Here is a 230,686-nt window from a genome sequence, read left to right as displayed (position 1 = left end):
GGCGAGGCGCCCACGCGGACTTCCAGCCCGCGCAGATTTGCCCGTGCATAGACGTAACTGAGCACGCCCAGTGCCAGGGTGGAAAAGGCCAGTAGGTAGGCCGCCCCGTTTGCCTGTACAGCCCCGGCATACCCCATGACGGCACACAGACCTAACCAAGCAAGTGTGTGCAAACTGAAACTGATGCGCGTGCCGGGGCGGGTGACCACGGTGGAGCGCGGGCCAAAGGGCAACCACGCTAAAACACGGCCCAGCCACCCGAGGTCGGGGAGCTCATCCTGCCTGGTGCCAGCCTGACTCATGGGGGGGAATGAAAGGGGGCGGTTTACGGAATGGGGGTTTCCTCCAGCAGGCGCAGCGCCATCTCACCATCGCCCTCCAGGCGGTGAGACATCACGGCAGCGCCCACGTCCTGCACATCCTCCGGCAGCACCAGGGTGCGCCCCTGGAGCAGGGCCCAGGCACGGGCCGCATTCAGCAGGGCCAAACCCCCGCGTGGGGAAAGCCCGCGCCCGTTTACCCGGCTAGCGGCAAGGACGTCCTGCACGTAGTCCAGCAACGGCGCTGAGACGTGCACCTGCCGCGCCTGGAGCTGCATCTGCTGCATCTCTGCCCAGGGCAAGATCTCAGGCATGGCCTTCAGCATTTCCCTGCGGTCCTGCCCCTGCAAAATGGCGCGCTCCGCAGTGCGGTCTGGCACCCCCAGAGCGAGGCGCATGAGGAAACGGTCCAACTGCGATTCCGGCAGCATGAAAGTGCCGATCTGGGAGGAGGGATTCTGCGTGGCAATGACAAAAAACGGCTGCGGCAGGGAATGCGTGATGCCGTCTGAGGTGACACGGCCTTCCTCCATGGCCTCCAGCAGGGCGGATTGTGTCTTCGGCGTGGCGCGGTTGATCTCATCTGCCAGCAGCACCTGCGTGAAGACCGGGCCGGGATGGAAGACAAAGCTGCCCGCTTCCCGATCATAAATGGAGGCCCCTAAAATATCCGCCGGCAGCAGGTCACTGGTGAACTGCACACGGCGGAACTGCAGGCCCAAAGACTGAGCGAGCGCCTGAGAGAGCAGGGTTTTGCCCACGCCGGGTTGATCTTCAAACAAAAGATGGCCACGGGCCAGCAGGCAGGTCACCGCCAGACGGATGACTTCCTGTTTGCCCAAGATGATCTGGGAGATGCCTTCGATGAGGCTTTTCAGCTTCGCCTGGGTCTGTTGGGCCACGGCTTCAGGCAGGACGGCATCGGGAGTAGAGGGGGGACGAGCAGACACAAAAGTGGGGGGATTGGTGATTTTTGGAGTGTCGCTTTTTCTGAACCGCTCTGGCAAGCTCTCATCCGCATCTCACATAGAATTTACGTCTGAAAATATCTGACCGGACATCTCCGTAATCTCCCGCTCATGTCGTACACGTTTCCTCGCTCCTCGGACCTCTTTGCCCGCGCTCAAAAAAGCATCGCGGGTGGCATCAACAGCGGCATTCGGAAAATGGAGGTGCCGGTGCCGCTCTACTTTGACCACGGCCAGGGCAGTCGCCTATGGGATGTGGATGGCAATGAGTACGTGGACTTTCAAACCGGCCAGGGTGCCCTGCTGTATGGTCACGCCCCCGCAGGCATGGCGGCGGCCATCGCCACCCAGGCGAAAAAAGGCACCCACTGGGCGGCCCAATGCGAGCTGGAGATCGAGGTCGCTGAGCGGCTGCAAAAGATGATCCCGGGGGCAGAGCGTGTGCGCTTTAACAACTCCGCCACCGAGGTGGTGCTGGCTGCCTTTCGCCTCGCCCGCGCTCACACAGGGCGGAAGTTGATCCTGAAATTTGAAGGTCATTACCATGGCTGGGCGGATGAGGGGCTGGTGGGCTTTGCCCCGCCGCCGGACCAGTGGGGGACGGAGGAGGAGCCGACCCGCCTGCACCCCAGCCGGGGCGTGATCCCAGAGGTGCTGGAGCAATTTGTGGTCGTGCGCTGGAATGACATCGAGCACCTGCGCCGCCGGGTGGACCAGTATCGCGGGCAGATCGCCGCCATCGTTTTTGAACCCGTGCTGTGCAATACGAGCTGCATGGAGCCCGTGCAGGGCCTGCTGCAAACCATCCGCGAGCTGTGTGATCGCGACGGTATGATGATGATCGCGGATGAAACCATCACGGGCTTTCGCTTCGGTGCCGGGTGTGCACAGACGCATTACGGGGTGGTACCAGACCTGACCATCCTAGGCAAGGCCATCGGTGGCGGTGTGCCCTTTGCCGCTCTGGTGGGCAAGGAGGCCTCGTTTGCCAAGATCCTCAACGGTCAAGTGGTGCATGCAGGCACGCTCAATGCGAACCCGCTCTGCCTCGCCGCAGCCAAATGGTGCCTGGATCAAATCCTGGACCTGGGGGATGCGCATCCGCATCAGCTCATCGGCCTGGGACAAAAGATGATGTCTGGCCTGCGCACTCTGGCCGATGAACACGGCATCCCCCTGCGCCCGCAGGGCCCTGGGCTGGTCTTTCACACCACAATGCTGAAACCCGGCGCCGCTGAAGGTCCTGTTACCAGCTACCGTGATTACGTGCAGCGGCAGGATGCCCCGCGCTGGGCACATTTGCGACGTTGTTTGTTAGAGGAAGGCGTGCGCGCCATCGAACGCGGTCTGTGGTTCCTGAGCCTGGCCCACACCGAGGCAGACGTGGATGAGGCGCTGAAGCGGGCCTCGAAGGCCTTTGCCCGCCATGCAGCGGAGTGGAATGCGTGAATGTTAGCAGCCACCGAGAGCACGGGCCACGAAAGTTGGAGGTAATGCTCCCACCTCGTGTCTGTACCCTGGTAGTCTTCCCCTTATGAGCCGCCCCCCTCGCATCTTGCTCGCCGGACTTTTCCACGAGACGCACACTTTTCTCGAAGGCACCACCGCGCTGGAGGACTTCACCCTACGCCGGGGTGATGAAGTGCTGGCGCTGAAAGGCGATGCCTCACCCTTTGGTGGGGTGCTGGATCTGGCCGTAGAATTTGGCTGGGAAATCCTACCCATGGTGGACTACCGCGCCCAGCCGAGCGCCCTGGTCGAGGATCTGGTGATCGAGGCTTTTTGGGCCGATTTTCAAGAGCATGCCGGGCCGCATCTCACCGCCGGGGTGGATGGTATTTTCCTGGTACTGCACGGGGCCATGGTCTCGCAGTCCTATGACGATGTGGAGGGGGAGCTGCTGCAGCGGCTGCGGGCACTGCCAGGGGCAGGGCATTTGCCCATCTTCGGTGTCTTTGACCTGCATGCAAATTTCACCGCGCGCATGGCGGCCCTGTCTGACTGCCTAGTGGCCTATCGCCAAAATCCGCACACCGATGCCCGTGAAGCCGCCTGTGATGCCGCCAGGCTGATGCAGCGCTGCCTCACGGGAGGCGAGCAGCCTAACCAACAGTTCGCCCACCCGCCCCTCATGTGGCCGCCGACGGGCACTGGCACCGCCAGTGAGCCCATGCTGAGCCTAGAGGCCATGGCTCGTGAGATGGAGCAGGAGCCGGGCATCTGGGCCGTGAACGTGGTGGCCGGTTTTTCCTTTGCCGATACGCCAGATACGGGCGTGAGCTTTGTCATCGCCGCGACTGTGGATGCCAGCGCGCATTTGAAAAAGCTGTGCGATACCGCCTGGTCCCTGCGCAGCCTGGGCAATGCCACCGAGCCAGCACTGAGCGAGGTCATCGGTGGTCTCACCACGCCTGCAGAAGGGCTGACCGTGGTGGTGGAACCCTCCGACAACATCGGCGGCGGGGCCCCTGGAGATGGCACCGGCCTGATGCGGGCCTTCATTCACTGGCGCGTGCCAAACTGCGCCGTCTGCATCGCCGATGCCGAGGCGGTGGCCACGGTGAGCAAGTACCGCACCGGCGACCGCGTGATGGTTTCCATCGGTGGCAAAGGCAGTCGTCTGGATGCCGGGCCGGTGGAGATCGAAGTGGAAGTGGTCTCCCACAGCACGGGAGAATTTACCCTGGAGGATGAGCAAAGTCACCTCGCCTCCATGAGCGGTGGCCACTTCAGCATGGGCCCGTGTGCGGTGGTGCGGCATAAGGAGCTAACGATCCTGCTGACCAGCATCAAGACCCCGCCCTTTGACCTCGGCCAGTGGCGCAGTCAGGGGCTGGAGCCCCAAGACTTTTCCGTCATCGGGGTGAAGGCCGCCGTGGCGCATCGGCGCGCCTATGATCCCATCGCCACGCGCATGATCTGGGTGCATACAGCAGGCCCGTGCACCAGCCACCTCAGCACCTTGCCCTTTCAGAAAGTCACCCGCCCGATTTATCCGCTGGATGACATGGCCTAACGGAAAGTGTGATTTAAAGCGATAGCTCGGCGGGATTGAATGAAGGCGATGGGGGATCGCTGGTAGATCCAGAAGAGGGGGCGCAGCACCCAAAGCCTTGTTCGCAAGGGGGGGCGCTTTTTCCTGAACGACGCTTCTATCTTCCGCCCCCGAGATCACTCCACCGCCCCTCACCCCGGCCCTGCTCCCCGCAAGCGGGGAGAGGGGGAACGTCTTTTTGCCTCCGCTGGCTGAAGACTAAACACCTGTCGTTCGCTCTTCAATCCCGAGATCGCAAAGCGCGTTCCCTCTCCCCCAAGAATTGGGGGGTGCGAAGCCGCGAAGCGAAAGGTCAAGGTGAGGGGGTGGTTGCAGCACGCAGAAAGTCCGGTCGCAAAAGGGTGCCCTTTTTGATAAAAAGATGCTTTTCCCTCAACTCCGAGAGGGTGCTGTTTCAGGACATCGGTCACACAATGGGGCAGGACGCCGAAGCCCCACTGGGCACTCTGCCAGAGGGGGTGGAGTCTTGCACGGTGAGGCACGGGGAGTGAAGGCCCTTTCCCCCGGGGAAAAGGGTCTTCGGCGCGTGTGGCACGGGGCTTGCAATGCAACACTTACCCTTTCCTCCTCATGAATGCCCTGCCTCACCTCCCCCAGCTTCATAACTTCCTCTTCATGCTGCCAGCCTCCACCACTGCGGCAGAGCAGGAAATCATTGTCAGCTTGGCGCGTCGCATGACGGCCCTGGGGTATGTTTACATCGCCAGCGCCCATGAGGGGACCATGGTGGACCGTGAAGACATCCGCTTCATGCCATTGCATGAAGACATGCTGCCTTCGTTTGGCGTCATGGCGGCCGTGTTCATCGTGAGAGATCAGCGCATCGCCTGCGCTGCGCGTGAGGTTTACCCAGATGCGCATGTGCTGGTGATTGATCCTGACCGCATCCGCGAAGATCTGCCTGACTTTGAGCCAGAGGTCATCCGCTCCTGGCCCGTGCCCAGTGCGGAACGGCCCGTGGTGCAGAAAGAGTGGGCCGCTGCTGCGTGACGCAGCCTTCTCTACGCCTGTCATTGGCTAAAACCCAGGCTTGCGCAGCCCCGCCTCTCTGGGGCAGCGTGGGGCATGACACCCCTCCACCATCTCCGCGCAGGCATCATCGGCACCGGCTTCATCGGCCCAGTGCACATTGAGGCGCTGAAACGTCTGGGCATCCAGGTTACCGCCATCTGTGCCTCCTCTAAAAGTGCGCGAAAAACGGCTGAGATGTGGGGCATCGAAGAAGCCTATGGCGATTACGACCACGAGGCTATGTTTGCCAGCCCGAATGTGGACGTCGTGCACATCACCTCGCCCAACAAAGCGCATGTGGAGCAGTGCCTGGGTGCCCTGGCCATGGGCAAACACGTCATCTGCGAAAAGCCGCTCGGCATGACCACGGCTGAGACCGCCCTGGTGGTGGACGCGGTGAAAAAAGGCGGCAAGGCCGGGCCGGTCTTTGCGGTGAACTACATGTGCCGTTTTTTCCCTGCCGTGCTGCAAATGCGCGCCCTGGTGGAGCGCGGAGACCTGGGGGAAATCATCCACGTGCAGGGCCACTTTTTCCAAGACTGGCTGCTGCACCTGACCGACTACAACTGGCGCGTCATGGCCAGTGAAGGCGGCAAACTGCGGGCTGTGGGAGACATCGGCACGCACTGGATTGACGCCGTCAGTTTCATCCTCGGTGCCAAGGCGGAAAGCGTCTTTGCCCACATCGAAACCTTCCACAAAACCCGCCTGCGTCCGAAAGGCGAGGTGAAGACCTTTGCCAAAGTGGACCCGAAAACCATGGTCCCTTACAAAGTGGATACCGAGGACTTCGGCAGTGTGCTGCTGAAATTCGGCAAGTCCAAGCATGGCCATGCCAACGGCGTGCACGCCAATGCCAGCATCTCCCAAGTCGCCGCCGGGTGGAAGTGCAGCCTGGCCCTGGGCATCTATGGGACGAAAGGCAGCGTGCAGTGGGACCTCCAGCAGCCGAACGAAATCATCGTCGGGCATCGGGATCAGCCTAACCAAATTTTGCAACGCGGTACCCCAGGCTTCCTCGAAGACGTGGCGAACTTCACCGATTACCCTGGCGGCCATGCCGAAGGTTTCAGCGATGCCCACAAGATGCACTACCGTGCGGTCTATGAACACATCGCCAGTGGTAAAAAGACTCCTGCCCTCTTCGCCACCGCTGCCGATGGCCACCACGAAGTGAAGCTGTGCGAAGCGATCCTGGAAAGCAGCAAGGCCAAAGGCTGGGTCAAGGTGTAGGTTTTCGAGGAGGCGAAGCCAAAGTATTTCCACGTGCTCTCTTGCCAGCCCACCCCCTAGTGCATGATGCGATCAATCCTGCGCTAGTCGCATGGGGGTGGTGACGAAGATCCGCAGGCCATGGGGGCGCACGGCTTGCAGTTCCAGGCTGCCCCCACACTCTCTCGCACGCGCCCGCATGCCGGTGAGCCCAAGACTTTGACGGGAGTGCTCTCGGTTGATGGACAGCCCCCCGCCATTGTCTTCGACGATAAGCTGCACCTGATCCAACTCGGTCGTCAGAGTGACTTTGACTTGGGTGGCTTTGGAGTGGCGAGCGATGTTGGTCAGGGCTTCTTGGGCAATGCGGAAAAGATGGGTCTCGAGGTCGCTGTGCAGGCGGGTTTCAAGTTGGGAGTCATAGGTCATTTCCACCTGGGCACGCTGAGCAAACTTTTCCGTCAGCCAGCGCAGCCCGGCATCCAGGCCGAAGTCGTCCAAGATCACGGGACGCAGCAGTTGGGAAAGTTCGCGCACGTTGGCAATGGACTGGTCCACCAGCACCACACAGTCTGCGCGGCGGTCTTCAAAGTTTTCATCCACGCGCCGGACGAGGTTAGAGCGTACCGCAGCTAGGGACTGGCCCAGTTCATCATGCAGTTCATGAGAAAAACGCCGGGCGGTTTCCTCCTGCGTTTGCAGCATGTGCCAGGAGACACGGCTGAGTTCATCCTGCTGCCACTCGATGCGGCGGATGCTGTGCCTAACAAAAAGAATGGTTCCTGCGGCACACAAACCCGAGAGCAAAAGGCTGGAGCCGAGCAAGACGGCCGATTCATCTGCCAAGTCCTGGAGTTGCAGGCCGATCTGCTGATCCACCTCCGCCAGATGCTTGGTGCTGTGCAGGATGAGATCATGGATGAGTTTCACCACCACTTCATGGCTGGAGATGAGCTCCTCCATGTGAGTGCGGGAGGTGGCGCCACCGTGCTCTAGTGAAGTGCGCGCTTTTTCAGAGAAGAGCTGGGTGGCTTGAGCGAGCGATTGCCAATCCTGAGCATGAGCGGTCAAACGAGCTTCATGGGCCAGCTTGGCCACAGCTTTGTCCGCCTTTTTGAGATCCTCAATCCGCGCCACACGGTCTTCCATGCCCACTTCCCTGACGATGCGGTGAACGATGAGGGCCAGGGCATCTTCTTCCGCCTGCACTTCATGCAACAGACGGGCAACGAGAAGCTGCTCCTGCACAAGCCGTGCAGCATTTTTACGAATGGCGTGACTATCGCGCACTGCGACGAGTCCAGCGATTCCCAAAAGGATGACGACGAGGCCGAACCCGATGATGAGCCCCCACAGGACGGAACGTTCACCGATCCGCCGATTGAAGGGTAAGATGAAGCGGGTCATGGAGGCGCTCAGTCAATGAGCCCATTGCGCAGGGCAAAGCGCACCAGTTCCCCGACGGAGTGGAGGTTCAGCTTTTCCATGATGCGGCCTCGATGAGCCTCCACCGTGTAAACGCTGAGGTTGAGGGCATTGGCGATGTCCTTGTTCGTCTTACTCTCCGCGATCATCTGGAGGACTTCACGCTCGCGAGTGGAGAGGAGATCGATGGGATTGGTGACATGCTTGCGGTAGTCATCCAGCACGGCATCTGACACCTCTGGGCTGAGGTAACCTTTCCCCACAGCGACGGCCCGCACAGCGGTGAGGAAGTCTGCCTCACTGCAATCTTTCAGCAAGTAACCGCGTGCCCCAGCGCGCAGGATTTCCCGCACATAGACGGCATCCTTGTGCATGGAAAGCGCCAGCACACGGGTCTTTGGGGATGCCTTTTCCATGCGCCGGGTGGCCTCGATGCCATTGAGTTCAGGCATGGTCACATCCATCACGGCCACATCGGGCTGGAGGGCTTCGGCCAGTTCCACCGCCTCGCGACCATTGGAGGCCTGGCCCACTACCTCCATGTCCCACTGGGCCTCCAAAATCAGGCGGAAGCCGTTGCGAACAACGGAGTGATCATCGGCTAGCAGGATGCGGGTCGCTTTGGTGGACATGAGCGTTAGTGGGGGAGAGTATCCGGAACGCCGATGAGAACAAGGCCCCTTCTCACCCTCTTACACGCCAGCCTTCAGATTAGGGGGTTAACGGGGCTTTTTATCCCCTAGATCCGCTACGGGCAGCGTGGTGAAATTTTTCCACTGGGCTTCAATGGCTTCTGGAGTTGGCAGTCCGTCATGCACCCACAGGCCATAACGCACGCGCAGCTTTTTTGCCTCGGTCACGTCCAGGGGGGTATCCAGGCTGAGGCAGGCGCCCATCCAGCCATCATCGCGCACATGATAGGCGGTAGGGTTGTGCGGGTTCATGGGGTGGTTCATCAGCGTCATTCCCGCGAAACCGGTTTCCTCATTGGTGATCCGGCCACTGTAGTCCACCCAGCGGGCAGGCAGGCGAAACATGCCCTTTTCATTGACCTGACCTTCCGAATTCAAAAGCCGACCGCCGCCATCGTGCACGCCCAGGCTCTTTGCCACCCGCACGGCCACGAGGCCAAAGCCGGAAGCACCAAAGGTGGCGGTCTTGCCTTTGGGCGGGGCATACTCCAGATCCATGATGAGAAACCAGCTCTTGGCCCCATCCACCGGGCGCACCTCGGTGCGGCGGACCTCGATCAACTGCACGGATTGGTCCGCCTCGTTGATCCAGTGATTCACCATGCGCATGCTGGCGTAATCATCACTGTCCTCATAACCTTCTCGCGAGACTTCCACATTGATGATGCGGCCCTGTTTCTTGGCGTAGTCACCCCAGAAATCCAGGCCATTGAGGCTGTTATGCGTGACCCACACGCTGTTGTGGTGGCTGTGAGTCAAAGGATCATGCGGATGCCCCATGCGGGTCAGGCTGATGTCTCGCGAAGCGCGGATGGGATACCAAAAAGGCCGCATGTCCTGCGGATCATAATGACAGGCGGTGAGCTCTCGCCCATCGAGCTGAAAGGAGGTGATGTGGTGCGGCAAGGGCACCGCCTGCACACGCGGCACCGGTTTGGCCGAAGGGAGCTGGCCCCAAACGGGAGCGGCAAGCAGGATCAGCAGGCAGGGAATACGCATGAGGGAAAAAACGCATTCGCCCTCGCGCATCTTGTCGGCACAATGCGGAAAGGCTTTTGCCTGGAGCTACTCTCCAGCGCAAGAAGCCTTGACCAACCCCGTTCCATTCTGCCCATGAAGAAATTCCTTCTGCCACTCCTCCTTCTCGCCGTCGCGGGCTTCGCTGCGACGATCCCCGAAACCGCCAAGGTCGGCCAGTTTTACGCTGGCTGCCAGGCTTACAGCTTCCGCCTGTTTTCCGTGATGGAAGCCATCGAAAAAACCGCTGCCGCTGGGGGGAAAACGATCGAGTTTTACCCGAAGCAGAAACTCTCCCCAGAGAAGCCCGACCAGGTCTTCAACCACGAGTCCCCTCCTGAAGTCATCGAAGCTGTGAAGGCCAAGCTGGCGGAGCAGGGCGTGACGGCGGTGGGTTACGGCGTGATCAAACTGGGTGCCGACGCTGCGGCAGACCGCAAAGTCTTCGAATTTTGCAAAACCATGGGCATCGGCATTGTCATCACTGAGCCAGACGTCAAAGGCCTGGATGGCATCGAAGCTCTGGTGAAGGAGTTCGACATCAAGATGGCGATTCATAATCATCCAAAGCGTCCACTGGACCGTGCTTATCTGTTCTGGGACCCGAACTATGTGCTGGAACTGGTGAAAGATCGGGATCCCCGCATGGGTGCCTGCGCCGATGTGGGCCACTGGGTGCGCAGTGGGCTGAATCCGGTGGATTGCATCCGCATCCTCAAGGGCCGCATCTTTGACAGCCACATGAAGGACCTGACTGAATTTGGCAATCCCAAGGCTCACGATCTGCCCTTCGGCACGGGCAAGTCAGACATTCCTGCCATCTTGGCCGAATACCATGCCCAGGGTTACCCCGGCCCGCTGCATGTGGAGTATGAGCACAACTGGGAAACCAGCCTGCCTGAGATCAAGCAGAGCCTGGAGTTCGTGAAGAACTGGAAGCCAGCGGCCAAGTAAGATCGCTGCCCCATAACTTAAAAATTGAAGCGGAAAGTGGGCGACGCCTGCTTTCCGCTTTTTCGTTGCCTCACCTCACGGCAAGCGCCAGGGTCCCCGCAGCGCGGCGTAGTCGGCCTTGGGCAGGAGCACGTAATGGGGGGAGGCCTGGGGATCCAGCCAGCGGATGAGTTTTTCTAAATTCTCCACCGCCATGGTGGAGCAGCCAGCGCTGGGTTTCGTGGGGCCACGGCGGACGTGGAAAAAGATGGCGCTGCCGTAGCCAGGAGCTGCCGGCCCCTGATTGTGGCGGATCTCCAGCATCCATTTGTATGCGGCATCGCCCAGGCGCATGCGCTGTTTTTCGAACCATGGGGGCACACGCCGGGGGTCCACCCGCACGTGCTGGTTGTAGTAGGGGCTGTTGGAGTCATCCACATACGCATCCCACGGCCCCACCTGGATGTAGGGCCACTTGGCCCCTGAAGGCGGGCGCGCCGCGTAGCCGAAAAGCGAACCTAGCTGGAAGACGCCAGCGGGTGCGCGCCAGTCCTTTTCCACCTTCATGGGGATGCCGTTGCGCGGCGGGGTGAAGACTCCCCTGCCCCAGGCCAATCCGGCACGCCCGAGCAAAATGGGGACGGGCTGGGCAAAAACAGGCTGCCAGGGGCTATTGGCCGAAGCCCGCTGATAGGCCTGGAGCGTGGCCGTATTGGAATTCCACCCGGGAGCCTGCGCCACGATGACCTGGCGGACGCTGCTGCCGATCTGCGCACGAGCCGCAGCAGGCAAAAGCACCGCGAGAGTCAGGAGCACAAGAACGGAAGAAAAAAACTTCTGCGTCATAGCCCGCCCACCTCTCTGGGGGTTGTCATGACATTGTATCCACCGGAAAGCTGATTTTGAAGGTTCGATCATTTTTGAGATTGCCTCGATAAGTTCGAAACGAATATAAACATAAATCGGCCCTGCCGGATAATTAATTGGCTTCAGGTTTTGGGGGTTTTTTTCCTGAGCGCCAAGTCCGGCAGGGCTGTTTGTTTCTAATCAAGGTGATGAAGATGTGGATGCCCGATTGAAAGTCCTGCGGCTGAGGCTATTCGTAGCACACATCATGAAGCGTCTGTTTCCCCTAGCCACCTTGCTGGCCTTGTTTGCGCTGGTTTCTTGCAGCACCACGTCCCAGGTGAGTCTGGATTATGTACCTGGCCCAGGCCATGTCAGACCTGGGCAGCCCGAGTTTGCCACCCGGCCTTTCATTGACCAGCGCGGCACGGGAGAGATGGATCTGGGTACCGTGCGCACGCAGATCGGCACGCCGCTGGAGTATGTGCAGACGCGGGTGCCTGTGAGCCAGGTGGTCACAAATGCGTTTGGCCATGGGCTGCAGACTCGCGGCATGCTGACTCCACCCCGCAGCGCACGCTACGTGGTGACTGGTGATGTGCTGGATCTCTACTGCCAGATGCTGGTGCGGCCCTATGGCTATGCCCGCGTCCGCGTGACGGTGCTGGATGCCGTCACTGGACAGATCATCCACAGCCATGTGTATTCCGGTGAGCGCAGTGCGCGTGCCTACGTGCCAGGCAGTGGCTCCCCTGTGCCAGTGCTGCGGGATCTCGTCTCCGGGGCCCTGCAAGATGCGGTGGACCAGGCGCTGGATGATCCCCGCCTGCGCAATCGCCTGCGGCCCGAAGTGCAGCCTGAATACCTGGACGACAGCCAGCCGACCATCAGCATCTGAAGAGGCGGCTCCGGGGTCGCTTCCTAGAGGTTGACCACGGGACCTGCACCATGGACTCTGCGCCTTCATGCCTGCCAATCGGTTTTACAACGCCTTTGATTCTGAAACGCTGACACCGCGCCCCACGCACGCGAGCGAGTATCGCAATGCCTTTCAGATTGATCGCGACCGCATCATCCACAGCAGTGCCTTTCGGCGGCTGCAAAACAAGACGCAGGTCTTCCTGTCGGGCGAGTATGACTTTTACCGCACGCGGCTGACGCACAGTATCGAGGTGGCCCAGATCGGCCGCTCCATTTCCGCCTACCTGCTCCAGCAGAGCCCGGACCTGGAAGACGATTGTTTCATTGATCCCGACCTCGTCGAATGTGCCTGCCTATCCCATGACCTGGGGCACCCGCCTTTCGGCCACACGGGGGAGCGTACCTTGCACCGGCTGATGCAGCCCTACGGCGGCTTTGAGGGGAATGCCCAGACACTGCGCATCCTCACGCAGACATTGTTCAACGAAGGACGTGAAGGCATGAACCCCTCGCGTGCGGTGCTGGATAGCGTGTTAAAATATAAGACGCTCCAGGCGGAAGTGGTGGGCGCAAAAAACCACTACCTCTACAACGACCAGGAAAGCTGGCTGGACTTCACCCTGGGCCAGCAGGCCTTCCCGCCTGAGCTAACCCCGGGGAAAGTGCGTAACCAATTCCGCAGCATCGAATGCCAGATCATGGACTGGGCCGATGACACCGCCTACTCCCTCAATGACATCGCCGATGGCATCCATGCCGGGTTCATCAATGTGGCCACGCTGGAGCGCTGGGCGCAGCGGCAAGAGCTGGATGAGACGGGCCAGATCCACCTGCAAAAGCTCTGTGCAGCCATCCGCGAGGGTCATGTGGAAAAGAAACTCAACAGCGCCATCGGCCGCTACATCCGCGCCGTGACGCTGGTGCCTAACAGCACGTTTCTCAGCGCCATGACCCGGCGGCATCAGTTCCGGTTGGAGATTGATCCTGCCACGCAGGCGGAGTCCAGGCTGAATAAAAAGATCGCTTTTGATCTCGTTTTCAAAAGTCCTCAGCTCCAGCAGCTCGACTACAAGGCTGACTTCATTTTGACGCGCCTGTTTGAGGTGCTGCGTGATCGTTATGTAGAGAAGACCACAGACAGTGGCCTGCACCTGATGCCTGTCACGCTGGAGGCCGAGATTGAAAAAGCTCCAGATACCAGCACGCGGGCGCGGCTGGTCTGCGACTGGGTGGCCAGCATGACAGATAGCTTTGCCTTCCGCACTTACCGCCGGCTTTTCGATGCGGATTTTGGCTCCATCACGGATTTTGTGTAAGCTCTTGGTTAGGAGGATATTCATCAAAGGCACACGTTCTTGATTGACCGGGAATCCGGAATTCGTTTAGCCTGAGTATTCCAACCTAACCAACCCACATGTCCTCTGCCACCCTGGAGGCTACGGCTTCCGCTGCCCCTGCTGCTGACAAGTTAACCAAAAAAATCCTCACGGCTGATCACCCGACCTGGTGCCCTGGCTGTGGTGACTTTGCGGTGCTTGCCGCCTTTTACAAGGTGCTGGAAAAACTCCAGTATCCCCATGAGAAGATCGTCTGCGTGGCCGGTATCGGCTGTTCCTCACGCTTCCCCTATTTCGTCAATAGTCACGGCATTCACTTCATCCATGGTCGTGCTTTGCCCCTGGCCACGGGGATTTCTCTGAGCCGACCTGACGTGCATGTGTTTGTCTTCGGTGGGGATGGAGATGGTTTTTCCATTGGTGGCAATCACCTCAACCATGCGGCACGGAAAAACGTGAAGCTGACTTACGTCATCATGGATAACTTCGTGTATGGCCTAACCAAAAAGCAGACCAGCCCCACGAGCCCCCAGGGCTTCAAGTCCAAGACCGACCCGAGCGGCAGCATTGACCGCCCTATCAACCCGATGAAGCAACTGCTGGCCAGCGGTGCCACCTTCATCGCCCGCACCCACGCTGCGCAAGTGAAACACATGATGGATACCTTTGAACGGGCCATCTTGCACGATGGCTTCAGCGTGGTGGAATGCCTGAGCGAGTGTGTGATGTTTTACTCCGGCTCCTTTGATGATAGCACCCCTCGCAAAGGCGGTGTGTATGACATCATTGACGAGACGCAGCATGACGTCACGGATGATGTCGCCGCTTTCAAAATGGCGGATGAACCTTCGCCCGGTAAATTCGGTGTTTATTACCAAGTGGAGCGCCCAACCAAAAATGCGCTGGAGCAAAAGTGGATTGATTCCACCCAGGCGAAGCTGGCAGGGCTGAGCCAGAAAGAGATCCTGAAAAAGCGCCTGGAAACCATGCGCTGAAGAGACCGATTTTTTCCTGAAGACTGTTGCAGATGTCGCACAGCAGCACACCTGCAACAGTCTTTTCGTTTTCTGAGGTCGAAGCGCCACCGAGAAACCCCAGTGACCCGCCACTTCACGGGGCTGGCATGGGCACTGCTGGAGGACTGCTTAACGGCGTGATGGTGACTGCCTGCACGCGCCCTGCGACCTCCATGACAGCTCCTACTCTAGCCACCCTTCATACGGCCTACCGCGCAGGCCATCTCACGCCCAGCCAACTGGTGGATAACCTGCTGGCCCAAGCGGCCGCCGCAGATCCTGCCATCTGGATCCACCTCATGGATCGGCATGAGATCCAGCCTTACCTGGACCTGCTGGAAGGGCATTCGCCAGATAGCCTGCCTCTCTATGGCATCCCCTTTGCCATCAAGGATAACATTGACCTCGCAGGGACACCCACCACAGCAGCGTGCCCGGCCTTTGCCTACACGCCTGAAAAGTCAGCTTCCGTAGTGCAGGCCTTGATAGATGCGGGCGCCATCCCTATGGGGAAGACAAATCTTGATCAATTCGCCACCGGCCTCGTCGGCACGCGCAGTCCGTATGGCAGCCCTGAAAACGCCATCAGCCCCGGTGTGATTTCAGGAGGGTCCAGCTCAGGCTCCGCCGTGGCAGTGGCTCTCGGGCTTGTCAGTTTTGCGCTCGGTACGGATACGGCGGGGTCTGGCCGGGTGCCTGCGGCTTTTAACAACATCGTGGGCCTGAAACCGACGCGCGGGGTGCTGAGTACCACGGGTGTGGTGCCCGCCTGCCGCAGCCTAGACTGCGTGTCCATCTTTGCACTGACCTCCGAGGATGCCGCGAAGGTCTTTGAGGTCGCCCGTGCCTTTGATGCGAGCGATACGCTCGCCCGTCCTTTTGCCGCAGCAGTGCCGACTTGGGCACCTGGATCTGGCTTTCGTTTTGGCGTGCTGCCTGAAAACCAAAGACACTACTTTGGAGAAGAATCGGCTAACGAACTTTATGAAAATAGCATCACACGTCTGCGCGCCCTAGGGGGCATCGCGGTGGAGGTGGACTTTGAGCCCTTCATGGAGGCTGCGCGTCTCCTGTATGGTGGGCCGTGGGTGGCTGAGCGCTACGTGGCCACGGCAGCGTTATTAGAGAGCCAGCCCGAGGCGTTTTTACCCGTCACACGCACGATCATTTCTGGAGGTGTCAAACCCAGCGCTGCAGATACCTTCCGCGCGATGTACCAGCTCGCCACGCTGCGCAGGCAGAGTGAGGCGGTGTGGCAGTATGTGGATGTCATCCTCACGCCCACGGCTCCCCGCAGCTACACGCGGGAGGAGATCGAGGCGGAGCCGATCGCCTACAATACGAACCTGGGCACGTACACGAATTTCATGAACCTGCTGGACCTCTGCGGTTACGCGGTGCCCGCCGGTTTTCTGCCCAATGGCCGTGCCTGGGGGGTGACACTCATCGCCCCCGCCTTTCATGACCTGCGGCTCCTCAGCATCGGCAGTTTTCTGCATCAGGCCACGGGAGTGAAACTGGGCGCGACAGAGACGCCCGTGCCACCGGCGGTGGAAACGGCGGCTACACCGGGCTGGATGCCCGTGGCGGTGTGTGGAGCCCACATGGAGGGGCTGCCACTCAATCCCGGTCTGCTGGCCTGTGGCGCCCATCTGCGCAGCCGCACGGAGACGGCGCCGTGCTACCAACTGTATCATCTGCCCGGTGAGGGCAGTGTGCCGCCGCGCCCGGGCCTCATCCGCTCTGCGGAAGGTGGCCGCGCCATCGCGCTGGAGGTCTGGGACATGCCGGAGGCCGCTCTGGGAGCCTTTTTTAACAGCATCAAACCGCCGCTGGGCCTCGGCTGGGTGGAGCTGGCCGGTGGGCAGCGCGTGTGCGGCTTCCTCTGTGAACCCAGCGCGGTCTCAGCGCCACAGGACATCACCCACCACGGTGGCTGGCGGGCCTGGATTCAGGCGCAGGGCTGAGGGGTCATTTACTCACCGGCATGCGGCGGTAGATGCGGCTGCGATTCACATTCAGCAGCCGCGCGGCCTCCGTCACATTGCCGCCCGTTTGCTCAAGAGCGCGTTGAATCAAAGTATGTTCGGCAGCCCCGAGATCCAAAGGCACGGTGTCAGCAGCGGTGCGCGCAGGCGCTTTAGCCACGGGGGCGGGTGCGGCTTCAAACAACTGCAAGTGCTCGCGTTTCACCGTTTGGCCGCCGCTGAGTATCAAAGCACGCTCCATGGCATTCTTGAGTTCCCGCACATTTCCCGGGAAGGAATGGTGGCTCAATAGGGCGAGGGCAGAGGCATCCAAAGCAGGGGCTGTCATGCCCATCTCCGCCGCGAACACCTTTAAAAAATGGCCTGCCAGCAAGGGCAAATCCTCACGCCTTTCCCGCAGGGGGGCCGTCTCCACGGTGTAGCGTGCGAGCCGGTAATACAGGTCCTGGCGGAAGTCTCCCGTGAGGATCTTCGCGGCGAGGTCCGCATTCGTGGCACTGAGCACGCGCACATCCACGCGATGGGATTTGGTAGAGCCCACGGGCGTCACCTCGCCATCCTCCAGCACACGCAGCAGCTTCGCCTGAAGAGCGGCAGGCATGTCACCGATTTCATCTAGGAACAGTGTGCCGCCATCGGCCAATTCGAAGTAACCTTTGCGATCTGCCGTGGCCCCGGTGAAGGCCCCTTTGACGTGACCAAAGAAAAGCGATTCCAAAAGATCCGCCGGCACGGCCACGCAGTTCACCGGGATGAAGGCTTCCCCCGCGCGCGAGCTGTGATGGTGCAGGGCACGTGCCACGAGTTCCTTGCCCGTGCCACTCTCCCCGGTGATGAGCACGCTGGTTTTGCTAAACTGACGCAGCCGCTCGATGTCCGCCAGGATGCGTTTCATGTGTGGGCTTTCACCGACAAAGCCATCCAGGCCCCAGCGTTGCGCCTCACGGGAAGCCAGGGTGGAAAGCTTTTGCGTGGCCTTATCCCGCGAGGTCTCAGCGGCGACCCGGCGGGAGACCTCCGCCTCCAGCTCGGCATTGCGCTGTTGCAGTTCGCGGGTGAGTCGGCTGATCTTCAGGTGGGTGGCCACGCGGGTCACCACTTCCTCAGCCTGGAATGGTTTAACGATGTAGTCCACCGCCCCCATGCGAAACCCATTCAGCACGCTAGCGGTCTCATTCCGACTGGTGATGAAGATGACAGGCACATCCCGCGTGGCTTCATCCGCCTTGAGCGTGCGGCAGACATGGAAGCCATCATGCCCCGGCATCATCACGTCCAGCAGGATGAGATCTGGCTGGGCACGCTCCGCCAGTTTCAGCGCATCTTTGCCACTGGAAACGGCGAGGATTTCATAGCCTTGCGGCTCCAGCACGTGACTGAGCAGGGACAGACTGGCCGGAGTGTCATCGGCAATGAGGATGCGGGGACGATTCATGAGATGGAGATCTGGGCGATGATGCGCTGGATGGTTTTCATGTCATAACTGGCCAGAAAGCCGCGCAAGTGCTGTGCCAGCCGCTGGCCCGCCGTGCCGAGTTGCTCCAGTTCGGCCAGGCAGCTTTTCAAGACGGTGGCGCTGTGCAGTTCTGCGGCCATCGTAAGCCGGGCAGCCAACTCCTCTGGCAAGGTTATCTGGCTGAGATCAATGGACTCGCCTGCCTCGGCGTCGGGTTGCTCCCCCTTATACTCAAAGTCCACGCCTAACAAATGACGCAGACACCCGTAAATGCGCTCTGCCCGGAAAGGTTTCGCCACGAAGTCGTCGCACCCCGCTTTCAGACAAAGCTCCCTCTCATGAGCCAGGGCGGAGGCGGAAGTGGCGACGATTTTAATCTCGGTGGTGTTGAACTCTTCCAAAATGCGGCGGGTGGCCTGCAACCCATCGAACTGAGGCATGCGGATATCCATGAAAACAATCTGCGGGCGGGAGACCTGCACCACTTCCACCGCCTGGCGTCCGTGCTCTGCCAGGACGACCTCACAGCCGATCAAGGTGAGCATGGAGGCTAAGACCTCCCGATTTTCACGAATGTCATCCACCACCAAAGCCCGCACGGCACAGCCTTTGGCCAGGCTCACCAGTTCCCGCACAGAAGCCCGTGAAACCCCATGCGCAGCCACGCTGGGAAGAGTGAGCTCCACATGGAAGCAGGAGCCACGGCCTAACTGCGAATGCAATCCCATGCGCCCGCCCAAAATCTCCACCTGACGGCGGGCGATGGCCAGCCCCAGCCCCGCGCCACCACGGGCGCCAGCCTCCTGCTGGAAGGGCTCGAAGATGCGTTGTTGGGCCTCTTCGGGAATGCCGATGCCGGTGTCTTCCACCTCAAAACGCCAGGCTTCCTTTTCCAACGGCAGCACCCGTAGAATGATGCGCCCGCTGGCGGTAAACTTCACGGCATTGGCCAAAAGATTGATGAGCACTTGGCGCAGCTTGCCTTCATCGCCATGAACGGGCGTGGCTTTCTCAAGCTCAGCCGCCTCGATGCGAAAGCCGATCTGTTTTTCCTCACAGGGATGCTGAAACATGGCGGTCAATTCGCGAACTAGCGCCGCCAGGTCGAAGTTCGTTTTTTCCACCTCCATGCGCCCAGCATCTATTTTGGACAGGTCCAGGATCTCTTGAATGAGGTGCAGCAGATGGTCTCCGCTGTTCAGGATGGTAGCCACGGCATCGCGATGAAAACGTGGCAGGGCGGCATCCCGCGCCAGGATCTGCGCATAGCCCAAGATGGCATTCATGGGGGTACGGATTTCATGACTCATGTTCGCCAGAAACTCCGACTTCGCCCGGCTGGCCGCCTCCGCTGTCGCCTCGGCCTGTTTGCGCACAGACACCTCGGCCAGCAGCTCTTTTCGTGCCCGATTCACCACCGCTGTTTGGCTGGCGGTTTTCCACAAGTAGGAGGTCAGGAGCAAGGTGATCACCAGGCCACCCGTGAGGGTGATCCAGGGCATGAGATCTGACCGCCGACTGAGGAATCCCTGAGTGGGTTCAAACAAAAGCCGCCACTGCCGCCCCGCCACATCCACCTCCGTGGTCCAGGTGGGGTAGCCCTGAAGACGTGCGCCTTCCTGATGGTACAGCAGGGTGCTATCTCCCGCATCCCGCAGAGACAAGGCCACACCACTGTCACGTGCCTCCGCAAGTGAGAGATCAATCAGATCTCCGATGCGGAAGACTGCTGTGGCAAAGCCGGTGAGCTGCTTTCGACGTTCATCCACCGTGGTAGGCACGCCCTGATAAAGCGGCTCAAACACCACAAACCCACGCTGAGATCCCTGCTCCTGAGCCAACCGGATGGGCGCGGTGGCCTGGGCATTGCCGCTGTCACGGGCCTGCTCCAGGGCGGCGCGGCGTCGGGGCTCGGCCTTGACATTGAAGCCCAGCGCGGGCGCATTCTTTTGCAAGCTCTCCAGGTAAAACACGGGGAAGTATTCCTCTGTAGAGCGAGCGGTGACGATTTTCCCTTCGCTCTCTTCCTCCGTAAAACGAAACTCTCGAAAGCCCTCCGCACGGGCGCGCTGTTCCCAGCTTTGGCGCTGTGCCCCCTCCACACGCGGGTCCCAGGCTAGGGCCTGCAACTCTGGCTGCCGGGTCAAAAAACTACCCACAAAGGTGCCAAATTCAGCCCGGGAGATTTCCTTCCGCGACTCAAAAAAAGCGACGATCCCATGCAGCACCTCCATGGAACGTAGGATCTGCCCACGAATGACCTCGGTGCGGTCTTTGGCCAATCTGCGGACTTCATCTTGCCGGTCGTCTTCACGCGTCTGCAACAGCATGACCGTGAGCAGCCATGACACCGTGACGCCGAGCACCAGCGCCAAATAGGCGGGTGCCCTCACGGGTGTGTCAGGGCAGGCAGAGGGGGGCATGGTGAGGTTGGCACCTCCCCAATCAAGCACCCATCATGCCAGCCCAGCCGCCTTCAGTGAGCGAGGCAAGCTTAACGGGCCAGGCTAGGCGGCGCATCCGCAGCGGTGGCGGCGCGGTAGTTTGCCAGGGCACGGAAGTACTCCGCCTGTGCCTCCACCTCCAGCACCTTGGCATCGAAGGTGGCCTGCTCACGGATCTGTAGAGCGAGCAGATCGGTGGCACCTTGTTTGAGACGTTCGTTTTCAGCGTCTTCAAGCTGCTGAGAGAGATCCACATTTTTACGGGTCTGGAGCAAGGCGTCATAGGCCGCGATGATGGCGCTATGGCTGTCCCGCACGTCTGCGGCGATGCGGTCACGGGCGAACTGCTTCTCATTGTTCAGGCGCTGGATGAGGGACTCGGCCACCTCCAGTCGTCCCTTGGCCTCGCGCCTTTGCAGCGGCATCTTGAACTCGATTTTGGCCTCGATCTCAGTCCGCTCGATGTCTTTGGGCAAAGTGCCACCCGTGGCCTGCGCGGCCTCCACGCCAACGTCCAGGTAGGGCATGAGGTTGTTTTTGGCGAGCTTGCGATCAATCTCATTCTTTTCGATCGTCAACTCAATGCGGCGGATTTCCGGGCGGAAAATGGCTGCCTTGGCAATGGCTGCAGTGACTTGCGTTTCATCGGGCCGGGGATGCGGAGGGAAGGCGGCAGGCACACGCTCGCGCGGGCTGATGATGGGCTCTGCCAGCTCACGAGAACGATGGAAAAGCGAGAGCTCAATGGCGGAAGATTGAAAACGCCGTAGGGCCTGCACCACGGCGATCTCACGACTGACGACGAGGCGCTGGTTATCAATCTGGACGATGGGTGCGGAGGCTCCGCGTTTGACCTGCTCCGCGATGCCTGAGTCACGATTTTTAGCGATGCGCAGCAGCTCCTCTGTGATGTTGAGCCGCTGCCCGGCTGCGACCCAGCTATAATAAGAAACCGTGGCTGCGCGGATGAAGTCCAGATACTGCCGCAGGATCAGGGGATCTGCCAACTCCTGGTCTATCTGGGACTGCCAAAAAGTGGCCCGGCGACGGTCAATGGTACCGTCACGCAGCAGGGGCATGCGAAAGCCCAGGACGGCCTCACCATCTGTGCTGGTGCGCTCCTTGTTATAGTTCGGCAAAAAGCCACTGCTGAGGCGATAGCCCCCGTACACATTGCCCCCCCAAAAGGGCAAGGGCTGGTCCAGCACGGCATACCCCGTCTGCCCATCGTAATATCCCGCTGGCTTAAAGGCACCACCGACGTTGATGTTGAGATCAAAAGCACCCAGGGCCTGACGGGCGCGACCGTTGGCGATGTCTTGCTCGATCAATGCTGCCAAGTATGGCGGATACTGGGTCTGCACGCTGGCCAGCACTTCTGAAAGCAGCAGAGGCTTCGGGGCGGCAGAGGCCGCAGGCAGGACTAGCCAAGCGAGGGCGGCGGTGGCGACGGCTAAGCACCGCCCCACCGATAAAGAGAGCGGGAGGAGCATCTTCATTTTTTGGTGGAGTCGAGTTTTCCTTCGGCATTGGAGATCAGAGGCGGGAAGCCATTGATCTGACGCCACAGTTCAAACCACAGGGGCACTTCATTCAGCATGACCCAAGCATTCGCACGCACCCCCTGGCGTAGCCAGCGCTGCTTATCCGGCCAGCCCACTTTCACGGGGCCCTGGCCATCCCCTCGGTTCACCACATCATCTGAAGGGCCGATGACCACACGGAAACGGCCTAACCCATCATCCGTCGCATCCACAAAAACGACCTCCCCACCAAAGGTACCGATGGCGAGCTGAGGCCAGCCGATCATCTGCACGGCAGGCCAGCCTTCAAAAGCGAGACGGACGGAGCTACCGGGTGTCACCACCCCACCTTCCTCTTTGCGAGCATGGATGAGCGGCATGTCATTGCCACTGACCCAGATTTCAACAAAACGACTGTCCGTTTCTGGAATGATGACGCAGATCAATGAACCGGGACGGAGGTAAGTGCCATCCGTGGCAGCCACCTGGAGGACGATGCCATCTCGCGGAGACTCGACGATTTGCCGCTGCGATTGGTTGATCTGCACGTCTATCACGGAGAGATCACGATCCGCTGTGGCGACATCGCTATGGGCAGATCCCTTCTGCGCGTGGATGGAAGAAATGGTGGCGTCAAAGTCATTGCTGGTGCGCTTTAGGGCAGCCTCAGCAGACTTTAAGTCGGCAGTCGTGGAGTCGCGCTGGAGGGTGGCCAGTTCATGTTCACGCTGGGATGAAAGTCCTTTTTCAAACAAGGCATGAGTTCGGGAGTAATTCAGCGCTGCGGTTTCAGCGGCGATTTTGGCGGCCGCCACGCGCTGCTCAGCCCCATCAATGGCTTGCGCCTTGGCCAGCTCTTGCTGGGTGATTTGGGCGATGAGCGACTCCACCCGGCCTAACGCAAAGTTTCGCCGACTGTCTATCGCCTCGCGCTGAGCCCGGAGATTGGCGATGAGGTCGGGGTCGTTGTCCTGGATTTCCACCACGAGGTCGCCTTTTTTCACGCGCTGCCCTTCGACCACATGCAGGTGCTTGACCCGGCCAGAGACCTGGGCCTCAATGTTGATGCGGCGGTCGAGCGGATTGAAGGCGATGACTCGGCCACTGCCGGAAACGAACTGGCGCCAAGGCAAAAAGAAGCAGCCTAGGACAAAAGCGATGAAGCCCAAGACCAGCAAACGACTGAACAAACGCGTGTAACGTGTGGCTCCTGCGAGTGAGAGCGCGGGCAGTTGCGGAGAGGTGGCAAAGTCAGTCATAGCAGGTCGGGCTTAGCCTTTGAGCTGGGTCGAAGCGGTGCCATCGGTCAGGTTACAGGGGGCGAGCTGGATGACTTGGTCACAGAGCTGGGTGACATCGTGATCCCGCGTGGTGAGGACGACCGTCCAGGGCAGGGATTTATCCAAGATGGCTGCGGAGAGTGTCTTGAAGGACTCGGGATCCAAACTGTCAAACAGCTCGTCAACGAGAAGGAGACGCGGGCGCTGGACGAGTGAGCGAGCCAGCAGTAGGCGCGTGCGTTCATTGCCAGAGAGAGGGGCACCGCCGATCTTAAGGCGGAGATTCAAGCCTTCAGGACGGGCGAGGAGCCTGTCCAGCAAGCCCACACGCACGAGCGCCTCGCGGATTTCATCCATGCCGATATCCGCCCGCCCAAGGCGTAGGTTTTCCACGACTGTGGCGTCCACGATTTCATCCCGGCGCAGGAGCTGCACGTGGTCCCGCAGGGCCTCCAGATACCAGCTTCGCAGGTCCAGCCCATCAATGCAGACATGACCCGAGGTGGGGGTGCGCAGGGAGAAGAGGATATCCAGCAAAGAACTGGCCCCAGCACCGTGCGGGCCGACGATGGCTGCCCGTGCGCCGGGCTGGATGGTGAAGGTGCGGAGATGAAACAGAGGCGAATGTTCGTTATAACCAAAAGTGAGACTGTCCGCCACGACGGAGGCGCCGCCTTCTTTCTTCACCGGCTGCTCTCCCGTTTCGCGTTCGATCTCCAAATCAAAAATGTGCCCCAGCTTGTCCATGGCAGCCATGGCATCGTACCAGGCTTCCAGCTTTTTTCCCATCTTGGCCAGAGAAGCCACGATGGCACTCATGATGAGCTCACTGGCCACCAACTGGCCGAGGGTGATCTGCTGGCTGACGACCAACCACCCCCCCAGCACGAGCAAGGTAGCCCCCGCCAGGACGGAAAGAATGAGCAGGCCGATGATCTGCCGCATGACCACCCGAAAGTGCGCGGAGCGACGCATGACATACTCGGAAGCGAGATGGTTCGAGCGCTCATAGGCGAGCTGATAACCCCCGGGACCTTTGAAAAGAAAGGGGTAAGCGGCGATCTCCTCAAACCAATTCACGAGGTCATACTTCGTGCGGGATTCTGCGATGCTGGTCTCCACCGCACCACGCCCACACAGCCAGAGCACCAGCACGATGAGCAGGAGCAAGATGGCCACAAACATCAACAGCACCGGGTGATACAAAGCCAGAAGCACCATGCCGATGAGGCTGCCGAGGGTCAAATTCACCCCATCCAGCAGGAGCAAGGCAGTGCTTTTCTGCGCGGTGACCACATCTAAGAAACGATTCACCAACTCAGGAGCGTGGACGCCTTCCAGAGACTCTGCCCGCACGCGGGGTAAGCGGTAAGCGAGGTCTGCCGCCGCCCGCACAAAAATGCGCCGCTGGATGATGTCTGAAATGTAATATTGCAGACCTGTGATCAAGGCCTGGAGAGACAGGGCAGCCATCAAGGCTACGCCCACGATGACCAAAGCCTGAAAGTAAGGCTGCGACTGCCCGCCGAAAGCGAGATTACTCACCACTGCATCCACCGCCAAAGGGGCGGCGAGGTAAAGGATCCCGGAGAAGATGGAAAAGATGAGCAGGGTGACAATCTCCTGCCGCTCAGCTTTTAAAAGCCGGAAGAAACGCGTGACCGGGCTGAGGTGCAGGTGCGCATGTGCATGCCCATTGCCATGGCCATTCCGGTGCTGGCCCGCCCCATTGCTGCCATACATCTGCTCATGACGGGCCTGGGCTGCGTGCACGCTCATGTCATGAGCGGTGCGCTCTGGATGGACGATGCCAGCTTCCACGATTTCTTTGATCCCGCTGAGGCCTAGCTTAGCCGCTAGCTCTTTCCGCGTGATGCTGCGGCGGGCCGTGGGGTGGTCTCCCTCCGCAACGCGGAGGCTGAACCAGCCCGCATAGGTGATGACGATCCAGCCCCCATCCTTCTCACACCAAATGATCACCGGGGTGTCATTGTGGGCCTGCCAGACCAGCTCCGTCAGGGGTAAGCGCACGGGAGACACGTGGATGTACACCTCAGCCGCTGCGCTGACCAACTGGCCTAGAGGCTCCAGGTCTTCCCTCGCCGCGTTTTGCACCGCGATTTTTGCCCGTTCATGATCATAATCCGTTCCAGTGATGGCGCTGAGCTGCGCCAACGTGTTCACTGAAAGAGGGCGTGTAGTAATGTCAGCAGGTGAGTTGCCAGAAGGAGAAAGCGCAGGCATTCAGTGGATTTTTGCGGTAACTGTTACGATGTACGCAGGAGCAGGGTTGTCGTTTTTCAATGCTTTTTCGTCACATTCATACAGTGAGCTCTCTCAGAAATGATGTCATAACTGCTAGCACTGGCATCCAAAGAATGTCCATGGAACATGCAAAAAAAAATCGGTCATCCACAGCATTTCTAGGATGACCGATGTTTCAAAGGTGGCGCCAAAAGCGACGAATCCTTGACTAACGATTTTTAAGGCGATCGTTATTTTCTTCGCGACTCGAAGTTTGAATCCAATACTTCGCGGCCACGATGAGGCCAACGATTAAAACAGCCGCAATGATGTCGTATTCAGCGTTCCTGGAAAGTTCAAGCATGGTTCTCATAATGGCAGGATGTGATGGGTGAATGTGACCTGTTAAGTTATGTGGGCCGCAGATATGCGGCTCACATTCTTATTACGGCCATGCTGCGCTAAGAGGACCCAGCGACCAATGAGCAGCCTCTCGCGCTAATTCTCAGCATTTTGCTGAGAACCCCTCAGCGGCGGGACGACTCCGCCTCACCCCTGTTCCGCAGCCCAGCGGGTGGCGTGGTGGACCAGCTCGGTGTTGTTTTTCAGCCCCAGTTTCTTTTTGATCTGGCTGCGGTGAGTGTCCACGGTTTTGACACTGAGATGAAGTGAACGCGCGACCTCTTGCGGCTCCTTCCCCTGCCCGATCAGGCGATAGACCTCAAATTCGCGATCGGTCAATTTAGTAACCGATGCGCCTTCCTGCTTGGGGTGCAGGGAGCTGGCCAAAGCATCCAGGATGAGCGTGGAAATACGTTCACTCACCGATATCCCCCCTGCCAAAACTTTACGGATGGCCTGGATGACTTTCTCCGGTCCTTCCTGCTTCATGATGTAACCACGCCCTCCGGCCCGGATGACGCGCTCCGCATACAGCGTCTCGTCATGCATGGAGATCATCAAAACGGGGATGTGCGGGTAGGCAGCACGGACGTCTTTCAGCGTCTCCAGGCCGCTCTTATCCGGCAGGCTCATGTCCATCATCACGAGGTCTGGATTCAGCTTCGCGATGGCGGCCATGGCCTGCCCAGCATCGTGCGCCTCACCACAGACGGCAAGGTCGGGCTCCATGCCCACGAGACCCGTGAGACCCGCCCGGAAGACGGGATGATCATCCACGATCAACACACGTTGGGGAGCGGCTGGCGTGTTAGAGCTTTTTGAGGCCATTTGAAGAAGAGGTGGGTTTGGAAGCGGGCGGCAGTGGGAAAACGCAGGTCACACAAGTGCCGCGTTTTGGAGCTTTCACAATTTCGAGCGTTCCGAAGATCATTTCCGAGCGGTAGCGCATGATGCGCAGGCCCATGCCTTCATGCATGGCCGCTGGTTCCTTGATGCCGAGGCCGTCATCAATCACAGACAAGGCTGCCTTGCCCCCGCGCCGGGAGAGGCGAATGCGCACGTTTTGAGCCCGCCCATGGCGCACGGCATTGTTGATGGCCTCCTGGGCGATGCGGTAAAGGTGGATGGCGCTGCGCTGATCCTCCAGCATGATGACGGCGCGCGATTCAAACTGGCAGGTGATGCCAAACAAATCCGCCGAACGTTCCGCCAAGTTTTTTAACGCCGCGCCTAACCCGCCCTGCTCTGGAGCGACGGGATGCAGGCCACGCGCGAGAGCGCGGGTGTGGTTCAGTGATTTGCCCAGGAGGGTGCTCAGCTTCAGCGCGGCCTCTTGCTCACGGGCTCCATTGGCCGCCAAGGTACGCGCGAGAACGTCGGCCATCATCCAGGCCCCGGCCAGTTGCTGGCCGAGGTCATCATGCAAATCTTGGCCGATGCGGCGCTGCTCACGCTCACTGATGCGCAGGATTTCCTCCTCAAGCTGCCGCCGTGCGGCGATCTGGCCACGCAGTTCCGCCGTACGTTCTTCCACCCGGCGCTCCAGCTCGGCATTCAAGCGTAGAATGGTCTGCTCCGCCTGTTTACGTTCGGTGATGTCGCGAGAGATCTTGGAGAACCCAGCCAGTCGGCCATGGGCATCGCGGATGGGGGAAATGGTCAACGAGACATCCAGGATGGCTCCATTTTTATGACGGCGCTGCGTTTCGTAATGATCAATGCGCAACCCGCGAGCGATCATGCGCTTAAAGACCGCCTCGTCATCTTCAGCCTGGGGTGGCCGCAGAAAGGACATCGTCCGGCCCACGGCCTCCTCCTGGGTATAACCAAAGATGCGTTCAGCACCGGCATTCCAGGTATCAATCTCACCGTCCAGATTCATGGTGATGATGGAGTCATCCGTGGTCTCTACCACGGCGGCCATGCGGCGGTTCATGGCCTCCGCAGCTTCACGTTCCGTGATGTCGCGCGCGATACCGCCGATCTGGTGCGGACGTCCATTTTTGCGAGAGAGAATGATGCCCCGGTCTGCCAGCCAGCGGACTTTACCGTCCCTGCCCTGCACGCGGTAATGCACTTCGTAATTCTCCGTTTTGCCCGTGAACCAACGCCGCAGTGCGGCACGCACCGCCTTTTGATCATCGGGATAGATGGACTCTTCCCAAAGCTGAGGTTGCTCCCTGAGCTCCGCCAATCTCACCCCCCAAATGCGCTCAAAAGCTGGGCTGACGTATGAAAAACGCGGCGGGTCCACCTCACGAAACCAGAGCACGTCTCCGATGTTTTCCACCAGCAGCCGGAAATGCTCTTCATAAGAATCGGTGACGATTTCAGGCAGGCTTTCGCGCTTGGGAGGGCGCGGAGACTTGGTGGCAGCTCGCTTCTTCATAGAAAGCGAAAACTAGCCACCGGAGGCCACGCATGCCAGCGCGGTTTCCAGCCATGAACTTTTTTCTTATGTGGGACTCATTCGTCTGGCTTGAGAGGCCGCTCCATGAAGCGCACGGGTTTCTCATAAATCGCCAGCACGATGCACCCGGCCTCACTCACCACGCTGTGATACGTGCCGGGGGGGTGGATGCGTAAGGAGCCTGCATGGATGATGCCATTTTGATCCCGCTGGCTACCAGCCAGGACCAGGATGTGCTCCCACCCTTCATGCAGATGCATGGGGACACGCGCTTCTTTGCGGAAACGAATGAGCGCCGCCGTAGGCCCCGTGATGCCATCTCCATAGAAGCGATAGATATCCACCCCATCACGAAAGTAACTCCAGGGGATGTCTTCCTCCTGAGCTAAAATATTGAAGATGTCCTTCAGCTCAAAGTGAGGGAAGGTGAAGCTCGGCGGGGAAGAAGGATCGTCTGGATTCACAATGGAAGACTCGGTGGGAAAGCCGGGATGCCTGCGGTTATCAATGGAGAGTAACGGTAATGGAAGAGGGATTAAGAAGTGATCGCGCGGATGAAGGCGGCGGAGTCACTCACGGCTCCGAAGACCCCGCCCTGCATTTTGATCATTTTCAGTGCAGCAAGATGGTTGCCATGATCGGTGGCACCAGTGCAGTCCGAAAGCATGAGGCATTCAAAGCCACGGTCATTGGCTTCACGCATGGTGGTGTGCACACAGACATCTGTGGTGATCCCTGCGAGGACGATGTTTTGGATGCCTTTTTGCCGCAGAAGCATGTCGAGATCCGTGCCGTAAAAGGAGCCTTTGCCGGGCTTATCAATGATGGCCTCTCCCGGTAGGGGGTAAAGCTCCGGGATGATGTCCCAGCCTGGTTCGCCACGTGTGAGGATGCGCCCACAGGGCCCAGCATCGCCGATGCCTGCGCCGATGCGTTGGCTGCGCCATCGTTTGTTAGCCGGGAGGTCTGAGAGATCTGGCCGGTGGCCCTCACGGGTGTGCATGACGTGGTAACCCTGAGCACGGGCCGCTTCAAAGACGCGCTTGATGGGCTCGATGGGCGCACGAGTGAGGCTGAGGTCGTACCCCATTTTATCCACGTAGCCACCGGGGCCACAAAAGTCAGTCTGCATGTCAATGACCAGAAACGCGGTATTCGCGGGCCGCAGGTCACCATTGTAGGGCCAGGGATAAGGATCAGCTTCGACGTAAGGCATGAGAAGGATTGTTTTAAAATTCTGTAGCAAAGAGTGAACCAAGTTCGGGTGGCCCAGCGGTTAACCAGACCGCAGAACCACCCGACTCTCTCACCAACACCTGAAGAAATCAGTCTGTGGCCATGGGAAGATGCCCGTGCAGTTCTTCCTCCTCGGCAGGTTTTGGAGCCACCACGGCAAACTTAGCGCAGCCGGCTAGCACCAGCGCCACCAGGACGTAGCTGCAAGCGATCACGGGAGATTCGCCGATGCCGATCTTCTCCCCATGCATGAGGCCGAAGAAGGTGAGCAAGGCCCCAGTCAAAGCGAAGTAGGACCCGATGGCGAACTTTCGATCAATGACGAACACCGCGATGGCAGGCAGGATCACCCCACTCAAAATCGCCCCACCGCCCAGCACCTCCAGACCGTGATAGAGCACCCCCACCTGGCCTAACTTATCCAGACCTACGGCCGCTGCATTCGTGCCTGCGGCTCCCAGGGAATTATCAATCAGCAGCTTGCCCCAGGCCGCCAAGTGAGGCGTGAGGGCCAGGATGACCGCAGGCGCATGGCTCTTTGGCGTTTCCTGGAAGGCCTGCGCCCCGATCAACATGCCAATGTAGAGCAGGATGGGTGAGATGGCCACGATGGGGATCAAAGATGACATCAGCGAGATGATGCCAAAGGTGCAGAAGATAATCACCACCACCCCCGTGGCTGCCGAGTAACCAATGCGCCCGCCCATGGACTTCCAACCCGGATGACCGATGTAAACGGCATTGATGAAGGGATTGCCCAAGCTGCACCCGATGAGGCTGATGACACCGTCTGCGGTGAGCACCCGCGTGGTGGGGAAATCATCTCCCGCCACCGCTGCGCTTTCCACATTGTCCAGGGCCTCCACCAAATCATAGATCCCAAAAGGAATGGCCGTGACGAGGATCACGCCGAGGAACTCAAACCCAGAAAAGATGTGGCCAAAAGCAGGCAGCGGGATGGAGAAACCGAAGTTGCTAAAAGAGCCCGTCAGCTTCGCCAACGTCATGTCCCCATAATTCAGACCAAAAAGATTTGATCCCCAAGCGATGACACTGCCCACGGCGATGGCGATGAGGCCCGCAGGGATGCCTTTGTAATAACGCACGCCGCCGAACCAGCTCAGCAAAATGATGGCGAAGCAGACCACCCCAATGACAGGCGTGGTGAACATCTCCAAAGCAGGGCGCATGGAGATGAAGCTGATGGAAACCCCCGCCAGCGTGCCGAGTAGCGCGGCCCGTGGCGTGATCTTGCGAATGACGGGCGCAATGAAACCGCCGATCATCAAGACGAAGCTTTGGATGAAAACCCAGGTCAGCCCGGCCTCCCACCCTTTGATGGGATCTCCCGTCTGCAAAGAGATGGGCAGCATGATGACGAAGACCACGACAAACATGTGCGGCACACTGGTGCCGGAAGGCAGCGCACAGACATCATTGCGCCCCGTCTTCAGCGCCAGTTTGTAGGCTAACCAGGCGTAATACAGCGTGCTGAGGCAGAGCATGAGACCGGTGGCGGGCAAGATGCGGCCAAAGACAATTTCATCCGGCATCTTCAGCACAAAACGCAGCAGCGCTGTGAGGGTGAGCAGGTTGACAAGAATATTGGTCCCGAAGCCGAAAAAGGCATTCCAGTCTCCGGGGGTCCAGATTTTAGGTTTGGTATCAGAAGCAGTCATGGCAGAAGCAGAGGTGTTTGAGAATCATTGATATCATCAGCCGTTAGGCCAGAGCGGGAATGATCTTGGAAGAGTCTGTGACCCAGCCAAAGATGCCCCCCTGGGCTTTGATCATTTTCAGCCCCATCTCCTGGAAGATGGGGAAGTAGGAGGCCACGCAGTCCTCCGGCACGAGACATTCGTAACCGCGGTCATTGGCCTCGCGGACGGTGGTATTGACACACACCTCCGTGGTGACCCCTGTTACGACCAACTGGGTGATGCCCAGATTTTGCAGAATGGCATGAAGGTCCGTGGCGAAGAAGGCCCCTTTCCCCGGTTTATCTATGACCGGCTCCCCCCGGAGCGGATAGAGCTCAGGGATGATGTCATGTCCTTCTTCACCACGGATGAGGATGCGCCCCATGGGCCCGGTATCGCCGATGGTCTTGGCCCCGTGACCGCGCACTTTTTTAGCCGGTGGCAGATCCGCCAGATCGGGGCGATGCCCCTCACGGGTGTGCAGGACCTGCAACCCTGCTGCCCGCCAGGCTGAAAGCAGCTTTTGGTTAGGCACGATGGCCTGACGGAGCTGGGAGACATCATTTCCCAGCATCTCGCCAAAGCCGCCGGGTTCCAAAAAGTCACGCTGCATGTCAATGATGAGCAGGGCACATTTGGCAGGCACTAACTCAAAGGTGTAAGGTTCTGCCTCGATGTGGATGGGGTCATTCATAGCCATGATCATGGGGTTACGGTCAGGAGGCTTCAGCGCGGATAGCGTGCCGGGTTTTAAAAGAAGATGGAGATACCGCCGTGAAACTGCACGAGGTCGCGTTTCCGGCTGCCATCGGCACCCAGCACCTGGTTACCATCCAGCAGGCCGGGATTGTTCAGGTGATAGTATTTCACGCCGGCATAGACGGACCAGAAGCCCAGGCTTTTCGGCACGAAGGTCAGCGGCACCGTGGCCACCACCCCGGTGCGGATCAATGCCACACCGGAGCCGCCGCCAGTGCCGTCGAACTGCTGGTAAAAGTCATTGTCCGAGTAATTGAGGAAGGTGGGGAACTCGAACTTCACCTTCTTCAGGTCAATCGTCGGTGTCATCCCGATGGTGAAGTAATGGCTTTCGCTGGAAGTGGCGGGATTGAAGGCCACTGTGGCCTTGTTCTTCAATTCCTTCCAAAAGGCGATGTAGGGATTGATGGAGAAGACCTTGTTACCCGTGTAGGCGGCATCGTTGAAAGACAACTTCAGCTCCAGATGCTGGGAGGTGGGGTAGGCAGACACCATGCTCTCAAAGGCGGTGTAGTTGACATCGAACTGCCAGTATTTGGCGAACTTGAAGGCGAGTCCTGCGATGGGATCGAACTCATTCCAGTTGCCTTCATCTGGGCCGGACTCGCGACTGTGGATGGAACTCCACACACCAGTGGTGAGGGTGACGTCATTGAGAAAGCCATCTGGATTTGAATACAGATTCCAAAACACCAAAAACAATGGCTGCACGATGAGGCCCTGATTCTCCACATTCAGACCGCGCGGTGTGATGTAGTGATCTGAAAAATCCACCTTCAGCAAGGCATGCACCCACGGGGAGGGTGGAGGCTCGACAATGGGAGAAATGACGGCTTTATCACCCGCATGAAGCGGGCTGGGAGTGAGGGCCAAACAGGCCCCTAAAGCGAGGAGCGCGAGGGTGCTCTTGAGAGCAGGTGGGAGGGATGTTTTCATGGGAGTCGGGATGCTTCCGGTGAAGCAGTGACTCCTCATGGCATTTGCGATGCCAACCGTGCCCATCGATCCTCAATCCACTGGCAATCAATAGATTACAAAAACAAACCACCTCTCCTCAGCGATCAAAACGACGAATCTGTGTTGCGTGGCGCAACACGTGCAACGCAACACCCACCCTCCTCAAACGCGGGTGAGTTGACGGCGCAGGGAGATCTCGATGACGGTGATCAAGACGGCGAGGGTCATGAAGATGACCATGGCATTGATCCACAGGGTATCGAAGTCTGTGCCGAAGTAGCGTTTCACCGTGCCGAAGAACACATTGGGCTGGATTTTACGGCGGTAATCGGTGCGCTCCATTTCTGCTTTGGTGACGAGGTCCAGCACCTTGCGGTTCACATAGATCTCTTCCGCACTGACACCATCTTCCTGCTCCAGGGCGCTTTGTAGCAGCTTGGGCGTGACCCTGCCGCGCATGGTGGCATCGCGAATTTCGCGCAGTTTGGCAGCGGCTTCGCGTTCCGTTTTGGCATAGAGACCGGAGACCACGGCCAGGCCTTGTTTGGCCGCATCCAGATCCCGCTGCTGGTCGGAGGTCATCTTGATGTCCTTGGGCAGATTCACCAGTTCTTGAATGCGCGCCTCGAGCTGGTCTTGCGCAGCCGTGAGGGGATTCAATTTCGCCTGAGAGATCAGCATGGCTTCATAGCTCCAGCGCAGAGGCATGAACTGGCAGATGAAGGGGACCTTGAGCTTGCTCGGCTCGCTCTCCTCCGTCACGCCGGCTTTGTCCAGCCAGCGCTGCATGGAGTAAACGAAATCGAGGTTTTTATTCATCTCCTCATACTTGATGAGTGCCCCGCCGAGGATGATCTGCGGGATGAGGATGAGCGGGATGGCATTGATGGCGGTACGGTTATCCGTGACCACGCTGGAGATGACCAGGCCTAGACAGATGCCAGTTAGAGCGGTGACAAACATCCACCAGAGGTGGACAAAGAACATGTCTCGTATCTCCAGCACGTTGTTACCGATGAGCAGGTAGATGAAGCACTGGATGAGCGCGAAGGTGCTCAAGGAGATGATCTTGCCACTGAGGTAATAAAACGTACGTAGGTTATGGTTACGCTCTCGACTGAGGGTGTGACGGTCGCGGATGATCTCATCCGCACTGTTCGTTAGGCCCAGGAACATGGCCACCACCAGACTCATGAAGAGGTAGGTGGGGATGTGGAAGGCGGTGGCGTAGGTGTAACTTTCCTCCTCGCTGTATTTCAGCACGCTGGAGATGAGGAAGCCGAGCAGAGGCGCCTCCAGCAAGGTGGTGAGGAGATTGGTACGATTGCGCAGCTTGCTGAGAAAGGCACGCTTCAGCAGGGTGTAAAAGAGGATGCTCTCTTCCCGCAGCGTGTGTTTGGGCGGCTTGGGCATGGTCCGTGAGCGGCCCGTGGTGTGGGTATCCTCTCGTGGACGGGCGATGAGATTCGTGCTGCCGGGAAAGGCCTGGGCCTTCGCCATGCTCTCCAGCATGAGGTGGCTCTGGTAGCGGTCTCGCCAGAAATTCGGCGGGAAACGCCGCGCGGCGACGAGGTGGCCATCGGCACTGCGTTCCTGGATGATGTCGCCACTGATGTCGCGCAGGGGTGTCTCTAAAACGTCGAAGACAAAGTCGGGCGTGAGATTACCCGGCATCTCGGCTTCGCGCTGGCCAGTCTCATCGTTGTAGGCTTTCCAAAAATACTCAATCATGCCCTGCGGCGTGCCGAAGTAGGCCAACTTCCCGCCTTTATCCAGCAGCAGGGCTTTATCAAACATCTGCAGCAGCCTCATGCTGGGCTGGTGGATGGAGGTGAGGACGATCTTGTTGCGCGCGAGGCTGCGGATGATCTCCAGCACGTGCTCACTGTCCTTGGAGGACAGGCCGGAGGTGGGCTCATCGAAGAGATAGACATCGGAGATGCCGATCATGTCCAGGCCGGCATTCAGACGCTTGCGCTCACCGCCAGAGAGATACTTTTGCTGCGGGGTTCCAGCCAGGCGTTTGCGCATATCCGCCAGGCCCAGTTCAGCCAGTTTGGCCTCCACCCGTTTGCGCCGCTCTTCCGTCTTCAAATGTGGGCAGCGAACGGCCACGGAGAAGTCCAGGTTTTCCTGCACCTTCAGCAGCGGGTCAAAGGCATCTTCCTGCGGGATGTAGGCGATGTAGGGAGTGAGATTGTGGAGATTGTTGTACAGCGAAAGGCTGTTCATCAACACTTCCCCACCGCGAGTTTTCAACTGCCCGCCGAGCACGCGTAGCAGGGTGCTTTTGCCACAGCCGCTGGGGCCCATGACGCAGATCATTTCCCCACGGCGGGCGATGAAGCTGATGCCATCCAGCGCGGTATCGCGCCCGTCAAAGCGGTGGGCCAGCTCGCGCACCTCCATCTGGCGGATGGTGTTGCGCTCTTCCTCGATGATGCGGTCACTGAAATGACAGCGCAGGAACTGCCCTTCCCCCAGCGTGATGGTATCGCCATCACTGAGCATGATGCGGTCACGCACGGGGATCTGGCCGACGTAGATGGGGCGGGAACTGCGCAGCACCTCCAGCTCGCCGGTTTTCTGCGAGTAGTTGCACTCGATGCGGAGGAGGATCTCCCCCTCGGTGTCTTCAGAGAGGAGAATGTCCCCTTCATCCAGCAACTCGGGTTTGTTAGAAACGAGGTAGGTATTGCGGCTGCCTTCCAGGCGGAACTGGCCGCCAAACTCCTGGGCGCGCACGCGCAGATCCCGGAGCGAGATTTCGATCTCTCCCTGGGCGATGATGCTGTCCTCAATGGAGGCCTCGACAATGGTGCCCTCTTTCAAAGCCACGCCATTGATGGTGGCATCTGTGCTGCGCAGGGCCTCCACCGTCACACCGAGGCCGAAACTGACGCGCAGATTCGTCCCACGACCGCGCTGCTGGGCGATTTCGGCATCGCCTGTCTCGGTGAGGGTGAGGTAAAGCTGGGAGCCGGTGACCGTCTTCTTTGAGTTGAAGTAGGAAATGAGGTCGTTGTAGTCCAGCGTCACGTCCTCCAGCACCACGCGCTCGCCCGGATACAGGCGGGAGAAATCCCCCGGTGGCTGGCGGCGGCTGCGCACCAGGATGGGGATGCCACCGGTGTTCTTTAGCAGCACCAGATTCTGAAAGCGGAAGGCGACGACGGAGCAGTCGGCGGAGAGTGAGCGCAGCAGCACATCGCAAGCATCCCCGGAGCCCACGCGCAGGGTTTCCAAAGGCTGGCCGCTTTTGCTGGTGAAGTCTTCTTCGGTAGGCTTGTCCCCCGCATTGAGCTGATAAACGATGTCAATGGCCTGGGCGGCGATGCCCAGATTGGTCATGAAGAGGTAGAACTCCACCATCTGCCGCTGATTCGTCAGTGAGCTGGAGATGAGGAGGTAGAGCTGCACGCAGAGCAGGATCTTCTGCTCCATGGTGAGCTCATTGCTCAGTTCCTTCGCGCGCTGGGCCAGGTCCTGCGGCTGCTGGAGGGCCTCAAAATAAAGGCGGCGCATGTCCGCATAGATGGCCCCGCTGTAGTCGTACCGCAGGTAGCCCAGTGAGGACTCGATTTCCCCTTCCTCCACCTCGCCATCCAGCTTGGAAAAGCCTGCAAAGACCTCGATCAACACGGGCAGCATGGAATTGCGCGTGGAGGTGGTGAGGATGGAGCTATCCTCCCCTTTCCACAGTTGCCACCAGTGCTTGGGCTTCAGCCAACTCAACGGCGCCTGCGGCACATTCTCTGGCCGCCGGTGCAGGGGTGGTCGGGACATTTGGGCAGTGCTCATGCAGAGGAATGCCCTGGGTGACTTTCCCAGGGCGCGCGACTATCGGCGGTCTGAGTCACGTCGCAACTCAGACTGCGGAAGAAAGCATGGAATGAAGCGGGAGGCAGAAATCAGGCCAGGCGGCTGTCAATGTCCTTCTCCAGCCAGGTCCACATGCTTTCCAGCGAGGCGGAGACGCGGGTCTTCGCCGCTGCCAGTTCATCTGCGGTGAGCTTTTGCCCAGCCGCAGGTACCTGACGGCCAAACATGTAGTATTTGATCTTCGGCTCTGTGCCGGAGGGACGCACGGCAAAGCTGCGGCCATCGGCCAGGTCCACAAAGAGCATTTTCTCTTTGGAAACCACTTCGCCTTCTTCGTCGCTGATCTCGTCCTTGCGGAAATCGCGCACGTTGACCACGGCGCTGCCGTCCACTTCCGTGGGAGGATTCGAGCCGTAAGTATCGGCCAGTTTGGCGATCTGCGCGGCACCACTGGCCCCTTCAAAGACCTTGCTCTGGTTCACTTCCAGGAAGTAACCGACCTCGCTGTACACCTCGTCCAGCAGTTCCACCACCGTCAGGCCGCGAGAGGCGGCGTAGGCTGCCAGTTCGGCGAACATGACCACGGCGCCGTTGCCATCCTTGTCACGGCTGAAGTCATCGCCCATGTAGCCGTAGCTTTCCTCACCACCGAAGACGAGGAACTTGCTGTACTGGAGACGAGCGGCGCGGGATTCTGCGGCGGGCAGATCGCGGTACTTCGCCAGGATTTCCGCTGGCAGCGCGGCTTCGTATTTCGCCAGCTTGGCGCTGATCCATTTGAAACCGGTGAGGGTATTGATGCACTGCACACCATACTTAGCGGCGATGGTGTCTTGCATCGGGCTGGTGACGTAGGTCTTCAGGAACACGGCGTTTTTCCGCGTCTCGTCATTGAGGATGCCGAGATCCGTCATCGTCTTCAGGCGATACCAGCCCATGAGGGAACCGGTCTGGTTGCCGGTGAGCAGCACCATTTCGCCCTGCGCATTGCGGACGCCCACACCCATGCGGTCGCAGTCTGGGTCTGTGCCGATGACGATGTCTGCGCCTTCCTTGTTGGCGAGATCCACGGCCATTTTCAAAGCCGGGGCATTCTCCGGATTCGGCGATTTCACAGTCGGGAAGCGGCCATCGCGCACGTCCTGTTCAGGCACGGTGAAGAAATTGAAGCCGAGACGCTTCAGCAGCACGGGCACCAGCACGCCACCTGCGCCGTGAAGGGCGGTGTAAACGATCTTGAGGTTTTTGGCCTTCTCGTTCTTCAGCAGCTCTGGCTGCAGCATCATGGTCTCTACGCGCTTGAGGTAGATCTCATCCAGCTCTTCGCCTAGCATGGTTAGCTTGCCCTGCTGATCTTCCGGCAGCGGATTGTAGGCCTCATCCACGATGGCATTCACCTCTTTGATGATGCCCGTGGCATGGGGTTCCACAATGCCTGCGCCATCGCTGTAATTGACCTTGAAACCGTTGTCGTGGGCGGGGTTGTGCGAGGCCGTGATCATCACGCCTGCATCGGCACGCAGATGGCGCACGGCAAAGGACATTTCGGGCGTGGCGCGGCAGCCATCGAAAAGGTAAACATCCGCCCCGTTATCTATGGCGATCTGGGCACACTTCTGGGCGAATTCGGCGGAGAAATGGCGGGTGTCATGGCTGAAGACGATGCTCGGCTTGCCCGTCAGGCCTGCGGTGGCGCGGTAGGTCTTTGCATAGGCCACGAGGCCGCGTGTGGCACGGCCCACGTTGTAGTAGTTCATCGCGTTCGTGCCCACACAGGGATGGTCTGGGCGCTGATCTGCAGCGGCGTCACCGCGTTCCGCAGCCGTCACCACTTTACCCACCGTGCGTCCGCGCAGGCCACCGGTGCCAAATTTGAGGGCCTGGAAAAAGCGGTCGTTCAGCTCATCCCACTGGGCCGAGTTCGCCAGCTCTTCAATGCTGGAGCGATAGACCGGATTTTCACTGGCAGAGAGAAGCGCCTGGATGTTTTCAAGGCTGGAGGGCAGGAGCTTACCGGAATCGGCGGCGGACTGGAGAGTGGCTTCAAGGGACATGGTGTGGCGAGGATAGCGGGATGCCCTCGTTTGGCAATGCGTTGCAGAGTGAATTTACCTGCGATGGAAAGTGGGGTGAAGGATACGGCCAATTCAGGCTTGGCAGGCGAATCGCCCGCGCTCACACTCTGGGCGAACCTTTATCCTCATGCCAGCCACACTCACCACCCGCGCCGCTACTGAAGCCGATGTGCCCACCATCCTGGCGCTGATCCACGAACTGGCCGAGTATGAAAAACTGACGCATGAGGTGGTGGCCACGGTGGAAAGCCTGCTGGAGACGCTGTTTTGCCCGAACCCCAGCGCCGAGGCGCTGATGGGTTGCGTGGATGGAAAGGCCGTGGGCTTTGCGCTGTATTTCCAAAACTACTCCACCTTCCTGGCTCGGCCGGGCCTGCACCTGGAAGATCTTTACGTGCAGCCCGCGCATCGCGGCTGTGGTCTGGGCAAGGCGCTGATCACCGCCGTGGCCCGCATTGCCTATGAGCGGGGCTGTGGGCGCTATGAGTGGACGGTGCTGGACTGGAACACGCCGGCCATCCGCTTTTACGAAAGCCTGGGCGCTGAGATGAAAAGCGACTGGCGCATCATGCGCGTGACAGGCCCTGCTCTAACGGCCATGGCGAAACTTTCCACCTAACCGAAAGCATGACCTGGATCGACTGCGGCCCTCAGCACCTGGAAGCCATCCGCGCCATTTTCAACGAGGCCATCGCCAACTCGACGGCTCTTTATGAAGATGAGCCGCGATCTGTGGCCTTCATGGAGGCCTGGTTCGCCGCCAAACAAAAAGCTGGTTTTCCGGTGCTGGGCCTGATCAATGACGAAGGGGTGCTGATGGGCTTCGCCAGCTATGGCCCGTTTCGTTCGCATCCGGGGTATCGGTTCACGGTGGAGCACTCCATCTACCTGGATGTGCGCTTTCGCGGCCAGGGTTTGGGCACACTTTTTTTAGAACGACTCGTGACCACGGCGCAGGCCCAGGGGCATCACCTCATGATCGGCGTCATTGATGCCGACAACGCCGCCAGCATCCGCCTGCATCAGCGGCAGGGCTTCACCCCCTGCGCGCACCTCCGCGAGGCCGGATACAAATTTGGCCGCTGGCTGGATGTGGTGATGTACAGTATCCATCTCCCTCCGAGAGATGAGGTACAGTATTCATCACTCTCCGAGTGATGGGCTTGGGAGATCACGAATGAAGATGCACTGGGGGACGGAGATAAGGTTGGAATGAGGTACGGTTCCCTGGATCGCATCACTCGGAGAGTGATGAATACTGTACTGCCGGATTTCATCCTTTGCTCTTGCGGGGTTGTCGCCTTGGTTAAAACTAGGGTCTCTTATGCGCTTCTTTGATCCCGAAGATCAATTGGTCATCACCCAACGGAAGCTGCCTCATTGGTCCCAAGATGGGGTGGTGTGTTTCATCACCTGGCGGACGCATGATTCCATGCCAAAAAAGGTGGTCGAAAAATGGCTGACGGAGAGAGGAATTTGGCTGGAGCAGCGTGGGATTGATGTGCTTGAACGAGATTGGAAAAGGCAGCTTTACCAGTTAGACGCGTCGGTCATTGCGGAGTTTCACGATCACTTCACTTCACGCTGGCATGAGGAGCTGGACAGATGCCACGGCACCTGTGTACTGCGTGAAGCTGAGATGAGCGGTCTGGTGGCTGAAAGCCTGATGCATTTCGACGGCGACCGTTATGAGATGCTGGACTTTGTCATCATGCCTAACCATGTGCATTTTCTGGCGATGTTCCCGGATAAAGACGTCTTATTAAAACAGTGTGAATCCTGGAAACGATACACGGGCCGGTGGATTCAAGAAAGGCTCGGCACTGAAGGTCGGTTCTGGCGGCAGGATGCTTTCGACCATCTCGTTCGCCACGAAAGCCAGTTCAAAAGATTGCAGCGCTACATCGCCGAAAACCCCGTCCGAGCTCGCCTCAGGCCTGCGGAGTTTCATCTGCGGCAGTACAGTATTCATCACTCTCCGAGTGATGGGTTTGGTGGATCACGAAAAGGGTGAGTGTTGAGGGGAGGAAGATGAAGATTGGAATGAGGGACGTCGCTCTGGATCGCATCACTCGGAGAGTGATGACTACTGTACGGGACCGAGACTCTGGAGGTAGGCCATGAGGTGGATGACTTGCTCTTCGCCCAGGGCGGTGAGCAGGCCTTCGGGCATGAGACTCATGGAAAGCTGCTGCTGCTCGGTGATCTCGGCGCGCTCCAACGTCAGTCTTTCGGCGGGGGTCTGCACAGTGACGGTCTTCGGATTTTGCTCGGGGATCACGCCGGTGATGGTGCGGCCATCTTTCAGCTTGAAGACGGTCATGCGATAGTCCGCAGGCACGATGGCACTGGGGTCCAGGATGTTTTCCAAGAGGTAGGTCAGCTTGTGACGGTCCCCACCGGTGAGGTCGGGGCCGATCATGCCGCCTTCGCCGTAGAGCTTGTGACAGGCGGCACAGGCGGCCATGAAGACCATCTTGCCTTTGGGGGCCTCGCCTTTGGCCAGGGCGGCCGGGGTCAAGGCAGCGGTCCATTTGGCCATCTCGGCTTTCTTGGCCTCGGGAGTATCGCGCAGCTCGCCCCAGACTTCGGTCAGCTTTTTGGTTAGGGCTTCATTCTTCAAGCTGACGATGGCACGGGCTTGATAAGGTGAAATGACGGAGGCGGGAACCTTCCCGGCTTTGAGGGTGTCCAGCAAGGCATGGGCATAAGCGGGACGGCTGATGAGCGTATTCACCGTGGCCGTCTGCTGCTCCAAACTGCGACCGGGCCAAGGCTGAAGCAGGGCCTTCGGGATGCTCGGGTCATCATAGGCAGCCAGGGCGCTGCGGGCTTCGGTGCCGATGACTTTGTCATTCACCAGACCGCGAATGAGAGGCAGCAACTCGGGCTTCGCACTGCGGGTGAGGCTGGCGAAGGCATTACGACGCGCGGAGGCATCCCCCTCCATGTCTTTGACGATGGGGATGAGTTCTTCCATCGGACGACCACCGCCGAAGATGGTGGAGAGTTGGCGCACATTCTCAAGGAGTGAGGGCATCTTGCCCTCACCCGATGAGGCCAGGATGGCCTCACTCCTTGTTTCCAAGAGCTTCGCCACTTCATCCCAACCCTTCGGTTTCGGGGCTTTGTTCCAGCCATTCAGCGCGGCGGACATGCCATCGAGAATGTCTTTTTGCAGCTCGGGCTGTTTGCCCAGCAGGGCCACCAAGGCCTCCACCGCCGCAGGCTGTTTTTCGATTTCTTCCGTGATGCGACGGGCCACCAAACGGCGCACCGTCGGGATCTTGGCGCTGGCGATGAGTTCCACGCCGCGCATCGGATCAGCCGCCACGGCCGACTCGATGCCATACCAGATCATGAGCGGCTGCTGGCGATCATTGGCGTCTTCAGTACGCTGGGCCAGCGCGGTGGCGATGGGCCAGCGGGCGTCGAGAGGGAGGCGTTGCAACGCGGAAGCAAGATGGAGACGGATGAGGCCGGAGGAGTCATTTTTAGCCATTTCAGCGAACACTTTGAGCAATGGGAGGAGCTTGGATTTCCCCTCAAACCTCCACATCGCGATCTCATCCTCCAACACTTGTGGATCTGGTGAATGCAAGGCGTTCTGTTGCAAGGTTCGAGGAGCGAGCGCCAATGCCTCAGACCATTCTCCCTGAGTGTCATTATCAGCGACTAAAAAGTTAATTACCGTAGCTCTGACCGACTCCTCCTTGGCATTCAGATATTCAGCCCATTCCATGTAATTCCTCATGTGAGCACGCCCTTCGAAGTCGGAAAACAAAGCTCCGAGGATGAAAGTCGTTTCCCCTGATTTCGCCGAATTATTTCTAACTTCCTTCCGCAACGCATGCGGAGATTTACTCGGCTCTGCGCCATCAACCTGCATGTTATACATCTTCTGTTGCAATTCAAAGGTTGCCTTCCGACTCCACCAGTTGTTCTCACTTCCGAGCAGCTTGACCAGCTCCTCATCCTTCATCGCCGCCACATCGAACGGCTCCGCCTTTTTCGGCTCCCCATAAACAATCTTATAGATGCGCCCGCTGGTGCGATGCACGCCGTCGTTGTCGTGGCATTCGCCGGAGTCGCTCCAGTCGGAGACGAAGACGTTGCCATCGGGGCCGGTGATGAGGTCGAGGCCGCGAAACCAGGGGTCTTTGGCCTGCATGAAATCAGGGGCGTGTTTGCCCACGTAACCGCAGCCTTCGCGCTCCAGGGTATCCACATTGATACGACGTCCGTGAAGGTTGCAGGTGAGCATCTTGCCGTGGTACTCTTTCGGCCAGGTGCCGCCCTGATAGATGAGCATGCCGACGTGGGCATGACCACCGCCGAGTTCCAGGGTCTTGTTGCTGATGCCGGTGCGGATGTCACTCCATTTTTCAGCGCCGGTGTCCCAATGGAAATGGTCGGCGGTTTGTTCGATCACTTCATAAACATGCGGGTTCAGGTGGGTGCCGAACATGCGGCGATAGTAGGCCCCTGGGATCACATGCCAGAGATGGCCGATGACGGTATTGATCATGAACAGCTCACCTTCCGCGTTCCAATCATGGCCCCAGGAATTGGTGCCGCCATGGGCCACCGTTTCCAGAATTTTGCGGGTGGGGTGATAACGCCAGATGGCGCAGTTCATCTTTACACGCTTTTCGTTAGGCGTGCCGGGAGCCCCCACAGCGGAAGTATCGGTGATGCCATGGCGGCCATACAGCCAGCCGTCTGGTCCCCAGCGCAGGCCGTTGACGATGTTGTGGCCGATGGTCTTGGTATTAAAGCCGTCCAGCAGGATTTGGGGCGCGGCATCGGGCACGTCGTCGCCATTTTTGTCGGCGATGAAGCTCAGGGTGCCGTCGTTTAAAATCCAGGCTCCGCCATGGCCCCACTCCACGCTGGTCAGATAAGCGCCCTGGTCCCAGAAGACCTTGCGGCCATCGTGTTTGCCATCGCCGTCCTTGTCTTCCAGGATGATGATTCGGTCGCGCAGCTTGGTGTCCCAGCGGGCGGGGTTTTCTGCATAGGTGTAGTTTTCCGCCACCCAGAGTCGGCCCTTGGCATCCCAGGTCATGGCGATGGGCTGCTGCACATCCGGCTCCGAAGCGAAGACCACGCACTTGAAGCCCGGCGGCAGTTGCATCGTGGCGGCCGCTTCCTCGGCAGACATGGGATCGCCTTTTTCGGAATTGAAAGGTTTCGGGAAATCAGCAGCGAACGCCGAGGTGGCGAGCAGGGGCAAAAGCAGGCGGTTCATAGGCAGGGCAAAGCAAAACGGGCGGGAAGGAGAAAAACTCACGTCGCAGTATGAATCTTCTCCCCACTTGAACAAAAGCCTTCTTTCTTCGGAATGAGGGGCAGGTGACAAAAAGGTGCCTCACCTGGGAATTGACATTTCGCCGCCGCGATGCAGCCTAAACGCATGATTCGGATTGCCCGCCCCAAATTTGCCGCCCTGCCAGGCTCTCGCTTGGCCGGACAGGGGCCTGTGGCAGGCTGAGTGCATCGAATCTGACGACACTCCCACCACGGCTCCCCTCACCCCGGGCCGTGGTTTTTTTGCGCCGCTGCCCGTCCCTGCACTCTCTCCCCCCAACCTTTCGCGGCAGCGTTTATGCATTCCTCTCTTTCTTCATCGCCTGTTACACCGCCACACCAGCCGTGGCCCACCTTCGCCCAGGAAAACCGGGCGACTTTAAAACTCGCGCTCCCTCTCATCTCCGGCCAGCTCAGCCACATGCTCATGGGCGTGTCTGACACGGTGATGATTGGCAGCGTGGGAGTCGTCTCCCTCGGCGCAGCTACCTTTGCCAATACCCTGCTCGCCGTGCCCTTTGTGGTCGGCATGGGGCTGCTGAGTTCCGTCTCCGTGCGTGTCTCGCAGGCCCATGGGGCCAAACAACCCGAAGATGCCAAAAGCGCTGTCATTCACGGTACGTGGCTGGCCCTGGGATTGGGTCTGGCGGTGGTCCTCGCCACGCTGTTGCTCATCCCCTTCCTGGGCCATTTCAGCCAGCCGGGGGATGTCACACTGCAGACTCCCATCTACCTCCTGCCCTGTGCGGTTTCCCTGATCCCCTCGCTCATCTCGCTGGTGTGGAAAAACCATGCCGATGCCCTCAACCGCCCCTGGCCACCCTTCTGGATCACGCTGGGCTCCGTGTTTCTGGACATCTTGCTGAACTGGCTGTGGATCCACGGCAAGTGGGGCTTTCCCGCCATGGGGCTGGCTGGCGCAGCTTACTCCACCCTGGTCTCGCGCACGCTGTGCATGATCGCCCTTTTTGTTTGGCTGAAAAACAGCCGGACGCTGCACCTCTGGACCCCGCAGAAGTGGTGGGTGCGGTGGCAGCGGTCGGAGTTCGCCAGCCTGCTGAAGATCGGCATTCCCACCAGTTTTCACCAGCTCGCGGAGGTCACGGCTTTTGTGTTGGCCTCACTCATGATCGGTTGGCTCGGCGTGGTGCCGCTGGCCTCGCACCAGGTGGCCATCACCTGCATCGCCACGGCCTACATGGTGCCTTTGGGCATCTCCATGGCCACGACCGTGCGGGTGGGCGAGATTGTGGGGGCGAATCAGCGGCCGCGTTTGCATCGGGTGCTCCTGGGCAGTTGGATTTTTGCCACGTCCTTCATGTCCTGCTCCATGCTGGTCTGTTTCCTCTGGGGCGAGCCCCTGGCGCGGGCCTTTGTGAATGAGCCGGAGGTGATCAAACTCACCGCCTCGCTGCTCCTGGTGGCGGGACTTTTTCAACTCTTCGACGGGCTCCAAGTCGTCTCCGCCGCCGCCCTGCGTGGCGTGGATGATGTGAAGGTTTCCGCCTGGATCGCCGTGCTGGCTTACTGGGTCATCTCCCTGCCGCTGGGCTGGGTGCTGGGCATTCAAAGAGGCTGGGGCGCCACCGGCATCTGGGCCGCCCTAGCCGTGGGCCTCGGCATCGCCGCCGTGCTGCTGATGTGGCGGGCGTGGAAGTTGCTGGGGGATAAGAAGGTTCCCAACAAGGTTGTCTAAGTAACCCCGCTCAAGGGGGGCTGACGCAGCTCCAGGATGCCTTCGGATGAAGGTAACTTAAAGGCCAGGGCGACGACCACGGCCTCATCCCGTCTCATACCGCGCTGAAGACTTAACGAGTCAAATCAAAGGCGGAGTCATGGCGAGCTAAAGCTCTTGCTACTTTGGCTCCGCCTCGATCACTGCCCTTCTAGTTAGGCCAGCTTATTTCTCATGGAGTCCAGAGAAGCGTTTTCCAGAGACGACGCGCGCTTTCAACAAACTGAAGCCCTAAAGGGGCAGCGGGAGCTGGTCGTTGATTCCGCCAGTTTCGCGATTCTCCCTCGGCCTTTGAAGACCCGTCTAGGCCCAGTGAGCGGAGGCCCGTTCCAGATCCAATTTGATGACGGCGGGACCATCCATAGCCCCTCCGCCCACTTTCGTGTGTTCAACAAGGCCGATCCAATGACGCGGAGTTTTCCCAACCTTTGTTTGCAAGATTGGATCTTCCTTGATCTCCTTGAGAGTGGATATCCACCCTAATTGACTCGTTTCTCGAATCAATTGCAAAGCCAATGCCTCTGCTTTTTGATGCGCTGCCACTAGGCTAAGTCTCCGGATATCATTCATAACAAAGCCTGTTTGAATGATAATCACACCCCCGCATCCGACTTCGGATCCAGCGCATCGCGCAGGGCATCGCCGATGAGGTTCAGCGCGAGCAGGGTGGCGCTGAAAAACACACCGGGGCCGATGAGGAGCCAGGGGTAGGTTTCCATGCTGTCGGCCCCTTCGCGAATGAGCACGCCCCAACTGGCATCCGGCGGCTGAATGCCCAGGCCGAGGAAGCTCAGCGTGGCCTCCAGCAGCATGACGCCGGGGACGGTGAGGCTGGCGTAGATGATGACCGGCCCCATGACATTGGGCAGCATGTGCTGGAACAAGATGTGCCAAAAACCTGCGCCACTGGCGCGGGCGGCGAGGACGAATTCCAGGTTCTTCAAAGCTAGCACCTGCCCACGCACCACCCGCGCCATGGTCAGCCACTCCACAGCCCCGATGGCGACAAAGATGAGCCACAGTTCCCGCCCAAATACGAGCACCAGGATGATGACGAAAGTGATGAACGGAAAGGCGTAGAGGACATCCACCAGCCGCATCATCAGCGCATCCAGACGGCGCGTGGTGAGCCCTGCGATGAGGCCATAACCGACGCCGATGACCGAGGCGACGCCCGTGGCGAGAATTCCCACGAGCAACGAGATCTGCCCGCCTTTCAGGATGCGGGTGGCGAGGTCGCGACCGAGTGGATCCGTGCCTAACCAATGCGCGGCGGAAGGGCCTGCGGCCTTCAAATTCAGATCCTGGTCACTCTGCGAATAAGGCGACACCAGCGGCCCTAAAAGACAGATGCCGACAAGCGCCACCATGAACAGCATGGCCGCCACGGTGATGCGGCTGCGCGTGAGCCGCCGCCAGGCACGCTGGCCGGGGGATTCCGAAGTCGGCGACCGCAGGGGCACCAAGGCTGCTTTTTCGGCTGAGGGCTGGAATCCCTCGTTGCTGGGAATCACATCGCTCATGACTTGAATCCGATGCGGGGGTTCAGCAGTGCTTGGAGGAAATCCACCAGCAGATTGAAGCCGATGATGAGGACGGCGTAAAAGGCGGCGGTGGCCATGGCGAGGACAAAATCCCGATTCACCGCTGCGCCGACGAAATGCTGGCCTAAGCCAGGAAGCTGGAAGACGGTTTCGATGACGATGGAACCCGTCATCAACCCAGCGGCGGTGGGGCCGAGATAGTTCAGCACGGGTAGGCAGGCGAGCTTGAATGAGTGACGGAAAACGATGGCCAGTTCAGAAGCGCCTTTGGCGCGAGCGGTGCGGATGAAATCCTGCGCCAAGGTTTCCCGCAACCCACCGCGCGTGAGGCGGGCGATGTAGGCGCTGTAAATGATGCCTAACGTCAAGGATGGCAAGACCCAGTCGTCCCAATCATACCAACCCGCCGCATTGAACCAACGGAGTTTTAACCCCAGCACCAGAGCCACCAGGGGCCCCAAGACCATGCTGGGCGTGCAGATGCCCAGGGTGGCCATGAGCATGCAGGCACGATCATCGAAGGTGTTTGCCCGCACCGCCGCCAGGGCACCCATGGGGATGCCGATGCCGATGGCGATGGTGAGCGCAGCCAGGGCAACGGTGGCCGAGACCGGAAAGGCCTGCACGATGATCTCATCCACCCCACGCCCTGGATTCTTCGTGGAAGCGGGGAAATCAAACGTGGCGAAGCTGACGAGGTGCCGCCACAACTGCACGTAAACGGGCTGGTCCAGCCCGAGAGCGATGACCTGCTTTGCACGAATGTGGTCTGGGATGTTTCGCTCACTCTGCAAAGGCGAGCCGGGGGCCATCTTCAGCAGAGCAAAGGTGATCACCAGCACCCCAAGGATGACGGCAAGGCCCTGCAAAAGGCGGCTGAGGAGGAAACGGAGCATCGGCGGGTGATTCAACAGGGAAGGCGGTGCAGCATCAATGCCAAATCACGCTTCAGGCCAAAAGCTTTTCCAGCGCCTCCTTCGTCGTCACGGGGGCTTGGCAGGCGTAGTTTTGGCACACGTAGGCGGCGGCTTTTCCCTCCACGGGTTGCATGGCAGCCAGGGCCTCGTTTTGTTTACCCAACCAAGCTTGCGCTTCGCCGCCATCGGCATGGAGCAGCACAGCCTTGGGCAGCAGGCGCCGATGCACCACGGCGGCGAGGGCTTGGAATTCGGGTGAGGTGGCATCGCCCGCAAGGACGATTTGCTGCTTGCCACTCTCCAGAAAATCTGCCGCCATGACGAGCACGGGCACGGCGGAGGGGCTGGACTGCAAGGTATTGCCAAAGAGTGTGGTGATCTTGGCCGCCTGCGCGGCATAGGCCTGATGATCCAGTATGACCGCGAGGCGGGTGAGGTTCAGGGCCGCGAGCGAGTTCGGCGAAGGCTCCGCGCCATCGTAGTCTTCTTTGATGCGCAAAACGGAGTGTGCCATCTCGGTGTGGACGCTGTAGTAACCGCCATTTTCCTTGTCCAAAAACAGACCATCCATCTCCTCTTGGAGGGCGACGGCCCACTGCAACCACTTCACTTCAAAACTGGCCTGGTAGAGATCCAGCAAACCGTGGATGAGGCAGGCGTAGTCGGTGGCAAAACCTTTGGGGCCACGCTCGCCTGCGCGCCAGCTCCGGTGCAACCCTTTACCTGGAGTTGCGCAGAGTTCATCATGCAGGAACTGGGCCGCCTCTGCCGCCAGTTTGAGAAAGCTAGGCTCTCCCAGAGCGGCACCCGCGCGGGCTAGACCGGCGATCATGAGACCGTTCCAGGCGGTGATGATTTTGTCATCTAGATGCGGGCGCGGACGTTTGGCGCGGGCTTCAAACAGCAGCTTCAGCCCCCGGCCCTGGATGGCCAGGACTTCCTCCGGCGTCTTTTTGAAAAACTCCGCCGTCTTTTTCACCGAGTAGGCGCGGAAGAGGGTGTTCAGCCCCGTGAGTTCCCCGTGAGGGTCGCTTTCCGGACGCGCATTGCCATCGCGCCGAGCGCCAAAGGAATAACGAAAGATGCTGCCTTCTTCCTTGCCCAGCAGCTCGTCAATCTCGCTGGCCTTCCACACATAAAAGGCGCCTTCTTTTTTATGGTCGTCGCCTGCCTGGGCGTAGCTATCGGCATCCTCGGCGGAGAAAAAGCCACCCTGAGGGTGACGAAGGTCCCGCTGCACATAACCGACGATCTCCCGTGCGGTATCCGCCAGGAAGGGCGAGTCCGTGATGAGGTAACCCTCCGCATAGGCCCACAGGAGCTGCCCCTGATCATAGAGCATCTTTTCATAATGCGGGATGTGCCAGTAGCTATCCACCGCGTAGCGATGCATGCCGCCGCCCACGTGATCCCAGATGCCGCCATTGGCCATGGCGCGCAGGGTTTTCACCGACATCTCCGCCGCCCAGTCGGACTCGCTTTTGCGCGCCTCATCCTTCACCCAGGCTTGGTGAATGCGCAGGAGCAGATTGATGGAGCTGGAGCGGGGGAACTTCGGCGCACCGCTGAAACCGGCCTCGTGGTAGTCATAGCTGCTGGCCAGGTCATCGTAGGCTTTTTGCACCACGGCGTCCGTTTTCACTTCCGTCTCGGCATTTTCGCCATCCAGATGTTCCTGGAGTTTGGCGATGGAGCGCTCCGAGCTGGCCTGGAGTTTGGCCCGATCTTCCATCCAGGCTTTGTGCAACTCCTGGAGCAGGTTTTTAAAGCCGATGCGGCCCTGGGCATTTTCAGGGGGGAAGTAGGTGCCACCAAAAAAGGGCTTCAACTCCGGTGTGAGAAAGACGGACATGGGCCAGCCGCCACCGCCCGTGGCGGCCTGCACGTAGGTCATGTAGGTGAGGTCCACGTCCGGGCGCTCCTCACGGTCCACCTTCACGGGGACAAAGTGCTCATTGATGTAGGCGGCGATTTCCTCGTTTTCAAAAGATTCGCGCTCCATGACGTGGCACCAGTGGCAGGTGGAGTAGCCGCTGGAGAGGAAGATGGGCTTGTCTTCCGCTTTCGCCTTGGCGATGGCCTCATCTCCCCAGGGCAGCCAGTTCACGGGGTTGTGGGCATGCTGGAGCAAATACGGCGACTTTTCGCGGATGAGGGCGTTGGTGTGTTTGGGGCTGGAGTCGCTCATAATAGTGAGACAAACGTGGCGATGGGGGCCGGGGTTGCAAGCAGCGGACGGCTTGGGGGTTGCGTTTGGGGTTGCATGTGCTTGTTTCCGGCTCCTAAAAACCTAGCCATGTCTGCGCATTCCCACTCTCCCTCCGAAGAATCCGGCTCCATCTGGAAAATCCTCAATGTGATCATCGCCTTCGTTGTCGGTGGATTCACACTCTTTTGGGGTGCCACCCTGCTGATCGGCGCGAGGAATGCCGCTGCCCCGAAAGAACCGGTGGCTGAAGTGGCCACAGCCCCCGCCGCGCCTGCCGCAGAAGCGCCCCCGGCCCCTGCGACCACTCCTGCTGCTGCCGCCCCAGTCGCTGCCGCCCCAGTCGCTGCCGCTGCTCCCGCCGCCCCGGCCCCAGTCGCCGGCCCTGCCGCTGAGATCACCATCAAGCCCGACACGGCCAATCCCCTGGCTTACGACTTGAAGGAATTCAATGTGAAGGCGGGCCAGAAGGTGAAGATCACCTTTAACAACACCCACCCGGCGGTTCCCCAGATGCACAACATCGTCATCGGCACCCCTGGCAGCAAAGACAAGCTGATGGCCCTGGCCATGCAGATGGTGGCCGCCCCCGATGGCATGGCCAAAGGCTACATCCCTGAAGGCCCTGAGGTCCTTTTCCACACGAAGCTGCTCCAACCCAACCAGACCGAAGTCCTGGAATTCACCGCCCCTGCCGCTGGTGACTACCCTTACCTCTGCACCTTCCCCGGTCATGGCGCGATCATGAACGGTGTGATGCACGTGGAGTAAAACGACTTTCGTTCAAGTTAAAACGGGCTCAGGCGGAACTCCGTCTGAGCCCGTTTTGCGTCAAGGAGGGACGTGAGAGGGGGGCAGGTGCCAAACACTCACTTTCCAGCGCGTGTGGAGGCCTCTTGCATTCACGCACTCCCCCAGGACCGGCTAAAGCCGGGACTACAATACACGGAACTCTGGCCCGTGCTGCCCATCTGGTTAATGTGCTACCCTGTCAAAAACGGTGCCTCTGGCATTCGGGGATTTGTTGGCTCCCGCAGGCAGTCGAGGGGGCGGACGGACGTTTCTCGCCTCCCTCCAGGAGGCTTTGGAAATGAAGCCCCTTGTTTCGCGCCGTTCCGGGGGTTCTCGGTGCTGCGCACCTTCACCCCCGGCTGCCTGCTTTCGTCCCTCCAGGACGAGAAAAAACGGTCCCCACTACAGACTGCTTGGCCCACCGCTATTGCGAAAGGCTCACGCGTCCAAGAAGGACGCGAGGTGAGAGGGAACCTCTGGTTACCGGATAACAAGACGTGTCACAAGAATTGCGCCCTAGAGGGGCGAAAGGAGGGTAGCCGGGGGTGGAGCGAGGCACGAGCGAGAACCCCGGCGCAGGCATAACCAAAGGTATCGCAAAAGGTGCGCCGTGGAGGGGCGCAAGAAAGGTCGAGAGTTCACCCCATCCTCGCCAAGACTTCACCTTTGCAAGGGGCTGGTTTTTCGCTGGAGCACCTCACTCGGAAAGTGATGCGTACAGTATTCCTCACTCTCCGAGTGAGGGGTTGGGAAATGTCCGCGAGGTCTTTGTGCTTTCAAAGAACCGACCCAGAGGCCGCCTGCGGATCTCATGGTGGAGGGCAGGTTTTTCTCTGGATCGCATCACTCGGAGAGTGATGAATACTGTGCTAAGCAAACAGCTTCGTCACCGGCTTGGCCTTCACCAGCTCGCGCGGTTGATTCAGGTGGTTGTAGACGATGGTCTCGGGATCAATGCCCACGGCGTGGTAGATCGTCGCTAGCAGCTCCGTGGGGTGCACGGGATCTTCCGCGGGGGAGGAGCCTGTCTTGTCCGATTTGCCATGGACGTAACCGCGCTTGATGCCTGCCCCACCGATGATGGCGGTGTAGCAGTAAGGCCAGTGGTCGCGGCCATCAGCGCTGTTGCCATTGCCAGAGGTGGACACGCCTTTTTCAGGACTGCGGCCAAATTCCCCCAGGGCGACGACGAGCGTCTCATCCAGCAGGCCGCTGGCGTCCAGATCTTCAAAAAGGGCGCTCAGGCCCTGGTCCAGCATGGGGCCACTCTGGCTTTTCATGCGCTGGGTCAGGCCCACATGATGATCCCAGGAATGGTTGTCCGAATTCGCCACCTTGGGCCAGATGAGTTCCACCACGCGGGTGCCAGACTCGATGAGGCGGCGCGCCAGCATGCAGCTTTGACCAAAGGTGTTGCGGCCGTAACGATCGCGCAATTTCGGTGATTCACGGTCCAGAGCAAAGGCATCACGCGCGCGGCCGCTGGCGATGAGGTTCAGCGCTTGGTTGTAGTAGCTGTCCAGGCTCATGTCCTTCACGGCTTCCTCGATGGCGGGCATCTGGTCATTGATGGCATCGCGCAGCTTGGCCCGGCGCTGGAGGCGCACGCTGAAGAGGTCGGGGCGCAGTTGCAGGTCTTCGATCTTGATGCGGTCCATCTTGCCCATGTCCAGGTCATCGCCATCGGGATAGAGGGTGTAGGGATCGTACGCCTTGCCCAGGAAACCGGCGGTGCCGCCTTTGCCCACCACATTGGATTCCTGAAGCGGACGCGGCAGCATGACAAAGGGCAGCATGGGCTCATCCATCGGCTTCAGGCGGATGATGTTGCTGCCGAAGTTCGGGAAGTCCTTCGCATTCGGCGGCTCGAGCTGGCCAGAGGGGCTCACCTTATCCGTGGTGTAGCCAGTCATGATCTGGTAAATGGCCGCCGTGTGGTTGAACAATCCGTTAGGCGTGTAGCTCATCGAATTGATCGTGGTGAACTTGTCATTCACCTTGGCGAGCTGGGGCAGGATCTCGGTAAAATGATGGCCGGGGATCTTGGTGGGGATGGTCTTAAAGGCAGAGCGCACCTTGTCTGGCACGTTTTCCTTCGGGTCCCACAGGTCCAGGTGGCTAGGGCCGCCCTGGAGGTAAATCATGAGCACGTGCTTCGCCTTGCCCCAGCCCACACGGCCCGCCGCAGCAGAGTTCACGGAGGCGGCCTGGGCGCGGAACATGTTGTTCAGGGTCAGCCCCATCATGGACGCCCCGCCGATGCGCAGAATGTCCCGCCGGGTCATGCCCAGGTCTTTGTCACAGAGGTCTTTGCCGAGGGCTCCAGGGATGCGAAACATGGCGGTAGAGGTGGTGGATGGTGAAAGCTTACTCCTTCTGGCCTAACCAAGACAAGAACGAATGGATACCCGCCCTTACGAAGATGAGGGGCGCATCTTGCCAAAGTGGGCGAAATCACCCAGGAATCCCTTGGAAAGTCCATTGCACGGATGGAATCAGCCATCCCCCTTGAACATCGGCAGCCTGAAAGGCATCCAAGCGATTCCCCCTCTCATGCGCTTTCCCCTGCTCGCTGCCCTTAGCCTTTTCACCTCCTCCTGTGGAGCGGATGCACCCGAACGCGCTGCCGCTGCCCGCGCGCAACTTCCCGCTGCTGACACTGGCTTTGCCACCCGTCTCTGCCATGCCGCCCTGGATCGCACGGCCATGACCGTGCGGTATGATGGGGCCTACGTGCGCATCCCCTACCCTGGCGGCGATGTACCCGCCGATACGGGTGTGTGCACAGATGAGGTCATTCGCAGCTATCGCAGCCTGGGATTTGACCTGCAAAAGCTGGTGCATGAGGACATGAAACGGCACTTTTCCGCCTATCCTAAAAACTGGGGCCTAGCCAAGCCGGATTCCAACATTGACCACCGCCGCGTGCCGAATCTGCAAGCCTTCTTTAAGCGCCAAGGAGCCTCCCTACCCATCACCCAAAAGGCTGCCGATTACCTCCCGGGCGACCTCATCACCTGCACAGTGGCAGGCAAACTGCCGCACATCGCCCTGGTCGTGCCTGCGCCCGATGGCGGCGACACGCCCTGGATCGTCCACAACATCGGCAGCGGTCCCCAGTTAGAAGATCGTCTGTTTGAGTTCCCGCTGACAGGGCACTACCGCTGGCATCCGGTGAAATAAGGTGGACTCCAACAGCCTTCTGAATTCCAAGATCAGAAATCACGCCATACCCAGGGCATCCGGCACTGTCACTGGATGGTGCAGAAGCAAACGAACAGGACTGCGAGCGTTCAGGAACCCGCCGGATAGTTCGGCGAAGGGGTGGGGCGATGTGGGCGGGATTTATTCGCGCCGAACACATCCGACCTACGACCTCTGCGTCAGGAGGAGTTGGCCACACAGCCATCCTCTGAGATCGCCTTTTCGAAAGTGCTTTTCGTGATTTGTTAAGCCTAACAAGAAAGCTTGCTCTTTCGCAGCATCCACCGCTAGCCTGCGGCCCATGAAACTGCTGAAGGTCCTGTCTCTTTTTTCCGCCACGCTCATGGCTGCGGAAAGACCCCTCGCCGAATCAGCCTCCGAGGCGGCTAAAAAGCTGAAAGCCGGGGGCATCGCCACGGCGGAAAGCCTGAATGGCAAAGTCACTTTCGCAGGTTTTGCCGCTCCTGCGGAAAACTCAAAAGACTACCACGAGAAGGCACTGTTTGAGATCGGCTCCATCACCAAGGTCTTCACGGGCCTGCTGTTAGCTCAGGCAGTGGTGGAGGGAAAGGTGACTTTGGAGACGCCCATTTCCAAGCTGCTCGATCCCGGACTGAAGTTTGAAGATCCCCGCATCGCCGCCATCACGCTGAAACAACTCTCCACTCACACCAGCGGCCTACCCCGCCTGCCAGGGAACCATGCCGCTGGGGTCAGAGATGGCGATCCGTATGCGGGCTATGATGAAAAGCTGATGCTGGATTTTCTCACCCACACCAAGCTGGAGGGTGAGGGCCCTTATCCCTGCAGCTACTCGAATCTCGGCGTCGGCTTGTTGGGTCATTTGTTAGGCAAGGTCTATGGCACCGCTTGGGAAAAAGCCGTGGTCAGCAAGATCTGCCAGCCGCTGGGCTTGCAAGACACACGCATGACGCTCACGGACAACCTGTTGCCTTTGGCGGCTCCTCATGAGGAGGATCGCCCCGCCAAGTCCTGGCACTTCGACGCCGTGGCCGGGGCAGGAGCGCTGCGATCCACCACCACGGATCTCGTCAAATTTGGTCAAGCCATGGCGAAACCGGAGTCCACCCCCTTGGCCAAAGCCTTTGCCCTCGCCATGCAGGCCCATGCGGAAGTCCCTGGCGGTGGCCACATCGGCCTCGGCCCCTTCATCTCGAAAAGCGATGGCCACCTCAGCTACAATCATGATGGCGGCACGGGCGGCTATCGGTCTGGCTTGCAGGTCATCCCAGCGACCAACACGGTGCGGGTAGTGCTGATCAACAACACCGAACTGGACGGCGGGGCGGTCATCGCTGGCACCCGTGTGGAAGCGCCACGAGTCATGCCCCAGGAGATCACACTGGATGGCGAAACGCTGAAGGAGTACCCCGGCGTGTATGCCCTTAGTACAGAGGCCCGCTTCACCATCCTGCTGCGCGAGGGCCAGCTCTGGACACGGCTCACCGGACAGTCTTTCCTGCCGATGTTCGCGCGGGAGAAGGATCGCTTTTTCCTAAAAGTGGTGAATGCAGAAATCCACTTCACCCGCAAGGAAGGTCAAATCACCTCCCTCACTCTCCTCCAAAATGGACGCGAACAAACCGCCGCGCGCACGGAGCAAGCCGTGCCCGCCATCATCCTCCACAAAGCAACAGAACTGAAACCTTACGTGGGAACTTATTCTTTGTTAGGCCTGAAAGACCTCACCCTCAGCCTACGCGGCAATACACTCTATGCCCAACTCGCCGGACAGGGAGCCGTGCCGGTCTTTGACATGGGCAAGGACCGTTTTGAATACGATGTGGTGGAGGCCTCCTTGACCTTTAATCGCAATGACCAAGGCGACATCATCGGCCTGATTCTCCTGCAAAACGGGTTTCCTGTACCTGGAGCACGGAAAGACAAATGATGGAGCGACAAAGAGCGTAGAAATCTTCCCACCAACCCGTTTCATGCATGCATGATTAAAGGGTTCTTTTTTCTAGTCTCGCTGATGACCACCTTGGCTGCTGCCGGGGAAATCAAACACGCGGGACCGCAAGATTATCGCAAGGTTCTGGGCAGCCTAGCGCCAGGAGACACGCTGGTTTTAGCCGCAGGGGTTTACAGCCGTGGACTGCCCGTCACTGATTGCCACGGCAGGGCCGATGCGTGGATCACCATCCAGGGGCCGGAACAAGGCATCGCTGAGATTCGCCAAACTCAAAACGCCAACTGCGTGGAGCTGCGCCAGTGCAGTTATGTGGCTTTGAAGAAGCTGTCCATCCTGGGTGAAGGCCCCACGGGTATCCCCGGGGTGTTCGGCATCAGCGCTCAGGGAGGGCTGAAAAACCTGGTTCATCACATCTTGATCGAAGACTGCATCATCAGTGATTGGAACACCTCCCAGCAAGCGGTGGGCATCTCCACCAAAACACCCACGTGGGACTGGATCATCCGGCGCAACATCATCCGCCACTGCGGGACCGGCCTGTATCTCGGTAATTCAGATGGCACCGCCCCTTTTGTACACGGCATCATTGAAAACAACCTCGTTCATGACCCCATCGGCTACTGCATGGAGATCAAATATCAAAAGGCCTATCCCGACCTGCCAGGTCTGCCCACCACCGCATGCAGCACGCTCATCCGGCACAATGTTTTCCTCAAGAATGATCAACCCAGTCCGGATGGAAATCGGCCTAACCTACTCGTCGGAGGCTTCCCAGACAGCGGTCCTGGCTCCATGAACCTTTATGAGATCTACGGCAACTTCATCTGGCACAATCCTCGCGAGTCTCTGCTGCGCGCCTCGGGCCGGGTCTCCATCCATGACAATGTCCTGGGAGATTGCCCCGCCGCGCAGCATGAAGCCATCACCCTACGCAATCATGATCTGCCATTGAAGCTGGCGCATGTTTATCACAATACGATTTATGCCGCCGCGCGCGGCATCCGGGTCGGCAGCAAGACCCAGGAGGGCCAAGCCATTGTGGGCAACGTGATTTTCGCCACCGAACCGCTGGTGGATCAGGCGAAGCCGAACGCCTCTGAAAATGTTACCGCGCCCGTTGAGGCAGCCGGAGAACACCTCATCCATCCGTCCCTGACTCTTGGTCAACTCGACCTCCGTCCCCGCCCCGGCCACTGCGAAGGCCCACCTCTGGACCTCACTCCGTTTCGCGGTGAGACCGATCACGACCAGGACTTTGAAGGAGAACCGAAAAGCAGCACGCGAGGGGCTTATGCCGGGGGGAAGCCTTCCACCCCTTGGAGGCTTCAAAAAGCGATCAAGAACTAACGCTCTGAATGTCAGGTTGGTAGGGCTATGTATTTGCCAGCATTGGCCGACCCTCAAACCCTCTGGGTAGCAGGCTAATTCAATGCTTCAACAAAAGGAGACCCCTATACAAAAATCAATTCATCCTGCCTCAGTTTTAGAAAGAAGTAGGGGTCAAAACCTGCGTTACCACCGCATTGCATCCGTTCTTCCTGGCCAGCCATGCAGGCTACCCACACACGCACCTCGCCAGTAGTGCCTCACCAAGATCACCCCGCCTAACCATGAATATGTTCGACCCATTCTTTCACACCGCGCACGTCTCGCGCATGGTTCTAGCGCTGGGCTTTCTGACCTCCTGCCCCCTTCTGGCTGAAGACTATTTTGATGAAACCCAAGTCACCACTCTGTTTGCGTTTGATCACGTTTCCATTCCGCATGCCCAGAACCTGCGACTGGAAATGCGTGTCCCCAAAAAGCACCCGAACAACCCCGTGCTGAGACGCGGTGCTCCAGGAACACCGGATGCCAAAGGCGTGCAGTTTTACGGCTCTGTCCTCCGAGAAAATGGCAAATTCAGGCTGTGGTATGTCGCCTTTGACGATGACCAGAAAAACAAGCTGTCCTCCGCCCGATGGCGCGCTGCCTATGCGGAAAGTGATGACGGTGTGAACTGGGTGAAGCCCAACCTTGGGCTGGTGACTTACGCTGGGAACAAAAATAATAACCTCATCCGCACGGAGCCCTATCCACTCGGTTTTGTGAACGTGAAGGTGCTGGCCGATCCAGAAGATCCAGATCCGGCACGGCGCTACAAGATCTCTACCCACGTCTATTTCCGTCAAGAGCGGCGACTGGGCACACTGGCTCCTTTTGTCAGTGCGGATGGGCTTACATGGAAAATGGAGCAGCCCGTAACAACGCAAAAAGCCGAGTTACCCACCAAGAATCTAGTCCTACCCCCCATTCACTTTGAACCAGCAGGCGGCCTCTACAAATGGCAGGGCCAGTTTTATGCCTCTGGGCAAAACTCGATGGACGCCACCCGTCCCTACCATGGGAGGGTAGCACGGGCATACCGCTCCCCTGACTTTCGCCAATGGTCTCAGACCAGCAGTGTTTCTTTCACACGACATTCACAGCATACTTTGTTAGGCCCAGGGCGCAGCCGCGAAGGAGAACAAACCCATGAAGGCATCAGTGTGTGGAATCGCGGTCATGTGCTGTTAGGCATCTCCGGGATCTGGCACGGCGCAGCGGACTGGAAGGACGTCACGATTGACCTCGGTTTTGTCCTCAGCAATGACGGCATCCACTTCCGAGAACCCGCTCATGAATGGACCTTCATACGTCGAGGTGCGGACGGTGAATGGGATCAGGGGGGCGTGATTCAAGGCCAAGGTTTTGAAAATGTGGGCGACCAGACTTATCTCTATTATGGGGCCTGGGATCCACGACACTGGGAGGAGGAACCGCTGCGAGGTGGAGTGGGCATTGCTTTGCTGCCGCGAGACCGTTTCGGCGATCTTGTGGTCGAGGAAGCAGGCAAAGGCCCAGGTGACTATCAACTCCCAGAGATCACCAGCGAGTTCATCACCATGCCCCTGGGTGTAACAGTGGGTCAGGCGCAGCATTTTTACATGAATGCTGATGGCCTGGGGCCTGAGGCAAGGCTGAAGGTTGAACTGCTGGATGCACAAGAGCATCCTCTCCCCCACTACTCGGGTGTTAATGCCGCCGTCGTCAGCCACAGCGGTTACCAGGTGCCCATCCAATGGAATGGGCAGAACGCAATCGTCGGTTTACCCGATCATGTGCGCGTCCGAGTCGTCTTCGAAGGTGCCAAAAACACCCACATTCGCTTCAGCGCCCTGTATGTGAAGCCTGTGAAATAACTCCTCACAGCCTCGCAGACCGCAAATTTTCTCAAACCTGGGAGGCGGAGGAAAATAGAGCCTCAACCCCTTCTCAACGAGACCAATCTAAACCAGTGTTTCACGCGCCTTTGGCTCTGCGCATGGTTCTTGGGCTACCGTTTTATCCCCCTTGCACCCAAGGATTCTCCTTTCCCATGCATGATGCTGCGACAGCTCCCGAGGGTGCTTGAAAAATCAGGCGAAGGTTAGCAACCCAGCATGCTCTTTCACCGGCCCGCCAGTACCACCGCTGCGATCTCTTCCCACAGCGCGTCCACCTCCCCCGGGCCCCGGGAAGGTTTCTTCGCCTTGGCAAACCAGTAGTCGCCATTCCATTGATCTCCCTCGATGACGTGCAGCAGCGCATGGATCCACGAACCCAGCGGCGAGTGAATCTCCTGCGCGATGTCATGCGCCGCCTCCCAGTTCCCATGCTTCGTGTGCCAGAGAGCCTGCGCCTCCGGGGAAAGACCCGCAGGTAAAACGTGAGCTTGAGCGAGATCGGCAGCAGTCATGATCAGATAAAAACGGACTTCTCAGACTTCCCAAGAAACCCTGCCCTGACAAATACAAACGCAGGTGTGGACTCACCCTTCGGAGCGTGATTTCTGGCGCGGTCTCGTCCGTCCACCCGCCTCAATCGTGGCCTGTTGCACCGCGTCCTGGAGGGACATGAGAAAGGTCCACCTGCTCCCGGACCTGCCCTTGTCCCTGGCCGGGTTGGATGTCGTCCTTCCAAGCCAAAAGGCAGGGCTAAAACCCAGCCCCTTTCAGAGCCGCCTTATTTTAAACTCTCCAGGCAAGAGGCGCAGAGAGTTTCGGAAATCCGTCGGGGGATCCGCCATCAAACCGGCTAATACTCCTCTTCTTCAGCCTCCTCCGGACCGCCATGGACCGGCACCGGGATGCCCAGCTTTTCCATGGAGGCCTCCACCGTCTTGATGTGCTTCAACGGCAGTTTTTTGCGCTGGTACTTGCGGAACAGCAGATCGTGCAGCTTCAGCCACGTCTCAGACGTCGGCTGCATCGGCATCCAGGCCTCACCATCCGGGTGCGCCAGGCGAAAGAGCCACTCGCGCGAGTTCCAGTGAGCGCGGATGTACTGCTTGCGGCCGTCTTCCAGACGTTCATGCCATTCGTGGATTTGGTTTTTGGTCATTGAGAGTGCCCAGGATGCGCTAGTATCGCAGCCATGCAAGCTGCCAACGCCAGCCCCCCCTCCGCCCTGCCCCGGCTCCTGCTCTACCTCGCCGCCGTCATGCTGGGAGGTGCCCTGCTAGCCCCGCTGCTTTTTGACCTTGGCCAATGGGCCAAAGGCTGGCTCACCGGCACCCCCAGCGGCCTCGGCCAGTGGCTGCTGGCAGAAATCCAGCGTGCCCACTTTTCCCGCTACTTTAACCGCGCCGTCCTCCTCTGCGCCATCGTCTTCATCCTCCCCCTCCTACGCGCCGTGCAGCTAGACCGCCACCTGCTGCCCACCTGGCAGCCCGTGGGCCGTGGCATCGCCCAGTGGGCGCTCGGCTTCACCCTCGCCGCTGGCCTCCTGCTCGCCCTCGGCTTCCTCTTTCTGAAAATGGGTGCCTACCAGCTCCGTCCGCGGCCTGATTGGTTTAAATTTGGCGAGCCCCTCACCGCCGCCCTCGGTGCCGGCATCGTGGAGGAGTTTTTCTTTCGCGGCCTCCTCCTAGGCCTCCTCCTCCGCAGCATGTCCATCCCCCGCGCCCTCTGGGTGGGCACCTTCATCTTCGCCATCGTCCACTTCATGAAACCGCCGGAAGGGTGGCAGATCGCCGATGCCGACGTCACCTGGACCAGCGGCTTCCTCGTCCTGCGTCAGATCGCCGCCGGGTTTGGCGATGTGGACTTCCTCCTGGCCGAATTTGCCACCCTCTTCGCCGTCGGCTGGGTGCTGGCCCAGGCGCGCCTGAAAACCAGCGCCCTCTGGCTCGGCATCGGCCTGCATGGCGGCTGGGTCTTCGGGCTCAAATACTTCAGCGCCCTCACCCGCAGCCAGCCCGGCTGGCTACCCTGGATCGGCAGCAATCTCAAAATCGGCCTCCTCCCCCTCCTCGTCGTCCTCCTCACCGGCTGGCTCGCCCTCCGCTGCCTGCCCCGCCCCCCTTGCACGCCCAAGGAGTGAGGCCATCCTGGCCTCAGCATGAGGGCTGGAAGCCCTCACTCCTTGAAATCCCCGTCCGCCATGGAGCGCATGCGTCCTCGCGGAACTCCCCTCTCACATCAACGTCCGCCCCTGGCACAGCCCCCGAGAGGAGCGCGGAATTCCTATACCGCAGCAGCTCGCCAAACCCCAGCGCCAGGAGCTTCCCCCACGCCTCCCCCCCTCCCGCCTACTTCACCCGCTGATGCCAGATCAACTCTGGGCCCACATAGACAGACACCCTGAAAATCTCCAAATCCTGTCCCGACTCAGACTTCGAAACTTCCAGAGTCCCTCGCGACCTAGAAACGCTCTGCTCCAGCTTCACCTTCAAAGGCACCTCCGCAACATCCAGCGTCACCGTCCCCCCCGGTTCGATATCTCCGAAAGGAATGGAGCTGCTCACCTCATCCTTAGCGTTCGCGTTCGTATCCTCCCGTTTCGTCACGACTCCGCGCGTCTCCACTTTCACCTCCTTCAAAGCCTGCGCGGATCTGTTTTTGATCGTCGCCGTCACTTGGAGAATATTCTTCAGAGTCTTCACGCCCCCACGCTGAGATCTCTCCACTTTCCGCACCGACTTCACGTCCACCGCCACATTCGCCCACCGTGCCATCTTAGCCCGCCCCCACTGGACGAGGGACGCCTGCTCCGCTGGCGTGAATTGATTCAACGGCAGGTAAAAAACCTCATCCACCAAGGCCCCCTGCACCAGCACCTCATCGCGACCCACAAACACGACCTCCCCCGCCACCGTTTTACCTGAGGGCAAAGCAAACACCCGAGGCGCCGCCCCCGCCGCGCCCACGCAGGCGAAGACCATCAGCAGCAGAAAAACCGAGCGTAAAGAAGCGCGCATCATCCCCGATCCTCCTAGGCAGCCCCCCAAACTGTCAATCTTCCTCCGCTTCACCCCCACAAATCATTTGCACCCCCGCCCGCCAGAAGGAATGCTAGCCCTTCAGCACCTCCTTGCCGGAGTGGCGGAATTGGTAGACGCGCCAGACTTAGGATCTGGTTGGGAAACTAGTGCAGGTTCGAGTCCTGTCTCCGGCACCACTCCTTGATTTTCAGGGACCATTTGCTTGGCCTCTTTTCTTTGTTTTCTTCGGGGTTAACAGCGGAGAATCGGCATTTCGGGGTCCGGGATGATGACGATCACTTTGGTCCAGTCAGCTTGCCGAGCAGCCAGATGGTAATCATACCGATCGCGTAGGCTGCCGGTATGCCAATGCCACATGCGGCGAGAAATGAAACAGCCCAAAGCTTCTGGACTGCGGCAATACAGACAGAGGTCAAAACGATGAAGCCACCGACTACAATGATTGATGCTGCATCCATAAACTATACCTGAGTTCCGTTGTAGAGTCAGCGCTTTATGCCAAGCATCGTTTTTTCCAGTTCCTTGTCCATCCATTTCTGGCACTGATCCAGAGCCATTTGCACTTCTTCGTTCATGGCGAAAAAGATGCCAGACACAGATGGCACCCGCCAGCCCAAGAACTCGCCGCAGGCTAAGTAAGCGCTTGGGCAGGGCTCCTAATAAGTAGCTACACCATCGCATCGCCCAGAGAATCAAGCCTTCAGGCGATTTTCGTGAGGGAGAAAGAATGAAAGCCAAAAAGACACAAAAGTATGCACATCACCTGGCATTTTTTTGGAATGTATCCTTACACGCAAGCGCCACGGAGCGCACATGCGCCTGTCCCGCGACTGCGGGATCTTGCGTGCTGAGTTTCGCGTCTCGCGGAACTCCGTTCTTTCAGCCACGCCCGCTCCTTGCATCGTCCCAAGGAGTGAGGTCATCCTGGCCTCTCCATCCCCCGTCCGCCGCATCACCCCACCGCACGCACTCGCAAGCGACGCAGCGAAAACAGATTCCCCGCGCACTCGCTCAGCTTTCGCGCTCCGTTTTTGCGCTTCGCGCCGAACCAACCCCGGTTCTCTTCAAACACGCTCTCCACAAACGCCTGGCTTCCTAGCACCAGCCCATCGGTAAAGTAACGCACCCGCAGCCTCACCAGTTCTGCAGGGCTCAGTTTCCCCTTCTCGGCCAATACTTTTCGCGCCTCCTCCGCTGTCACTCCCGGCCTAACCACGTTTGTGTTTTGCGTATCTCTCACCTCCCTGCCACTGGCATACAACAGGCAGCGGTAGGCCTTCGCCGCCTCCTGTTTCACCCAACCATCCACAGGTTTAGCCACCGCTTTGCACAGCCCACGCTGGGCTCTCCGGCTACCACCCACGGCCTCGCCATACCCACACCAGCGGTAGTCTTTGGGATCTTCTACCAGCCCCGCCCGCACCGGGTTCAGATCAATGTAAGCCGCCATCGTCCGCAGTGCTTCGCCCCCACTTTCCACCATCACGCTTTTGAAACGATCCATCCACAACGTGCCGCGTCGGCCCCGGCGTTTGTTGAACCAACGGCTGAAGCGTTCTTTGACCTCCTTGACGTAAAGGGAGAGGTCACAAAAACGTTTGTAGAGAGCTTCCAGTTTCTCCTGCACTCGGGCTTCCAGTCCCAGGCGACGCAGCTCCGCGAATTCCTCACGCAGAAAGGCCAGGTAGGTCTTGCTGTAAAGCAGGCGCAGATGTTCGAAGAGTTTTTCTTCACCAGCGGGACCTGCGAATCGCTGCAACCATACCTCACGCCGAGGCACCTCCACCAACACATGGAAGTGATTGCCCATGATGCAGTAAGTCACCAGCTTCACGCCTGAAAAGTCCGCCAGCCGCCACATCAGCCGCTTCAGCGCTTCCTTTTCAACGTCGTCAAAAAAGACCTCACCACCGCAGGTGCGTGACATGACGTGGTAACAGTAACTTTCCAAGGGCCCCTTTCCCACCACCCGCCTGCGCCCGCCGGACCAAGAACGCGCCGCAGGATAAGGAGCCGTCTTGGCATTGATCCCAACAAGCTGCTGCTCCATCGCATGGCCCTGAGAATCAAGCATTCGGGTGGTTTTCATGGGTTGGAATTGAGCTCAAAAAGACGCCAAAGCAAGCACTGGTTGCCTGGCATCTTTTTTTTGGCATGGCATCTTTTTTTTGGCATCTTTTTTTCTTTTTTTCTTGGGGTTTTCAGTCAGACGTAGGCGAACTTGGCCCCTCCTGCCCCAAGCGGTTTTGTCCGTTCTTCTTTCCATTTTGCGTGGCTTTGCTACGGGGCAACGAAGAACGGGCGAGGCTCTTGAACACATGGGGTTTTCATAGCCGAGAAGGTGTTGGCAGTTCATTTCTTCAAATGGCTTGGCACGGTCAAGGCTGTTGGTTGGCGCTTACGTTAATTATCGAATATCCACTAGAAAGATGTGTGTGGACTTCTTCCATTTGGCCTACTATGAAGTTTTCCAGTTCAACGCGTTTTTGCCATGACCTGCGATTCATCTCACTTTTCGTCTGCGAAGGTTTCTTCGAATAAGGAAAAGACTTTTCGGCTTTTTTGGACGGTGGGGTTTTGTGGGAAGCGGTTTTTGGGGCCTGAGGTGGAGGGGGGAGATGAGGCGAAGGTGCGGGGGGTAATCGGGGCGGCGTTGAATTATTTTCAGGCGGCGGCAGTAAGGCAGAATGCGCGGCTGACGGGGATTTCTTCGATCGCGCGCGGCGGAGATGTGCTGTTTGCGCAGGAGTGCCTGCGGGGGGATGGGGAGAGGCCGCCGCTGCCATGGAAGTGTGTGCTGCCTTTTGAGCAGGATGGGTTTTTGAGGCAGGATCTAGAGAAGGATGAGGAGGGGCGGGTGCTGCCGGTGGAGGAGGGGGCGCTGCGGGGGGGGGAGGCGCGGGCGTGCCTGGAGGGGGCGTTTGAAATTTTAGTCCTTGGGGCGCCGGGGGCGGTGCCAGAGAGGGAGACGACGGAGATCGTGGCGGCGTACATGGAGTGTGGGTACCGGATCGTGGATGAGGCGGATGTGATGATCTGCCTTTTGAGGAATGATGAGTTTCTGGAACTGGCGGCGGCGACGAACCCGGGAACGGAGGTGAGCCAGAGGCGGAATCCTTTGGAGATTCCGTGTTCGAAGGCGGGGACGCTGGCGATGGCGCGGTATGCGATCGCGGGGCGCAGGCCGTGCATCCTGCTGAATATGGATGCGGTGTCGCCCTGGCAGACACGGGAGATGCGCAATGACCCGGAGGCGGGGCGGCATGGGCGGGCGGGCTGTCTTTTTTATGATGAGATCGTGACGCCGCTGGTGCGCCGTTGTGAGGGTGCGCTGCCGGCGGGGATCATAGCAGATGGGGGGGATATGCCGCAGGGACCAGTAACGGTTTTTCGTGAAAGTTTGTTAGTCCTGCAGCAGCGCCTGGGTGGCCTGGCGAATCACCATCGCAAACAGGCGGTGGGGGGGCTGAAGCGGATGCTGACGCTGCACTTGATGGCGACGGGGATCGCGGCTCTGGCGGCGACGGCGCTGGCCTTTGATCGACCGCATGAGCACCCGGCGGGTTTGCTGGGGTTTTTGATTTTGAGCTTGGCGCTGATGAAGCCGGCTTTGGCGTTTTGGGCGCAGCGAATTGAGGAGCATCTGCATCATCACCATGAGCGGGAAAGCTGGCTGCATGCGCGCATCCTGGCGGAGCTGTGCCGGGGGGCGCTCTCTCTGTGGCCAATGCCTGAGCAGCCGATGGATGCGGCGGATGAGGAGGACTTTCCGAAGCTGAAGCGGCTGCTGCGCACGCTGCGACTCCTGCGGGTGATGGATGAGGGAGCGGCAGTGAAAGGCCAGTCACCGAGGCCAGCGCTGAATGCTGAGCGGCCCTGGCAAGGGGAGACGGTGAAGGAGGCCAATATGCGGGAGGCCGTGCGGCTGTACGTTCAATCACGCTTGGAGGACCAGGCCGCACACTATGAGAAAAAACAGAAGCAGGCCCTGGCGGAGGAGCGGTGCTGGCACCGGAGTTATCAAGTGGCGATCTGGACGGCCATTCTTTTAGGCGGGTTGACGTTTGTTTTAAAAGTCGCCCATGTGGGCCATGGTGAGCATTCTTACCTGGATGTGTTTAACTGGCTGGCGGTGCCAGTGATCTTGGCGCCGTTTGTGGCGACTTATGCGCTGGGGATGATCACTATCAACGACTGCCGACGCCGGGCCAAACGGTACCGTGACATGCATCATTACCTACGCCGACTGGCGGCCACTTTGACGGCCACCCAGGCCAACAGCAGCCGACTGCGGCTGGTGGAGCATGCCGAGCGAATGCTCATTGAAGAGCAGCATGAGTGGTTCTCGGTCACGAGGAACTACAGTGTTTGAGGTGAGAGAAGCGGGAAAACTGCCGTGCTCCCCGTCTTGACATTGGAACGTCCTTGCGGATTTCCTCTCGCCATTCAGGCGGCCATTGGAACGCTGCCTTGAAGTCATTTTTTAAAACCCCTTTCAGCCCCGGATTCACTCATGTTAAAACCCTGCTACCTCATCGGCTTTACCGGACATCGTGCAGGCTATGATGAGGCGACGGTGAGGGCATCCATCCAGGAGGTTTTGGGGGAGCTGCGGGAAAGAGCGCAGGCACAACAAGGAGAAGTGGAGCTTTACACCAGCTTGGCAGAAGGGGCCGATACACTGTGCGTGGAGATAGCACGGGAGCTGGGGATGGCCGTGCACCTCCTGCTGCCGCTGTCGGCGGAGGAATTTGCCAAAGACTTTTCTTCGCCAGAGGCCTGGGCGCGCTCGCAGCGGCAACTGGACACAGCGCTGCAATTGCCCGGGTGGGACTCGGTGCATGAGGTGCCCGGGGAGAGGACGCGGCCCGAGTGCTACTTTAACCAAGCGATCCACATGCTGGATGCGGTGGATGTGATGGTGGCGGTTTGGGATGGGCAACCGGCCCGCGGGCTGGGCGGGACGGAGCAGGTGGTCAGCCAAGCCAAGGCGATGGGAAAGCCCGTCATCCTCATTGACCCGAAGACGGGTAAAACGCAGATGATAGAGCGGAACGTGTCCATTTTCCCCGCAGATGCTGTGCTGATGGAGCTGAACGCGCTGGCGGCTGAAACGGGTGTGCCCGCTAGCCAGAGTGTGAGCACGCCGAGGGAGCTGCAAGCATGCATGGATGAAATAGCCATGAAGGAGGCGGGGCGATTCCGCCCGTCTCTGGTGCTCATCATTTTCCTGCATGCCTGTGCCGCCTTGCTAGCGGCGCTGGTCACTTTTCGTGGCAGTGGTGAGGCCGTATGGGATGAGACGAAGTGGACGCTGACTTTGCTGGAACTCGGGCTGGTCAGCTTCGCCCTATGGATGAGCTTTCGGCTGCGGCGCAAGCACATCCAGCAAAGGTGGATCCGCTGCCGATTTGCCTGTGAACTGGTGAGGGGCCTGCGGACGAGCATCCCTATTCTGAATCCCCTGCACCCCGCTATCACCCGTCATGATCCCCAATGGACGCGGTTCGTCCTCAGCGCGGGGCTGCTGGTGCTGCGGCACCAGGATACCGCCGATGTGCAGGTGCTCAAAGATCGGTATGTGGACATCCGTCTGGGGGATCAACATGAGGACGGGCAGATCCGCCATTACTTAAAAATGCGGCCCACAGCGCTCCGGTGGTGGGATTTCACCGGGCATGTCAGCCGCTGGAGTGCCATGCTAGCCCCCGCGTTTGTGGTGCTGTCGTTGTTCAATAAGTTGAGCAAGCACTGGTGGCCACCCGAGGGGCTGCAGATGGAAAAGTATTTTTGGTTGTGGCTGGCCGTGGTGTTTTTCCCCATCGCTCTGCCCATGCTAGCGGGGGTGGCCAGTAGCCTGCGGAATGTCCTGGATGCAGGCCGGCGCAAGGACCGCTACCCACAGATGGCGGCACGCCTGACGGAGATCCGCACAGCCCTGGTAGGAATGAAAACGAAGTCCACCATCGAGACCCAGGTGGCGCGCAGCGAAGAGCTGCTGCTGGATGAACTTTTGGAATGGAAGCAGGCCATCAAGAACGCTGGCAGGTAAAAAATGACAGAGTCTAACGAACGATAGAACTAAATCCAATGAATACTCCCAACCCAGATCAACAACAAATCCGGCGGGAGCTGCGGAGATGCGGCCCCCTGATGGATGTGGTGCGAGTTGCGGCGAACTTTCTTCAATGGAACTTTCTCGTCTTCTTCCTTTTGCTGGGCCTCGGATTCTTGGTGGGGATAGCCTTTGGAGATCCGGGAAAAGCACTTTTGAGCACTTTCGTAAGCTTTCTTGTATCCCTCTCTATTTTGAAAGGGATGATGCTGTTGCTGGAGGAGACATCCGCTCGCAAAAGGGATCTCTGCATCTTCCTCCGCGCCTTTCGTTCAGATACGGCGGCGGATCAGTTGCGCGCTTGGCTAAAGGCGGCTTTGGGGCCTAGTTATAAACTGTCAGGCATCCTGCCTCCAGCCAAACGGGCGACGGTGTGGACCCGGTTAGTGAGCCCTTTAATCACGGGGCTTTCTTATCTCGGCTCTAGACAGTTTGAGATGGAAGCAGGTGATCACAACTGGATGGCCCGTTTGTTGTCAACGTTTTCAAAAACCCGTTTTGTGTTCATGGACATTCGCGACACAACGCCTCATGTGCTGGACGAGATCCGGCTGGCGTGGAGCGTTTTTGGTCAGAGCCGAGTGATCTTCATTGTGGATGATTCCAAGAGCTGCGAGGCGTGGAAAGACTCCATCGAACAACTGCTGGGGGATGCCTTACAACTGAAGGAAAATCCCAAAATGCTGATCTGGCCTGAGGGTTCTCCACCCGAGGCAAAGGCCTTCGTCAAAAGCGTGGAAGAAGTGATGAAGGACGTGCCCTCTGGCACGCCTGAGATTTCAAAAGAAGCCCTAGAATTCGTTCAGACCAAGGTATCTCCAGAGGATTGGAAAACCCGGCTTTATGAGCGTGGAGGGGTGACCATCCTCATCAGCTTGGTCTTCACAGTATGCCTCAAGCTGTTGTTTCCTATCGTCGGTTTGATCTATGGCATGCTGCTCGGGCTGATGGTGCAGGGGCTTTACTGGGCCGCGTGGAGACGGGCCCGAAAACAAAGGAAATTTGCCGCAACGATTCGAGCAGAGGGGCCACCTTCAGGCCTAAGGCTGTGGCTCTCCGCCTTAGCGGTCGGGGGGCCTACGGTCTTGCTGATCACTGCACTCGTAGCCTCGTTTGTGATTCCTATCTATGCGAACACAAGGCGACTGGCTGAGCAGGTAAAAGCGGTCAGCAACGCCCGTCAAATAACCATGTTATGCCAGATGTATGCTGCCGATAACAATGGACAGTATCCAGACTCGGTCCCGAGTCCTGTCACAGGACGCTTGCCGTCGAGCTCTAATGAAGCCTTTCGCACCTTATTCCAAGAAGATTTAATCCAAGATGAACGTATTTTTGGCTGTGGTGACAGTCCCTTTGTTCCTGACGGTAATATAGGCACGCCCCCCCTTCGCGATGAAGCGGTATCCAAGGGAGAGAACCACTGGGCCATGACCCGCGGCCTAACCAATCAGGATGGGCCAGCAGTTGCGCTGATCTATGAAAATCCTGCAATTCCTAGCTGGCCACCCTTTTGGGATGCCGACATGAAGGGACGCGCTGAGGCGGGTCGTGCGTGGGCAAATGATACCATTATTGTGAGCTCTACGGACGGCAGCGTGCAAACGATGAAGCTCGATGGAAACTCTGGCCCTGTAAGCGTTAAAACCGCTCAAGGAACGCCTTCTCCATTCATTGAAGATGGCAGGACTTTCCAAGTTTTAAACATCGAGCCGTGATGCCCCCCTCGACTTGCCTAACCAACCTTTTACCTGATGAACCCGACGCATTCACACTTTACCGAGCCTGCCTGGACGGGGGATCTGCTGGCGCATCTGGGGCTGGAGCGCGGGGCCACGGCGGATGAGGTTTACCAAAAGGCGAATGATCTGGCCACTAGGTTAGCGCCGAACACGCGCCGGCTGTGGCGCTGGATCCTGCTGCTGGAGGGGCTGGCCGTGCTGATGCCGCTGTTTTGGCTGATGGTGGCTCAGAGGCGGTGGTCGGCGGGGGCAGTCTCTATCTCGGTGGCGCTTTGCACCCTCGGCGTCATCGGGTTTTGCTGGTGGCTGCGCTGGCGCAATCAGCAGCAGGCGTGGACGCGGTCTCGACTGCTGGCGGAAATTGCCCGCTCGGCAAAGGCGACCTCAAACTGGCCAGGACGCCCCACCCATGATGCGCTGGATGTAGCCCCCTCACTACAGCCCCTGGCGGCGGTGATGGCGGCCCCTGAAACGGTGCAGCAACCGGGAGATCTCGAGGCGTGGAAAGCGGAGTATTTGGCCAATCGAATCGAGGATCAGTCGAGCTTTTACACCGTGAAAGCCAAGGCCGCAGCCATCGAGCGGCAGCACTTGAGCCAGTATGTGACGCGGTCACTAGACGGAGCCCTGGTACTGGCCGTGCTAGGCTTATGGTTAGGCTTTTCAGGCACGTCTGAATGGCTGCTGTCCGTGGCGAATGCAGATCTTTTTCTCGGCCTGACCGGGGCGGCGCTGCCTCTGATCGCCATTTTGATGCAATCTCTGAGCGCTTATTTGGAGCTGAATCGGCGCACAGGGCGGTATGCGCAGCAGTGGGAATATCTGGAAGTGGCCAAAGGGCGCTTGATGAAAAGTCGCACCCTGGAGGAGATGCAGGAAGTGGTGCAGGAGGTGGAGCGGGTGCTGCTGTCTGAAGTAACGGAATGGTTTTACCAAGCGGAGCATGCCGAAGTCTTTTATCGCAGTGCCCAAGCGCCAGCGGCGGTAGGACGGCAGAGACTGACGGCAGTGAAAGAATCCCGCTGGTCTGAGTTCACGACGCGCCTGCTGGACGGTGCAGGCATGGCACTCAGTGTGACAGGGCGCATCATTTTTGGCCGGGTATTGATCGTCGCGGTCACCTCGGTTCTCACCTCCCTGCTGATTTTTTCCCGGGCTCCTCAGGATGGGCTGCAAAGGAGTATCCTGCGCACGGCGGATGGGCAGCTACTTTCCAAAGCGGGGGCGCTGGGCTGGTGGAAACCGGTGCCTGAGGAGTCTGCGCGCGGGTTCATTTTGATCGCCCATGGGCTAAATGATTCAGCGCTGGTGGCGGAGGAAAAGAGCAAGGGCCAGGAAAAGAATAAGCTGCACTGGATGACGGATCTGCAAGGGGCTCTCAAGGAACGTCTGGGCCCGGCAGTGCCGGACATCTGCCTGGTGGACTGGAGTATCGCGGCGAAGCCCTCCGAGGTCACGGCCCTACTGCGGACGCTGGAAAAGATCCGCGATGAAGATGCGGCTGAAAGGGGCCAAGGGACGGGCAAACCCCACACGGGCGAGGCCCCAGCCCGGCCCCCGGTGCAGACGCGTGGTGGGGTGGACCTGAAGAAAACTCCCGAGCCGACGATGCCAGATAAAAAGGCGCCTTCGGTGACAGACATTGTGGCCATCCGCATGCAGGCGCAGGCCATTGGCGACATCGTGGGGTACAAGCTGGCGCAGTCGATGAAGACGGACCCGGTGGTGATCTATGCCGATCAGCCTATGCATCTGATCGGCCACAGCGCGGGCGGTTTTCTAGTGGTGCGCGCAGCGCTGGTGCTGAAGCGATTTGGCCTTCTGCCGAAGAACAGCCGGGTGACGCTGCTGGATACGCCCCTACCTGATGTGAACGATCTGTATGAGCTGCTGGAACCTAATGGGGATAGCCGCTGCCAGGTGGACTTTTACAAATCGTCCTTCTTTGCCCAGCGCGTGCCGCCAGATTCCCCGGAACGGCCTAACTACCGATGCTACGAGCTGCAACCAGATGCGACACCGGAGGGGAGTGACCCGTACCTGTACGCGCACTCGTACGCGCACCAGTGGTACATCCGCTCCATCCGCCGACCTGAAATGGGGGCGGAGATGCCGCCAGGTTTTCGTGCGTCTCCCTTTTGGCCACGATTAAAACCGCACGCGCCATGACGTACTGTTTACCTGCCTGACTGCCCTTATCTTTTCCTGATATGAATCCTTTCTTTTACCGCAGCGGTCTTGTCCTGGTTTCACTGGCGCTGCTGTCGTGCGGGTCTGCCGCTTACCGCAGCAGCATCCGTAATTACAGCGATGCCTATGCGCGCGGGAGCGATGACCAGATGCTGCTGAACCTGGTGCGCCTGCGCCAGCACCAGCCTGCCCACTGGGTGCAGCCGGGGCCCATCACCACCTCGATGAACTTCGAGCGAGGCCTGAATGCAGGGTCCGCGCGCGGGGAGAGATCACTGGGGCTGGCGGGCAGTCTGGGGCTGAACCTGAAGGCGGATGAACGGCCCAGCTTCACCTACATCCCGCTGACCGGAAAGGAGTTTACGGATCGGATGATGGCACCCATTCCGCCGAAGGTCTTTATCACGCTGTTTGAGGAAGGCTGGCCGATTGACCGCCTGATGCGGCTGATGGTGGAGCGCATTGAACTGGGCAGTGGGAAGGGCGGGTTGACGATCTTGCCGAATGATCCCGGTAGTGGCCGATCCACGTACCTGACGTTTTTGAAGACCTGTGAGGTGGCGCGCATCCTGCAGCGTGAAGGGGCGCTGGATCTGGAGGTGCAGCGCCGTTTTTCACCCCTGGCGGCGGGCCATTCCAGCCCCCTGCAACCCAGCACGAATGATCTGATAAATGCGCGTGAAAAAGGCCTGATATGGCAGCAGCAGGGCACGGGCTGGGTGCTGGGAGAAATGCAGCAGCAGGCGGTCTTCCGGGTGCGTGAAGGGGCAGCAAAGACGGTGGCCCTAAGCAGCCTGAGGAGCCAGCCGGAATTCCAGTCGGCGGATGGTGAGGAGGCCATCTCCACCTTTCTCCAGATCGTGGAAAAGGGACTGAGCCTGAGGGCGGATGGTGGGACGGATGGCGGCTCTGGCGCGCGTGCGGAGCTGGTGGTACGCTCCTTTGGCGGAATCATGAGCGCGGTGGCGCAGGAAGAGCCTGCCTATGAAGGCATGAGCGATGCCCAACAAGCTGTTTTGAAAAGCGCAGTGCCCGCTGCGCAACAGGAACCCATCCTGCGACTGAGCTGGGCGGGGGTGCCTGCGGCGGACCTGCAAAAGCCCACGGTAAAGATCCACCTGGATGGGGAATCTTGGATGATCACCGATTATAAGCAGGGGGAGCAACGTTCGCGCAATCGGGATACCTTTCGTTTCCTGGTGGGGCTGTCGCACCTCGTCGCCTCGGATCTCGATAGCCTGAAGTTCCCTCAGACGTTGTTGATCCAGTGATGAGGGGTGAAGGGCGGTGTGGGGGCGGATGTGTGGCTGAATGCGTGCACGTTTCTCCCCTCCGGGAAACAGTGCGCAGCCAGGCCTGCCGCCTCCGCCCGCAGTGTGAGGCGGTAACGCCTGGCACCGATGATGATGAAAATAAGGGGCGAGTGCTGGAACCGCGCCTGACGAAGCGGCATGAACACGCTGCGCCAGCTTGAAAAGCCAGCGCCTCGCGGGTGGGGCGCCGGACATACCCCACCTACGATGGGGAGACGGCATGTGTCTTCAGAGCGCTTTAGGGGTCTCCGACGGTGAAGGTGACGGTGGCTTTTTCGGGGCCGCAGCGGACTTCGAGGTGGTGAGCGCCTCTGACCAGGGGCCAGGTGAGGGTTTGCCCAGGTGGGCTGGTGGCTAGGGGGGCGTGATTGAGCCACCACTCGAGAGGCTGCCCCTGAGCACCGATGGCGCGGAGTTCCAATTTTTGACGGCTGCGAGGGAGGTGAGGATCGATGATGAACTGGGCACCTTGCCGGGGGGAGACGATGTTTAGGGGTTCTCCGGCGCTGACGGCGGCACCGAGGTAATTGTGACTGCTGGCGCACCAGAGTTCATAGGTGCTGGGGAGGGTGAGCTGCGGTGGGCCATTGGGACGGGCCTGGTAGTAGCTGTCGGCATCGGCTTCAGGCTCGGTGCCGGGGAGGAACCATTCCTGGACGCGGGAGGGGCTGGCGGCGGTGGGGAGAAGGCCGGTGACGGCGCAGATTTCCCGGGGGCGGAGGGCGGCGGATTCGACGAGTGGGGGGAGGCTGGGATCAAGCGTGAGGACTTGATTCATGATGTCACGCCAGAGGGGAGCAGGCCCGGTGACGGAGGCCAGCTCTCGCATGGGGGCCCCAGAAAAGTTGCCGATCCACACGCCGACACAGTGCTGGGCCGTGGCACCGAGGGTCCAGGCATCGCGAAAGCCGGAGCTGGTGCCGGTTTTGCAGGCAATGCGGCGGTTTTCAAAAGCGAGGGGGGTGAAGGGGCCGAAGGATTTTCTGCGAGCATCGTTGTCACTGAGAACATCGGCAAGGATGTCAGCGGCTGAGGGTGAGGCGATCACGCGATGGCGTGGGCTCTCGCCCTGGAGGCAAACGGGTTGGCTGAGGGTGCCGTGATTGGCAAAGGTGCCGAAGGCGGCGGTGACATCCAGCATGCGGACCTCTGCATTGCCCAAAATGAGGCCTGCGCCGTAGTCCTCCAGCCCTCGCGCCGTGTGGATGCCCGCATCATGCAGACCATTGAGAGCGGCCCTCGCGCCGACACGGGCCAAGGTAAGGACAGCAGGCACATTGAGAGAATTGGCCAAGGCCTCACGCATGCGCACGGGGCCCCAGAAACGCTGATCATAGTTTTTGGGGTCGTAGTCCACATACTCGGAGCGGATGGCATCTGGAGTATCTGGCAGCAGCGTGGCGGCAGTGATCAAACGACGATCCAGGGCCTGGAGATAAAGGAAGGGCTTGAGGATAGACCCCGCAGAGCGCGGCAGTGTCACCCCATTGATCTGTCCCTGGCCAGTCTTGGAAAGGGAGGCGCTAACCCAAGCACGAATGGCCCCTGTCTGGTGATTGAGCACCAGCACCGCCGCATCCCGTGCCTGATGAAGGGTGAGCCGCCGGAGGTGGCGGGCCACGATGGATTCCACCCGCGCTTGCAGGGATAAGTCGAGCGTGGTGCGCACCGTCCCTGCCAGGTGAGGGTGCTGGCGCTGGAGATGCTGGACGAAGTGGGACGCTAAAATCACCGTAGGCTGGCGCGGCAGGACGGTGGGAGGAGTGCGCCATTGCTCCCGCTCCGCAGCCGTGAGCACCCCGGCATCTTGCAGTCGGCCCAGGGCAAACTGGTAACGCTGGCCCGCCTCAGCAGGGTGCCTCCACGGGTTGTAGCGGGTGGGGGCACGCGGCAGAGCCGCCAGGAAAAGGGCCTCTGGGGCGGTGAGGCTGGCTGCACTTTTGCCAAAGTACTGGCGGGCCGCGGCCTCAGCCCCATGGAAGCGATTTCCATAACTGACTTGGTTAAGGTAGCGCGTGAGGATCTGCTCCTTGGTCCACTCCCGCTCCAGCCGCAGGGCAGCCAGGGCCTCGCGCAGTTTACGCCCCCAGGTGCGCGGCTGCGGGGGCTGGGAGTTTTTGATCAACTGCTGAGTTAAAGTGGAAGCGCCCGCCATGATGCGCCCGCTGCGGAGATTGCGGAAAAAGGCGATGCCAATGGCGGGCACATCAATGCCGCTGTGCTGGTAAAACCGCCGATCCTCTAGCCCGATGGTGGCGCGTATGAGCCATGGGCTGAGGGCACCTGCCGAGACGGGAAATTGCAGCCGGGCCTCCCTGCCAGGCAGCTCTGCCATCACGGTCCCGTGGCAGTCCAGCACGACGGGGGTGCTGACTAGGCTGGACTGCAAAGAAGGCGGCAGGGGAGCGGTGCGAATGGCGATTTCCAAAGCGCCCCCCAGCCCAAGGACGCCTAGAAAAACGATACCTAGCCTAACCAAGAGTTTTTTAAAACCCTGTTTTTTACTCCTGGGCAGCGAGGACTTTCGCATCGGCGGTCGAGGCGTTTATGCGTTGATCATACAGCAGCGAGGCCTGGGCGGCAGGCCAAGAAAAGGTGCCATTCCCCACCACCTGAGTGAGCACGGTGTAGGTGCTTTCACCTGCGGGCAGGGAGTCAAAGACCACCCGCACGCGATGGCTGCTGTGATCAGCATGGCTGAGCTTGGCCTCACGCGGATTTTCGGGGAGGGAGAAGGCTTTGCGCACGGAGGGCAGGTCAGGGTTGAGCGACTCCAGCGCAGCAGGCAGTTCTTCTTCGATCACGACGAAGTTCTGAGGTTTGTCACACTGAATGCGGTAGGTCAGCAGGACAAAATCTCCGAGCCGCAGCGGGGCCTCCGTGGAGCCTTTTCGGTCTGGAGCTTTGTGCGTGTAAACCTCACGTGTGAGGGCCAGTCCAGACTGGGCGATGGGCTCAGGGCTGGCGGCACGGTAGGAGGCACGCAGCAGCCAGGAAGTGGGCACCTGGAAGGCCAGCGGTTTTTGAAACAGCGAAGGCAGCGTGTTCACAGGACGGCGCAGCCAACCGAGGGTGACGCCATTGGCGGAAGTGATGTAGTCATCCCGACCGAGATCCTGAGCACTCAAGGGTGCAGGCTGCTCGAGCTTTAAAAACGCGGAGGCGGCCAGCAGTCTCCAGATGTTCTCCTGGGCCAGTACTTGGCGATCATCCACCACCAGAGACTGGAGTGCCTGGTCTGCGGTGAGGCGTGCGGCTTCCCCCACTTCCTGGCCAGCCAGGGTGCTTAAGGTCAGCAGTCGGATCGCGGCTGCACGCTGCGGCGTGGTAAGGGTGGTGGAGTCCAGCCCACGGGGCAGTGCGTAGCCTTTGATCTCTGCCAGCAGGGTGTTCATTTCCTCCTGGGTGAGCAGCAAAGGCATTTTTTCATCGGAGTCCTCAGGACGTTCCTGGAGTACGTGAACGGCCATGGCCAAAAAGCAGCGTCCTTCCAGCCCCAGGTCTTCTTCACGGTGGGTGAAAAGGCTGCGCACCACGGCGGCTAGGCCTTGGAGTGAGTAAGGGTTGTAGGAATCGGGAGCATAGGCTTCTGCTAGCAGGGCCAGTGACCGGACAAAGGGCGTGGCGGCAGCTTGGTCCCCAGCACGGTAGTTGGGGTTCAAAGCGCCCTTGCGCCAGTAGCTGAGCTTGGTGGCGAGGCGCTCAGACCAAAGGGAGGCTGTGTCTTCACCCGTTTCTTCGCGATTTTTGGTCAATTGCACAGCGAGCGTCACTAATGCGGTGACGGGATCATTGGGCTCGCCCGAGTTGGGGAAGCGGGGAAACCAGCCGCTTTCTTCGTCTGGGATGATGGATTTTTCCAGGGTGGCTACAGCATCTGCGGCATCCGTGGTGGCCTGTTGGCGCAGCCAAGAGGGGACGGGCTCGGGCTCATCTCCTGGCGGTGGCAGCACGGTGTCTGGGCTGTCAGGGACCCAGGGCAGGTAAGCACCCAGTTCAGGCACCAGCAGTGGGGTGAAAGCCTCGGCAGCCAGATCGGGCAAGAGCACGTTTTTGCTGCGCACGCGTTTGCCAGGGGAGAAGGTGACCAGGTGCGGCAGCCACTGGGTGCCAGAGAGCATCACATCCACCACACTGCCCGCTTCCTGGGACCAGGCGGGCCTAGTACTAGCGGCCACGTCCCAGGCGGTGCCCGTGGGCAAGTCCCCGGTGACGATCTCCGTCCGCTCAGCATAGCGCGGCAGCAGGCTCAGCGTGATGGCGGTGCCGTCTGAAAGCGCGGAGGCATCCGTCGCGATGCCTTTGAAAATGAGGCGCAGGGAGCTGCCAACCCCCGCTTCCCCCACACGCAGTTTTGCACTGGCGACCTGGGTTTTCCCTTGAGTCAGGGTGAACTGCTGCTGCCCACCTTCCAGCAAGGTGGCGTTGCCTTCCACTTCGATGCTATAGTTCACAGGCAGGCTGGCTTGGGCCTCTTGGGTGAGCTGGCAGCGCAGTTCCAGTTCATCCCCTTCCCGGACAAATTGAGGCAGGGTGGGCTCCACCCGAAGTGGGTTGCTCACCTTAACGCTGGTCTCTCCGATGCCCACCTGCGAAGTGGCGGTGTGAGCCAGGGCGGAGATGCGGTAGCTCGTCAGGGTATCTGGGGCCTCAAAGGCATAGGCAGCCCGGCCTGCGGCATCTGTGCGCACCCGCACCTGCCAGAGCGGCCGTGGCTTTTCGTTTTCTCTTAGAATGACGGTGGGGACGAGCGTCTTTTCTCTTCCTGAGCCTAGGATGAAGCCTTTCTCAAACTGGGAAAGCGAGGCTACCTGCGCTTCAGACCACTGCGCCCCGAGGGCCACATTCATGCGCACGTTGTGCATCCGCTCTGGGTAGAGGCTGGGGGTGGGATCTGGCAGCTTCCAGTTTCCGAGGGACAGGATGCTCTCATCGATGGCGAAGACGAGGACATCCGCATTCGGGACGGGCTGCCCAGCGCTCTGGACTAAAACGTGACCTGTCACCTGCTCCCGCACTCGCACATTCGGCACATCCAGTTTCGGCGTCACCGTCAGTTGTACTTCGGGGTCCATCACCTTCACGGGACAGATGGCAAAACGCTCCGCAGGCTTTCCTGATTCATCCGGCTGGCCCATCAGGTGGAGGCGGATAAACGCATTGGGGAAATACTCTTTCCGAATCGGCACCTCAATCTCGGCGGAGGTGCCTTTCATTTGGAAAAGAGGCAGGGTCTCCAATAAATCATCCGTCTCCACGGAAACACGAATCGCCCCAGGAAAGGCGGTGCGGACTTGGATCTTGGCCGTGCTACCGACAGTGACGGGGTCTTTTTCCAGCACGGCTTCAAAGGTGGTATCATTGGTTAGGACGAGATCCGTCTGCTCCTGCACGCCATGCAAAAACGTGCTCACGGGCACGGCTTGGGGATTGTTGACCGGGGTCGCACAGACCACGTAGTCACCTGGCTCAGCCGCAGGTAAAACACCATCAAAAGGGAGCCGCACTTTCTGCTTCCACACGCTGCGGAATTCCGGCACGTTGCGGTACTTCATCACATGTTCAGACACACGTTCATGAACGGTATTGATGGTGCGGCGGTACATTTCCAGATCCGCCTCGCCCCCGCTGCCTTGCTTGCCTTCGGCATTGATGGTGGTCAAAAGGATGGGCACACCAGGCTCCCCGAGAGCCCGCTTCGGCGAATAGATAGCCAGTGCCTGCGGGGCAAACTGGATGTGCTGCGTGGCCGCGGCACGCCGGGACTGCCCAGCCTCCGTCTTCACATCCACCGTCCAAAAGACCTGCGCGCGGTGACTGCGGCCCAAGTTAGGAAAAGGACACTCAGACACCAGGACCAACTCCCCTGTTTCATTCAGTTTTTGCTCGCCCCGCACCGGGTGAGAGGCTGGCACGGCAGGCCCCCGCGTGAAATTGGCAGAGCCTAACTTCATGGTTTCAAAGACGCCTTCCAGGCCTTGCTGACTGGCCGCAGGGGAGAACCGATCCGCAAAGGCATAGTCAGACCAAAATTCCGCATAGGAATACTCATCTTCGTAGTCCAGCTTGAAGACAGATTCCAGGGAATCTCCAGCGGGAGTGAAGTTATTCAGCTCGCCGGGCCCAGCGGGCTCTGCTTCGTCGAAATTCATCTCCGGGCCAGACTCGGGCAGCCAGTCCTGCATCACCCACTCCGCCGTCCAGGTGACGGTGGCATCGCGGTTGGCACTGCCATGGAAAAAGTGGGACGTGAGGCGGGCCTCGGCACGGGTGCCGGTCATGGTTTCAGCCTTTAAATCAGCCGAAAAAGTCGGCGGGCGAAACTCGGTGATGCCCGCTTCAGCAACGGCGAGTTGGTCGCCCTCGTCCTGCATCAATTTAAAGGTGACCCAACTAGAAGTTTGGTCTTTGGGGATCTTCCACATGGCGCTGCCACCCCCGGAGGAGGAAAGCGTCAACGGCAGTTCCTCGACATCTTCTTGCTCTTCGCCTGCGCCGAGGCTGACCTGTATTTTATAGCGGCTTCCTGGTTCTGGCAGGGTCAAGCCCCCATCGCCACGTTCCCGCACCAGAGCGTAGATTTGCACTTCCTCGCCCGGTTCATACAGGTCTCCATTGGTGACCAGCAGGCATTGAGCTTCCCCCTCCGTGGAGAACTGGTGATCTTCAACCGTGGAGTAGTCACCTTGCTGAAAACACCAGCCCGAGGCATTGCCTGCGGCCAAGAGGTAAGGGTCATTGTCCTGGCCTTGGAGTTTTTGAAAACGGGCCATGCCATCCGCCTCGGTGACTGCTTCATCCATCAATTGCCCCTCTTCCGAGAAAGCCTGCACCGTGATGCCTGACACACCAGCCCCGCCTGCCAAGGAGGAAAGGCGCACGGCCCGGTCCTCTCCCGTGGCGATGAAATTCATGTACCAGTCAGACAGAGAAATGAGCGTGCGGTTGCCACACAGGCGGCCATCCACGCCACTGCCTTCCACCTCCAGCAGGTACAGCCCCGCCACCTGGGAGCCCGCGGTGGGCTTCCAGCGGATGTTCCTTGCCACTTCTTCTTCACCGGGGGCTGCGGGCAATTGATCCGTCGCGGCCACGCGGAGCTCCAGCGCCTGGATGAGAGAATCGGTGAGGGTAAACTTCAGGCTGCCGTCACGAGGATCTAACTGCGGGATGCCTTGATCATCCAAGACTGGTGCGGCAAATTCGCGCAGCCGTTTGCGGACTTCCGTCAGCTTTTCCAACGGCACCTCCGCCAGCTTCCATGTCAGTGCTTGCGTGCGGCAGTGAGAGAGAGACACATCCACGCCCGCGCTGTAGCGCTGAGCCAGGAAATCGCTGGGCATGATGATGCTGGGCCGTCGTTCGGGGATGGTGACCGTCCACTGTTTCGCCTCATGGGTTTTGAATCCGCTTTTGGATTCTATGCCCGGCTCCACCTGGATGACATAGTTGATCCCCTGTCGAAAATCGCCCTTCAACACGGCGATCTTGCGCTCCGCTTTGACCGTCAGTCCCGCCACTTCAGGGGTCACTTTGAAATGCTTGGCATCGAGTTGGCGGGCATCCAGCGACTGATTAAAAAAGACCCGGGCGTAAGACCCCTCTCGGGGCTGATTGTATCCCCGGGCGAATTTGCTGAGCAAAGGCTGGCACTGCCCTGCGGGGTAAACGCGCAGATACTGCGTTTGGTAATCCCCGCGCGCTGCCTGCAGCCGCTCCACCACGAGCCAGTAATTTCTGCCAGCGGTCAGTTCCTTGCGCGGTTGGACGAAGATCAAACCTTGAGGTTTACCCGTCTGCCACTCTTCCAGGCAGGCGATGACGGCGTGTCGCTCACCAGACTCGGCATCAATGAAGGCCACACGCTCGGCAACGTCCGCGGGCAAGACATCGCGGCTGAATTCCAGCCGGGCACGTGGTCGGGCGGAAAGGTGGTTCGTTTGACTCAGTTCCTCCACCTCCATTTGATTGGCATCAAAAAGTCGGACGCTGACGATACCAAAGTCCTCTGAGGCCAGCTCAGCCCCCCAGCCTTGGGGATTGACGGCATGTCCCTCCACATCCTGCAAGCCGCTGCGCAACGTCAGTCGGTAGGCCACTTCAGGGATGCCATAACCCGTCTGGATGACCCCACGTCTCGGGCTCAGCCACCTGAAGGTGTGATCTGGGGAAGGATCAATGACGACAGGAGACGGGATCTCACGGGCAGCGGAGGCAGACTCTTCATCCTCCGCAGCATCCTCCGCCTCGATGAGGTCATTCTGCACCATATCCACAGGGAACGTGATGTAGATTTTCTTTTTCAGCAGCCCCTGGGTTTGGGATAGCTGGATGCCGCCTGCATCCGGGATCAAGGGTGGCAATGGTCCAGTATCCACGCCGGAGGAAGAAACGGAGTCCGCAGGTTTACAGCCTGCCAGGGCCAGCAGACACACCAGTGCGCAGGAGCGAAAGATGAAAGGGATCATAGAAAAAAGTCAGTCAGAGGGGCTTCACTAATTGCGCAGTTTCATCGCGGCCTGGTCGTCCAGCTCCGCCTCAGCTTCTTTACCCAGCTTTCGGAGGTAGCGCGCTCGCAGCTCGTGGTAGTAGGGTCGCGGCAGTCTCTGCACTATCTCTGTGATGGTGCGCACAGCGGCCTCCGCCTGCCCCAGACCGAACTCGGCCTCGGCCTTGATCTCGATGTGGTCAATGTACTTGGTCTTGAGCGCCTGCATCGCTGTGGCCTCCTTCAAAGCATCTTCAAAACGCCCCAACCGCAGCAGGTGCTTCGCACGCCAGTAGTGAGCGAGGTGATTGTCCGGCTCGATCTTTAAAGCCGCTTCCGCATCGGCAAGACCGAGGTTCCCTTGAGCAAATTGAAACCAGCCGGATGAGCGCTGGAGCAGGACCGCCGCATTGTTCGCATCCGCCATCAGCACCTTGTCGGCGATGAATTGGTTCATGAGATTAGTCCAAGAACGTGCCATCCATTCTTCCCACTGTTGACTGTTAAAATAGAAAGACTTGAGCGAGATGATTTTGCTGCCCGCAGGCACGCTCCTACCGCCACGGATCAAGCTGGCGACACGGATGAAATCAATGGCCGTGGATCGACCATTGGTGAGCTTATTCGCCATGTCCAGATCACTCAGAGCTTCAGGATATTGCTCTGCTGTCAACAGGATGCGGGCTCGCGCCAGCCAGAGTTCCGGCACGGATTTTCCCCGGCTATCAGAGAGATTTTCCGAAGCTGTTGCCAGAGCCTTTCGGTGGGTGAGCAGGCGTGCCAGTGGTGGCCCCAGTTCGAGCACTTCCGGCAGGTCCGGCGCGGCTAGCTTGGCCTCTTCAAAATCTTTTTCGGCGAGGTCCAGTTTGAATAATCGCAGGCGTGCTTTTGCCCGGCGGATTTTGGCCAAAACATGGTCCTCCCAGGCCCAACTGGTATTGATGATGTTTTCCACCTCGGTCCACATCTCCTTCTCCACGTAGTAGCTGGAGATGCGATCCAGCAGTCGGCGCTTGATCTCATCTTCAAGCCCCGGCGTGCGCAGGTAGCTCGTCCAGGTAGTGATGGCTGTGGCTTGATTGCCATTTTTCCATTGCCACTGAGCTTCCAGATCCAGCACTTCATTTTTGGGCAAGCCATGGCGGCTCCATTCGCCAAACAGGCGTTGGATCTCGGCCTGCTGCTTCTCCTTGTTCATCAAGCCTGAATCATCGTAAATCCGCGCCAGCACCTCCGCTGCAAAAGCCCGTGGGTAATCCGGGTCCAGCTTCTGCAAGCGGCGTGAAATCTCCAATACATCCAGCGCTGGAAAATTGGCCGTCGGTGAAGAGGGGAAATTTCCATCTTCTTCATCTTCGCTGAACTCCTCATCTTCGGGGATCTGTTCTTGCCCAGATGAAGGTGTGGCCAGTTTGGGCCAGGCACGTTCAGTGAGGGCTGCGACAGCTAGATCCAACTGCTTTTTCAGGTCTTCTTTTTCACTCAGCTTGGCCAAGTTATCCGTCAGGGTCTGATCCACCGATTGCAGGTGCCTCATCGCGAGGGCAGCTCCCGTGCCCAGAACTGCGACGGTGGCAGCAGCCCAGATGAAACGCTGCGTGCGCCGCCGCTGAGCCGAGGCCACGGAAGCTTTGACAAACGCTTGCTCGACCGAGTCCAGGTCATCCAGATCCGCCAGAAGTTCCTGAGCCTCCTTGAGCCGCGCCCCTCGATCCCACAAGAAATCGCGGGCGCGTTTCCTTTCCAGCCAGTCCATGGCCGAGGTGGCCGCGCGTGAGCGAAGAACCAAAAAGGTGCGGTTCAGAGCGATGGCATCGGCCAGATCCTTCCACTTACGAAACAGGGCTTCATGGGTGACGAAGATCACTGGCTGCTTGTCCACCCCAGCGGTTTTCGTGAGCAAACGCCCCTCCACCAAAGCGGCGATGAGATCCCCCAGCTCCGCCTTAGCCCCCGTAAAAATGGCCAGGGGCGTGATGCGCCGCAGGGCTGGTTCATCCTTGTCCCGGCCCAGAGTGACGAGTGTGCGGGCTAGGTGTTTCAGCGGATTTTGCACCGCCGGATGGTTCTTTAAATAGTGGGCGTAGATCTCCTCCGCCCGTGATTTCACCGCGCCCTCCAGTCCTCCCAGTTCATCCAGGCAGGCATGGGTCATGGTGGGGACGCCGCCCACCAGCTCACGTCGGGCATACAGCTCTCGTAAAACGAAGCTCAGCAGCGGTAGGCCATCCGGTGCGTGCCTGGCCTCCGCCAGCAGGCGGCTCTCTAGCCGCACTCCCGTGACGGGGTCTTCCTCAAAAGCCACTCCCGCAGCGCGTGCTGGCATGCGGATCATGAGGTCCATGTCCGCCTCCGTGGGTGCCAGCAGGGCATACTGCCCGCCCTGGGAAAGCTCCGCCAGCTCTGGCAGATCATCGGTTAGGCGACCGAGCTGGTCACTCCGGGTCGTGGCCACGACCCAGACGATGCCGGAACGCGCCAGGACATTGAGCGCCGCCGCAAAGGCTTTTCTTTGTTCCCGTGGAAAGCGGCGATCATCCGAGAAAATTTGCTCAATCTGATCCACCAGCAAAACCAGCTTCGTAGGCGGCAGATCCGGCAGCGCCTCACGCGACTGTACTTCCTGAGCCGTGAGGACAAGGGCGGAATTGATGCTGGGCACCATCCCCTCAGGGTTCTGCTCCAGCCTCAGGGCCAAAGCCTTCACATCACCTGTATCCCGGCGCAGCGTGGGGAGCGAACGCGCGCCCTGTAGGGCAGCGGCCAGGGCCTCCAGCAGACTGTCATTGGTGGACCCCGGCGTCAAGGTCGCCACGCCCCAGCAAGCCACCCCTTCCACCACACAACTCAGGTGCGTCATCGTCGGGATGACACCCGCCCGCAAAAGCGAGGATTTACCACTGCCGCTGGCCCCGTGGACAAGCGTGAAAGCCCTGCCAGCAGCCGCTTGATTCCGCATGGTGGTGAGGACGTCTTCAATCGCCTGAGACCGACCAAAGAAGATCTTGGCATCTTCAAAATCATACGCCTGCAAACCGCGAAACGGATTCTCCCCATGGTAGCTAGGCGCTGGCATCACCACCGGGCTATCCGCTGGATTTTTGGCGATGTAACCGTGGATCAACGCCCGCAGAGGTTTCTCTAGCTTGGCTTCAAATTGCCCCAGAGCCCGGTATTCATTGATCGCCGCTTTAAAGCTCGCATCTTCGTCAAAGAACCACCGCTGAATGAAGTCATTCAGGGCGGAAAGTTGACGTCCACGTTTAGCACTCTCCACCGGATCGTTCACGGGCATCGCCACTTCCTGCGTACGCCGATACACGAGGATGTCGGGGCTCTGCCGTTCCAGGTACGAATTGACAGCCGTCTCAATCTCAAAAGCTGTGCCGGAAGGATACTGCTCCCCGTTAGGCCGACGAAATTTCTTGCTCAGCATGGTGCCTAAGCGGGACCAGAGAATGCAAATCACCACATTAAAATCCGCCGTGAGAGGGATGTTCTCAGGGTCATTAAAACTGGCCGTGGCCCGCATCGGCTCATGCTCCCAGAAAAAGGGCTCGATGATGACCCGTCCCGAATACTCCAGTTTCAGCCTTTCGATGATGCGCTCCGCGCAGACACGCTCCATCGTCACATCACCAGGCGAAGAAACAAAAATGCGTATTTTTATCATGCTAAGACATGTAGATTAACGGTTTTCGCCTTCCAAAATGATTATATTAATTCACCTAGCCAGCGATGGTTAGGAATTTTCGTTTGGATGCAAGGAAAAACGGGCACTGGCAGGTGTTTGTGTCGCTTTTTGGGATCGTTCGTCCGGGGAGATGGGCGCGGGGGCCTTGGAGAAATGAACGAGGAATGAAAATGCCGCCGGCCCATCGCCCATCCTCTTTTACCTACACCCCGTCAGCTATCGGAAGGGTCCACTTTCTGGGGGCGTCGGTGATTAAGTGATACAGCAAATCACAGAAAGGATTTCCGGATAGAGCAGAGGGAGGCTGTTTTTTTCGGCTGAGTCATGACATGATTGAGCGCTTGGCAGATGCGCTCTTCAAATTCTTGGCCAGTGCGGGCAATCCAGTCCGCGAAGAAGTCCGATTTGAGCCTTAACCACAGTCGCTCAATGGGATTGAAGTCCGGGCTGTATGGCGGTAAAACAGCACTTCGAAATGGTGCCAACGCAGACTTTTGACCTTGTGCCAGGACGCATTGTCAAGCACCAGCACCCAGCTCACCCCTTCCTTCAAAGGCACGCTTTTGGCCAGCTCATCCAGAAGCGGCAAAGACCACTTGCACGGCACCCGCAGGTTGAAACCCAGATCATGGAGATAGCGGATGACGGTGTTATAGCTGAGCTCCACCTGGAGCTGTTCTATGAGCCAGCCATGCACTTTGACTCCCGTCCAGTGCTCCATGGCCACCTGGACGTCTTTCAGGCTGGCGTTGTCACCATTGGGTCTGACTTCAACCAGGTTCAAGGGTCTCCCCAAACCACACTCCGGCACAGCACTTTGTTCAAATCACAGATGCCGGGCATAATATAAAAAATTTGTTGTAAAACATTGATTTTCAATGAATTAAAACACCTTTTTGTGGATTTGCTGGCGTGACATCATGCATTGATCGCTTGATATCTATTTCCGAGGTCATCATCCTAGCAACCGCCTCTGCCCGCCGGACCAGGAACGTGCCGCAGGGTAAGGAGCCATCTTGGCATGAAATCGAATAAGCGGCTACTCCATCGCGTAGCCCTGAGAATCAAGCATTTAGGTGGTTTTCACGAGGAGGATCAAGGTCAAAAGGACGCAAAAGCATGCACTGATTGCCTGGCATCTTTTTCTAAGGCAGGCGTGTTTGAGATGACAGTGAAGGCCTCAGAAAAGGTGGAGGTCTCGGCAACGGAATTATCCAACGTGCGCAATGCCCTGATTGAGGCGAAGAATGGGAATGATGATGTGGCCTTTGCGAAGGCAGTGGCGGATTTTGATACCGCGCTAAAAAAGCTCGGGGTGGCCCAGGAGGCTCTGGAGAAAGTGAAAGCCCATGTGTGGGATAAAGGCTGGGGTGGCTCCTGGAGTGTGGATACCACTTGGAACGAGAGTGGCGAGAAGCACTGACTGCCTGGCATCTTTTTTCCAGCAGTGCGGCCTGGCAGCGGGCCAGCTTCCGTGACTTCTCGTGGACTTGCACAACTCGTGGCAGCCATTGTCGTAACAGGTCCACCGCGCCTTTAGAGTTGATGCGCCTAGCTCTTGCTGGTGCTGACTGGCGCTCTCCAAGATCAGGGCGCGGAGCAGTTGTAGGCCGGTGTGTGCAAATCCATTTGGGATATCATCCACATGTCCCTGCCCATGCTCGCCATATTCTGCATCAGGCTTTCTACGCTGACAAAGGATCTCAACCTGGAGCGGGCGATGGGAATCGAACCCACGTTTCGATAGACACGATTTCAACAATGTTCGAGGATGTTCAATTACGTTCATTTTAAATGGTTTAAGCGAATATCAAACAAGGATGAATTGACACAAACAATCCCGAATGTTATCAGTTTTGTTATCAGGTATGGCATCCGTCTTTCGCCGCGAAGGCACCAAATTTTTCCACGCTGACTTCCGCGATGCGAAAGGCATCAGGCGTCATCGTTCCACCAAGGTCACAAGCCGGAAAGAAGCAGAAAAAATTGCCGCCAAATATGAAGAGGCTGCCCAGAAGAGACGCACCTTTGTCCAGGTAAAACAGGTCATCAGTGACCTTCATGAAGAGATTACAGGTGAGACCGTTAAAGCTGTCAGCCTACGGGATTTCATCAGTGAATGGCTCAAAGAAAAGGAGGCTGAAACAAAGCCTTCCACCATGGATTTTTACCGCTCTGCCACCACCCGCTTTGCCGATTTCATAGGGACCCAAGACAACGGAGACATTTTTCACGTAGGCCGTGCATCAGTCGTGCAATATCGTGGCAACCTGTTGGAGACGATGTCTTCCACAAGCACCAACCACCACCTCAAGTGCATCAAGATGCTTTTTAGAGCGGCAAAGAAGAACGGTATCATTGCCGAAGATCCTGCCGAAAGCGTGGACACAGTCAGGAAGTCCGAGGAGGGAACTGAGCGCCTGCCGTTTGAGTTGGATGACATCAAGAAGGTTCTAGCTCTCGCCGATGATGAGTGGAAATCCATAATCCTGGTTGGCCTTTACATCGGTCAGCGTCTCTCAGATGTGGCCAAACTGGAGTGGTCTGCGATTGACCTGGATTCTGAAAAGATCACGCTTGTCACCACCAAGACAGGACGTCGCATGTCCCTTCCTATTGCTACGCCTCTCAAAAACCACCTCACAAAAACACCAAAGGAAAAACGGCAAGGCCCGCTTCATCCGCATGCTGCAGCCGTCTTTGCCAAAACTGGGAAGGTGAGCACGCTCAGCAATCAGTTTGCTAAGCTTTTGGCGGCAGCAGGGCTTCGCGAAAAGGTCAGCCATACCAAAACAAAATCTGGTCGCGGAGCCAAGCGCGACTTGAACGCACTGAGCTTCCACAGCCTGAGGCATACTGCGGTTTCGCTGCTCAAAGCGGCCGGCGTAGATCAAGCCACGGTCATGGAAATGATCGGCCACGAAAGCGAACAGATGAGCGCTCACTATACGCACGTGGGAGAGGAATCACTGAAAAAGGCAGCGGCAAAACTGCCCGACATCGTGAGTGAGTGAACGATCTACCTTCACCTCTTTCTCACCCTCGGCTTCTGGACCCGCAGCACCTCAAGCGTGTAACAGGCTCCGTCGGCAAAAGGCTGCCCCCCTGTCAGGCAATCACCCCTCTTTTTTCTCCACCCACAGCTACAAGTCTGCCTTGCAGTTTGCTATTAGCAGCCTGCTCAACGCTCGCAAAGAACGCGTCCGCATCAAAGTGCAGGATCATAGCTGATCACCTCTCAGGAAGCCGCAGAAGCGCAATCTGCCCCCCCTTGGATGACCAGCTCTCTCCCCGGAATGATATCCGGGTATTTGACATTGGCTGCTCGTAAATAAGGCACACCTGCCTGCAAAATGAACCGCTTGAGGGTGGTTTCACCATCAATGAGAGCTGCAACAATGTCTCCATGCCGGGGCTCCCGAAACTCCATGATAACCACATCTCCCTCCAAGATTCCCGCCCCCTTCATCGAATCTCCGCGAACTTTAAGGGCAAAGGTCCTGGCATTCTTCGGTAACCTCAGAGTGTCGAAATCTACATCCAGGCAGTAATCCTGCCGCCCCTCCTGCATTTCAGGCCTTCCCGCCAAATTCGCCTTGCAAAAATTTCGACATCGTTCCAGCATCATTTTGCTATGTCCCGTTCTTACAAACGCACAATTACCACCATTGCCCTTTTGGCGATGTTGATGGTGCAGTTGTCGGGTGGGATCTTTCACTATTATTGCGATTGCACGGGCAAATCGGCTATCACATTGGATGAGCATTGTCATGGAGAGAACGGTGAGTTGGGGCCGCTAAACCATGCTCCCTCTGGGCATGAGCACGACGATGATCACGATGAAACTCCTTTAAATTCAGACAGCCATCATCACCATGATTTGGTGCAGACGCCGACCGATACAGTGCCGCCGGATGTGGCGATGGCTCCTGTGGTCTGCCTCATGCCGATTCAGCTGATTGAAATCTTTGAGACGACCTTGGCTTCCATGAAGGAGCCGCAGTTGGTCGCTCAGCCGCCGCCTGATGAGGGTGGATCGCCATCGTTACCACTGATGGTGGTACGCTCGGTCGTGTTCTTGATTTGAGCAGGGCTTGCTGACGGGAATACCCGTCGAGCCGTTGTGTGATGTTCTACGGGCCTTTGCGCCTGGATCACACGCCTCTCTCCGCGTCGGCATTTTCCGCCGAATCCATGCACGCTAATCGTGCCTGGATCACCCCTGCATTCAAGCACTCCACCCACTTTCATCATGCACCCTCGTGTCCTTCTTTCGTTACTACTTTTTGCATCTCATGCCAATGCTGCCAGCCCTGGCGGCTCCTTATCATTGTCAGACGCCCTTGCACTGTCTCTCAGGCAAAACCCCGAACTCAAATCCTATGACTACGACATCCGCGCTGCTGAGGCGCGGACACTCCAGGCGGGATTAAAACCCAATCCCGTCATCAACTACAGCGCCCAAAACCTGCCCGGCAGCGGCCCCTACCGTGGTGGAGACATCATGGAAAACACTTTGGAACTGGGGCAGCTCGTTGAGCTGGGTGGTAAACGGCAGGCGCGTGTCAACGAAGCTTCTGCGAGTCGCAATGTGTCGGAGTGGGCATATCAAGTACGCCGTGTCGAGGTGCTTAAAAACACCACGCAGGCTTTCGTGGCAGTGCTCGCTGCCCAACGCCAAGTGCAACTCGCCGAGGAAACTGCCGCGCTGGCAGAGAAGGTCACGCCAATGACGCAGAAGCGTGTCGAGGCTGGCAAGGCCAACGCTGTTGAGGTCATGCGAAGCAAGGTAGCCGTTGCGTCGGCGAAGATCGAGATGGAACAGGCAAAGCGAACACTTGCCACGGCGAGAATCAATCTCGCAGTTCAGTGGGGATCGCAGACAGCGGACTTTGATTCCGTGAAAGGTGATCTGGAAGGCATCAAAGCTGTTCCGAAGTTTTCCACCCTCGTTCAGCGTATTCAAAATAATCCCGAGATCGCGCGATGGTCTGCTGAACGAGATCGACGCTACGCGGCACTGGCAAAGCAAAAGTCGCTGGCAAAGCCAGATATTACGGTCTCCGCTGGCCCGCGCATGTTGGGCAAGGCTGACGATGTTTCGTTCGTCGTAGGCTTCTCGATCCCACTGCCCTTCAAGAACAAAAACCAGGGAGGCATAGCCGAAGCGGAGGCGGAAATCGCCAAGACGGACAGCGAGCGCAAGACTTCTGAGATGAATGTGTATGCCCAGCTGAGCGCCGCGTATCAAGTTCTGCTCCGTGCCACCACGGAAGTTGAGCTGCTGAACAAAGACGTGCTGCCGGGCGCGAAGGAAGCCGAAGAAGCCGTCATGCAGGGCTACGAAGCTGGGCGCTTCACCCAGCTCGAAATCCTCGACGCACGCCGCACGCTCATCCAGGCGCGCAATCAGCACCTCCGCGCCCTCTCGGACTATCACCAGGCCCAGGCGGAGATTTCCGCACTTACCGCCGCGCCCATCACGCTGAACAAAGCCAGCAAGTAACACCCCATTCAAATTTACCCATTCATGAACTACAAAGCCATTCTCAATGCGGCGCTCATTGCACTGCTCCTCATCGGCGGCGCTTATGCTGCCAAACGCATCCTCGGCATCGAACTCGGCAGCAAAACAGAAGAAGGAGGTCATGGTGGAGCAGCCGCAGCCGATGATCCCAGCAAGCGACGCGGCCCACATGGTGGCCGCTATTTTGGCGAGCCTGACTTTGAGTGCGAAGTGCAGATCTACGAGCCGGAGGGCGTAACGCCTGAGTTTCACGTCTATTTCTACAAAGACGGCCAGCCCTTTGATCCGAAGGACGTGAAGATCGTCATCAAGCTGGAGCGAATCAACCGCACAGACACCATCAACTTTAAAAAAGAAGCCGACTACTACATCGGTGATGGCGATGTGGTGGAGCCGCATTCCTTCCATGCCTTTGTGAACGTGCAGGCCGAGGGCAGGACCTACGAGTGGAAGTTCGACTCCATCGAAGGCCGCGCCGAGATGCCGGATGAAATCCTGGCCCGTGCTGGCGTGGAAATGGTGAAGGCTGGCCCGGCCAAGATTCGCCAAAGCCTCAGCCTGCGAGGCCGTGTGCAGCTCAATGAGCAGACTCGCAGCGTCATCCATCCTCGATTCCCAGGCGTGGTGAAGACTGTGACCAAGGAGCTGGGCGACATGGTGAAGAAGGGTGATGTTCTCGCTACCGTGGAAAGCAATGAAAGCCTCCAGACCTATGAAGTCAAGGCAGACAGCGAAGGCACCGTTATCGAGCGTGAGGTGAGGCAGGGTGGCTTTGTGGACAGTGAGGACGCGCTCTTCGTTATTGTGGACCTCAGCCAAGTGTGGGTGGACTTCATCGTGCATCGCAAAGACTTCCCACTCCTCAAAGCAGGGCAGGCTGTGACCATCCATGCCGATGAAGGCATCGAAAGCGTCGAGGCCACGCTCAGCTATCTCTCGCCCTTCAGTGCCGAGGGATCACAGACCATGATGGCCCGCGCCGTGGTGCCCAATCCGAAGGGTGAGCTGCGTCCCGGTCTCTTCCTCACAGGCGATGTCGTCTATGAGGAAGCCGAAGTGCCCGTCGCCGTGAAGACCAGCGCCTTGCAGAGTTTCCGCGACTGGGATGTCGTCTTTGTCCGCGTCGGCACCTTGTTTGAGGCCATGCCCTTTGAGATCGGTCGCCGCGATGCGGAGTGGATCGAAGTCAAAGCGGGCATCCCCGCAGGCATCTCCTACGCCGCTGAAAATAGCTTCATCATCAAAGCCGATGTCATGAAGGGCGGCGCAACCCACGACCATTGATCTCTGCCCGCCATGATTGATTCCATCATCCAGTTTTCCATCAAGCAGCGCTGGGTCATCCTGCTGCTCGTGCTCGGCACCGCCATCCTCGGTGCCTACAATTACACCCGGCTGCCCATTGATGCCGTGCCAGACATCACGAATGTCCAGGTGCAGATCAACACCGAAGCACCCGGCTACTCGCCGCTCGAAGTCGAGCAGCGCGTCACCTTCGCCGTCGAGAATGCCATGGGCGGCCTTCCGCATCTCGACTACACCCGCTCCGTCTCACGCTACGGCCTCTCACAAGTCACAGTCGTGTTCAAAGACGGCACCGACATCTACTTCGGACGCCAGCTCATCGCCGAGCGTTTGCAGGAGGTGAAAAGTAAGCTGCCGCTAGGCCTGGAGCCGAGCATGGGGCCGATTGCCACCGGCCTTGGAGAAATCTTCATGTTCACCGTCACTGCCGAACCATCTGCACGAAACGAGGAAGGCAAAGCCTACACACCCACCGATCTGCGCACCATCCAGGACTGGATCATCAAGCCGCAGTTGCGAAACATCCCCGGCGTCATTGAGGTGAACACCATCGGCGGTTATGAGAAGCAGTTCCACGTCACACCTGATCCGAACAAGCTCGTCACTTTTGATGTGACGCTCCGACAGCTCATGGAGGCGCTTGACCTCAATAACGCCAACGTAGGCGCTGGCTACATCGAGAAAAATGGCGAGCAGTTGCTCATCCGCGCTCCCGGTCAGGCCGAGGGCATCGAAGACCTGCTCAACATCATTGTCGCTCATCGTGACGGCACGCCCATCCTGGTCAAAGACGTGGCCGATGTCGTGCATGGCCGCGAACTCCGCACCGGCGCGGCCACCGTGAATGGTGAGGAAGTCGTGCTCGCCACCGTCTTCATGCTCGTCGGTGAAAACAGCCGCACCGTCTCCAGCCGCATCGCCACCAAGCTGGAGGAAGTGAATCGCTCGCTCCCCGAAGGTGTGCAGGCCAAGGCTGTCTATGACCGTACCACGCTCGTGGACTCCACCATTGAGACCGTGAAGAAGAATCTCTTTGAAGGAGCCACGCTTGTCATCGTCATCTTGTTCCTCCTGCTGGGGAACTTCCGAGCCGCGTTGCTCACCGCCTGCGTCATCCCGCTTTCGATGCTGCTCACCATCACCGGCATGGTCGGTGCGAAAATCAGCGGCAACTTGATGAGTCTCGGAGCACTCGACTTCGGCATCATCGTCGATGGCGCGGTCATCATCGTCGAGAACTGCATTCGCCGACTCGCCGAGGAGCAGCACCGTCATGGTCGCTTGCTTACCCGTGCCGAGCGCTTCGAGATCGTCTTCGCCGCTACTCGGGAAGTGCGAAAGGCCAGCATCTTCGGCGAACTCATCATCATGGTCGTCTATCTGCCCATCCTCACGCTCACCGGCATCGAGGGAAAGATGTTCTTCCCCATGGCCTTCACCGTGCTAGCCGCGCTGGGTGCTGCCATGATCTTGTCCGTGACCTTTGTGCCCGCCGCCGTCGCCATCTTTCTCGGTGGACGCATCAGTGAGAAAGAGAACATCCTTATCCGCACCGCCAAGGCCATCTATGAGCCGTTGTTGCGTGCCGCCATCGCCGCTCGCGGTGCCGTCGCCGCCGCTGCCGTCATCCTCGTCATGCTGTGCCTGCTGCTCGCTTCCAAAATGGGCAGCGAGTTCATTCCGCGTCTCGATGAAGGCGATTTCGCCCTGCACGCCCTGCGCATCCCCGGCACTAGCCTCACGCAGGCCGTGGAGATGCAGCGCACACTCGAAGCCAAGCTCGGGCAGATTCCCGAAGTGAAGGAAATCTTCACCAAGCTCGGCACCGCCGAGATCGCCACCGACCCCATGCCGCCTAGCGTCGCCGATTGCTTCATCATGATCAAACCGCGCAGCGAATGGGCCAATCCGAACATGCCCAAGTCAGAACTCGCCGACAAAGTCATGGCCGCAGCCAAATCCATCCCCGGCAACAACTACGAGCTGCTCCAGCCCATTGAGATGCGCTTCAACGAACTCATCGCCGGTGTCCGCAGTGACGTGGCCGTGAAGGTCTTTGGTGATGAAATGGAAGTCATGGAGGAAACTGCCGGACAGATCGAAGACGTACTCAAACAAGTCCCTGGTGCCGTGGATGTGAAGATGGAGCAAACCACCGGCCTTCCCGTGCTTACCATCGCCATCAACCGCCCCATGCTCGCCCGCTACGGCCTGAACATCGCCGACGTGCAGGAGGTTATCGAGATCGCCATCGGCGGCAAGGAAGCCGGACAAATCTTCGAGGGCGACCGCCGTTTCGCCATACTTGTGCGCCTGCCCGAAAAGCTGCGCACCGACCTCGAAGCGCTCAAACGCCTGCCAATCCCGCTGCCAAAAAAAGTGGATGGTGACGCCAAGCTCACCCGCATCGCCTACCAGCCGAAAAGCAGCATCGCCACTGCGGATACCATCCCGCTTGGCGAGCTGGCCGAGTTCACTCTCGCCCCAGGCCCCAACCAAATCAGTCGAGAGAACGCTAAACGCCGCGTCGTCGTCACCGCGAACGTGCGCGGTCGCGACATCGCCAGCTTTGTTGGTGAAGCACAAAAACGCATCGCTGAAGAAGTCACCGTGCAACCCGGTTACTGGATCAGTTGGGGTGGACAGTTTGAAAACCTCATCTCCGCCAGCCAGCGCCTCAAGATCGTGGTGCCCGTGGCATTACTGCTCATTCTGATACTGCTGTTCAGCGCCTTCGGTTCCGTCAAAGACGCCCTGCTCATCTTCACCGGCGTGCCAATGGCCCTAACTGGCGGCATCATCGCCTTGTGGTTGCGAGACATCCCACTTTCCATCTCCGCCGCCGTCGGCTTCATCGCATTGTCAGGCGTGGCCGTGCTCAACGGCGTCGTCATGATCAGCTTCATCCGCAAGCTCATCGAAGACGGTATGGACATTGATGAAGCCATCCTCGGCGGCTCCCTGACCCGCCTGCGTCCTGTGCTCATGACTGCGCTCGTCGCCAGTCTCGGCTTTGTCCCCATGGCACTCGCTACCGGCCCCGGAGCTGAGGTCCAGCGCCCCCTCGCCACCGTTGTCATCGGTGGCATCCTCAGCTCCACACTGCTCACGCTTCTCGTGCTGCCAGCGCTCTACCGCATGTTCCACCGCGTCACCGCACGCAAAGAAACCTCACCCGCCTAACACAGAACCATGAAAATTATCACATTCCTTTTCGCGAATCTGCTCCTCACATTAACCGCCTCCGCGCACGGCATTTCCGACGCGGACAAGCAGGGCATCTTGGAGGGTGGCAATCTTGAATACCTCAAGCTGGGAGCCACCCACATGCTCAGCGGTTACGACCATCTCCTGTTTTTGTTCGGCGTGATTTTCTTTCTCACGAAGTTCAAAGACATCGTGAAGTTCATCACCGCATTCACCCTGGGCCACTGCATCACGCTGGTCTTCGCCACGCTGCTACACATCCAGGCGAACTTCTACCTCATAGATGCCGTCATTGCTCTCACCGTCTGCTATAAGGCATTCGACAATCTCGACGGCTTCAGGAAATACATCGGTATTCAATCACCCAACTTGCTCACCGCTGTCTTTCTGTTTGGCCTCATCCATGGCTTCGGTCTATCCACCCGCTTGCAGCAGCTTCCACTGGGGCAGGAGGGACTCGTCCTGCGAATATTGTCATTTAATGTGGGTGTCGAAGTGGGGCAGATCATCGCACTCGCTGTCATGGGGCTATTCCTTGCGCAATGGCGCACAAGGCCTTCCTTCCTCCAATTCAGCAAGGCCGCCAATGTCCTACTCATGGCCGCCGGACTGCTCCTGCTGCTCATGCAACTGCACGGCTACCAGCACACCCGCTTCGCCGACGACTTCCCGCTCAATAAAGACGAGCACTTCCATATCCATGAAAACATGGACACCAATCGCGATCTCGAAACCGCTCAGACCGCGCCATAAACCCTTTTGCCGGGCATCCCGGTAGAAACCCAAACAAACAACTCAACACACCCATGAATCCTATGAAACACACCATGTTAGTCGCGATGAGCCTTTTCGCTCTCGCCGCCTGTTCTCCAGAGCACTCCCATGCCAAAGAAGGCGGCGGAGGCGGACATAGCCACTTCACTGAAATCCCTGCTACGGCAGACGGAATCTGGAAACTGCTGGGCGAGCAACAAACCAAGCTCGCCGCTGTCGTGGCCAGCAACGATCTCGGCGAGGCGCATGATCACGGCTACGCCATCCGCGACCTCGTGCGTGCCCTTCCTGGCAAAGTGTCTGCCGAGAACAAGGCCAAAGCCGAAGCCGCCGCCGTGGAAGTCGCCAAACACGCCACCGCCATCGACAAGTCCAGCGCTGCCGGGGCGCAGAAAGCCACTCAGGCGAATGTCGAAAAAATGGTGGAAGCAGTTACCATGCTGAAAACACAGTTGCAGGCCAAATAAGCCTGGGAGGTTTGGCGGGGCTGTATCCTCAGCCCCGCCCGCTTTCTGCAAGATACCACCCGCCGAATCACAATCATGAACACAACATCTACATCCCTTTGGCATCATCGCGCGTTTCAGCAACTTTTCTGGGCGCACGCGCTCAGTTTGGTGGGAAGCGGCTTGTGTTCACTGGCACTCGGTCTGCTGGCTCATGAGCTAGTCGGTGCATCCGCATCTTCGGTGCTGGGCATCACGCTCGCGATTCGCATTGCGGTGATCGTTCTCTGCTCCCCTTGGGCGGGAAAGCTGGCCGATCACTTTGGTGCACGCCGCCTCATGGTGGCGTCTGACCTCATGCGGACAGCCGTGGTTATCGGCTTCTTCTTTGCCGATGCCGTATGGCAGATCTACGCCCTGGCGGTGCTGTTGAATCTTGGTTCTGCCATTTTCACACCCATTTACCGGGCCGTCATTCCTGGCGTGGTCAGCGCAGAGCAGTATCCGCGTGCTCTTGCCATCGGCTCCATCGCCTATGATGCCTCCAACATCCTCGGTCCCTCGCTTGCGGCGTTGGTCATCGCAGTGGCGGGCTTTCGCGGAAACTTCATCCTGGACGCTGTCACCTTCCTCGGCAGCGCAGCCCTGCTTTATGGCCTACCACGTCTTGCTATCGAGACGACGACCGATGCCAAGAAAGCACCGACCTCTGTGCGCCACGGACTCACCGCCATGTTTCAGCGGAAACCCTTGCGTGAGTCGCTTTTCCTGGCCTTTCAGACCAGCATCGGCGGAGCCTTTGTCATCGTAGCCACGGTGAACTTCGTGAAGAACGACCTCCACCTCAGCGATTCCGCCTACGCCTGGGTGATGGCCTCCTTCGGTGTCGGCTCCGTTGTTGCCGCATTAATCTACAGCAAACTTTCCATCAGCGGACGAGATGCCGCTGTCATCGCCTGTGCCCCGGTCATGCTCGGGGCGCTGGTCGTCGTAGCACTACTGCCACAATATTCTATTTTGTTCATTGCATGGTGGCTCATCGGCATGAGCTACAGCATTCTCGGCATCCGTGGCAGTGAGTTGCTAGCTGCGAACAGCGATGGAGCCGAACGCGCCCACATTTACGCCGCGCACTTCGCCCTCAGCCATGCAGGCTGGGGCCTTACGTATCCGCTGGCAGGCTTCACCACCACCGCCATCGGCTTCGGACTCACCGCCTGGGTTTTTGCCGCGCTTATCGCACTCGTTTCTGCCCCCATGTGGCTTTCAGGCAGAGCACGTTTGCCTGATGGGCATTGATTCCAACATGGCAAATCCAGCCCATAGCACCATGAAGGCCAGAAGATATGATAAAAAGACAATGGATGCGCCAGCTATACAGGCGCGGTCGAGCAAAATCATGCTCATAAGCCTGCCCCTCATCATTCTAGGTGGCCCCGCTTTAATGCTGCATTTTTCCTCCATCCGTAATCAGTCGGCCTCGGTGTCGGGAACCGTAGAAAAATGGCGGCCACTCTACCATCTGAATGATGCTCAGGCGGCCAGCATCCAGCAGATCGAACTCGACTTCCATGGCACCGGCAGCCCCTTCTCCATCAGAAACAGACCAACCGAGGAGCAAAAGCTGCGTCATCATGAGCATCTAAGCAGGCAGATGTCTCCATCCGATGGGAAACGATTCATTGAGATGATGGAGAAAGGCGGTAGCAGGCATTGAAGCACGGATGACCAGCTTAATGTGAATCCAGTCACACGAAACTCGCGCCAGCAACCCGGCATATCATTAAACTAGCACCAGCTCACAATCCTCGAAGCGGTCACCTAAAACAGATGCAAAGCCATCGACGAATCACCTAAACTTATGACATCCAACCAACCAAACCTCCCCCTTTATCCAATACTATGAAGCACCTACTCCCCCTCATATTCAGTCTGGTCACCCTCCAAGCATTCGCCCATGAAGGCGTGGATCTCGGCCCGAACGGAGGACGCCTCCTCGTCATTGACAAAAAAGCCTCCCTCAAGGGCGAGGTTCGCGTCAAAGGCGACCAGTTCCACCTCACCCTGCTCGACAGCCAGCAGAAGGCTTTGCCCGTGACCGCGCAGACACTCACCGCGCACAGCCGAGGCAGCATCGTTACCTCCACCAAGCTCACCGTCGTGAAAACCAGCCACGGCTTCACCTTTCCATTGGTGCGCAGCGGGGCCTGGATCGTCATGCAATACCGCGCCGCAGCAGAGTCTAAGCCGATCACCATCCGCTTCCCCTATGACACCAGCACCTGTTCCGGCTGCCAAAAGGCCGAGTGGCTTTGCGGATGTCGGTAGCATGCCAAACATCTCCCAGAGCCCTTCATCAGCAGACGGTGCAGGGAGTTCAGACTCACCTTCCATCTAAGAAACCCCATGACTGACATCACCCAACTCATCCAAAGTGGCAGCGCCCATGTATGGTTCTACATTCCTGTCGCCATTCTACTTGGGGCATTGCATGGATTGGAGCCAGGTCACTCCAAGACGATGATGGCCGCTTTTATCATCGCCATTCGTGGTACCGTCTGGCAAGCCGCACTGCTTGGTTTATCAGCGGCGATTTCGCACTCCCTGCTCATCTGGGTGCTAGCTGCACTTGCCCTGCATTATGGCGGCCAATGGAATGCTGATCATACAGAGCCTTATTTTCATATTGCCTCCGCCTTGATGATCTTCGGTCTCGCCGTTTGGATGTTCAACCGCACCCGTCGTGAAGTAGCTGAAGCCCAAGCTCACGATCATCGAGATGGTCATGGCCATACGCATGAACAGCCTGCAAAAACACAGTCCACTGAACCCAATCAATGGAATGCTCACTCACATTCGCATCCAGCCACACCGCGCCTCCTTGCAGGCGAAAAGTTGACTCCAAGCGGTCTCATCCTTCCCGCAAGCATGAACACGTCAGCAGTGCCGTCCGTTTCACTTAAACAGGGGCCACACGGCGGCATGTTGCTCGATACCGGCCATGGCTGGTTGGAAGTTTGTATCTTTGAAAACGGCGTGCCTCCACGCTTCCGCATTTACCCATGCAAGGCCTCTGGCGATATCGTGCCGCTGCCTAAAGGAACACAGCTTGGTATTGAAACCGCCCGTATTGATGGGCGTTCTGAAAAGTTCACATTTGATGCAAAAGAAAGTTTTTGGGAAGCCACGTCCAAATTGTCAGAACCGCATGAGTTTCTAGCCATAATCAGTCTTGGTCATAGTGACCACGCACACACTTACCGTCTGCGTTTCATCGAGGCCGAGCATGCCCCTGTTGCAGTTGAAGAGCCTGAAGACGATGGGGTCGAATATCAGGATGCGCATGAACGTGCCCACGCCCAGGATATCGCCAAACGCTTTGCCAATCGCACGGTTACCACGCCTCAAATTGTGCTCTTTGGCATTACGGGCGGCCTTATGCCTTGTCCCGCTGCGTTCACGATTTTAGTCGTGTGCCTCCAGATCAAAAAAGTCGTGCTCGGATTCGCTCTGGTGGCAGCCTTCAGCTTTGGCTTGGCTCTCACCATGGTTGTAGTAGGAGCTATTGCTGCCTGGAGTGTTCAGCATGCGCATCGGAAGATTCGTGGATTCAGCGAATGGATGCGTCGTGCCCCTTACATCTCCTGTGCACTTCTCGTCTTGCTCGCTGCTTTCATGGCTTGGCAAGGCTGGCAGGGACTCCACGGGCATGTTGGACCTGGACATTAAAAGCCATGCTTCATCAGAACTGTGATCGCTGTCCACATCAGGTACCTGGACACTGATAAACGAACTTCTTTTGGAGCCTTCATTGCCTCGATAGTTATAGCCCATGGGACAAGAAAAAACTGCAGGGCGAAAGTTTCGACACCGCAGCTTTTTTCCCACGCATTAATTCAGTCCACCGAAGCTCCCGGCTCTGGAAAAACTGGAAGTCATGGCAAAAAGGGTGTTTTGTTCACGGCGTTGGAAACAGAGCAAATGTGAGACGAGCATCAATGGATTTTATGGACTTCACCATCTGCGAGCTGAGGATTTAGTCATGTCGCCTTTGTCGGCAGATTTTGGGCGTAGGATTGACGTGGATGTAAGGCCGCCTGTCCTGGCATGATTATGAGTCCCTGCAAGCGAGTGGTTTTGGCACGTTGCGGACAGAATCAGGACACATTAGTTCGATTGTTCAAAACTCTCATCATACAGGTAGGGGGCCGAGCCGGTGATTTCGGATTCCATTTCGATTTTTTGCCCTACGCGATTACGCGAGCCATTGATAAAGATCGTCAATCGGTAACCCCGTCCTTGATAGCACTTGGCTCCAATCGTCGAATCGTCGCCTATGAGCCGAGCAAAGTGAGGAGGCCTGCCTTTTCGCGCCAGAGCAAAGTCATGCTTCGCCTCTGCCAAGGCATCTATGGCTTTGGGCGATATGTTTGTCTCATCCAATCCGAAAAACAGCGGCTTAAAGCTCACTAAAGGATCCCAATGGGTGCCGCAAGAGGACGAAAAGAGGATTGTGAGCAAGGCCAAAGATCTCATAAGCGGAGGAACGCTGATGGTTATTTGGCTTGCACATCAAGAGCAGTCTTGAGCTTACTAGCAAGCTCCGCAGCTTTGCCGAGTCCCCAGTAATGAAGGAAGATGTAACGTGGATTCTCCATCGTCATGTGATGATGGATGGCAACGATGTGGATGCCGCCCGCACGCAGGGTTCTGAGCACTCCTTGAAGCTCGCCTTCCAGGCAGGCGAAGTCACCATCAACTACGGCATTGTCATCCGTGCCAGCAAACGCTGCCCAGGTGTTCACTCCCATCTCTTTGCCAATCTCGCAACCGCAGGACATCTTTGCAATGCGACCGATAGTAAATTTCACCATGCCCTCTTTCTCCTGTGGTTTCCCGCCTAGCACCGCCAGAAGTGGAGCAGCAGTGATGGAATTTTTGTCAGGAATGGCGTTGCCAAATGACTTCGCTGGCTGCGGAGATGAGGCGCGAATTTCCTTCATCTTGTCTAGGCCGGCACGCACACCTTTAGCAAGTTGCTCCAAAGAGCCTTCGCCTGCGATATGCATAAAGTACGCCTTAGGTTCATCGAAAAAAAAGTGATTGTGCAGCGCGGTTACAGACAGTCCTGATTCAAGCAGCGAGCTCATCACAGGATTCACCTCGTCCTGCATTAACACGAAGTCGCCCATGACCATTGTCGCCGACGCATTGCCATCTGTAAAAGCAGCCCAGGTCGTCAGCCCCATGAAGGCGGGGATATTCCATTTATCCACTGCTACGCCAAGGTCACCACGTGGGTAGGTCACTTTGAATACTTTTTCCGCCTCGTTCAGAGTGCCCTTGAGCCCGGTTATCTGCTCAATTTTGGTGTTGTCCAAAGCCGATGCAGTGAACGTGATGCAGGTGACGAATGTGAAAAGCATCGTGGTCGGTTTCATGGCAATGAAGCTGACGGAAAAGATAAAAACGTCAATACTAATCTTGCAACAAGAGTTACATGATGTAACACATGTTACAAATGACGGAACGATCCTGGCTTTTGCTACTTTACAGTCTGCCTGCGAAAAACGGCGCCTTGCGCCTGTCCATGTGGAGACAACTGAAGCGCCTTGGCGCGGTTCCTTTGAAAACTTCGGCCTCCGTTTTGCCTGACCGCCAGGAGCTGCACGAGAGCTTTCAGTGGCTAGCGCAGCGCCTTCGCGAGCAGGGCGGCGATGCCACGCTGGTGCGGGCAGATGACATTGATGGGGTGAGCGATGACGAGATCATAACACTCTTCCAACAGGCGCGAACGGCTGATTATGAGGACATCCTTAAGGATATCCGCCTGCTACTGCCCGCTAAGGGAAAAAAGTCATTGGCAACCTCGGAAGATCGCGAAAAGCTCGCCACCCGTTTCCAAGTCGTGCGCCAGATCGACTTCTTCGATTGTCCCAAGGCGGCGGACGTGGAGATGCTAATGCGTCGTTTCGGTGAAGGTGCCACTAGCGATAAAATGAAGACGCTTTCGATCAAGAATTACCAGCAGCGCACTTGGCTCACGCGGCCGCGGCCGGAGGTTGATCGAGTAGGTTCCGCGTGGCTGATTCAGCGGTTCATTGATCCCAAGGCCACTTTTGTTTTTGCCAATGATCCCGCCGCGCATCCAGAGGCGCTGCCCTATGACATGGTGGGCGTCGAGTTTGGTCATCACAGCGACCACTGTACTTTCGAAACGCTTCTCAATCGCTTCACACTCGATGATCCTGGTTTGAAAAAGATCGCCCACATTATTCACGATGCCGATCTGGGTGACGGGCGTAATGGCACGCAGGAAGGAGCCGGACTCCTGGCCATTTTTCGCGGTTGGGCACAGATGGGATGGACCGATCACGACATTCTCTCCCGTGGTTGCGACTGCTTCGACGCCCTGCATCGCCAGCTCTCCAACCGGACTCGCAAGAACATCAAGAAACAATGAAATCGGAAATTCCTTCTATGCCCACCTTTCCGCAAGCCTTTCGTTATTGGCTTAAACTCGGCTGTATCAGTTTCGGTGGACCTGCGGGACAAATCGCTATCATGCACAAGGAGCTGGTGGAAAAACGCCGCTGGATCAGTGATGTGCATTTCCTTCACGCGTTGAATGTCTGCATGCTGCTTCCCGGTCCCGAGGCACAGCAACTCGCCACCTACCTTGGCTGGCGATTGCATGGTGCGAAGGGGGGCATCGCGGCTGGAGTGTTGTTTGTACTGCCGTCAGTATTCATTTTGTTCGGCCTTAGCTGGCTCTACATGGCTGGCGGGCATCTGCCATGGCTCGCAGCAATTTTTCATGGCCTTCTCGGCGCGGTGATCGCAGTGGTGGCTGAGGCAGTGTTGCGTATTGGAAAAAAAGCCCTCAAGAGCCACACGCTCTGGGCTTTAGCCGCGTTAAGCTTCATTGCGATCTATTTTTTCCAGGTATCCTTTGTCTTTATCATTCTCGCTGCCGCCGTACTTGGGTATTTCGGCAATCGAGTGCTGCCTGCGCAGTTTCCGGCAGGCAAGGGGCATAGCGCTGCGAATGATACTGCTCCAGCTATTGAATTACCGCCAGCACCCAAGGCCAGTTGGGGCCGCACTTTGACCATCACCGCGTTGTGCCTCGCCTTGTGGTGGCTGCCCGTCTTTGCCATCGCCGCATGGCTCGGCTGGAGTAGCACGCAAGCACAGCAAGGTCTGTTCTTCAGCAAAGCCGCGCTCGTCACCTTTGGCGGCGCGTATGCAGTGCTGCCATATGTCGCACAACAGGTTGTCGAGAACCATGGCTGGCTCTCTCACCCACAGATGATGAGCGGACTCGCTCTCGCCGAGACCACACCCGGCCCGCTCATCATGGTACTGCAATTCGTCGGCTTTGTCGGTGGTTGGCAGCACCCCGGCTCGCTCAGTCCCCTCGCCGGAGCCACGCTTGGTGCTTTGATCACGACATGGGTGACTTTCCTGCCATGCTTTTTGTTCATCTTCATTGGTGCACCGCACATCGAAAAACTTGGTGAGCAACCCCGACTTAGCGCCGCGCTCACGGCCATCACCGCTGCCGTGGTTGGCGTCATCCTGAATCTCGGCGTTAAATTCGCTACCCACTCCTTGTGGCCCGCGAGTGGTGGCTTCGATATCTTCATCGCTGTCCTCGCCACACTGGCATTCATCGCCATGCAGTATTTCAAAATCGGTCTCATGCCGGTGATCGGTGCATGCGCGGTGTTGGGGCTTTTTGGATTTCTTTTTCTGCCTTGAGAGGACGCTGACACCCGCCTGCTCCCCGCCCGTCACCACGTTTCTATTCGTCACTCCTCATGTCTCTCCCGCGCTTCGCTCTTCGCCATCCTTGGACCATTCTCGTCGCCGTCGTAGCTATCCTGCTCGGTTCATGGATCGCAACAGAAAAAATGCCGCGAGACGTTTTCCCACCGCTTGGTATTCCCACCATCTACGTAGCGCAGCCGTATGGCGGCATGGATGCAGCGCAGATGGAGGGCTATCTGACATACTACTACGAGTACCACTTCCTCTACATAGCGGGCATTGAACATGTGGAGTCAAAGAACATTCAGGGAGCTTCAATAATGAAGCTCCAATTCCATCCTGGCACAGACATGTCCGCAGCGCTGTCGGAAACCATCGCCTATGTGAACCGTAGCCGTAGCTTCATGCCGCCGGGCACGCCGGGTGCCTTCGTGACGCGTTTTGACGCAGGCAGTGTGCCTGTGGGCAATCTCGTCTTCTCCACAGAGAACCCAAATCGCACCGTTGGTCAGATGCAGGACGCTGCGCTGAACATGGTTCGCCCACTCTTTGCTACGCTGCCCGGTGTTTCCGCTCCTCCCCCCTTTGGCGGCAGTGCTCGCACCATTGTGATCAATGTAAAACCGGACCGCCTTCGCGCCTATGGTTTGTCGCCGGATGACGTGGTTAAAGCGATGACCGAGGCGAACACGATGAGCCCTAGTGGCAATCTCGCGCTACCGAATAGCTATCCCATCGTGCCTACTAATGCCGTTGTAAAAAACATCCAAGATCTCGCAGCCGTACCGCTCAAGATCACCGACAAAGGCGCTGTCTATGTCCGCGACATCGGCGCCGTAGTTGAAGATCACGATATTACCACCAGCATCGCTATCGTGAACGGTAAACGAACCGTGTACATGCCCGTTACCAAACGCAGCGATGCATCTACACTCAGCGTCGTCGAACTGGTGAAGCTCAACCTCTCCAAATTCAAAGCAGCCTGTCCAGAAGACATTAACGTCACCTTCGAGTTCGACCAAAGCCCCTGGATCATCCGCGCTATCGATGACCTGGTCAAAGAAGGCATCCTCGGTGCCACACTCACAGGTTTAATGGTACTCATCTTCCTGCGTGATCTACGTAGCGTATTGATCGTCGTGCTAAACATCCCCATCGCCATCGCCGCCGCAGTGCTCGCATTGTGGATCGCTGGATACACGATTAATCTGATGACCCTCGGCGGCCTCGCTCTCGCGGTTGGTATTCTTGTCGATGAAGCCACCGTCGAAATCGAAAACATTCACCGCCGAATGAAACAAAGTGGTACATGCACTCTGGCCCGCATTGTATTGGACGCCTCCGAAGAAACCATAGGGCCGCGTTCGCTGAGCATGTTGTGTATTCTCGCGGTGTTCGTACCGAGCTTCTTCATGACCGGCGCAGCGAAGGCCCTTTTCTTACCACTCTCGCTTGCGGTCGGCTTTGCTATGATTTCCAGCTACCTGCTGTCCTCAACCCTGGTACCGATCTTGAGTATCTGGTGGCACAGCGAACCTAAAAACCGTGCGGAGCCCAAGCCCGCCGGGGTGTCCGCATTGCGCTGGCTTTTTCTTCCATCGATCACTACACGTCATATCCTTGTCCCCGCCTATCTTGGCGGCGTTATCTTTGCCATCAGCGTTATCGTCCCATTCCTTGGCACTGAAATCTTTCCTCAGATCGACGCAGGGCAGATACAACTCCGTCTCCGCGCCCCTACTGCTACACGACTCGAAACCACTGAGCAGATTGCCTTACGCACGCTGGCTATCATTGGCGAGGAGGCCTCCGTCGCTACAAGTATGGGGTTAGTGGGTGTCCATGCACCGAACTACCCCGTCAATCTCATCCATCAGTGGAACAGCGGCCCGGAGGAGGCAATGCTGCAAATCCAGCTTAAAGAGGGGTCACAACCCATTGCCGAGCTGCGCGAAACACTTCGAGTACGCCTCGCTGCCGAGTTCCCAACCGTGCTGTTCTCCTTCGAGCCTGCCGACATCGTATCACGCGTCATGGCACTCGGATCACCTACACCCATCGAAGTCGCTGTTAGCGGCAAAGACTTCTCTGCCAGCCGCGCTCATGCCGAAACGCTACGCATCAAGCTCACCGAACTCAAAGACCTGCGCGATGTGCAATTCAGTCAGACGCTCGACTACCCAAGCATAGATGTGAATATTGACCGTGAACGAGCTGGCCTACTTGGCGTAAAAATGAGCGACGCCACACGCAGTCTCGTGGCGGCTACCGCAAGCAGCCGTTTCACTGTCCCCAACTACTGGGCCGACCCGAAAACCGGTACCAGCTTCAGCCTCCAAGTCCAGGTGCCACAGACAATGATGAAAAGCCTCGAAGATCTGCGTAACCTACCAGTTACCGCGCAGGGCAAGCAGCCTGTGCTTCTTCGCAACATCGCCAAAGTCAGCGAAGCCAGCATCATCGGCCAATATGATCGTTATAACATGGCTCGCACGATTTCGATCACGGCGAACCTGCATGACAAGCCGCTCGGCAACATCGCTAAGCAGGTCGAAAGGGTTATCGCCGACAACCCTGCGCCCCCTGGCGTCGCCGTCGCCCTACGAGGCCAGATTCCACCGATGAAAGAACTGCAAAGCGGCCTCCAAACCGGCCTGCTTATTGCCATCGTCACCATCTTCCTGCTGCTCGTCGCGAACTTCCAAAGCTTGCGCCTCGCCCTCATCGTTCTTGCTGCCATTCCTGCCGCCCTGCTCGGTGTCGTGCTAGCCCTGATGCTTACCAGTACCACCTTGAATATCCAGAGCTTCATGGGAGCTATCATGGCCGTCGGCGTCGCCGTCGCCAATGCCATCCTCCTCGTTACCTTTGCTCATCGCGCGCAACTCACTGGCATGACTAAACGGGACGCCGCTCTCGAATCTGCCACCACCCGTCTTCGACCGATCTTGATGACCAGCCTCGCCATGATCGCGGGCATGATCCCCATGGCTGTGGCGAAGTCGCAGACCTCACCACTCGCCATCGCCACCATCGGTGGTCTGGCCTTGGCGACCGTCACGACATTGCTTGTGTTGCCTGCCGTGTATGCACTGCTGGCGAGCAAAACGGCTAAGAACGCATCACTCGAACCTAATGACACCTAGCGCAAAGATCAGCGAAGCTCAACGAGCTTGGCCTTAACTCATTCTAATTTAATTTCGCTACTGACCTGCACAAATCCTGTCCAAACTCATGCGACTCCTACTCCTACTCCTCATTCTCGCGCAAAGTACCCAAGCGCTCGAACTCCCAACAACCAAGCCCACCACCGGCCTCATCCACCGCTGGATCTCTCTGCCCGCCACGCTCGCGCCGTGGCAGCAGGCAACGCTGCATGCCAAAGTCACCGGCTACATCGCCACTCTGACCGTTGACAAAGGCGACACCGTCACTGCAGGTCAGATCCTCGTCACGCTTGAAGTGCCCGAACTCCTGGCTGACATCGCCAAGTCAAAGGCTGAGGTCACCGTAGCACAAATCGAGGTCAAACGCCTTCATGAAGCCCGGGCGAAGTCTCCTGACATCGTCCTACCGCAGGCCGTCGATGACGCCGAGGCAAAGCTCGCCATCGCGAAGGCTGGACTAGAACGCAGCGAGACGCAGATCCAATTCGCCAGCCTCAGAGCGCCCTTTGACGGCATCGTCACCGCCCGCCACGCTGATCCCGGTTCTCTCGTCGCAGCAAACACAACCAAGCTCCTCGAAATCACTGACTTGAGCACGCTACGTCTGCAAATTCCCGTCACCGAACTGGAAACCGGACTCGTTACCGTCGGCAAGCCGGTTAAAGCCCAGATCGATGCCCTCGGAGCTACCGCTCCGTCCGTCGAAGCCAGCATCAGCCGCATCGCCTACGCGCTCGATCCCGCTACGCGCACCATGCTTGCCGAAGCTGATATCAAAAACCCTGACCTCAAACTCCGTTCCGGCATGTATGTTATGACCAAGATCGCTACCGAAAAACACGAAGACACGACCCTGATTCCTGTCGGCGCTCTGGTCTTGGAAAAGGCCAACGCCTTCGTCTTCAAACGCGCCGACGGCAAAGCCATGAAGACCGCTGTGAAGATAGGATTCAACGATGGTGTGAACGTCGAAGTGACCGGGTTGAAATTAGACGATGAACTATTCGTGCCTGGAACAGTTACGCTTGCTGACAAGCAAGCGGTCGGGGTTAAACCCTGAGTTTAGGCGGCAAGATTCAGGCCAGCATAATTCACTCGCGCCATTTTTTCCAAACCAGTCTTTTGTCCCATGAAAATATTCCTATTTTTTCTTGCTGCCACCCTTTCTACCGCAGAACCTATCCACGTCGATCTCCCGACAGTGATGAAACTTGCAGGTGCGCACAATGACGAGATCGAACTGGCCCGTATGAACCACAGCGAGACCATCGCAGAAGCGAAGCTTGCTTGGCAACGTTTTTGGCCCAGCCTGAGTCTCGGCGTCGGTTACAGGCGGCATGATGGGAACATCCAGGATGTCGCTGGGGCGGTCTTCAATGCCAACAAGCAGCAGTATACCGTTGGCACGAACGTTATGATTGACTGGTCGCCCGGTGATCTCTACTACTCGGCACTCGCGACCAAACAAAAAGCGCTCGCTGCTGAACATTTGGTGGAAAAATCCCGGCGCGACATCGTTACGCAGGCAACGATGCGCTATTATGATTTGCTCGCCACCGAGGCCAGTGTGGCCATCATTGAGGATGATTGGCGTCTGACACAGGATTACGAAAAGCAGCTCGAAAGTGCCGTCGCAGCTGGAACCGTCTTCCGCGCTGATCTGCTTCGCGTCAAAACGCAAGTCGCACGCGCCAAGCTCGCCATTCGTCAAGAGAAGGAAAAGCGCGACCTCGCCGCCGCCGCTCTAGCCGAGACATTGCGTCTGCCAGCCCAATCCGAACTGCGTCCAGCCAAGGCCGATCTCGTGCCTGTGCATCTCAATGGCAAAACCGGTGTAGCCACTCTTCTTTCTCAGGCCACCCAGCACCGACCTGAGCTCAAAGCGGCAGGCGCTGCCACGATTGCCGCACAGCTTGAAAGTGACCGAGCCCGCATCGCACCTCTGGTGCCGAACGTGCAGGCCAGCTACACCGCAGGCGGACTCGGCGGCGGCTTTGGCAACAACACCGGCAATTTTGATGACACGCAGGACTTCTACATCGGCCTAGGCTGGAAGATCGGCCCCGGCGGACTCTTTGATAAACAGCGCAGGGTCATCGCCAACGCTCGTGAGCAGGCCACGAATCTACAGACCGGAAATATCAAAGCTGCCATTGGCCGCGAAGTTGTCGAAGTTGTTGTGAAATCTCAAAGCGCTCACGATCAAATCGCCATCAACGACGAAGCGGTCACTGCTGCCGAGGAGATGGTGAAGCTCGCCAAAGAACGCCAAGCCAGCCAGCTAGGTGTCGTCCTCGAATATCTGTTAGCGAGAGAAGAACTCACTCGTGCAAGACAAAGCCGGGTTCGGGCTGTAACGGACTTTAACAAGGCACAGCATGAACTCAAGCGGGCAGTAGGCCGGTGAATTTCAGCGGCCATGCACTTGGCACGAGCCCAACTCGTCCTCCGTCTTGATCGCTTGTCCCTATAGCGCGGATACATTTCCTCATCGAAGTTGCGCTTCTATTTTGATTCATCATCTACTTCTCAAAAGAGGACGTATTAGGAGCCAACCAAGCTAGCCCCCCCCCGATTTGCCCCCTGGCTGGTAGAAGTTAGGTATTTTCATGCTGGTTCGGTCATTTTTCAGATGTGGGGGAGGTTGATTGGGCCGAGGGAGATTTCTCGGAAATTCTTGGTTTTGAACGTCTTAGACGGTGGGCGAGATGCGAAGCCTTCCGTCATTCGTCGGCCAGGAAGGATTGAAGATTGTGGTCGGATGAGGAGGACATCAACCATGGTTGATGTCCTCACTTGCCTCTCACCTAAAGAAAAGGGTCCCGGAAAATCCGAGGCCCTTTCTTTCTCACGCAGCTAGGCCGACGTGAGTGTCTAACAGGCCGTGGAGGGCCTCGGTGCGTTTGGGCAGCTCCGCGAGGTTGCCACTTTTCAGGGACTCGGTGAAGGCGTTGAACAGGCTCCAGACATTGCGGCCGGCAAAGGCGTCGTATCTGGGTTCTCGCCATTCATTGAGCACCGAGGGGATGAGGCGGTTGGAACACACGCCAACATCGGTTGCGCGGATGATGAGGTCATGGGCATCCACCTCACCTATGTCCGCTTCTTTGTAGGCGGCGATGCGTTTGTCCTGATCATGCCACTTGGCCATGAGTTGGCCAATGGAACGTCCCACCAGTTGCGGCAGGTCACGGACAATGAAGCGGGTGTGTTTGCGAGCAAATTTGATCTCTCCAGAAAAGGAAAGGTTGTCGCACACAAACACACTGGCACCAGCCACGATCCCAGCGGGGAAGGTTTTATCATGGCTGTTACGCAATCCCAGCACCCAGCAATAATCTTCGCTGGACTGATGAGAGGTCACTTCCATGAGACCAAAATAACGCATGCCATCGTGAGACAACGAATGCGCCTGAGTGCCGATCTTGAGCCGGGAGCTGGACAGGGTTTTCTGGACGGTGGTGATGAGCTGATGATGCGGAATGGGACACCAGCTATCGGTGGGTTCAGGAGTCGGCACAGAACGGACTTCTTGAAGGTCGGCCGTGTGAGCACCGCAATGCAATATCAGGTTAGGGGTTTTGCGAGGCTTAGCCATAGGGGCGATGAGGTCGAGGTTTGCGATCATGGGGATGAGGTAGTTAGAGGAGGTTTTAAATGATTTAATTGATGACTGATTGAATGGGTGAATCGCCTGGTCATGACAGGGAACCCATGAGCTTAATTCTTTGGATGGCGGCACGCTTGAGACGTTCCTTCAGGCGAAAGGAGACCTGGGGGAGGTGTGCTGTTGAGGGCCGATAAAAAAAGAACCCGGCACGTCGGTAAGGACGCAGCGGGTTCTGTTTCCCATATTATGGATGGTTCGGCCTACAGCTTCAGGCCTTGCAGGGTGCGTAGCGTGGAGCGGACAGAACTCATTTCTCGGGCACTGGTTTTCTGCTCACGCTGGAGAAGCTTGAGTTTATTGGCTAGGTCACGGATTTGGTTAAGCCCGTCCTGGAACCGATCCCGCAGGAGGTTGCAAAGGTTGAGGGCTTCATCCAGCACAGGAGCACTAGGCCCTGCTTCAGGAGCATCTGAGTTGGGACGATTGAGCATTGGGTTAGGAGGTGGAGGTTGGGGTTTGGGTAGTGCTGCTGTCGTTGTCTCCATCTTTCGGATGGGAGTGGGTTGAGGCGATGTGCCGACTTTGTCAGACCTCACTGGCATGATGATGAGTTGCTTGCCTTGCGCATGAAGACGCAGAGGTGAACGTTCATCGAAGAGGCTGATGTGATGCAGGCCGAACTGCAGGGCTTTGATGAGAAAACGACGATCCAAAAAGATCGTCACTTCCGGTCCTTGGCCTTTCATCGCCTCCAGAGGGATGTGTAGCCAAGGTTCTTCGGCACTGGGTTTTGCCAGCAAGTTGAGGGTGTTGCTTTTCCACTGCATGCCCAGCGTATGAAACTGAGTGTCATGGTTAGGCAGTCGCTGTATCAACTGAATCACCGCCTCCAATTGATCTGGAGGCAGAGTCAGGTGTGTTTTCGCTTGTGTTGGGTCTGGAACTGCAACCTGCCAGTCCGGGTATTTATCCGGGATTTGACGGGATACGAATCTCCACCTTCGACTGCTGATTTGCACCCACTCTTCGTTGCTTTTGATCTGCCATTCACCATCCCAAAGAAAATCCTTCCACCCCAGGAATTTATGGCTGGGGATGAGGACGGATTGTTTCAGGGGGAGGGTGAAGGAATTCGCGGAGTAGAGGTGTTTTCCATCGGTGCCCACCAAGTAGTTAGCCTTGGAGTTTCGGACATCAATGAAGGTGCCGTTGAGCACGTAACGGGTGGCATCGGTGCTGGTGCAGGACATCGCTTCATGAAAGCTTTGTCGCAGATGTGCAGGCAGCGGAACCGATTCATGATTGAGGCGCGGTGTCACAGGAAATTCTGTCACCGGCAAGAGTTTGATTTTGGTTTCTCCCGTCTGGCCACCCAATGAAAATTGGATTGCTAGATTCTCGGGGTGGGTGGTGATGCGAATCTGTTCACCTTTGCCGCAGCTTTTAACGGTGTGCAGGAGCTGATCATAAGGCACGAGCACGGTCGCGGGTGGACCTTCAGTGGGGTGTTCAAACCGCACGGTAATAAAATGATCGAGATCTGTCCCGGTAAGGGTAATCCAACCATCTGCGGTGCGATCAATTTTAACGTGTTTGAGGAGGGGTAAGATGGCTTTGGGTGTGATCACCTTGCCAAGTCCAGTCAGAGCCGCCTTGAGCTCTGCAATGGGTAAGACGATGGGTTTCATAAGCGATGGGGTTGAGGTTAAAAACCAACCACCCCTGCTTCCGTGAAGAAGTCAGGGGTGGTCGGCAGTGGGATGAGTGTGTGGAATTACACAGTCACCAGTGTTGGCTCAGCTTTGTATTTTAGCTGATCAGTGGTGCATTCAGCGGCACGAATGTCTTCACGAACGCCGAGATAAACAGGCTGGTAGATGGAGCCTGACTCCCAGAAGGCATAGAGATAACGACATTCCACCACCGAGCCTGCTTTGGGCATGGCATGGTTGGGTGGAATGGTCACGTTGCCTGCCCTCTTGATTTTATCTCCCTCAAAAAGCAGCAGAGAAACGCTTCTTTTGTCATTGTTTTTGGCGACAACAAAAGAGGCGGTTTCATAGAACTTGTGCTTGAGACATGGACCGCCGGCGTTGGGTCTGCCAGGAGTGTAGACAGCGTCCATGTGCCTGAAAACCACTCCCTCTTTGCCTTGCTCCTTGAGGGTTTGAAACCACGGCTCCTTTTCAGGGGCGCAGTAGCTTTCCACCAGTTTAATGTGGGTATGCCTGAAGGTGCGCAGGAAATCACGCAACTGGAAGTAACGTGTGGCGAATCTGGACTGACGGAGGTCTTCACCTGCCAGGGACAAGATGTCGAAGACATGGAACACGTCTCCTACCGCTTCGCCATCGAGAATAAAATCCTCGGGGCTTTGGGCGGCACTTTGTTGGATGGTTTCAGGGGGTGTGAAGGTCACTCCCAAGCGGTTCATGCTGGTGATGACTTTCCCCTGTTTTTGCAGGAGCATTCGCCTACCATCCATTTTCTCCTGCATCCAATGGACGTGATCTTGAAGAAGATCTTCAAGTTCGTCCTCTGCAACAGGGTTCAACAGCATGCAGCGAAGACCCGTGGGCGTTGGCGGTTGATGCTGGAGGCTTTCAGTTAAGGCTGGACCTTGCGTGTAGCCAGTGGCCAATTTTTGCCGCACCAGGCGATCATAAGCCGTTTTAGCCACGACGTAGGAAACAGGAACGGGTGTCTTGCTGCCAGTGGTCAAGGTGCTGCCACGACGACCAAAAGCGAAGTTAACGACGTAACCTTGCTCCTGTGGCTGGAGGCTGGCTTGATAAACTTTGTCAGAACCGTTTTCACGGCAGTAGAGGGTGATGCTTTCCATGGGGGTATAACAAAAAAGCCGGACCATCCATGAGTGGACGATCCGGCTTGGGGGTTGTGGGTAGAGGGTTAATACATGTCTCGGCGTCCCCTGCCCCGAAGGTCAAGACAGGTGCGAATGATGTAGAGCAATCCGCAGACGAGCAGGATGCTGAGCAACACAGACAAGGGGAACAGCACAAAGCTGCTCATGGTCTGAGTCAGCACCACGACCCAAGTCTGGAACTGACCGAGTGCGAGGGTGATGAGCGGAGCAACCACCAAGGCCGGAATGGCCACGGTCAATGCCACGCGTAAATTGAGTTTGATGAACTCACGGAGCTGCCCTTGGGGGGACAGCCAATAAACAAGGCGATGACCCATGAAGCGCATCACCTCGGCCGATCTTTCGATGGCACTGAGGCGAGGCAAGTCATGATCCACCACTGGCGGTGCAAGCGGTTTAGGCTGCCAAAGGGGCCTCCAGGTCGTCCCCAGTCGCTTCACCCATGAACTGGGATTGGCGTCCGTTGACCGAGGAGAGGTGTCCCATGCGTCGTGTTCTAACATAATGTTTTCGTGTGGTTGTGCCGAGGGCGGTTCCGAGGATGAAGAGAAAGGCACAGGCGATGCCGAGAGAGCCGGTGGCAATTTGCCAAAGGTCCAAAGTGTGATGCTGTGCGCTGACTTGGTTTTCGAGGGTGATGATTTTGGTCCGGTAATCCGGCACAGGGTCGCTGGTATGATCAAACCATCCGGCCTGTGAAGCCTGAGGAATCAGCAGCAAGAGAAGGAGCATTTTTTTCATGAATGAAGGGGTTTGGAGTTGAAACAAAAAGGCCGGTCTGCTGGGTGGAAAACCGGCCTCTTCTGCTTGGGTGTTTTTTAATGCCATCGGCGGCATTCGTTGAAGAACTCACAACTCGCGCACTGCATCCCTGGGGAAGGAATGAAGTCCTGGCGCTGCAAGCCTTCGGTGTAGGCCTCGATCTGTTTAAACAGCCGTAATTGCTGTCGGGGCATCATGGGTGGCATCGGGGTGATGACCACTTTCGGGTTCTTGAGCTTGACCAGGTGATGCAGTTCTACGCCGCTTTCTTGTTGCCCGGTGTTGTGCCGGTAAAGAAGGGAGTAACTGCTGGTCTGGATCTCGTGACTGTGAGCGGCTTTTTCCGAATTTGGAGTGCTGGCACAGGTTTTGTAATCAATGACTTTGCGTTGTTGCACGAGGTCGAGGATGCCGATCAACCGAGGTAAACCATGGTTGATGAGGTTGGCCTCTACGGGCACTTCCACGGCATCGGGTTTGACATCGGCAGGCACATGGCTTTCACGCAAATACGTGTTTACCAGACGCCAGCCTGTGGTCTTTTCCTCCGCCTCTTCATCGGGTTTCCAAGGAATCCCGTCCGAGTCGTCCGACCATGCTTTTGCATAAGCCTCATGCGCCTGGATAAGCGTGAGGGGCTTTTGCACCCAGCGTGCCTTGTTCCATGACTTTAACACGGTGTGAACCGCATTGCCGACATGCAGCGACGCTGTCTTGGGTTTTTGTATTTTGAGCACGTAGCGAAAGAAGAACTTCAACCTGCACTGCAAAAACAGGTTCAGCCGTGAGGCGGAGACCTGTTCTTGCAATGAGGCGATGATGTCTTTCTCACTCGGCTCCTCTTTAGGGGGAGCCTGGGTGTTCATGCGGCTTGGCGTTGGGCAGGGCGTTGTTGCCAGCGGGTTTGACGTCCAGGCTTGCCAGCTTTCACTAGCAAATCTTCGATCAACTGAGAGGCCTGCATTTTATTGAGCTGCTTCACTCCCAGACCAAAGAGCTGCTGCGACAGATCTTCGGCTTCCTGCTTATCCAGGTTGTTGTCACTGACGATGCGCAGGATGAACCCACGCTGCCCGTCGGTGCAGTTCCAGGCATCTCCATTGGCACGAGGCTGCTGGAAACCTTTGGGTTGCTGACGCACCTGCCCCTGGACTGGGTAGGCACGGGTGTTGTTATGTGCGTTCCCGTGGCCATTGCTGGCTTGCGGGACAAAACCGGGCTCTTGGATTTCCTGGTCCACCGAGTGCTGCAGGAGCTGATAAAGCTTCTGCACTTCGGCTTCGACCTGGGTGATGTCGGTGAGTTCGATTTCGACGGAGGCACTGAAGCTGTGGCTGCTGAATTGGGGGAGCCCGAGCTTTTTGCTGTAGTTGGCGCTGAGTTTGACTGCCATGATGTTGGGGTGGTGTTGGGGCACAAAAAACCGGCTTCTCAGGAATTGAGAAAGCCGGTGCTTTTGAGCTTGGGTTTGTGGATGTCCTAAGCCGCTTGTGAGCGATCTGGGACGGGAGTGAGATCACTGGCTTGTATCCATCCAGGCGTGCCCTTGAGGGCAGCCTGCAGAAGCTGTTCAGCAAGCCGTGTCATGGGGATACGACGGCGCTTGGCTTCATGATAAAGGACACAAACCAGGAATCTCGACAACGGGGGTGAGTAGTGGGTGGGTCTGGCCATAAGGGCACAAAAAAGGAAGGACTTAAGGGCCTTCCTTCTTCATTTTATTATACCAGTTTATGGTAATTTTTTTAACTGGTTAGCCAACATAGTTTCTTCGGTATCCTTGGTAATAATCAAGACGCGGGCATCATAATCACTTTCCAAGAAAACAATAAATGATACCACATCAAGGTCGCACAACTCACTCTCCACAGAACTGTAAACGTCCATCGAAAGACCAGACATTTCATAGCCACGATCAAGGACCTTAAATAAATCACCGTAGCATGTTTCCCCTCCAAACGAGATTAGATTGTGAGAGACCAATTGGAGTGTGAACCCTAAAAGTTCAATGTTGTAAGTGCTTGTCGACAGAAGGCACTGGCCTTGTGGGTTTGGGACGGTGATACGTATCTTGCCTGAATTCATATTTTAATTTATCGACCTATTGAGGATTTATCGGCGCACGAATTTGAGTGGGCTGTCAATTGGTTCGACAGCCACAACATAATACATAATCCTATATTGTCAAATTTTAAGTAGGATTATTTCTTACTAGTATTCAAGTTTGTCGCGAATGCTTTCAAGCTTGGCCCTGAGTGAGTTATTCCAAGCTTCAATTTTAGCGAACATCCTGCCCATGCATACTCCAACAATATTCAAGAGACCTTCCATAACGGTCTTCATGAAGATGCAAAAGATGTTGAAGGTTGGGATGCCGACAGCAATTGCTAGCTAGGCCCAGATTATGCGTTTGTCACTTGTCCCCGATGTCTGGGCAAGGTTGACCGTCTTGCTGCCTGTGCAGGGACCCCACAGAGCCCATGTAATCCGGACGATCCAAATCTCATCACGGCAATTTTTGTACCACATCCCATAATAGACGAAAGTCGAAGACTTAAGTGCAGGTGTGCTGACGAGCATTAACGCTGACCGGTCGTGCCGATGTAGTGCATCATCAGTTCCATAAGCGGCTTAGGCAGGTAGAGCTGGGACACCTCCAGCAGCTTCCACTCCTGGCCACGGTAGTTCGAGCCCTTAAGCGAATCTGGATCCATAAGGGCGCTATCAATGCGAATCACGGTTTCCTTGCCCTCTGGATGGGCATAGCCGCTGGCCTTGCGGTATTCCCTCCAGCTACCTGTGCGCAAAAAGTGAGTTTGATGGTCCACCCACAACCGCGTTGTCGCTTTGCGCCGGTTGTTGATGAAGTTATACATGCTCCAATCAGGCGCTGTGTAAATGTCCCTGAGCATGTCTCTCCGTGGAGATTCACAGACCAGTTGCACGGCCACCACTTGGTCTGCCTTGTCAGTGACGATGTAGAGCTTGTTGAAGCCACCATCGAAGATCCCATCGAAGGCATAGTGAAAGAGCGAGTCCTTGGGGAAACCTGCTGTGATGACCTTGTTTTTTGGAACAATGTTCTGTGTCAGTCGCAGCTTCTGTTTCGCCTCTGCATAAGGCATCAGGTAGGTGACTCCTTGATAAATTTCAATTTCAGGAGCCGGAGCAACATTGGGAGAGGGACGAGCAAAAGGCGACAGCAGGGAACCCAACTCTTTCATCGCTGCAATGCCTCCATGCATCGGGCTGGCCCATCCATTATCAAGGGCAAGACCAGCAGGGGGAGTTTCTGCAAATGACGAGGCTGGGAATGCAAACATCACCATCAACGTCACTGTGCTCCATTCCTTTTTGATCCATGCATAAATCTTCCAAAAGATGACTCCACCTACGACCAAGAGCACCATCACTGCGATGAAGATTACCCCACCGTCATTTTGACGGGTGGAAGCCAAGTCCTGTTCATACGCCTCAGCGGCTTTAATTCGGGTCTGGAGTTCCTGGGTGGTCGAATAATGATCTATCCCCTGCACTAACGGTGTGATCACATCGCCGGCATACACATTCGCAGCGGTCGCAATCGCATACTCGGCATGACTGCCAAAGCTTGTGTGTTCCTCCAAAGCAGCCTGATTAGCTTGTCGATATTGACTGGCCACAGCCATCTCATCTTTGGTATGCGATGCTGCGCTCATTACCGTTAACAACACCACAAGCGCAGCGAAAGCCGACCCTATAAAGGCTGGATGCCACCAGAATGGTCGTGGACCAGCAGGTTTTGCATTCACAAAATGTTTCGCGGTCCGAGGTGTTTGGAACCAATACTTGAAATAGCGGACACCCGTCATCGGCACATAAAAAAAGAGCACGAAAAAAACCGCTGCGAAGGGGTTCATCGCCACATTAAAAATAATCAAAACTCCAAAGAAAACTGCGGCAAGAAATGAGATGAGACGGTTCCGTGGCCACCAAGAAAATGGTAAGGGCATGGCCTTGTCGGCAGGAATCGGATGATTTGGTGCAACCATCTCCAGGGAGAACGCGGATGAGCTCATCTGAGGCTGGATAAAGAAGGTCTCCACTGAACCGAACATGATTTGGTCATTGTCCGTCAACTGAACCTCAGTCACCTTTTCCCCGTTTAGAAACGTCCCGTTCGTGGAGTCCATGTCCACCAGTACAAAACCGTCCTCGTTGGCTTTGATGACTGCGTGATGGCTGGAAATTGACTCATGTTCCAACACCAAATCATTCGTCGTATGACGGCCCACTAACAAAGTTGTACCAGTCAGGTGAATGCGCTTGTCCCCCACCAGTAAGTGAGCAGGATCAGTGTGATTTTTCTCGAAAGGAGGCGGGTTGTTCATGGCAGCTTCGGAATAAAGCTCGCCAACAACGATGCTCTGAATTCACAGAACACGGACACAGGTGACCGGAGAGTTGAGAAGCCACCCGAAGATGACCGCAACGGCCTTTAAGCCGTAGGGCTCTGGACATACGCCGTCGCCTCCCGGCCATTTTCATGGTCGTCAGGCGACGTGTTTGCGGCACACGTCTGCCGCTTCGAGTGGGGTTCTCACGCCCCGGCTCATGTCTCCACGAGCTGTTCAAACGGTACATGGTTCTGTAACGCTGTAAAGCGCAACGTCATCACAACCCAGGATGTTCTGGCCGTAAATCCTTGATGATGATGATGGATTATTTCACCGAATTATTTCTGATTCCGGCGACCATTTCGGTGATGACCATCTTGGCTCAGTGGCGTTAATCAATACGGATCTATCCTAACCAAATGGATCGTACCACATTTAGTGATCTATGCGCAGGGAGCGGTAATGATCAAATCCACAGGAATGCATCTGCTTTGCTCTCACGAATTTTGTGAGGCGTTTGAATGAGGCGGGAGTGTCTCCATAGCGGAAGACGTCCCAAGCCCTTCAAATCGTGTTTTTTGGGAGATGCAGCCTCCCGTTTGTTTGTAAGCCCCCTTCTCCTACTATTCGACGTACTCCACATCGATTTTGTCTGGGTGCCGGAATGAGCATATAGCACTCACTTTTTCGCCACCCAGGTAGTCAAAATTGAGCTGATCAAAAGGTGCCTCTACATCACCTTCATACTGCCATCTGCCTTCGATATTTTCACATCGCTTGTAAACTTGAGTGATGATCTTGGGCAAATACCGCAACATCAATTTGGGTGTTTTTGCCTGTTTGAGGAAAAACTGGGGGTCGTATTTTCCCCGCTTCAATTTCCATTCCCTATAGAAAAGAGGGTCAGGCTGACAAAATGAAAGCAACTCCAAAAGTGATTCCGCTGTGAGCTGTGGGTTGTCATGAAACAATTGACGAAGCCCTTTTTGATCCCGCTCATCCACCGAAAATTCCTGCCTGGCCCATGCATCCAGCACCTCTTGGATTTGCTCATCAATCCACTGTGAATCTGTCAGCATGTCTTCAGTCACAAGGTCATATGGCAAGTCTTCATAAGCAGATGTGCAAGCAAGCACCTCATCATATGGCAACTCGGGCTGCTGACCACACACATGAGAAGGTAAACGCGGGGCGTAAACCTGGTCATTTTTGAGGGATGATGAACGCAAGGTTTTAATCACCTCTTTTGCTCGATCTCCAAGAAAGCGAAGGCCAGTTAAAGGACGGTCCTCCGAGTCGTTTGACGAAGTCATAGCGACTCGGTAATGACCCTTGATATCTGAATTAATATATTCATTTATATATGTCGTTTCATCAACACGCTGGAACCCTTGATTTTGCGGGGGTTCCAGAAGCATCGAAGCCTCGGCGCTGTGTACATCTGCGGGTTGGCTGTGTACTTCTGCGGGTCCCGTTTGGACTTCTGCGGTTTGGATATCGACCAACAAACCTGCACTTTTCAGTGTGTGAAAGCACGGCCTTGCAGGGTGCTTCGCAATGATGTTTTGCGCACACATCGCCTTCAAGCACCTGGAAATGGTGTCTTCGGAGAAACCAAGAATTGGGCTCAGTTTTGTTGCACTCAGTTCGGCATAGGGGACTCCCTGCGCATCCCTTAGAGGATCAGTGAAGTGGGCAAGCGCATATTTCAGATTTCCGAGCAAAACGGCTGAACGGACACATTCTGTTGCCATTGCATCTGAGACAGAAAAACTATGAAGATGTGTGCCTTTCCCCAATTTTCCTAACTTTCCACCTGACGAGGCCTTGAGTTGCTCCGCTATCGAATCACCGATTGAAAACCAAAGTTTTGATTTGTCCCTGCGCACTAAAAAGTCGTTGCCAAGCTTCTTCTCAAGCCTCTGGAGGGCCTTATGAATGGCTGCTTGTGTGAAATAAGGATGATCGTGCTGCAATTGCGACAGGCTACGAAAGCAGTAGCGCCTCCCCAAGATTAGCGTCTGCTTGTATCTGTTCCTCTGCCACAACGACAGGTTGTAGAGAATCAATGCTGCAGTGACGTCAGGCTGCTTGGGATTGAGCTCCTTGGCGATTTCTGGGTGGTAGAAATGCAAAAGGCTAGGTGTGTCGGTATTGGGAACTCCCTCGCTCTGACAGGTGCCCCCCTCCACCATCTTAGCCACAGCTATCGTCATGGGGGAGATAATCTCTAGCTGGACTCCATCCAGACCACTTAAGGTAGAATTCCTTAAAAATTCCGCTTCTACCTTTGTTGACGACCTACTCTGCGCTCCTTCACTCTTTTCTCTAACAATTGGGGGTTTGATTATTGCCATAATAATTCTACCGAAAGTAAGTTACCACAGGATAGACCATTGATTTTCAATGGCTTATTTCCAGTAGGCAATCCATATACTTTGCAGACCGGAACACGCCGGACTTTAAGCCTTTCCAGAGATAAACATTAATTCTCAAATTTGATAAAGTCAATGTAATATTAGGGTATTTTATTATTTTTGAGAAAATTCAAGGATCAACCATGGTTGATATGTGCAAAAACAAATTGAGCCCGGCACCTTGCGGCACCGGGCTCTTGAATATAGGCCACAGAAATATGAGAACCTTAGATGGATTTATACCTCAGCCGAATTTTCTGTTACTGGGTTGTTCTCATATGTTCCATGAGTAACGATGACTCGCATCTCATCTTCTTCTTCACAGTTTTCCAATGCACTGATTTTCGAAGTTAGTGTTCGAGCCAGTTTTTTGAGCTTTTTTAGACTTCCTAATGAGTATTCCTCAGCAGGAGCCTCATCCAGAACAGCAAACATCTGATCAGCAGCTTCAATTACTTTAATTTTCTTTTTTGCTCCTTTATCAACTGGCTTTTGGCCTGTGATTTCATTAATCGCTGCTGCAAGAGCACTAAAGGTAGGGCGATTGCCACCAGTTTTTTGCACCGCAGCTTTTAAGGCTTTTGCAGCTTGGTCTTTGGGAAGCGCAACTAACAACCGTAACGCACGTTCCGTTTCAGGAACAACAGCGTCATCAAAGCCGCATTCTTTTACGAGATAGTCAGCTCGATTTGCAGCCTGCATCAATTGATGAGCCCTCTGTGGAGTGATGTCTAGGACATTGTCACAGTAGGCATACCAACTCTCATACAAGACCTTGTAGAGCTCACGCTCGTGAATTTCACGCAGGGCTCTACCTGATTGCCGAGTTTTGGTGACGCGCTCGACGTCTTGTTGAAGGGCAGCTAATTGAGCTTTTTTCTCTTCATCGATTTCGACTTTGACTTCTGATTCACTTTTATGATTTGATTGCATTTTTGACAAGTTTTCTGAGGCTCTTAAACAAATAAGTTGCTTCTGTTGTAATAATTACGCTTGTTAATAATGAATTAATCATGGCTCGACTTGAGTATCGCAAAGGGAGTTTAAATATGCCCTTAACGATTCGATTGAAACAAGGCGGATACCTTTAACGGTTCCAGGCTTTTTAACAACAATCGACTTAACTAATGGCTTTCCGTTGGTTAAGCTCGGCAAGATTAGAGAGTTTAGACAACTTCGTGAAAGACCCCAAAATCGGAGTCCACTTTTTGGAAGTCTCACATACTCATCCTGCCCACCGTAATAAGGCGTGGTAATACTCTGTGAAGAGTGAGTTGCTAACATCGTTGGTTATGTCAATGAAGGCAGCTTGTGGAAGGCAAGGCACATTCGCATGTAACCGTGTCCTCCATAAACTACCACTATACTGTTAGAATGTGAATCCAGCAGCAGTCCCATTCTTTGTGGAACACTGTAAATAAGGAGGTGTCATCAATTGTTTTCAACGCCAAAGTTCATAAAAAATTGAACGCAATTTAATAAATTTGATAAAATACTGCTAACATTTGAGCTGCGCACAATAACAATTGGAATTTTATAGAAAGAGCTCTCAGATCTTCCACGCGGATTTTCATGCTCTCGACAGATGTCCCTGGATCTACGCGGTGATATTTGGCATCGCCGCAGCCGCCTTCTTTGTCCCCTCATCACCAACGTGGGTGCAATGCTCTTTTACCTCTTCGCAATCGTGACCGGTGAGCCCATGACCAGACGATGGCGAAATACGCTTCTTTAAGGATGATCACAGGCGTGTAACGAAACCGTGAAAAGTGACGGGGGACGACTCTCGCATTGCGGATCTGCCGCTTTTTTGTGTGGCGCACCTTCTCCTTGGAATCTACTACAGCGAGAATGCTTACAAGGTGATCCCAGAACGGCTCCGCCTGAGAATCTGGATGCTTCGCAGGAGCGCCAGAGTGGTATGAACAACTTCTGGTTAGCGTTTCCGAGAGGGAATTTCCTGGAACTTTTACGAGCCAGATGCCATTTCAGAACCCATCACTGAATCACGGTTTTGATGCGGGAAAGACACCCTTAAACGTACACGAACAAAACCGAACGTGTTACCAGTTTTGTTATCAGTTCACCATATCCATCCTCTTAAAACGTTGGTTATCAACGTGGAGCGGGCGATGGGAATCGAACCCACGTATCAAGCTTGGGAAGCTCGTGTTCTACCATTGAACTACGCCCGCTTTTTCAAGTAGCAGTCTGGTTATCTTGGCGATGCGCTGGGGAATGTCAAGGCGACAGGAAGAGAATGCCGAGACGGGGGGAATGTGGAGAAAATGTTCTTTTTGAATCCAAGGCCGGGGGGTGGGCGCAAATGGACCTAACCAGAACTGTGACAGCATCCGCTGAAGGGTTCTGAGGCATCACACTCGACACTCTCATGAAAACTCATTCCACTCCTTCCCAGGGGCTTCTTCGCCCTTGGTTGAAGACACGCCCAGGACGGCTCCTAGCCGTCGCCACTTCCTTACTCACCCTGGGGATACCTCAAGCTCAGGCCTCCAGCCACAGTGACGCACCGCTCATCAAGCAAGATCCGCAGGTGAATCTCACGGATGTTTATGCCTTCGTGCGCCAGCGTCCTTCGGGAGAAAAAGTGCTGGTGGTGGAGGTGAGCGTGCGGCCTTTTTCCGAGCCTGGAGATGGGGTCATTTATGATCGTTTTGCCGATGATGCTCTCTACTGCATCCACATCGCCCATCCAGTCACGGGGGTGACGATCCAGCGGTACAACTTCCGTTTCTCGGACATGAATCCGGTGAAAGGTCCGAGTTTGAAGAACCCAGATACCATCTTGTCTTATGGCCGTGGCACGGAGGTGGGCCCCATCGTGAATGTGGGGGATGCGCGGCAAAATTACACGCAGACTTACACCATCTCTCGCAATGTGGGAGAGCGTGTGACCACCCTGGGGCGCAATCTCATGGTGCCGCCGCCGAATGTGGGCGCACGCACCACCCCCGCTTACAATGACGCGGAAACAGGCCGCGCCATCTCAGGTGCGACCTCGCGTGAAACGCTGGATTCCTACACCCAGGAAACCACGTATGACCTGCCCAGTGGCGTGACCGTTTTCGCGGGGCCACGGGAAGATGGCTTCTATGCGGATACGGCTGGGATTTTTGATCTCTTAGACAGCCGCATCCTCGATAACACGGGGAGTCTGGCCGATGGGCTAGGCCAGGATGGCAATGGGGTGGATGGCTTTAAAGGGTTTAACGTGCTGCATTACGGCATCGTCATCCCGCTGTCTCAACTCCCGAGCTTTGCCTACACGGGGGCTCTTCAGCCAGCGGCTACGGGGGTGGGAGTTTTTGCCTCTGTGCGCCGTCCGCAGGCCATTTTGTATCCTTCCCGGACTTCCTCCAGTGCCTTTGTGCAGGTGAATCGCCTGGGCAATCCGCTGTTCAATGAAGTGCTGGTGTCTCTGGGTTCCAAAGACCTCTACAACCGCACGCTGCCAAATACGGATAAGAGCACGTTCGCACGCTTTGCTGAAAATCCTGAGGTGGCGGTGCTGATCAATACGGTGTTCGGCACGGGCTTTGCCACGACAGGAAGGGCAGACCTGCGGGCTGTTTACATCCCAGATGTGATCCGCGTGAATACCACGACGGGACCGGTGAGAGTGGCCGGGGATGAAGGCTTCAGCCGCCTAAGTTTCATCGGCGGAGACACGATCGCCGATGGCAATGGCAACATGATTCCTTCCGGTTGGCCGAATGGTCGCCGGTTTGGTGATGATGTGGTGGACATCGCGCTCACGGCAGTCGCCAGTGGCCCGACCTTTGAAACCATCACGGTGGTGGGGGACAATATTCCCTCCAATGACCAAGTGTACAACCGCACCTTCCCGTATGCGGCCACGCCTCACTCAGGCACGCGGAATGAGAAGGACTCCATGCGCATTTGGAAGGCTACCACAAACTGAGAAAACTCCCCGGCGCGGCGGTGTGCCCCCGCACCCGCCGCGCCTTTTTTTTCCGGCCTTTTTATCTAGATTTCTCATGAACGAGCCTCCTTATCCCACCTCTCTGGTGCTTTTGGCTTCTGTGACGGCGGTGGGCCTGATCACGTGGTCCATCATGAACCCAGTGGCCCCGGCGAAAGTCGCCGGGGATCAGCCCGCTCCAGCGGTGGCCATGGAGGCGAAGACGGTGATGGAAATGCTGGCCCCGGCCGGCCCAAAATCGAAGACGGATCGCCTGCTGGTCGAGGCGGAGCAAATGACGCTGAAGCGCCCGCAGCAGGCTGCTTCATGGATCCAGCTAGGCGATGCCCTGGTCCAGAAACAAAGGGAAACCCAGGCCCCCGTCTGGTATGCCCAGGCTGAAAAGGCCTACCAAAAAGCATGGCAAATCGAACCCCAGAATACCGAGGCGCTGAATGGGCTGGCGTGGGTCTATGGCGGTCGGCATGATTTCAAGGAAAGCGTGCGCTGGGCCAAGCTGGCGCTGGAGGTGGACCCCACACACCCCATTTCTCATGGCATCATCGGGGATGCAGCGGTGGAGTTGGGCGACTTTGAACGGGCCTATGAAAGTTATCAGGCCATGATGGATGCGCGGCCTGATTTATCCGCCTACAGCCGTGGAGCCTACCTGGTCTGGCTGAGTGGAGATTCCAGAAAGGCGCGCTGGCTCATGCAGCAGGCCATTGACGCAGGTGGTCCCCATGCAGAGAACACCGCGTGGTGTCACACCCGACTCGCCATGATGCTCTTCCACGAAGGTGCACTTTTACCCGCAGCTCAGGCCGTGGAAAAGGCCCTGCGTGAAACACCCGATCATGCGCCGCTGCTTTTGATGCAGGGTAAAATCAAGGTGGCCATGGATGATGAAGCCGGGGCCACAGCCGCCTACCAGGCCGTCTTAACGCAGGAAGAGAACCACGAAGCGCTCGTCGGCATGGGGGATCTGCACCTCCTTCGCGGGCGGAAACAGGAGGCGGAGGCTTTCTTCCAGCGGGTGGAAAAGCTGCACCTCTCGAACGCGAAACAAGGCATCCATGATCACACCCAGATGGCCCGTTTCTATGCCGACCATGATCGCGAGCTGGAGAAGGCCCTGACCTTTGCCGAAGAACATGCCCAGACTCAAAATGTGTATGAGGCCGATACGCTGGCCTGGGCCCTTTACCATAAGGGGGAATTTTTGCGCGCCCGGAAAGTCATCGAAATCGCCCTCCGTGCAGGCACCCCCGATGCTGAAATCTATTATCATGCAGGTCTCATCGCCACAGCGCTCAAAGATCGTCCAGGGGCGAAAAAACTGCTCGCACGTGCCTTGAGTTTGAACCCCCGCTTTCACCCGCTGCACTCAGGAAAAGCGGTGAAAGCTCTGGATGAACTGGCCCAGCCCCTGGCGACGACGGAATGACCTGGCGTGGCTTTCCCTGCCTCCGGGCTTGAGTTACGTGCGTTGCTAGGCATTTTCGGGGGACAACCATGTTTTATATCTCCACCCGCGGGCAGACCCGTCCCCATTCCTTCACTGAAGCCGTCGAAGCCGGTCTGGCTACGGATGGGGGACTGTTTTTGCCTGAGAAGCTGCCGGACCTTTCTGGCAAGCTGGCTGGCTGGGCGGGGCTTTCCTACCCGGAACTGGCCGCCGAGTTTTTCCAGATTTTCGCTCCCGAGATCCCAGCGGAGGAATGGCGCGCGCTGACGAAGGAAGCGTACTCCCGCTTTGATTCGCCCGATGTCGCCCCGCTAAGAAAGCTCTCGGACCAGACCTACGTGCTGGAGCTGTGGCATGGGCCCACGCTGGCCTTCAAGGACTTCGCCCTCCAGCTTCTGGGGCTGCTTTACAAACGGCAGGTGAAGCTGAAAGGGCAGCGCCTAGCCGTCTTGGGTGCCACCTCAGGCGATACGGGCAGCGCGGCCATTCATGGCTGCATGGGCCAGGAGGGCATCGAGATTTTCATTCTCTATCCCACAGGTCGTGTGGCGCCGCTGCAGGAGCGCCAGATGGCCTGCACGGGTGCTAGCAATGTGTTTGCCATCCCGGTGCCGGGGACCTTTGACGATGCGCAGCGCGTGGTGAAGGAATGTTTTGGCGATGCGGCCTTCATCTCCGAGGTGAACCTTTCCGCCGTCAACAGCATCAACATCGCCCGCGTGCTGGCCCAGTGCGTGTATTACATCTGGGCCTCGCTGAAACTTCCCGCTGAAGCACGCGCCACGGCGGAGTTCGTGGTGCCCACGGGGAACTTTGGCAACGTGCTGGCTGGGTGGCTGGCGCAGCAGATGGGGCTTCCTTGCGGCAGCTTCCGCGTGGCCACGAACCAGAACGATATCTTGTATCGCTTCTTTGAAACGGGCGAATATCGTCAGGGAGAGGTGGCTCCCAGCTTTGCCCCGAGCATGGACATCCAGGCGGCGTCTAACTTTGAGCGTTACCTTTATTTCATGTTGGGGAAGGACCAGAACCGCGTGCGCGAGATCATGCTGCGCATGAAGAATGGGGACCGGGTGACGCTGCCGAAAACGCAGTCCAGCCTGCGGGCCTCCCGCATGGATGATGCCACCATCGAGCGAGTGATCGGCCAGGTGTGGCAGGACTACCAGTATGTGGTGGATCCCCACACCGCCTGCGCCTTCACGGACATGGCTCCAGATCGCGTGAGTGTGGTGCTCAGCACGGCCAGCCCGGCCAAGTTCCCTGAAGTGGTGCAGCAGGCCACGGGCCGTGAACCGCTGCACCCCAGCCTAGAAACCTTGAAGGAGAAGCCGCTGGAAACGCATCCCCTGGAGGCCACCGCTCAGGCAGTGAAAGCCTTCATCCGGGAAAAGCTGGCGCTTTAATTCCCCTTTCCCCCTGCCCCGTGGAGGACGCGCTGACCTGCGGCCTCTGCGCTAGGCGTGGGCTGGAGGGAGGCCAAGGTGTGCGCATCGGGGCGGTCACGCCCCACCTTCACGGTGTGGGTGCCCAGGGCATAAACGCGGGGCTGGAAGCGGCTGCCGCTGACACGCACGGTGTAGAGCAGGTCTCCGGTGCTGTCTTCGATGACCTGCACCACGGGATCTGCCGCGCCCTCAAAGACCAACTCTGGGAGATAGCCAGCCACCTTACGGCCATCATTGGCCTGCATGTCCACGGTGATCGGCCAGCCGGGAAACTGCCCCTGCGGGTCCTTTTTCACATCGGCAAAACGGGGCCAGCACTCGAAGGTGATTTGACGATGCTTTTTGTTAAACCGCACCAGGCCATAACCATCGGCACGCTGCTTTTCATCCTGGATGTCGGGTGGATTCGCATAGGCCATCATGCTGATGCGGTTGCCCAGTCCATCTTTAAAATCTCCGGTCCAGGGCAGAGGGCTGCCAGGGATGGGGTTCGGCCCTGGCTTCTCATCCAGCGGATGCCACCAGCGGCCATAGATGGTATTCACCAGCGCCGGACTGGTGAAGGCATAGGGGCCATCGCCAAATTCCTTGATGCCCTGTTTGACCATGACGGCCAGGTGCTGGTCCCCACACAGATGCACCGCCCAGGCCCGGCGGATTTCCTCCAGCGCGCGGTCGCGCGGGGTCTGGGGCCAGCCGTTGCAATCCAGGTCCGCCAGCAGGCGATCCTTTTCCTTCCCATGCATGTGCACAGCCCCGCAGAAAGCCGTCTGCGAAAGCACGGCCTTCATCGCTGCGCCAGTCCAGTCCTGCCCCCAGTCACGCAGGAACTTTTCCTGCCGCTCGCCCAGCAGTTGCAGGCCGGGAAGATCAATGGTCTTCGGGTCATAGCTGGGGTCATTGATGTGGTCTGGGCGGGGACCCATCTGGGGGATCTTGCCGGCGGGGCCGCTCTTAAACTTCCGGTCTTCTAAAATGGCCATGTCCACACCGCCCACGGTCATCCGCGTGAAATAGACGGTGATGCCGCGCTCCACGGGCGCGGGGTCGGGCGAATCTGGCAGGTGCCAGGACTGCTGGCGCTGCACCTGGTTCACATACTCCACAGGGTACATGTAGCCGCCGTCGGCATTGCCAGGCAGGGTGGAGAGTTTGCCATTTTCACCCCACAGATTCGGATGTCCCACGTCGTGATCATCGGGAATGCAGATGGTGGGACGATCCCGCATGATCTCGCGGAACTGAAGGCCGAACTCGATCCAGCCAGCGGTGTGCTCGGTGTGCCGATACGTCTGATCTCCAGCAAAGAAAAGCACGTCTGGATTTTGCGATTTCAGATTGTCAATGATCTCCGGCCTCAGCCCGGTCGTGCGGCTGGAATTGCATGACATGTTGGCGATGACGATCTCTTCCTGGTCCACCGGATCTCTGCGGATGAGGCCCTCAAACATCGCCCGCTCACCATGGCGCACACGATAGGGCACCGAGACGCTGGCATCCCACCCCTCCACCCGGAAATGCACGTCCCATCCTGGATACAGCACCTCTGCTTTGGCGACCTCTTTCCAAGCGCCATCGCGCTGCACTTCCAGTCGAGCTTCGCGCACCTCACCGGGCTTGAGAGGAAACAACTGCGCGGTCATCTTCAGCACCCCGGCTTGATAAGTGTAGAGGGCAAAAGCCACCACGTCCTCACGCGGCACATCCATGGAGGGGGGCTTGCTAGCGCCGCCGCCTTTGGCTTTCCCCTTGCCTGGCATCTTCGTTTTTGCCACCCACCACTCCCCGGTGGCGAGAGAGTCCAGCTCTGGAAACTGGGTGCCGAAGGGGAGCGCGGAATCCTGGGCTGACACGGACGCGGGCGGAAAAGCCAGAGAGCTCAGGCCCGCAGCCGTCAGTTTCAGCGCATCACGACGGGTGACGGAGGAAGGTTTCTTTTTCATCAAAGTTGGTTATTCAAAGGACTCACGCCATCACTCAGGGATAGGGGTGCTACGCTTCACCACCTCCCCTTCCCACACGGCTTCATCCGTGGTGGGGTCATAGGTCAGCACGCGGCTGGCACTGTTAGGCGCAGGAGGCACATCTATTTTCGGCAGCCACTTTTTATGGTCGGCAATCACCGCCGCATGCTCTGGCGCTGCCGCTAGATTCTTCCAGCCTTCAGGGTCATTCAGCATGTCGTAGAGTTCTTCACTGCCATCGGCATACCGGATGTAGCGCCAACGCTCACTGCGGATGCCGTGGTTCCCCTGGTTGTGGCTGGTGATGGCGGGGCGCTCGCGCTTTGTGTCAGCTTTCTGCAACTGCGGCATCAGGCTCAGGCCCTCGATGTCTGTCCTCGCGGGCAGCCCCGCCAGCTCCAGCAGGGTGGGATAAATGTCCAGCAGCTCCGCAGGCTGCGTGCAGCGCTGCCCCGGCTTCACCCCAGGTCCGGCAAAGATCAGCGGCACGCGCGTGCCCTCATCCCACAGCGAGTTTTTTCCTGTGATGGCTTTTTCTCCCAGGTGCCAGCCGTGGTCTCCCCACAGAACGATGATGGTATTGTCGGCGATGCCTGCCTCATCCAGTGCGGTCATCAAGCGGCCGATCTGCGCATCCACAAAGCTGGTGCAGGCCAGGTAGCTGCGCACCAGATTCCGCCATTGGTTGTTTTCCTTCACCCATTTCAGTCGGGGCTCAGGTAGGTTCCAATGCATGTACCAGGAAAAGCGCGGTGTATCCTGCCGATCATCCTCTAGCACCTTGGGCAAGACGCTGTCATCATCTGGATACAGGTCGAACCACTTCTGCGTGGCATAACAAGGAACGTGGGGAAGAAAGAAACCTGCCGCTAAGAAAAACGGCTGGTCCTTGGGCGCTTTTTTGATCTGCTCCACCGTCCAGCTCGCCACCTGGTAGTCTCCCTTGGAGGTATCATCATTGTCCAGCGGCCAGACGCCCCAGTCCATGAGGGGATTGTTCCCCATCGGCGTCGGGGGGATGAGCTTCGCAGGCGGCTTCGTCCCCACCCCACCGTAAGGAGCCGTGACCTGAAATTCATCGGCACTGTCGCTCTTGGCTTTGGCTTTATTCTTGCCCTTCCCTGCACCGCCACCGGTGCCGCCGTGGTAGATCTTCCCCGTCGCTAGGGTGCGATAACCATTCGCCTCAAAGTGCTTGGGCAGCGTCACCCGATCCTTCCACCGCGGCAGGGTGCGAAACCAGGGTGACAGGCCATAAATGCCCGTGGTGGTGGAGCGCAGACCTAACAGCAAGCTCGTTCTTGAAGGATTGCACAGTGGGGCATTGCAGTGCGCATTGAGAAACGTCGTTCCGCGTGCCGCCAGTTTGTCCATGTTCGGCGTCTTCGCCAAAGGATGCCCTCCCATGTGGCCAATCCAGTCATTCTGATCATCAATCGCGATGAACAGTACGTTAGGCTTCCCCGCAGCCTGGATCTGAGGGGAAAGCGTGAAGGCCAGAGCGGCCAGGAAGAAAAAAGCCTGTTTCATAATCATGCAAAAAAGAGCCGAAAGAAGTGTGGATGACCGTGTGAATCAGGGCGCGGTCAGCGGCGCTTTTTCAAAGTCCGTCTCATTCACCCAGTTCGCTTTCGGCTTTTCACCGCGCATCCACTTTTCATAAAAGCCAGTGCCACTCGTCACCGGATATTCATCGAAGACTTTGCCCTGGCCAAACATGCGGGGATCTCCCTGCGCCTTCAGCTCCGTGGTCAAACGCTCCTGCAAGGAACGGATGCGCTCCACATGCACAGACTCACCTGCGAGGTTATGCACGCAGTCGGAGTCCACGCTCAGATCATAGAGCTCTTCTCCCGGACGAAGGCCGAAGTTCAACTGCCAGAACTTATCTTTCCGGTCCTTGCGCCCCATCTCCAGGATGAGCGATTTGGTCGGTCCACCATCCGTATCCAGGTAACCCGTTTCAGGATTCCCCGCCGGCCAGCGGGTGGGCTCATAGTTCTTCAGATACAGCGTGTCCTCAGTGACGATGCCACGGATGGGGTACCCTTGATCCTGGGGCCGCCCCACATCCGTGCGTTCTTTGCCGATGAGCGTGTGGTCACGGGAGGCGATGACCTGCCCAGCCTTTTCACTCTCCCAGATCTCCCGCCAACTGCGCCCGGTGATGGGCATCATGCCGCTGTCTTTTTCGGCAATGCCAGCCACATCCAGCAACGTGGCGGCGATGTCGGTAAAGTTGACAAAGTCCTCGATCACCCGGCCCGGATTTTTCACCCCACCTGGCCAGCGGATGGCGAGTGGCACATGGTTCGAGGCCGAGTAAGCATACCCCTTCCCGCGCGGGAAAGGCATGCCGTGATCACTGGTCACAATGATGAGCGTGTTGTCCAGTTGCCCGCGCTTTTCCAGCTCGGCGATCATGCGCACTAGGTGCTGATCCGTGTGCTCCACTTCCAGGGCGTAATCCAGCATGTCATGGCGCACTGTTTCGGTATCTGGCCAGTAGGCGGGCACGCGGTCAATGTCTGTGAGCTTCTTGCCGCCTTTCTTGACGCCTGACTGGAACTCGTAACCGCGATGAGGTTCGGTGGAACCGTACCAAAAGCACCAGGGCCCTTCCTTGGGGGCAGCCTCTAGGAAGTCCACAAAGTTGGAAGCATAATCGTTGTTCGCGATCTCCTCCGTCAGCCCCTGAGCCTTGCGTTTATTGAAGGGCTTGCCCGTGATCTGGCGGGGCTTGCCAGCCGCATTTTGGGCGCTGCCGGGTCCCCAGCCTTTGCCGGTGATGCCCATGTGCCAGCCCTTTTCAGTCAGGACTTCCGGCCAGCTTTTCAACTTGGCCGGGAAATAGGCCATGTGGTTTCCCGCCTCCTCATTCTGCCAGGCATGGCGTCCCGTGAGCACGATGGCCCGTGAGGGCGCGCACTTTGCCACGGGGGTGTAGGCATGTTTAAAAAGCAGCCCTTCTTTGGCGATGCGATCAAACCCCGGGGTCTTCACCCAGGGGGTGCCATAAACACCCGCATGCGCACCCCAGTCATCCGCGATGGCAAATAAAATGTTAGGCCGTTTTTCCTCCGCTGTCGCAGTCAGCAAGAGGAGATTCAACGAGCCGAGCAGAACAAGAATGCGCTTCATCATCATTGGGATTTGGGAGTTATTCGCTGGCGGGCATCCCCTTTTTGCCCCGGCCCTTCTTTTTGCCTTCAGCGGGCTCTGTCACAGGCCCAGCCAGGGGTGGGTTTTCATAATAGGCCCCCTCATTGATCAAGCGCGGATCGCCGGTCCGGCTCAGTTCATCCATGAGTTGTTTTTCCAGCCGTGTCTTCACCTCCGCGTAGGCGGGATCCTCGGCCACGTTATTGGTTTCATGCGGGTCTTTCTTCAGGTCATACAGCTCATACTTGGGCCGCTTGCCATAGACCCATTCGTAGTGGGACTTCCACTGGGCGGTGTTTCTCACGCCCACCAGCCAGGCTTTGGTGGGGCCTGCATCATCATCCGGATGCGTGGTGCGCGTGACTTCGGTGATCTCCTGTGCGGTCGGTTCATCCGTGCCATCCAGGCGGTAGGGATCTCCCAGGGGCCAGCGGTCTGGGCGGAAGTTGATAATGAAAAGGTGCTCTGCCGTGTGCAGGGCGCGCTGCGGGTAAGGGCTGAAATCTGCCCGCGCACTCTCCACATGCCGCTCACGTCCCGTCACCACCCAGGTGCGTGAGGCATCTACCCAACCTTGTTGGTTAGACTTCAAAATCGGCCACAGGCTGCGCCCGGTCATCACCTCAGGGATCGGTAGCCCCGCCGCCTCCAGAAAGGTGGGGGCGAGATCCGTCAGATTCACAAAGTCATCCACCACACGCCCGCCTTGCACGCCAGGTCCAGTGATGGAAAGACTGACGCCCGTGCCGAAGCCATAAAGATTGCATTTGCCGTGGGGGAAACCCGGTGCGCCGTGGTCCCCGCTGATGACAATGAGGGTGTTGTCCATTTGACCGGATTTCTCCAGTTCATCCAGCAACACACCGATGCCCTGATCCAGCGCTGCCACCTCCCCGAAATAATCGGTCAGGTCTTCGCGCACCTCCGGCACGTCCGGCAGGTAAGGTGGCATCTTTCCCTTCAGTGCTTCGGGGTCCAGATTCCACAGGGCCTTGCCGCTGCCCTTGATCCAGGTGCGGTGCACGTTCGTGGGGCCGAACCAGTAGCAGAAGGGTTTTTGGCCGTCATTCGCCTGGAGGAAGTCTTGGAAATTGCCCCGCACTTCATCGTACAGCGCCTGCTTGGCAGCCGCCAGCGGTTTGCCCGCAGCGACGGCTTCCGTGACGTTTTCCGAGAAGTTGTTAAACTTCCCTCCGGCTTTTTGAAAGGCATAACGCTGGCCCCCATAAGGCGCATCTGAGGGAGTGCCTGGCCCCCAGACTTTGTGACTCTTGCCGATGTGGTAGCCTGCATCTCGCAGCAGCAGCGGGTAAGCGGGAATCTTCTCATCCCAGACTGCCCCGCGCAAGATCGCCCCCCGGCCTGTGCGCCAGAAATACTGCCCTGAAAGCAGTGAACTGCGGCAGGGCGTGCAGGAAGGCGCATTCACATGCGCATGGCGGAAGAGCACGCCCTTCTTCGCGATCTTGTCAAAGTGCGGCGTGCGCACCGCATCATTGATCCCACCTTTGCCATTCACCTCCGCGTAAATGCTGGCATAGCGACCCCAGTCGTCGGCAAAGACAAACAGAATGTTAGGCTTGGCTGGAGCCGCAGCAGCAGCCTGCCAAGACACCAGCAGGGAAAGAAGAAGGAGGAAGCGTTTCACGAGATGGATCAAAGTTTGTTAGCCCAAAGCAGGTGCCATTTCACTCGCGCCAGACACCCGGCTCATCGGTCCACTTCGTCAGCACCTGCCGCTCCGTCACGGGCCACCAGGCCTGGAGTTTATCCGCCAGGCGCTGCACCACCTCAGGGTTCTGCGCGGCTAGGTTCACATCCTCATGCGGGTCTGCCAGCAGATCAAAAAGCTGCGGGCGCTTTTCCGTGCGTGGGTGGCTGCTGGCATAGCGGTCCAGTTTGCCATCGTAGGTCAGCAGCAGCTTCCATTTGCCATCCACCACCCAGCGATAAAGCAGTGTCTCTTCGGGTTTCTCAATGCTCACCACATCGTGAGCAAAGGTTTCGCCAAAGACTTCCTTGCGCGGGGTCGGCTCGCCAGATTTCAGCACGGGCAGCAGGTTCAGCCCAGGTAGGCTTTTCGGGATCTCTGCCCCCACAGCGGCCAGCACAGTGGGCATGATGTCGATGCTGGAGCAAAGCTGCTCTCCCCGGTTGCCCGGCTGGATCACCTGCGGCCAGCTAAACAGGATGGGCTGGCGGGTGCCGCCTTCATTGGCCGACTGCTTTGACCGAGGTGCATACCCCTGGCTGTTGGGGTCCTGAATCCAGCCATTGTCCGCCACATACACAAAGATGGTGTTTTCAGTGAGTCCTTTTTCTTCGATCTTATCGATGAGCTGCCCGCAGGTTTCATCGAACCATTCCACCATCGCATAATACCTGGCCACGTGATCTGACTTGATGCCCTTGGCCTTGTATTTTTGGAACAACCGATCCGGCGGCGTGTGCGGGGTGTGAGGCATCATGGGCGCATACCAGAGGAAGAAAGGTTTCTTCGCGGCGAGCGCTTGGTCAATGTAGCCAAACACAGGCTCCAGCCCCTCACGGCCCACCTTCAGACCGTCGTCCCCGTGACGACCGCCCGGCTGGGGGAAACCACGGGTCATGCCCGCCGTGAAGCCCCCGCGTGCAGGACTGCCCTCCCACCATTTGCCAGATTGAAAGGTCAGGTATCCCAGCTTTTGCAGCTCGCCTGCGATGGTGGGGTGCTGCTCCACATGCGAGATCAGTTGCTCACGCAGGGCCGCGTATTCGGCCGGCTCCGCATCGGCCTTGCCTTTGCCTTTTCCCTTCTTGCCTTTGCCCGTCATGGAGGGCAGCGGGGTGGGGTCATTGCCGGTGGTCTTGTGCTGGTGAGAATAGAGCCCATTGGCGAAGGTCATCAAAGCCGGACGACACAGAGCGGTGGGCACATAACCCCTGGAGAAGAGCGCGCTGCGGGCTGCGAGTTTATCCAAGTTCGGCGTCTCGATCTGTTGATGCCCCATGAATCCATAATCCGTCCACGCGTGGTCATCTGAGATGAGATACACCACGTTAGGCGGGGCCGAATGGGCCGCATGAGGCACAGCCACGAGAGCCAGACAAAAAGCCAAAAGACCAAGGAGAGGTTTCATAAACAAAAAGGGGGTTCTAACGGCGACGGTCAGCCGCAAAAAATGGAGCTTCGGATAACGAGCCAGCGAGGCCTAGCTTTCGTGAGAATGGAAAGTTATGGCGAATCTTTACCCACCCTGCCGAGGGCACAAAAAACCCCGACCTGCACCAGGGCAGACCGGGGTTCTTCAGAAGGTCCGTGTTAGACGATTTCGACGCCGTCCACCTTGATACCCGGGATAGCGACGGGGTAGCCGCCATCTGCCGTTGGCTTCGCAGGTGGCTCCGTCTCAGCGGTGACGATGGCAGGCATGTGCTGCACCTTCGAATTGAAGGCTTCGTCCCACTTGATCTCTTTGCCAGAGTAGGTGGCCATGCGGCCCAGAACGGCGGTCATCGTGGATTCCGCACCGTAGTAGGCGTTGTTGATCGGCGTGTTGTCACGCACCGCAGCCTGGAGGATGTCATGCTCCGTCTGATACGGATCAGGATCTCCCGTGCGACGGCCCTTCTTGGACTTCGTGTCGCCTTCTTCAGCACCGCCAGAACCTGGACGATACTTCCAGATGACATTGCCCTTGTGGTCCACCGCGTAGCAGTTCGGCTTGTTGTCCAGGTAGATCTTACCCTTTGTACCGGTGAACTCTTCACGCACGGCATTGTACACGCCGGACTGGTGACGGCACTGGCTGTTGATGCGCACACCGTTCTCATAGGTGTATTCGACGTAGTGATGGTCAAAGATCTGGCCGAATTTCTTATCCACACGCTGCTCACGGCCGCCCATGCCCTGGGCACTCACGGGGTGACCGCCGATGAACCAGTTGGCCACGTCAATGTTATGGATGTGCTGCTCATTGATATGGTCACCGCAGAGCCAGGTGAAGAAATACCAGTTGTTGATCTGGTACATCAGCTCGGACTGGCTAGGCTGCTTGTCACGGAACCAGATGCCGCCGCCATTCCAGTAAACCTGGCCGGAGACGATATCGCCGATGATGTTCTGCTCCTTCACCTGCTTCAGAGCTTCCAGGTAGCAGTTCTGGTAACGGCGCTGCAGACCCACCACGACTTTGAGTTTTTTCTCGTCGGCGATCTTGGCCATCTCCAGCACCTTGCGCACGCCTGGGGCATCCACAGCGACTGGCTTCTCCATGAACACATGCTTGCCAGCATTCACCGCCGCTTCGAAGTGATACGGGCGGAAGCCGGGAGGGGTGGTCAGGATGACGAGGTCGCAGCTATCAATGACCTTTTTGTAGCCATCCAGGCCGGAGAAAATGCGGGAGTCATCCACTTCCACCTTCTCGGCGTGTTTGGTGCGGAGGTTGGACAGGGCACCTTCAGCCTTTTCCTTGAAGGCATCTGCCACGGCGTGGAGGACCACGCCTTCCTGCTTCGTGCTCAGCGCCTGGTTGGCAGCGCCTGAGCCACGGCCACCGGTGCCGATGAGGCCGACCTTGATGCGGTCACTGCCAGCGACATTGGCCGACTGGGCGATGGTGAGCCCGCTGCTAGCAACGGTGGCGACAGTGGCTGCCGCCGTGGTTTTGCCGATGAAATCACGGCGTGTGGTGGGGGTAGGTTCAGTATTCATGGTGAGTTCAGATTAACAGCGGGAAAAATTAGGCGTTCCAGGCTTTGCGAATGACTTCGATGCCTTCCAGATAGACCTGGTCTGGAGATGGGAAGAAGTCACGCCACACACGGGTGGCCGCAGCGAGGTCTGGCAGGGAACCGCCGAAGGCTTCGATGGTCATCCAACCATCATAACCCAGAGACTTCAGTTTCTGGATCTGCTCGGTGATGTTGATGTGGCCACGACCAGGGGTGCCGCGATCATTTTCAGAAATATGCACGTGGTTGAGTTTGCCGGAATTAAACACGGTCTCGATGGCCGTGAAGGGACATTTCTCTTCGATGTTGGCGTGGAAGGTGTCGTACATCGTGCCGAAATTGGCATGATCCACACGCTTCACGTAGCTGGAGGCCTGCTCCATCGTGTTGAGCAGGTGGGATTCGAAGCGGTTCAGGGCCTCGATGGCGCACTTCACACCAGCGGCCTCAGCCACAGGCGAAATGGCGCGATGCACTTCAGCCGCGTTGTTCAGTTCCTCTTCCGTCGGATATTTGCCGCTGAACTGGCCCAGGACCTGGTAATAAGGACCGCAAAGGGTCTGCACGCCCGCATTGTGGGCGCACTCCAGCACGCGCTTGAGGTGATCAATCGCGCCTTGGCGATTCGCCGCCACGGAGCTGATGGCGTTGTGCGCCTCATCCGGCAGCACGGTCACCGCGGTTGCCTCCAGGCCGTTGTCTTTCAACACGCGGCCGATCTGGGCAAAGTGGGCCGGATTGCTGACATCGAAGATCGGGATCTCGACGCCATCATAGCCGGCAGCCTTGAGTTTCTCGATCACAGGGAAGTTTTCATCGGTCACGTGACCGGTCCAGAGGAGGAGGTTGAAGCCAATTTTCATGAATGGGGACGGCAGACTAGAAAAGCGCCGGGGAAACCGCAAGACTTGCTTTGCAGCGATTTCACAGCGCGGGCAGAAGAGAACGCAGCCACAGCCCTCAAGGTTTCATGTTGAACATAGCAAAGCGAAAACCATACTCAGTCTGTCACACCGGATTTCTCAACTCCCTGCCCCATGATGTTCACTGCCATCCGCCTCCTGCCCATCCTCGCCATCGGCTCCCTGCTGACTTCCTGCCAAAATGGTCAAAACCCCTTTAGCCAGCAGTCCGGCAGCACGGACCCGTACGTGTCAAACTACGGCAACGACGGCGGTTACAATCCGTATCCAGGCAGCTCTGGCAGCACCACAGGTGGCTACACCTCCCCGCCCACCTACACGCCGCCACCCGCGCCAGTAGAGGCAGATCCGTACGCTTTCAACGCCCCCACCTCTGCCCCTAAAACCTCCAGCACGCCCAAGAAGACCGCCAGTTCCTCGAAGTCGAAGTCTTCAACCGCGAAGAAAAGCACCGCCAAGAAATCCAGCGGTAGTTATAAAGTGGCCAAGGGTGATACCCTCTACGGCATCGCCAAAAAACGCGGCACCACCGTGGCCAAGATCAAAGCGGCCAATGGCATGTCATCCGACCTCATCCGCCCTGGCCAGAGCCTGAAAATCCCGTAAGCAGCCCCAGCCGGTTCCATAGAAAGTGCCAACGTGGAATGGCGGAGGCTGTCGAATGAACGATTCAGTCCACCCGTCAACCCGTTTGCACCCTATGGAAACTCCGCCCAACATCCCTGCTGCTACCGATTCCCGCCCCCTTCCACGCGTTGGTTCTTCGTGGCAGCGAAAGCTGCTGATCGTCGGCGGCATCTTACTTTTGGGCTGTGGCCTCACCGCCGCAGCCACGGCGTGGTGGGTGAAGCGCAATATTTACGCGGATCTCATCCAGCCCGTCAGCCTGACCAACCAGGAACAGCAGATGCTGGAGGCGAAACTGCACGTGCTGGAAACCAGCGCGGCACCTGCCAGCCAGCCTGAAACCTCTCCAGGCGAAAACGAACGCACCCTGGTCATCACGGCGAAGGAGATCAACGCTTACCTAGCAAGCCAGAACCTGGGAGAAACCGTGCAGGTCCAACTGGGGACCGATAGCATCTCCGCCACCGTTTTGGCCCCTGTCCCGGCAGATGCAGGGCTGCCCCTCATCTCGGGGACCACGGTTCGTCTGGGGGTGAACCTCAGCGCCCGCATGGATGACCAGAAAAAAGTGGCTCTGCAGGTCAATGACGTGCGGCTGGGAGGGTTGCCCATGCCCAATGCTTGGTTAGGATATATTAAAGGAGTGAACCTCGCCGGAGAAAACCTGGAAAAAGATCCGGGTCTGCAAAGATTCCTGGCCGGAATTCAGAGCCTTAAAATCACTTCTGAAGGATTGAGGATCGTCCTCGCGGAGTAAGAGATTGAACCTCAACGGCATTTCCTTGGACAACCGAATTGTGAACTGCTCAATAATTTTCAGAAAAAGATGCTTGGCAATGGCACATGGGGTGCTTTAATTGAAGGGCACGGTGGGAGGTCTCCCGGACCAACCTCCATCTCATCAACAAACCAAAATCGACCATCATGAAATTGAAGAGCATGACCTCCGTCATCACGAAGTCGGCACTCGTTCTCGCTGCATCTGCCAGCCTGAGCGCTTTCGCCGGCACCTCCGCCCCTGCAAAAGGCGTCACCCCAGTTGTTCCAGAAGAGTCTGGCGCACTGTTTGACACCGTTGGCGCAACCCTCGAAGTGGGTTACGACACCCGTTATTACTTCCGCGGCCTCTGGTTCGCAGACAACACCGTCTGGACTGGCCTGTCCCTGAGCATCCCGCTCACGGAACAGCTCTCCCTGGGCTTCGGTGCTCTGTACACCACCACCGTTGAGACCTCCTCCTCCAACGCCGGCATCGGCGGTGTGGACGGCGCTGGTGACTTCGACTACTCCGAGCTCGACCTCTCCACCTCCTTGACCTACGACGCTGGCTTCGCCAAGTTCGGTCTGGTTTACACCCACTATGAGTTCTTCGACGGTTTCTCCGGCACGAACTTCGGCATCCCTAACGGCGGTGGCGAACTGAACGTGAGCGGCGTTGAAGAAGTCGGTATGACAGTCGCTGCCCCTCTGGGTCCAGTGAACTTCTACGCTGGTTTCTTCTATGACCTCACCATCGGTGCTTCCTACGCTGAAGTCGGTGCTGACCTTCCGATCGAAATCACTTCTTGGCTGAGCCTCGTTCCTGCTGTCAAAACAGGTTACGGCTTCTCCAACTACTACACGATCGTTGGCCAGTCCCACCAGAGCGGTCTGACTCACGTGATCCCTTCTCTGTCCGCTCCTATCAAGCTGACCAAGAGCGCCACGCTGACCCCTTACATCGCTTACAACATCTCTCTTGACACCCGTCACCTGAACAACACCGAAGACAACGAAATCTTCGGCGGCGTGAAGCTGAGCGTGAGCTTCTAATTCTGTCGGAGTCTTCAAGATTCCTTCACCTAACTCCCGACCAGGGCTCCTGGTCGGGAGTTTTTGTTTGGTGGTGGCGTTGCGACTCGCTATTTTGCCCGATCACCATGGCGACTTCTCCCCTCAACTGGAACTCCTCTTCCCTCACTCACGGCTGGCAGCGCGGCGTTAAATCCTTCTACTGGGGCCTGGGCTTCCAGGCGGAAGACTTCGACAAACCCCAGATCGGCATCGCCACGCCGCTTCTCGATGGGAACCTCTGCAACATGAAGGCCTATGAGGTGGCCAAACTGATCCAGCAAGGCTGTGCCGAGGCCGGGCTGATCGCCTTCCCCTTCGGCGTTTCCGGTGTCAGCGACAACATCACCCAAGGGCACGAAGGTGGTGCCTCCTCCTTGGTTTCACGCAATCTCATGGCCAATGGGGCCGAGATGATCACCAGCGCGCATTGCTACGATGGCATGATCGGCGTGCATCACTGCGATAAAAACGGCCCCGCCTTTGCCATGGCCCTGGCACGGCTGAACTACCCCGGCCTCATCGTCAACGGCGGCAGCATTCTGCCCGGCTGCCATGCGGGCAAGCCCATCACCATTCTGGATTCTTACGACTCACAAGCCCAGGCGAACAACGGCAGCATGAGCTTTCAGGAGTCTGAGGACATCATCCGGGCTGCCTGCCCTGGCGCGGGCGGCTGCGGCATCGCGGCCTCCTTCAATACCTGGGGCATCGCCCTGGAAGCCATGGGACTCAGCCTGCCGGATACCTCCTCCATCCCGGCGGTGGACGCGGCTAAAAAAGACGACTGCCTGCGTGTGGGCAAGGCCATGCGCCGCCTGCTGGAGCTGGATTTGCGGCCCCGCAGCATCATCACCAAAGCCGCTCTGACGAATGCGATGACCGCCATTGCGGCCATGGGCGGCTCCACCAATGGTGTGCTACACATCCTGGCCGTGGCGCGTGAAGCCGGGGTGGACTTTACCCTGCGGGACATGCAGGCCATCTGCCGTCGCACTCCCGTTTATTGCAATTTTGCCCCGCGTGGGCGCGGCACCATGGCAGACCTGCATCGCATCGGCGGCACGGCCATGCTGCTTCGGCATTTCCTCAAAGCCGGGCTTTTGGATGGCTCCTGCCTCACGGTGACAGGCCAAACCTTGGCCGAAAATGTGGCGCACTGCCCAGATGTGCCGTTGGATCAAGACCTCATCGCCCCCCTGGGCCAGCCCTTCAAAGACTATGCCGACCTGCAGATCTGCTTTGGCAATCTGGCCCCGCACGGCATGGTTTTCAAAGTTTCCTCCCGCCAAAGCCCTCGATTCAAAGGCCGGGCCATCTGTTTTGACAGCGTGAAAGCCGTGTCCGATGCCGCCGCTGCGAAAAAAATCCAGCCTGGCCACTTCGTGGTCTTGCGGGGTGTGGGGCCCATCGCCGCAGGCATGCCGGAGCTGCTCGTGGCCAGCGCAGCCTTGGCGGTGCCTGAGCTGGATGGCCAGGTGGCTTTCCTCTCCGATGGCCGTGTTTCGGGGGTTTCTCACGGGGTCATGGGCATTCATTGCTCTCCCGAAGCAGCCGTTTCGGGCCCCATCGCCTTCATTGAAGACGGGGACGAGATCGAATTCGATCTCCTGGAGGGCACCATCCACCTTCATGCCGATCTTTCCACCCGCACCACGGCGTGTGTGAAGCCGATGCCCGGCCGGGGCTACCTGGCGGACTTTGCCGCCACCGCTCTGCAGGCGCATGAAGGCTGCGTTTCGGCCTGGGTCATGCGTGAAGCGTGAAGAGTTTCTTTATCCTCGTCACACAACGCGGGAGCTTATAGAGTGGTGCAACTTCCCGAATGAATTCCATGTGGTCCATCCGGCTCGTGCGAGCCCTCTTCTTTGCCCTGTTCGTCTTCACAGGCATCACCATCTCGCTGGGTTTTCAACAACCGGCCTGGATGGGTGCCCTCACAGGCGCGGCGATCATGGGGCTGTTGTTGGCGTTGGACATTCTCTTCACTCGCTTCAGCCTGCGGGATTTCTCCCACGCGACGTTTGGCCTGGCCATCGGGCTTTTCTGCGCCTGGCTGGTGACGCGCATCGGCGTTTTTCAGCTCGGTTATTTCCAGTCCATGGCCGATGGCGAAGCGGTGCGCAATGTGGTGGAGATCCTCATTTACACCTCGCTCGCGTTTTTTGGGGTCACCTTTGCCCTGCGCAGTGACCGGGATCAGTTCGCCTTTCTGATTCCCTACGTGCGCTTCCGCCGCGATGGCTCCGAAGGTGAGCCTCTGCTGCTGGATACGAATGTGATCATTGACGGACGCATTGCGGCGGTCGTCCAGACCGGGTTCCTCAGTGGGGCCCTGGTGGTGCCGCGTTTTGTGCTGGATGAACTGCAGCGGCTGACGGAGTCTGGAGATGCCCAGAAAGTCATTCGTGGGCGGCGAGGGCTGGAGGTGATGGAGAAAATGCGCACCCTCAGTGACCTGCGGCTTTCCATTCACGAAGATCCCCCCGGCACCCTGCGGGATGGGGCCATCTCCGTGGATACCCGGCTGGTTTCTCTGGCGCGCGAGCTGAATGCGCGCCTGCTGACGAACGATGAAAATCTGGCCAAAGTGGCGCGGCTGCGTGGCATCATTGTCCTCAGTTTCAATGATTTATCTCTGGCCTTGCAGCCGCAGTTGAGCCCCGGTGATGAGCTGTCTCTGGCCTTGACGAAACCCGGCAAGGATAAACACCAGGCGGTGGGGTACCTGGCCGATGGGACCATGATCGTGGTGAACCAAGCCGCGGCGTTCCTGGGCCAGACGGTTGAAATCAGCATCTCCGGGGCCCTCCCCACCTCGGCTGGGCGACTGATCTTTGCCGAGCTGAAGAAATAAACGGACACCTCGCGAGAGGTAGGACGAGCGCGGAGAACACCTCGAAGCTGGATCGCCCCCCTTCTCGCGCCCCTCCGGGGCGCTTGGGCTTTGACGCGTAGTTGGTTATGCGCAGGTCCGGGGGTTCTCGCTCGCCAAGCCTCCGTCCGCCCCATAGCGCATCGTCCGCCATGGAGCGTACGGCAACGTGAGGGACTCCGTGAGCGCTGGGAAGATTAGGCGAATAGGATATTCGCGCTCCGTCGTCGGGCCTGCTGTGTCGGAGGTGTGGAGGGGCGGACGTCTCGGTCCGAGCACGTTTCTCGCGCCCTGGAGGGGCGAAAGAAGAATAGCCGGGGGTGCAGCGAGGCACGAGCGCAACCCCCGGTCTCCGCCTAACCAACAACGCCTCATTACCCGCTGCGCCCTGGAGGGGCGCGAGAAACCCTCGTCCGCGCCCTGATGAGGAAAAAAGGTCCGCTGGCTGGAGCTTCCGTGCCTTGTCGTCCCGTCCCGCACGCAGGACGGTCGGGGAAAAAGGGGCGAACGGCGGCGTGGAGGACTCCGGGCGCGCTGGGAAAGTGAGGCGAATAGGATATTCGCGCTCCGTCGGCGGGCCTGCGGTGTCGGAGGTGAGGAGGGGAGGGCGTCTCGGACCGAGTGCGCTTCTCGCGCCCCTCCGGCGCGATGGGGGGTAAGTGGAAGGCGGCGGGATTTAATTTGTGGAAAGTGACCGCTTTCCACAAAACGACACCTCTGCTCTCCACCCGCGAGACCATTCCACCGCCCCTCACCCCTGGCCCTCTCCCCGCAAGCGGGGCGAGGGGGATGTCTTTTTGCATTCGTTTGCTGAAGACCACACAAACCTTCATTCGTTCTCAGTCCACCCTCGTTCACTCTTTCATGAAGAGTTTCCAAAAGCGCGTTCCCTCTCCCCAGGAACTGGGGAGAGGCCAAGGTGAGGGGGTGGTCGTAGCAAACAGAACCTCGTTCGCAAAAGGGTGCCCTTTTCCCCAAAACGACTCCTCTGTACTCCACCCCCGAGACCATTCCACCGCCCCTCACCCCTGGCCCTGCTCCCCAGTTCCTGGGGAGAGGGGGGATGTCTTATCACCTTCGTCCACGGCAGACCAAACGACCTTCATTCGCTCGGAATCCACCCGCGTTTGCGGAAAAGACTTTAGGAGCGACGGCGGCGGAGGACGAGCAGGCTGCCGAGGGTGAGCAGGCACAGGCTTCCGGGCTCGGGCACGGGGGCGATGTTTTGGATCTCGGTGACGTGCGTGGAGATGCGGGAGGCGTAGGAATTGGCGGCCGAGTCGGGCGCGAGAGACCAGCCGCCGCCATCGCTGCCCTGGTAAAAACCGCCCCGGTCAAAGAGGGCAGCTTCGAATTCACTGTTATCTCCGGGCGTGGCATTGGTATCGAAGTCTTTTTCGACGCCGTAGTTGATGCCCGCGAGCTTCCAGATGCCGCCGTCATTGACGAAGACGGCGCCGCCGGAATCGCCGACGGAGAGGCTGGATTCGTTCTGGCCTAACACATTGTCAAAGTCGGACCGCAGGTAATCTCCCACGATGCCTTCCACGGTATTGGCCCCCCAGCGCGTGAGGCCGTCTGCGCCGGTGTGGTACCAGCCTTTCAGGTCTCCGCCCAGTTCCACCTCGGCACCACGTGGGCCACCGCGACCGAAGACCACCATTTCCAGTCCCGTTTCACTGCTGCCGGTGTAGAGCGGCGCGTAGGTGGAGAAGGTCTCGTTGATTTTAAAAACGCGGAGGTCCGTACCCGCGATGTTCCAGAAACCCTGCCCGCCATTGGCCGCGCTATCGATGGTATAAGTCACATCGGCCAGGCCATTGAAGGTGGCGGTGCTGGTGAAGGTGGGGGAGGCTGAGACGCCGATGTGCTGGGCGGTGATGAAGTACTGCGGCGCGATCATGGTGCCCAGAAAGTCGCCGTATTCGCCCTGGTAGGCCCAGCCACTGTCTGCATACTGGCCGGTGGGGGCACTGGTATTGGCGAGGGGATCTCCGCTATCTCGAATGATCACGGCCTGGGCGGTCAGGCAGCAGGAAAGGCTGAAAAGGAGAATCCGCCCCAGGTAGGAGTGACGAGATGTGGCGGATTTGCCCGAATTCATGCGGTAAATATAACCAAAACCATAAAATCCACAATCAAGGAGATGACAAAGTGCTGGTTAGGCCGGGACGATTGGTTCAACTCGCTGCTTGGCCATGGACGATCATGCCACGGAAGGCGCTGCTGCTCATCATGGGCTGGAGGAGGCTCATGGCGGCGCGCAGTTTGGCCGGGCTGGAAACGCTGGGGTTGTTGACGATCAAGACATCCGTGGCCAGCGGGGCCAGTGGGGCGACATCGGCAAAGTTTTTCAAGATGGGGCCCCCGTCGAGGATGATCCAGTCCACCTGCTGGCGGGCGCGATCAATCCAGGAGCGGTACCCGTCGAGCAATTCGTTGGTGGCGTAGGCGGGGAGATCGTGCGCGGGGAGGAGAAAGAGATTCGTCTTTCCATAACGCAGAGACTCCAGATCATGGGCCCAGGAACTGTGGTGGGTGGCGTGGGGGAACCACTGGTGCAGCGTGGGGGAGACAGCGTTGCACTCCATCATGAAGACACTGCGCCCTTGGTGGCAGAAAGCGGCCGCGAGGGCGGCGGCGGAGAGGGTCTTGCCTTCACCGGCCTCGGCACTGGTCAGCAAAATGATGCCGCCGAAACCACTGCGTTTCAGCGCCTGCATTTCCAGGGTGGTGGTGAGCTGGGAGAGGGCCCCGGCGGCACCGTGGGGCTCTGGGCGCAGGAGCTGGCCCAGCATGACTTCGGGATTGCCAGGGCCGATCAAGGGCAGGTAGGCCAGCACGGGGGCCTGATTGGTCACGGGTGCGACGATGGGGGGATGGGCGCGGGAAGGCTGGCTAAACACTGGAGCAGGCGGTGCGATGGGGGAGGGCGCATAGGCCAGGGTGCTGGGGGCCGGGCTGCCAGGCGGGCGCGGCATGGAGGCGGCAGGCATGTGCGGCACTTCTTTGACGGAGGGAATATTGGCCGAGGGGGACCCCTTCTGCCGCATGAGTTTAAAAACATGGTCATCCATGAGGCCCCAGCCCACGGGGAGGCCGATGAAGATCATGCCAAAAACGAGGAGCCCAGCGACTGCAGCCACGGGTTTGTTCGGCTTCACGGGCTTGTCCGGCGCGGTGGCGATGTCTGACAAACTGAGGGCACCACTGTCTTTGAAGTTGCCGGTGACTTCGGCCTGATTCAGCCGCTTGACGAGGGTCTGATACATGTCGCGATCTGCGGCCACCTGGTCACTGAGCATCTTTTGTTCGACGTTTTTGCCGCTCTGGTCCAGCACCTGACCGCGTGTGGCCTCCAGTTGTTTTTTAAAGTCGGTGATCTGGCGTTCCAGGCTCGTGACTTCCGTTTCAGCCATGGTGACCACGGCCATGGAGGCCTGATCCAGAGCCTTGCGGGCGGACTCGATGCGATTGGCCAGGGCGACCATCTGCGGATGCCTGCGCCCGCACAGCGGTTCCAGGGATTTACGCTCCGTCATGGCAGCCTCCAGTTCCTTGCGGTTGAAGGCCACGTCGGGATTGTCTGCCACCACCTTCACTTCCAGGAGATCTCGCCCGGCCTGCTGGGTGGTGCGGATGCTCTGGAGGTCGCTCTTCGCCTTCGCGAGCTGGATCTCCACATTCGTGATGGCCGTCATGAGCTGGCGCACTTTATCGCTATCCACGTCCAGGGTCTCATTGGTCTGCATGAGGTTTTCGCTCTTGCGGTATTCTGAGAGTTTGCGTTCGCTGATCTCCAGGCGCTGCTTGAGTTCGTCGGCCTTGGTTTGCAGGTAGTCACGCTCACTTTGCGTCTGGCCGCTTTCCTGTTCGCCGAAGAAACGGATGTACTCTTGAGCGAAGCCATTGGCGAGGTCGGCGGCGAGGTGAGGGTTCCGATTGCGCACGAGGATGCGCAGGATGTGGGATTCTTTTTGGGGCTCGACCCGGACGGATTCGCCCACGCTTTCTGCGAAGACGTCTCCAGGTGGCGGCGGGACGGAGGGGGTGTAAAGGCCGATCCACTTGAGGAACTGATCCTTCCGCCCCAGCGTGCTCAGCTCATCCTTGATGAAGGCGTCGCGCTTGGTTTCATCAAAGCGGGCGTAGAAGTAATCGGCAAACTTGCGGGACTTGATCTCCGTCAGGTGGTTGTTGATCAACTGCGGGGCGCTAAGCTCTGTGACGCCCTGGCGGCCCATTTCATTGAAGTTAAAAACGTTCGTGTCCTGCAGGCGCAGGCGCAGCTTTGCCTCAGACTCATAGACCTTCGCCCCCATGCCGAGGATGTAGAAAATGAGCGCGGCCGCAGGCAGCCCGATGAAGAGGCCTAACCACCAACGTTTTTTCAGATAACCCACCAAGTCCACCAGACTGATGACGGATTCACTGAACTGCGGCGGCGGGGTGGAGAGGTAGGGGCTAGTGTCCACCTGCGGTAGGCCGAGCGGCATGCCCAGGGACCCAGGGGCCACCGGGACGAGGCCCTGAGGCGCACCGGGAGTACCTGGGGCACTGCGGTGTGGGTCTAGGGCGAGTTGATAAGACATGGCAGGAACGGTGAAAGGGAAGTACCATCATGCACCTGCCTGGAGGGGGCAAGGAGCAGACGTGGGAGATTGGGCAGGATTGGCGCTGGAATGTTCGATTTCCATGGCCCGAAGGATGATTTGATTGACGATCTTCACATCGAAGACCCCCCGGGCGAGGCGGCGGCTGGCCTCCCCCATGCGGATGATTTGGTCCGGATTTTGAATGAAAAATTCCATGGCTTTCACCACGGCGGCCACGTCCCGAGGCGGAACGAGGAAGCCATTTTCCCCCGTAGGCACGCATTCACGGGCACCGACGGAGTCGGTGGTGATCATGGCCCGGCCTGTGGAAAGGGCCTCTAAGGAGGCATGGGGCACCCCTTCCCGGTACCAGGTGGGCAGGCAGAAAACGTGCATCTGCCGCAGCAGCCCGGCCACGTCCCGCACCATGCCGTGATGCACCAGCGTGCCCTCCCGGACCCACTGTTCCACATCCGCCTCAGAGACGCGGTTAGGATTCGGATCAAAGGGGCCGACGAGATGAAACTCGACCAAGGGATAACGAACTTTGATCTGACGAGCAGCTTGGGCAAAGACCTCCACCCCTTTGCTGATGAGGAGGCGGCTGACGAGGACGAAACGAATGCGCCCTGCGGCGATGTCGGCATCGCCCTCCAGCGGCACGTGGGGGTACTCCTCCAGATTCACGCCCGAGCCTGCGGTGACATGCACGGGCACGCCCTGGGGCAGCATTTTGAGATCGGTGAAAAGCTGCACGTCATCCCGGTTCTGCATGAAGATGACATCCGCCCGCTTCAGGGCGAAGCGGTGCAGAGCCTTGGACACCCACTGAACGAGCGTCTGCTTCAGCGTTTCAGGTTTCACAAAGGTGAAGCCCAGGCCGGGGAGCAAGGCATACACCTTCGGCACGCCGGCCAAACGCGCGACCACGCAGCCATAGACCACGGACTTGATGGTGTAGGCGAACAAGGCATCGGGCCGCTCTTTCCGAAACAGGCGGAACATGTCCCACCAGGTGATCCAATCCTTCGCCAGATTGACCCGACTGCGCACCATGCGGATCGGCTCATGGCGCACGCCAGCAGCCTCCAGGTATTTTCGCACATGGGGGTAGTCCTCCGCGGCGGAGGTGACCACCTCACAACCGTGCGCTGCGAAGTCGCGGATGAGATCTCCGCGATGGTAAACGAGCGTGTTGGCATCTGCCGTGAGGACGAGAACTTTCATGCGGTGATCAAAGAAGGGGTGTGGCCAGGAAGCAGGCGCTTGAGGTGGCGGACGGAACGGAAAAGCGTGGCCCGCAGGCTCTCTGGTTGATACGCTTCCAGATCCAGAACGTAACGCGAGGTGTGCGCCCACTCGCGTTTGTAGCGGTAAGATCCGGGCAGCATGTCAAAGAGGCGCAGGCCTTTGAGGATGCAGCTTTCCACCGCCCAGCGGAAGCTGAGCCGCCCCATGGAAAAGCGCGCGTACTGCGGGTGCCAGCCGGATTGATAATAGAAAAATTCATCGCCTTCGATGAAGCCATAAACGCCGCCGACCATCTCCCCGCCGATGGTGAGGCAGGGGATCATGGCGCGCCCGGTGGTGATCCATTTCAGGGCTAGCTGGCGATGAAACCGCCAAGCTGCGGGCGCGAGAAAGGAACTCACGTTTTCAGGATAATGGTGGCGGTGAAGAGCGGCAAATTCCTCCAATCGGCTTTCAGCATCCGCTGCGGTGACGAGGACTTCTTTAAAGTCATACTCCGACTGCAACGCGGCTAACCGGCGGGCGACTTCGCGCCGGGGTTTACTCTTCATGGAGCGCGTAAAAGCAGGCCAGTCAGGGGTGAGGCTGAGGCAAAAACACTGCGTGCGCAGGAGGACGCTGGCACCCGTGGTGCATTCATTCAGCGCCCTTACAATCCACAGTTTGTTAGGCGAATCTTCGGGCAATTTGTTCAGCCTCACCGCCTGCCACTCGGCGGCTAGGAGGGGGAAGACCTGGCAGAGCAGGGGCGTCAGCTCGGCCTCACGCCCACGTGGCACCAGGAAGTCCATGCGCTCGCCCTTGACCTCTCCCAGACCCGCCAGGAAACCGATGTGCTGGAGGTGACGGCGCATGCCCGCAGGCTCTGCACCGATCATGAGTGGGGCGATGGCCAGGGGCCTCTGCTGGGCATCCCGCAGCACGGCGATGGCGAGCTGGAAGCCTTCGTGAAAGATCTCCCACCACAGGCGCACCCAGTCCCAGCGCAAGAAGGGCGTAGGCGTGGCGCTTTGCTCCAGCAAGGCATCCCACCAGGGTTGCAGGGCTAAAAAGTCCGCCTCATCGCGGATGATGTCCAGCCTCACTGGCCACCTCCTTTCGTGCTGATGAGCTCGGCCAGCTTTCGCCGCGCGGCATACAGCTTGGGCATGTCATCTTCCCAATCCCCAAAACCCCGGGCAAAGGTGGCGGCGATTTCCAGGGCTTGTTTTTCCAGGCCTAGGTCCTTCGCCAGCATGAGGTAGTCGTAATCTTCCGCCATTTCCCGCAGCCATTTCAAACGGATGCTGGCCACAGGCATGTGGGCTCCGTGCTGCTTTTGAGTGGCGGGGTAGATGTAACTGCCATCGCCATTGTAAACACGGTCTTCGGTGTGGTGGAAGGTGCCGGCATCTGCCCACACATCCACTCCAGGGCTGGCGAAAAGAGTGTCCCAGTAGGTGAAGCCTGTGATGCCATGGCGCGGCATGACCCAGGCGAGCACGCGATGATTCATGGCCGGGTAGTCCAGGCACCAGACGGGGGGATTGGAGGCTTTGAGCTGCGGGGGATTGCCATGGGCGACTTCCCAGTCTTCCGGCATCTGAACGAGGGCGGCGTAGCACCAGACTTCCTCCCCGGCGGCGATGCGGCGGGCGATGTCACGCTTGCCGTTAGGCGATTCCATGTCTTGCCAGACTTGGGAAAAGTGCGGCACCCAGATATCCACATTTCCATCCAGGCGGCCCCACCAGGCATTGTCCGGGGTGGGTTGCTCCGTGATGAGGAGAGGTATTTTGAGGTGGTGAGTGGCCTCCACTTCATTGAAGAAATCTCCCCAGCGCCGCACCCGCGCATAGGCCTCGGCATCGTTCGGCTCATCCAGGGCCCCCATGATGACGTAAGCGCGAGATTCGCTGTGCAGCTTCTTCATGAGCTTCATCCAGGTGGCGACGTAGGCCATGGCCTCTTTGCGATCTTTTTCCAAAGGATCGCGGAAGGGCCACTCCGGCCAGATGGGGAGGCTGAGCGTGCTGACGTGACGGTGCAGCAACTGCTTTCTCATGCCGGCCTCGACGGTCGCTTCATGGATCTTGCCCGTGCTGCCATCTGGGTAGGTGGGGTAGGTCTGATCAATGCTGAGACGGTGCTGGGCCAGCAGGTCGTAGTATTCATTCAGCAGGGCGAGAAGCTCGGGCGAAGGCGGCTCTTTTTGCCGATCAAATCCATGCACCTCGGCCACGCGACGCCACAGCGCCATGACGGAGGTGCGCAGGCGCGGAATGACGGGGAGGTCAAAGGGCAGGACGGTGACCGAATACTGGCGGGTGGCGAGGAAGAGACGACCTGGGCCGAGGACTCTGACCTCGCCTTTGTAAACGCCCGGGGGGGTGGTGTAGGGCACATGCACATCCACCCAGTGAGGTTGATTGACACTCTTTTCGTTAGGCAATTCCTGCCAAGCAAAGCTCTGCGGCACCAGAGCGTCTGGATAGTCCCCGGCTGGCAAGGGGGACTTGGGGGTGGACTTAGAGACGCGCACGTAGTGCTCCCGCAGCAGGGTGGGTGCGGGCAGGGTTTTCCCCTCAGGGCCGGTGATGTCCGTGGCTTCTAGGCTGAGGGTGCGCAGCTCAGCAGGCGGTCCTGTGACGACGAGTTGCAGGGCCTCCCACTCCCCACGGGCGGCTTGGAGGGCGAGTGTCTGCACCAGGGGCTGCGGCTCCGTGCGGGAGACGCGCGTCATGGCATCCACCCAGGTCACGCTGAGGTCTGCCTGCGCGGCACCGGTGAAGATGAGAAGCGCGAGGAGGGCAGCTTTCATGCGGCTAAGACCTCCTGGTAAACTTGGGCATACCCCTGGGCAGCCACGGCGATGTCAAAACGGGTCACGGCGTGGTGGCGGAGGGTTTCGGGCGAAGGCGGCTGCGCGAGGGTGTCTTCCCAGGCTTTGGCCAGGGCCTCGGCATCTTTGACGGGGACAACACGGCCCACGCCTTCCAAAAGCAGCGCGCAGTCTCCCACATCCGTGGTGACGCAGGCGACCCCACAGGAGAGGGCCTCCATGATCGTCATGGGGCAGGCTTCCGTGCGGGAGGAAAGGGAAAAGATGTCCAGGGTGGGGTACACGCGCTGGGGGTCTGGGCGGAAGGGGATGAAATGGACCTGACTGCGAATGGGCATGATGGAGAGGGCCGCGCGGGCGCATTCCTCCAGCTCCCATTCCTCACCCCCGCATAACAAAAAGTGTGTTTCCGGCCTGCGCGCCTGCAAGAAAGCGGCGGCCTGCAGCCAGGTGGCGAGATTTTTCATCTCATGAAATCGGCCGATGTAACCGATGAGCGGTGCCTGAGCCGGGACTTTCCATTCCTGGCGCAGCGTGGCGCGGGCTTGGGCATCTGGGACGAAGCGGGCGGTATCAATGCCATTGGGCACCCAGGTCATGGCCTGGCGGGGATAACCGAGTGGGACGTGGGCCTCCAGGGCTGCGGCGGAACAGGAAATGATGCGCTGCGGGATGACCTGGGAGGACAGGCCGATGAGCTTGCGAAACACAGCCATCTTGAGGTCTGAGTCTCCAGGGCTGCGGTGGATTTCACGGCAATGGATGCCCCAGACGATGTGTTTGACCCCGGCCAAACGCGCGCACCAGCCAGCGACAAAGTCCGAATGGTGCATCCAGGTCTGGACCACGTCTGGGCGGATCTGCCGCAGCAGGCGGATCAAGCGGGTGAGGGTATCCTTGCGTAGCAAACCCGTGGCCTGGAGGTCATGCACCTCCGCCCCGGCGCTGCGCAGTTTTTCCATGTCTTCTGGCCACGCGCGCCCATCCATGACGATGACGACGGTGCGCCAGCGGGTGGCATCCATGGCGGAGACGAGATTTCTCAGCATGGCCTCTGCGCCACCACCGCCGGGAGCGCCGATGAAATGGACGAGGGTCTGGGGCGTGTGCATGGAAGGCGGCGCTGTGGGCACCTGCCTCTGACGCATGAGCGGGGCTAAACGTTCCGCCTTGGCCCCTGTATTTTCCACCCAGGCGAAAAGCGGCCGCAACCAGTGGGGGACTTTGAGGAGGCGGCTCATGCGCGGCCTCCTTTCCACTGGCGCAAGAGCTCAAAGGCACCCGAGACGGTGGCCTCCAGTTCCCAGACCGATTCCGGGGCGCCGTAGCGCGGCAGGCTCAGGCAGGGGGAGGCAGGCGTGGCGCGGCCACTGACCATGGTCCAGGCAGATTCGAATCCAGCCTCCGCCAGGAGGGCTAGGGTCTCAGGTGTGAAATCTCCGGAGCCGCCATTGGGGAAAGCAAAGATACGAGGGGCCTGCCCCAGCTCCGCCAGGATGCGGCGGCGACAGGTGAAAATCTCCTCCCGCTGCTGCTCGGGCGTGCACCGAGCCAGGATGGGGTGCGTGTGGGTGTGCCCGCCGAAGTGGATGAGGCCGCTGGCCTGCATTTCCCGCACCTGGTCCCAGCTCAGCGGCTGAGTCACGGCGGGAGCGGGGGATGGGGGCAGATCTTTGACCCACGACTGTACTTTTTCCCGCATGCGGGCATCTGGCAGGGCTTTGAGCTCGGCGAGGGTTTCCCCAAGAGAGGCTGAGGAAGCGGTGGGCTGCTGGGAGGACAGGGCCAGATCTACCTGCTGGAACCAGAGGGGCGAGGTGCCATCTAGAAACCCGGTGGTGAGGAAGATGGTGGCGGGCAGGTGGAACTCCCGCAGGAGGGGATAGGCGAGGTGATAATTCGAGGCGTAGCCGTCATCGAAACTCAGGGCCACCGCACGCGGGGGCAGCGCCTGCCCCGCCTGCAAAAGGGTGGCCATCTCCACCAGCGGCATGACGTGATAATGGGCAGCTAAGTGCTGGCACAGGGCGCGAAAGGTGCCCACGGGAAGATGCAGGCTGCTGTCCTGCACTCCCACGGGGGTAGCCTCTGCGCGCAGGCCGTGAAAGGCGAGGACGCTCCCCTGCCCGGCGAGCCGCTGGCGGGCCCGCGCGGCGACGCCAGCCAGCACCAGGACCGCTGATTTAGCGGCCTGGCCACCTCGGGGAAAGCTGGCAGGGAAGAAGTTCAAATTATAATAATTATGTAAAATTATCAAAAATTAGCTAATAATCAATGAGTTCTCATCATTTTTCCTGCGCCCGCACGCCGCCCCCTAGGTGCCCAGTCTAGCCCAGGCTCTGCGTGATTCTTTGACCCGAGAGGAGCACAGACGCGGATGATGCGCCTCTGGCTGGCGCATGGTTTCATGATGTCATCCCAGCTTTATGTGATGTGGGCGCATGACCGCGGCTAGGTGGACCGTATGCTGGGGTGCACGGGAGGCGGTTTTCTCTGAGAAAGAGTAGGCTGACCCTGGAGGCACGAGTGAAATCTGAAATCGGATGAGATCCCAGCCGCTGGCGGCTGGCCCCAGCTAGTCTAACTTTTTTTGCTGAGTCATGAGCCCCTTCACCTGGATGGATTACCTTTTTTTTGGGGGCTACCTCGTGGCCTCCGTTTTGGTGGGCCTGCTGTTTGTGAAGGAGCAGCGAACGATGAAGGATTTCTTTCTCGCAGGCCGCAGCATGGGCAGTGTGGTGGTGGCCATCTCGGTGATGGCGGCCATGTTTTCCGGCATCAGTTATCTGGGGGGCCCGGCGGAGGTGTATCAAAATGGGTTGGCCTTTGGCTGGGTGCTGTTTTCGTTCTTCATCGCCACGCCAGTCACGACGATTTTCATCCTGCCGTTCTTTTACCGGGCGCGATTCATCACGGCGTATCAATACCTGGAGGAGCGCTTTTCACTGCCTGCGCGGCTGCTGGCTTCAGGCCTGTTTATCTTGAGGGTGCTTTTATGGTTAGGCGCGGCCACGTATGCCCCTGCGCTGGCGCTGCAACAGGCCACAGGGCTGTCTCTGGAGTTCTCCATCCTGGCCACGGGCATCCTGACCACGCTGTACACGATGATGGGCGGGATGAAGGCGGTGATCTGGACGGATGTGATGCAGTTCGGCGTGCTCTTTGGCGGGCAGATTGTGATCTTGCTGGTGGCCGTGGGGAAGATACCGGGAGGCTTTGGCGAGGTGATCCACGTGGCACAAACGCACGGGCAGCCGATGCCGGTGGCGAGCTGGGACCCCACCGTCCGTCTCACCTGGGCGGGCGTGATCCTCGGCGGGGCGGTTTTAAATCTGGTGCAGATGGCGACAGACCAGGTGGCGGTGCAGCGCTACATGACGGCGAAGGATGTGAAGACGGCGCAGCGGGGGCTGTGGTACAAGCTCATCGTGCTGGTGCCCGTGCTGGGGCTTTTCTATGGCACGGGCACGGTGCTGCGGGCTTTTTACAATCATCATCCCGATCCCCTGGCCACGCACGCCATCGACAAGGCGGATCAAATCCTGCCCTGGTTTGTGGTGCATGAGCTGCCCACAGGAATGGCGGGTGTGCTGGTGGCGGCGATCTTTGCCGCCAGCATGTCCACGATCTCCGCTGGGCTAAATTCCCTGGCCTCGGCGACGATGATTGATTTCCAACAGCGGCTGACGGACAAGCCCCTGCCCACGGATGAACGGCAGATCTGGCAGGCGCGCCTGTGGACGCTGCTCTACGGCGTGCTGGTGATCAGCTTGGCGTTTGTGGTGGGGACTCTGGGCACTTTGGTGGAGGTGACAAATAAGATCATCGGCCTCGTCGGTGGGCCCATCCTGGGCATGTTCCTGTGCGGCATCTTCATCCGCCGCGTGGGTGCGCAGGCCATTTTGATCGCCACGGTCCTGGGTTTTGCGGCATCCGTGGTGGTGAATCTTCAGATGAATCTTTCCTTTTTGTGGATCACCTCGGTGGGGACGGGAGTGACGATGTGCCTCGCCTTCCTTCTGAGTTTCTTCACGCCGCGCCGGCCCGTCACCGAGCTGAAAGGCCTGACCTGGCAGCAGCGGAACGATGAAGACTAACTTTCCCGCGCAACTTCTGCGCCCACGCTTCGTTTCATGGGCCACTCCACCTGGAGGCACCCATGAAAGCACGCTACCTCGCTCTCTGCGCCTTGCTGCCGACCCTCGGCATCCAAGCCCAAACCACCGCACCGGATGGCAATACGAACTTCCGCCTGTGGCGGGACAGTCAGGGCCGGAGTGTGGAGGCGACCTTTCGCGGGATCGAAAATGGCAAGGTGTACCTGCAGACGCGAGACGGACGCATGTTTGACTTTCCGGTGGCCAATCTGACGCCGGAAGACCAAAAAGCCGCAGCGACTCTGAAACCAGAAGGCGTGGGCATCCAGAAAAATACGGGCCTCGCGCAGGCGGCGGCCATCATTGATAAGGGCGTGCTGCTGGGGCTGGAGAAGGCGGGCCAGAAACCGAACGCGCTGGCCAGTGATGAGCAGTTCATCCGCCGTGTGTACCTGGACCTGGCGGGGCGCATCCCCACCCGGGCGGAGACGATGGCCTTCCTGGCAGATCCGAGCGCGGCGAAGCGCGCCACGGTGATTGACACGCTGGTGAATGACGATGGTTTTTCCTCCCACCTCTTCAATTACTTTTCCGACATGCTGCGCGTGGCGGATGATGCGCAGAAGGCGAAGTTTTTTACCTATCAGGAATGGCTAAAGGCGCAGATCACCGCGAACCGGCCCTGGAATGAGATCGTCAAAGACATGCTGGTGGCCGATGGCAAGCTGCTGGACAATGGCGCGGCGGGCTACCTGCTGCGCGACCGTGGCATGCGGCTGGATAATCTGAGCCTGACGCTCTCCACCTTTCTCGGGGCCAATGTCTCCTGCGCCCAGTGCCATGACCACCCCTTTGCCGACTGGACCCAACGCCAGTTTTATGAGATGGCGGCCTTTTTTGGTGCCTCAGATACCTACAACCGAAATCTGCCACGCGGCATGATGCGCGGCCTGCGCGATGAACTGACCCAGCAGCAGTACCAGCAGGCGCGGCGGCTTTTTGATGTGAACTCTCTGGCCATCCAGGATGGCAAAGAAAACGATCTGACACTGCCGGATGACTACAAGTACAAGGACGGGAAACCGGGTGAGGCGGTAAAGCCGAAGCTGGTGATGTGGAGCGCGGATGACCGCCGGCTGCGCTGCTACCAGGATGCCGAAATGGCGATGAAGAAAACGGAGGATGCCAGCCAACTGCGCGAAGTCTTCGCCACCTGGATGACGAGCCCGGACAATCCACGCTTTGCCATGACCATCGCGAATCGCCTGTGGAAGCAGGTGTTCGGCGTGGGGCTGAAGGAGCCGGTGACGGATCTGGATGACCCGAACGCCTCCAGCAATCCCCTGCTGCTGCAGCATCTGGGCCGCGAGATGGTGCGGCTGAAGTTCGACCTCCGCGCTTTCATGCGCCTGCTGTGCAATACCCAGACCTACCAGCGGGAGGCGGTGACGCGTGAGCTGGCCCTGGGGGAACCCTATTACTTCCCAGGCCCCATCCTGCGCCGCATGACGGCGGAGCAGGCCTGGGACTCCTGCGTGACGCTGGCCATCGGCGACAAAGTGGACCACTTTAAACTGAAGCGGGCGGAACCCTACAAACAGGTGATGGCGCTGAATGTCTCTGAGATCACCCCGAGCCAGATCGTGGAAAAACTGGCGGAGGTGCAGAGCATGCGCCGCATGGCGGATGGGGCCCTGGGCGGTGGCGGCAAAGGCGCGGCCAAGAAGAAAAACCGGCGTGCGCAAATGATGCAGCCTAACAATGAAGAGGAAGATGGATTTACCCGCCCGACGATGCTGGAGGGCCTCGCCCTGGCCCGTGCCTCTGAGCTGCGACAGCCAGAAAAGGATGGCCATTTCCTTCGCATGTTTGGCCAGAGTGACCGCCAGATTTCTGATAGCAATACGGTAGAGGGCAGCATCCCCCAAGTGCTGATGCTGATGAATGGGGAAGCCCAAAGTGTGCTGCAAAATCCGCAGTCTCTGGTGCTAGCCACCGCGATGGGTGAGGCTGAAACGGCGAAGAAGGTGGAGTCTTTGTATTACAGCTTCTTTTCCCGCAAGCCGACCCCCGCAGAAATGACCGCCGCCACCCAGGCCTTCGATGCCGGGCTGAGCTCGGCGGATCTTTGCTGGGTGCTTTTTAATGCCCGTGAGTTCGTGTTCGTCCAGTAATCCCCTGCCCTCTTTATTTCGCCATGAACGCTTCTCTTCGTTCGCTTGATTCTCTGTCCCGCCGCCAGTTCGCCGAACGTGTGGCGAAGGCCACGCTGGGGGTGACGCTACTGCCCCACGTGCTCAAAGGCCAGGCCGCAGCCGATCCGAAATCGTTGCCCGGTTTTGGCAAAGCGAAGCGGGTGATCTGGCTGCAAATGATCGGCGGGATGTCCCACATTGACACGCTGGACCCGAAGACCGGCGCCACCAAGGGACCGAGCGACCCCATCGCCACCAAGGCGGGGTACCAACTGGGCGGTTACCTGCCCACCCTGGCGAAGGACCATTCGGAAAAGCTGGCCATCATCCGCAGCATGACTTCCAAAACAGGGGTGCATGCCTCGGGCCAATACCTGATGCGCACAGGGTATGAACAGCGGGGTACGATCAAGCATCCCGTGCTGGGCGCGTGGGCGCAGGAGTTGTTAGGCAAAAGCAGCGCGTCTTTGCCCTCGACGGTGTGTGTGGGCCGTGCGCCGGAAAGTGGCAATGGCTTTTTCTCTGCCGCTTTCAGTCCCCTGCCGATCCATGATCCCGAAGCAGGGCTGCAGTATGCGGAATTCGGTGCGCCGAAAGAGATCATCAACAAACGTCTGGCCCTGCTAAACGAGGTGGATGCAGGCTTTCGGGCGAAGTTTCATGACACGAACCTGAAAGCCTACACGGACTTTTATGACGATACTTTGAAGCTGCTGAGCACGGAGGATCTGAATGCCTTCCGCCTCACCGAGGAAGACAGCGCCGCGCGGGAGATCTATGGCATGAACAAATTTGGCCAAGGCTGCATGCTGGCCCGCCGCCTCGTGGAGCGCGGGGTGCGCTTTGTGGAAGTGGCCCAAGGCGGCTGGGACATGCACAACGACATCGCCGATGGCATGGAGGACAATGGCAGCCTGCTGGACAAGGGCCTTTCCGCCCTGCTCAGTGATCTCCAGTCGCGCGGCCTACTGGAAACGACGATGGTGGTGCTGTGCTCCGAGTTTGGCCGCACCCCGAAGATCAACAGCCGCAATGGCCGCGACCATCACCCGAAGGTCTTCAGCACCCTGCTGGCAGGCGGCCCGGCGAAAGGCGGGACCATCTATGGGGCCAGTGATGCGGAGGGCAATGCCCCGGCGGATAAACAAGTCACCATTCAGGACTTCCACAGCACGGTGGGCCATGCCCTGGGGCTGGACGTGAACCAGATCGTCATGTCACCCAGCAATCGCCCCTTCACCGTGGGGGATAAGGGGACGATCATCCAGGAAGTGCTGGCGTAAGCTCCGCCTCTTCATCGACCAGGAGGTCGCTAGTGAGATCGTCAGTCAATAGGTCATCCGGCAGGTCTTCCTCAGCCACCGACGGCGTGCGTGCGGGCTTGGGAGCCAGCAGGATGTCTTTCATGGCCTGGACGTTCTGACGATCCAGGATGTCTTTCAGCGTGTACCTGTCGAGCGTGCTGTAAAACGCCCCCACGGCCTGAGCCAGCGCCCCTTTGAGACCGCAGCAGGAATGAATGGGGCAGGTATTGGAGATGGAATCAAAACACTCGACCAAAGGCGCTGAGGTTTCCGTTTTCCGCACCAGTCGGCCGATCATGATGTCCTCCGGATTCATGGCCAGGATGATGCCGCCGCCACGCCCCCGGCGGGTGGCGAGGTAACCTTGCTTGGTGAGATTATTGACCACCTTCACCAAGTGATGCCGAGAAATATTATACGCATCCGCCACTTCATGCAGGGGAAATGCCCCTCCCTTCACGGCACCGAACAGCAATACTCTGAGGGAATAGTCTGAAAAGAGGCTTAAACGCATAATTCAATTACGCTTTTAACGCCCCCGACTAAGAAGCTCTCAAGTAAGGAGTTTGTAAGGACCCGTGGCCTGAGGTCTAGCCCTCATGATGAATCCACTTATCGTAATCACCATCACTTTTAGAAGCAAAGGTTGACCCTCTCTTGGCCCCGAATGCGCGAGTATTGCGGTTCGCATTCGGCCATTTGCACGATTTTGGAAGAGCCTATCGGAAGGCCTAAGAGAGGCGCTGACCTGCTGTTGAGAAGCCTCAAAAGCGTGGAGATGCCAGGCGGGCAAAGAGAAAGGAGAAAGGTCGCCTGCCTTTCCCGAGTGTGTAGCGGTGAAGGTGGGGGGCTCTTGGACAGGAAGAAGAGTGGCGTCGGGGGTTTTGGGGGGTCAAATGGGCGGACGAGCGTTTCTCGCGCCCCTCCAGGGCGCAGCGAGAGGACGCGTTATTGGTTAGGCAGGGACCGGGGGTTTCGCTCGTGCCTCGCTGTACCCCCGGCTATTCTTCTTTCGCCCCTCCGGGGCGCGGGGCAAAGGGGGGAAAGGTCGGGCGCAGGGTGCCCATGCGCAGCAGGGTGGAGCCACGGGGGGTATGTGAGGTCGTCAGCGGCAGTACAGTATTCATCACTCTCCGAGTGATGCGTTCGCCCCAAACTGGATGGTACGCCTCCACCGATGCCGGAGGCATCACCCCTGGTAGCCCAAAAAGCCCCCTCTCTCAGGGTCGCATCCTGGAAGGATGCCAGCCGTGTCGCCGATTCCACCCACCTCGAAAGGGTGCAATCGGCCTTTCTCGCGCCCCTCCAGGGCGCTGCGGGTGTGTGGACGCGTTTTTGGTTAGGCGCAGGTCCGGGGGTTCTCGGTGCTGCGCACCTTCACCCCCGGCTATTGTTGTTTCGCCCCTCCGGGGCGGGGGGCAAAAGGGGGAAAGGTCGGGCGCAGGGTCCCCATGCGCCGCGTGGTGAGGCGAGGGGGCGGACGGGGTTGGGCTCAAGGAGTGAGGCCATCCTGGCCTCAGCGGACGGGGGTGTGATCCCGCAGGCGCGGGACGCGAGGAAGCAGAACACGGCACGCGAGATCCAGCAATCGCGGGACAGGCGAACGATGCGCTATGGGGCGGACGCATCACTCGGAGAGTGATGAATACTGTACTGAGAACGAAGCCTCCTCGCCCCAGAGGGGCGAAAGAAGAATAGCCGGGGGTGGAGCGAGGCTTGGCGAGCGGGAACCCCCGGATGCACGAAATAACCAAAGGTGTCGCAAGAGGTGCGCCCTGGAGGGGCGCGAGAAACGCCCTCGGACCGAGACGTCCGCCCCTCTACACCTCCGACACCGAAGGCCCGCCGACGGAGCGCGAATATCCTATTCGCCTAACCTTCCCAGCGCGCCCGGAGTCCTAGCCGCGTCCTCCAAGATCACTTGCGCACGCAAGAGGCGCACGCTTCATGGCGAACGTGGCTTGGCTGGGGCGGACGCATCACTCGGAGAGTGATGAATACTGTACTTGCCGACATGGCTGCTCCTCCGCCCCGGAGGGGCGAAAGAAGAATAGCCGGGGGTGGAGCGAGGCTTGGCGAGCGGGAACCCCCGGATGCACGAAATAACCAAAGGTGTCGCAAAAGATGCGCCCTGGAGGGGCGCGAGAAACGCCCTCGGACCGAGACGTCCGCCCCTCTACACCTCCGACACCGAAGGCCCGCCGACGGAGCGCGAATATCCTATTCGCCTAACCTTCCCAGCGCGCCCGGAGTCCTAGCCGCGTCCTCCAAGATCACTTGCGCACGCAAGAGGCGCACGCTTCATGGCGAACGTGGCTTGGCTGGGGCGAACACATCACTCGGAGAGTGATGAATACTGCACTTGCCGACATGGCTGTTCCTCCACCCCGGAGGGGCGAAAGAAGAATAGCCGGGGGTGGAGCGAGGCTTGGCGAGCGGGAACCCCCGGATGGGCGGAATAACCAAAGGTGTCGCAAGGGGTGCGCCCTGGAGGGGCGCGAGAAACGCCCTCGAACCGAGACGTTCGCCCCTCCACACCTCCGACACAGCAGGCCCGACGACGGAGCGCGAGGATTTAACTCGCTTCATTTTCCCGGCCTTCAAAACAAGATTGGCAGGGGCACGGCCCTCTGGCAGCATGGTCAAAATTCCATCAAATCCCGATGAAACGTGCTGCCCTCCCTGCATCCCTTTGGGCCCTCCTCGCCGGGATGCTTTTCAGCCTCAATGCCAGGGCGGAGGAACACATCCGTTACCAAGATGAGGGCGGGGAGTTGATCCAAATCTACCAAAAGGAACCGCGCCAGAATCTCTACGTCTGGCAGCCGAAACAGGGGGAGCGTGAAATCGTCCACGACTTCAGCCAGGAATATGGGGGTGCTCCGGGCGAATTTTATCGCGAGGGGGATCAGTTCGCCGCTCTCACGGGCGACCCACCGGGAGGAATCACGTATCACCTCTTCACCCGAGATGCAGAGGGATGGAAGGAGGTCATTCGCACCTACTTGCCAGGCTTCTCCTACTCGCGTGCGGTGAAAATCAAAGCTCTGCGGAAGCTCCAGACGAAAGGCCGAGATGGCCAAAAACAGCTATTCATGGTCACGGACATCCCCTTGAACCCAGGCCAGTTCGAAGGGCTTTCTCGGCTGCTCTTGATGAATGGCCAACCCTACCAATGGCAAGTCGGAGGAGGCCCACTAGGGGACCAGTCCCTGGAAAAGATCCTCGCGGACCACGAAGCCCGATTAAAGGCCGCAGTCCCACCGAAGCCACCCCTCGGGCCTAACAAACAACAAGACCGCCTGCTGTACCAAAATGCGGACGGAGAGCTCCACCACCAGTTTAACCTGGGAACAGGCTATAACCTCTACGTCTGGCAGCCAAAACAAGGGAAGCGGGAAATCGTGCGCGACTTTAGCCCTGATTCCGGAACAGCTCCCGGCGGCTTTTATCGCGAGGGGGATGAGATCGGCGGTTGGACGGGCGATGCCATCGGCAGCATCACCTACCGTTTATTCACCCGCACCGCCACCGGCTGGAAGGAAACCGCCACCTCTCCCCTGGGTGGAAGCGGGGGCCTCTGGGACATGAAAATGACGGGCACCCGGACGCTGGCGGTGGAGGACAGTCAGGGAAACCCTTGGGAGCTCGTCATCACGGATCTGCCGCTGGATCCAGATTCAGATCACCTGCTGGAGAAACTGGCCCTCCTCAATGGCCAGCCCTTTAAACCGAAAGGTCTCGGAAACGGCAGGGCCATCTGGGATCAACCTTTGGAAAAGATCTTGGCCGATCACGCTGCGCGCAAGGCCGCGACCGCCCCGCCGCCGCGGCACCCCCAGCCTAACAAACAAGAGAGTCGCGTCATCTATCAAGATGACACGGGAGAACTGAGGACGCTCTACAATGGCGGCACCCAGTTCAGTGCCATCGTGTGGTACCCCAAAGAAGGGCCCTCGGAGCTGGTGCATGATTTCAGCGCGGAGCTTGGGGCCTCGCCCGATGCCTTTTACCGTCAGGGGGATGAGTTCGCAGGCTACACCGGCAGTCCTGAAGGCAGCCTGACCTACCACCTATTCACCCGCAAAAACGGTCACTGGGAGGAAGTCATTCGCTCTCCCATGGGAAGCATTAACGCTTTTAAAGTTCTAAAGTGGATCTCCATCCGGAAAATCCTGGCCTATGACTACCCAGGAAAACGCCTGGACTTCGTCGTGACGGACATTCCGCTGACTCCCCTGTTCCCAGAAAGTAAGGCGCGGCTCATCCTCTGCAACGGCCAGCCTTATCATCCTCAAGGGACTGAAATAGGAGCCGCCATCTGGGATGAGCCTCTGGAAAAGATCTTGGCCGACGAGCATGCGCGCCGGGCCGCTGCGGCACCGCCGAAAAGCAGCGCTGGGCCTAACCAGCAAGTGCAAAAAGTCCTTTATCACGATGACGATGGGGAACTGCATCACTTGGAAAATCTGCACACCGGCTTCAGCCTGCTCATGTGGCAGCCTCGGGGTGGGAAGAGGGAACTGGTGCGCGATCTCAGCAGCGGCTACGAAGCACTCCACGGCCCCGCCTTCCACGAAGTGCATGAGGAGGGGGACCGAATCGCCAGTCTCACGCAAAATCTTCACGGCGGCCTAACGTATCGTTTGTTCACACGCGATCACGGTTTGTGGGGAGAAACCCTGCATGCCCACCTGGGCTCGCGCATCCCCCTGCAAGGGCTGCAAATGACAGGCCTGCGGAAGATCCTGCTGCCGGGCGAGCCCGCCCGTGAGTGGGTGGTGACAGATGAGCCTCTGCACCCCGAGGCAGAAATCCAGACCGAAAAACGCCTGACTCTCAACGGCCAGCCCTTCCAGCCGCACTGAGGTCGCAGCACACGGGATGTTGTTCGCAGAAGGGTGCCCTTTTCTCTCAAACGACTCCTCTGTACTCCACCCCCGAGACCATTCCACCGCCCCCTCACCCCTGGCCCTGCTCCCCGCAAGCGGGGCGAGGGGAGATATCTTTTCGACTCCGTTCACGGAAGACCAAACCGCCGTCGTTCGCTTTTAAATCAACCCTCGTTCGCCCTTTCATGAAGAGCTTCCCCAAACGCCTCCCCCTCCCCCCCACGTGCAGCCTTGTGATTCGCGGGGAAGCATGTTCTTTGCGGGAGAAAAGGCATGCTGCCTTTCCCACTTTTTCACCCATGCCACGCTGGCTCAAACGTCTGCTGTTTTCGCTGCTCGCTGCTCTTGCTTTGGTTTTAGCGGGGTGGTTTGGGCTGCCGTGGCTGCTGCCGCTGCCTGAGGCGCTGCGGGCCCCGCAGCAGGCTTCGCCACGTTACCTTTCGCGGGAGGGGCAGCCCCTGCGGGTGCTGCTGACGGCCCAGGGCGACCGGGTGGTGCAGGTGCTGCGTTATGAGGAAATCCCCCCGCTCCTCATCCAGGCCACGCTGGCGGCGGAGGACAAACGTTTCTTTGACCATGGTGGGGTGGACCTGCTGGCCACGGCAAGAGCGGCGTGGGACAATGCACGCCGTGGGCGCATCGTCTCCGGGGCCTCCACCTTGCACCAGCAGCTCATCAAGGTCACCGCCGCGCGTGCAGGCCAGCGTGGCTGGTGGGTGAAGGCGGTGGAGGCGCTGCAGGCCCGCCACCTGGCCATGCGCTGGACCAAGGAGGAGGTGCTGGCGGCGTATGTGAACCGCATCAGTTATGGCAATCTGCTGACGGGCTGCGCCAGCGCGGCGCAGGGGTACTTTGACAAACCTTTGCAAGATCTCACCCCGGCCGAGTGCGCCCTGCTGGCCGCCATCCCTCAGTCGCCCACGCGATACAATCCCTTTCGCCACCTCGCCGCCCTCCAGCCCCGGCAGCAGCGCATCCTGGCGAAGATGCACACCCTGGGCTGGCTGACGGAGGAGCAGCTCCGCGTGGCCCGGGTGGAGCCGCTGAAGCTGCAGCGTTTTCACGGCGGCTTTGCCGCGCCCCATGCGGTGGACATGCTGCGCCGTGCGCCGCAGGGGGAGGTGACACGCACCACGCTGCATGCGGCCCTGCAGCGGCAGGTGGAAACGATCATCACGCAGCGGCTGCGGTCGCTCAAGGAACGCCATGTCACCCAGGCGGCGGTGGTGGTGGTGGAAAACTCCACCGGGCAGGTGCTGGCGCTGGCGGGCTCGCGCGATTTCCTGGCGGAAGAGGGCGGGCAGATCAATGGCGCGTGGGTGCCTCATTCACCCGGCTCTGCCATCAAGCCCTTCACCTACCTCCTGGCGCTGGAGCGGGGGGATACGGCGGCCAGCATCGTGGCGGATTTACCCATCGAGTATCCCACGCCCACGGGGACCTACCGGCCAGAAAATTACGCGCACAAACTTTACGGCCCGGTCACGTATCGGCAGGCGCTGGGCAATAGCCTGAACATCTCCGCGGTGAAGGTGCTGCACCGCATCGGCGGGGCGGAGGTGCTTTTAGACACGCTTCATTCGTTAGGCCTCACCACCCTCACCGAGCCTGCAGAGCACTACGGCCTGGGCCTCACACTGGGCAATGCACCTGTGCGCCTGCTGGAGTTGGCGAATGCCTACGCCTGCCTAGCACGCCTGGGGCTGGCACAGCCCTGGTCCCTGCTGCTGGAGGCCTCCCCCGCCCCGCCGCAGCGGCTGTTTACGGCGGGCCCGTGCGCCATCCTGGCGGATGTTTTGGCAGACAATCAGGCGCGCCAGCTCACCTTTGGCATGCAGTCTCCCCTGCGCCTGCCATTTCCCGCAGCGGTGAAAACGGGCACCAGTACGGCGTATCGGGATAACTGGTGCGTGGGCTACACCCCGGAGTACACCGTGGGCGTGTGGGCAGGAAACTTCGACAACTCGCCCATGCAGCAGGTCTCAGGCGTGACCGGGGCGGCTCCCATCTGGCGGGATGTGTTCCTGGATTTGCAGGCGCGTTTTGGCGTGACCTGGTACCCGGACACGCCCGGTCTGGTGCGCGCCCGCATTGATCCCCGTACGGGCAAGCGCCTCACGCCCCAGTCCCCTCCCGCCCGGGTGAGCCGGGAGGAGCTCTTCCAGCAGGCCCACCAGCCGCCGGCCGCCAGCGCTGCGGACTACGATGCCCGGGGCCGCGCCCTGCTGCGCCCGGAATATGCCGCGTGGGCGCGCAGTGCGGATAACTGGATGGGGGACCTCGTTACCGTCGAAAGTTCGACAAACGCCCGCCCCTGGCGCATCTCCCACCCCATCCCCGGCACCGTCATCCACCTGGATGCCGACCTACCCCTGGGCGGCCGCCGCCTGCTGCTAGAGACCACTTTCCCCGGTGAGGTGCAGTGGACCTGTGAGACCCTGCGCATCCAGACCCAGGCTGGCCAGCCGTATGTGGACCTCACCCCAGGCAGCCACACCTTCCACGCCACGGCCCCGCTCACGCAGGAGACGCACAGCACCTGGGTGCGGGTGCATGCGGAGTGACGGGGAAAGCGGCTCCTTTTCAGCCTCTACCTTCCTCAGGGAACCAAGAAGTCCAGGTGGGACGATCTAACCTTGAACATTCGACGTCCAAGCGCCTCAAAGTTAGACAATATATACAAGTTAGACAGAAATATTCGACAAATTATTGACAAATGATTGAACAAACCCTTTTTTGTCCATGTCTGGAATAACACTGTGAAAGAGGCGTCCAACATTGAACCCCCCAACAAAATGACTGAAACAATCGACATCGAGTTAGAGCGTCAGATTCAAGAGGACATTCAGTTGATCCAGCGAATCGCTGAACGTGATTCAGAAGCTTTCCAGCTCTTTTACAAAAAATACTCCGGCCTCATCTTCGCGGCCATTTCCAACGTGCTGAACGACCACCATGACACCGAAGACGTCATGCAGGAAGTCCTGGTCCAGCTCTGGAACAAAGCCCACCTTTATGAGCCCCGCAAAGGCAAGCCCCTGACCTGGCTGACCACCATGGCCCGCAACCGCGCCATTGACCGCATCCGGTCGAAGCAGCGCCGCTCCCGCCTGAATGACGACTTCGAGTCTGAGAACAAAAAGCTCCAATTCGAATTTGAAGAATCCGGGCTGGAAATCCTCCAGGAAAAAGAGCGTGACGGCATCGTGCAGCGCGCTGTGGCGAAGCTGAACGACGACCAGCGGGAAGCCATTCACCTCGCTTACTTCAGCGGTCTCACCCAGGCCGAAGTGGCGGAGCGGCTGAATGAGCCCCTGGGCACCATCAAGGCCCGCATCCGCCGGGGCGTGAATCGCCTGGAGGCGCTGGTGAAGCCACGCATGGCCTAAACCTCGACAAACGATTTTGTCGAACTTTTGCAGGCGCACCCTCCCAGGTGCGCCTGTTTCTTTTTTAGGCTTGCTGCCGCCCCGTGCCCCCTTGCCAAGCGGCGGGGACCACGCATCTTAAACAAACCCTCATGGAAACCCTCCGCCGCCTCGTTTTTGCCATCACTGTTTTCCTGGTCGCCACCCTGGTCTTTTCCATCTGGAGACGTGGGGAAGACGGCTACGGACTGCTGAATTACCTGCGTGGAGAGCGCCCCGCAGCCGCCGCCGCAGGCTCCTCCGAGGCCGCTTTCACCGCCCCCACAGCCCCGAAGCTGGACCTGGGAGACGTGAAGGTGCTGAGCGCGATGAATGACGAGTTTTCCAAACTCTCCGCCGCCGTGCTGCCCAGCGTGGTCAGTGTGACCACCAAGACCGTGCGCCGGGGGCAGACAGCCTGGCACCCATTCTTCGGCCTGGTCAGTGGCCGCGCGCAGATCATCCCCGGCCTGGGCTCCGGGGCCATCATTTCTAAAGAGGGCCACGTGGTGACGAACTACCACGTCATCGCCGATGTGAGCGAGGTCATCGTGACCACGAATGATAACCAGCAGTACCCCGCCCGGGTGCTGGGGGCGCATCGCGAGCGCGACATCGCACTTTTGAAGATCGAAGGCGGCAAAAAGGACTTTCCTGCCCTGGCCTTTGCCAATTCCGACGAAGCCCGCGTGGGGCAGCTCGTCTTTGCCGTGGGAAATCCCTTTGGTCTCAGCGGCACCGTGACCCAGGGCATCATCAGCGCCCGAGATCGCCACCTCAGCGACAGCCAACTGGACTACTTACAGACCGATACAGTCATCAACCCGGGCAACTCCGGCGGCCCGCTGGTGAACATCTTCGGCCAGATCATCGGCATCAACGTGGCCATCTACCGGGGCGATGAAAACGTGCGCGCCTGGCAGGGCGTGGGCCTGGCCGTGCCTGCGAACGATGCCAAAATGGTGGTGGAAGCCATCCGCACCCAGGCCAAGGGCGGGCCCGCCGCCGTCGCAGGCATGGGCTACCTGGGCCTGGAACTGAATGCCGAGCCCGTGCGCGTGGAGGCCACCTTGGGCGGGGTCGTTACCCTCGGGGCCTACATCACGGATCTGGACCCGCAGTCCCCCGCTGCCCGCGCCGGCCTCGTGGTGGGAGACGTCATCACCGCCCTCAATGGCCGCACCTTCCGCACTCCCGGAGATTTGCTCAAGCTCATCCGCGCCTTCGCCCCCGGGACGGAGGTGAAACTGACCATCGTCCGTGGCGGTGAACCGGCTGAAATCCCCGCCACCATCGGCCAGCGGCCCGATGCTGAGTAAGCCGGAAAAGTTCCGCAGGAAAAACGTATGGCATGGGGGGAGTAGCCTTGCACGCGCTGCCATCCGCCCGTCACTCACACCCGCCGCGCCGTCGCATTCCTCCCCCTAGAATTTCCTCTTCGGGGGGGCAAATGCCGACGGCTAGGGATCAAGGTCTTACGGCACGATGATCTGGCTGGTGCTGCCATCCGTGAAGGTGATGTAAACCACCATGCGCCCGGTGTTATCCATGACAGGCTGTTCCCAGCGGCGGTCCGTCTGGAGAGAACCTGGCAGGTCAATCTTGCTGACTGTCTTGCTGCCTTCGCTCGTGGCCACGGCATCGCCTTTTCGCAGGGCTAGGGTGAGTGCGCCCCCATTCGGGGCACTTTTCCACAGGCCTTGGTTATTCTCTGGCACGGTATCGCCGCCGGCGAGGTTGCCGATGAAAGCGTACTGATTGTCCCCACCCACCACCGGGAGGTCAAAGCCGCTGAAGGTCGCCCCTGCCGTGCCAGGTGCGGCATCATTCACGGTCACCGCGAGCTGCATGGCACCGGAGAGGTCAGTGTAGATGGCGTGGCGATCCGTCGGTGCGGCGCTGGTAAAGTCGCCATTCGTGTCCAGCCAGGCTTTCCAGGCCCCACGGTTGCTAGGGGTCAGCCAGCCGCCCCAGGGATTGCCCACGCGGGTTCCCACGGGGAGGTTGGAGACCACGCTGCTGTCATCACCCCGCCGCAGGATGCAGGTCAGGCTAGCCGGGTTGGCCGCATCTCCCCGCCAGATGCCGTCATTGCGGGTGCTGGTGCTGTTGTCCCCATTGGCATTCAAAGAGGCACGGAAGGCGATGATGCCCCCGCTGCCGATGGATGGGCGATACACTTTCAGGAAAGTGGCTCCGGAGGTGCCCGGTGCGGTCTCGCCGGAAAAGATCACCTTCGTGGTCGTTCCTGCCACAGTTTGATACCACAGGCCTTCTTTGTTGCCGGGAGTGGTGATGGCGGAAAAGACAAAGTTCCCCGTGCTATCCATGCGGCCGGGGTCGGAGTAGCTGCCCGCCAGGTTGGCGAAGTCCACCGCCGTTCCGGGGGCGTCTTCACCCTCCGTAGCGATGACGCTGATGGTGGTCACCGCGCCGCTGATGCTGGCACGCAGCAGCGCCGTTTTAGTGCTGCTGCCTTTGTAGGTCACGGAGAAAGCGGCCTGCCCGGTGCTGGCTCCCGTGGTGGCGGTGGCGTAGGCACCGGAGGCAAATTTGGCCACCTTCACCCCGGCCAGGCCTGGCACATCATCATCCTCACGCAGCAGCAGATTCAGTCCCGTGCCGCCCAGCTCGCTCCACAGGCCCGTGTCATTGTCTGCGGTCACTCCGCCCGTGCCGATGTTCAGCGTGCCCAGGAAACTCACATGTCCCCCGGCGCTGATGCCTGGGACCTCTGGCAAGGTGGAAAACTGAGCGGCTGCCACATCCGGCACCGTGGTGCCACTGCGGGCGAGCAGAAATAAATTTCCCCCTGCCGTCTTCCACAGACCTGAGGAACTGGCCAAAGTCACCGCCGGGCTCCCCGTGCCGATCTCCAGCGTGCCTGGGAAGGCGAGGTGCCCATTTTCCGCCAGGAAGCCACCCCGGCGCAAGACGCCAAAGTCGCCGATGTTCGTGCTGCCATCTTCCCCCGGTGCAGAGCCTGCCGAGACGACATCCCCCAGCGTGGTGGGCACGGGCTCCGGTGTGATGGGGGCGGAGGAATTCCACGTGTAGCTCGCCGGGCTGGCATCCACATTGCCCGCCGCATCCACCGCCCGCACCTGGAAGGTGTGGCTGCCATCTGCCAGGCTGGTGTAGGCAGTCGGGCTCGTGCCTGTGGCGAAACTGGCGGTATCCAGCTTCACCTGATAACTGGCCACCCCACTGCCTGCATCGCTGCCCGTGAAGCTGAAGCTGGCACTGGTGCTGGTCGTCAGCAGTGCCGGGTTTGCTGTGATGCTGGTATCTGGCGCGGTTTTATCCACGGTGTAGGTTTCACCCACAAAAGGCAGCGTGGTGGTGACATCGGACGAGATGCCCGCATCATTGTCCAAGCGCAGGAGCAGCGTGCCATCCGTGCCCGTGGTCACGGGCACCGTCCAGCTCAGGCCCGCATTGGCCGTGCTCGGTGTTCCCACCGCAGCCCCGGTGCTGGTGCCGCCGAGGGTGAAATTGCTGGCGGTTACCCCGGTCACGGCACTGCCAAAGGTGAGCGTCCAGTTCACCGTGTTGAGATTGCTCGGCGTCGCATTCGCCCGTACCAGAGAAGAAACCGTGGTCGTGGAGGCCGAAGTGGTGACGCCTGAGATCGTGACATTGTTCACCGCGATGTACATATTGACGCCGCCATTTCCCGTGATGCGCACTTCATCAATGTCCACGAACTTCGTTCCCCCCAGTCCAGCCAGATCCACCGTGGCATACCACGGAGCACCGGAGACTTGATAAGTGATGAAGCCCGCGCTCACCCCATCGTCAAAGGCCTCAATTCTCAGCAGATCCCCCGCCACGCCACCGTAGTCCACGATGAAGATCGAACTCATCGTGAAGTTGGTGGCCGTGGAAGAGCTTTTGATTTTGAAGACCGACTGGATGCTGCTGCTGTTGTAGCCCCCAGCGATGCCATTCGCCCCCGGATAGATATTGGGCTCGTAAGTCATCGGCAGGTCCGTCGTCCCATCCGCCCCTTTGGCGGAAAACTGCAGCGCGATGTTTGATACATCGTTGGAGCCACCTTGGCCATCCGTCACCACCGAGCCGGAGATGCCCGTGGAGGCGTTGAAGATGATCGTGGCCGTAGCGGCTGTGGTGGTGAAGGTGCCCACGCTGCTGTAGCTGGTGCCGGCGCTGTTCGTGGCGTAGGCTTTGTAGCTGTAGCCACTGCTCGCGGCCAGGCTGGTGGCATTCCGCGTGAAGGCCCCGGTGCTGAAGCTGCCGCTCTCTGTGAGCACGGTGACATTCGCGCCACCGATCTCCGGATTCGGATTCTGGGAAGTCAGCGCATACACCACCCCGCGTGCCGTGGCATTTGCCCCACCCGTGGCCGTGATGCTGCCCCCGAGAGTCGCGCTATTGCTCGTCACCGCCGTGCTCGTCGGCGAGGCCACTGTGGGGACCACGACAGAGCCCGCCTCCTCCCTTTCAAAAGCGAAATAATAATTGGGGTAGGTATCCCAATTCACACGGTTAGAGGCTCCACTCAGCCCGAACCCATCGGCCAGCAGACTCGTGATCACGTTCGTGGTGCTGTTGGTCGCGGTCGTCAGCAACGTCGAGTTGCCTGTGCCAGTCGAGCCAAATTTCACCCCCCCCGTCGGTTGCGGTGCTGCGTCTTTCATGAGGCGAATGAAGACCGCCTCTGGCTGAAAACCTAGACCCGTGATGTTACGATCCAGGTTGTTGCCGATGTAGGTGCCCGTGATGAATTTGCCCGTCACATGTTTGCAGGCGATGTAGTGATAACCCGTCCCATTGGTATTCACGGAGGCATCTGTTCCCACCTGGAAACCATCCGCCACGAAGCTTTGCAAACCGTTAAGCACCGGCCCATCCAGCCATGGCAGGCACTTATCGGTAGGCATGTCCACTGTGCGAAAGACGGCATTCGCGGTGCCCTCATACATCGTCATCACCATGTCCGGCTGAAAGCCCAGTCCAGTGATGTTGCGGTTGTCCACTCCGTTGCCAGTGTAGGTGCCCACCACAATCTCTCCCGGCGTCGTGCTCAAGGCCAAGTAATGAAAAGTACGCCCGTTGTTATTCACGTGCAGGCTTGCCCCCACCGTGAATCCCGTCGCTGTGAAGGCCGTGATGCGGTCCGTCCCGGTGGTGGAACTGGCAGTGCTTTGCCCCATATCTTTGGTTAGACTCATCGTGGATGTGCGGATCTGCATCGGCGTCGCCGCAGGCGTCGTGATCCCTGAAGTGCCGTCTTTAACGATCACGACACTCGGCTGGAAACCAAGAGACACCGTCTGGCTCGTTCCATTGCCCGTGTAGGTGCCTGAAACGACGTAGGCCTGGAGACTCAGGGGTAATAAGACCGCTAAAAAGACCGGCAGATGGATCATCGCTCTCCACCGCCGTAGTTCAATGGCCTGGAGCTGGGGGGCAGAGACACCGCAGGGAGACAGCTTCTGGCGTGTCAAACGGGGAAGAAAAGCAAGCAGGGACATGTTCATAAAGTTTTCTAGTTTCAGCCCAAGGCATTCAGTGAGCGTTTGCAGCGCAGAGATTTGGCCGCCCAAAAGGGCAGCACGCCGGCAGTGAGAAAGGGCAGAAAGAGGGAAATTTCATAATTCGATGCGAAATGAGCCGCAGGTAGATTTGCGAAGAACCAGCCTTAAAAACTCAAAAGGGAGAGCAGAAAACAACTGGTGCTGAGCCCCTCAAAAAGGCAGAGTTCGCCAAGTTAATTTTCCTTACCAGATAAGTATTACTCTGCTATAAATGGAAGATTACTAGCAGGCTCAGAAAAAGTTAATGCACTATAAAATTTAAGATCTTATCCTAAATAGTAAATTTTATACTGCATAAACTCAGGCTTTTACGCCCAAGCTAGCGAAGGCGATTCCCCAAAAATCATGAGGCCCTACCCCGCCCTCGCAAATCCAGGAGTCCATTTCACCCAGATAGACTTCATCCCCCCGTCACCCATGGGAGTGCAGCTCATGAGCACTCGGCTGGCCACTATGGAAACTTGCAGATGGAAAACCCCTCGCCCCCCCAGCGCGGCTTCGCGGGCAAACAAAAAGGGGTGGCTTTGAAAAAAATCAAAGCCACCCCTTTTCTAAAAGTTCTTTTAGTTATCCTCGCCTTGCAGGTATCTCACCGTGCGGAAGCCGATGTAATTGTAGGTGAAGTCTTGGTCCGCTTGCCCGCGGCTCGACACGCGGTCATTGGAGGAGAAGTTACCTCCGCGAAGAACACGTGGGTTTTTATCCCAACTGGAATCTGGGCCGCGAGGGTCATTGAAGGGACCTTGCGCGCTGTAGGCGTTGCTTTTGAAGACGTCCCAGCAGTGCTCGCTGGCATTGCCGATCACGTCATACAGGCCGTAGCCGTTGGCAAAAAATGAGCCCACCGGACTTGTGCCCAGATACGGCGCCCGGTAAGCCACGTTGTAGCCAAACACCGGGTGGAAACCTTCCTTTTCAGCCAGGTCAAAAGTCCCATTTCCAGGGAAGGCGTAATAATTGGCGAGGCTGAAATCAATGAAATCCCCAAACGGAAAGCGCCTTCCTTCCGGCCCCCCACGGGCGGCTTTTTCCCACTCAGCTTCCGTCGGCAGGCGGTAGCCATTCGCCAGCCAGACCACGTAGCTGAGTGTATCGCTCACCTGACCTGTGCGGTACACAGTGTCTGGGCCCGAGTTATTCCTCACGCGGTAGCAGGGGGTCAGCCCTTCCATTTCACTGCGGGCATTGCACCATTTCACGGCGTCATACCAGTTGACATAAACGACCGGATGGTTGGCCGCGCGGCCCACGCCGGCGTTGTCGAAGGTGTAACCATGCTTCAGGGCCCACTTATACACCACATCCCACTGGGACTTGGTGGTTTCCTTGGCCTGGATGTAGAAGGGGCTCACATAGACAGGATGCACGGGCCGTTCATGGGTATTGCCTTCATTGTAGGCATTGCCCATCTGAAATTCCCCGCCTGGGATGTGCACGAAACCCTGGGACTCAGGGAAGAATGCTTCGCGGATCTCCACGCGGCCCGAAAGCTCGGGGGAATAGCGCATCGTGGTAGGCGGTGGGCCGTCTGTGGGCAGTTGACCGAGCATGAAGAAACCTGCACCCGTGGAGCTGCGTGAGAGCAGGACCCCCTGAAAGCGCACGGAACGCTCGATGGAGTTCGTGGGCAGGCGAGGGCTGATGTCCTTGAAAAGCAAGGTGCCGCTGAAGGTCCCCGTCGTGGGCTGAAAGTTCAGCTTCGTCACTGGGTAACCTTCATTCATGAGGGAGAAGATGGCCTTATTCTGGGCCGTCACCGTCAGCAGATTGATGACGGGGGAGGGCATGCCTGCACCTTCGACGGTCAACTGTGCATTGTTCGGGCCGTTAGCCAGATCCATGACTAACTCGCCTGCCGCTGGGCGCTCATACTTACCGCCTCTCACGTCCAGCTCATGCAGGGGGAAGCCATCGCGGTAATTGCGGATGTAAAAGGCATCGGAAACCTTCAGTTTCTTCCAGTCCAGGTAGCCTTCCACGAAGACGTCACCCTTGCTCCGGCCCTCGTCAAATCTCTCATCATAGAGGTCAAACCAGCCCTGCACGGAGCCCTTGCCCCTGTAGAGCACCTGATGCCAGGCCGCTGCGTAGCTCGAAAAACCCTCGACGAATCGGCGTGAGGAGCTTTCGGTGAGGTAGCCGCTGCCTGTCACGGCTGTTCCATCGGCCAATTTACCGCTCCAGCGCAGCAGGCCAGTCTTCAGCACCCGCGCGGTCATGAATCCGTAGCCCTCAGGCACGGGCAGTCTCCCTTCGCCTTCTTCAAGAACGGTGGCTCCCTTAGGCTTTCTAAAGCCGGGATTCAGGCTCCAGGTGTAGGCACCTTCCAGCCGCTCTCCCACTTCCGCCAGGTTCGTCACGCGTTTCTGCACCTGGATCGTGGCGGAGGTCTCATCCCCCGTGATCAGCCGGAAATAGGGTTCGCCTGAAAAGGAGTCCTGGGTGATCTCCAGTGTCAAAACGGGACCGCGTTTGCCTTTCCCCAGCGTGAATCTCAGCGCGGTTGGGTCGGCTTCCGAAGGTTCTTGATCTCCGCTGAAGCGCAGGGTGGTGCCATCAAACAACAGCTTACCCGTCAGGCTACCGGTGGAGGTGACCAGCAGATCCAGCTTACCGCCCAGACCTAAGCCTCCATCCAGGAAACTGTTGCGGGAGACGATGCCTTCATACACCCCTGCTTCCAGGCGGGGAGTTTCTTCGATGAGGGCTTGAGTCGAGGTGTAAGCTTGGGAGAACAGCCAACAAGCCAGGCTTTGAGTGAGAATGCGCCGAGAGAGCATAAGCGGCTATAGCGAATTTTCAGGTCTGATTCCAGCAATGTTTTTAGTTTCGTAGGTTCCTGCGGCCCTTCCGGCTTCACCTCATTTGGCGTTTTGCCCGATGTTGCTTTTCGCTCGGTGGCGGAGTCTTGCATCCATGATGGCTCCAGGGTTGCACCCGCGCGCATTGCCGCTACTCTCCGCCCCCTGTTTATGTGGAAAGGCCGCTTTGCTCAAGAAACCAGCCAGCTCGTCCAGAGTTATGGCGAATCCGTATCCTTTGACTGGAGGCTGTTCGCTCACGATATCCGTGGGTCCATCGCCCATTCCAAAGGCCTGCTGAAAGCGGGCATCCTCACGGCGGAGGAGCAGGCGGCCATCGAAAAAGGTCTTTTGGAAATCCGCGCCGAGATCGAAGCCAGAAACTTCGAGTTCAAGACCTCCCTCGAAGACGTCCACATGAACATCGAGTCTGAGCTGACTCGCCGCATCGGCCCCGCCGGGGCGAAGCTGCACACCGCCCGCAGTCGCAATGACCAAGTCGCCACGGACGTGCGCCTCTACACCCGCGATGCCGTCGTGGAGATCGTGGACCTTGTGGCCGATCTCCAGCGCTCACTGGTGGAGGCCGCTGACCGCGCCGGTCCTGCCGTGGTGCCGGGTTACACTCACCTTCAGCGGGGTCAGCCCGTCCTCTTCGCCCACCACCTCCTCGCTTATGTGGAGATGCTGGAGCGCGATGCCCAGCGCCTGCTGGATGCGAACGATCGCCTCAATGTCATGCCCCTGGGCTCCGGTGCCCTCGCGGGTTCCACCATCATCCTGGATCGCGAATACGTGGCCAGCCTGCTGGACTTTGACACCGTTTCCCAAAACAGCATGGATGCCGTGAGTGATCGCGACTTCGCCGCTGAGGTGCTGTTTTCCATCGCCCTCTGCGGCGTGCATCTGTCCCGCCTGAGTGAGGACATCATCCTCTGGTGCAGTGCCGAATTTGGCTTTGTCACCCTCAGCGATGCCCACACCACCGGCTCCAGCCTGATGCCGCAGAAAAAGAACCCGGACGTGGCCGAGCTGACGCGTGGAAAATCTGGCCGCCTGGTGGGGAATCTCATGGCGCTGCTCACCCTGCTCAAAGGCCTGCCCATGACCTACAATCGCGACATGCAGGAGGACAAAGAGCCCCTGTTTGACTCGCTGGATACGATCAAAGCCGCGCTCGCCGTCTTTGCGGAAATGATCTCCGGCATGGAGGTGAATGAAGCCCGCACCCGTGCCGCCACCAGCGACCCCATGCTGCTGGCCACCGACCTGGCCGACTACCTCGTGAATCACGGCGTGCCCTTCCGCCAGGCGCACGAAGTCATCGGCAAACTCGTCGCCCATTCCCTGGCGGAGAAAGTGGCCTTTGCGGACATTCCCTTGGCTCAATACCAGGCCTTTTCCCCAGCCTTTGAAGCGGATCTTTTTGACTGCCTGAATCTGGAAACCGCCCTCGCCGCCCGCAAAGGCATCGGCGCCCCTTCCCCGCAGAATGTCGCCGCGCAGATCACCTTCTGGAAGGAGGCCCTCAGCGAATGAGTACGGCCACCATCCCTGCACCTAGCTTCCCCCTGTTTAAGGTGGAAGACCGGGATGGCTGGCAAAAAGTCAGTTCCACGCGCCTTTTTGACAATCCCCACATCAGCGTGGACCGCGTGGAGTGCCTGACGCCCCACCGCCATGAAAAGCCCGTGCCCTGGCTGGTCGTGCAGCGCAAAGCCGCCGTGGCCCTGGCCCCCATGACGGCGGATGGTCTCTTTGTCCTCATCTCTCAGGAGCGCGTGCCCGTGCAGCAGACCCTGTGGGAATTTCCCGCCGGGCAGATTGACGTGCCCGTGGCAGACATCACGCCCGACATCGTGGTGAATACCGCCCTGCGTGAACTTCATGAGGAAACCGGCTACGCCCTGGAGGCCGGCGGCACCCTGGAACCGCTCGGTTGGTTTCTTCCTTCGCAAGGATTCACCGACGAGCACGTTTACCTCTTTCAAGCGAAGCCCGTGTGCGTCGTCAGCCGTCCAGAACCGGATGGAAGCGAGCACATCAGCGACGTGCGTTTAGTCAGTGCAGAAGAACTGCGGAGGATGATCGCTGCCAATGAGATCACCAACGCTCTGACACTGGCCTTATTCGCGCGGATGGCGGCCAAGGGAACGATTTGAGGCGTTGAGCTAACCCCCCCAAACTTTCACCTGATATGTGGCAAGGCATCCTGAATAAAGTCTTCAAAGTCCGCGAAAAAGTCGCGATGAACCTGAACAAGGAGGATGAGGAAAAACCCTTCCTCGACCACCTGGACGACCTGCGCACCATGCTCGTGCGCATGGGCATGACCCTCGTCGGGGCCACCATCATCTCCTTCGTTTTCTACAAGGAGCTGTTTAACATCCTGCTCTACCCCATGGTGCTGGCGGGCTTCGCGCCGGACATTGAGGCCGCGAGAAAGCTGCTCATCAACATTGACGTGGCCGGGCCCTTCATGATGGCGGTGAACGTCTCCTTGATCGCCGCCGTCATCGCCTCCTTCCCCCTGCTGCTCATCTTCGTGCTCCAGTTCATCCTCCCCGGGCTGAAAGCGAACGAGAAGAAACTCATCTTCCCCGCCATCGCCATCGGCACCGGGCTCTTTCTCGGCGGGGCCTGCTTTGCGTATTGGGTGGTGCTGCCACGGGCCTTGGTCTTCTTCTCTGAGTTCGCCGCCTCCGTCGGGGCTAACCAGATGTGGGCACTGAATGAATACGTCACCTTCACCACCCGGTTCATCCTCGTCTTCGGCATCGCCTTTGAGCTGCCCATCATCGTCATGGCGCTGGTGAAGCTGGATTTCCTGAACTTCCGCATCATGAAGTCCACCTGGCGGCATGCCATCGTGGCCATCACCTTGTTTGCCGCCATCATCACGCCGACACCGGATGTGCTCACCCTCATGCTCATGTCTGGGCCGCTGTATGTGCTCTATGCCATCTGTGTGACCCTCGCCTACTTCATGGAGAAGAAGGACAAGGAAGCCTACCCTGAGTACTACGCCGAGCTGGAAAAAGACCGCCAGGAACTGGAAAAAGACAGCGGCGATGAATGGGACAACGAGAACTACAACCCCTGGTTCTCCGAGGACGAAAAAGACGAAGACGACGAGTATCAAAAACCACGCGCCGTGCCCTCCGCCCCACCGCCTGAAATCGAAAAGGCCCCAAAGACCGTCTCCATGGATGAACCCCTGGACGAAGGCGAGGATCAAGGCTCCGTCCCAGGCATTGACGACGACCCCGAACCCGAGTCTCCCCCCAGCCCCCCCAAGACCGAAAAAAGCACCGAGGAGCTCGCCCGCGAGGATGAATCCCGCAGCGGCAATCCCCCCTTGTGATTCCTTCCAGGAGTGAGGGCAAGGAGTGAGGGCTTACAGCCCTCCTTCTTTGTCCGAATGTGTTTCTCGCGCCCCTCTGGGGCGAGGAGGGTGCAAGGGATGGTCGAGCGCATGGTCCCCAGGCACAGCGAGGTGGGGGAACAGCCATGTCCGCAAGTACAGGATGAATCACTCTCCGAGTGATGCGTCCGCCCCAGACAAGCTTCGTTCGCGAGGGCGAACGGCGGCGTGAAGGGTTCCGGGCGCGCTGGGAAGGTTAGGCGAATAGGATATTCGCGCTCCGTCGGCGGGCCTTCGGTGTCGGAGGCGTGGAGGGGCGGACGTCTCGGTGCGAGTGCGTTTCTCGCGCCCCTCCAGGGCACTTTTTTTTGACACGCTTTTGGTTATTCGCAGGTCCGGGGGGGTTCTCGCTCGCCAAGCCTCGCTCCACCCCCGGCTATTCTTCTTTCGCCCCTCCGGGGCGGGGGTGCAAGGGAAGGTCGAGCGCATGGTCCCCATGCGCAGCGAGGTGGGGGAAGGGCCACGTCCGCCAGTACAGTATTCATCACTCTCCGAGTGATGCGTCCGCCCCAGAGAAGCTTCGTTCGCCCCCTTGCACCTCCCCGCCCTGGAGGGGCGAAAGAAAGGTAGCCGGGGGTGCGGCGAGGCACGAGCGAAACCCCCGGACTGCCGCCTAACAAAAAGCGCGTCCACACACCCACTGCGTCCTGGAGGGGCGCGAGAAAGGCCGATTGCACCCTTTCGAGGTGGGTGGAATCGGCGACATTGCTGGCATCCTTCCAGGATGCGACCTTGAGTGCGGGTGTGCTTGACCTCACCAGGGGTGCGTTCGTCCCGCAAGCGGGACTCACTCACCCCTGGCTATCGGCTGCGATGCCTCCGGCATCGGAGGGGGCGGACTATCCTGTTTGGGGCGAACGCATCACTCGGAGAGTGATGAATACTGTACTTGCGGGCGTGGCTGTTCCCCGCGCCCCGGAGGGGCGCGAGAAACGCTCGTCCGCCCCCACACCACACCCTCACACCCTCACACCCTCACACCCTCACACCCTCACCTAACCAATGATGCGTCCAGAGACACGGCTTTGTAGCAGCGGTGTTCCAGGAGGGAGGATTTGAGGCCGCGCACTTCGGGGCGGCTGAGGTGGTTGCGCACGTAGTAGTAGAGGGGGATCATGGGCAGTTCCTCCAGCAGCAGGGTTTCAGCTTCGGCCAGCAGGGCTAAGCGCTTTTGGCGATCGCCTTCGCGCAGGGAGGCCTGCATGAGTTCATCGTAGCGGGGGTGGCTCCAGCCGGTGTTGTTGTTGCCATCGCCCTTTTGCCAGATGCTGAGGAAGGTGTAGGGGTCCAGGTAATCGCCCACCCACCCAGCGCGGCAGATTTGGTAGTCCAGCTTTCGCTGGTTTTCCAGATAGACGCCCCAGTCCTGGTTCAGCACACCGGCGGGGATGTTGAGGTTCTTTTTCCACATTTCCTGGATGGCTTCGCCCACGGTGCGGTGAGACTCCATGGTGTTGATGAGGATGTCGAATTTGGGGAAGCCTTGGCCATTGGGGAAGCCGGCCTCAGCCAGCAGGCGGCGGGCTTCGGCGGGGTCGTACTTGATTTGGCCGGGGCTCACGTAGCCTTCGCCGGCGCCGGAGGGGGTGAAGCCGAGCGCGGGCTTTTGCCCTCCGCGCAGGACGTTTTGGATGAGGGCCTGCTGATCCACCGCCAGCACCAGGGCTTTGCGCACGCGGGGGTCATTGAAGGGCGGGCGGGTGACGTTGATGCGGTAAAAGTAGGTGCCCAGCATGGGATCCGCATGGAAGACCTGGGGCTCTTTGGTGCGGTAGTGGTCCAGCTTGGAAAGCGGCACCGTGTTGGTCACGTGGATCTGGCCATCGCGAAAGGCACGCTCCTCCGTGGCATCGCTGACGATGGGGATGAACTGGATCGCATTCAGCTTCACCGTCGCAGCGTCCCAGTAGTGGGGATTGCGCTCCACCGTGATGGAGTGGGTGTAGCGCCATTCCTTGAGTTGAAAGGGGCCATTGCCCACCAAGTTGCCCACGCGGGTCCAGGGCGTGTCTTTATCGGTCATCTTGCCAAAGCGCTCGATGACGTGCTGCGGCACCGGGTGCCAGGAGTAGTGCTTCAGCATGGAGGGCAGGTAGGGGGCCGGGCCTTTGAGGATGATCTGCAGGGTGTGGTCACCCAGCGCCTTCGCCCCCACCTGAGTGAAGTCTTTGACCGTGCCTTTATTGTACTCCTCGGCATTCAGCATGGGGTAGAGCATGGGGGCGTAAGGGGCGGCGAGATCCGGCGAAAGGATGCGCTGAAAGGAGAAGAGGAAATCCCGCGCCGTCAGCGGAGTGCCATCGCTCCACTTCGCCTCGAGGCGCAGGTGAAAGGTCCAGGTGATGAAGTCCGGTGTCTCCCAGTGCGTGGCCACGCCTGGGCCATTCGCATCCGGATCCTCCACAGTGGTGGCCACCAGGCCTTCGAAGAGCGCATCGAAGAGGTGATGCTCTGGGGAGCCCGTGGCCAGTTGCGGGTCCATCGTTTCCGGTTCAGATCCATTGCCCAAAATGAGGATGCCCTGGGCCGTGGCGGCGGAGGTGCGCGTGGGCCGGTGGCTGCGGGACTGGTGAAAGGTCACCAACCCGGCGATGAGGGCTGCGAGGGCGATGATACGGTAGATCCAGCTCATGACGGCGGCATCTTGACCCTGGTGGGATGAAAAACCACACAATTCCTTGTCTCCCACGTGCGTATGTCTGACAGTCTGTTTGTCTTTCTCATGCGCGACTATTTCCTCCGCCGTTTTCTGCTCATCTTCCCGACGCTCATCGGGGCGACGATGGTGGTGTTTTTCATCACCCGCATCACCCCCGGTGGACCGCTGGAGGCGGCCATGCAAAAAGCCTCCATGCAGGGGGACCGGGGCATGAAAAATGCCGGGGCCTCCCTGACGGAGGAGCAGAAAGATGCGGTGGCGGCCTACTACGGTTTTGATCGCCCTTTTTTTCCCGCCTACCTCGCCTGGCTGGGGTTCATCCCGGCGCAGATGGACAAGCAGTTTGTGAAATTTGAAGCGGGCAAAACCGAGGCTCCGGTGACGCTGCGCAGGCTGCTGCCACGGGCGGAATGGCAGCCCAACAATGCCTACCGTATCACCCAGGCCACCCTCACCCCAGATGGGGTACTGAGCGGAGCGGATGCCGAGGACCTGAAACCCTGGCACACGAAGGTGGAAAAGGAGAAGCAGCGTGTGCAGATCTACCGCACGGAGTACAGCGGCCTCTTCCAGGGAAATCTGGGCATCTCCACCCGCTACAATCTGTATGTGTGGGACATGGTGCTGGAGCGCATGCCCATCTCCATCTTTTACGGGCTGGCCACCTCCCTGCTCACTTACCTTGTCTGCATCCCGCTGGGCATCTTAAAGGCCATCAAACACCGCACGGTGCTGGACAATACGACCTCGGTCCTCATTTTTGTGGGTTATTCGATTCCTGGCTTTGTCTTAGCCAGTGTCTTGGTGGTGTTCCTCGCCGCTCGTGCGGGGTGGTTTCCCACGGGCGGGTTTGTGGGAGATAACTTTGAGGAACTGACCTTCGGCGCGCAGGTGTGGGATGTGCTGCATCATGCCTTTCTGCCTCTGGTCTGCTACATGGTGGGGTCTTTTGCCTTCCTCACCATGCTGATGAAAAACAACCTCATGGACAATCTGGCCGCTGACTATGTGCGCACGGCGGTGGCCAAGGGGGCTGGCTTTAAAAGGGCCGTGCTGGTGCATGCGCTGCGCAATTCCCTGATCCCAGTAGCGACCACGCTGGGGCATATCGTTTCCATCTTTGTCGCGGGCTCGGTGCTCATTGAAATGATCTTCGAAATCAACGGCTTTGGACTCCTGAGTTACAACAGCATTTTGGATCGTGATTACCCCCTAGTCATGGGCATCCTCGTCGTGCAAGTCATGGTCCTCATGGTCGGCAACATCCTGTCAGATTTCCTCGTCGCGCTTACAGATCCGCGCATCCGTTTTGAATAACATGTCACCGCGCATCCTTGGCACCCTGCTGGCATTGTACACACTCCTGAGCGGGGGCTTTCGCCTCGCGGGTCTGAGTGTGCCTGTTTTTAAAATCCCCTTCCTCTCCACTGCCGCGGTGGGCTGGGTCCTGCTGGGCCTGTGCCTGCTGGCCGGGGTGTGGCTGCTGCGCGGGCCGCGCCAGTGGCAGTTCAGCCCGCTCACGCTGAAACAGTTGCGCCGATTCAAGGCCATCCGCCGGGGCTACGTCTCCTTCCTCCTCCTCCTGGTGCTGGTACTGCTAGGCTCGCTGGATGGGTTGCTGGTGGGCAAGCGCGCCCTCATCGTCAGTTATGAGGGGAAGCTTTACTTTCCCTTTGTGACAAAGGTGCTGCCCGCCACCACCTTTGGCGGCAGTGAAGAAAGTGAGACGGACTACCGCGAGCTGAAGCTGAAATTTCGCGAGGAAAAATCTGCCAACTGGGTGCTGATGCCACCGGTGCCCTACGATGCGAAATTGGACACGTCCGAGACCATCGCCATCATGGAGGAGCGCGGCGGCCTCATCTATGAAACGGGCTCCAGCCAGCCCTTCAATGGCCGTGCCTACACCGTCTTTAAAGACAAGCCGGAGCAGAAGCGCCAGGAGATCGTCTTCCGCCAGGGCCAGCGCCACGGCGAGCTGCGCGGCTGGGACCTGGCCGGGGAGCAGGTGGAAAAGGCCACCTATGAGAAAGGCCAGCGCCAGGCCTACACAGACTACACGAATGGCAAGATCCCCGCGCTGGATGCGCAGACCGCGCCCACGCTATACGCGGCCATTTATCCGCCTTCGCCGCCCTCCACCACGCATCAGCATTTTCTCGGCACCACTTCCTCCGGTGGGGATGTGCTGGCCATCCTCTTTGGCGGTTGGCAGCAGGCCATCATCGCCTCCGTTTTGTTCGTCACCATTGTCTTTGTGGTGGGCGTCATTGTCGGCGGCACCCTGGGTTACTTCGGTGGGCTGTATGACATCATCGGTTCTCGCCTGATCGAGATCTGGTCCGTGCTGCCCTTTTTGTTCATCATCCTCATCATCAGTTCCATCATCAGCCCCACCCTGTTCATGCTGGTGCTCATCATCTCGGCCTTTAGCTGGATGGGCACGACGATGTACATCCGCACCGCTGCCTATAAAGAAAAGGCCCGTGACTACGTGGCCTCCGCCCGCCTGCTAGGGGCCAGCACCAGCCGTGTGATCTTCCGCCACATTTTGCCAAACAGCATCGCCATCTTGGTCACGCTGGCTCCCTTTGAGGTGGCAGCCATCATCAGCTCCCTAGCCGCGCTGGACTTCCTCGGCTTTGGCCTGCCGCCGGAGGAGCCTAGCTGGGGCCGCCTGCTGCGGGAAGGCACGGAGGATTTTAACTATCCGTGGATCGTGGCCAGCGCGTTTGTGGCCATGACCACCGTGCTCATTTTGGTCACCTTCGTGGGTGAAGCCATCCGTGAGGCCTTCGACCCGAAAAAATTCACGACCTATCGCTGATGAGTCCCCTTTTGCCTGTTCCTCAACCGCTGCCCTCGCACGCCTGTCCACCATGGGCGCGTGCCCTGGCCTGTGGGCTTTTGGCTGCCTGCCTGGGCCTGTTTTTCAGCGCCTGTTCCGAGTCCACCGACGACCGCTTTCCCCCCTATGACAACACGGCGGAGGTGGAGGCTTTTTGGAAGTCCAAACCGGAGCTGTTTCAGTGGAAAACCCCGGCGGATCTGCCCACGGATCTGAAGTGGGAAACGGGCGCGGATGTGCCTGAATTTGGCGATCCTGCGGCGAAAAAAGGCGGCACCTTTCACGACTACCACCCCACCTTTCCCGCCACCTACCGCGTCGTGGGCCCGGATGCCAGCGGCACTTTCCGTGGTGAGCATCATGACCAGGTGATGATCTGGATGGCCCCCCGCCATCCCGACCAAGATGCCTGGATCCCTGGCATGGCGGATGCGTGGGCTTACTCTGCTGACAAGAAGACGGTTTACTTTCGGCTCGATCCCAAACTCACCTTCTCCGATGGCACGCCCGTCACGGTGGAGGACTTCTTCATGACCTTCTACATCATGCTGAGTCCGCACATCCAGGACCCCTGGTATAACGACTATTACAGCAAAGAATTCAAGAGCATCACCAAGTACGATGACCACACCCTTTCCTACACGCTCAAGGAAAACTACCCGGATCCCATGTGGAAGGTGACGGACGTGCAGCCCATGTCGCGGAAGTTTTACAAGGAGTTCGGTCAGGACTTCCCTGCCCGCTACCAGTGGCGGAAATCCCCCACCACTGGGGCCTATGATTTCGATCCCAAAGCAGATGTGAAACGCGGCCGCCGCATCACCATTCACCGCGTGAAAAACTGGTGGGCGCGGGATAAAAAACACTTCCGCTACATCTACAATGTGGACGCCATGGACTACCGCATCATCGCCAGTCAGGACAAGGCCTTTGAACTTTTCCGCCAGGGCCAGCTCGACTTCTTCATCGCTGGCCTGCCGCGCTACTGGTATGACAAGGCGGAGATCCCCGAGATCTACAAAGGCTACATCGAGCGCCACATCTTCTACAACGAGTTCCCTCAAGTGAGCTGGGGCATCCGCATCAATGAAAGCAAACCGCCGCTGGACAATCTGGACCTGCGCATCGGCATCAACTACGCCATGAACCTGCAAAAGGTGCTGGATGTGGACTTCCGTGGTGACAAGACCCGCATGAACACCACCGAGGCCGGTTTTGGCAAATTCACCAATCCTGCCGTCAAAGCCCGGCCTTTTGATGTGGTGAAGGCGCGCGAGCATTTCGCTAAAGCTGGTTATACCCAACCTGGGCCGGATGGCATCCTCATGAATGCCAGCGGCAAGCGCCTTTCCTTCACCCTCACCACCTTCAATTCCGGCACCATCACCCCCATTATGCTGCGGCTGAAGGAGGAGGCTAAAAAGGCCGGGCTGGAGATCATCGTGGAGGGACTGGATACCACCCAGCTCTACAAAAAACTGAACCAGAAGAATCATGAGTTAGGCCTCGCCGGTTTTGGTGCGCAGCCGCCTTACCCGCGTTTCTGGGATGATTACCACAGTGACAATGCCTACAAGACCGGGCCCGATGGCAAACGCACGGTGGTGGTGGATACGAACAACATGACCATGACGGCGGACCCAGCGCTGGACTCCATCATAGACCGCCACCGCAAAGCCGCCACAGAGGAGGAAGTGCAGCAGCTTTCCTGGCAGCTCTCCCAGCTCATCCATGACCGGGCGAATACCATCCCGCTGTGGGAATCCTCCAACTACCGCTACTTTAGCTGGCGCTGGCTGCGCTGGCCGAAAACGGGGAACGCCTTTCACAGCCAGATGCCGCTGGATGCCCGCATGTTCTGGATTGATGAAGACCTCAAACGCGAAACGCAGGAGGCCCGGAAAGAAGGGCGTGACTACGGTGAATCCCTGCAGGTGCATGACTCCTTTGTAAAACCCCGATGAGCAACGACGACTCCATCCTCCAGGTCGAAAACCTCGTTACGGCCTTTGACACCGATGCCGGGCGCATGACCGCCGTGGACGGCATCTCCTTTGACGTGCCGCGTGGCAAGACGCTGGGCATCGTCGGCGAATCTGGCTGTGGCAAAAGCGTCACCGCCTTTTCCATCACCCGCCTGCTGCCCCAGCCCCACGGCCAGATCCTCAGCGGCAGCATCCGCTTTGAGGGGCAGGACCTGGTGAGTCTGCCGCTGGAGCAAATGCAGGCCATCCGGGGCAACGAGATCAGCATGATTTTTCAGGAGCCCATGACCGCCCTGAACCCCGTGCAAACGGTCGGTCGCCAGCTTGCTGAGGCCATCCTTTTGCACACGCAATGCAGCAAGGCTGAGGTGCTGAGCCGCAGTGTGGACATGATGAAAAAAGTCCGCATCCCCGCGCCCGAGACCCGCCTGGGCGAATACCCGCACCAGCTCAGCGGCGGCATGCGCCAGCGCATCATGATCGCCATGGCGCTCATCAATAAACCGAAGCTCCTCATCGCTGACGAGCCGACCACGGCGCTGGATGTCACCGTGCAGGCGCAGATCCTCAAACTCATCGCCGATCTCCAGCAGGAAATGGGCATGAGCGTCATCCTCATCACCCATGACCTCGGCGTCATCGCGGAGGTGTGTGATGAAGTCGCCGTCATGTATGCGGGCCGCATCGTCGAGCGCGCCAGCGTGCACGAGCTCTTTGCCCGCCCGCGCCATGCCTATACCCAGGGTCTGCTGGAAAGCATCCCGCGCCTGGACAGCACGCCCAAGACCCTGCTGAAAGCCATCCCAGGAAACGTGCCTGGCATTGCCGACTTCCGCCCCGGCTGCCGCTTCGCCACCCGCTCTGGCCGCCCCCACACGGACACGCACCTGAGCGTGCGGCCCGCCTTCGTTGAAATCTCGCCTAACCATTGGGTAGAAAACTGCCCCATCTGCGTCGCGTGAGCTGGAGCATGCCCCTTGAAATCGGACCTCAATCGCTTATTTTATTCTCATGACCGTTAAAGCCATTGTTCATCCTGCTGAAGAAGGCGGCTATTGGGCTGAAGTGCCCTCGTTGCCGGGTTGCTTCACTCAGGCGGAGACGCTGGATCAACTTCGGTTGCGGCTCGCCGAGGCCATCCAAGGATGGTTTCTGGCAGATGCTGAGCAGGAAATAGACGATGCTGACGCTCAACCCATGCTGGTGAACGTGTGAAACTCATCAGCGGTAAACAGCTTGTCAAAATCGTCCAGGCTCACGGCTGGTCCCTGGCTCGTGTCAATGGCAGCCATCACATCTTCAAGCATGCGGACAAAACCGGCCCTTTGGTGATCCCTGTTCATGGCAACGAAACTTTAAAGATCGGCCTCCTGCGTGCCCTAATGAAAACTGCCGATCTCAAAGAAAGCGATCTTTAATTCATGAGCCTCCTCACCGTTCAAAACCTCCAGCAGCATTTCCCCGTCCGTGGCGGTCTGCTGCGGCGCTCTGTGGCCTCTTGCAAAGCCGTGGATGGCGTCAGCTTTTCCCTGGCCGCGGGGGAGACCCTGGGCCTCGTCGGTGAATCTGGCTGTGGCAAAACCACGCTCGGCAAAAGCATCGTGCGCCTGCTGAAACCCACGGGCGGCAGCGTCCACTTTGAAGGGCAAGACATCACCACCGCCAGCATGGGCCAGCTCCGCCCCACCCGCCGGCACATGCAGATGATCTTCCAAGATCCCGCGGAATCCCTGAACCCGCGCCACACGGTGCGCGATATTTTGGAGGAGCCCTTCATCGTCCAAAAACTGGGCAGCAAAGAAGAACGCCGCGCCTGGGTGGCGGATCTGCTGGACAAAGTCGGCCTGCCCACCACCGCCAGCGATCGTTTCCCCTTCGAGTTTTCCGGCGGCCAGCGCCAGCGCATCGGCATCGCCCGCGCCATCGCCCTGAAGCCCAAACTCATCGTCTGTGACGAGCCCGTCTCTGCGCTCGATGTCTCGGTGCAGAGTCAGGTGCTGAACCTTTTGTTAGACCTCCAGCGGCAGATGGGCCTGAGCTACCTCTTCATCGCCCACGGGCTCAGCGTGGTGAAGCACATGAGCGACCGCGTCGCCGTGATGTACCTGGGCAAGATCGTCGAACTGGCCCCGGCGGAGACGCTTTACCGCCGGCCTCTGCACGCCTACACCCGCGCCCTGCTGGATGCCATCCCTGTGCCGGATCCCGCCCTGCGCCGCCCGCGCTCCCTGCTGCAAGGGGACGTGCCCTCCCCCATCAATCCCCCTGCTGGCTGCGCCTTCGGCCACCGCATGGGCCACCCCCGGTGGAAAGACAGCGTGGGCATGGACCTGAGCTTGAAAGAAATCACCCCCGGCCACTGGGTGCAGCCCTGCCCCTGCTGCACCGGAGAGTGAGCAAGAGGCGCTGTCTAGACTCCATTCGCTGAAGGGTGATCGGTGATCCTTCGTTCTCAATCAGTCTTCGCTCGCTCATCCATCCAGAGTTCCCCAAAAACGCGTTCCCTTTCCCCGCTTGCGGGGTTGCGAAGCCGCGAAGCGAAAGGCCCAGGTGAGGGGGGGGCGTAGCACGCGGGATGTTGTTCGCAGAAGGGTGCCCTTTTCTCTCAAACGACACCTCCACCCTGACCTCACCTTCCACCGCCCCTCACCCCTGGCCCTCTCCCCAGTTCCTGGGGCGAGGGGGATGTCTTTTCGACTCCGTCCACGGAAGACCAAACCGCCGTCGTTCGCTTTTAAATCCACTCCTCGTTCGGTCTATCATTAGGAGCTGCCAAAAGCGCGTTCCCTCTCCCCGCGCTCGCGTGGGGAGAGGCTAAGGTGAGGGGTGGTCGCAGCACGCAGAACCTCGTTCGCAAAAGGGTGCCCTTTTCTCTTAAACGAGTCCTCCACCCTCAATCCCCCTCCACCATCCCTAGCTCTACTTTTCCGCCTTTGGTTTCACGGTGAAGCGGTTGGGGTTTTTCCGGTAGGTGTCCAGGCAGGTGGCGCAGCAGAAAATGACGGGACCTTTCTCTTCAAAAATCCGGTAGATCACTCGGGCGGCTTTGCCATCCACAGGGCAGACGTCATTGATGGGCGGGCCGCCCTTTGCAAAAACAGCGGTGAGGCTGACACAGGTGAGCAGGAGGATGGGCAGTAGAGCTTTCATGGTGTGTGGGGCGCGCGGCACGGGTTTGAGTGTGCCTGCATACCTCCATCAACGCCTGAAGCGCCGCCTTCCTAGAGCCCGGACAAATGCGGCAGCAGGATGCGCAAAGCTGGCACACTGCGGGGCCGCTGAAGATGAAAACCGGGGGCGTTACCCCCCAGGGAAATCTTAAAACGGAATGTCGTCGTCTTCCATGCCATCGGTGATGGGGCCCTCACCGAAGTCATCCTGCTGGGCAGGGGCCTGGCGCTGGGGAGGACGCTGCTGGGCAGCCGGGCGCTGTTGGTAACCGCCGCCGCCACCACCACCATACCCGCCGCCGGAGTTGCCCCCGTAACCGCCGCCACCGCCACCCGCTGGGCGACGCTGCTGGGGAGGAGGTGCGCTGTAGCCCTCTTCATCATTGCCATAGTTCCCGCCGCCACCACCGCCACCGCCGGGGGCACCGCCTTTGCTGTCCAGGAACTGCATGTTCTCAGCCACGATCTTGATCTTGCTGCGCTTTTGGCCCGTGGCCTTGTCTTCCCAGGTATCCATCTGCAGGCGACCTTCGATGAAGACGGAGCGGCCCTTGGCCAGGAACTGGCCCGCGAGCTCGGCCTGCTTGCCCCAGAGGACGATGTCCAGGTAAGTCACTTCTTCCTGGCGTTCGCCACTTTCCGTGAGGTAACGCCGATTGACGGCAATGGCCATGTCACAGACCGCACTGCCTTTGGGCGTGTAACGCACCTCCGGGTCGCGGGTGAGATTGCCGATGAGCATGACTTTATTGAGCGAGGCCATATCCCCTCACCTTATCCAGCCAGCCAAGTTTGCAGCAACCTTTTTTGTGATTCGGGAATACCAAAATCCAGTTGCAAAGCTGCATGATGTCCTAGCTCATGCTTGAGAGGCCCGCCTCCGGGTGGACCGCATACGCTATAGCGGGTGGGACTAGGATTATGTTTGACGGATCGCTCATTGTTTGAAAAGTTTCTTTCTGTCGTATCCCAGATGTCCGTACTTTCATCTCATCAAACAAATCTGGATCGTCTCCTTCAGGGAATCCTGCCGCATTGTGCGATTACGGAAAAACAATCTCTGGCAGCGAGGCACTGGAGCTTACAAATGCCTCTGACGCATGGCTGTAATGTAGGCACTCTCAAAGTTATTTTACAGAGTGAAGCCCTGCTGTCTCAAGCCGTAGTCGGCAAAAGGATTGGTGCTGCAGAGGCTCTCATGGGCACGACGGATGACGTGTTTTTCTACTTGGGGACATTTGCCTATCCCACCACGGAATGCGGATTTCTATTTGTGCATTCTCTGGAACACGATCACTCCGGTAAAGGTGTGGCGACTCCTTTTGACTCTGGCGCTTTTGCCTCACGGGTTCCTGCTCCGGCCCCTTACCTTGATGGCGTGGACTTTGTTAGGAATCACGAATTGCCTGTTCCAGAATACAGACAGCTTTTGGCTGCGCTTATTTCTCATTACGCGGCTACGCCGCAGGCTTATCTGCAAAATGTTGAGGCGTTTGCCTGTCATTGTTTAGAGCAACGTTTGCATCCTTTTGGAATTTCTGGCGGTGATCGGCGGACCAGCACCTTTGAGGTGCGTATCCCTCAGAGGGTACCACTTCAGCCTCCACATTTACTGGCCGTTTTTGTCAAAAATGGCCATGAAAAACAGATCGCCGAACTCAGCTCGCTGCATGCCTTAGGCGTTCGTATCGAGCGATATTCAGCCGACCCTGATCAAGTCGATTCTTTTTATGCAATCCGTGAATCCTGCATTAACTTCATTGAGGAGTATATAAATTCATGACGCACTGGTCTCTCCACGACCTCGATATCATCGGCTTTTCCAGCGTGCTGGAGGCCGAGCCATTGCCGCGTATCCTGGCGCCTATTTTTCAAAGCCGCCAGACGCCGGATTTGGTCATCATGCCTCCCTTCTGCCTCGTTTCGGATGAAGTGTTTAAAGGCAATCTTTCAACCCTGGATGAGTTGGACGCTTTCGAGGCTCGCCAACAGGTAACACGGCTAGCGAAGGCCTTTCAGGGACAGCCTAATCATGACCTTTGGGTTAACGATAAGGGCGAAGTGGCGTATGATCGTAAATCCAAGGTGAAGAGCGAATTTCAAAAGATTTTCGACCGCCATTTGACGTTGGCAAAAGAGAAGCTCGCGGAACAAGACTGGAAGGCGGCTTGTGATGCGGCTGCTATTTCTCGGGCCATGAATCCCAATCATCTCGATCCCCTGATTATTCTGGGACAGGCTGAACTGCAAATGGGCGATTTGAAGCGTTTCGCTTTCACTCAATACATTGCCACAGAACTCATCGCAGCGGCAGAATTTGAGAAGCTAGTTCGTGAAAAATTGGCTCCTGAGCAGGTTCGCCCTCAAGCAGGAGCCAGCTCGATGCAAGGAATCGGGATCAGAAAATCCATGCGTTCTAACGCCAGTAATCCTTCTTGCATTGCCGCATGAACTTTCAGCCTCGGGTTTTTACTTTTTACAGCTACAAAGGCGGCGTGGGGCGCAGCATGGCGGTGCTGAATACGGCCTACTACCTGCATGCGCGAGGTCGCCATGTTTTAGTCGTGGATCTAGACCTTGAGGCTCCTGGGGCCAGTGGGTTTTTAAACCGTACTGGTGAGTTACTTCCAACGAAATCTCAGGGAGATGTGGTGGATGTTCTGGCTGCCGTCGTTCAATCGGTGCGCGACGCTCCGGCAGGCACACCACCAGAGCTTCCCCCGCTTCTATTAGAGTCCTTTTTGCATTCCGTGGATGTTGAGCATTATGCCGAGCCTAAACATCCTCGCGCCGCGAGGGCACGTCTGGATGTGCTGGCGGCAGATGAGTCACGGAACTACGCGGCCAGACTGAGTGCGCTCAATCTCCCGAGTCTGTCGGCCCAGCAAATTTTTGACTCCAGCGATCTGTTGCGCGCCGTGCTCCGCAATCACCGTTTTTCCTTCAATCATCCCTGGCAGGAGGAAGGGACGGAACCTGAACCGACAGGCTACGACTACATTCTGGTGGATAGTCGCACAGGCTTTACCGAAGTGGGGGGGCTATGTGTGGGACCTTTGTCGGACCGTCTCGTTGTCTTGTCAGGCCTCAATGACCAAAACATTACGGGCACGCTGAACTTCCTGAATTTTGTGGGCTTGAAACCGCAGCAGCGTTCGGGCGAAGACGATGTTTGGGATGAGGCGGACCCGCTAGGCAGTCCCGAGCCAGGCCCTGCCACACTGGGACCAAAACCCACGCTTTTAGTCGCGTCACCTGTTCCCGGCGGAGAGATGACATATAAGAAAGACCGGATGGAGGTCTTGAAGAAACAGATTGGCCTCGCTCCTCTTAGACTCTCATACCATCCTCAGATGGCCCTGATGGAGACGATCTTTATCCGGGATTATCCCGATGAATACCTCGCCATGGAATATTCCACCTTAGCGGATCGTGTCATGGCCATGGTGGGAGATTCTAACGAACAGTTAAGAGCCTCAGTGCATCGTCTCATTCGGCCTAAAGGAAACAAGAGCAACGGAGACCCTGAATGGGACGGCAACGATTTGCTGAAACGAATGACTCGAATCGCCGTTTCGACAGGACAACTGGAAACCGTTTTTCCGATTCGCTTTTTACCGCAATCAGGTCTGCCTGATTCGTTGCAAAAGCAGATTAGGATGTTGGACATCAATTTGGCTCCAACAGATGAATATGCAGCCGAGTCATGGCTTGCATGGGCAGATGCTTTAGATACAGAGGAAGCGAGGAGAAGAGGCGATGTAGCGGTCTTCCAAGAAATGGAAGGCAAGTACCACCGGTCCATTCTGCTCAAGCCTGATTTTCAGGAAGCCTTAGGCAATTGGGGGGCAGCACTTTCAGCTTGGGCTACAACAAAAGTGGGAAGCGAGGCTGATGAACTGTTTCGTCGAGCAGAGGAAAAACACAAACAAGCGCTGGCGATCACATCTAATAAGTATATAGCCCTCAATAATTGGGGGACCGCACTATTGGCATGGTCGCAAATTAAAGAGGGGACTGAAAACAAAAAACTCTTGGATCACGCAGAAGAAAAGTTTCAAGAAGCCTTGGCGATCAAGGCTGACGATCCTATTATTATATATAATCTAGCCTGTCTGTCTGGACTGAAAGGTGAAGTTGAAACGACACTTTTCTGGCTTGAGTCTTGGAGGAAGCTCAACTCCAAAGCAGCGAAAAGTAAATTGGACAATGACAAGGACTTCGACCGAGTGCGGAATGACCCACGGTTCCAAGCTTTTCGGGATAGTTTGATTGATTAGTTTAAAGTGGAGAAGTTTCAGCAGCTTCAAGTCATCTGGATGGAAGACGACTTGAACGCTTGCTGTTTCGTTAACGGGCTTCACTCCATCTCCAGCACTTGATGGAGGAAGGCCCATTCGTCGGCGGTTTCTTCGATGACTTTTTTCAGGGCGGTGCCGGCGCCGTGGCCGGCGCTAGTTTCGATGCGGATGAGGACGGGGGGGCCGTCTTTGGCCTGGCAGGCCTGGAGGCGGGCGGCGAATTTGAAGCTGTGCGCGGGCACCACGCGGTCATCGTGGTCCGCCGTGGTGATGAGGGTGGCGGGGTAGCGGGTGCCGGGCTTCAGATTGTGCAGCGGGGAGTAGGCGTAAAGGGCTTTGAATTCATCGGCCTTTTCGCTGCTGCCGTAGTCGCTTTTCCAGGCCCAGCCGATGGTGAAGAGGTGAAAGCGCAGCATGTCCATGACGCCCACGGCGGGCAGGGCCGCGCCGAAGAGCTCGGGCCGCTGGGCCATGCAGGCGCCGACGAGGAGGCCGCCATTGCTGCCGCCCATGATGGCGAGTTTTTTGGGCGAGGTATAACCTTCTTTTTGGAGATGCTGAGCACAGGCGATGAAGTCATCGAAGACGTTCTGTTTGGTCAGCTTGGTCCCGGCGCGGTGCCAGTCGGCGCCGTATTCACCGCCGCCGCGCAGGTTGGCCATGGCATAGACGCCGCCCATTTCTAACCAGACGGTGCGGCCGATGGAGAAGCCGGGGGTGAGGCTGATGTTAAACCCGCCGTAGCCGTAGAGGAGGGTGGCGTTGTTGCCATCCAGCTTCAGGCCTTTTTTATGGACGATGAACATGGGCACGCGGGTGCCGTCTTTGCTGGTGGCAAAGATCTGCTTGGTCTCATACTGGCTGCCGTCAAAGTCCACCTTCGGCTGGCGATAAAGGCTGCTCTGTCCGGTGGCGATGTCGTAACGGTAGATGGCCCCGGGCGTGGTGAAGCTGGTGAAGGCGTAGTGGGTGAAGGTATCGCTACGGCGACCGTTAAAGCCACCGATGGTGCCGATGCCGGGGAGCTGGATGGCGCGGATGAGCTTGCCGTCCAAATCATAGGCGCGCATGTCTGAACGGGCATCTTTGAGGTATTCCGCCAGGATCTGGCCGCCGACGATGGAGACGCCGTCGAGTTTATCCTCGGTCTGGGGCAGGATCTCGCGCCAGTTGGCACGCTCGGGTTTGGTGACATCAATGGCGATGACGCGGTAGCGCGGGGCGTCGAGATTCGTGTGGAAGTAGAAGACGGGGCCGACGTTGTCCACAAAGCTGTAAGCGGCATCGAAGTCATTGAGCAGCTCCACCACCTTGGCTCCAGGCTGGGTGAGGTCTTGGTAGAAGATGCGCTTCTTCGGATCGGTGCCTTCCGTGACGCTGAAGGTGAGGTAATGGCCGTCATCGGTGACGTAGGCGTGCAGGCCCCAGTCGGGTTGGTCGGGGCGTTCATAGACCAGGCGGTCTTCGGCCTGCGGGGTGCCGAGCTGGTGGAAATAGACTTTTTGGTTCTTGTTCGCCTCGGTCAGGGCTGCGCCTTCTTTCGGCTGCGGGTAACGGCTGTAGTAGAAACCGCGGCTGTCTTTGGCCCAGGAGGCCCCGCTGAATTTGATCCACTCCAGCACGTCCGCACTGTCCTGGCCGGTAGCGATGTCTTTGACGCGAAATTCCTGCCAGTCACTGCCGGCTTTGGACAGGCCATAGACGAGGAATTTGCCATCGGGGCTGGGGGCGGTCTCCGTGAGGGAGGTGGTGCCATCGGTGGAAAGGGTGTTCGGGTCTAACAAAAGGCGTGGTTCTTTTCCCAGGTCTTCGGTGACGTAGAGCACGCTCTGGTTTTGCAGGCCGGAGTTGCGATTGAAAAACCAGTGGCCGCCTTCTTCAAAGGGCACGCCCACGCGCTCGTAGTTCCAGAGTTTTTCCAGGCGTGCGCGCAGCTCGGCCCGTTTGGGGAGCTGGTGCAGGTAGGGGAAGGTGACGGCGTTTTGCGCGGTGACCCAGGCCTTGGTTTCCTCGCTGTTGTCATCTTCCAGCCAGCGGTAGGGATCTGCCACCTTCGTGCCGTGGTAGTCATCGGAAATGGCGGGGTCCTGGCGGGTTTCCGGGTACGGCAGAGGCTGGGCAAAGAGGGCGGTGGACATGAGGCAAAAGAGGGGCGTTTTCATGACGAAGGGCCGGGGCTGGAAAAAATAGACCGATTTCCAAAAATCTTGTCCGAAAAGCGGCGACGGGGTGGGACGATTGGCGGTCACCGCAAGCGGGACTTGGCTGTTATCGTCAAGATAGCAGCCTGCGCTCTTGCCTTGCCACTCATCCCACCGCGCCCGCCTTTTCAATCGGACCATCTTTTTGGAAACCGATCTATACGCACGAAGCGGTGACCACTTCGTGCGTTTTAGAAAGCGGCTAAATGGGGCGAAACCTTAGAGCGACTTGGTGTAGCCCAGGTAACCCATGAACACGCCGATGAGGGCGGCGATGACGATGATGAGGGAGGGCTTCACCACGCGGCGCTTGGCCAAGACGGGGAGGAAACCGAGGACCAGCCAGAGGGCCAGTTTCACATAGACCCAGGTAGGCAGGGCGCTGAAGAGGCCCATTTTGGCCAGCATGCCAAAGCCGGAGACGAGGCTGATGACCAAGCCGGTGCCGTGCCACTTCATGGCGGACTTGGCGCTGTCATTGGATAGCAGCGCGCCGAAGCCGATGTACACGAGGATGAGACCTAGGATGTGGAGAAGATGGTAAGCGGCGAGGGGCATAGGTGGTGGGGGATGTTGCCACGATACGCGCGGTGGACAACTGCGGTTTCGAGACGGGGTAAAAAAGGGGGGAGGGATGGGGTTAACGAAGCAGGTCTGTGTTTCTTTAGAGATATCCTGAGGGTGACTTTTTCTTCGCCTGCCTGCGGGCTCTCCTGGGAGAAGGGTGTGCCCGGAATTAAAAACTCCACGCGCAGGAGCGGCGGGGGGCCGGGAACCTGGCGTGGAGTGGTGAGAGAGGGCGGCACCGTTCACACGGTGCGGGGTTTAGCGGAAGCTCTTCGCGAAGTCGTCCGCGCTGGCTTTCGCCACCACTTTGGTCTTCTGGAAGGTGCTGGCCTCGCCTTTTTCAATGAGGATACGCTCATAGTCAGCGGCGCTCATGGGCAGCTCGATAGCTTTGTCCTGCCAGGTGCTGAGGAGGATGGCATTGGCCAGCTCCACGCTGTGGATGCCTTCTTCAGCAGGGCTGAGGAGTTTTTCACCTTTGAGGATGGCGTTGGTGAAGTTTTGCAGGATTTCCACGTGCTGACCGCCGCTTTCCGCCACGGGGATCTCGATGTGCCAGCTTTCAGGCATGGCGAAGGCGGCCTCCGCCTCCATGCAGAATTTGCTCATGGGCTGGCGATTGCGCTGGAAGTGGATCTTGGCGCCGTCCGTGACGGTGAGGCGGCCATTTTCAGCGGAGATTTCCAGTTTGTTCACGCCTGGGGCCTCGCCAGTGGAGGTGACAAAGGTGGCGGTGGTGCCGTTTTCATACTGCATCACGGCGGTGACATCGTCTTCCACCTCGATCTCATGAAAACGCCCGAACTGGCAGAAGCCGCGCACGGTCTTCGGCACACCGAACATCCACTGGAAGAGGTCCAGATTGTGAGGGCACTGGTTCATCAGCACGCCGCCGCCTTCACCCTTCCAGGTGCCGCGCCAGCCGCCGGTGGCGTAGTAGTAGTTGGTGCGGAACCAGTTGGTCACTTCCCAGTGCACGCGGCGGATCTGGCCCAGCTCACCGCTATCAATGAGGTCCTTCACCTTTTTGAAGCAGGCGTTCGTGCGCATGTTGAACATGGCGGCAAAGATTTTGCTCTTGTCCGTGTGCGCGGCGATGAGGCGCTCGCAGTCGGCCTTATGCACCGAGATGGGCTTTTCCACGAGGACGTGGAGGCCGTTTTGTAGGGCCTCGATGCCGATGGTGGTGTGGCTGAAATGGGGGGTGCAGATGAGGATGGCATCAATGCGGCCGGACTTGATCATGGCGCTCACGTCCGTGAAGGGCTGTTCCCCCTCCAACTGCGCAGGCAGGGTGCCCACGCTTTCGCACATGGCGGTGACGCGCAGTCCGGGCACTTTGCCGGCGCGAATGTTTGCGAGATGGGCCTTGCCCATGTTGCCGAGTCCAACGATGCCGAGTCTGACGGTTTCCATAGAGATGGCGAGGCTAGCGAGGGGGAAAGCGGCGGTCAACTGCGATAAAGTCACCGGATTTGGTATTGCAGTCTGCCTGAGCGATGGCTAAGGGCACGTCATGGCATCCCAAGGCACTCTTTTGATCACCGGTGGCGCAGGCTACATCGGCTCACACACGGTGAAGCATCTCCTGGCCCAGGGGGAGCGCCTGGTGGTGCTGGACAATTTGGTCTTTGGCCATCGTGAGGCCCTGCCGCTGGATCAGGTCACCTTCATCCATGGTGACATGAGCGATGCGGAGCTGGTGGACCAGATCTTCTGCGATCACCAGCCGGAGGCCGTGCTGCACTTTGCCGCTTACGCCTATGTGGGGGAATCGGTGACGGACCCGCTGAAATACTACCGCAATAACTTGGCCGCCCCGCTGGTGCTGCTGGAGGCGATGCAGCGCCATGGCTGCCGCCGTTTCATTTTTTCCTCCACCTGCGCCACCTATGGCAATCCCGTGCATGTGCCCATGGATGAGAGCCATCCACAGGCCCCGGTGAACCCGTATGGCGCCAGCAAGTGGATGCTGGAGCGGGTGCTGCGGGACTGCGACCATGCCTGGGGCCTGAAGTCGGTATTCCTCCGCTACTTCAACGCCAGCGGCTGCGACCCGGAAGGCCAGATCGGCGAGGATCACGATCCTGAGACGCACCTCATCCCGCGCATCCTCATGGCGGCGGCGGGGGAGATCGCGGACATCACCGTTTTTGGCACGGACTACCCGACGCCCGATGGCACCTGCATCCGCGACTACATCCATGTCAATGATCTGGCCAGCGCCCACGCTCTGGCCCTGGGCTACCTGCGCGGCGGTGGCAGCACCGAGGCCGTGAACCTGGGTACCGGGCGCGGTTTCAGCGTGAATGAGATCATCCAGACCGCCCAGGCTGTGACGGGCAAAAGCATCCCGGTGAGCTACGGCCCACGCCGCGCCGGCGACCCGCCCGAACTCATCTGCCAACCGGCGAAAGCGAAGGCCCTGCTCGGCTGGGAAGCCCAGCACCAGGACCCGCGCGAGCACATCCAAAGCGCCTGGAACTGGATGACCGGCCCCAAAAAAGGCCACTACGCGGAGTGAGGGGATGGGCCTGCGGCAGAGGCCCAGGATAGAAGGGGGCGAATGAGGATGAATGGGGGCCTGCAAGTGGGACGCCGTAGCCCGATCCCCTGCCCCGCCCAGTGCCTAACTGATACCTTGCCGGAAAGGTGGGGTAGAGGATAATATAGCATGAAAGCTGCCCTGCTCCTGACTCTCGCCCTGGCCTCATCTGCATGGGCGCAGGGGACCACGCTGTATTCCACGGGCGCACCGACGGATGAGGAGCAGCTTTACCTAGAGATGATCAACCGTGGCCGGGCCAATCCCACCGCAGAGGGCCAGCGCCTGGCCGCCACCACGGATGAGGCCGTGCGGGCTGCCATGGATGGCTTTCAGGTGGATGTCCCGCTGATGCTTCAGGAATTTGCCGCGCTGCCCGTGCGCCCGCCTTTGGCCATGAATGCCCAGCTTACCCAGATGGCACGCGGGCACACACAGGACATGCTGGACCATGCCTTTCAGGGGCACACCAGCAGCAATGGAGATGACCTGGGAGATCGTGTGATCCGGGTGGGTTACCCCTTCACGGCGCTGGGGGAAAATGTGTTTTCCTTTTCCCAATCCGTCTTCCATGGCCATGCGGGCTTCCAGGTGGACTGGGGAAACGACGGCGATAACGATGGCATGCAGGACCCACGCGGCCACCGCGAAAGCATCCATGGTGACTTTCGTGAAGTCGGCATCGGTGTGCTGAAAGGCACGAATTTCAATGCCACCACGCAGCAGGGGGTGGGGCCGCAACTGGTGACGCAAAATTTTGGCAGTCAAGTGAGCAGCCTGGCCTACGTCACGGGCGTGGCCTTTTATGACCTGAATGGCAATGACTTTTATGATCTGGGTGAGGGCATCGGTGGCCTAACCGTGAATGTGGCAGGCTCCAGCTTCCATGCCATCACGGCAAACTCAGGCGGCTATGCCGTGCCGGTGCCCACGGCGAATGCCAACCGCACGGTGACTTTTTCCGGCCTGGGGGCCAATGCAACCGCGCAGGCAAACATTGTCGGCGGAGCCAATGTGAAGGTGGACTTTAAGCCTGCCTTTGTCTCGCCCCTGCCTACGGGGTCGGTCGCGCCGCTGGCGGGCACAGCGGCGGCTTACACCTTCCCCGCCGTGACGGGGGCCACCGCGTATCAGTGGGAGGCGCTGGCCCCCCAGGCAGCCGCGAATGATGGTGCGGAGAGTTTGACCCGTGTCACCCAGGCCACCACGGGCACGTACAGCCCGCGCTCCACCACGGTGAAGCACGCAGGCACGGCCGCGTATCGGCTGACGCATCCTGAAGTGGCCTACACGGCGGAGCGGCTCACCTACCCGGAGACCTTTGTGGTGCAAGCCGGTGGCCAGATGAGCTTCCGCAGCCGCCTCCGCTTCGCCACGGAAAACCAGGTGGCCAAAGTGCAGGTCACCGCCGATGGCGGCACTCACTGGGTGGATGTTTACGCCCAACCTGGGGCCACGCCCAGCGGCCAGAGCAGCGTGGCTGGAGAGGCGTCCTTCCAGCTCCGCACGGTGTCCCTCGCGGCTTTTGTGGGAAAGCACGTCCAGATCCGCTTTAACTATGAGGTGCAGGGGGGAGATTTTTTCCCCGGTACGGATGCCGCTCTGGGCTGGTATGTGGATGAGGTGACCTTCAGCCAGGTGCTGGATGCCACCAGCGGCGTGGTGGCAGCAGTCACTCCCGGGCAGACGGGCTTTCAGTTCACCCCACCGGCGACGGGGCGTTATTTACTTTCGGTTAGGCCGATCATCTCAGGTCGCACGTGGCCCTTCAGCCTGCCGCTGGAGGTGAATGCTCAACTGCCCCCGGTGGACATCACGCTCCTGCTGCCGTCCCAGCCCGCCTTCGTTCCGGGCGCGGCCAGCCTGGCTTTTCAAAGTGTGGGCGTCGGCACCAGTGCCACGCAGACCCTCATCATTCAAAACTCCGGGACGGAAAATCTCACCAGTCTGGCGGTGGAAGTCACCGGCACACACGCGGCAGATTTCACGGTCGGCAGTCTCGCCAGCAGCACTCTGGGTGCCGGTGGGGAGATGCAGGTGCCGCTCACCTTTGCCCCCCAGGCCACAGGCGCACGCACGGCCACGCTGCGGGTGCTGAGCAATGACCCGGACGAAAGCCCCTTCCTCATCAGCCTCAGTGGGCAAGGCTCGAATGCCCTGAGCATCGCCCTTCCACCGCGCAGCCAGGTGGTGAAACTGGGCAGCACCGCCACCCTCAGCGTCACGGCAGGGCCTGACGTGCAGAGTTACCTCTGGCGGAAAAATAGCCGCCCGGTCCCAGGGGCCACCGGGGCCAGTCTCACCTTTACCAGCACCCAATTGACGGATGCTGGCACCTACACCGTCCATGTCACTGGGGGGCAGCCCGTCTCCTCGCTGGATAGCTCTGCGGCCCGCCTTGCCGTGGTGGAGGATAGTGAAAAAACACTGGCCCTCCAGGAAAGGAAAGCCGTGACCCTCACCGCCAAGGCCGCAGGGCCTAACCTTCAGTACGAATGGAAAAAAGTCGGCGGCCCCAGCTTGGAAGAAGGCCCCAATCTCATGGGTAAATTCACCCCCAGCTTAACGCTCAAAAACCTCCTCACAGCCCAGAGTGGCACCTACGTGTGTGAGGTGAAAACCGGGGACAGCACCGCCACGGCGGGGGCCACCACGCACCTGCGCATTTACCACGATGTCCCCATCGTGAATGCCACTCAAAATCTGAAAGAGGGCATCGTGGGGGGCTCCTTTTACCACGTCATTCGCACCAGTGAATTGGTGCACAAAACCCCACTCTCTTACGCGGCCAAAAATCTGCCCCCAGGCCTGAAGGTGAATGCCAAGACGGGCGAAATCACCGGCATCCCCACGAAGCCTGGCACCTATGAGGAGGTCTTGCTGATCGCGACCAATGGCGTGGGCTCTGGGCAAAGCCGCCAGACGATCACCATCGAGCCCTACCCCACGGGCCTGGCGGGAGCCTACGTCGGTTTGGCTGAGCGTCATGCCGTGGTCAATCAAAGGTTAGGCCAGCGGCTAGACCTCACCCTCACCAGCCTGGGTGGGTTCAGCGGTAGCCTCACCCAGGGCAGTGTGAAGATGCCCTTCAAAGGCCAGTTAACGCTGGTCTCCGGCGGTGCCGCGCTGCCATTCGGCCAGGTGCAGATCCAGCCTCCCGGCAAGCCGCTGCCAGCTCCGCTCACGCTGACGTTTGAGGTGGACTTTGCGAATCACCGCCTCACCCAGGCCAGCGTGGCCGCCTCCGGCCAGCAGGTGCCGCTCACGGCTTGGCATCAGAAATGGAATGCTAAAGGCCCTGCTGCCTCCGCCTTCCAGGGCCTGCATACCTTTGGCCTGCGGCTGAAAGAGGCCAGCGGCCTAACGGGTGATGCGGATGTGCCGCAGGGGTGGGGTTACGGCTCCTTCACGCCTCTGGCAGATGGCAAGCTCATCGCTGCGGGTCGCACGGCGGATGGGGAAAAATTCACCTGCGCCTCCGTGCTAGGCCCGCAGGGGGAGGTGCTGATGTATCAGGCCCTCTACACCACTCCGGTGAAGGGCAGTTTGTTAGGCCTGCTGACGCTGGACCCTGAGATGCTAAATGACCCGGATGACAACACCGTCACGGGCGCGCTCACCTGGACACGTCCGGCCAGCGCACTGGCCTCCGCGCGGCTGTACAAGGCTGGCTTCGGCCTGCCTGGCACGCCCGAGGAAGATCCCGTGCCGCTGGAGGCTGTGGGGGCACGGCATGTGCCGCCGGTGGGCCCTACGGACGTGATCTTAAACCTCCAGGCCGGGGTGCAAAATGGGCGTGTGGAATTCGACTTTGCCGAGATCGAAACCACCTCAGACAATCCTGATCAAGACCTGAACATCGCCCTGAAAAGCAAGATCACCGCCTTTGCCCCTGCGAGCAATCCCGCCGCCACGCGCCTCTCCGCCGTCGTGACCACGGGCCTGCTCAGTGGCAGCTTCACCCTCACGGATGCGCCCAGCGCTGGGGCAAAGGAAATCAAACGCAGCGTCACCCTCCAGGGCCTGCTGATTCGGGAGGGGGTGAATTATCGCGGTGTCGGTTACTTCCTGCTGCCCGCCCTGCCCAGCCCCGGCGGCCCGGTGGCCACGCCCATCCTTTCTGGCAGCGTGTTGCTGCGGCCTCAGTGAGGGCGTGACACATCTGGTGCTTGCACAGGTGGCCTCTCTTCGTCAGGATGCGCTCTTAAATGGCCGTCCTGCTGCGACATGCCCGTCTCCTATACCTGCTCGCCCTGTTTCAACTGCTGGGCGGGCCTTTGGTGTTGGGCGGCCTGATGATGGTCACGCGCCTCATGGCAGACCGGGAGATGACACTCGCCCAGAGCGTCACCCACACGCTGGAAAATCTGGAAGGTGCAGCCGCCCTCAGTGCTGGGGAGTGGACTTGGTCCGCAGATGAAGGCCTGCAGCCGCCGGTGAAACCGCACGGCCCTGCGCCTGCGAAGCTGAAAGACAGCAAGAGCAAACTCTGGGCGCTGAATGACTTTGCCCAGCCGGGCTGGCGGCGACCTGCCGTGCTGAAAATCCCCACCGGGGCCGGGCATGATCCCGTGCCTCACCGCCGTGCCCAGGCACCGCCGCTGCCGCCGCCACGGAGTTGCTGATGTGAGCACGTGACCCTGCCTTCGCAGCATGGCCCGTCTCGTCATACACATGGCCTGTCTCCCAGGTCACTCTCAGCACCTGCACCGGTATTCCACCGCTCTGCGCACTCTTTTCATTCTCTTTTCATGTCACTCTCCCGTCCCCTTTCCAAGGCCCTGCTGGCCCTCGTCTTCGCCAGCACCGCCACGGCTCAAGAAGCCGCCCCAGAAGATACCCCTACCCTGCCCGAAATCATCGTGGTGGGAAAAGCCAGCAACCTCCTCGGCACCACTGATGGCGCCTCCAAAGGCCGCGCCACGCAGGAGGACTTCATGTCCCGCCCGCTGATGCGTCGCGGTGAAATCCTGGAGACCATCCCCGGCGTCATCATCACCCAGCACGCAGGCGGGGGAAAGGCCAACCAATACTTCCTGCGTGGGTTCAATCTGGATCACGGCACGGACTTCTCCATCAGCCTGGATGGCATGCCGCTGAACATGCGCACCCATGCCCACGGCCAAGGCTACACGGATTTAAACCCCGTCATCCCCGAGCTGGTGCAGGCCATTGACTACGCCAAGGGCACCTACACTGCGGCGGATGGCGACCTCTCCACCGCTGGCAGTGCCAACTTCCTCCTGTGGGACACGATGCCGGAAAACATCCTGCGACTGGAGTTCGGCGAGTACAATTATTACCGCGCCCTCATCGCTGGCACCCTCCCCATCGTGGCGGCTGAGCAGCAGGGCATGCAGCAAGGCCTAACCTACGGTTTGGAATACAATTATTACGATGGCCCTTGGCAACAGGCGGAGGAGTTCAATCGCTGGAACGGCCTCCTGCGCTACTTCAAAGGGGATGAGGATAACAAATTTTCCATCACCTTCATGGGCTATCGCGGGAGCTGGGTCAGCACGGACCAGATTCCCCGCCGCGCGGTCATCAATGGCACGCTGGATCGCTTCTCCACGCTGGACCCCAGCGCCGGTGGCGACAGTGAGCGTTACAGCCTGAACATGGCCTATGAGCACCGCGATGACGACGTGGTCACCCGCGCCAATCTCTACGGCATTTACTACTCGCTCGGCCTTTTTTCCAATTTCACCTACTTCACCCAGGGGCCTCAGGGAGACCAGTTTGAGCAGTCAGAAAAACGCTGGGTCTTCGGCGGTCAAGTTTCCCGCACCTGGGAAGACCGGGACCTCTTCGGCATCAAGTCGGATCTCACCCTCGGTTTCCAGACTCGGCATGACCTCATCAACGGCATCGGCCTTTACCAGACCCGCAACCGCAAACGCTTCGTCACCACCCGCGAGGATGACATTTGGGAAGGCAGCGCCGGTCTGTATGGCGAAATGGTGAACCGCTGGACACCGTGGTTCCGCACTGTTCTGGGCCTGCGCGGAGATCTGTATTACTTCGATTCACTCCAGAGCACCGTGAATGGCGAAGACGCCGAGTGGGCAGGCATCATCAGCCCGAAATTCAGCGCCATCTTTGGCCCCTGGCATGAGACGGAGCTGTACCTGAACTTCGGCACCGGCTTCCACAGCAACGATGCCCGTGGCGTGACGGCCCGCTCCCTCCAGGCAGACCCCCTCGTGCGCACCATGGGCGCAGAGATCGGCCTGCGCACCCAGGCCATTCCTGAACTGACCACCACCCTGGCGCTCTTTTGGCTGCAGAGTGACAGCGAACTCATCTACGTGGGCGATGCCGGCACAAATGAACCCGGCCCCGGCTCTGAGCGCTACGGAGTGGAGCTAGCCACCTACTGGCGGCCTAACCAGTGGTTCAGCGCGGATGCCGAGGTGGCCATGACCTACGCCCGCCTGAAGGACAGTGGCAATGCCGACCGCATCCCTAACAGCGTGCCCGTCATGTTCAGCGGCGGTTTCACCCTGGGTGCCCAGGGCAATGCGGATGGCTGGTTCACCGGCGTGCGCGTGCGTGCCTTCACCGGGCGTCCGCTGGAAGAAACCGGGCGGATCGAAGGGCGCGAAAGCTTCATGGTGAATGGCACCGTGGGCTACCGCCGCAAGAACTGGGAAGCCGCCGTGGATTGCCTGAACATCCTCAATCGTGCGGATAACGACATCGAATACGCCTATGAGAGCCAGCTACCAAACGAAGCCGTAGCGGTGAATGACGTGCACTTTCACCCCGTGGAGCCGCGCATGTTCCGCTTCCGCGTGACCTACCGGTTTTAAAGCCTTCCACCGTCCCTCTCCCCCTGCCCTGCCCCACTCTACTGGTTGCCGTCCCGGTGAGTGGGGGTGGGTTTGCCAGGGCGGAAGTGTTCTTCATGCTCCAGCTTGGCGGTGAGGGTGGGGAACTGGGCGGCGGTGGCGGTGAGGCCGGCCTGCACGGCATGCATGAGGGTGGCGGGGTCGGCTTCGGCCCGGAGGTTGACGATGAGCTGACCGCCTTCGCTGGGTTCATCCAGTTCCATGCCGAGCTCAGGGATGTAGTCACTGCGCACCAGATTGATGGAGGCCAGCTCCCCGGCGATGCCGTCATCCGGGCTGTAAGTCATTTTGAAGTGGGCGATCTCGGTGCCGTCTTTTTGCAGGCGCTGCTGCACGTCTGTGGCGAGGGCGCGGAGGAAGTCATTGGCCTCGAATTCCTCCGTGGCTTTCAGGGTGACGGTGGCATTCAGCCAGCCCAGCAGAGCCTCGCCATCGGCATAAACTTCGTAGTCCACGGCCATGGGATTGCGGCGCGCCTGCTCATCTGTCATGAGCTGGACAAAGAGGTCTGCGAGGCCGGTTTCCTCCCGGGGTGAGGCGGTGACGATGCGGGCCAGGGGGAACTCCCGCTCCAGCACAGCGCGCAGTTCCTCACGCTCGGTTTGGCCGATGAGGTCGCTCTTGCTGATGACGATGATGTCGGCCTCTTCGAGCTGTTTTTTGAAAATGTAGGCGACCTTGTTTGAAAAGGTGCCGCCGGCATCCAGGCCGAAGACGCGGCGCGCCCGCACGGGGTCCACCAGGACACTGAGGGGGGCGATGGTGAAGGCATCCCCATACATGCGGCGGAGGGGATAGGTGACAGTGGCGACGAGATCCGTGCAACTGCCGACGGGCTCGGCAATGAAAACGTCGGGCTTGGATTGGTCAGACAATTTGTTAGCCGCATCCACCAGGGTATTGAACCGGCAGCAGAAGCAGCCGCCAGCGATCTCCTCGGTGGCGTAGCCTTGGCCGCGCAGGAGCTTGGTATCCACCAGCCCGCCGGCCTGATCATTGGTGATGAGGCCTACGCGCAGCCCCTGGTCCGTGAGGTGGCGCGCCAGGCGACCCACCGTGGTGGTCTTTCCGGCTCCGAGGAAGCCGCCGATCATGATGTAACGTGCTTTGGTAGGCATGGGCTCTTTTGAAGCAAGGGACGCAGGTGCGCAAGTGTCACCGCAGGGGGGCTATTTAATTTGCGCAAAGTGGCAAATAAAACCCGCGAAGGTTGTGGTTTCTTTCAAAGATGTGCCTCAAGGGGGAGGGATTACTTGGCTGGCCAAAGTTGGTTGAAGGCCTCGACGGTGCGCTCGACGAGCACTTGGCCGCCCTCTGGGCCGATGCGGCTGCTCTGGATGATGGCGCTGTAACTGCCACCGGCCACGGCGCGCGGGGTGGGGAGGTAACCGCCGGAATTTACCGCAAGCTGGATGAGGAAGGTCTGCACGGCAGGGCTGCGGGCTTTCATCTGCACGCCGTAGTCGGTGAAGAGTTCAAAGGGATTCGTGGCGATGGCTACCTCCCCCAGGCGCAGGGCGTGCAGCTCCATGGCGTAGGTGCCGGAGGTGCCTTTCTTTTCGGTTTCATGGCGGTCCACCACGCTCTGATTCCAGAGGTAGCGCCACTGTTCCTGGGGATTGTCTCGGTACTTGGCGGCCTCGGCGGTGGCATCGGCCAGCTCCTTTTCCGTGACTCTGCGCCAGGGCAGGTCCAGGGTCTGGACGCGGTGGGAAAGCAGGGCGCCGGTGACGGGATCGAGCTGAGCGACTTCATAAGCTTCCTCCCAGCCCCGCACGATGCGGCGGGCGATTTCCTCAAGCTGGGTGAGCCCCCGGAGGCGGCGCATGCGCTCTTCCGCCGCGTGATCAAACATGGGGCGCGGCACCTGGTCCCCACCCGCACCGGTCCAGGCGAGGACGTGCAGCTTTTCGCCATGGCGCTCACGCAACTGACGGCGCACGGGGTCCCAGAAATCCGCATGGATGACGCTGAGCCCCTCCACCACCTGGGAGGGGCAAGGAACGTTCACCGCGGTGACAAGCAGGTGATCCTGCAGGTCCCAAAAGAACAGGACATCCAGGTGATGGTCTTCATAACCTTCGATGCCGCGAAAGTCCGGCAGGTTGGTTTTGCCATACATTTTGGCCGTGCCATCGGCATAGGTGGCGCGGCGGTTTTGTGCCACCACGGCCTGCCCCTGCCCCCAGCCGACTTTGCCCGGCTGGCGCTGCGCCCAGCTCTGCACGGCGGCCTCCACGATGCGGTCCGTGAGGAAGGCGGTGTACTCCTCCCCACTCATGACGCCTTTGCGCAGAAAGCGGTATTTTTCACCGTCGGTGGTGATGGGGGCGGTGTGCGTGTGGGTGGCATTGAGGACGAGCTTGGTGAGATCAAAACCGGGGATCTTTCCCTGGGCTTTTTCACGCACTTTTTGAGTGATGCCATCGCGGATGGCCACGAGGTCGCAGGAGATCAGGATGGCCTGGTCCAGCACGGTGTCCCCTTCCCGCGACTCGAGCGCCAAAGCGGTGATGCTGATGGGCGTCTCGGGCTTTTCCGAAATGCGTGTGTGCATCTGGCCAGACAGAGGCACTGGCCGGTCTGGCGTGATGTCCACCGTGGCAGCGCCGATGTGGAGCTGGGAGGCGTGCCCAAAACTGGAGCCTAACCAAAAGAGCGAAAAAAGGGCACTGCGGACATGTGAAGGTGAAATCATAGCGGCGAAGGCAGAAGGGCCGCTGAAAGTACGCGCCCGCTGGCGTGATTCTTTGGAGGAACGATCCAGGGGGCGGATCTACCAGACCTGGGTGAAAGCTGCATGGAGGCAGCTTGAACTTTGGGTGCTAAGGGAGGCAGGGCTGCCTAGGCTTCCTCAAACTGGTCCAGGTGAAACTGGCAGCAGCCGAGATCCAGCGTCTGGGTGCCGGGTTTCATGCGTGTGCGGAAGGCCTCCGCCAGGGAATAGACGCGCTGCTGGCTGTGCTTTTCCACTTCGATCAATCCGGCCTCGCGCAGCACGCGGAGGTGCTTGGAGGCATTGTAAGGGGTGGCGGAAAGTTCTTCGCACAGGTCATTCACACAGCGGGGGCCGCCTAACAAAGAACGCACCAAAGCGAAGCGTGTGGGCTCCCCCAGGGCACGCATGGCGGTGAGGCAGTCAAAGTGGACACGACGGCTGCGAGGCATGGGGAGATGATGACGCGGACTGCGGGGCTGTGCAAGAGCAGGCTGTCGCCAGCTCAGGCATCGGGGCCTTTTTCCAGCGGCAGGTCGGGCTGCCTGCGGAATTTATTCCACTGATCAATGGCGCCCCAGGTGAGGTAAGAGAGGACGTAGCCCACGGGGGCCAGTGCGCCGCCCAGGAAGACGCCGCCGAGGAACATGGCCTTGGCAAACTGGATGCCGCGAGCCAGCGTTTCATGCTCTTCCACGATGGCGGCAGCGGCGGCGGTGGGATCGCCAAACTTATGCATGATCCAGGTGCCCATCCAGTTTTCCAGTAGGCCGATGGGGGCGAGGGTGGCGGGATTGCTGAGCCAGCAGAGGGCGATGGCGATGGGGATATTCACCCGGAAGATGGCGGCCAGGATGGCAGCGGTGGGCATCTGGATGGGCAGCAACTGCACGGTGACAAAGAGGCCCACGGCCATGCCGCCCGCAAAGGTGTGCTGGGTGGGCTTCCACACGCGTTTGTCCAAAAAGTGACGGGCAAACCAGCGCATGATGGGGCTGGTCTTCAGCTTCCGGGGATGCTTGAAGAAGCGGTAGGTCTTGAAGATGGAGCGGCGAAAGTAGCCTTTGGCAAAGTCAACCATTCAGGGGGCGGTTCAGTGGTTGAGTGTGGCCGCGTAAATCAGCAATCCCGCACCGAGGAGGATGCGGTAGATGGCAAAGCTATTGAAGGTGTGGCTCTGCACGAAACGGATGAGCCACTTTACCACGACGAAGGCGGACAGGGCACTGACCAGGGTGCCTAGGGCCACCATGGACCAGTCTTCGCCACCCACGCCGTGATCTTTGATCTCGGAAAAGATTTTCAGCCCGCCGGCAGCCATGAGGGTGGGGATGCCGAGGAGGAAGGAGAACTCGGTGGCGGCAGGCCGGGCGATGCCGAAGGCCATGGCCATCATGATGCTGGCCCCGGAGCGGGAGGTGCCGGGAAAAACGGCGGCGAGTAGCTGCGCGGCGGCTACGGCGGCGACGACGACCCAGGTGATCTCAGTGGTGCCTGCTTTCCCCCGATACACGCGCTCCAGCCAGAGGATGATGATGCCACCGATGAGGGTGGCCCAGGCCACGGGGGGCACGGTTTCTGGCAGCTCCACATCCAGCTTTTTGATGACCAGGCCACCGGCGGCGGTGAGGATGAAAGCGGCGGCTAATTTGGCCAGGTAATCCCGCGTCTCTGGGCTGCCGAGGCTGAAGGCTAACTGCTTTACCCGCTGGGTGAAGACGGCGAGCACGGCGAGCACGGCCCCACTCTGGATGACCACGTTAAAGAGGTCACTTTTGGCAGGTAACCAGCCGAGGGTCTGGGGAATCAAAAGATGCCCCGTGGAGGAGATGGGGAGGAACTCGGTAACACCTTCGATGATGCCAAGCAAGATAACGGAGAGCCAGTCGGGCATGAGAAAACAGGTCAGGAAAACAAACGCTGGAGGAAGGAAGCGGGAGGTGACTTACGGGCCGATCCAGCAGATTGCAAGCCCTGCGGAGAGACGAGGGAAACAATCCTGTCACATCTATGACTGACCTTGACTTCCATAGATGGATCCCCGATTGACATACCCTAAGCTTCCTGATAGCCTTTGAGCATCCCTGTATGAATGCAGCCGCCTCCTTTTTCGCCCGTTTTGCCTGCGTCTTTCTAAGCCTCAGCGTAGTGAGCTGCAAGGACTTCAACTACACTCAGGTGCAGGCCCAGAAGCGGGAGCTGGAGGCCAAAATGGCGGCTCTGAGTGCGGAAAGTCAAGACCTGGACCAGAAGCTGCAGGCCCTGCGTGAGAAGCTGCCACCCAGCGTAGCCACGACCCAACTGGCAAGTAAGCAGGTGGGTCTGCTGGAGCAGAACCTCAAGATGGGAGAGCAGGAACTGAGCAAGGCGATCCAGAGCTATGAAGCGACGAATGCGGCGGTGAAGGCCCTGGAAGCGGAGCTGGCCAGCCTGCGTGCCCGCCCGTGAGGGAGGTGGCTTTTTCCGTTCTTGTTTGACCTCTTTTTTGGATTATGAAAAACTTTTTTGCCTTACTGATTTTCGCCGCGGCTGTGGGTGGCTGGTATCTTTATGACCAGCACTCCAAGGGCCAAAAGCAGATCGCCGATCTCAGCCAAACTCTGCCTGGCTATGAGCAGAATGTGCTGACCCGCCGGGCGGACTTGCAGACCTATGTGAGCCTGCTGGAGCTGCAACAAAAGGTGCAGGCGAAGCGCGGTGAGATAGCTGCCATCCAGGAAAAAGAACGCCTGCTGAAGGACACACTGAGCCGCCTGAGCAAGGAGCGTGTGGACATCATCAACCGCGACCGCCAGGCGCAGGTGGGACGGATCATCCCGGAACTGACGCTGCTGGATGGCCGGAAACTTGCTCAAGTGCGAATCCTGAAAGTCGAAGACAGTGGCCTTTCCATCAGCCTAACCAGTGGTGTGCAAAAGCTGCTGCCGAGCGACCTGCCTGCGGATCTGCGCAAGACCCTGCACTACCCCTGAAGCTCTCGCTTTTTTTCAGTCCCCCTCCCCTCCCCCCTTTTTCATGCAGACTTTATCCCTGCCTCCGCGCCCTAGGTCTGTCATGACCTGGAAGGCCACGCTGCTGCTGGCCATCACCCCTTTTCTAACGAGCTGCTTTGAGCTGCGCCAGATCCAGGCAGAGACGGCCTCCCTGCTCCAGGAGAAGCAGGAGGTGGATCGCCTGATCCCGCTGTACGATCAGCACATCGAATACTACCGCACGCAACTCCCGCCCACCACGGTGGCCAAGATCGGCCTGAATACGGACCCTTTTTACCCGCCGCTGAGTGAGCATGTGCAAAAGGTGGAGGCGGAGCTGCTGGACCTGAAGGTGAACATGGCCAGCCGGAATACCTACCTGCAAATGCTGCGCGAGGAATCCTCCCGCCTGCACACGCTGAACAACGAATAAATCCCCCCCGATGAAGAGCATCCTAGGCATTCTTTTTTGTGTGGCTCTCGTGGGCTTTTCCTTCTTCACGTACCTGAAGGACAAGCAGATGGAGGCGTCTCAAGTGCGGGAAACCACCCGGCGGCAGTTGAACCTGTCCAAGACCGCTCTGGCGGACCGCCACAGTTATGTAGAGACGCTGAAGCGGCACTATGAGCTGCAGCGCCGGCTTTATGACTCGAACCAAGCCCTGGTGGAAGCACGCAGTGTGATGGTGGCCCTGAATGACGCCATCGAAACTCAAAAGCGCGCGTATCAAAACATCGTGGAGGCCCGCCGCGGCTCGGCCCGTGGCAGTGTCATCGAGTTCTTAGAACTGCCCGATGGCAAGGTGCTGCGCACGGCGAAGGTGCTGAACTTTGACGATACGAACCTCTCTGTGCAGACGGGCGATGGCATCCTGAAAATCCCCGCCCAGGACCTGCCAGCGCATTTGAAAGATTACTTCCGTCTGGACCTCATCGAGCCGGAAACGACGCAGGCGCTGGACACCGTGGTCGCCACCAGTTCCACCAGCTTCAAGGACAGCGCGCCGAAGCAGTTTCAATACAGCAACATCTCCATGGAGCCGACTGGCGCGGAGCTGACCTACGACGAAAAAGTGAAGGTCTTTGGCACGCACATCAATGCGATCACGAAGCGCATCAACCAACTGCAGCAGGCGAAGAATGCGCCTTTCGTCGGCATGGATGCGCACCTGAAACCAGGCACAGCGGCCTACCGCCATCGGCAGAAAGACCGTGCGCAGCGGCTGGATCGCGAGATCGCCATCCTGACCTCCAAGCGCAAGGTGCTGGAGATCCAGCGCAAGAAGTTCACCTCCCCCACGGTGACCACTCGCTGAGGCTCGACTGAGACCCCCTTTCCCCCACACGGCAGCCCGCTTCCCTGCGGGCTGCTTTTTTATGAACGTGGTCTGGGGGCTAAGTGTGCCGGAGCGCTGGGTGCCCGGATTGGCATTGCCAAAGGGGTGCGGGAGGGTGTTCACTGCGGGGTCTTTGCCTAACTCCCGATGCCTAAAGTGCCTGACCTTCGTTTTGGTCACTGATGAATTTCTCGGCTAATCTTATTTTGAAGGTGGGAGAGGGAGCTTTTAAAAAGCTACTCTTTCCAATTTAACCCTTTCGTGAACCTCCTGATTTTTTCACCCAAAAAGCGAGGATGAGAACCGCCGCGACACTACCGCCCACGGCCCAGTAGAAAGCCGTACCTCTCTCTGCATCCAGCCCTGAAACCGGCAGGAGAATTTTCTTCCCGGTAGCCGCATCAGGCTTTCCGGATGAGGGATTTTTTTCGCTAGATTTAGGGACCGATTTCTGAGCTTCTTTCACCTTGGCGGCTTTTAAGCGAGCCTCGTGATCCGCCAAAATCTTTTCTAATGGCTGGTCCCAAATAGCTCCTCCCATATCAATGCCACGAGGATGATAAGGCTGGCCATTAAGGAGAATGAGCTTGGCGTTATTGTCCGGGGAATTTGGGATCAAAGGTATGTCTGTGACGACAAAGTCCATGCGTTTCCCCTGACGATCATAGGTCCTTATTTCACGCGTAGAGATCCATTCCTGATGGTTGAAAAATACCGAAATACTTCCCGTAGGTGTGGAAATGGATTCCCGCCAACCCTCCGCCGTGCGCGTAAACAAATGGTAGGTTAGGCTACCCACAGGACTGCACGTCATACCGGCCAATTCATCTCCCATTCGATAGAATTTGCCTGGAGCTATCTTACGCCCGCCACTAAAATCGTGAACCAATTCTGCCTTCTCACCTTTGGGTTCCCACATAAAAACATTTTGTCCCGTTCCTTTGTTATAGACCTGATGAAGTTCACCTCCCTGATCTTTATATATGATGCGGTTTTGTTGTTTATCTGGTTCCGCACTGAACATGCAAGTATGGAACAAGCTAAAAAAATAGATTGCAGACAAGATATTAAAATTCATAGTCAATCTGAATTTTCACGAGAATAAGTTTCACGTGAATTTGGTTGATTTGCTATCTCGATCCAAAACAAATCCGGTCGGTTAATGCCAGAAGGAATAGCCCACGCACCTCTAGCAGCCAATGCAGAGTCCTCCCAATCGACCAAATTATCAAATTTAACTCCATAAGAAGAATCATAAATTTTACCATTAAATTTATTAACAACATGATCAGCAAAATACATACTTGGATTGTCAGTTCCTTGTGCAGGCACTGCTGTTTTTGGTATTGGATTCCAAACATCAGAAATATCCCAATTGTTTATAAACAATAGAGCTTCAGAAAAGGGATATGAAAGAGATAAACTGAAGCCTTCTTTACTTTCGTAAGCATCTTTAAACCTCCAGTTAGTCTTCGAAAATGGAATGCTATTAACGGTATTAGGATCTTCCGGCTCTATAACAACTTGTTCAGACTCATTAATGCCGTGCAGGCGAAGACAATCAGAAAATAAATTTGCCCAGTGCCCGCAGCGCCCCTTTCCTAAAGCTATAAAATTAACTATGGAGTCAAATCCAAGAGTGTCCTCATCGTGGGCATAAACCATCGGATCCGCTTGAGGATTCCCCGTTGACGGAATCACCCGACAAACTTTTCTATCCATAAATTCAGAAAAGACAGCATCCACCACCTGCTGTGGGTTGTCGCCAAGACCATGTGCATTACGACAAGCTACATTAAGAAATGTCTCTGGCAGGTAATTATAATCATCGCCTGATGGACGATCGCCACCAGTAATATAAAAGGTGTGTTTGGTCGTTCCAGCGTCTAGCCATGAGCCACTATCTCCTTCCCTCACTTGCCACTGGATCGTGAAGGCACTATTTCCCTGTCCATTGTAGAACTGAATGGTATTGTTAAGTTTTTGCTCAAAGGGAGTGCTCTGCAAAGTTAGCCAACCATCCGTATCAAAGGAAGCGCCGGTCTCTACTTCAGGCAAAGTCAGCCCTCCTGTGACGACCGCCTTCACCTGATAATAACTATAATTGAGAATGCCTCTCGTGTGAAATTTCACCTTCACAGAAAGTGGGCTCCCGCGCTTAAATGCAAGGGGGTAATTTCTTTCACCCGTCGTTTCATCCGTCTCCGCCAGCCCATCGTGGTTTTTATCCCACCAATGAGGGGCTTTATAGATAGTGTTACCATCGTCGGAACGCAAATGATGTTGTGCATTAGATAACGAGCTTTCAAAACTCACGCGATCAACACTTATCGGCTCGACGGGCTTAAAAACATAAGTGTCATTACAGTTGAGTTTAGGTTCATAGGACAGACTGACTGTTTGTCCCTCCAGTGAATTGGCAGGTAAAGTTAATTGGACAGTCTCAACATACACTTCTGGCTTGACCACACTCCCCTCCCTCCTTTGACGATAAACCGCGAAACGTAAGCTGTAGTCTTTTGTCAATAAAGTATCTGAAATAATCTGCAGCTTATGAGAAGAGTAAATTAAAATTTTACTAGTGGCATCATTGGTCTCACTATTGTGATTGTTGGAAAAAACATGGCTAGATGGAAAAGAGCGTTGAAAGCCAGGATCAAGCTTCCAATCTGCCGAGGCAGGCTGTGTGTAGGGATCTAAATCCAAATTCGGACGCGTGGCTTCGACTGACTTTTCGTCTCGTACCACCGTCGTATTGTTGTGTGTCTTTCGTGAGCAATTCCATTCATCAGGCCCCTCAGATTTTACGACGCGTAAGACATTAATTATATCAGATTTATAAGCCGTCCAACTCTTGAATTTAACGAAGTTTTCTGGATGCGGGGATTGTGTGGCGTCTTTTGGGTCACTTCCATTGACGTTTTCTTCGGCGTCCGAAATCCCATCGGCGTCTGAGTCACGTAAAAAGTCCACTCCAGTGGTGCCAGGAGGATTGTTCGGGAAAGGCCCAGTGACTCCTGCAACCGTCATTAAGAACCATTGAGATTGCTCGTTGCTAAGACTGGCACGAATCCAGCAATAACTTGGTTGAGAAGGCGCACGAAACTGGCATTTGGCAAAACCTGACGAATCACTGACAACGCTTAAGCTCGCCAGTGGGTTAGCCGTCAAATTAGTGGTCTCCAAAAGGCCTCCCTGACTTTGAAAAACCTCGAAAGTGACGTTTTCATTTGGGACCGTTACATCTCCATTTGTCACAGTCACTAATAGCCCAAACGGAGACAACTGATTTGCTAAAACTAACTGCTGATTGAACCAAGATTTTAATGTTAAAGTAGGCGCTTCAGGAAGGTTGAAGGCGAATAAGTTTTTGACCTGACCGATGTTTGCTAAGGCGTAATCATCAGTTCCACTAGAAGAAGAATTTGTCCACGCAGGAAGAGCTGTGAAAACACCCACTTCCACGAGCCTTTGATAGATGGGAAGCGCCACAGCCTTAACTTGACCTTGATTCACAACAGCAAAGTCATCGGTGTGAGAAGATGGGGTTGCCCAAGAATTGACCATGGCATTAAGTGCTGGGCCAGCCCCCCCCGTTAACTTTGCATTCATCTCTGCAATGGAGGCTGAGACAATATTCTTCAACTGCCCTTGATTGATCGCTGCAAAGTCGTCAGGAACAACACCCGGAGATAGAACGCCCCGAGTCGTCCACCAAGTAGGTGTTGGGGCATAAGGCCAAGGTAAAGATTCCGCATGAGCTCCAATTAATAAAACGGCTAAAACAACACCTGTGGTAAGCTCGCGCAGCACGCGATTTCGGCGGAGCGCCTGGAGCCAGGAGGGGATAAGCGACATGAGAGATATGTTTTAAACAGTAAGCGTTCGTTCAAAAAATAGATTAGGGTTGATTGGAGGTGGGCTGAGTCCCATTTTTATAGATCCCCATGGACAGATCTCCTGATTCAGCCACACGAATGACGCCTCCGACATGAAGATTGTCTTTTACAGTGACCATGCCTCCGAAATACGCACCATCGGCTCTAACTTGAGTAAGCTTGGTGGTTGTTTGATTTTGGGGACTGGTGTAAGAGTTACTAAGCGTCAACTCATGCGCCGCTAGGCTGGACTCATCTTTAATCCGTGCGGTATCTGTATAGACTTGGTCAGAAGTGACTACGAGTTTTTCAGCCTGGGTTTTGATGGCTTGAGTGGCGTTAAAATCTGTTCCAGGGACAGCACGTGAATAGGTAAGATTGTCTGCCAAAAGCGACATGGCTTCCCCTTCGGTGCGGGAGGGAATGCGAACACCCCCATCAAAAAGGACAAAGATGTCCCGCATGGTCGTTGCATTATTATTGGCCTCTGGCACCTGCCATACCCAATTGGCATCCGTGCGGGTAGCAGCCTGTTTGATTTTAGGACGCAGAAAGGACTGATAGACGACCTCTTCGGTTTCTGTGTAGGCATCGTGGTAAACCTCTTGAGAAGTCGTATAGCTATTTATGATCTGCCAAACCTGAGTTCCCGAGACATATTCCTGCCCAACGACGACATTTCCCCATTCTTCATGCCAGTAGCCGGGTGTCATCACGGTGGGCACAGAGACCCATAGGTTATTCTCGTCGAAGTAACCTAAATCTTCCGTGACATCCGGTACCCAGTAGGAATTAACGATGCCATACCCATAAACATCCTGGTAGTGACCTCCTATTTCCACATAGCCATATTCATGTTGCACCTGTTCTTCGATGGTGGTGTACGCAGGATGGTAAATTGTATTCGTAAATGTTTCGTTGGTCGCATCTTGCTCCACTGTTAATCGAAAGCCAGGTGCTGTGTTATTGCCAGTGGCACCGTCACTTACCTGAACAAGGCCGAAAGCCATGCTGTTGGTCAGCGTCAGGTTGGTCGCCGTGAGATTCGTGGCCAAGACAGGTGCAAATGACGGCAGGAAAAACGCTGAAAAGGCTAAAATTGGCTTAATGTAAAGCTTATTCATAGGTTATACTTATAAGATTGGATAAAATATAATTTATTTTTTATCAAATTCATTTTTCATCTTAAAGCATTATTTTAATTTAACTTAAATCTTTTTACTTGGACACGTCTCAACACATTTTCTCATTTTATATCCGAGTCATATTGATTTTTTCGCTGCGTAAAAGCAAGTGGGTAGGCAGGGCTGCGTCGGCGTGCGGAAATTTAGTCGAATTAACAACCCGCGCTCTGTCAGCGAGGCCGGAGTGATGGCGCTCGGGGGCTGAGGGAGGAGATGTCGCTTTTTTGGAAAAGGGTACCCATTTGCGAAATGGATTCTGCATGCTATGACCAGACGGTGATGCTGCTGAAGGGCACGGCTTTCCTCAAGGAAGATGGCTCTGTGCGGGTGACTGAGGTGAAGGTGGGCAATCAGCTGGTGGACTTTTACGTGCTGAATGAAAAGGAAATGGTGATCCTGGTGAAACGCTGGCTGCCACGCCCGGCGGCTGCCCCGGAGGCCGCCGCCGCCCCTGCCACCCAGGCCCAGCAGGCCCCCGCGAAACCGGAGGAAGTGAAGCCGGTGGAGGCCATCCTGAGCATCAAGGGTGGCAAGGATGAAGTGGCCCCTTCCAAAGAGATCAAGCTGAAGTTTGTGCCTACCGATTCGCCTCCTCCCGGAGTGAAAATCCAGGATCTAACGGCGGCTTTCTTTGGCAAGGATGAGGGCAAGATCATCGAAATCCTGAAGCTGCAAAAGATGCACGCGGTCTCCAACGGCGCTCCGTAAAAGCGCCTTTGGGGGCGGGGGCGCAAGGCCGAAGGTCGAGCGCAGGGTCCCCATGCGCAGCGAGGTGGGGGAATGGCCACGTCCGCAGGTACAGTATCTATCACTCTCCGAGTGATGCCGTTCGCCCCAGACATGCCTGGTTCGCGAGGGGGTGGACGGCTGGGTCCGAGGGCGTTTCTCGCGCCCCTCCGGGGCGCGGCGGGTGTGACGCGTTTTTGGTTAGGCGTGGGTCCGGGGTTTTTCGCTCGCCAAGCCTCGCTGCACCCCCGGCTAACGGCTTTCGCCCCTCCGGGGCGAGGGGGTGCAGGGAAAGGTGGGGCGCAGAGTCCCGATGCACCTCGGGGTGGGGCAACGGCTGCGTCCGCAGGTACAGTATCCATCACTCTCCGAGTGATGCGTCCGCCCCAGACATGCCTGGTTCGCGAGGGGGTGGACGCCTTTTGCGTGCGTAAGTGATCTTGGGGGGGCGTCTCTAGGACTCCGAGCATGTCGTCACATCCCGCACGCGGGACGGTCTGAGAGAGGAGAGGGGGCGAACGACGGCGTGGGGGAGTCCGGACGTGCTGGGAAGGTCAGGCGAATAGGATATTCGCGCTCCGGTCGGGGGTGTTCGCGGCTGGAGGTGTGGCGGGGGTGGACGGCTCGGTCCGAGGGCGTTTCTCGCGCCCCTCCAGGGCGCATCTCTTGCCACATCGTTGGTTATTCGCGAGTCCGGGGGGTTCGCTCGTGCCTCGCTGCACCCCCGGCTACCTTTCTTTCGCCCCTCCGGGGCGAGGGACGGTGCATGGTTTTGGAAGCTCGGGATGGAGGAGGCGGACGATGCGTGCTGGGGCGGACGCATCACTCGGAGAGTGATGGATACTGTACTGGCGGACGATGCGTTTTGGGGCGGACGGCATCACTCGGAGAGTGATGGATACTGTACTGGCGGACGGGGCGTGCTAGGGCGAACGCATCACTCGGAGAGTGATGGATACTGTACTCGCGGACGTGGCCTTCCCCCGCCCTGCTGCGCATGGGGACCCTGCGCCCTACCTTTCTCCCTGCCCCTCCCTGCCCTTTTTAAATCACTTCCGGGGTTCCAAGATTTCTTCCAGCACGCGGCCATCGGGCGCGGGCAGGGTGATGTCCAGCAGGCGGGCGATGGTGGGGGCGATGTCGAGATTCGCCATGCGGGGGAGGATGATGCCTTTTTGGATGCCTTTGCCGGAGGCGATGAAGATGCCGTCCAGTTCGGGGTCGGTGTTTGGGTAACCATGGGTGCCGCCGTAGTCCACGCTGGGGCCGGTGACGGCTTCACCGGCTGCGCCGTTGTTAAAGGCGTAGCCGGCCTTGGCATACAGCACGAGGTCGCCCATGCCCTGGTTTTCCGCTGGGGTGGGCATGCCGAGGGTGGGGCCGTCGTTGCCATCAATCACCTTGTCCACGCCCTCGGTGGCGGCGAAGAGTTCTTTGAGCTTGGGCAGTAGCTCGGCTTTGCGGGCGGGGTCCAGCACGTAGATGAAGCAGAGGCCGCCCTGGGTCATGGCGGCGACTTCGCACTGGGTGATGGCATTGCCAAAGGCTTTGGCATAACCGGCTTTTTTCAGGGCCACGTTGGGGAAGACGTAGTGGGTGACTTTTTTGAAGCCGTGGTCGGTGGCGATGACGAAGGTGGTCTTGTCCTTCAGCCCGGCTTCTTCCACGGCTTTCACGAGGTCACCCACGAGCCGATCTGTGTAGGCCAGGGCGGTGTAGCTGGCCATGTTGGCCGGGCCGTAGCGGTGGTGCATGCCGTCGGTATTCAGGGTGTGGTACAAAAGTAAGTTAGGCTTGTGCGTCTTGAGGATGTGGCTGGCGGCCAGGGTCCAGGTGAGGTCATGCCAGGCCATGTTCTTGCGCTGCGGGCCGGGGTTCATCCAGGAGATTTGCTCCGCCGTCAGCAGCCCGGCGGCGATCATTTCTTTTTCGATAGGGCGGTCCGCATTCGGCAGTTCCTCAAAGCTCCAGGTGATGGTCTCTGCATCTTTGATGGCCACCCAGTCCACTTCGGCGGTGGTGAGGCCTTCCTGGTGGGCGATGTCATAGAGGGTGGGCACATGCACGAGGCGATTCTTATGCACCCAAGGTTCGACTTTCGGCGGCTTGTTCCCTTCCCCCCGCACCAGGAGGCCATTGAAGAGCACGCCGTGTTTGCGCGGGTTCACCCCGGTGACCATGGTGGTGTGGTTGATCCAGGTGATGGAGGGGTTGGAGACGGTCATGGCCTGCGTCTGCGCGCCATCGGCGGCGAGCTTGCGCAGATTTGGCACGGCCAGGGAGGGGTCCTTCCACATCCAGGCGGGGAAGCCATCCAGACTGATGAGCACGACGTGCTGGTCTTTATCTGCCGCAGAAAGCGTCGCCGTTATACCAAGGGCCAGGAGGAGAGGTCGAAAAATCATGGGCAGACAGTACGGTCATCATAAAGGCATTCTTCAACCAGCCTGGGAGAGTTCTGTCGTGGGAAGGAGGCGAGGGGAAATCAATCTTTGATGTTTCCGTCTTCCTGCTTCATTCTCCTAGATGCTTCGCGGAAACTCCCCTCCCCCTCGCCGAATCACTTGGGGCAAAATTCTCATCACCCTCGTGGTCGTGGTGGCGGTGGGTGCCGCCGTGCTCATTGTTTCGGTCGCCGTGAGTCATGATCGGTTCAAAGAGGAGCGACTGAAGGAGGTGCCTGCTCTCTACAGAGACGATTTCAAGTTGATGGATCCCTGAGTGAGGTCCTGAGGCTGGCCCTGCCGTGTGCTTTTTTAGCGGGGTGGGAGCGCTGAAGTCAGAACCACACTTTTCTAGACCGTCCCGCGTGCGGGACGGGACTGCAGTGCGCAAAAAAAGCGCGGGTCCTTTCGGACCCGCACTCAAGATTGTCAGAGGTGTGAGGGGCCGTTTTTCACGACCGCTTTCATCACTCGTAGCTGGCCTGCTGGCCTTTGAAGTCGCGCTTCTTGATCCATGGCATCAGGCTGCGGAGGCGAGCGCCGGTCTTCTCGATCGGGTGCTTCTCGCCGTCTTTGAGCAGCTTGTTGAAGGTCTTGTAACCGCTTTCGGTTTCCTTGATCCACTCCTTGGCGAACTTGCCGTTCTGAATTTCCTTCAGAGCTGCCTTCATGCGCTTCTTGACGCTGGCGTCAATGATCTTTGGACCGACTTTGACGTCGCCCCACTTGGCGGTTTCAGAGATGGAGAAACGCATGCCGGCGATGCCGGACTCGTTCATGAGGTCCACGATGAGTTTGAGCTCATGGAGGCACTCGAAGTAAGCCATTTCAGGGGAGTAGCCGGCCTCGACCAGCACTTCGAAACCAGCCTGCACGAGGGCGCTGGTGCCGCCGCAAAGGACGGTCTGCTCACCGAAGAGATCGGTTTCGGTTTCTTCCTTGAAGTCGGTCTGGATGACGCCGCCACGGGTGCAACCCACGCCGTGGGCCCAAGCGAGAGCGATCTGCTTGGATTTTTTGGAAGGGTCCTGATAGATGGCGATGAGCCCTGGGACGCCTTTGCCTTCGGTGTATTGACGGCGGACGATGTGGCCTGGGCCTTTCGGGGCGACCATGATGACGTTCACATCCTTCGGCGGGACGACGGTCTTGTAATGGATGGCGAAGCCGTGGCTGAAGAGGAGGGTCTTGCCCTTGGTCAGGTTCGGGGCGATGTCGGCCTTGTAAACACCGCCGATTTTGGTGTCTGGCACGGCGACGAAGATGACGTCAGCGAGCTTCACAGCTTCAGCGGTGTCATAAACTTTGAAGCCTTTTTCGGTAGCGACCTTGCGGCTCTTGCTGCCGGCATACAGACCGATGATGACGTTCACGCCGCTTTCCTTGAGGTTCAGGGCGTGTGCATGGCCCTGCGAGCCAAAGCCGATCACGGCGCAGGTTTTGCCTTTGAGAGGCGCCAGGCTGGCGTCTTTTTCAGTGTAGATTTTTGCGGGCATTAGTTATGGGTCTGGTTAGAGGGCGCGCAGAGTGGTGCAACACAGGGGGATGGTCAAGGAGGAGTTGACAGACGGTTAGGCCGGGTGCAGCGCGCCCCGGCGGCCCAGCGCCCTCCTGAGGGCAGGTTTGACAACCTTTAAAGCCATACTTGCGAGGTCGAGATTCTGGCCTACATCCTCGGTATGAGACTGACCAAACGCGGGGAGTACGCCCTCCGCACCATGATTCGCCTGGGTGTCGCTGACCGCAATGGTGAAGGGGTGATCTCCGTATCCTCCCTCGCTGAGCAGGAGCACCTGCCCTTCAAATTTCTCGAAGCCATCCTGTTTGAATTGCGCACGGCGGGCTATGTGGAAAGCCTGCGCGGCAAGCATGGCGGGGCTCGTTTGGCCCGGCCTATGAGCGGGATCAAGATGGGTGAAATCGTCCGCCTCATTGATGGCAAGCTGGCCCCCATCGGCTGCGCGAGTGAGACGGAATATGAAAAGTGCACCTGCCCGGATGAGGAGCACTGCGGCCTGCGGATGCTGATGATCGATGTGCGCAATGCCATCGCCAATATCCTGGATCGCTACACGCTGGAGCACGTGGTGGAGGTGACGCTGCGCAAGCAGGAGCAGTGCGGGACCTCGAAGAAAAAGGCGACGAAAAAAACCAGCAAGGCCCGCCATGCCGACCCTGCCGATGGCTTTCTGGCGGTGCTGCTGGACACGCCGGTGTAGGGGGGCCGGGTGGGGGGAGGCCGCGTCCGCAGGTACAGTATCCATCACTCTCCGAGTGATGGCGTTCGCCCCAAGCCATCCTCTTTCGCCATGGAGCGGGCGCGGGAAGGTCTGGGAGAGGGGGCGAACGGGGGTGGGGAGGACTCCGGACGTGCTGGGAGGGTGAGGCGAATAGGATATTTGCGCTCCGGTCGGTGGGTGTTCGCGGCTGGAGATGTGGAGGGGGAGACGGCTGGGTGCGAGGGCGTTTCTCGCGCCCCTCCAGGGCGCGGCGGGGTGGTGATGCGTTGTTGGTTAGGCGGGGGTCCGGGGGTTCTCGGTGCTGCGCACCTTCACCCCCGGCTATTGTTCTTTCGCCCCTCCGGGGCGGGGGGAGGCCGCGTCCGCAGGTACAGTATCCATCACTCTCCGAGTGATGGCGTCCGCCCGAGACATCCTCGTTCGCACCCTTTCTACTTCACGTCTGAGGGGCACATCGCCATCAGGCATGCTGCGCAGGGGGACTGTGCGCTCTACCCCGCCACACTTCCCGTTAGGCCTCGATCCTAGATCGTCCCGTGTGCGGGATGGTCTGGGGAGGGAGTGCGAGCGTTGGCGGAGGTGCATTGGCCCGCCGGATCTCGCTGGCATCCTTCCAGGATGCGACCTTGGGTGCGGGTGCTTTTTTTGCCCAACCAGGGGTGCGTTCGTCCCGCATGCGGGACTCACTTTACCCCTGGCTACCGGCTGCGATGCCTCCGGCATCGGGGGGAGAAGAGGGGGCGGACGGTGGTTTCTCGCGCCCCTCCAGGGCGCGGCGGGTGGTGATGCGTTGTTGGTTAGGCGGGGGTCCGGGGGTTCTCGGTGCTGCGCACCTTCACCCCCGGCTATTGTTCTTTCGCCCTTCCAGGGCGGGGGGAGGAGGCGGACGGGTGCGCTTTGGGGCGGACGCATCACTCGGAGAGTGATGAATACTGTACTTGTGGACGTGGCTCTTCCCCCGACTGCTGCGCATGGGGACCCTGCGCCCTACCTTCCCTTGCACCCCGCCCCGGAGGGGCAAAAGAAGAGTAGCCGGGGGTGCAGCGAGGCACGAGCGAAACCCCCGGTCCTGCGAATAACCCAAAGCGCGTCAAAGCCAAAGCGCCCCGGAGGGGCGCGAGAAGGGTGCAGACGAAGCTTGGCATGGGGCGAACGGCATCACTCGGAGAGTGATGAATACTGTACTGGCGGACGTGGCCCTTCCTCTGCCTCGCCACACTTCCTGTTAGACCTCAACTCTAGACCGTCCCGCGTGCGGGACGGGACGACCATTCATAGAGCCCTTTCCGCGGGCTGCTTTCTGCTTCCCCACTTTCCTTATTTTTCCCTCCCCCTCACCGCTCCTCCACCCAGCCGGGGGCGGGGTAGCTGCCGAGCACTTTGACTTTGGCGCCTTGGGTGGTCAGGTCGGCGATGGCTTCCTGCAGGGAGGGTTCTTCGTGATGACCGCTGATCTCTAGGAAAAACCGGGCCTGCTCGCCGGTGAGGTCGCCTGGGACGGGGCGATTTTCGATCTGCCGCACGTTGACGTTTCGGCTGGCGAAGACTTGCAGCACCTCCAGCAGCGCGCCTACGCGATCGCGTGCATGCACCATGAGCATGGTGTTGTCATGCCCGGTGGGGGCGCCGCTGCGGCGGCCCAGGATGATGAAACGGGCGCGGGTGGCGTGCTCGCGCGGGGAGGTGGAGAGCACGCGCAGGCTGTGCAGCTCTGCACTCAGCGGGGTGCCCAGGGCGGCGGTGCCGGGCTCGCTTTCCGCATGGGTGGCGGCCAGGCTGGAGGAGGCGCTTTCGATGAGCGTGGCGTGGGGGTAGCACTGGCCTAACCAGGGACGGCACTGGGCCAGCATCTGGGGGTGCCCGTAGATGACTTTGACGGAGGCGGCATCACCCTTGGCCATGACGACGGTTTCCACTTTCCAGAGGATCTCGGCGTAGATCTGCAGCTCTGAATCCACCAGGTGATCCAGCGTGTGGTGCACGGCCCCTTCGGTGGAGTGCTCGATGGGCAGCACGCCGTAGTCCACGCCCTGGCAGGCCACGCGGGAAAAGACGCCCTCGGTGCTGGCCTCGGCCACGTAGGAGACGCTGTTGCCAAATTTATTGATGGCCACCTGGTGGGTCCAGCTCCCGGCGGGGCCGAGAAAGGAGATCTTCATGCTGTTTTCCAGCGCTAGGGCCGCGCTCATGATCTCGCGGAAGATGGCTCGGATGGCCTTTTCCGTGAGCAGGCCCTGCTGGGCGGCATTCAGCTCGCAGAGCTTGCGCAGCAGTTTGTCCTCGCGGCCGGGGACGTAGATGTCCAGGCCGTCTTTCTTTTTGATCTCGCCGATGACGTGCACCAGCTCGGCCCGCTCATTGAGCAGGCGGATGAGCTGTTGATCGATGGCGTCAATCTTGATGCGGGTATCTTCGAGGGACATGGGCATTACTCAGAGGCGGCGGGGGCGAGGGAAAGCTGGGTTTCCTCCGGGGCAGCGGCCCCAGGTTGTTCAGAGTCTGGGGTGGGCAGCTTCACGCGGCGCAGCTCGCTGGCGTTTGGCAGCTCGTCCAGCGTGCGCACGGCAAAGTGGTCCAGGAAGGCATCCGTGGTGCCATACAGCAGGGGGCGGCCGGGCAGATCCGCCCGGCCTTCGATCTTCACCAGCCCGCGATCCACGAGCTGCTGCACCATGGCATCCACACTCACGCCGCGCACGGCCTCCACACCGGCTTTGGTGATGGGCTGGCGGTAGGCGATGATGGCCAGGGTCTCCAGCGCAGGCTGGCTGAGGCGCTGCACTTTTTTCCCGGGATAAAGCGCGCGGCACCACTCCACATAGTCCACTTTGGCACAGAGTCGCCAGCCGTGGCTGCGCTCCACAATGGTGAAGGCGCGGCCGTCAGCCTCGTAATGCGCCACCAGTTCATCAATGGCCACGCGCAGGCTGAGCTCATCCACCGTCAGCAGGGGCTCGATCCATTCCGGCACCGTTTCGCCCTCGGGCGTGGCATCGCGGATGTCCTTCGCCGTGTCCTTCACCGCCGTCACCATCTGCGTCAGGGGCAGAGGCTCCTGGGTCGCAAAGAGCAGGGATTCAACGATGGCGTTCAGGTGCATGACTGGCCTGCCACCCAAAGCGAGCCAGCCGGGGGAGTCAAGCCGGGCTTCCGGGGGGGGGCTAGGAGGGGAAGGCCCCGTGGGCTCTTTTGCCCGCGATCGCTCCCTTTTACCCCCCGGCGCGCTCCTTTTAAAATCCCCCTAGCGCTGCCCCAGGTCCCGCCCACAGTGCGCCATGCTACGCCCCGCCCTGCTCACCACCTTTGCCCTCCTGGGCAGCCTGCCTGCCGCCACGCCCTACTTTCCCCCGCCGGATAGCGCCGGGGGCTGGCGCGAGGCGACGGAGGTGAAACCCGCCCGCGACCTGGCTGGCGTGGACGTGGCGAAGCTGGAGCCCGCCTACATCACGGCGGAGCGCAGCACGGCGAATGGCGGCCTCGTCGTCGTGCGGCGCGGTTACCTCGTGTTCGAGCGTTACTTTGGCAAAGCCAGCCGGAATGCGAATCCCGACATGGCCTCCACCGGCAAGGCCTTTTGCAGCATCGCCTGCGGCATCATGCTGGAGGAGTTTAAGGACAAAATCCCCCAGGGGCTGGACACGAAAGTTTTCAATGAAACCTACCTGCCCCAGGCCCTACCGCTGAAAGATCCCCGCCAGGCGCAGATCACCCTGGGCCAGCTCCTCTGCATGACCGCCGGCTACTGGGGCGAAGGCCAGGCCCCCAGCGGTTATGTGAAAGGCGACCCGAAACCCCGTCCGCTGAAGCCCGTGAAAGGCCAGGATGTGAAGGCCATTGATCAGTCCTCCCTGGACGTGCCGCTGTGGTGCGATCCCGGTGCTGGCTACTCCTACTCCAGCCCCTCCCCCCACATCGCCAGCATCGTCCTGCGCAACGTCAGCGGCATGGAGCTCAAAGACTACCTGCACACCCGCCTGGCCGTGCCG

167 protein-coding genes and 2 tRNA genes (2 of these 169 only partly in view) are annotated in these 230,686 nt (G+C 58.6%); 82 read left to right on the top strand and 87 right to left on the bottom strand.

Going from position 1 to position 230,686, the window contains the following annotated elements; translation table 11 throughout:
• Positions 1-302: the start of a transglutaminaseTgpA domain-containing protein gene (locus HNQ64_RS09060; protein ID WP_184207704.1), read on the bottom strand. It extends 2,662 nt beyond the left edge of the window; 302 of the gene's 2,964 nt are visible here — the first part of the coding sequence; the start codon lies at positions 300-302; its stop codon lies beyond the left edge, outside the window.
• 23 nt (positions 303-325) lie between these two features.
• Complete coding sequence (locus HNQ64_RS09055) at positions 326-1,222, bottom strand: AAA family ATPase (protein WP_184208264.1); 897 nt, start codon at positions 1,220-1,222, stop codon at positions 326-328.
• 177 nt (positions 1,223-1,399) lie between these two features.
• On the opposite strand from HNQ64_RS09055, the gene HNQ64_RS09050 reads away from it, so the two are divergent.
• The 4 genes from HNQ64_RS09050 (at position 1,400) to HNQ64_RS09035 (ending at position 6,587) form a co-directional block, all read left to right on the top strand.
• Positions 1,400-2,737 carry an aspartate aminotransferase family protein gene (locus HNQ64_RS09050; RefSeq protein WP_184207702.1) on the top strand — a complete coding sequence of 446 codons (1,338 nt, stop codon included), beginning with the start codon at positions 1,400-1,402 and terminating at the stop codon, positions 2,735-2,737.
• Positions 2,738-2,822: 85 nt separating this feature from the next.
• Positions 2,823-4,304, top strand: a complete 1,482-nt coding sequence (locus HNQ64_RS09045) for a M81 family metallopeptidase (RefSeq protein ID WP_184207700.1) — start codon at positions 2,823-2,825, stop codon at positions 4,302-4,304.
• Between the two features lie 609 nt (positions 4,305-4,913).
• Positions 4,914-5,333 carry a hypothetical protein gene (locus HNQ64_RS09040; RefSeq protein ID WP_184207698.1) on the top strand — a complete coding sequence of 140 codons (420 nt, stop codon included), beginning with the start codon at positions 4,914-4,916 and terminating at the stop codon, positions 5,331-5,333.
• A gap of 75 nt (positions 5,334-5,408) precedes the next feature.
• Positions 5,409-6,587 carry a Gfo/Idh/MocA family protein gene (locus HNQ64_RS09035; RefSeq protein ID WP_184207696.1) on the top strand — a complete coding sequence of 393 codons (1,179 nt, stop codon included), beginning with the start codon at positions 5,409-5,411 and terminating at the stop codon, positions 6,585-6,587.
• A 72-nt stretch (positions 6,588-6,659) separates the two neighbouring features.
• Here HNQ64_RS09035 and HNQ64_RS09030 read toward each other — a convergent pair whose 3' ends face one another.
• From HNQ64_RS09030 to HNQ64_RS09020, 3 genes are all read right to left on the bottom strand, one after another.
• Positions 6,660-7,973: a sensor histidine kinase gene (locus tag HNQ64_RS09030; protein WP_184207694.1), complete on the bottom strand. Its 1,314-nt coding sequence runs from the start codon at positions 7,971-7,973 to the stop codon at positions 6,660-6,662.
• A gap of 8 nt (positions 7,974-7,981) precedes the next feature.
• Entirely contained in the window at positions 7,982-8,623 is a 642-nt protein-coding gene (locus HNQ64_RS09025; RefSeq protein WP_184207692.1) for a response regulator, read from the bottom strand.
• A gap of 87 nt (positions 8,624-8,710) precedes the next feature.
• Positions 8,711-9,682 (bottom strand): DUF6807 domain-containing protein, encoded by a 972-nt coding sequence (locus HNQ64_RS09020; RefSeq protein WP_184207690.1) that lies wholly within the window; start codon positions 9,680-9,682, stop codon positions 8,711-8,713.
• A gap of 114 nt (positions 9,683-9,796) precedes the next feature.
• Here HNQ64_RS09020 and HNQ64_RS09015 point away from each other — a divergent pair, with 114 nt between their 5' ends.
• A complete protein-coding gene (locus tag HNQ64_RS09015) occupies positions 9,797-10,654 on the top strand; it encodes a sugar phosphate isomerase/epimerase family protein (RefSeq protein ID WP_184207688.1) in 858 nt (285 codons plus the stop codon).
• Between the two features lie 75 nt (positions 10,655-10,729).
• On the opposite strand, the gene HNQ64_RS09010 is transcribed toward HNQ64_RS09015, so the two are convergent.
• Positions 10,730-11,479 (bottom strand): L,D-transpeptidase family protein, encoded by a 750-nt coding sequence (locus HNQ64_RS09010; protein ID WP_184207686.1) that lies wholly within the window; start codon positions 11,477-11,479, stop codon positions 10,730-10,732.
• Positions 11,480-11,747: 268 nt separating this feature from the next.
• On the opposite strand from HNQ64_RS09010, the gene HNQ64_RS09005 reads away from it, so the two are divergent.
• The 4 genes from HNQ64_RS09005 (at position 11,748) to atzF (ending at position 16,720) form a co-directional block, all read left to right on the top strand.
• Positions 11,748-12,377 carry a hypothetical protein gene (locus HNQ64_RS09005; RefSeq protein ID WP_184207684.1) on the top strand — a complete coding sequence of 210 codons (630 nt, stop codon included), beginning with the start codon at positions 11,748-11,750 and terminating at the stop codon, positions 12,375-12,377.
• 67 nt (positions 12,378-12,444) lie between these two features.
• Complete coding sequence (gene dgt, locus HNQ64_RS09000) at positions 12,445-13,716, top strand: dGTP triphosphohydrolase (protein ID WP_184207682.1); 1,272 nt, start codon at positions 12,445-12,447, stop codon at positions 13,714-13,716.
• Between the two features lie 98 nt (positions 13,717-13,814).
• Positions 13,815-14,732, top strand: a complete 918-nt coding sequence (locus tag HNQ64_RS08995) for a thiamine pyrophosphate-dependent enzyme (RefSeq protein ID WP_184207680.1) — start codon at positions 13,815-13,817, stop codon at positions 14,730-14,732.
• Between the two features lie 194 nt (positions 14,733-14,926).
• Complete coding sequence (gene atzF / locus HNQ64_RS08990) at positions 14,927-16,720, top strand: allophanate hydrolase (protein WP_184207678.1); 1,794 nt, start codon at positions 14,927-14,929, stop codon at positions 16,718-16,720.
• Between the two features lie 4 nt (positions 16,721-16,724).
• Here the strand turns inward: atzF and HNQ64_RS08985 are convergent, their stop codons facing one another.
• The 14 genes from HNQ64_RS08985 to HNQ64_RS08920 form a co-directional block, all read right to left on the bottom strand.
• Positions 16,725-18,176 carry a sigma-54-dependent transcriptional regulator gene (locus tag HNQ64_RS08985; RefSeq protein ID WP_184207676.1) on the bottom strand — a complete coding sequence of 484 codons (1,452 nt, stop codon included), beginning with the start codon at positions 18,174-18,176 and terminating at the stop codon, positions 16,725-16,727.
• On the bottom strand, positions 18,173-20,620 hold the full coding sequence (locus tag HNQ64_RS08980) for a CHASE domain-containing protein (protein ID WP_184207673.1): 2,448 nt from the start codon (positions 20,618-20,620) through the stop codon (positions 18,173-18,175). The genes HNQ64_RS08985 and HNQ64_RS08980 overlap by 4 nt, the downstream gene beginning before the upstream one ends.
• Before the next feature lie 71 nt (positions 20,621-20,691).
• Complete coding sequence (locus HNQ64_RS08975) at positions 20,692-22,140, bottom strand: TolC family protein (RefSeq protein ID WP_221305398.1); 1,449 nt, start codon at positions 22,138-22,140, stop codon at positions 20,692-20,694.
• Positions 22,137-23,423 carry an HlyD family secretion protein gene (locus tag HNQ64_RS08970; RefSeq protein WP_184207669.1) on the bottom strand — a complete coding sequence of 429 codons (1,287 nt, stop codon included), beginning with the start codon at positions 23,421-23,423 and terminating at the stop codon, positions 22,137-22,139. The genes HNQ64_RS08975 and HNQ64_RS08970 overlap by 4 nt, the downstream gene beginning before the upstream one ends.
• Before the next feature lie 12 nt (positions 23,424-23,435).
• Positions 23,436-25,688, bottom strand: a complete 2,253-nt coding sequence (locus HNQ64_RS08965; protein ID WP_184207667.1) for a peptidase domain-containing ABC transporter — start codon at positions 25,686-25,688, stop codon at positions 23,436-23,438.
• Between the two features lie 549 nt (positions 25,689-26,237).
• Positions 26,238-26,918, bottom strand: coding sequence for a response regulator (locus HNQ64_RS08960; RefSeq protein ID WP_184207665.1), 681 nt, complete (start codon positions 26,916-26,918; stop codon positions 26,238-26,240).
• The gene (locus HNQ64_RS08955) at positions 26,899-28,479 is read right to left on the bottom strand and encodes a PAS domain-containing sensor histidine kinase (protein ID WP_184207663.1); all 1,581 of its coding nucleotides are present in this window, start codon (positions 28,477-28,479) and stop codon (positions 26,899-26,901) included. The genes HNQ64_RS08960 and HNQ64_RS08955 overlap by 20 nt, the downstream gene beginning before the upstream one ends.
• A gap of 77 nt (positions 28,480-28,556) precedes the next feature.
• Positions 28,557-28,964, bottom strand: a complete 408-nt coding sequence (locus HNQ64_RS08950; protein WP_221305397.1) for a cupin domain-containing protein — start codon at positions 28,962-28,964, stop codon at positions 28,557-28,559.
• Between the two features lie 71 nt (positions 28,965-29,035).
• Positions 29,036-29,716: a biuret amidohydrolase gene (gene biuH, locus HNQ64_RS08945; RefSeq protein ID WP_184207661.1), complete on the bottom strand. Its 681-nt coding sequence runs from the start codon at positions 29,714-29,716 to the stop codon at positions 29,036-29,038.
• A 109-nt stretch (positions 29,717-29,825) separates the two neighbouring features.
• The gene (locus HNQ64_RS08940; RefSeq protein ID WP_184207659.1) at positions 29,826-31,415 is read right to left on the bottom strand and encodes a regulator; all 1,590 of its coding nucleotides are present in this window, start codon (positions 31,413-31,415) and stop codon (positions 29,826-29,828) included.
• Between the two features lie 43 nt (positions 31,416-31,458).
• A complete protein-coding gene (locus tag HNQ64_RS08935; RefSeq protein WP_184207657.1) occupies positions 31,459-32,130 on the bottom strand; it encodes a cysteine hydrolase family protein in 672 nt (223 codons plus the stop codon).
• A gap of 56 nt (positions 32,131-32,186) precedes the next feature.
• Entirely contained in the window at positions 32,187-33,131 is a 945-nt protein-coding gene (locus HNQ64_RS08930; protein ID WP_184207655.1) for a hypothetical protein, read from the bottom strand.
• 183 nt (positions 33,132-33,314) lie between these two features.
• Positions 33,315-36,938: an ATP-binding cassette domain-containing protein gene (locus tag HNQ64_RS08925; protein WP_184207653.1), complete on the bottom strand. Its 3,624-nt coding sequence runs from the start codon at positions 36,936-36,938 to the stop codon at positions 33,315-33,317.
• A gap of 125 nt (positions 36,939-37,063) precedes the next feature.
• Entirely contained in the window at positions 37,064-39,028 is a 1,965-nt protein-coding gene (locus HNQ64_RS08920) for a phospho-sugar mutase (protein ID WP_184207651.1), read from the bottom strand.
• Between the two features lie 148 nt (positions 39,029-39,176).
• Here HNQ64_RS08920 and HNQ64_RS08915 point away from each other — a divergent pair, with 148 nt between their 5' ends.
• From HNQ64_RS08915 to HNQ64_RS08905, 3 genes are all read left to right on the top strand, one after another.
• The gene (locus HNQ64_RS08915) at positions 39,177-39,668 is read left to right on the top strand and encodes a GNAT family N-acetyltransferase (RefSeq protein ID WP_184207649.1); all 492 of its coding nucleotides are present in this window, start codon (positions 39,177-39,179) and stop codon (positions 39,666-39,668) included.
• 8 nt (positions 39,669-39,676) lie between these two features.
• A complete protein-coding gene (locus HNQ64_RS08910) occupies positions 39,677-40,207 on the top strand; it encodes a GNAT family N-acetyltransferase (protein WP_184207647.1) in 531 nt (176 codons plus the stop codon).
• Positions 40,208-40,373: 166 nt separating this feature from the next.
• Positions 40,374-41,063, top strand: a complete 690-nt coding sequence (locus tag HNQ64_RS08905) for a transposase (RefSeq protein ID WP_184207645.1) — start codon at positions 40,374-40,376, stop codon at positions 41,061-41,063.
• A gap of 72 nt (positions 41,064-41,135) precedes the next feature.
• Here the strand turns inward: HNQ64_RS08905 and HNQ64_RS08900 are convergent, their stop codons facing one another.
• Positions 41,136-44,300, bottom strand: a complete 3,165-nt coding sequence (locus tag HNQ64_RS08900) for a PVC-type heme-binding CxxCH protein (RefSeq protein WP_184207643.1) — start codon at positions 44,298-44,300, stop codon at positions 41,136-41,138.
• A 357-nt stretch (positions 44,301-44,657) separates the two neighbouring features.
• On the opposite strand from HNQ64_RS08900, the gene HNQ64_RS08895 reads away from it, so the two are divergent.
• Entirely contained in the window at positions 44,658-46,055 is a 1,398-nt protein-coding gene (locus HNQ64_RS08895) for an MATE family efflux transporter (RefSeq protein WP_184207641.1), read from the top strand.
• A 342-nt stretch (positions 46,056-46,397) separates the two neighbouring features.
• Here HNQ64_RS08895 and HNQ64_RS08890 read toward each other — a convergent pair whose 3' ends face one another.
• The 4 genes from HNQ64_RS08890 to HNQ64_RS08875 are packed head-to-tail and all read right to left on the bottom strand — an operon-like array spanning position 46,398 to position 50,743.
• Positions 46,398-46,691, bottom strand: a complete 294-nt coding sequence (locus HNQ64_RS08890) for a hypothetical protein (protein ID WP_184207639.1) — start codon at positions 46,689-46,691, stop codon at positions 46,398-46,400.
• Positions 46,688-47,617 (bottom strand): ABC transporter permease, encoded by a 930-nt coding sequence (locus tag HNQ64_RS08885; protein ID WP_184207637.1) that lies wholly within the window; start codon positions 47,615-47,617, stop codon positions 46,688-46,690. Before HNQ64_RS08885 ends, HNQ64_RS08890 begins: the two co-directional genes overlap by 4 nt.
• Positions 47,614-48,534, bottom strand: coding sequence for an ABC transporter permease (locus tag HNQ64_RS08880; protein WP_184207635.1), 921 nt, complete (start codon positions 48,532-48,534; stop codon positions 47,614-47,616). Before HNQ64_RS08880 ends, HNQ64_RS08885 begins: the two co-directional genes overlap by 4 nt.
• Positions 48,535-48,586: 52 nt before the next feature.
• Entirely contained in the window at positions 48,587-50,743 is a 2,157-nt protein-coding gene (locus tag HNQ64_RS08875; protein ID WP_184207634.1) for a thioredoxin domain-containing protein, read from the bottom strand.
• A gap of 108 nt (positions 50,744-50,851) precedes the next feature.
• Between HNQ64_RS08875 and HNQ64_RS08870 the strand changes: the two genes are divergently transcribed.
• The gene (locus tag HNQ64_RS08870; RefSeq protein WP_184207632.1) at positions 50,852-51,532 is read left to right on the top strand and encodes a plastocyanin/azurin family copper-binding protein; all 681 of its coding nucleotides are present in this window, start codon (positions 50,852-50,854) and stop codon (positions 51,530-51,532) included.
• An 890-nt stretch (positions 51,533-52,422) separates the two neighbouring features.
• On the opposite strand, the gene HNQ64_RS08865 is transcribed toward HNQ64_RS08870, so the two are convergent.
• On the bottom strand, positions 52,423-53,892 hold the full coding sequence (locus tag HNQ64_RS08865; RefSeq protein ID WP_184207630.1) for a DUF1501 domain-containing protein: 1,470 nt from the start codon (positions 53,890-53,892) through the stop codon (positions 52,423-52,425).
• 61 nt (positions 53,893-53,953) lie between these two features.
• Here HNQ64_RS08865 and HNQ64_RS08860 point away from each other — a divergent pair, with 61 nt between their 5' ends.
• From HNQ64_RS08860 to HNQ64_RS08845, 4 genes are all read left to right on the top strand, one after another.
• Positions 53,954-54,736: a DUF1287 domain-containing protein gene (locus HNQ64_RS08860; RefSeq protein ID WP_246430995.1), complete on the top strand. Its 783-nt coding sequence runs from the start codon at positions 53,954-53,956 to the stop codon at positions 54,734-54,736.
• A 322-nt stretch (positions 54,737-55,058) separates the two neighbouring features.
• Positions 55,059-56,669, top strand: a complete 1,611-nt coding sequence (locus HNQ64_RS08855; RefSeq protein WP_184207628.1) for a serine hydrolase — start codon at positions 55,059-55,061, stop codon at positions 56,667-56,669.
• 84 nt (positions 56,670-56,753) lie between these two features.
• Positions 56,754-58,040 carry a right-handed parallel beta-helix repeat-containing protein gene (locus HNQ64_RS08850; RefSeq protein WP_184207626.1) on the top strand — a complete coding sequence of 429 codons (1,287 nt, stop codon included), beginning with the start codon at positions 56,754-56,756 and terminating at the stop codon, positions 58,038-58,040.
• A 269-nt stretch (positions 58,041-58,309) separates the two neighbouring features.
• Positions 58,310-59,914 (top strand): hypothetical protein, encoded by a 1,605-nt coding sequence (locus tag HNQ64_RS08845; RefSeq protein WP_184207624.1) that lies wholly within the window; start codon positions 58,310-58,312, stop codon positions 59,912-59,914.
• 248 nt (positions 59,915-60,162) lie between these two features.
• On the opposite strand, the gene HNQ64_RS08840 is transcribed toward HNQ64_RS08845, so the two are convergent.
• Positions 60,163-60,450, bottom strand: a complete 288-nt coding sequence (locus HNQ64_RS08840; RefSeq protein WP_184207622.1) for a hypothetical protein — start codon at positions 60,448-60,450, stop codon at positions 60,163-60,165.
• Between the two features lie 338 nt (positions 60,451-60,788).
• Positions 60,789-61,094 carry a hypothetical protein gene (locus HNQ64_RS08835; protein ID WP_184207620.1) on the bottom strand — a complete coding sequence of 102 codons (306 nt, stop codon included), beginning with the start codon at positions 61,092-61,094 and terminating at the stop codon, positions 60,789-60,791.
• A 33-nt stretch (positions 61,095-61,127) separates the two neighbouring features.
• On the opposite strand from HNQ64_RS08835, the gene HNQ64_RS08830 reads away from it, so the two are divergent.
• Positions 61,128-62,075, top strand: coding sequence for a CPBP family glutamic-type intramembrane protease (locus HNQ64_RS08830; protein ID WP_184207618.1), 948 nt, complete (start codon positions 61,128-61,130; stop codon positions 62,073-62,075).
• A gap of 208 nt (positions 62,076-62,283) precedes the next feature.
• Here HNQ64_RS08830 and HNQ64_RS08825 read toward each other — a convergent pair whose 3' ends face one another.
• Positions 62,284-62,955, bottom strand: coding sequence for a hypothetical protein (locus HNQ64_RS08825; protein WP_184207616.1), 672 nt, complete (start codon positions 62,953-62,955; stop codon positions 62,284-62,286).
• A 112-nt stretch (positions 62,956-63,067) separates the two neighbouring features.
• Between HNQ64_RS08825 and HNQ64_RS08820 the strand changes: the two genes are divergently transcribed.
• A tRNA-Leu gene (locus tag HNQ64_RS08820) sits at positions 63,068-63,152 on the top strand.
• Positions 63,153-63,928: 776 nt separating this feature from the next.
• Here the strand turns inward: HNQ64_RS08820 and HNQ64_RS08815 are convergent.
• A complete protein-coding gene (locus HNQ64_RS08815; RefSeq protein ID WP_184207614.1) occupies positions 63,929-65,065 on the bottom strand; it encodes a transposase in 1,137 nt (378 codons plus the stop codon).
• Between the two features lie 564 nt (positions 65,066-65,629).
• Here HNQ64_RS08815 and HNQ64_RS08810 point away from each other — a divergent pair.
• From HNQ64_RS08810 to HNQ64_RS08790, 5 genes are all read left to right on the top strand, one after another.
• Positions 65,630-67,348 carry a hypothetical protein gene (locus HNQ64_RS08810; RefSeq protein ID WP_221305396.1) on the top strand — a complete coding sequence of 573 codons (1,719 nt, stop codon included), beginning with the start codon at positions 65,630-65,632 and terminating at the stop codon, positions 67,346-67,348.
• A 141-nt stretch (positions 67,349-67,489) separates the two neighbouring features.
• Positions 67,490-69,028, top strand: coding sequence for a hypothetical protein (locus tag HNQ64_RS08805; RefSeq protein WP_184207610.1), 1,539 nt, complete (start codon positions 67,490-67,492; stop codon positions 69,026-69,028).
• A 38-nt stretch (positions 69,029-69,066) separates the two neighbouring features.
• Positions 69,067-70,809 carry a hypothetical protein gene (locus HNQ64_RS08800; protein ID WP_184207608.1) on the top strand — a complete coding sequence of 581 codons (1,743 nt, stop codon included), beginning with the start codon at positions 69,067-69,069 and terminating at the stop codon, positions 70,807-70,809.
• A 36-nt stretch (positions 70,810-70,845) separates the two neighbouring features.
• Positions 70,846-73,002, top strand: a complete 2,157-nt coding sequence (locus tag HNQ64_RS08795) for a hypothetical protein (RefSeq protein WP_184207606.1) — start codon at positions 70,846-70,848, stop codon at positions 73,000-73,002.
• Positions 73,003-73,043: 41 nt separating this feature from the next.
• Positions 73,044-74,294 (top strand): hypothetical protein, encoded by a 1,251-nt coding sequence (locus tag HNQ64_RS08790; RefSeq protein ID WP_184207604.1) that lies wholly within the window; start codon positions 73,044-73,046, stop codon positions 74,292-74,294.
• Between the two features lie 280 nt (positions 74,295-74,574).
• On the opposite strand, the gene pbpC (HNQ64_RS08785) is transcribed toward HNQ64_RS08790, so the two are convergent.
• The 5 genes from pbpC (HNQ64_RS08785) to HNQ64_RS08765 all read right to left on the bottom strand — a co-directional run bounded on the left by pbpC (HNQ64_RS08785) (position 74,575) and on the right by HNQ64_RS08765 (position 87,302).
• Positions 74,575-76,866 carry a penicillin-binding protein 1C gene (gene pbpC / locus HNQ64_RS08785; protein ID WP_184207602.1) on the bottom strand — a complete coding sequence of 764 codons (2,292 nt, stop codon included), beginning with the start codon at positions 76,864-76,866 and terminating at the stop codon, positions 74,575-74,577.
• Complete coding sequence (locus HNQ64_RS08780; RefSeq protein WP_184207600.1) at positions 76,838-82,804, bottom strand: alpha-2-macroglobulin family protein; 5,967 nt, start codon at positions 82,802-82,804, stop codon at positions 76,838-76,840. The genes pbpC (HNQ64_RS08785) and HNQ64_RS08780 overlap by 29 nt, the downstream gene beginning before the upstream one ends.
• Positions 82,805-82,831: 27 nt before the next feature.
• A complete protein-coding gene (locus tag HNQ64_RS08775; protein WP_184207598.1) occupies positions 82,832-86,497 on the bottom strand; it encodes an ATP-binding protein in 3,666 nt (1,221 codons plus the stop codon).
• Positions 86,498-86,787: 290 nt separating this feature from the next.
• Positions 86,788-87,003, bottom strand: a complete 216-nt coding sequence (locus HNQ64_RS24460; protein WP_184207596.1) for a transposase — start codon at positions 87,001-87,003, stop codon at positions 86,788-86,790.
• The gene (locus HNQ64_RS08765) at positions 86,931-87,302 is read right to left on the bottom strand and encodes a winged helix-turn-helix domain-containing protein (RefSeq protein WP_184207594.1); all 372 of its coding nucleotides are present in this window, start codon (positions 87,300-87,302) and stop codon (positions 86,931-86,933) included. The genes HNQ64_RS24460 and HNQ64_RS08765 overlap by 73 nt, the downstream gene beginning before the upstream one ends.
• Before the next feature lie 381 nt (positions 87,303-87,683).
• Between HNQ64_RS08765 and HNQ64_RS08760 the strand changes: the two genes are divergently transcribed.
• Together HNQ64_RS08760 and HNQ64_RS08755 are read left to right on the top strand one after the other, a co-directional pair.
• Entirely contained in the window at positions 87,684-87,941 is a 258-nt protein-coding gene (locus HNQ64_RS08760; protein WP_184207592.1) for a hypothetical protein, read from the top strand.
• A gap of 445 nt (positions 87,942-88,386) precedes the next feature.
• On the top strand, positions 88,387-89,532 hold the full coding sequence (locus tag HNQ64_RS08755) for a tyrosine-type recombinase/integrase (RefSeq protein ID WP_184207590.1): 1,146 nt from the start codon (positions 88,387-88,389) through the stop codon (positions 89,530-89,532).
• A 94-nt stretch (positions 89,533-89,626) separates the two neighbouring features.
• Here the strand turns inward: HNQ64_RS08755 and HNQ64_RS24305 are convergent, their stop codons facing one another.
• Together HNQ64_RS24305 and HNQ64_RS08745 are read right to left on the bottom strand one after the other, a co-directional pair.
• Positions 89,627-89,743 (bottom strand): Y-family DNA polymerase, encoded by a 117-nt coding sequence (locus HNQ64_RS24305; protein WP_184207589.1) that lies wholly within the window; start codon positions 89,741-89,743, stop codon positions 89,627-89,629.
• A 13-nt stretch (positions 89,744-89,756) separates the two neighbouring features.
• Positions 89,757-90,146 carry a LexA family protein gene (locus HNQ64_RS08745; RefSeq protein WP_246430994.1) on the bottom strand — a complete coding sequence of 130 codons (390 nt, stop codon included), beginning with the start codon at positions 90,144-90,146 and terminating at the stop codon, positions 89,757-89,759.
• Between the two features lie 6 nt (positions 90,147-90,152).
• On the opposite strand from HNQ64_RS08745, the gene HNQ64_RS23905 reads away from it, so the two are divergent.
• The 10 genes from HNQ64_RS23905 (at position 90,153) to HNQ64_RS08700 (ending at position 101,506) form a co-directional block, all read left to right on the top strand.
• Positions 90,153-90,605, top strand: a complete 453-nt coding sequence (locus tag HNQ64_RS23905; protein ID WP_246430993.1) for a hypothetical protein — start codon at positions 90,153-90,155, stop codon at positions 90,603-90,605.
• 165 nt (positions 90,606-90,770) lie between these two features.
• Positions 90,771-92,024, top strand: coding sequence for a TolC family protein (locus HNQ64_RS08740; protein ID WP_184207585.1), 1,254 nt, complete (start codon positions 90,771-90,773; stop codon positions 92,022-92,024).
• Between the two features lie 24 nt (positions 92,025-92,048).
• Positions 92,049-93,329, top strand: a complete 1,281-nt coding sequence (locus HNQ64_RS08735; RefSeq protein WP_184207583.1) for an efflux RND transporter periplasmic adaptor subunit — start codon at positions 92,049-92,051, stop codon at positions 93,327-93,329.
• A 12-nt stretch (positions 93,330-93,341) separates the two neighbouring features.
• A complete protein-coding gene (locus tag HNQ64_RS08730; RefSeq protein ID WP_184207581.1) occupies positions 93,342-96,533 on the top strand; it encodes an efflux RND transporter permease subunit in 3,192 nt (1,063 codons plus the stop codon).
• Between the two features lie 9 nt (positions 96,534-96,542).
• On the top strand, positions 96,543-97,310 hold the full coding sequence (locus HNQ64_RS08725) for a HupE/UreJ family protein (RefSeq protein ID WP_184207579.1): 768 nt from the start codon (positions 96,543-96,545) through the stop codon (positions 97,308-97,310).
• Positions 97,311-97,372: 62 nt separating this feature from the next.
• Positions 97,373-97,798: a hypothetical protein gene (locus HNQ64_RS08720; RefSeq protein ID WP_184207577.1), complete on the top strand. Its 426-nt coding sequence runs from the start codon at positions 97,373-97,375 to the stop codon at positions 97,796-97,798.
• Positions 97,799-97,873: 75 nt separating this feature from the next.
• Positions 97,874-99,076, top strand: a complete 1,203-nt coding sequence (locus HNQ64_RS08715) for an MFS transporter (RefSeq protein WP_184207575.1) — start codon at positions 97,874-97,876, stop codon at positions 99,074-99,076.
• Positions 99,066-99,494 carry a hypothetical protein gene (locus HNQ64_RS08710; RefSeq protein ID WP_184207573.1) on the top strand — a complete coding sequence of 143 codons (429 nt, stop codon included), beginning with the start codon at positions 99,066-99,068 and terminating at the stop codon, positions 99,492-99,494. Before HNQ64_RS08715 ends, HNQ64_RS08710 begins: the two co-directional genes overlap by 11 nt.
• A 185-nt stretch (positions 99,495-99,679) precedes the next feature.
• Entirely contained in the window at positions 99,680-100,105 is a 426-nt protein-coding gene (locus HNQ64_RS08705) for a hypothetical protein (protein ID WP_184207571.1), read from the top strand.
• Positions 100,106-100,183: 78 nt separating this feature from the next.
• Positions 100,184-101,506, top strand: a complete 1,323-nt coding sequence (locus HNQ64_RS08700) for a HoxN/HupN/NixA family nickel/cobalt transporter (RefSeq protein ID WP_184207569.1) — start codon at positions 100,184-100,186, stop codon at positions 101,504-101,506.
• Positions 101,507-101,944: 438 nt separating this feature from the next.
• On the opposite strand, the gene HNQ64_RS08695 is transcribed toward HNQ64_RS08700, so the two are convergent.
• Positions 101,945-102,298: a hypothetical protein gene (locus HNQ64_RS08695; protein WP_184207567.1), complete on the bottom strand. Its 354-nt coding sequence runs from the start codon at positions 102,296-102,298 to the stop codon at positions 101,945-101,947.
• A 35-nt stretch (positions 102,299-102,333) separates the two neighbouring features.
• A complete protein-coding gene (locus tag HNQ64_RS08690) occupies positions 102,334-103,218 on the bottom strand; it encodes a DUF1259 domain-containing protein (protein WP_184207565.1) in 885 nt (294 codons plus the stop codon).
• A gap of 80 nt (positions 103,219-103,298) precedes the next feature.
• Between HNQ64_RS08690 and HNQ64_RS08685 the strand changes: the two genes are divergently transcribed.
• The 5 genes from HNQ64_RS08685 (at position 103,299) to HNQ64_RS08665 (ending at position 111,124) form a co-directional block, all read left to right on the top strand.
• Positions 103,299-104,240 (top strand): chromate resistance protein ChrB domain-containing protein, encoded by a 942-nt coding sequence (locus HNQ64_RS08685; RefSeq protein ID WP_184207563.1) that lies wholly within the window; start codon positions 103,299-103,301, stop codon positions 104,238-104,240.
• Positions 104,237-105,541: a chromate efflux transporter gene (chrA, locus tag HNQ64_RS08680; protein WP_184207561.1), complete on the top strand. Its 1,305-nt coding sequence runs from the start codon at positions 104,237-104,239 to the stop codon at positions 105,539-105,541. The genes HNQ64_RS08685 and chrA overlap by 4 nt, the downstream gene beginning before the upstream one ends.
• A gap of 59 nt (positions 105,542-105,600) precedes the next feature.
• Entirely contained in the window at positions 105,601-108,696 is a 3,096-nt protein-coding gene (locus HNQ64_RS08675) for an efflux RND transporter permease subunit (RefSeq protein ID WP_184207559.1), read from the top strand.
• 88 nt (positions 108,697-108,784) lie between these two features.
• On the top strand, positions 108,785-109,777 hold the full coding sequence (locus HNQ64_RS08670) for an efflux RND transporter periplasmic adaptor subunit (RefSeq protein WP_184207557.1): 993 nt from the start codon (positions 108,785-108,787) through the stop codon (positions 109,775-109,777).
• Between the two features lie 69 nt (positions 109,778-109,846).
• On the top strand, positions 109,847-111,124 hold the full coding sequence (locus HNQ64_RS08665; protein ID WP_184207555.1) for a TolC family protein: 1,278 nt from the start codon (positions 109,847-109,849) through the stop codon (positions 111,122-111,124).
• Between the two features lie 441 nt (positions 111,125-111,565).
• Here the strand turns inward: HNQ64_RS08665 and HNQ64_RS08660 are convergent, their stop codons facing one another.
• The 12 genes from HNQ64_RS08660 to HNQ64_RS08605 all read right to left on the bottom strand — a co-directional run bounded on the left by HNQ64_RS08660 (position 111,566) and on the right by HNQ64_RS08605 (position 124,964).
• A complete protein-coding gene (locus tag HNQ64_RS08660) occupies positions 111,566-112,345 on the bottom strand; it encodes a DUF932 domain-containing protein (protein WP_246430992.1) in 780 nt (259 codons plus the stop codon).
• Positions 112,346-112,587: 242 nt separating this feature from the next.
• Entirely contained in the window at positions 112,588-114,015 is a 1,428-nt protein-coding gene (locus tag HNQ64_RS08655; RefSeq protein WP_184207553.1) for a DNA polymerase III subunit beta, read from the bottom strand.
• A gap of 86 nt (positions 114,016-114,101) precedes the next feature.
• Entirely contained in the window at positions 114,102-115,169 is a 1,068-nt protein-coding gene (locus HNQ64_RS08650) for an ATP-dependent DNA ligase (RefSeq protein WP_184207551.1), read from the bottom strand.
• A 68-nt stretch (positions 115,170-115,237) separates the two neighbouring features.
• Entirely contained in the window at positions 115,238-115,579 is a 342-nt protein-coding gene (locus tag HNQ64_RS08645) for a hypothetical protein (RefSeq protein ID WP_184207549.1), read from the bottom strand.
• Positions 115,580-115,610: 31 nt separating this feature from the next.
• On the bottom strand, positions 115,611-115,955 hold the full coding sequence (locus HNQ64_RS08640) for a hypothetical protein (RefSeq protein WP_184207547.1): 345 nt from the start codon (positions 115,953-115,955) through the stop codon (positions 115,611-115,613).
• Between the two features lie 77 nt (positions 115,956-116,032).
• On the bottom strand, positions 116,033-116,842 hold the full coding sequence (locus tag HNQ64_RS08635; protein ID WP_184207545.1) for a RecB family exonuclease: 810 nt from the start codon (positions 116,840-116,842) through the stop codon (positions 116,033-116,035).
• Positions 116,839-117,369, bottom strand: a complete 531-nt coding sequence (locus HNQ64_RS08630) for a hypothetical protein (RefSeq protein ID WP_184207543.1) — start codon at positions 117,367-117,369, stop codon at positions 116,839-116,841. The genes HNQ64_RS08635 and HNQ64_RS08630 overlap by 4 nt, the downstream gene beginning before the upstream one ends.
• Before the next feature lie 338 nt (positions 117,370-117,707).
• The gene (locus HNQ64_RS08625) at positions 117,708-118,061 is read right to left on the bottom strand and encodes a hypothetical protein (RefSeq protein WP_184207541.1); all 354 of its coding nucleotides are present in this window, start codon (positions 118,059-118,061) and stop codon (positions 117,708-117,710) included.
• Positions 118,062-118,555: 494 nt separating this feature from the next.
• Positions 118,556-120,346, bottom strand: coding sequence for an FHA domain-containing protein (locus tag HNQ64_RS08620; protein ID WP_184207540.1), 1,791 nt, complete (start codon positions 120,344-120,346; stop codon positions 118,556-118,558).
• Between the two features lie 629 nt (positions 120,347-120,975).
• Entirely contained in the window at positions 120,976-122,568 is a 1,593-nt protein-coding gene (locus HNQ64_RS08615; RefSeq protein WP_184207538.1) for a hypothetical protein, read from the bottom strand.
• A gap of 438 nt (positions 122,569-123,006) precedes the next feature.
• The gene (locus HNQ64_RS08610) at positions 123,007-123,702 is read right to left on the bottom strand and encodes a hypothetical protein (protein WP_184207536.1); all 696 of its coding nucleotides are present in this window, start codon (positions 123,700-123,702) and stop codon (positions 123,007-123,009) included.
• A gap of 1,188 nt (positions 123,703-124,890) precedes the next feature.
• Positions 124,891-124,964 (bottom strand) — tRNA-Gly (locus HNQ64_RS08605).
• A 197-nt stretch (positions 124,965-125,161) separates the two neighbouring features.
• Between HNQ64_RS08605 and HNQ64_RS08600 the strand changes: the two genes are divergently transcribed.
• From HNQ64_RS08600 to thrC, 3 genes are all read left to right on the top strand, one after another.
• Entirely contained in the window at positions 125,162-126,712 is a 1,551-nt protein-coding gene (locus HNQ64_RS08600) for a DUF4331 domain-containing protein (RefSeq protein ID WP_184207534.1), read from the top strand.
• Between the two features lie 76 nt (positions 126,713-126,788).
• Entirely contained in the window at positions 126,789-128,159 is a 1,371-nt protein-coding gene (locus tag HNQ64_RS08595) for a tetratricopeptide repeat protein (RefSeq protein WP_184207532.1), read from the top strand.
• Between the two features lie 68 nt (positions 128,160-128,227).
• Entirely contained in the window at positions 128,228-129,586 is a 1,359-nt protein-coding gene (gene thrC, locus HNQ64_RS08590; protein ID WP_184207530.1) for a threonine synthase, read from the top strand.
• Here the strand turns inward: thrC and HNQ64_RS08585 are convergent.
• The 7 genes from HNQ64_RS08585 to HNQ64_RS08555 all read right to left on the bottom strand — a co-directional run bounded on the left by HNQ64_RS08585 (position 129,583) and on the right by HNQ64_RS08555 (position 140,333).
• Positions 129,583-131,571 carry a metallophosphoesterase family protein gene (locus HNQ64_RS08585; protein ID WP_184207528.1) on the bottom strand — a complete coding sequence of 663 codons (1,989 nt, stop codon included), beginning with the start codon at positions 131,569-131,571 and terminating at the stop codon, positions 129,583-129,585. The genes thrC and HNQ64_RS08585 overlap by 4 nt on opposite strands.
• A 30-nt stretch (positions 131,572-131,601) precedes the next feature.
• Positions 131,602-133,122 carry a sulfatase gene (locus HNQ64_RS08580; RefSeq protein WP_221305394.1) on the bottom strand — a complete coding sequence of 507 codons (1,521 nt, stop codon included), beginning with the start codon at positions 133,120-133,122 and terminating at the stop codon, positions 131,602-131,604.
• Between the two features lie 45 nt (positions 133,123-133,167).
• Entirely contained in the window at positions 133,168-134,733 is a 1,566-nt protein-coding gene (locus HNQ64_RS08575; RefSeq protein WP_221305393.1) for a sulfatase family protein, read from the bottom strand.
• Positions 134,734-134,752: 19 nt separating this feature from the next.
• Positions 134,753-136,402 carry a sulfatase family protein gene (locus HNQ64_RS08570; protein ID WP_343075884.1) on the bottom strand — a complete coding sequence of 550 codons (1,650 nt, stop codon included), beginning with the start codon at positions 136,400-136,402 and terminating at the stop codon, positions 134,753-134,755.
• Between the two features lie 40 nt (positions 136,403-136,442).
• Positions 136,443-137,873 (bottom strand): sulfatase family protein, encoded by a 1,431-nt coding sequence (locus HNQ64_RS08565; protein ID WP_184207520.1) that lies wholly within the window; start codon positions 137,871-137,873, stop codon positions 136,443-136,445.
• A gap of 182 nt (positions 137,874-138,055) precedes the next feature.
• Positions 138,056-139,450, bottom strand: coding sequence for a Gfo/Idh/MocA family protein (locus tag HNQ64_RS08560; RefSeq protein WP_184207518.1), 1,395 nt, complete (start codon positions 139,448-139,450; stop codon positions 138,056-138,058).
• 28 nt (positions 139,451-139,478) lie between these two features.
• Positions 139,479-140,333 (bottom strand): sugar phosphate isomerase/epimerase family protein, encoded by an 855-nt coding sequence (locus tag HNQ64_RS08555; protein WP_184207516.1) that lies wholly within the window; start codon positions 140,331-140,333, stop codon positions 139,479-139,481.
• 174 nt (positions 140,334-140,507) lie between these two features.
• Here HNQ64_RS08555 and HNQ64_RS08550 point away from each other — a divergent pair, with 174 nt between their 5' ends.
• The 5 genes from HNQ64_RS08550 to HNQ64_RS08530 all read left to right on the top strand — a co-directional run bounded on the left by HNQ64_RS08550 (position 140,508) and on the right by HNQ64_RS08530 (position 145,707).
• On the top strand, positions 140,508-140,999 hold the full coding sequence (locus tag HNQ64_RS08550; RefSeq protein ID WP_184207514.1) for a LysM peptidoglycan-binding domain-containing protein: 492 nt from the start codon (positions 140,508-140,510) through the stop codon (positions 140,997-140,999).
• A 94-nt stretch (positions 141,000-141,093) separates the two neighbouring features.
• The gene (locus HNQ64_RS08545) at positions 141,094-141,777 is read left to right on the top strand and encodes an LmeA family phospholipid-binding protein (RefSeq protein ID WP_184207512.1); all 684 of its coding nucleotides are present in this window, start codon (positions 141,094-141,096) and stop codon (positions 141,775-141,777) included.
• A 167-nt stretch (positions 141,778-141,944) separates the two neighbouring features.
• A complete protein-coding gene (locus HNQ64_RS08540) occupies positions 141,945-142,832 on the top strand; it encodes a hypothetical protein (RefSeq protein WP_184207510.1) in 888 nt (295 codons plus the stop codon).
• A gap of 107 nt (positions 142,833-142,939) precedes the next feature.
• Positions 142,940-144,616, top strand: coding sequence for a dihydroxy-acid dehydratase (ilvD, locus tag HNQ64_RS08535; RefSeq protein ID WP_184207508.1), 1,677 nt, complete (start codon positions 142,940-142,942; stop codon positions 144,614-144,616).
• Between the two features lie 59 nt (positions 144,617-144,675).
• Positions 144,676-145,707: a PIN/TRAM domain-containing protein gene (locus HNQ64_RS08530; RefSeq protein ID WP_184207506.1), complete on the top strand. Its 1,032-nt coding sequence runs from the start codon at positions 144,676-144,678 to the stop codon at positions 145,705-145,707.
• A gap of 1,159 nt (positions 145,708-146,866) precedes the next feature.
• On the opposite strand, the gene HNQ64_RS08525 is transcribed toward HNQ64_RS08530, so the two are convergent.
• From HNQ64_RS08525 to HNQ64_RS08495, 7 genes are all read right to left on the bottom strand, one after another.
• Positions 146,867-147,829, bottom strand: coding sequence for a PEP-CTERM sorting domain-containing protein (locus HNQ64_RS08525; protein WP_184207504.1), 963 nt, complete (start codon positions 147,827-147,829; stop codon positions 146,867-146,869).
• A 76-nt stretch (positions 147,830-147,905) separates the two neighbouring features.
• The gene (locus HNQ64_RS08520; RefSeq protein WP_184207502.1) at positions 147,906-150,317 is read right to left on the bottom strand and encodes an exopolysaccharide transport family protein; all 2,412 of its coding nucleotides are present in this window, start codon (positions 150,315-150,317) and stop codon (positions 147,906-147,908) included.
• A gap of 27 nt (positions 150,318-150,344) precedes the next feature.
• Entirely contained in the window at positions 150,345-151,547 is a 1,203-nt protein-coding gene (locus HNQ64_RS08515; protein WP_184207500.1) for a glycosyltransferase family 4 protein, read from the bottom strand.
• Positions 151,544-152,656 carry a GNAT family N-acetyltransferase gene (locus HNQ64_RS08510; protein ID WP_184207498.1) on the bottom strand — a complete coding sequence of 371 codons (1,113 nt, stop codon included), beginning with the start codon at positions 152,654-152,656 and terminating at the stop codon, positions 151,544-151,546. The genes HNQ64_RS08515 and HNQ64_RS08510 overlap by 4 nt, the downstream gene beginning before the upstream one ends.
• Positions 152,653-154,371 (bottom strand): glycoside hydrolase domain-containing protein, encoded by a 1,719-nt coding sequence (locus HNQ64_RS08505; protein ID WP_184207496.1) that lies wholly within the window; start codon positions 154,369-154,371, stop codon positions 152,653-152,655. Before HNQ64_RS08505 ends, HNQ64_RS08510 begins: the two co-directional genes overlap by 4 nt.
• Complete coding sequence (locus HNQ64_RS08500) at positions 154,368-155,633, bottom strand: glycosyltransferase (protein WP_184207494.1); 1,266 nt, start codon at positions 155,631-155,633, stop codon at positions 154,368-154,370. Before HNQ64_RS08500 ends, HNQ64_RS08505 begins: the two co-directional genes overlap by 4 nt.
• On the bottom strand, positions 155,630-156,622 hold the full coding sequence (locus tag HNQ64_RS08495; protein ID WP_184207493.1) for a polysaccharide deacetylase family protein: 993 nt from the start codon (positions 156,620-156,622) through the stop codon (positions 155,630-155,632). Before HNQ64_RS08495 ends, HNQ64_RS08500 begins: the two co-directional genes overlap by 4 nt.
• Positions 156,623-156,992: 370 nt before the next feature.
• Here HNQ64_RS08495 and HNQ64_RS08490 point away from each other — a divergent pair, with 370 nt between their 5' ends.
• The 3 genes from HNQ64_RS08490 (at position 156,993) to HNQ64_RS08480 (ending at position 161,967) form a co-directional block, all read left to right on the top strand.
• Positions 156,993-158,489 (top strand): sodium:solute symporter family transporter, encoded by a 1,497-nt coding sequence (locus tag HNQ64_RS08490; protein ID WP_184207491.1) that lies wholly within the window; start codon positions 156,993-156,995, stop codon positions 158,487-158,489.
• 62 nt (positions 158,490-158,551) lie between these two features.
• Entirely contained in the window at positions 158,552-160,663 is a 2,112-nt protein-coding gene (locus HNQ64_RS08485; protein ID WP_184207489.1) for a DUF1549 domain-containing protein, read from the top strand.
• 23 nt (positions 160,664-160,686) lie between these two features.
• Positions 160,687-161,967: a DUF1501 domain-containing protein gene (locus HNQ64_RS08480; protein WP_184207487.1), complete on the top strand. Its 1,281-nt coding sequence runs from the start codon at positions 160,687-160,689 to the stop codon at positions 161,965-161,967.
• Here the strand turns inward: HNQ64_RS08480 and HNQ64_RS08475 are convergent.
• Together HNQ64_RS08475 and HNQ64_RS24155 are read right to left on the bottom strand one after the other, a co-directional pair.
• Positions 161,945-162,502, bottom strand: a complete 558-nt coding sequence (locus HNQ64_RS08475) for an RrF2 family transcriptional regulator (RefSeq protein ID WP_184207485.1) — start codon at positions 162,500-162,502, stop codon at positions 161,945-161,947. The genes HNQ64_RS08480 and HNQ64_RS08475 overlap by 23 nt on opposite strands.
• A gap of 487 nt (positions 162,503-162,989) precedes the next feature.
• Entirely contained in the window at positions 162,990-163,115 is a 126-nt protein-coding gene (locus tag HNQ64_RS24155; protein WP_281382910.1) for a hypothetical protein, read from the bottom strand.
• 1,536 nt (positions 163,116-164,651) lie between these two features.
• On the opposite strand from HNQ64_RS24155, the gene HNQ64_RS08470 reads away from it, so the two are divergent.
• From HNQ64_RS08470 to HNQ64_RS08455, 4 genes are all read left to right on the top strand, one after another.
• Positions 164,652-166,856: a hypothetical protein gene (locus HNQ64_RS08470; RefSeq protein WP_184207483.1), complete on the top strand. Its 2,205-nt coding sequence runs from the start codon at positions 164,652-164,654 to the stop codon at positions 166,854-166,856.
• Positions 166,857-167,179: 323 nt separating this feature from the next.
• Entirely contained in the window at positions 167,180-169,444 is a 2,265-nt protein-coding gene (gene pbpC, locus HNQ64_RS08465; protein WP_184207481.1) for a penicillin-binding protein 1C, read from the top strand.
• Positions 169,445-169,675: 231 nt separating this feature from the next.
• Positions 169,676-170,269 carry a sigma-70 family RNA polymerase sigma factor gene (locus HNQ64_RS08460; protein WP_184207479.1) on the top strand — a complete coding sequence of 198 codons (594 nt, stop codon included), beginning with the start codon at positions 169,676-169,678 and terminating at the stop codon, positions 170,267-170,269.
• 131 nt (positions 170,270-170,400) lie between these two features.
• Positions 170,401-171,606, top strand: coding sequence for a S1C family serine protease (locus HNQ64_RS08455; RefSeq protein ID WP_184207477.1), 1,206 nt, complete (start codon positions 170,401-170,403; stop codon positions 171,604-171,606).
• Between the two features lie 156 nt (positions 171,607-171,762).
• Here the strand turns inward: HNQ64_RS08455 and HNQ64_RS08450 are convergent, their stop codons facing one another.
• Together HNQ64_RS08450 and HNQ64_RS08445 are read right to left on the bottom strand one after the other, a co-directional pair.
• Positions 171,763-175,785: a beta strand repeat-containing protein gene (locus HNQ64_RS08450; RefSeq protein WP_184207475.1), complete on the bottom strand. Its 4,023-nt coding sequence runs from the start codon at positions 175,783-175,785 to the stop codon at positions 171,763-171,765.
• 626 nt (positions 175,786-176,411) lie between these two features.
• Positions 176,412-178,628, bottom strand: coding sequence for a formylglycine-generating enzyme family protein (locus HNQ64_RS08445; RefSeq protein WP_184207473.1), 2,217 nt, complete (start codon positions 178,626-178,628; stop codon positions 176,412-176,414).
• Positions 178,629-178,820: 192 nt separating this feature from the next.
• Between HNQ64_RS08445 and argH the strand changes: the two genes are divergently transcribed.
• From argH to tatC, 3 genes are read left to right on the top strand one after another with little or no spacing between them, the layout of a single operon-like run.
• Positions 178,821-180,188, top strand: coding sequence for an argininosuccinate lyase (gene argH, locus HNQ64_RS08440; RefSeq protein WP_184207471.1), 1,368 nt, complete (start codon positions 178,821-178,823; stop codon positions 180,186-180,188).
• On the top strand, positions 180,185-180,811 hold the full coding sequence (locus tag HNQ64_RS08435) for an NUDIX hydrolase (protein WP_184207469.1): 627 nt from the start codon (positions 180,185-180,187) through the stop codon (positions 180,809-180,811). Before argH ends, HNQ64_RS08435 begins: the two co-directional genes overlap by 4 nt.
• A 35-nt stretch (positions 180,812-180,846) precedes the next feature.
• Complete coding sequence (gene tatC, locus HNQ64_RS08430) at positions 180,847-182,013, top strand: twin-arginine translocase subunit TatC (RefSeq protein WP_184207467.1); 1,167 nt, start codon at positions 180,847-180,849, stop codon at positions 182,011-182,013.
• A 1,051-nt stretch (positions 182,014-183,064) separates the two neighbouring features.
• Here the strand turns inward: tatC and HNQ64_RS08425 are convergent.
• The gene (locus HNQ64_RS08425) at positions 183,065-184,705 is read right to left on the bottom strand and encodes a peptide ABC transporter substrate-binding protein (protein ID WP_184207465.1); all 1,641 of its coding nucleotides are present in this window, start codon (positions 184,703-184,705) and stop codon (positions 183,065-183,067) included.
• Between the two features lie 63 nt (positions 184,706-184,768).
• Between HNQ64_RS08425 and HNQ64_RS08420 the strand changes: the two genes are divergently transcribed.
• From HNQ64_RS08420 to HNQ64_RS08390, 7 genes are read left to right on the top strand one after another with little or no spacing between them, the layout of a single operon-like run.
• Positions 184,769-186,049 carry an ABC transporter permease gene (locus HNQ64_RS08420; RefSeq protein WP_221305392.1) on the top strand — a complete coding sequence of 427 codons (1,281 nt, stop codon included), beginning with the start codon at positions 184,769-184,771 and terminating at the stop codon, positions 186,047-186,049.
• Between the two features lies 1 nt (position 186,050).
• The gene (locus HNQ64_RS08415) at positions 186,051-187,559 is read left to right on the top strand and encodes an ABC transporter permease subunit (protein ID WP_184207463.1); all 1,509 of its coding nucleotides are present in this window, start codon (positions 186,051-186,053) and stop codon (positions 187,557-187,559) included.
• The gene (locus HNQ64_RS08410; protein WP_184207461.1) at positions 187,559-189,544 is read left to right on the top strand and encodes an extracellular solute-binding protein; all 1,986 of its coding nucleotides are present in this window, start codon (positions 187,559-187,561) and stop codon (positions 189,542-189,544) included. The genes HNQ64_RS08415 and HNQ64_RS08410 overlap by 1 nt, the downstream gene beginning before the upstream one ends.
• Entirely contained in the window at positions 189,541-190,527 is a 987-nt protein-coding gene (locus HNQ64_RS08405; protein WP_184207459.1) for an ABC transporter ATP-binding protein, read from the top strand. The genes HNQ64_RS08410 and HNQ64_RS08405 overlap by 4 nt, the downstream gene beginning before the upstream one ends.
• A gap of 49 nt (positions 190,528-190,576) precedes the next feature.
• On the top strand, positions 190,577-190,780 hold the full coding sequence (locus tag HNQ64_RS08400; RefSeq protein ID WP_184207457.1) for a type II toxin-antitoxin system HicB family antitoxin: 204 nt from the start codon (positions 190,577-190,579) through the stop codon (positions 190,778-190,780).
• Entirely contained in the window at positions 190,777-190,983 is a 207-nt protein-coding gene (locus tag HNQ64_RS08395) for a type II toxin-antitoxin system HicA family toxin (RefSeq protein WP_184207455.1), read from the top strand. Before HNQ64_RS08400 ends, HNQ64_RS08395 begins: the two co-directional genes overlap by 4 nt.
• Before the next feature lie 3 nt (positions 190,984-190,986).
• On the top strand, positions 190,987-191,961 hold the full coding sequence (locus tag HNQ64_RS08390; protein ID WP_184207453.1) for an ABC transporter ATP-binding protein: 975 nt from the start codon (positions 190,987-190,989) through the stop codon (positions 191,959-191,961).
• A 523-nt stretch (positions 191,962-192,484) separates the two neighbouring features.
• Here the strand turns inward: HNQ64_RS08390 and HNQ64_RS08385 are convergent.
• Both HNQ64_RS08385 and HNQ64_RS08380 read right to left on the bottom strand, forming a co-directional pair.
• Positions 192,485-192,715 (bottom strand): hypothetical protein, encoded by a 231-nt coding sequence (locus HNQ64_RS08385; protein WP_184207451.1) that lies wholly within the window; start codon positions 192,713-192,715, stop codon positions 192,485-192,487.
• A gap of 168 nt (positions 192,716-192,883) precedes the next feature.
• Entirely contained in the window at positions 192,884-193,498 is a 615-nt protein-coding gene (locus HNQ64_RS08380; protein ID WP_184207449.1) for a single-stranded DNA-binding protein, read from the bottom strand.
• Between the two features lie 162 nt (positions 193,499-193,660).
• On the opposite strand from HNQ64_RS08380, the gene HNQ64_RS08375 reads away from it, so the two are divergent.
• From HNQ64_RS08375 to HNQ64_RS08365, 3 genes are read left to right on the top strand one after another with little or no spacing between them, the layout of a single operon-like run.
• Positions 193,661-194,518, top strand: coding sequence for a hypothetical protein (locus HNQ64_RS08375; RefSeq protein WP_221305391.1), 858 nt, complete (start codon positions 193,661-193,663; stop codon positions 194,516-194,518).
• Positions 194,515-195,186 carry a hypothetical protein gene (locus tag HNQ64_RS08370; RefSeq protein WP_184207445.1) on the top strand — a complete coding sequence of 224 codons (672 nt, stop codon included), beginning with the start codon at positions 194,515-194,517 and terminating at the stop codon, positions 195,184-195,186. Before HNQ64_RS08375 ends, HNQ64_RS08370 begins: the two co-directional genes overlap by 4 nt.
• Positions 195,183-197,015 (top strand): KGGVGR-motif variant AAA ATPase, encoded by a 1,833-nt coding sequence (locus tag HNQ64_RS08365; RefSeq protein WP_184207444.1) that lies wholly within the window; start codon positions 195,183-195,185, stop codon positions 197,013-197,015. The genes HNQ64_RS08370 and HNQ64_RS08365 overlap by 4 nt, the downstream gene beginning before the upstream one ends.
• A gap of 80 nt (positions 197,016-197,095) precedes the next feature.
• On the opposite strand, the gene HNQ64_RS08360 is transcribed toward HNQ64_RS08365, so the two are convergent.
• The 3 genes from HNQ64_RS08360 to HNQ64_RS08350 all read right to left on the bottom strand — a co-directional run bounded on the left by HNQ64_RS08360 (position 197,096) and on the right by HNQ64_RS08350 (position 201,259).
• A complete protein-coding gene (locus HNQ64_RS08360) occupies positions 197,096-199,198 on the bottom strand; it encodes a prolyl oligopeptidase family serine peptidase (RefSeq protein ID WP_184207442.1) in 2,103 nt (700 codons plus the stop codon).
• A gap of 258 nt (positions 199,199-199,456) precedes the next feature.
• Positions 199,457-199,795 carry a hypothetical protein gene (locus tag HNQ64_RS08355; RefSeq protein WP_184207440.1) on the bottom strand — a complete coding sequence of 113 codons (339 nt, stop codon included), beginning with the start codon at positions 199,793-199,795 and terminating at the stop codon, positions 199,457-199,459.
• A 267-nt stretch (positions 199,796-200,062) separates the two neighbouring features.
• Entirely contained in the window at positions 200,063-201,259 is a 1,197-nt protein-coding gene (locus HNQ64_RS08350) for a Gfo/Idh/MocA family protein (protein WP_246430991.1), read from the bottom strand.
• 61 nt (positions 201,260-201,320) lie between these two features.
• Between HNQ64_RS08350 and galE the strand changes: the two genes are divergently transcribed.
• The 4 genes from galE (at position 201,321) to HNQ64_RS08330 (ending at position 209,164) form a co-directional block, all read left to right on the top strand.
• Positions 201,321-202,328 (top strand): UDP-glucose 4-epimerase GalE, encoded by a 1,008-nt coding sequence (gene galE / locus HNQ64_RS08345; protein ID WP_184207436.1) that lies wholly within the window; start codon positions 201,321-201,323, stop codon positions 202,326-202,328.
• 150 nt (positions 202,329-202,478) lie between these two features.
• A complete protein-coding gene (locus tag HNQ64_RS08340) occupies positions 202,479-206,498 on the top strand; it encodes a choice-of-anchor D domain-containing protein (RefSeq protein WP_184207434.1) in 4,020 nt (1,339 codons plus the stop codon).
• Between the two features lie 59 nt (positions 206,499-206,557).
• On the top strand, positions 206,558-206,974 hold the full coding sequence (locus HNQ64_RS08335) for a hypothetical protein (protein WP_184207432.1): 417 nt from the start codon (positions 206,558-206,560) through the stop codon (positions 206,972-206,974).
• 126 nt (positions 206,975-207,100) lie between these two features.
• The gene (locus tag HNQ64_RS08330; RefSeq protein WP_184207430.1) at positions 207,101-209,164 is read left to right on the top strand and encodes a TonB-dependent receptor; all 2,064 of its coding nucleotides are present in this window, start codon (positions 207,101-207,103) and stop codon (positions 209,162-209,164) included.
• Positions 209,165-209,202: 38 nt separating this feature from the next.
• Here HNQ64_RS08330 and HNQ64_RS08325 read toward each other — a convergent pair whose 3' ends face one another.
• The 5 genes from HNQ64_RS08325 to HNQ64_RS08305 form a co-directional block, all read right to left on the bottom strand.
• A complete protein-coding gene (locus tag HNQ64_RS08325; RefSeq protein WP_221305390.1) occupies positions 209,203-210,321 on the bottom strand; it encodes a GTP-binding protein in 1,119 nt (372 codons plus the stop codon).
• A 131-nt stretch (positions 210,322-210,452) separates the two neighbouring features.
• Entirely contained in the window at positions 210,453-211,901 is a 1,449-nt protein-coding gene (locus HNQ64_RS08320) for a hypothetical protein (protein WP_184207428.1), read from the bottom strand.
• A 146-nt stretch (positions 211,902-212,047) separates the two neighbouring features.
• Positions 212,048-212,371, bottom strand: coding sequence for an ArsR/SmtB family transcription factor (locus HNQ64_RS08315; protein ID WP_184207426.1), 324 nt, complete (start codon positions 212,369-212,371; stop codon positions 212,048-212,050).
• Positions 212,372-212,424: 53 nt separating this feature from the next.
• On the bottom strand, positions 212,425-213,000 hold the full coding sequence (locus HNQ64_RS08310; protein WP_184207424.1) for a DUF2062 domain-containing protein: 576 nt from the start codon (positions 212,998-213,000) through the stop codon (positions 212,425-212,427).
• A gap of 12 nt (positions 213,001-213,012) precedes the next feature.
• Positions 213,013-213,813, bottom strand: a complete 801-nt coding sequence (locus HNQ64_RS08305) for an undecaprenyl-diphosphate phosphatase (protein WP_184207422.1) — start codon at positions 213,811-213,813, stop codon at positions 213,013-213,015.
• A 194-nt stretch (positions 213,814-214,007) separates the two neighbouring features.
• Between HNQ64_RS08305 and HNQ64_RS08300 the strand changes: the two genes are divergently transcribed.
• The 4 genes from HNQ64_RS08300 (at position 214,008) to HNQ64_RS08285 (ending at position 216,207) form a co-directional block, all read left to right on the top strand.
• Complete coding sequence (locus HNQ64_RS08300; RefSeq protein ID WP_184207420.1) at positions 214,008-214,367, top strand: hypothetical protein; 360 nt, start codon at positions 214,008-214,010, stop codon at positions 214,365-214,367.
• A 44-nt stretch (positions 214,368-214,411) separates the two neighbouring features.
• Complete coding sequence (locus HNQ64_RS08295) at positions 214,412-214,891, top strand: hypothetical protein (RefSeq protein WP_184207417.1); 480 nt, start codon at positions 214,412-214,414, stop codon at positions 214,889-214,891.
• Between the two features lie 82 nt (positions 214,892-214,973).
• On the top strand, positions 214,974-215,324 hold the full coding sequence (locus HNQ64_RS08290) for a hypothetical protein (protein ID WP_184207415.1): 351 nt from the start codon (positions 214,974-214,976) through the stop codon (positions 215,322-215,324).
• A gap of 10 nt (positions 215,325-215,334) precedes the next feature.
• Positions 215,335-216,207: a hypothetical protein gene (locus HNQ64_RS08285; protein WP_184207413.1), complete on the top strand. Its 873-nt coding sequence runs from the start codon at positions 215,335-215,337 to the stop codon at positions 216,205-216,207.
• Between the two features lie 271 nt (positions 216,208-216,478).
• Here the strand turns inward: HNQ64_RS08285 and HNQ64_RS08280 are convergent, their stop codons facing one another.
• From HNQ64_RS08280 to HNQ64_RS08270, 3 genes are read right to left on the bottom strand one after another with little or no spacing between them, the layout of a single operon-like run.
• Positions 216,479-217,306 (bottom strand): hypothetical protein, encoded by an 828-nt coding sequence (locus HNQ64_RS08280; RefSeq protein ID WP_184207411.1) that lies wholly within the window; start codon positions 217,304-217,306, stop codon positions 216,479-216,481.
• Positions 217,307-217,308: 2 nt separating this feature from the next.
• Positions 217,309-220,086 (bottom strand): transglutaminase domain-containing protein, encoded by a 2,778-nt coding sequence (locus HNQ64_RS08275; RefSeq protein ID WP_184207409.1) that lies wholly within the window; start codon positions 220,084-220,086, stop codon positions 217,309-217,311.
• Between the two features lie 43 nt (positions 220,087-220,129).
• On the bottom strand, positions 220,130-221,230 hold the full coding sequence (locus HNQ64_RS08270; protein ID WP_184207407.1) for a hypothetical protein: 1,101 nt from the start codon (positions 221,228-221,230) through the stop codon (positions 220,130-220,132).
• Positions 221,231-221,539: 309 nt separating this feature from the next.
• Here HNQ64_RS08270 and HNQ64_RS08265 point away from each other — a divergent pair, with 309 nt between their 5' ends.
• A complete protein-coding gene (locus HNQ64_RS08265) occupies positions 221,540-221,998 on the top strand; it encodes a hypothetical protein (protein ID WP_184207405.1) in 459 nt (152 codons plus the stop codon).
• Positions 221,999-223,065: 1,067 nt separating this feature from the next.
• Here HNQ64_RS08265 and HNQ64_RS08260 read toward each other — a convergent pair.
• Entirely contained in the window at positions 223,066-224,421 is a 1,356-nt protein-coding gene (locus HNQ64_RS08260; protein WP_184207403.1) for an alkaline phosphatase family protein, read from the bottom strand.
• 121 nt (positions 224,422-224,542) lie between these two features.
• On the opposite strand from HNQ64_RS08260, the gene HNQ64_RS08255 reads away from it, so the two are divergent.
• The gene (locus HNQ64_RS08255) at positions 224,543-224,737 is read left to right on the top strand and encodes a hypothetical protein (RefSeq protein WP_184207401.1); all 195 of its coding nucleotides are present in this window, start codon (positions 224,543-224,545) and stop codon (positions 224,735-224,737) included.
• A 190-nt stretch (positions 224,738-224,927) separates the two neighbouring features.
• On the opposite strand, the gene ilvC is transcribed toward HNQ64_RS08255, so the two are convergent.
• Positions 224,928-225,956, bottom strand: a complete 1,029-nt coding sequence (gene ilvC / locus HNQ64_RS08250; RefSeq protein WP_184207399.1) for a ketol-acid reductoisomerase — start codon at positions 225,954-225,956, stop codon at positions 224,928-224,930.
• A gap of 183 nt (positions 225,957-226,139) precedes the next feature.
• Between ilvC and HNQ64_RS08245 the strand changes: the two genes are divergently transcribed.
• On the top strand, positions 226,140-226,679 hold the full coding sequence (locus HNQ64_RS08245) for an RrF2 family transcriptional regulator (RefSeq protein ID WP_184207397.1): 540 nt from the start codon (positions 226,140-226,142) through the stop codon (positions 226,677-226,679).
• Between the two features lie 1,355 nt (positions 226,680-228,034).
• Here HNQ64_RS08245 and pheA read toward each other — a convergent pair.
• Complete coding sequence (pheA, locus tag HNQ64_RS08240; RefSeq protein WP_184207395.1) at positions 228,035-229,123, bottom strand: chorismate mutase; 1,089 nt, start codon at positions 229,121-229,123, stop codon at positions 228,035-228,037.
• A 5-nt stretch (positions 229,124-229,128) separates the two neighbouring features.
• The gene (scpB, locus tag HNQ64_RS08235; protein WP_184207393.1) at positions 229,129-229,800 is read right to left on the bottom strand and encodes an SMC-Scp complex subunit ScpB; all 672 of its coding nucleotides are present in this window, start codon (positions 229,798-229,800) and stop codon (positions 229,129-229,131) included.
• A gap of 175 nt (positions 229,801-229,975) precedes the next feature.
• Here scpB and HNQ64_RS08230 point away from each other — a divergent pair, with 175 nt between their 5' ends.
• Positions 229,976-230,686 carry the 5' portion of a serine hydrolase domain-containing protein gene (locus HNQ64_RS08230; protein WP_184207391.1) on the top strand. 513 nt of this gene lie beyond the right edge of the window, so 711 of the gene's 1,224 nt are visible here — the first part of the coding sequence; the start codon lies at positions 229,976-229,978; its stop codon lies off the right edge, out of view.

It is taken from the genome of Prosthecobacter dejongeii (assembly GCF_014203045.1).
Taxonomy (GTDB): domain Bacteria; phylum Verrucomicrobiota; class Verrucomicrobiia; order Verrucomicrobiales; family Verrucomicrobiaceae; genus Prosthecobacter; species Prosthecobacter dejongeii.
This window is presented reverse-complemented; position numbering and strand designations above follow the sequence as displayed.

Bases quoted from the DNA above. Each gene is read 5' to 3' on its own strand.
- HNQ64_RS09050 (WP_184207702.1), top strand. From the start codon at position 1,400: ATGTCGTACACGTTTCCTCGCTCCTCGGACCTCTTTGCCCGCGCTCAA.
- HNQ64_RS09045 (WP_184207700.1), top strand. From the start codon at position 2,823: ATGAGCCGCCCCCCTCGCATCTTGCTCGCCGGACTTTTCCACGAGACG.
- HNQ64_RS09040 (WP_184207698.1), top strand. From the start codon at position 4,914: ATGAATGCCCTGCCTCACCTCCCCCAGCTTCATAACTTCCTCTTCATG.
- HNQ64_RS09035 (WP_184207696.1), top strand. From the start codon at position 5,409: ATGACACCCCTCCACCATCTCCGCGCAGGCATCATCGGCACCGGCTTC.
- HNQ64_RS09030 (WP_184207694.1), bottom strand. From the start codon at position 7,973: ATGACCCGCTTCATCTTACCCTTCAATCGGCGGATCGGTGAACGTTCC.
- HNQ64_RS09025 (WP_184207692.1), bottom strand. From the start codon at position 8,623: ATGTCCACCAAAGCGACCCGCATCCTGCTAGCCGATGATCACTCCGTT.
- HNQ64_RS09020 (WP_184207690.1), bottom strand. From the start codon at position 9,682: ATGCGTATTCCCTGCCTGCTGATCCTGCTTGCCGCTCCCGTTTGGGGC.
- HNQ64_RS09015 (WP_184207688.1), top strand. From the start codon at position 9,797: ATGAAGAAATTCCTTCTGCCACTCCTCCTTCTCGCCGTCGCGGGCTTC.
- HNQ64_RS09010 (WP_184207686.1), bottom strand. From the start codon at position 11,479: ATGACGCAGAAGTTTTTTTCTTCCGTTCTTGTGCTCCTGACTCTCGCG.
- HNQ64_RS09005 (WP_184207684.1), top strand. From the start codon at position 11,748: ATGAAGCGTCTGTTTCCCCTAGCCACCTTGCTGGCCTTGTTTGCGCTG.
- dgt (WP_184207682.1), top strand. From the start codon at position 12,445: ATGCCTGCCAATCGGTTTTACAACGCCTTTGATTCTGAAACGCTGACA.
- HNQ64_RS08995 (WP_184207680.1), top strand. From the start codon at position 13,815: ATGTCCTCTGCCACCCTGGAGGCTACGGCTTCCGCTGCCCCTGCTGCT.
- atzF (WP_184207678.1), top strand. From the start codon at position 14,927: ATGACAGCTCCTACTCTAGCCACCCTTCATACGGCCTACCGCGCAGGC.
- HNQ64_RS08985 (WP_184207676.1), bottom strand. From the start codon at position 18,176: ATGAATCGTCCCCGCATCCTCATTGCCGATGACACTCCGGCCAGTCTG.
- HNQ64_RS08980 (WP_184207673.1), bottom strand. From the start codon at position 20,620: ATGCCCCCCTCTGCCTGCCCTGACACACCCGTGAGGGCACCCGCCTAT.
- HNQ64_RS08975 (WP_221305398.1), bottom strand. From the start codon at position 22,140: ATGAAGATGCTCCTCCCGCTCTCTTTATCGGTGGGGCGGTGCTTAGCC.
- HNQ64_RS08970 (WP_184207669.1), bottom strand. From the start codon at position 23,423: ATGACTGACTTTGCCACCTCTCCGCAACTGCCCGCGCTCTCACTCGCA.
- HNQ64_RS08965 (WP_184207667.1), bottom strand. From the start codon at position 25,688: ATGCCTGCGCTTTCTCCTTCTGGCAACTCACCTGCTGACATTACTACA.
- HNQ64_RS08960 (WP_184207665.1), bottom strand. From the start codon at position 26,918: ATGGCCTCAAAAAGCTCTAACACGCCAGCCGCTCCCCAACGTGTGTTG.
- HNQ64_RS08955 (WP_184207663.1), bottom strand. From the start codon at position 28,479: ATGAAGAAGCGAGCTGCCACCAAGTCTCCGCGCCCTCCCAAGCGCGAA.
- biuH (WP_184207661.1), bottom strand. From the start codon at position 29,716: ATGCCTTACGTCGAAGCTGATCCTTATCCCTGGCCCTACAATGGTGAC.
- HNQ64_RS08940 (WP_184207659.1), bottom strand. From the start codon at position 31,415: ATGACTGCTTCTGATACCAAACCTAAAATCTGGACCCCCGGAGACTGG.
- HNQ64_RS08935 (WP_184207657.1), bottom strand. From the start codon at position 32,130: ATGAATGACCCCATCCACATCGAGGCAGAACCTTACACCTTTGAGTTA.
- HNQ64_RS08930 (WP_184207655.1), bottom strand. From the start codon at position 33,131: ATGAAAACATCCCTCCCACCTGCTCTCAAGAGCACCCTCGCGCTCCTC.
- HNQ64_RS08925 (WP_184207653.1), bottom strand. From the start codon at position 36,938: ATGTCCCGACCACCCCTGCACCGGCGGCCAGAGAATGTGCCGCAGGCG.
- HNQ64_RS08920 (WP_184207651.1), bottom strand. From the start codon at position 39,028: ATGTCCCTTGAAGCCACTCTCCAGTCCGCCGCCGATTCCGGTAAGCTC.
- HNQ64_RS08915 (WP_184207649.1), top strand. From the start codon at position 39,177: ATGCCAGCCACACTCACCACCCGCGCCGCTACTGAAGCCGATGTGCCC.
- HNQ64_RS08910 (WP_184207647.1), top strand. From the start codon at position 39,677: ATGACCTGGATCGACTGCGGCCCTCAGCACCTGGAAGCCATCCGCGCC.
- HNQ64_RS08905 (WP_184207645.1), top strand. From the start codon at position 40,374: ATGCGCTTCTTTGATCCCGAAGATCAATTGGTCATCACCCAACGGAAG.
- HNQ64_RS08900 (WP_184207643.1), bottom strand. From the start codon at position 44,300: ATGAACCGCCTGCTTTTGCCCCTGCTCGCCACCTCGGCGTTCGCTGCT.
- HNQ64_RS08895 (WP_184207641.1), top strand. From the start codon at position 44,658: ATGCATTCCTCTCTTTCTTCATCGCCTGTTACACCGCCACACCAGCCG.
- HNQ64_RS08885 (WP_184207637.1), bottom strand. From the start codon at position 47,617: ATGAGCGATGTGATTCCCAGCAACGAGGGATTCCAGCCCTCAGCCGAA.
- HNQ64_RS08880 (WP_184207635.1), bottom strand. From the start codon at position 48,534: ATGCTCCGTTTCCTCCTCAGCCGCCTTTTGCAGGGCCTTGCCGTCATC.
- HNQ64_RS08875 (WP_184207634.1), bottom strand. From the start codon at position 50,743: ATGAGCGACTCCAGCCCCAAACACACCAACGCCCTCATCCGCGAAAAG.
- HNQ64_RS08870 (WP_184207632.1), top strand. From the start codon at position 50,852: ATGTCTGCGCATTCCCACTCTCCCTCCGAAGAATCCGGCTCCATCTGG.
- HNQ64_RS08865 (WP_184207630.1), bottom strand. From the start codon at position 53,892: ATGTTTCGCATCCCTGGAGCCCTCGGCAAAGACCTCTGTGACAAAGAC.
- HNQ64_RS08860 (WP_246430995.1), top strand. From the start codon at position 53,954: ATGGATACCCGCCCTTACGAAGATGAGGGGCGCATCTTGCCAAAGTGG.
- HNQ64_RS08855 (WP_184207628.1), top strand. From the start codon at position 55,059: ATGAAACTGCTGAAGGTCCTGTCTCTTTTTTCCGCCACGCTCATGGCT.
- HNQ64_RS08850 (WP_184207626.1), top strand. From the start codon at position 56,754: ATGACCACCTTGGCTGCTGCCGGGGAAATCAAACACGCGGGACCGCAA.
- HNQ64_RS08845 (WP_184207624.1), top strand. From the start codon at position 58,310: ATGTTCGACCCATTCTTTCACACCGCGCACGTCTCGCGCATGGTTCTA.
- HNQ64_RS08840 (WP_184207622.1), bottom strand. From the start codon at position 60,450: ATGACTGCTGCCGATCTCGCTCAAGCTCACGTTTTACCTGCGGGTCTT.
- HNQ64_RS08835 (WP_184207620.1), bottom strand. From the start codon at position 61,094: ATGACCAAAAACCAAATCCACGAATGGCATGAACGTCTGGAAGACGGC.
- HNQ64_RS08830 (WP_184207618.1), top strand. From the start codon at position 61,128: ATGCAAGCTGCCAACGCCAGCCCCCCCTCCGCCCTGCCCCGGCTCCTG.
- HNQ64_RS08825 (WP_184207616.1), bottom strand. From the start codon at position 62,955: ATGATGCGCGCTTCTTTACGCTCGGTTTTTCTGCTGCTGATGGTCTTC.
- HNQ64_RS08815 (WP_184207614.1), bottom strand. From the start codon at position 65,065: ATGAAAACCACCCGAATGCTTGATTCTCAGGGCCATGCGATGGAGCAG.
- HNQ64_RS08805 (WP_184207610.1), top strand. From the start codon at position 67,490: ATGTTAAAACCCTGCTACCTCATCGGCTTTACCGGACATCGTGCAGGC.
- HNQ64_RS08800 (WP_184207608.1), top strand. From the start codon at position 69,067: ATGAATACTCCCAACCCAGATCAACAACAAATCCGGCGGGAGCTGCGG.
- HNQ64_RS08795 (WP_184207606.1), top strand. From the start codon at position 70,846: ATGAACCCGACGCATTCACACTTTACCGAGCCTGCCTGGACGGGGGAT.
- HNQ64_RS08790 (WP_184207604.1), top strand. From the start codon at position 73,044: ATGAATCCTTTCTTTTACCGCAGCGGTCTTGTCCTGGTTTCACTGGCG.
- pbpC (WP_184207602.1), bottom strand. From the start codon at position 76,866: ATGCGAAAGTCCTCGCTGCCCAGGAGTAAAAAACAGGGTTTTAAAAAA.
- HNQ64_RS08780 (WP_184207600.1), bottom strand. From the start codon at position 82,804: ATGATCCCTTTCATCTTTCGCTCCTGCGCACTGGTGTGTCTGCTGGCC.
- HNQ64_RS08775 (WP_184207598.1), bottom strand. From the start codon at position 86,497: ATGATAAAAATACGCATTTTTGTTTCTTCGCCTGGTGATGTGACGATG.
- HNQ64_RS08760 (WP_184207592.1), top strand. From the start codon at position 87,684: ATGACAGTGAAGGCCTCAGAAAAGGTGGAGGTCTCGGCAACGGAATTA.
- HNQ64_RS08755 (WP_184207590.1), top strand. From the start codon at position 88,387: ATGGCATCCGTCTTTCGCCGCGAAGGCACCAAATTTTTCCACGCTGAC.
- HNQ64_RS24305 (WP_184207589.1), bottom strand. From the start codon at position 89,743: ATGATCCTGCACTTTGATGCGGACGCGTTCTTTGCGAGCGTTGAGCAG.
- HNQ64_RS08745 (WP_246430994.1), bottom strand. From the start codon at position 90,146: ATGATGCTGGAACGATGTCGAAATTTTTGCAAGGCGAATTTGGCGGGA.
- HNQ64_RS23905 (WP_246430993.1), top strand. From the start codon at position 90,153: ATGTCCCGTTCTTACAAACGCACAATTACCACCATTGCCCTTTTGGCG.
- HNQ64_RS08740 (WP_184207585.1), top strand. From the start codon at position 90,771: ATGCACCCTCGTGTCCTTCTTTCGTTACTACTTTTTGCATCTCATGCC.
- HNQ64_RS08735 (WP_184207583.1), top strand. From the start codon at position 92,049: ATGAACTACAAAGCCATTCTCAATGCGGCGCTCATTGCACTGCTCCTC.
- HNQ64_RS08730 (WP_184207581.1), top strand. From the start codon at position 93,342: ATGATTGATTCCATCATCCAGTTTTCCATCAAGCAGCGCTGGGTCATC.
- HNQ64_RS08725 (WP_184207579.1), top strand. From the start codon at position 96,543: ATGAAAATTATCACATTCCTTTTCGCGAATCTGCTCCTCACATTAACC.
- HNQ64_RS08720 (WP_184207577.1), top strand. From the start codon at position 97,373: ATGAAACACACCATGTTAGTCGCGATGAGCCTTTTCGCTCTCGCCGCC.
- HNQ64_RS08715 (WP_184207575.1), top strand. From the start codon at position 97,874: ATGAACACAACATCTACATCCCTTTGGCATCATCGCGCGTTTCAGCAA.
- HNQ64_RS08710 (WP_184207573.1), top strand. From the start codon at position 99,066: ATGGGCATTGATTCCAACATGGCAAATCCAGCCCATAGCACCATGAAG.
- HNQ64_RS08705 (WP_184207571.1), top strand. From the start codon at position 99,680: ATGAAGCACCTACTCCCCCTCATATTCAGTCTGGTCACCCTCCAAGCA.
- HNQ64_RS08700 (WP_184207569.1), top strand. From the start codon at position 100,184: ATGACTGACATCACCCAACTCATCCAAAGTGGCAGCGCCCATGTATGG.
- HNQ64_RS08690 (WP_184207565.1), bottom strand. From the start codon at position 103,218: ATGAAACCGACCACGATGCTTTTCACATTCGTCACCTGCATCACGTTC.
- HNQ64_RS08685 (WP_184207563.1), top strand. From the start codon at position 103,299: ATGACGGAACGATCCTGGCTTTTGCTACTTTACAGTCTGCCTGCGAAA.
- chrA (WP_184207561.1), top strand. From the start codon at position 104,237: ATGAAATCGGAAATTCCTTCTATGCCCACCTTTCCGCAAGCCTTTCGT.
- HNQ64_RS08675 (WP_184207559.1), top strand. From the start codon at position 105,601: ATGTCTCTCCCGCGCTTCGCTCTTCGCCATCCTTGGACCATTCTCGTC.
- HNQ64_RS08670 (WP_184207557.1), top strand. From the start codon at position 108,785: ATGCGACTCCTACTCCTACTCCTCATTCTCGCGCAAAGTACCCAAGCG.
- HNQ64_RS08665 (WP_184207555.1), top strand. From the start codon at position 109,847: ATGAAAATATTCCTATTTTTTCTTGCTGCCACCCTTTCTACCGCAGAA.
- HNQ64_RS08660 (WP_246430992.1), bottom strand. From the start codon at position 112,345: ATGATCGCAAACCTCGACCTCATCGCCCCTATGGCTAAGCCTCGCAAA.
- HNQ64_RS08655 (WP_184207553.1), bottom strand. From the start codon at position 114,015: ATGAAACCCATCGTCTTACCCATTGCAGAGCTCAAGGCGGCTCTGACT.
- HNQ64_RS08650 (WP_184207551.1), bottom strand. From the start codon at position 115,169: ATGGAAAGCATCACCCTCTACTGCCGTGAAAACGGTTCTGACAAAGTT.
- HNQ64_RS08640 (WP_184207547.1), bottom strand. From the start codon at position 115,955: ATGAAAAAAATGCTCCTTCTCTTGCTGCTGATTCCTCAGGCTTCACAG.
- HNQ64_RS08635 (WP_184207545.1), bottom strand. From the start codon at position 116,842: ATGAACACCCAGGCTCCCCCTAAAGAGGAGCCGAGTGAGAAAGACATC.
- HNQ64_RS08630 (WP_184207543.1), bottom strand. From the start codon at position 117,369: ATGGCAGTCAAACTCAGCGCCAACTACAGCAAAAAGCTCGGGCTCCCC.
- HNQ64_RS08625 (WP_184207541.1), bottom strand. From the start codon at position 118,061: ATGAATTCAGGCAAGATACGTATCACCGTCCCAAACCCACAAGGCCAG.
- HNQ64_RS08620 (WP_184207540.1), bottom strand. From the start codon at position 120,346: ATGAACAACCCGCCTCCTTTCGAGAAAAATCACACTGATCCTGCTCAC.
- HNQ64_RS08615 (WP_184207538.1), bottom strand. From the start codon at position 122,568: ATGACGATAGCTGTGGCTAAGATGGTGGAGGGGGGCACCTGTCAGAGC.
- HNQ64_RS08610 (WP_184207536.1), bottom strand. From the start codon at position 123,702: ATGCAATCAAATCATAAAAGTGAATCAGAAGTCAAAGTCGAAATCGAT.
- HNQ64_RS08600 (WP_184207534.1), top strand. From the start codon at position 125,162: ATGAAAACTCATTCCACTCCTTCCCAGGGGCTTCTTCGCCCTTGGTTG.
- HNQ64_RS08595 (WP_184207532.1), top strand. From the start codon at position 126,789: ATGAACGAGCCTCCTTATCCCACCTCTCTGGTGCTTTTGGCTTCTGTG.
- thrC (WP_184207530.1), top strand. From the start codon at position 128,228: ATGTTTTATATCTCCACCCGCGGGCAGACCCGTCCCCATTCCTTCACT.
- HNQ64_RS08585 (WP_184207528.1), bottom strand. From the start codon at position 131,571: ATGAAAAAGAAACCTTCCTCCGTCACCCGTCGTGATGCGCTGAAACTG.
- HNQ64_RS08580 (WP_221305394.1), bottom strand. From the start codon at position 133,122: ATGAAACAGGCTTTTTTCTTCCTGGCCGCTCTGGCCTTCACGCTTTCC.
- HNQ64_RS08575 (WP_221305393.1), bottom strand. From the start codon at position 134,733: ATGAAGCGCATTCTTGTTCTGCTCGGCTCGTTGAATCTCCTCTTGCTG.
- HNQ64_RS08565 (WP_184207520.1), bottom strand. From the start codon at position 137,873: ATGAAACCTCTCCTTGGTCTTTTGGCTTTTTGTCTGGCTCTCGTGGCT.
- HNQ64_RS08560 (WP_184207518.1), bottom strand. From the start codon at position 139,450: ATGAATACTGAACCTACCCCCACCACACGCCGTGATTTCATCGGCAAA.
- HNQ64_RS08555 (WP_184207516.1), bottom strand. From the start codon at position 140,333: ATGAAAATTGGCTTCAACCTCCTCCTCTGGACCGGTCACGTGACCGAT.
- HNQ64_RS08550 (WP_184207514.1), top strand. From the start codon at position 140,508: ATGATGTTCACTGCCATCCGCCTCCTGCCCATCCTCGCCATCGGCTCC.
- HNQ64_RS08545 (WP_184207512.1), top strand. From the start codon at position 141,094: ATGGAAACTCCGCCCAACATCCCTGCTGCTACCGATTCCCGCCCCCTT.
- HNQ64_RS08540 (WP_184207510.1), top strand. From the start codon at position 141,945: ATGAAATTGAAGAGCATGACCTCCGTCATCACGAAGTCGGCACTCGTT.
- ilvD (WP_184207508.1), top strand. From the start codon at position 142,940: ATGGCGACTTCTCCCCTCAACTGGAACTCCTCTTCCCTCACTCACGGC.
- HNQ64_RS08530 (WP_184207506.1), top strand. From the start codon at position 144,676: ATGAATTCCATGTGGTCCATCCGGCTCGTGCGAGCCCTCTTCTTTGCC.
- HNQ64_RS08525 (WP_184207504.1), bottom strand. From the start codon at position 147,829: ATGAATTCGGGCAAATCCGCCACATCTCGTCACTCCTACCTGGGGCGG.
- HNQ64_RS08520 (WP_184207502.1), bottom strand. From the start codon at position 150,317: ATGTCTTATCAACTCGCCCTAGACCCACACCGCAGTGCCCCAGGTACT.
- HNQ64_RS08515 (WP_184207500.1), bottom strand. From the start codon at position 151,547: ATGAAAGTTCTCGTCCTCACGGCAGATGCCAACACGCTCGTTTACCAT.
- HNQ64_RS08505 (WP_184207496.1), bottom strand. From the start codon at position 154,371: ATGAAAGCTGCCCTCCTCGCGCTTCTCATCTTCACCGGTGCCGCGCAG.
- HNQ64_RS08500 (WP_184207494.1), bottom strand. From the start codon at position 155,633: ATGAGCCGCCTCCTCAAAGTCCCCCACTGGTTGCGGCCGCTTTTCGCC.
- HNQ64_RS08490 (WP_184207491.1), top strand. From the start codon at position 156,993: ATGAGCCCCTTCACCTGGATGGATTACCTTTTTTTTGGGGGCTACCTC.
- HNQ64_RS08485 (WP_184207489.1), top strand. From the start codon at position 158,552: ATGAAAGCACGCTACCTCGCTCTCTGCGCCTTGCTGCCGACCCTCGGC.
- HNQ64_RS08480 (WP_184207487.1), top strand. From the start codon at position 160,687: ATGAACGCTTCTCTTCGTTCGCTTGATTCTCTGTCCCGCCGCCAGTTC.
- HNQ64_RS08475 (WP_184207485.1), bottom strand. From the start codon at position 162,502: ATGCGTTTAAGCCTCTTTTCAGACTATTCCCTCAGAGTATTGCTGTTC.
- HNQ64_RS24155 (WP_281382910.1), bottom strand. From the start codon at position 163,115: ATGAATACTGTACTGCCGCTGACGACCTCACATACCCCCCGTGGCTCC.
- HNQ64_RS08470 (WP_184207483.1), top strand. From the start codon at position 164,652: ATGAAACGTGCTGCCCTCCCTGCATCCCTTTGGGCCCTCCTCGCCGGG.
- pbpC (WP_184207481.1), top strand. From the start codon at position 167,180: ATGCCACGCTGGCTCAAACGTCTGCTGTTTTCGCTGCTCGCTGCTCTT.
- HNQ64_RS08460 (WP_184207479.1), top strand. From the start codon at position 169,676: ATGACTGAAACAATCGACATCGAGTTAGAGCGTCAGATTCAAGAGGAC.
- HNQ64_RS08455 (WP_184207477.1), top strand. From the start codon at position 170,401: ATGGAAACCCTCCGCCGCCTCGTTTTTGCCATCACTGTTTTCCTGGTC.
- HNQ64_RS08450 (WP_184207475.1), bottom strand. From the start codon at position 175,785: ATGTCCCTGCTTGCTTTTCTTCCCCGTTTGACACGCCAGAAGCTGTCT.
- HNQ64_RS08445 (WP_184207473.1), bottom strand. From the start codon at position 178,628: ATGCTCTCTCGGCGCATTCTCACTCAAAGCCTGGCTTGTTGGCTGTTC.
- argH (WP_184207471.1), top strand. From the start codon at position 178,821: ATGTGGAAAGGCCGCTTTGCTCAAGAAACCAGCCAGCTCGTCCAGAGT.
- HNQ64_RS08435 (WP_184207469.1), top strand. From the start codon at position 180,185: ATGAGTACGGCCACCATCCCTGCACCTAGCTTCCCCCTGTTTAAGGTG.
- tatC (WP_184207467.1), top strand. From the start codon at position 180,847: ATGTGGCAAGGCATCCTGAATAAAGTCTTCAAAGTCCGCGAAAAAGTC.
- HNQ64_RS08425 (WP_184207465.1), bottom strand. From the start codon at position 184,705: ATGAGCTGGATCTACCGTATCATCGCCCTCGCAGCCCTCATCGCCGGG.
- HNQ64_RS08420 (WP_221305392.1), top strand. From the start codon at position 184,769: ATGTCTGACAGTCTGTTTGTCTTTCTCATGCGCGACTATTTCCTCCGC.
- HNQ64_RS08415 (WP_184207463.1), top strand. From the start codon at position 186,051: ATGTCACCGCGCATCCTTGGCACCCTGCTGGCATTGTACACACTCCTG.
- HNQ64_RS08410 (WP_184207461.1), top strand. From the start codon at position 187,559: ATGAGTCCCCTTTTGCCTGTTCCTCAACCGCTGCCCTCGCACGCCTGT.
- HNQ64_RS08405 (WP_184207459.1), top strand. From the start codon at position 189,541: ATGAGCAACGACGACTCCATCCTCCAGGTCGAAAACCTCGTTACGGCC.
- HNQ64_RS08400 (WP_184207457.1), top strand. From the start codon at position 190,577: ATGACCGTTAAAGCCATTGTTCATCCTGCTGAAGAAGGCGGCTATTGG.
- HNQ64_RS08390 (WP_184207453.1), top strand. From the start codon at position 190,987: ATGAGCCTCCTCACCGTTCAAAACCTCCAGCAGCATTTCCCCGTCCGT.
- HNQ64_RS08385 (WP_184207451.1), bottom strand. From the start codon at position 192,715: ATGAAAGCTCTACTGCCCATCCTCCTGCTCACCTGTGTCAGCCTCACC.
- HNQ64_RS08380 (WP_184207449.1), bottom strand. From the start codon at position 193,498: ATGGCCTCGCTCAATAAAGTCATGCTCATCGGCAATCTCACCCGCGAC.
- HNQ64_RS08370 (WP_184207445.1), top strand. From the start codon at position 194,515: ATGACGCACTGGTCTCTCCACGACCTCGATATCATCGGCTTTTCCAGC.
- HNQ64_RS08365 (WP_184207444.1), top strand. From the start codon at position 195,183: ATGAACTTTCAGCCTCGGGTTTTTACTTTTTACAGCTACAAAGGCGGC.
- HNQ64_RS08360 (WP_184207442.1), bottom strand. From the start codon at position 199,198: ATGAAAACGCCCCTCTTTTGCCTCATGTCCACCGCCCTCTTTGCCCAG.
- HNQ64_RS08355 (WP_184207440.1), bottom strand. From the start codon at position 199,795: ATGCCCCTCGCCGCTTACCATCTTCTCCACATCCTAGGTCTCATCCTC.
- galE (WP_184207436.1), top strand. From the start codon at position 201,321: ATGGCATCCCAAGGCACTCTTTTGATCACCGGTGGCGCAGGCTACATC.
- HNQ64_RS08340 (WP_184207434.1), top strand. From the start codon at position 202,479: ATGAAAGCTGCCCTGCTCCTGACTCTCGCCCTGGCCTCATCTGCATGG.
- HNQ64_RS08335 (WP_184207432.1), top strand. From the start codon at position 206,558: ATGGCCGTCCTGCTGCGACATGCCCGTCTCCTATACCTGCTCGCCCTG.
- HNQ64_RS08330 (WP_184207430.1), top strand. From the start codon at position 207,101: ATGTCACTCTCCCGTCCCCTTTCCAAGGCCCTGCTGGCCCTCGTCTTC.
- HNQ64_RS08325 (WP_221305390.1), bottom strand. From the start codon at position 210,321: ATGCCTACCAAAGCACGTTACATCATGATCGGCGGCTTCCTCGGAGCC.
- HNQ64_RS08320 (WP_184207428.1), bottom strand. From the start codon at position 211,901: ATGATTTCACCTTCACATGTCCGCAGTGCCCTTTTTTCGCTCTTTTGG.
- HNQ64_RS08315 (WP_184207426.1), bottom strand. From the start codon at position 212,371: ATGCCTCGCAGCCGTCGTGTCCACTTTGACTGCCTCACCGCCATGCGT.
- HNQ64_RS08310 (WP_184207424.1), bottom strand. From the start codon at position 213,000: ATGGTTGACTTTGCCAAAGGCTACTTTCGCCGCTCCATCTTCAAGACC.
- HNQ64_RS08305 (WP_184207422.1), bottom strand. From the start codon at position 213,813: ATGCCCGACTGGCTCTCCGTTATCTTGCTTGGCATCATCGAAGGTGTT.
- HNQ64_RS08300 (WP_184207420.1), top strand. From the start codon at position 214,008: ATGAATGCAGCCGCCTCCTTTTTCGCCCGTTTTGCCTGCGTCTTTCTA.
- HNQ64_RS08295 (WP_184207417.1), top strand. From the start codon at position 214,412: ATGAAAAACTTTTTTGCCTTACTGATTTTCGCCGCGGCTGTGGGTGGC.
- HNQ64_RS08290 (WP_184207415.1), top strand. From the start codon at position 214,974: ATGACCTGGAAGGCCACGCTGCTGCTGGCCATCACCCCTTTTCTAACG.
- HNQ64_RS08285 (WP_184207413.1), top strand. From the start codon at position 215,335: ATGAAGAGCATCCTAGGCATTCTTTTTTGTGTGGCTCTCGTGGGCTTT.
- HNQ64_RS08280 (WP_184207411.1), bottom strand. From the start codon at position 217,306: ATGAATTTTAATATCTTGTCTGCAATCTATTTTTTTAGCTTGTTCCAT.
- HNQ64_RS08275 (WP_184207409.1), bottom strand. From the start codon at position 220,086: ATGTCGCTTATCCCCTCCTGGCTCCAGGCGCTCCGCCGAAATCGCGTG.
- HNQ64_RS08270 (WP_184207407.1), bottom strand. From the start codon at position 221,230: ATGAATAAGCTTTACATTAAGCCAATTTTAGCCTTTTCAGCGTTTTTC.
- HNQ64_RS08265 (WP_184207405.1), top strand. From the start codon at position 221,540: ATGGATTCTGCATGCTATGACCAGACGGTGATGCTGCTGAAGGGCACG.
- HNQ64_RS08260 (WP_184207403.1), bottom strand. From the start codon at position 224,421: ATGATTTTTCGACCTCTCCTCCTGGCCCTTGGTATAACGGCGACGCTT.
- HNQ64_RS08255 (WP_184207401.1), top strand. From the start codon at position 224,543: ATGCTTCGCGGAAACTCCCCTCCCCCTCGCCGAATCACTTGGGGCAAA.
- ilvC (WP_184207399.1), bottom strand. From the start codon at position 225,956: ATGCCCGCAAAAATCTACACTGAAAAAGACGCCAGCCTGGCGCCTCTC.
- HNQ64_RS08245 (WP_184207397.1), top strand. From the start codon at position 226,140: ATGAGACTGACCAAACGCGGGGAGTACGCCCTCCGCACCATGATTCGC.
- pheA (WP_184207395.1), bottom strand. From the start codon at position 229,123: ATGTCCCTCGAAGATACCCGCATCAAGATTGACGCCATCGATCAACAG.
- scpB (WP_184207393.1), bottom strand. From the start codon at position 229,800: ATGCACCTGAACGCCATCGTTGAATCCCTGCTCTTTGCGACCCAGGAG.